217 protein-coding genes, 2 tRNA genes and 1 pseudogene (2 of these 220 only partly in view) are annotated in these 228,419 nt (G+C 62.3%); 109 read left to right on the top strand and 111 right to left on the bottom strand.

The genetic code is table 11. The annotated features are described in order from the left end of the window. The 11 genes from wecB to WYH_RS11485 form a co-directional block, all read right to left on the bottom strand. Positions 1-662, bottom strand: the 5' portion of a protein-coding gene (gene wecB, locus WYH_RS11535; RefSeq protein WP_046903949.1) for a non-hydrolyzing UDP-N-acetylglucosamine 2-epimerase. The gene continues 460 nt to the left of window position 1, outside the view; 662 of the gene's 1,122 nt are visible here — the first part of the coding sequence; its start codon is at positions 660-662; its stop codon lies beyond the left edge, outside the window. 58 nt (positions 663-720) lie between these two features. After that, positions 721-1,317: a hypothetical protein gene (locus tag WYH_RS11530; RefSeq protein ID WP_046905113.1), complete on the bottom strand. Its 597-nt coding sequence runs from the start codon at positions 1,315-1,317 to the stop codon at positions 721-723. A 128-nt stretch (positions 1,318-1,445) separates the two neighbouring features. Next, complete coding sequence (locus tag WYH_RS11525; protein ID WP_046903948.1) at positions 1,446-1,961, bottom strand: demethoxyubiquinone hydroxylase family protein; 516 nt, start codon at positions 1,959-1,961, stop codon at positions 1,446-1,448. Continuing rightward, the gene (locus WYH_RS11520) at positions 1,958-2,434 is read right to left on the bottom strand and encodes a disulfide bond formation protein B (RefSeq protein ID WP_046905112.1); all 477 of its coding nucleotides are present in this window, start codon (positions 2,432-2,434) and stop codon (positions 1,958-1,960) included. Before WYH_RS11520 ends, WYH_RS11525 begins: the two co-directional genes overlap by 4 nt. Positions 2,435-2,444: 10 nt before the next feature. Next, the gene (locus tag WYH_RS11515) at positions 2,445-3,797 is read right to left on the bottom strand and encodes a S41 family peptidase (RefSeq protein ID WP_046903947.1); all 1,353 of its coding nucleotides are present in this window, start codon (positions 3,795-3,797) and stop codon (positions 2,445-2,447) included. Between the two features lie 101 nt (positions 3,798-3,898). Beyond that, positions 3,899-5,101: a murein hydrolase activator EnvC family protein gene (locus tag WYH_RS11510; RefSeq protein ID WP_244877913.1), complete on the bottom strand. Its 1,203-nt coding sequence runs from the start codon at positions 5,099-5,101 to the stop codon at positions 3,899-3,901. Between the two features lie 5 nt (positions 5,102-5,106). Further along, a complete protein-coding gene (locus tag WYH_RS11505) occupies positions 5,107-5,529 on the bottom strand; it encodes a 23S rRNA (pseudouridine(1915)-N(3))-methyltransferase RlmH (protein ID WP_046903946.1) in 423 nt (140 codons plus the stop codon). A 39-nt stretch (positions 5,530-5,568) separates the two neighbouring features. Further along, positions 5,569-6,006, bottom strand: coding sequence for a ribosome silencing factor (gene rsfS, locus WYH_RS11500; RefSeq protein ID WP_046903945.1), 438 nt, complete (start codon positions 6,004-6,006; stop codon positions 5,569-5,571). A 63-nt stretch (positions 6,007-6,069) separates the two neighbouring features. Further along, positions 6,070-6,750: a nicotinate-nucleotide adenylyltransferase gene (locus WYH_RS11495; protein WP_046905110.1), complete on the bottom strand. Its 681-nt coding sequence runs from the start codon at positions 6,748-6,750 to the stop codon at positions 6,070-6,072. 32 nt (positions 6,751-6,782) lie between these two features. After that, positions 6,783-7,835, bottom strand: coding sequence for an aldo/keto reductase (locus WYH_RS11490; RefSeq protein WP_046903944.1), 1,053 nt, complete (start codon positions 7,833-7,835; stop codon positions 6,783-6,785). 65 nt (positions 7,836-7,900) lie between these two features. Next, positions 7,901-9,175 (bottom strand): glutamate-5-semialdehyde dehydrogenase, encoded by a 1,275-nt coding sequence (locus WYH_RS11485; protein ID WP_046903943.1) that lies wholly within the window; start codon positions 9,173-9,175, stop codon positions 7,901-7,903. Positions 9,176-9,425: 250 nt separating this feature from the next. Here WYH_RS11485 and WYH_RS11480 point away from each other — a divergent pair, with 250 nt between their 5' ends. Next, positions 9,426-10,583 carry a M23 family metallopeptidase gene (locus tag WYH_RS11480; RefSeq protein WP_046903942.1) on the top strand — a complete coding sequence of 386 codons (1,158 nt, stop codon included), beginning with the start codon at positions 9,426-9,428 and terminating at the stop codon, positions 10,581-10,583. Then, positions 10,576-10,980: a bactofilin family protein gene (locus tag WYH_RS11475; protein WP_046903941.1), complete on the top strand. Its 405-nt coding sequence runs from the start codon at positions 10,576-10,578 to the stop codon at positions 10,978-10,980. The genes WYH_RS11480 and WYH_RS11475 overlap by 8 nt, the downstream gene beginning before the upstream one ends. A gap of 76 nt (positions 10,981-11,056) precedes the next feature. Here the strand turns inward: WYH_RS11475 and WYH_RS11470 are convergent, their stop codons facing one another. From WYH_RS11470 to WYH_RS11450, 5 genes are all read right to left on the bottom strand, one after another. Beyond that, positions 11,057-11,767 (bottom strand): DUF1013 domain-containing protein, encoded by a 711-nt coding sequence (locus WYH_RS11470; RefSeq protein WP_046903940.1) that lies wholly within the window; start codon positions 11,765-11,767, stop codon positions 11,057-11,059. A 118-nt stretch (positions 11,768-11,885) separates the two neighbouring features. After that, the gene (locus tag WYH_RS11465) at positions 11,886-12,935 is read right to left on the bottom strand and encodes a glycosyltransferase family 4 protein (protein WP_046903939.1); all 1,050 of its coding nucleotides are present in this window, start codon (positions 12,933-12,935) and stop codon (positions 11,886-11,888) included. Positions 12,936-12,957: 22 nt separating this feature from the next. Further along, positions 12,958-13,875 (bottom strand): UDP-2,3-diacylglucosamine diphosphatase, encoded by a 918-nt coding sequence (locus tag WYH_RS11460; protein WP_082347960.1) that lies wholly within the window; start codon positions 13,873-13,875, stop codon positions 12,958-12,960. A gap of 106 nt (positions 13,876-13,981) precedes the next feature. Further along, positions 13,982-14,599, bottom strand: coding sequence for a glutathione S-transferase family protein (locus WYH_RS11455; RefSeq protein ID WP_046903938.1), 618 nt, complete (start codon positions 14,597-14,599; stop codon positions 13,982-13,984). Then, a complete protein-coding gene (locus WYH_RS11450; protein WP_413226725.1) occupies positions 14,592-15,578 on the bottom strand; it encodes an NAD(P)H-quinone oxidoreductase in 987 nt (328 codons plus the stop codon). Before WYH_RS11450 ends, WYH_RS11455 begins: the two co-directional genes overlap by 8 nt. Before the next feature lie 138 nt (positions 15,579-15,716). Between WYH_RS11450 and WYH_RS11445 the strand changes: the two genes are divergently transcribed. The 6 genes from WYH_RS11445 to WYH_RS11420 all read left to right on the top strand — a co-directional run bounded on the left by WYH_RS11445 (position 15,717) and on the right by WYH_RS11420 (position 24,185). After that, the gene (locus WYH_RS11445) at positions 15,717-15,923 is read left to right on the top strand and encodes a DUF1192 domain-containing protein (RefSeq protein WP_046905107.1); all 207 of its coding nucleotides are present in this window, start codon (positions 15,717-15,719) and stop codon (positions 15,921-15,923) included. Positions 15,924-16,088: 165 nt separating this feature from the next. Beyond that, on the top strand, positions 16,089-18,455 hold the full coding sequence (gene clpA / locus WYH_RS11440) for an ATP-dependent Clp protease ATP-binding subunit ClpA (RefSeq protein ID WP_046903937.1): 2,367 nt from the start codon (positions 16,089-16,091) through the stop codon (positions 18,453-18,455). Positions 18,456-18,487: 32 nt separating this feature from the next. Then, positions 18,488-20,209 carry a M1 family metallopeptidase gene (locus WYH_RS11435; protein ID WP_046903936.1) on the top strand — a complete coding sequence of 574 codons (1,722 nt, stop codon included), beginning with the start codon at positions 18,488-18,490 and terminating at the stop codon, positions 20,207-20,209. Between the two features lie 40 nt (positions 20,210-20,249). Further along, positions 20,250-21,254, top strand: a complete 1,005-nt coding sequence (locus tag WYH_RS11430; protein ID WP_046903935.1) for a ligase-associated DNA damage response exonuclease — start codon at positions 20,250-20,252, stop codon at positions 21,252-21,254. A 5-nt stretch (positions 21,255-21,259) separates the two neighbouring features. After that, on the top strand, positions 21,260-22,855 hold the full coding sequence (locus WYH_RS11425) for a cisplatin damage response ATP-dependent DNA ligase (RefSeq protein WP_046905106.1): 1,596 nt from the start codon (positions 21,260-21,262) through the stop codon (positions 22,853-22,855). Between the two features lie 67 nt (positions 22,856-22,922). After that, on the top strand, positions 22,923-24,185 hold the full coding sequence (locus WYH_RS11420) for a SulP family inorganic anion transporter (RefSeq protein ID WP_046903934.1): 1,263 nt from the start codon (positions 22,923-22,925) through the stop codon (positions 24,183-24,185). On the opposite strand, the gene WYH_RS11415 is transcribed toward WYH_RS11420, so the two are convergent. From WYH_RS11415 to WYH_RS11395, 5 genes are read right to left on the bottom strand one after another with little or no spacing between them, the layout of a single operon-like run. Continuing rightward, positions 24,186-24,464 (bottom strand): DUF167 domain-containing protein, encoded by a 279-nt coding sequence (locus WYH_RS11415; protein ID WP_046903933.1) that lies wholly within the window; start codon positions 24,462-24,464, stop codon positions 24,186-24,188. Beyond that, positions 24,445-25,014: a gamma carbonic anhydrase family protein gene (locus tag WYH_RS11410; protein WP_046903932.1), complete on the bottom strand. Its 570-nt coding sequence runs from the start codon at positions 25,012-25,014 to the stop codon at positions 24,445-24,447. The genes WYH_RS11415 and WYH_RS11410 overlap by 20 nt, the downstream gene beginning before the upstream one ends. After that, positions 25,011-25,613, bottom strand: coding sequence for a GNAT family N-acetyltransferase (locus tag WYH_RS11405; RefSeq protein ID WP_046903931.1), 603 nt, complete (start codon positions 25,611-25,613; stop codon positions 25,011-25,013). The genes WYH_RS11410 and WYH_RS11405 overlap by 4 nt, the downstream gene beginning before the upstream one ends. After that, a complete protein-coding gene (gene hemB, locus WYH_RS11400; RefSeq protein WP_156320130.1) occupies positions 25,606-26,604 on the bottom strand; it encodes a porphobilinogen synthase in 999 nt (332 codons plus the stop codon). Before hemB ends, WYH_RS11405 begins: the two co-directional genes overlap by 8 nt. Before the next feature lie 47 nt (positions 26,605-26,651). Beyond that, a complete protein-coding gene (locus WYH_RS11395; RefSeq protein WP_221232084.1) occupies positions 26,652-28,259 on the bottom strand; it encodes a M23 family metallopeptidase in 1,608 nt (535 codons plus the stop codon). A 207-nt stretch (positions 28,260-28,466) separates the two neighbouring features. On the opposite strand from WYH_RS11395, the gene WYH_RS11390 reads away from it, so the two are divergent. The 6 genes from WYH_RS11390 to WYH_RS11370 all read left to right on the top strand — a co-directional run bounded on the left by WYH_RS11390 (position 28,467) and on the right by WYH_RS11370 (position 33,809). Continuing rightward, complete coding sequence (locus tag WYH_RS11390; protein ID WP_413226726.1) at positions 28,467-30,977, top strand: helicase-related protein; 2,511 nt, start codon at positions 28,467-28,469, stop codon at positions 30,975-30,977. A 14-nt stretch (positions 30,978-30,991) separates the two neighbouring features. After that, positions 30,992-31,327 carry an RNA-binding S4 domain-containing protein gene (locus WYH_RS16575; protein WP_082347959.1) on the top strand — a complete coding sequence of 112 codons (336 nt, stop codon included), beginning with the start codon at positions 30,992-30,994 and terminating at the stop codon, positions 31,325-31,327. After that, on the top strand, positions 31,324-31,662 hold the full coding sequence (fdxA, locus tag WYH_RS11385) for a ferredoxin FdxA (protein ID WP_046903929.1): 339 nt from the start codon (positions 31,324-31,326) through the stop codon (positions 31,660-31,662). The genes WYH_RS16575 and fdxA overlap by 4 nt, the downstream gene beginning before the upstream one ends. A gap of 255 nt (positions 31,663-31,917) precedes the next feature. Beyond that, entirely contained in the window at positions 31,918-32,451 is a 534-nt protein-coding gene (locus WYH_RS11380) for a CarD family transcriptional regulator (RefSeq protein ID WP_046903928.1), read from the top strand. Between the two features lie 200 nt (positions 32,452-32,651). Next, positions 32,652-33,407 carry a head GIN domain-containing protein gene (locus WYH_RS11375; RefSeq protein WP_235979270.1) on the top strand — a complete coding sequence of 252 codons (756 nt, stop codon included), beginning with the start codon at positions 32,652-32,654 and terminating at the stop codon, positions 33,405-33,407. 33 nt (positions 33,408-33,440) lie between these two features. Next, positions 33,441-33,809 (top strand): hypothetical protein, encoded by a 369-nt coding sequence (locus WYH_RS11370; protein WP_425304756.1) that lies wholly within the window; start codon positions 33,441-33,443, stop codon positions 33,807-33,809. On the opposite strand, the gene WYH_RS11365 is transcribed toward WYH_RS11370, so the two are convergent. After that, the gene (locus tag WYH_RS11365; protein ID WP_046903927.1) at positions 33,806-34,750 is read right to left on the bottom strand and encodes an L-threonylcarbamoyladenylate synthase; all 945 of its coding nucleotides are present in this window, start codon (positions 34,748-34,750) and stop codon (positions 33,806-33,808) included. The genes WYH_RS11370 and WYH_RS11365 overlap by 4 nt on opposite strands. A 26-nt stretch (positions 34,751-34,776) precedes the next feature. Between WYH_RS11365 and WYH_RS11360 the strand changes: the two genes are divergently transcribed. Next, positions 34,777-35,601: a DUF815 domain-containing protein gene (locus tag WYH_RS11360; protein WP_046903926.1), complete on the top strand. Its 825-nt coding sequence runs from the start codon at positions 34,777-34,779 to the stop codon at positions 35,599-35,601. A gap of 22 nt (positions 35,602-35,623) precedes the next feature. Here the strand turns inward: WYH_RS11360 and WYH_RS11355 are convergent, their stop codons facing one another. Next, positions 35,624-37,087: a PQQ-dependent sugar dehydrogenase gene (locus tag WYH_RS11355; protein ID WP_053833554.1), complete on the bottom strand. Its 1,464-nt coding sequence runs from the start codon at positions 37,085-37,087 to the stop codon at positions 35,624-35,626. Between the two features lie 62 nt (positions 37,088-37,149). On the opposite strand from WYH_RS11355, the gene WYH_RS11350 reads away from it, so the two are divergent. Together WYH_RS11350 and WYH_RS16870 are read left to right on the top strand one after the other, a co-directional pair. After that, on the top strand, positions 37,150-37,632 hold the full coding sequence (locus WYH_RS11350) for a GAF domain-containing protein (protein ID WP_046903924.1): 483 nt from the start codon (positions 37,150-37,152) through the stop codon (positions 37,630-37,632). A 73-nt stretch (positions 37,633-37,705) separates the two neighbouring features. Next, entirely contained in the window at positions 37,706-38,566 is an 861-nt protein-coding gene (locus tag WYH_RS16870; RefSeq protein WP_053833553.1) for a glycine zipper 2TM domain-containing protein, read from the top strand. Positions 38,567-38,667: 101 nt separating this feature from the next. On the opposite strand, the gene WYH_RS11340 is transcribed toward WYH_RS16870, so the two are convergent. The 6 genes from WYH_RS11340 to WYH_RS11315 all read right to left on the bottom strand — a co-directional run bounded on the left by WYH_RS11340 (position 38,668) and on the right by WYH_RS11315 (position 44,509). Next, positions 38,668-39,636, bottom strand: a complete 969-nt coding sequence (locus tag WYH_RS11340; protein ID WP_046903923.1) for a ParB/RepB/Spo0J family partition protein — start codon at positions 39,634-39,636, stop codon at positions 38,668-38,670. Next, positions 39,633-40,412: a ParA family protein gene (locus WYH_RS11335; protein ID WP_046903922.1), complete on the bottom strand. Its 780-nt coding sequence runs from the start codon at positions 40,410-40,412 to the stop codon at positions 39,633-39,635. Before WYH_RS11335 ends, WYH_RS11340 begins: the two co-directional genes overlap by 4 nt. Next, positions 40,409-41,038 carry a 16S rRNA (guanine(527)-N(7))-methyltransferase RsmG gene (gene rsmG, locus WYH_RS11330; protein WP_046903921.1) on the bottom strand — a complete coding sequence of 210 codons (630 nt, stop codon included), beginning with the start codon at positions 41,036-41,038 and terminating at the stop codon, positions 40,409-40,411. The genes WYH_RS11335 and rsmG overlap by 4 nt, the downstream gene beginning before the upstream one ends. Continuing rightward, entirely contained in the window at positions 41,035-42,891 is a 1,857-nt protein-coding gene (gene mnmG / locus WYH_RS11325; protein ID WP_046903920.1) for a tRNA uridine-5-carboxymethylaminomethyl(34) synthesis enzyme MnmG, read from the bottom strand. The genes rsmG and mnmG overlap by 4 nt, the downstream gene beginning before the upstream one ends. A gap of 64 nt (positions 42,892-42,955) precedes the next feature. Then, positions 42,956-44,233 carry a tRNA uridine-5-carboxymethylaminomethyl(34) synthesis GTPase MnmE gene (gene mnmE, locus WYH_RS11320; protein ID WP_046903919.1) on the bottom strand — a complete coding sequence of 426 codons (1,278 nt, stop codon included), beginning with the start codon at positions 44,231-44,233 and terminating at the stop codon, positions 42,956-42,958. A gap of 9 nt (positions 44,234-44,242) precedes the next feature. Then, positions 44,243-44,509, bottom strand: coding sequence for a DUF6489 family protein (locus tag WYH_RS11315; RefSeq protein ID WP_046903918.1), 267 nt, complete (start codon positions 44,507-44,509; stop codon positions 44,243-44,245). A gap of 100 nt (positions 44,510-44,609) precedes the next feature. Here WYH_RS11315 and WYH_RS11310 point away from each other — a divergent pair, with 100 nt between their 5' ends. After that, the gene (locus WYH_RS11310) at positions 44,610-45,308 is read left to right on the top strand and encodes a dienelactone hydrolase family protein (RefSeq protein WP_046903917.1); all 699 of its coding nucleotides are present in this window, start codon (positions 44,610-44,612) and stop codon (positions 45,306-45,308) included. Positions 45,309-45,422: 114 nt separating this feature from the next. Here the strand turns inward: WYH_RS11310 and rho are convergent, their stop codons facing one another. The 3 genes from rho to hemE form a co-directional block, all read right to left on the bottom strand. Next, positions 45,423-46,679, bottom strand: a complete 1,257-nt coding sequence (gene rho / locus WYH_RS11305) for a transcription termination factor Rho (RefSeq protein ID WP_046903916.1) — start codon at positions 46,677-46,679, stop codon at positions 45,423-45,425. A gap of 208 nt (positions 46,680-46,887) precedes the next feature. Then, a complete protein-coding gene (locus tag WYH_RS11300) occupies positions 46,888-47,313 on the bottom strand; it encodes a CopD family protein (RefSeq protein WP_235979271.1) in 426 nt (141 codons plus the stop codon). A 52-nt stretch (positions 47,314-47,365) separates the two neighbouring features. Beyond that, a complete protein-coding gene (gene hemE / locus WYH_RS11295) occupies positions 47,366-48,385 on the bottom strand; it encodes a uroporphyrinogen decarboxylase (protein ID WP_046903914.1) in 1,020 nt (339 codons plus the stop codon). 298 nt (positions 48,386-48,683) lie between these two features. On the opposite strand from hemE, the gene WYH_RS11290 reads away from it, so the two are divergent. From WYH_RS11290 to WYH_RS11245, 10 genes are all read left to right on the top strand, one after another. Continuing rightward, positions 48,684-49,535, top strand: coding sequence for a pyruvate, water dikinase regulatory protein (locus tag WYH_RS11290; RefSeq protein ID WP_046903913.1), 852 nt, complete (start codon positions 48,684-48,686; stop codon positions 49,533-49,535). Further along, positions 49,532-50,134 carry a Maf family protein gene (locus WYH_RS11285; protein WP_046903912.1) on the top strand — a complete coding sequence of 201 codons (603 nt, stop codon included), beginning with the start codon at positions 49,532-49,534 and terminating at the stop codon, positions 50,132-50,134. Before WYH_RS11290 ends, WYH_RS11285 begins: the two co-directional genes overlap by 4 nt. Next, positions 50,131-50,988, top strand: coding sequence for a shikimate dehydrogenase (aroE, locus tag WYH_RS11280; RefSeq protein WP_046903911.1), 858 nt, complete (start codon positions 50,131-50,133; stop codon positions 50,986-50,988). Before WYH_RS11285 ends, aroE begins: the two co-directional genes overlap by 4 nt. Further along, entirely contained in the window at positions 50,985-51,575 is a 591-nt protein-coding gene (coaE, locus tag WYH_RS11275) for a dephospho-CoA kinase (RefSeq protein WP_046903910.1), read from the top strand. Before aroE ends, coaE begins: the two co-directional genes overlap by 4 nt. Before the next feature lie 44 nt (positions 51,576-51,619). Beyond that, positions 51,620-52,318 carry a DNA polymerase III subunit epsilon gene (dnaQ, locus tag WYH_RS11270; RefSeq protein WP_046903909.1) on the top strand — a complete coding sequence of 233 codons (699 nt, stop codon included), beginning with the start codon at positions 51,620-51,622 and terminating at the stop codon, positions 52,316-52,318. Positions 52,319-52,380: 62 nt separating this feature from the next. Continuing rightward, complete coding sequence (hpf, locus tag WYH_RS11265; RefSeq protein ID WP_046903908.1) at positions 52,381-52,950, top strand: ribosome hibernation-promoting factor, HPF/YfiA family; 570 nt, start codon at positions 52,381-52,383, stop codon at positions 52,948-52,950. 121 nt (positions 52,951-53,071) lie between these two features. Further along, positions 53,072-53,533, top strand: a complete 462-nt coding sequence (locus tag WYH_RS11260) for a PTS sugar transporter subunit IIA (protein WP_046903907.1) — start codon at positions 53,072-53,074, stop codon at positions 53,531-53,533. Then, complete coding sequence (locus tag WYH_RS11255) at positions 53,508-54,008, top strand: PaaI family thioesterase (protein ID WP_046903906.1); 501 nt, start codon at positions 53,508-53,510, stop codon at positions 54,006-54,008. Before WYH_RS11260 ends, WYH_RS11255 begins: the two co-directional genes overlap by 26 nt. A 7-nt stretch (positions 54,009-54,015) precedes the next feature. After that, positions 54,016-54,345 carry a DUF1491 family protein gene (locus WYH_RS11250; RefSeq protein ID WP_046903905.1) on the top strand — a complete coding sequence of 110 codons (330 nt, stop codon included), beginning with the start codon at positions 54,016-54,018 and terminating at the stop codon, positions 54,343-54,345. A 203-nt stretch (positions 54,346-54,548) separates the two neighbouring features. Next, positions 54,549-55,229: a cell wall hydrolase gene (locus tag WYH_RS11245; RefSeq protein WP_046903904.1), complete on the top strand. Its 681-nt coding sequence runs from the start codon at positions 54,549-54,551 to the stop codon at positions 55,227-55,229. 40 nt (positions 55,230-55,269) lie between these two features. Here WYH_RS11245 and xth read toward each other — a convergent pair whose 3' ends face one another. The 3 genes from xth to WYH_RS11230 are packed head-to-tail and all read right to left on the bottom strand — an operon-like array spanning position 55,270 to position 56,840. Beyond that, the gene (xth, locus tag WYH_RS11240; protein ID WP_179945409.1) at positions 55,270-56,040 is read right to left on the bottom strand and encodes an exodeoxyribonuclease III; all 771 of its coding nucleotides are present in this window, start codon (positions 56,038-56,040) and stop codon (positions 55,270-55,272) included. A gap of 10 nt (positions 56,041-56,050) precedes the next feature. Further along, a complete protein-coding gene (erpA, locus tag WYH_RS11235; RefSeq protein ID WP_046903902.1) occupies positions 56,051-56,380 on the bottom strand; it encodes an iron-sulfur cluster insertion protein ErpA in 330 nt (109 codons plus the stop codon). 31 nt (positions 56,381-56,411) lie between these two features. Then, positions 56,412-56,840: a CBS domain-containing protein gene (locus WYH_RS11230; RefSeq protein ID WP_046903901.1), complete on the bottom strand. Its 429-nt coding sequence runs from the start codon at positions 56,838-56,840 to the stop codon at positions 56,412-56,414. A 122-nt stretch (positions 56,841-56,962) separates the two neighbouring features. On the opposite strand from WYH_RS11230, the gene WYH_RS11225 reads away from it, so the two are divergent. Beyond that, positions 56,963-57,262 carry a hypothetical protein gene (locus tag WYH_RS11225; RefSeq protein WP_046905100.1) on the top strand — a complete coding sequence of 100 codons (300 nt, stop codon included), beginning with the start codon at positions 56,963-56,965 and terminating at the stop codon, positions 57,260-57,262. On the opposite strand, the gene WYH_RS11220 is transcribed toward WYH_RS11225, so the two are convergent. Genes WYH_RS11220 through WYH_RS11205 form a run of 4 tightly spaced genes read right to left on the bottom strand, consistent with a single transcriptional unit; the run spans position 57,208 to position 60,257 of the window. Beyond that, positions 57,208-57,618, bottom strand: coding sequence for a (2Fe-2S) ferredoxin domain-containing protein (locus WYH_RS11220; RefSeq protein ID WP_046903900.1), 411 nt, complete (start codon positions 57,616-57,618; stop codon positions 57,208-57,210). The two genes, WYH_RS11225 and WYH_RS11220, sit on opposite strands and share 55 nt — an antisense overlap. Before the next feature lie 47 nt (positions 57,619-57,665). Continuing rightward, complete coding sequence (locus tag WYH_RS11215; RefSeq protein WP_046903899.1) at positions 57,666-58,166, bottom strand: DUF2497 domain-containing protein; 501 nt, start codon at positions 58,164-58,166, stop codon at positions 57,666-57,668. A 28-nt stretch (positions 58,167-58,194) separates the two neighbouring features. Continuing rightward, on the bottom strand, positions 58,195-59,640 hold the full coding sequence (locus WYH_RS11210) for a TolC family outer membrane protein (protein WP_046905099.1): 1,446 nt from the start codon (positions 59,638-59,640) through the stop codon (positions 58,195-58,197). An 8-nt stretch (positions 59,641-59,648) separates the two neighbouring features. Continuing rightward, positions 59,649-60,257 carry a protein-L-isoaspartate O-methyltransferase family protein gene (locus WYH_RS11205; RefSeq protein WP_328700714.1) on the bottom strand — a complete coding sequence of 203 codons (609 nt, stop codon included), beginning with the start codon at positions 60,255-60,257 and terminating at the stop codon, positions 59,649-59,651. 128 nt (positions 60,258-60,385) lie between these two features. On the opposite strand from WYH_RS11205, the gene WYH_RS11200 reads away from it, so the two are divergent. The 3 genes from WYH_RS11200 to WYH_RS11190 all read left to right on the top strand — a co-directional run bounded on the left by WYH_RS11200 (position 60,386) and on the right by WYH_RS11190 (position 63,979). Then, positions 60,386-61,915 carry a fumarate hydratase gene (locus WYH_RS11200; RefSeq protein ID WP_413226727.1) on the top strand — a complete coding sequence of 510 codons (1,530 nt, stop codon included), beginning with the start codon at positions 60,386-60,388 and terminating at the stop codon, positions 61,913-61,915. Positions 61,916-62,021: 106 nt separating this feature from the next. Next, positions 62,022-63,245 carry a sensor histidine kinase gene (locus WYH_RS11195; RefSeq protein ID WP_046903898.1) on the top strand — a complete coding sequence of 408 codons (1,224 nt, stop codon included), beginning with the start codon at positions 62,022-62,024 and terminating at the stop codon, positions 63,243-63,245. After that, entirely contained in the window at positions 63,242-63,979 is a 738-nt protein-coding gene (locus WYH_RS11190) for a LytR/AlgR family response regulator transcription factor (protein WP_046903897.1), read from the top strand. Before WYH_RS11195 ends, WYH_RS11190 begins: the two co-directional genes overlap by 4 nt. 169 nt (positions 63,980-64,148) lie before the next feature. Here the strand turns inward: WYH_RS11190 and WYH_RS11185 are convergent, their stop codons facing one another. Further along, positions 64,149-64,451: a UrcA family protein gene (locus WYH_RS11185; protein ID WP_046903896.1), complete on the bottom strand. Its 303-nt coding sequence runs from the start codon at positions 64,449-64,451 to the stop codon at positions 64,149-64,151. 231 nt (positions 64,452-64,682) lie between these two features. Between WYH_RS11185 and WYH_RS11180 the strand changes: the two genes are divergently transcribed. From WYH_RS11180 to WYH_RS11165, 4 genes are all read left to right on the top strand, one after another. After that, positions 64,683-64,949 (top strand): hypothetical protein, encoded by a 267-nt coding sequence (locus WYH_RS11180; RefSeq protein WP_046903895.1) that lies wholly within the window; start codon positions 64,683-64,685, stop codon positions 64,947-64,949. 36 nt (positions 64,950-64,985) lie between these two features. Then, positions 64,986-65,843 carry a diacylglycerol/lipid kinase family protein gene (locus tag WYH_RS11175; RefSeq protein ID WP_046903894.1) on the top strand — a complete coding sequence of 286 codons (858 nt, stop codon included), beginning with the start codon at positions 64,986-64,988 and terminating at the stop codon, positions 65,841-65,843. Next, positions 65,833-66,690 carry a metallophosphoesterase family protein gene (locus WYH_RS11170; protein ID WP_046903893.1) on the top strand — a complete coding sequence of 286 codons (858 nt, stop codon included), beginning with the start codon at positions 65,833-65,835 and terminating at the stop codon, positions 66,688-66,690. The genes WYH_RS11175 and WYH_RS11170 overlap by 11 nt, the downstream gene beginning before the upstream one ends. A 125-nt stretch (positions 66,691-66,815) precedes the next feature. Beyond that, positions 66,816-67,967 (top strand): transporter substrate-binding domain-containing protein, encoded by a 1,152-nt coding sequence (locus WYH_RS11165; protein ID WP_235979273.1) that lies wholly within the window; start codon positions 66,816-66,818, stop codon positions 67,965-67,967. Between the two features lie 399 nt (positions 67,968-68,366). On the opposite strand, the gene rpsI is transcribed toward WYH_RS11165, so the two are convergent. From rpsI to WYH_RS11145, 4 genes are all read right to left on the bottom strand, one after another. Further along, positions 68,367-68,882 carry a 30S ribosomal protein S9 gene (rpsI, locus tag WYH_RS11160; protein ID WP_053833552.1) on the bottom strand — a complete coding sequence of 172 codons (516 nt, stop codon included), beginning with the start codon at positions 68,880-68,882 and terminating at the stop codon, positions 68,367-68,369. Continuing rightward, positions 68,882-69,361 (bottom strand): 50S ribosomal protein L13, encoded by a 480-nt coding sequence (rplM, locus tag WYH_RS11155; protein WP_046903892.1) that lies wholly within the window; start codon positions 69,359-69,361, stop codon positions 68,882-68,884. The genes rpsI and rplM overlap by 1 nt, the downstream gene beginning before the upstream one ends. A gap of 162 nt (positions 69,362-69,523) precedes the next feature. Next, positions 69,524-69,856 (bottom strand): divalent-cation tolerance protein CutA, encoded by a 333-nt coding sequence (cutA, locus tag WYH_RS11150; RefSeq protein ID WP_046903891.1) that lies wholly within the window; start codon positions 69,854-69,856, stop codon positions 69,524-69,526. After that, positions 69,853-70,920 (bottom strand): COX15/CtaA family protein, encoded by a 1,068-nt coding sequence (locus tag WYH_RS11145; RefSeq protein ID WP_235979275.1) that lies wholly within the window; start codon positions 70,918-70,920, stop codon positions 69,853-69,855. The genes cutA and WYH_RS11145 overlap by 4 nt, the downstream gene beginning before the upstream one ends. Before the next feature lie 112 nt (positions 70,921-71,032). Here WYH_RS11145 and WYH_RS11140 point away from each other — a divergent pair, with 112 nt between their 5' ends. The 3 genes from WYH_RS11140 to WYH_RS11130 all read left to right on the top strand — a co-directional run bounded on the left by WYH_RS11140 (position 71,033) and on the right by WYH_RS11130 (position 73,059). Next, entirely contained in the window at positions 71,033-71,437 is a 405-nt protein-coding gene (locus tag WYH_RS11140; protein ID WP_046905093.1) for a MerC domain-containing protein, read from the top strand. A 22-nt stretch (positions 71,438-71,459) separates the two neighbouring features. Beyond that, positions 71,460-72,449, top strand: coding sequence for a sulfur carrier protein ThiS (gene thiS, locus WYH_RS11135; RefSeq protein ID WP_046905092.1), 990 nt, complete (start codon positions 71,460-71,462; stop codon positions 72,447-72,449). 82 nt (positions 72,450-72,531) lie between these two features. Then, entirely contained in the window at positions 72,532-73,059 is a 528-nt protein-coding gene (locus WYH_RS11130; RefSeq protein WP_046903890.1) for a hypothetical protein, read from the top strand. Between the two features lie 2 nt (positions 73,060-73,061). Here the strand turns inward: WYH_RS11130 and WYH_RS11125 are convergent, their stop codons facing one another. The 3 genes from WYH_RS11125 to WYH_RS11115 all read right to left on the bottom strand — a co-directional run bounded on the left by WYH_RS11125 (position 73,062) and on the right by WYH_RS11115 (position 77,724). Next, positions 73,062-74,885: an AMP-dependent synthetase/ligase gene (locus WYH_RS11125; RefSeq protein ID WP_046903889.1), complete on the bottom strand. Its 1,824-nt coding sequence runs from the start codon at positions 74,883-74,885 to the stop codon at positions 73,062-73,064. A gap of 79 nt (positions 74,886-74,964) precedes the next feature. Then, on the bottom strand, positions 74,965-76,686 hold the full coding sequence (ggt, locus tag WYH_RS11120) for a gamma-glutamyltransferase (RefSeq protein WP_046903888.1): 1,722 nt from the start codon (positions 76,684-76,686) through the stop codon (positions 74,965-74,967). A gap of 9 nt (positions 76,687-76,695) precedes the next feature. Then, complete coding sequence (locus WYH_RS11115) at positions 76,696-77,724, bottom strand: quinone-dependent dihydroorotate dehydrogenase (protein ID WP_046903887.1); 1,029 nt, start codon at positions 77,722-77,724, stop codon at positions 76,696-76,698. Positions 77,725-78,055: 331 nt separating this feature from the next. Between WYH_RS11115 and WYH_RS11110 the strand changes: the two genes are divergently transcribed. The 9 genes from WYH_RS11110 (at position 78,056) to WYH_RS11070 (ending at position 84,684) form a co-directional block, all read left to right on the top strand. After that, a complete protein-coding gene (locus WYH_RS11110) occupies positions 78,056-78,493 on the top strand; it encodes an SUF system Fe-S cluster assembly regulator (protein WP_046903886.1) in 438 nt (145 codons plus the stop codon). Beyond that, positions 78,490-80,001 carry a Fe-S cluster assembly protein SufB gene (sufB, locus tag WYH_RS11105; protein WP_046903885.1) on the top strand — a complete coding sequence of 504 codons (1,512 nt, stop codon included), beginning with the start codon at positions 78,490-78,492 and terminating at the stop codon, positions 79,999-80,001. Before WYH_RS11110 ends, sufB begins: the two co-directional genes overlap by 4 nt. A gap of 29 nt (positions 80,002-80,030) precedes the next feature. Then, positions 80,031-80,540 carry an endonuclease domain-containing protein gene (locus WYH_RS11100; RefSeq protein ID WP_046905091.1) on the top strand — a complete coding sequence of 170 codons (510 nt, stop codon included), beginning with the start codon at positions 80,031-80,033 and terminating at the stop codon, positions 80,538-80,540. A gap of 93 nt (positions 80,541-80,633) precedes the next feature. Then, positions 80,634-81,377, top strand: coding sequence for a Fe-S cluster assembly ATPase SufC (gene sufC, locus WYH_RS11095; protein WP_046903884.1), 744 nt, complete (start codon positions 80,634-80,636; stop codon positions 81,375-81,377). Continuing rightward, the gene (locus tag WYH_RS11090; RefSeq protein WP_046903883.1) at positions 81,374-82,126 is read left to right on the top strand and encodes a SufD family Fe-S cluster assembly protein; all 753 of its coding nucleotides are present in this window, start codon (positions 81,374-81,376) and stop codon (positions 82,124-82,126) included. Before sufC ends, WYH_RS11090 begins: the two co-directional genes overlap by 4 nt. After that, positions 82,123-83,337 carry an aminotransferase class V-fold PLP-dependent enzyme gene (locus tag WYH_RS11085; protein WP_046903882.1) on the top strand — a complete coding sequence of 405 codons (1,215 nt, stop codon included), beginning with the start codon at positions 82,123-82,125 and terminating at the stop codon, positions 83,335-83,337. Before WYH_RS11090 ends, WYH_RS11085 begins: the two co-directional genes overlap by 4 nt. Next, a complete protein-coding gene (locus tag WYH_RS11080; RefSeq protein ID WP_082347957.1) occupies positions 83,334-83,834 on the top strand; it encodes an SUF system Fe-S cluster assembly protein in 501 nt (166 codons plus the stop codon). Before WYH_RS11085 ends, WYH_RS11080 begins: the two co-directional genes overlap by 4 nt. Then, positions 83,831-84,331: a GNAT family N-acetyltransferase gene (locus WYH_RS11075; RefSeq protein WP_244877912.1), complete on the top strand. Its 501-nt coding sequence runs from the start codon at positions 83,831-83,833 to the stop codon at positions 84,329-84,331. The genes WYH_RS11080 and WYH_RS11075 overlap by 4 nt, the downstream gene beginning before the upstream one ends. Then, a complete protein-coding gene (locus tag WYH_RS11070) occupies positions 84,328-84,684 on the top strand; it encodes a HesB/IscA family protein (protein ID WP_046903880.1) in 357 nt (118 codons plus the stop codon). The genes WYH_RS11075 and WYH_RS11070 overlap by 4 nt, the downstream gene beginning before the upstream one ends. A 28-nt stretch (positions 84,685-84,712) precedes the next feature. Here WYH_RS11070 and WYH_RS11065 read toward each other — a convergent pair whose 3' ends face one another. The 3 genes from WYH_RS11065 to WYH_RS11055 form a co-directional block, all read right to left on the bottom strand. After that, positions 84,713-85,666, bottom strand: coding sequence for a hypothetical protein (locus tag WYH_RS11065; protein WP_046903879.1), 954 nt, complete (start codon positions 85,664-85,666; stop codon positions 84,713-84,715). Positions 85,667-85,717: 51 nt separating this feature from the next. Then, entirely contained in the window at positions 85,718-85,984 is a 267-nt protein-coding gene (locus WYH_RS17345) for a hypothetical protein (RefSeq protein ID WP_328700715.1), read from the bottom strand. A gap of 172 nt (positions 85,985-86,156) precedes the next feature. Beyond that, positions 86,157-86,852: an EI24 domain-containing protein gene (locus WYH_RS11055; RefSeq protein ID WP_046903877.1), complete on the bottom strand. Its 696-nt coding sequence runs from the start codon at positions 86,850-86,852 to the stop codon at positions 86,157-86,159. 119 nt (positions 86,853-86,971) lie between these two features. On the opposite strand from WYH_RS11055, the gene WYH_RS11050 reads away from it, so the two are divergent. Next, complete coding sequence (locus WYH_RS11050; RefSeq protein ID WP_046905089.1) at positions 86,972-87,967, top strand: adenosine kinase; 996 nt, start codon at positions 86,972-86,974, stop codon at positions 87,965-87,967. Between the two features lie 47 nt (positions 87,968-88,014). On the opposite strand, the gene purD is transcribed toward WYH_RS11050, so the two are convergent. After that, positions 88,015-89,310, bottom strand: coding sequence for a phosphoribosylamine--glycine ligase (gene purD / locus WYH_RS11045; protein ID WP_046903876.1), 1,296 nt, complete (start codon positions 89,308-89,310; stop codon positions 88,015-88,017). On the opposite strand from purD, the gene xseA reads away from it, so the two are divergent. The 4 genes from xseA to WYH_RS11025 are packed head-to-tail and all read left to right on the top strand — an operon-like array spanning position 89,309 to position 92,922. Next, complete coding sequence (gene xseA, locus WYH_RS11040; protein WP_046903875.1) at positions 89,309-90,799, top strand: exodeoxyribonuclease VII large subunit; 1,491 nt, start codon at positions 89,309-89,311, stop codon at positions 90,797-90,799. The two genes, purD and xseA, sit on opposite strands and share 2 nt — an antisense overlap. Positions 90,800-90,826: 27 nt before the next feature. Continuing rightward, positions 90,827-91,030, top strand: a complete 204-nt coding sequence (locus WYH_RS11035; protein WP_046903874.1) for a DUF2093 domain-containing protein — start codon at positions 90,827-90,829, stop codon at positions 91,028-91,030. Continuing rightward, positions 91,027-91,896, top strand: coding sequence for a M23 family metallopeptidase (locus WYH_RS11030; RefSeq protein ID WP_082347956.1), 870 nt, complete (start codon positions 91,027-91,029; stop codon positions 91,894-91,896). Before WYH_RS11035 ends, WYH_RS11030 begins: the two co-directional genes overlap by 4 nt. 45 nt (positions 91,897-91,941) lie before the next feature. Beyond that, complete coding sequence (locus WYH_RS11025; RefSeq protein ID WP_053833551.1) at positions 91,942-92,922, top strand: esterase-like activity of phytase family protein; 981 nt, start codon at positions 91,942-91,944, stop codon at positions 92,920-92,922. Positions 92,923-92,979: 57 nt separating this feature from the next. Here WYH_RS11025 and rpmB read toward each other — a convergent pair whose 3' ends face one another. Then, positions 92,980-93,267 carry a 50S ribosomal protein L28 gene (gene rpmB / locus WYH_RS11020; RefSeq protein WP_046905086.1) on the bottom strand — a complete coding sequence of 96 codons (288 nt, stop codon included), beginning with the start codon at positions 93,265-93,267 and terminating at the stop codon, positions 92,980-92,982. A gap of 128 nt (positions 93,268-93,395) precedes the next feature. Between rpmB and WYH_RS11015 the strand changes: the two genes are divergently transcribed. Next, on the top strand, positions 93,396-93,851 hold the full coding sequence (locus WYH_RS11015) for a nucleoside deaminase (RefSeq protein ID WP_046903873.1): 456 nt from the start codon (positions 93,396-93,398) through the stop codon (positions 93,849-93,851). Positions 93,852-93,864: 13 nt separating this feature from the next. On the opposite strand, the gene WYH_RS11010 is transcribed toward WYH_RS11015, so the two are convergent. The 11 genes from WYH_RS11010 to WYH_RS10955 form a co-directional block, all read right to left on the bottom strand. After that, positions 93,865-94,572, bottom strand: coding sequence for a ribonuclease T2 family protein (locus WYH_RS11010; protein WP_046903872.1), 708 nt, complete (start codon positions 94,570-94,572; stop codon positions 93,865-93,867). A gap of 2 nt (positions 94,573-94,574) precedes the next feature. Continuing rightward, positions 94,575-95,000 (bottom strand): hypothetical protein, encoded by a 426-nt coding sequence (locus WYH_RS11005; RefSeq protein ID WP_053833550.1) that lies wholly within the window; start codon positions 94,998-95,000, stop codon positions 94,575-94,577. 76 nt (positions 95,001-95,076) lie between these two features. Beyond that, on the bottom strand, positions 95,077-95,940 hold the full coding sequence (nadC, locus tag WYH_RS11000; protein ID WP_046905085.1) for a carboxylating nicotinate-nucleotide diphosphorylase: 864 nt from the start codon (positions 95,938-95,940) through the stop codon (positions 95,077-95,079). Between the two features lie 58 nt (positions 95,941-95,998). Further along, positions 95,999-96,793: a LytR/AlgR family response regulator transcription factor gene (locus tag WYH_RS10995; RefSeq protein ID WP_046903870.1), complete on the bottom strand. Its 795-nt coding sequence runs from the start codon at positions 96,791-96,793 to the stop codon at positions 95,999-96,001. Next, positions 96,790-97,986, bottom strand: a complete 1,197-nt coding sequence (locus WYH_RS10990; RefSeq protein WP_082347955.1) for a sensor histidine kinase — start codon at positions 97,984-97,986, stop codon at positions 96,790-96,792. Before WYH_RS10990 ends, WYH_RS10995 begins: the two co-directional genes overlap by 4 nt. Before the next feature lie 83 nt (positions 97,987-98,069). Continuing rightward, a complete protein-coding gene (locus tag WYH_RS10985; protein WP_046903869.1) occupies positions 98,070-98,762 on the bottom strand; it encodes a DsbA family protein in 693 nt (230 codons plus the stop codon). A 9-nt stretch (positions 98,763-98,771) separates the two neighbouring features. After that, on the bottom strand, positions 98,772-100,139 hold the full coding sequence (locus WYH_RS10980; protein WP_046903868.1) for a M48 family metalloprotease: 1,368 nt from the start codon (positions 100,137-100,139) through the stop codon (positions 98,772-98,774). Positions 100,140-100,335: 196 nt separating this feature from the next. Further along, complete coding sequence (locus WYH_RS10970; RefSeq protein ID WP_046903867.1) at positions 100,336-101,781, bottom strand: PAS domain-containing protein; 1,446 nt, start codon at positions 101,779-101,781, stop codon at positions 100,336-100,338. 146 nt (positions 101,782-101,927) lie between these two features. Continuing rightward, positions 101,928-102,389 (bottom strand): DUF2141 domain-containing protein, encoded by a 462-nt coding sequence (locus tag WYH_RS10965; protein WP_244877911.1) that lies wholly within the window; start codon positions 102,387-102,389, stop codon positions 101,928-101,930. Next, positions 102,353-103,069 (bottom strand): sterol desaturase family protein, encoded by a 717-nt coding sequence (locus tag WYH_RS10960; protein WP_046903866.1) that lies wholly within the window; start codon positions 103,067-103,069, stop codon positions 102,353-102,355. Before WYH_RS10960 ends, WYH_RS10965 begins: the two co-directional genes overlap by 37 nt. A gap of 42 nt (positions 103,070-103,111) precedes the next feature. Next, complete coding sequence (locus tag WYH_RS10955) at positions 103,112-103,618, bottom strand: MmcB family DNA repair protein (RefSeq protein WP_046903865.1); 507 nt, start codon at positions 103,616-103,618, stop codon at positions 103,112-103,114. A gap of 127 nt (positions 103,619-103,745) precedes the next feature. Between WYH_RS10955 and WYH_RS16570 the strand changes: the two genes are divergently transcribed. Next, complete coding sequence (locus WYH_RS16570; RefSeq protein WP_082347953.1) at positions 103,746-103,874, top strand: entericidin A/B family lipoprotein; 129 nt, start codon at positions 103,746-103,748, stop codon at positions 103,872-103,874. Between the two features lie 15 nt (positions 103,875-103,889). On the opposite strand, the gene WYH_RS10950 is transcribed toward WYH_RS16570, so the two are convergent. Both WYH_RS10950 and WYH_RS10945 read right to left on the bottom strand, forming a co-directional pair. Then, positions 103,890-104,282, bottom strand: coding sequence for a hypothetical protein (locus tag WYH_RS10950; protein ID WP_053833548.1), 393 nt, complete (start codon positions 104,280-104,282; stop codon positions 103,890-103,892). 55 nt (positions 104,283-104,337) lie between these two features. Next, positions 104,338-105,138, bottom strand: a complete 801-nt coding sequence (locus WYH_RS10945; RefSeq protein ID WP_053833547.1) for a hypothetical protein — start codon at positions 105,136-105,138, stop codon at positions 104,338-104,340. Positions 105,139-105,296: 158 nt separating this feature from the next. Between WYH_RS10945 and WYH_RS10940 the strand changes: the two genes are divergently transcribed. From WYH_RS10940 to rnk, 8 genes are all read left to right on the top strand, one after another. Continuing rightward, entirely contained in the window at positions 105,297-105,686 is a 390-nt protein-coding gene (locus WYH_RS10940; protein WP_046903864.1) for a DUF6152 family protein, read from the top strand. A gap of 79 nt (positions 105,687-105,765) precedes the next feature. Next, positions 105,766-105,842 (top strand) — tRNA-Arg (locus WYH_RS10935). Between the two features lie 176 nt (positions 105,843-106,018). After that, positions 106,019-106,768 carry an ImuA family protein gene (locus WYH_RS17155; RefSeq protein ID WP_244877910.1) on the top strand — a complete coding sequence of 250 codons (750 nt, stop codon included), beginning with the start codon at positions 106,019-106,021 and terminating at the stop codon, positions 106,766-106,768. Then, complete coding sequence (locus WYH_RS10925) at positions 106,668-108,296, top strand: Y-family DNA polymerase (protein WP_244877909.1); 1,629 nt, start codon at positions 106,668-106,670, stop codon at positions 108,294-108,296. Before WYH_RS17155 ends, WYH_RS10925 begins: the two co-directional genes overlap by 101 nt. Continuing rightward, positions 108,293-111,643 carry an error-prone DNA polymerase gene (locus WYH_RS10920; RefSeq protein ID WP_053833546.1) on the top strand — a complete coding sequence of 1,117 codons (3,351 nt, stop codon included), beginning with the start codon at positions 108,293-108,295 and terminating at the stop codon, positions 111,641-111,643. Before WYH_RS10925 ends, WYH_RS10920 begins: the two co-directional genes overlap by 4 nt. 136 nt (positions 111,644-111,779) lie before the next feature. Beyond that, complete coding sequence (locus WYH_RS10915; RefSeq protein ID WP_169780764.1) at positions 111,780-112,544, top strand: outer membrane protein; 765 nt, start codon at positions 111,780-111,782, stop codon at positions 112,542-112,544. Between the two features lie 98 nt (positions 112,545-112,642). Further along, positions 112,643-113,233 (top strand): PAS domain-containing protein, encoded by a 591-nt coding sequence (locus WYH_RS10910; protein ID WP_046903860.1) that lies wholly within the window; start codon positions 112,643-112,645, stop codon positions 113,231-113,233. 285 nt (positions 113,234-113,518) lie between these two features. Beyond that, the gene (rnk, locus tag WYH_RS10905; protein ID WP_046903859.1) at positions 113,519-113,941 is read left to right on the top strand and encodes a nucleoside diphosphate kinase regulator; all 423 of its coding nucleotides are present in this window, start codon (positions 113,519-113,521) and stop codon (positions 113,939-113,941) included. 147 nt (positions 113,942-114,088) lie between these two features. Here rnk and WYH_RS10900 read toward each other — a convergent pair whose 3' ends face one another. Next, entirely contained in the window at positions 114,089-115,873 is a 1,785-nt protein-coding gene (locus tag WYH_RS10900) for an IlvD/Edd family dehydratase (RefSeq protein ID WP_235979286.1), read from the bottom strand. Between the two features lie 106 nt (positions 115,874-115,979). Here WYH_RS10900 and WYH_RS10895 point away from each other — a divergent pair, with 106 nt between their 5' ends. Beyond that, entirely contained in the window at positions 115,980-117,290 is a 1,311-nt protein-coding gene (locus tag WYH_RS10895) for a sugar MFS transporter (protein ID WP_046903857.1), read from the top strand. A gap of 61 nt (positions 117,291-117,351) precedes the next feature. Here the strand turns inward: WYH_RS10895 and WYH_RS10890 are convergent, their stop codons facing one another. Then, positions 117,352-119,007, bottom strand: a complete 1,656-nt coding sequence (locus WYH_RS10890) for a glycoside hydrolase family 43 protein (RefSeq protein ID WP_053833545.1) — start codon at positions 119,005-119,007, stop codon at positions 117,352-117,354. A gap of 93 nt (positions 119,008-119,100) precedes the next feature. Between WYH_RS10890 and WYH_RS10885 the strand changes: the two genes are divergently transcribed. The 4 genes from WYH_RS10885 (at position 119,101) to WYH_RS10870 (ending at position 123,939) form a co-directional block, all read left to right on the top strand. Then, the gene (locus WYH_RS10885; protein ID WP_046903855.1) at positions 119,101-120,222 is read left to right on the top strand and encodes a fumarylacetoacetate hydrolase family protein; all 1,122 of its coding nucleotides are present in this window, start codon (positions 119,101-119,103) and stop codon (positions 120,220-120,222) included. Positions 120,223-120,359: 137 nt separating this feature from the next. Further along, the gene (xylB, locus tag WYH_RS10880; protein WP_046903854.1) at positions 120,360-121,145 is read left to right on the top strand and encodes a D-xylose 1-dehydrogenase; all 786 of its coding nucleotides are present in this window, start codon (positions 120,360-120,362) and stop codon (positions 121,143-121,145) included. Then, positions 121,136-122,020, top strand: coding sequence for an SMP-30/gluconolactonase/LRE family protein (locus WYH_RS10875; RefSeq protein WP_046903853.1), 885 nt, complete (start codon positions 121,136-121,138; stop codon positions 122,018-122,020). Before xylB (WYH_RS10880) ends, WYH_RS10875 begins: the two co-directional genes overlap by 10 nt. Continuing rightward, complete coding sequence (locus WYH_RS10870; protein WP_053833544.1) at positions 122,017-123,939, top strand: sialate O-acetylesterase; 1,923 nt, start codon at positions 122,017-122,019, stop codon at positions 123,937-123,939. The genes WYH_RS10875 and WYH_RS10870 overlap by 4 nt, the downstream gene beginning before the upstream one ends. An 89-nt stretch (positions 123,940-124,028) precedes the next feature. On the opposite strand, the gene WYH_RS10865 is transcribed toward WYH_RS10870, so the two are convergent. Beyond that, the gene (locus WYH_RS10865; protein WP_082347951.1) at positions 124,029-125,114 is read right to left on the bottom strand and encodes a LacI family DNA-binding transcriptional regulator; all 1,086 of its coding nucleotides are present in this window, start codon (positions 125,112-125,114) and stop codon (positions 124,029-124,031) included. An 82-nt stretch (positions 125,115-125,196) separates the two neighbouring features. Continuing rightward, the gene (locus tag WYH_RS10860; RefSeq protein WP_046903852.1) at positions 125,197-127,293 is read right to left on the bottom strand and encodes an alpha-glucuronidase family glycosyl hydrolase; all 2,097 of its coding nucleotides are present in this window, start codon (positions 127,291-127,293) and stop codon (positions 125,197-125,199) included. Between the two features lie 87 nt (positions 127,294-127,380). Here WYH_RS10860 and WYH_RS10855 point away from each other — a divergent pair. Then, positions 127,381-129,783, top strand: a pseudogene (locus WYH_RS10855) (glycoside hydrolase family 3 N-terminal domain-containing protein). 120 nt (positions 129,784-129,903) lie between these two features. On the opposite strand, the gene WYH_RS10850 reads toward WYH_RS10855, so the two are convergent. The 7 genes from WYH_RS10850 to WYH_RS10820 all read right to left on the bottom strand — a co-directional run bounded on the left by WYH_RS10850 (position 129,904) and on the right by WYH_RS10820 (position 139,160). After that, a complete protein-coding gene (locus WYH_RS10850) occupies positions 129,904-131,304 on the bottom strand; it encodes a sugar porter family MFS transporter (RefSeq protein ID WP_046903851.1) in 1,401 nt (466 codons plus the stop codon). 149 nt (positions 131,305-131,453) lie between these two features. After that, positions 131,454-133,967 (bottom strand): glycoside hydrolase family 9 protein, encoded by a 2,514-nt coding sequence (locus WYH_RS10845; RefSeq protein ID WP_235979297.1) that lies wholly within the window; start codon positions 133,965-133,967, stop codon positions 131,454-131,456. 131 nt (positions 133,968-134,098) lie between these two features. Continuing rightward, positions 134,099-135,571, bottom strand: a complete 1,473-nt coding sequence (locus tag WYH_RS10840; protein ID WP_053833543.1) for a family 43 glycosylhydrolase — start codon at positions 135,569-135,571, stop codon at positions 134,099-134,101. Positions 135,572-135,579: 8 nt separating this feature from the next. Next, the gene (locus tag WYH_RS10835) at positions 135,580-136,278 is read right to left on the bottom strand and encodes a hypothetical protein (protein WP_053833542.1); all 699 of its coding nucleotides are present in this window, start codon (positions 136,276-136,278) and stop codon (positions 135,580-135,582) included. A 55-nt stretch (positions 136,279-136,333) separates the two neighbouring features. Continuing rightward, positions 136,334-137,248 carry an alpha/beta hydrolase gene (locus WYH_RS10830; RefSeq protein WP_046903849.1) on the bottom strand — a complete coding sequence of 305 codons (915 nt, stop codon included), beginning with the start codon at positions 137,246-137,248 and terminating at the stop codon, positions 136,334-136,336. A 224-nt stretch (positions 137,249-137,472) separates the two neighbouring features. Beyond that, positions 137,473-138,480 (bottom strand): cupin-like domain-containing protein, encoded by a 1,008-nt coding sequence (locus tag WYH_RS10825; protein ID WP_046903848.1) that lies wholly within the window; start codon positions 138,478-138,480, stop codon positions 137,473-137,475. Next, positions 138,477-139,160, bottom strand: coding sequence for a SapC family protein (locus tag WYH_RS10820; RefSeq protein WP_046903847.1), 684 nt, complete (start codon positions 139,158-139,160; stop codon positions 138,477-138,479). Before WYH_RS10820 ends, WYH_RS10825 begins: the two co-directional genes overlap by 4 nt. Before the next feature lie 322 nt (positions 139,161-139,482). Between WYH_RS10820 and WYH_RS10815 the strand changes: the two genes are divergently transcribed. From WYH_RS10815 to WYH_RS10805, 3 genes are all read left to right on the top strand, one after another. Next, positions 139,483-142,326, top strand: a complete 2,844-nt coding sequence (locus WYH_RS10815; protein ID WP_235979319.1) for a TonB-dependent receptor — start codon at positions 139,483-139,485, stop codon at positions 142,324-142,326. A 65-nt stretch (positions 142,327-142,391) separates the two neighbouring features. Next, the gene (locus WYH_RS10810) at positions 142,392-143,930 is read left to right on the top strand and encodes a tryptophan halogenase family protein (RefSeq protein WP_046903846.1); all 1,539 of its coding nucleotides are present in this window, start codon (positions 142,392-142,394) and stop codon (positions 143,928-143,930) included. 88 nt (positions 143,931-144,018) lie between these two features. Continuing rightward, complete coding sequence (locus tag WYH_RS10805) at positions 144,019-144,822, top strand: FadR/GntR family transcriptional regulator (protein ID WP_046903845.1); 804 nt, start codon at positions 144,019-144,021, stop codon at positions 144,820-144,822. A gap of 36 nt (positions 144,823-144,858) precedes the next feature. On the opposite strand, the gene WYH_RS10800 is transcribed toward WYH_RS10805, so the two are convergent. Genes WYH_RS10800 through WYH_RS10795 form a run of 3 tightly spaced genes read right to left on the bottom strand, consistent with a single transcriptional unit; the run spans position 144,859 to position 148,783 of the window. Beyond that, complete coding sequence (locus tag WYH_RS10800) at positions 144,859-146,616, bottom strand: glycosyl hydrolase family 95 catalytic domain-containing protein (RefSeq protein WP_235979322.1); 1,758 nt, start codon at positions 146,614-146,616, stop codon at positions 144,859-144,861. After that, the gene (locus tag WYH_RS17150) at positions 146,547-147,170 is read right to left on the bottom strand and encodes a glycoside hydrolase family 95 protein (RefSeq protein WP_235979325.1); all 624 of its coding nucleotides are present in this window, start codon (positions 147,168-147,170) and stop codon (positions 146,547-146,549) included. The genes WYH_RS10800 and WYH_RS17150 overlap by 70 nt, the downstream gene beginning before the upstream one ends. A 41-nt stretch (positions 147,171-147,211) precedes the next feature. Continuing rightward, positions 147,212-148,783, bottom strand: coding sequence for an alpha-N-arabinofuranosidase (locus WYH_RS10795; protein ID WP_046903844.1), 1,572 nt, complete (start codon positions 148,781-148,783; stop codon positions 147,212-147,214). Between the two features lie 301 nt (positions 148,784-149,084). Here WYH_RS10795 and WYH_RS10790 point away from each other — a divergent pair, with 301 nt between their 5' ends. From WYH_RS10790 to WYH_RS10775, 4 genes are all read left to right on the top strand, one after another. After that, positions 149,085-150,194: a glycoside hydrolase family 43 protein gene (locus tag WYH_RS10790; protein WP_413226728.1), complete on the top strand. Its 1,110-nt coding sequence runs from the start codon at positions 149,085-149,087 to the stop codon at positions 150,192-150,194. Next, positions 150,194-151,645, top strand: coding sequence for a xylulokinase (xylB, locus tag WYH_RS10785; RefSeq protein ID WP_046903842.1), 1,452 nt, complete (start codon positions 150,194-150,196; stop codon positions 151,643-151,645). The genes WYH_RS10790 and xylB (WYH_RS10785) overlap by 1 nt, the downstream gene beginning before the upstream one ends. Continuing rightward, positions 151,645-152,967: a xylose isomerase gene (gene xylA, locus WYH_RS10780; RefSeq protein WP_046903841.1), complete on the top strand. Its 1,323-nt coding sequence runs from the start codon at positions 151,645-151,647 to the stop codon at positions 152,965-152,967. Before xylB (WYH_RS10785) ends, xylA begins: the two co-directional genes overlap by 1 nt. A gap of 104 nt (positions 152,968-153,071) precedes the next feature. Next, positions 153,072-154,226: an aldose epimerase family protein gene (locus WYH_RS10775; RefSeq protein ID WP_156320128.1), complete on the top strand. Its 1,155-nt coding sequence runs from the start codon at positions 153,072-153,074 to the stop codon at positions 154,224-154,226. A gap of 22 nt (positions 154,227-154,248) precedes the next feature. On the opposite strand, the gene WYH_RS10770 is transcribed toward WYH_RS10775, so the two are convergent. The 6 genes from WYH_RS10770 to WYH_RS10745 form a co-directional block, all read right to left on the bottom strand. Beyond that, positions 154,249-155,181, bottom strand: a complete 933-nt coding sequence (locus WYH_RS10770) for a Gfo/Idh/MocA family protein (protein ID WP_046903839.1) — start codon at positions 155,179-155,181, stop codon at positions 154,249-154,251. Beyond that, a complete protein-coding gene (araD1, locus tag WYH_RS10765; protein ID WP_053833541.1) occupies positions 155,178-156,170 on the bottom strand; it encodes an AraD1 family protein in 993 nt (330 codons plus the stop codon). The genes WYH_RS10770 and araD1 overlap by 4 nt, the downstream gene beginning before the upstream one ends. Positions 156,171-156,215: 45 nt before the next feature. Continuing rightward, positions 156,216-156,896, bottom strand: a complete 681-nt coding sequence (locus WYH_RS10760; RefSeq protein ID WP_046903837.1) for a beta-xylosidase family glycoside hydrolase — start codon at positions 156,894-156,896, stop codon at positions 156,216-156,218. After that, a complete protein-coding gene (locus tag WYH_RS10755; RefSeq protein ID WP_053833540.1) occupies positions 156,893-157,903 on the bottom strand; it encodes a family 43 glycosylhydrolase in 1,011 nt (336 codons plus the stop codon). The genes WYH_RS10760 and WYH_RS10755 overlap by 4 nt, the downstream gene beginning before the upstream one ends. 109 nt (positions 157,904-158,012) lie before the next feature. Next, on the bottom strand, positions 158,013-159,581 hold the full coding sequence (locus tag WYH_RS10750) for an aldehyde dehydrogenase (NADP(+)) (RefSeq protein ID WP_046903836.1): 1,569 nt from the start codon (positions 159,579-159,581) through the stop codon (positions 158,013-158,015). 213 nt (positions 159,582-159,794) lie between these two features. Further along, positions 159,795-160,421: a helix-turn-helix domain-containing protein gene (locus tag WYH_RS10745; protein WP_053833539.1), complete on the bottom strand. Its 627-nt coding sequence runs from the start codon at positions 160,419-160,421 to the stop codon at positions 159,795-159,797. 327 nt (positions 160,422-160,748) lie between these two features. Between WYH_RS10745 and WYH_RS10740 the strand changes: the two genes are divergently transcribed. From WYH_RS10740 to thyA, 3 genes are all read left to right on the top strand, one after another. Next, the gene (locus WYH_RS10740) at positions 160,749-163,577 is read left to right on the top strand and encodes a TonB-dependent receptor domain-containing protein (RefSeq protein WP_169780762.1); all 2,829 of its coding nucleotides are present in this window, start codon (positions 160,749-160,751) and stop codon (positions 163,575-163,577) included. 93 nt (positions 163,578-163,670) lie between these two features. After that, entirely contained in the window at positions 163,671-166,238 is a 2,568-nt protein-coding gene (locus WYH_RS10735) for a phosphocholine-specific phospholipase C (protein WP_046903835.1), read from the top strand. Between the two features lie 73 nt (positions 166,239-166,311). Then, a complete protein-coding gene (thyA, locus tag WYH_RS10730; RefSeq protein WP_046903834.1) occupies positions 166,312-167,208 on the top strand; it encodes a thymidylate synthase in 897 nt (298 codons plus the stop codon). Positions 167,209-167,266: 58 nt separating this feature from the next. Here thyA and WYH_RS10725 read toward each other — a convergent pair whose 3' ends face one another. Further along, complete coding sequence (locus WYH_RS10725; protein WP_046903833.1) at positions 167,267-168,460, bottom strand: M20 metallopeptidase family protein; 1,194 nt, start codon at positions 168,458-168,460, stop codon at positions 167,267-167,269. Positions 168,461-168,704: 244 nt separating this feature from the next. On the opposite strand from WYH_RS10725, the gene WYH_RS10720 reads away from it, so the two are divergent. Further along, a complete protein-coding gene (locus WYH_RS10720; protein WP_046903832.1) occupies positions 168,705-169,727 on the top strand; it encodes a diacylglycerol/lipid kinase family protein in 1,023 nt (340 codons plus the stop codon). Next, complete coding sequence (locus WYH_RS10715; RefSeq protein ID WP_046903831.1) at positions 169,724-170,626, top strand: hypothetical protein; 903 nt, start codon at positions 169,724-169,726, stop codon at positions 170,624-170,626. Before WYH_RS10720 ends, WYH_RS10715 begins: the two co-directional genes overlap by 4 nt. Positions 170,627-170,647: 21 nt before the next feature. Here the strand turns inward: WYH_RS10715 and WYH_RS10710 are convergent, their stop codons facing one another. After that, positions 170,648-171,172: a DUF2141 domain-containing protein gene (locus tag WYH_RS10710; RefSeq protein ID WP_046903830.1), complete on the bottom strand. Its 525-nt coding sequence runs from the start codon at positions 171,170-171,172 to the stop codon at positions 170,648-170,650. Between the two features lie 241 nt (positions 171,173-171,413). On the opposite strand from WYH_RS10710, the gene rpe reads away from it, so the two are divergent. From rpe to dxs, 6 genes are all read left to right on the top strand, one after another. Beyond that, positions 171,414-172,076, top strand: coding sequence for a ribulose-phosphate 3-epimerase (rpe, locus tag WYH_RS10705; protein WP_046903829.1), 663 nt, complete (start codon positions 171,414-171,416; stop codon positions 172,074-172,076). Then, positions 172,073-173,956, top strand: coding sequence for a heparinase II/III family protein (locus WYH_RS10700; protein ID WP_235979330.1), 1,884 nt, complete (start codon positions 172,073-172,075; stop codon positions 173,954-173,956). Before rpe ends, WYH_RS10700 begins: the two co-directional genes overlap by 4 nt. A 6-nt stretch (positions 173,957-173,962) precedes the next feature. Then, on the top strand, positions 173,963-175,585 hold the full coding sequence (purH, locus tag WYH_RS10695; protein WP_046903828.1) for a bifunctional phosphoribosylaminoimidazolecarboxamide formyltransferase/IMP cyclohydrolase: 1,623 nt from the start codon (positions 173,963-173,965) through the stop codon (positions 175,583-175,585). Positions 175,586-175,855: 270 nt separating this feature from the next. Beyond that, the gene (gene msrA, locus WYH_RS10690) at positions 175,856-176,530 is read left to right on the top strand and encodes a peptide-methionine (S)-S-oxide reductase MsrA (protein WP_046903827.1); all 675 of its coding nucleotides are present in this window, start codon (positions 175,856-175,858) and stop codon (positions 176,528-176,530) included. 63 nt (positions 176,531-176,593) lie between these two features. Next, positions 176,594-177,055, top strand: a complete 462-nt coding sequence (locus WYH_RS10685; protein ID WP_046903826.1) for a Fur family transcriptional regulator — start codon at positions 176,594-176,596, stop codon at positions 177,053-177,055. Positions 177,056-177,121: 66 nt separating this feature from the next. Further along, the gene (dxs, locus tag WYH_RS10680; protein WP_046903825.1) at positions 177,122-179,044 is read left to right on the top strand and encodes a 1-deoxy-D-xylulose-5-phosphate synthase; all 1,923 of its coding nucleotides are present in this window, start codon (positions 177,122-177,124) and stop codon (positions 179,042-179,044) included. Positions 179,045-179,068: 24 nt separating this feature from the next. On the opposite strand, the gene WYH_RS10675 is transcribed toward dxs, so the two are convergent. Genes WYH_RS10675 through WYH_RS10660 form a run of 4 tightly spaced genes read right to left on the bottom strand, consistent with a single transcriptional unit; the run spans position 179,069 to position 183,935 of the window. Beyond that, on the bottom strand, positions 179,069-179,554 hold the full coding sequence (locus tag WYH_RS10675; protein ID WP_046905070.1) for an FKBP-type peptidyl-prolyl cis-trans isomerase: 486 nt from the start codon (positions 179,552-179,554) through the stop codon (positions 179,069-179,071). Between the two features lie 19 nt (positions 179,555-179,573). After that, complete coding sequence (locus WYH_RS10670; protein ID WP_046903824.1) at positions 179,574-180,908, bottom strand: amidohydrolase family protein; 1,335 nt, start codon at positions 180,906-180,908, stop codon at positions 179,574-179,576. Then, a complete protein-coding gene (locus tag WYH_RS10665) occupies positions 180,905-182,275 on the bottom strand; it encodes an amidohydrolase (RefSeq protein WP_156320127.1) in 1,371 nt (456 codons plus the stop codon). Before WYH_RS10665 ends, WYH_RS10670 begins: the two co-directional genes overlap by 4 nt. 19 nt (positions 182,276-182,294) lie before the next feature. Next, positions 182,295-183,935, bottom strand: a complete 1,641-nt coding sequence (locus tag WYH_RS10660; RefSeq protein ID WP_046903822.1) for a peptide MFS transporter — start codon at positions 183,933-183,935, stop codon at positions 182,295-182,297. A gap of 165 nt (positions 183,936-184,100) precedes the next feature. On the opposite strand from WYH_RS10660, the gene WYH_RS10655 reads away from it, so the two are divergent. Then, a complete protein-coding gene (locus WYH_RS10655) occupies positions 184,101-184,439 on the top strand; it encodes a GntR family transcriptional regulator (protein WP_046903821.1) in 339 nt (112 codons plus the stop codon). Positions 184,440-184,604: 165 nt separating this feature from the next. After that, entirely contained in the window at positions 184,605-184,886 is a 282-nt protein-coding gene (locus WYH_RS10650) for an integration host factor subunit beta (protein WP_046905069.1), read from the top strand. Between the two features lie 101 nt (positions 184,887-184,987). On the opposite strand, the gene WYH_RS10645 is transcribed toward WYH_RS10650, so the two are convergent. Further along, positions 184,988-187,567 (bottom strand): TonB-dependent receptor, encoded by a 2,580-nt coding sequence (locus WYH_RS10645; RefSeq protein ID WP_046903820.1) that lies wholly within the window; start codon positions 187,565-187,567, stop codon positions 184,988-184,990. A gap of 452 nt (positions 187,568-188,019) precedes the next feature. Here WYH_RS10645 and WYH_RS10640 point away from each other — a divergent pair, with 452 nt between their 5' ends. The 12 genes from WYH_RS10640 to WYH_RS10585 all read left to right on the top strand — a co-directional run bounded on the left by WYH_RS10640 (position 188,020) and on the right by WYH_RS10585 (position 197,246). Next, entirely contained in the window at positions 188,020-188,835 is an 816-nt protein-coding gene (locus WYH_RS10640; protein WP_053833536.1) for a CmcJ/NvfI family oxidoreductase, read from the top strand. A 92-nt stretch (positions 188,836-188,927) separates the two neighbouring features. Beyond that, a complete protein-coding gene (locus tag WYH_RS10635) occupies positions 188,928-190,160 on the top strand; it encodes a serine hydrolase domain-containing protein (RefSeq protein WP_046903819.1) in 1,233 nt (410 codons plus the stop codon). A 104-nt stretch (positions 190,161-190,264) separates the two neighbouring features. Further along, positions 190,265-190,651 (top strand): carboxymuconolactone decarboxylase family protein, encoded by a 387-nt coding sequence (locus WYH_RS10630; RefSeq protein WP_046903818.1) that lies wholly within the window; start codon positions 190,265-190,267, stop codon positions 190,649-190,651. Next, positions 190,648-191,061 carry a nuclear transport factor 2 family protein gene (locus WYH_RS10625; protein ID WP_046903817.1) on the top strand — a complete coding sequence of 138 codons (414 nt, stop codon included), beginning with the start codon at positions 190,648-190,650 and terminating at the stop codon, positions 191,059-191,061. The genes WYH_RS10630 and WYH_RS10625 overlap by 4 nt, the downstream gene beginning before the upstream one ends. Next, positions 191,058-191,825, top strand: a complete 768-nt coding sequence (locus WYH_RS10620; RefSeq protein ID WP_046903816.1) for an SDR family NAD(P)-dependent oxidoreductase — start codon at positions 191,058-191,060, stop codon at positions 191,823-191,825. Before WYH_RS10625 ends, WYH_RS10620 begins: the two co-directional genes overlap by 4 nt. Further along, a complete protein-coding gene (locus tag WYH_RS10615; RefSeq protein ID WP_046903815.1) occupies positions 191,822-192,973 on the top strand; it encodes a serine hydrolase domain-containing protein in 1,152 nt (383 codons plus the stop codon). Before WYH_RS10620 ends, WYH_RS10615 begins: the two co-directional genes overlap by 4 nt. A gap of 50 nt (positions 192,974-193,023) precedes the next feature. Continuing rightward, positions 193,024-194,601, top strand: coding sequence for a phytoene desaturase family protein (locus WYH_RS10610; RefSeq protein ID WP_046903814.1), 1,578 nt, complete (start codon positions 193,024-193,026; stop codon positions 194,599-194,601). Beyond that, the gene (locus tag WYH_RS10605; RefSeq protein WP_179945408.1) at positions 194,598-194,810 is read left to right on the top strand and encodes a hypothetical protein; all 213 of its coding nucleotides are present in this window, start codon (positions 194,598-194,600) and stop codon (positions 194,808-194,810) included. Before WYH_RS10610 ends, WYH_RS10605 begins: the two co-directional genes overlap by 4 nt. After that, entirely contained in the window at positions 194,807-195,592 is a 786-nt protein-coding gene (locus WYH_RS10600) for an SDR family NAD(P)-dependent oxidoreductase (protein ID WP_046903813.1), read from the top strand. Before WYH_RS10605 ends, WYH_RS10600 begins: the two co-directional genes overlap by 4 nt. An 80-nt stretch (positions 195,593-195,672) precedes the next feature. Beyond that, complete coding sequence (locus WYH_RS10595; protein ID WP_046903812.1) at positions 195,673-195,930, top strand: hypothetical protein; 258 nt, start codon at positions 195,673-195,675, stop codon at positions 195,928-195,930. A 10-nt stretch (positions 195,931-195,940) separates the two neighbouring features. Continuing rightward, the gene (locus tag WYH_RS10590; protein WP_046903811.1) at positions 195,941-196,204 is read left to right on the top strand and encodes a DksA/TraR family C4-type zinc finger protein; all 264 of its coding nucleotides are present in this window, start codon (positions 195,941-195,943) and stop codon (positions 196,202-196,204) included. A 232-nt stretch (positions 196,205-196,436) separates the two neighbouring features. Further along, positions 196,437-197,246 (top strand): TorF family putative porin, encoded by an 810-nt coding sequence (locus WYH_RS10585; protein ID WP_046903810.1) that lies wholly within the window; start codon positions 196,437-196,439, stop codon positions 197,244-197,246. Between the two features lie 24 nt (positions 197,247-197,270). Here the strand turns inward: WYH_RS10585 and WYH_RS10580 are convergent, their stop codons facing one another. From WYH_RS10580 to WYH_RS10555, 6 genes are all read right to left on the bottom strand, one after another. After that, positions 197,271-198,209: an AraC family transcriptional regulator gene (locus WYH_RS10580; RefSeq protein WP_169780760.1), complete on the bottom strand. Its 939-nt coding sequence runs from the start codon at positions 198,207-198,209 to the stop codon at positions 197,271-197,273. 97 nt (positions 198,210-198,306) lie between these two features. Then, positions 198,307-199,191 (bottom strand): NAD(P)-dependent oxidoreductase, encoded by an 885-nt coding sequence (locus WYH_RS10575; RefSeq protein ID WP_046903808.1) that lies wholly within the window; start codon positions 199,189-199,191, stop codon positions 198,307-198,309. Continuing rightward, positions 199,188-199,997, bottom strand: a complete 810-nt coding sequence (locus WYH_RS10570; RefSeq protein WP_046903807.1) for an N-acyl homoserine lactonase family protein — start codon at positions 199,995-199,997, stop codon at positions 199,188-199,190. Before WYH_RS10570 ends, WYH_RS10575 begins: the two co-directional genes overlap by 4 nt. Positions 199,998-200,007: 10 nt before the next feature. Further along, on the bottom strand, positions 200,008-201,189 hold the full coding sequence (locus WYH_RS10565) for a cytochrome P450 (protein WP_046903806.1): 1,182 nt from the start codon (positions 201,187-201,189) through the stop codon (positions 200,008-200,010). After that, on the bottom strand, positions 201,186-202,076 hold the full coding sequence (locus WYH_RS10560; RefSeq protein WP_053833535.1) for an MBL fold metallo-hydrolase: 891 nt from the start codon (positions 202,074-202,076) through the stop codon (positions 201,186-201,188). The genes WYH_RS10565 and WYH_RS10560 overlap by 4 nt, the downstream gene beginning before the upstream one ends. An 11-nt stretch (positions 202,077-202,087) precedes the next feature. Beyond that, complete coding sequence (locus WYH_RS10555) at positions 202,088-203,749, bottom strand: GMC family oxidoreductase (RefSeq protein WP_046903805.1); 1,662 nt, start codon at positions 203,747-203,749, stop codon at positions 202,088-202,090. A 156-nt stretch (positions 203,750-203,905) separates the two neighbouring features. Here WYH_RS10555 and WYH_RS10550 point away from each other — a divergent pair. The 5 genes from WYH_RS10550 to WYH_RS10530 all read left to right on the top strand — a co-directional run bounded on the left by WYH_RS10550 (position 203,906) and on the right by WYH_RS10530 (position 208,980). After that, a tRNA-Leu gene (locus WYH_RS10550) sits at positions 203,906-203,990 on the top strand. A 434-nt stretch (positions 203,991-204,424) separates the two neighbouring features. Continuing rightward, positions 204,425-205,051, top strand: coding sequence for a PilZ domain-containing protein (locus tag WYH_RS10545; protein ID WP_046903804.1), 627 nt, complete (start codon positions 204,425-204,427; stop codon positions 205,049-205,051). Between the two features lie 92 nt (positions 205,052-205,143). Continuing rightward, complete coding sequence (locus WYH_RS10540; RefSeq protein ID WP_046903803.1) at positions 205,144-206,727, top strand: NAD(P)/FAD-dependent oxidoreductase; 1,584 nt, start codon at positions 205,144-205,146, stop codon at positions 206,725-206,727. Then, positions 206,708-207,157, top strand: a complete 450-nt coding sequence (locus WYH_RS10535; RefSeq protein ID WP_235979333.1) for a GtrA family protein — start codon at positions 206,708-206,710, stop codon at positions 207,155-207,157. The genes WYH_RS10540 and WYH_RS10535 overlap by 20 nt, the downstream gene beginning before the upstream one ends. A gap of 2 nt (positions 207,158-207,159) precedes the next feature. Next, positions 207,160-208,980 (top strand): hypothetical protein, encoded by a 1,821-nt coding sequence (locus tag WYH_RS10530; protein ID WP_179945407.1) that lies wholly within the window; start codon positions 207,160-207,162, stop codon positions 208,978-208,980. Here WYH_RS10530 and msrB read toward each other — a convergent pair. From msrB to WYH_RS10515, 3 genes are read right to left on the bottom strand one after another with little or no spacing between them, the layout of a single operon-like run. Beyond that, positions 208,938-209,429, bottom strand: coding sequence for a peptide-methionine (R)-S-oxide reductase MsrB (gene msrB, locus WYH_RS10525; RefSeq protein ID WP_046903801.1), 492 nt, complete (start codon positions 209,427-209,429; stop codon positions 208,938-208,940). The two genes, WYH_RS10530 and msrB, sit on opposite strands and share 43 nt — an antisense overlap. A gap of 10 nt (positions 209,430-209,439) precedes the next feature. Beyond that, complete coding sequence (locus WYH_RS10520) at positions 209,440-210,720, bottom strand: ABC transporter permease (protein WP_046903800.1); 1,281 nt, start codon at positions 210,718-210,720, stop codon at positions 209,440-209,442. Then, on the bottom strand, positions 210,717-211,730 hold the full coding sequence (locus WYH_RS10515; protein ID WP_082347948.1) for an ABC transporter ATP-binding protein: 1,014 nt from the start codon (positions 211,728-211,730) through the stop codon (positions 210,717-210,719). Before WYH_RS10515 ends, WYH_RS10520 begins: the two co-directional genes overlap by 4 nt. Positions 211,731-211,774: 44 nt before the next feature. Here WYH_RS10515 and queG point away from each other — a divergent pair, with 44 nt between their 5' ends. Beyond that, positions 211,775-212,848: a tRNA epoxyqueuosine(34) reductase QueG gene (queG, locus tag WYH_RS10510; protein WP_244877906.1), complete on the top strand. Its 1,074-nt coding sequence runs from the start codon at positions 211,775-211,777 to the stop codon at positions 212,846-212,848. Here the strand turns inward: queG and WYH_RS10505 are convergent. The 9 genes from WYH_RS10505 to WYH_RS10465 form a co-directional block, all read right to left on the bottom strand. Further along, complete coding sequence (locus WYH_RS10505) at positions 212,832-214,064, bottom strand: NAD(P)/FAD-dependent oxidoreductase (RefSeq protein WP_046903799.1); 1,233 nt, start codon at positions 214,062-214,064, stop codon at positions 212,832-212,834. The genes queG and WYH_RS10505 overlap by 17 nt on opposite strands. Before the next feature lie 54 nt (positions 214,065-214,118). Next, positions 214,119-218,828: an NAD-glutamate dehydrogenase gene (locus tag WYH_RS10500; RefSeq protein WP_046903798.1), complete on the bottom strand. Its 4,710-nt coding sequence runs from the start codon at positions 218,826-218,828 to the stop codon at positions 214,119-214,121. Between the two features lie 147 nt (positions 218,829-218,975). Then, on the bottom strand, positions 218,976-219,956 hold the full coding sequence (locus tag WYH_RS10495) for an LLM class flavin-dependent oxidoreductase (protein WP_046903797.1): 981 nt from the start codon (positions 219,954-219,956) through the stop codon (positions 218,976-218,978). Then, positions 219,953-220,729, bottom strand: coding sequence for a tetratricopeptide repeat protein (locus WYH_RS10490; protein WP_046903796.1), 777 nt, complete (start codon positions 220,727-220,729; stop codon positions 219,953-219,955). Before WYH_RS10490 ends, WYH_RS10495 begins: the two co-directional genes overlap by 4 nt. A gap of 11 nt (positions 220,730-220,740) precedes the next feature. Beyond that, complete coding sequence (locus tag WYH_RS10485) at positions 220,741-221,472, bottom strand: alpha/beta hydrolase (RefSeq protein WP_046903795.1); 732 nt, start codon at positions 221,470-221,472, stop codon at positions 220,741-220,743. A gap of 45 nt (positions 221,473-221,517) precedes the next feature. After that, positions 221,518-222,564: a DNA polymerase III subunit delta gene (gene holA, locus WYH_RS10480; protein WP_046903794.1), complete on the bottom strand. Its 1,047-nt coding sequence runs from the start codon at positions 222,562-222,564 to the stop codon at positions 221,518-221,520. Further along, complete coding sequence (lptE, locus tag WYH_RS10475; RefSeq protein ID WP_046903793.1) at positions 222,561-223,052, bottom strand: LPS assembly lipoprotein LptE; 492 nt, start codon at positions 223,050-223,052, stop codon at positions 222,561-222,563. Before lptE ends, holA begins: the two co-directional genes overlap by 4 nt. After that, the gene (gene leuS / locus WYH_RS10470; protein WP_046903792.1) at positions 223,049-225,577 is read right to left on the bottom strand and encodes a leucine--tRNA ligase; all 2,529 of its coding nucleotides are present in this window, start codon (positions 225,575-225,577) and stop codon (positions 223,049-223,051) included. The genes lptE and leuS overlap by 4 nt, the downstream gene beginning before the upstream one ends. Before the next feature lie 32 nt (positions 225,578-225,609). Then, positions 225,610-226,086, bottom strand: a complete 477-nt coding sequence (locus WYH_RS10465; protein ID WP_046903791.1) for a DUF3576 domain-containing protein — start codon at positions 226,084-226,086, stop codon at positions 225,610-225,612. Positions 226,087-226,413: 327 nt separating this feature from the next. Between WYH_RS10465 and WYH_RS10460 the strand changes: the two genes are divergently transcribed. Continuing rightward, positions 226,414-227,169 carry a hypothetical protein gene (locus WYH_RS10460; RefSeq protein ID WP_244877905.1) on the top strand — a complete coding sequence of 252 codons (756 nt, stop codon included), beginning with the start codon at positions 226,414-226,416 and terminating at the stop codon, positions 227,167-227,169. A gap of 116 nt (positions 227,170-227,285) precedes the next feature. Continuing rightward, a complete protein-coding gene (phbB, locus tag WYH_RS10455) occupies positions 227,286-228,008 on the top strand; it encodes an acetoacetyl-CoA reductase (protein ID WP_046903789.1) in 723 nt (240 codons plus the stop codon). Positions 228,009-228,054: 46 nt separating this feature from the next. Here the strand turns inward: phbB and WYH_RS10450 are convergent, their stop codons facing one another. Then, positions 228,055-228,419, bottom strand: partial view of a helix-turn-helix domain-containing protein gene (locus WYH_RS10450; RefSeq protein WP_046903788.1) — the end only. The gene runs 394 nt beyond the window's last position; 365 of the gene's 759 nt are visible here — the last part of the coding sequence; its start codon lies beyond the right edge, outside the window; its stop codon occupies positions 228,055-228,057.

Here is a 228,419-nt window from a genome sequence, read left to right as displayed (position 1 = left end):
AAATTTTCCCGCCTGTGGCTGGTAACGCCGATGATTCGCTTTCCGGCAAAGCGGCTTTCAAGCTCGGCCAGATTGGCAGCGAGCACAGGCTCCGATTCGATCCTGCGGGTGATCCAGTGTAGCGCGTCGATGACCGTGTTGCCCGTCACATGGATGGCGGCCGGATCGACATTTTCGCGTTTCAGCGCCGCAGCGGCCGTTTCCGTCGGTGCGCAATGCAGCGCCGCGATTGATCCGATGACCTTGCGGTTCACCTCTTCCGGCCAGGGGTGGTAGATATTGCCGCTGCGCAGCCCCGCTTCGACATGGGCGACGCGGATCTTGCGGTAATAAGCGGCCATGGCCCCGGCCATCGCCGTTGCCGTATCGCCCTGCACCACGACCCAATCGGGCCGTTCCGCATCCATCACCGCGCCCAGCCCCGTCAGCAAGCGGGCAGTCAGCGCATCCAGTGTCTGGTCAGGCTGCATCAGGTCCAGATCGTGGTCTGGAACCACGCCGGAAATCTCCAGCACCTGGTCCAGCATCCCACGATGCTGGCCGGACACGCAAACCCGGCTGGCGAATCGGGAATCACCCGCCAGCGCATGAACCAGCGGGAAGAGCTTGATCGCTTCGGGCCGGGTCCCGAATATCGTCAGGATGCGTGCAGGTGCTGTCATGCACCCGGCCCTAGGGCAGTTTGGTTAAGCGCCCGCTTACAAAAATTGCAGAAACCGCTCAGTTCTGCGGCGGGGGCAGGTTTTCCGTATCGACCACTTGCGGGCTGGAAGGATCAGCCGGTGTTTCCGGGCCTTCTCCGCCTTCGGCACGGCGGCGTTCCTCATATTGCCGTTCCAGTTCCTCGACACGGGCCTGGGTGGCTGCCGCTTCCTCGTCGATGGTGGAAAGCCTTTCCTGCCGCGCTTCGGCGATCAGTTCGCTGAAACGGACGTTCGAGCTTTGCGCGCGTTCGGCATAGGCAGTCTCGATCATGGCAGCGGTGCAGCCAAGTTCGCTGCCCGCACCGATCGTGGAACAGGACAACGGGCCGAACTTGCCGACCGCTTCATAAGACTGGACACGCTGGGCCCAGGACTGGTTGGCCGGATCGTCGCTCTGCCGCAAACGCTCCGGAATGCGATAGCGTTCGCTTTCATCCATGCGGGCGCAAACTGTGATCTGGTCCGGCGTGGACTGGGGGCATTCGTCATCGCCATAGATGATGACCGTATTGACCCTTTCCCCCGCTTCCTGCGCCGCGGCGGGCGTGGCAGACAGTGCCAGCATCGCCGGAAGGGCGAAAATGGCAGCATTGGCGGCAAGCAGGCGTTTCATGTCCTTGTCCTTCCGGTACGGGCCCGGCGCGCTACGCGGCGGCACATCGCCCATCAAGCGTTATTCCCGTGAACTCATTATGAAGCGCGGGGAATGGCTTCCTTGTTCCGACGCAAATCGGCGACTGTCTAGATTTTCTCCGCCAGCCTGATTGCCACGCGGCAACCCAGGCGAATGGCGCCGGACAGCAGGGGATAGGCCGGTGCCTGTTCCGCACCCGCAGCCAGCGCGGCATCGCGGTGTTCCCGCTCCTCGTCACGGAAGCGGCTTATCATGTCCGCCAGTTCGGGATCGTCTCCGTCCTGTTCCAGCTGTTCCAGCTGGCTTGTGTAATGACGGTCAATCTCTTCCTCCACCGCGGCGGTGCAGGCCATGGCGGCTTCCGGGCCGAGAAGCGCGGTTCCGGCGCCCAGCGCATAGCCGGCAACGGACCAGAAGGGTTGCAGCGCGGTGGGGCGCACCCGCCGCCGGGCCATCAGCGCATCGAATGCGGCCCGGTGCTGTTCTTCCTGATCGGCCATGCCGCGAATTTCGGCGGCGTGCGGGCCGCGTTCGCCCAAAACGGCAAGCTGCCCGGCATAGATGCGCGTTGCGCCGAACTCTCCCGCCTGGTCCACGCGGATCATTTCGGAATGGTCTTTCATCCCTTCCTGTCTAGACCCAAAAGGCGGAAGATCGCCAGTCCGGAAGTTACGGAGATGAGCGCATTCCATCCTGCCAGGGAAATGCCCAGCAGGCTCCATTGCACTTCGTCGCAGCGGACCAGGGGCGCATCCATGATCGCCGCCAGCGGATCGCCGCCATCCAGGCTGGCCACGCGCGAACAGCTGGTGATCCCTTCCCACCAGCCATATTCGACCCCGGCATGGAACACGCCGACAAAACCGGAAACCATGATGGCGGTTGCCGCCAGCGCCAGCCAGAACCCGCGCGGCGGGGCGAAGAAGGAGAGCAAGGCCAGGCCGATCGCGGCGAAATGCGGGTAACGCTGCCACCAGCACATTTCACAGGGATAGAGTCCGAAAACATATTCGGAAATGTAAGCCCCGGCCAGCAAGGCGGCCGGAATGCCCAGCGCAAGCCAGCGCGCCAGCTTCAGCGAATCGAGGTTTGTCATCTGCCGCGCATCAGTTCCGGGCAGCCATGGCGGCGGCGCCGCGCGCATGGCGCAGGGTCTTCAGCGCATAGTCCAGCTGGAAATCCTCGATTCCCTGCTTCTCCAGTTCCTCCGCCGTGGCGCTGAAGCGCGGGTCGGGCTTGGTATCGCCTTCCAGCTCCTCGTCCTCCAGGCCGATTTCGTTGACCAGGTGGCCACGCAGATCGCTTTCCCGCAGGGCATATTGTTCGCGCTTCACCGCGTCGGGATCGGACAATTGCGGCACCCTGATATCCGGATCGATCCCGCCTTCCTGCACTGAACGGCCGCTGGGCGTGTAATAGCGTGCAGTCGTCAGTTTCAGCGCGGCATCGCGGGCCAGCGGCAGCAGCGTCTGCACGCTGCCCTTGCCGAAACTGCGTTCACCCATGATCAGGGCGCGATGCTGGTCCTGCAGTGCACCTGCCACGATTTCGCTGGCAGAGGCGGAGCCTGCATCGATCAGCACGATCATCGGCACGCCTTCCGCCGCATCGCCGCGATAATAGGTTTCGGCATCGTAATAGACCGTATCGCGGCGAGTGCGCCCGCGCTGGGACACGATCTGACCGTCGGACAGGAACAGGTCGCTCAACGCCACGGCTTCATCCAGCGAACCGCCCGGATTCTTCCGCAGATCAAGCACCAGGCCATTGAGCTTGCCTGCGGCCTGCATGCGCAGATCCTCGATCGCCTCGTTCACGTCGCGGCCGACATCGCGGCTGAATTCATTGACGGAGATGACGCCGAGATTCCCGGCCTTCAATTCCCAAGTGACCGGCTCAAGCTCGATCAGGCCGCGCTTGACGGTAACTTCCAGCGGTTCGTCCCGGCCGGGGCGGAAAATGGTCAGGTCGATGGAAGTGCCCGCCGGGCCACGCATCTGTTCGACAGCGGCATCCAGTTCGAGGCCATAGATCAATTTGCCGTTGAGATGGGTGATGTAATCGCCCGCCTTGATCCCGGCCTTTTCCGCCGGGCTGCCCTTGAAGGGGGAAACGACCTTTACTGCACCATCATCCATCTGCACCGAAATGCCGAGGCCCTGATAATTGCCGTCAATCATCGTTTCGAGCCGTTCGAGCGCCGTGCCATCCAGATAGGAGGAATGCGGATCGAGCGCGGCCAACATGCCATCGATCGCGCCGCGTATCAGGACATCATCCTCCACCGGTTCGACATAGCTCGACTTGATTCGCTGATAAGTCGCAAACAGCTTCGCGAATTCCGGTGAAGCCCGGCTGTCGACTTCGGCAAAACCGGCAGTGGTGGCCGGCAGAAGCGCAACTGCGGTGACAAGCGCCGCCGCGCGCAAGGGCCCAACGAAATTCCGGGCGAGTTTCATGCGACAATTCCTAACAAGCCTGAATCCATTCTATCGCGCACAACAGGTTAATGCCAGCTGAGGCGATGCCGCTGGCGCGGATGATCGCCCAACCGCCGACATCAGCCGATATAGAGCAACGGATTGACCGGTTCACCCGCGCGGCGCAGCTCCAGCGTGATGCCGGGCCGGTCAGCACCGGCCGAACCCAGCGGCGATCCGGCGACCAGTTTCTGCCCGATATTGACCGAAACCTGCCCCAATCCGGTGATGAGGCTGGTCCACCCCCCAGCATGTTCGATAATCACGATGCCCCCATATCCACGATAGGGCCCGGCAAACGCCACCCGTCCTGCCGCGGGGGCCACAACTTGCGCACCTGCGCGCGGGGTGAGTGTCAGACCGGTGCTGAGGCCTGCCCCGTCCGGCGCGCCGAAGCCGGTGATCGTGCGGCCGCTGACGGGGAGCTGATAAGGAACGGGCGGCGAGCCGTCTTCCCGCGGCGCAGCGGCCAGTGCGGCATTGGCGGTGCCTGCTTCTCCTGGCGTTTGCGGCCGCAGGATGGGGCCAGGAAGGGCAGCAAGCCGGCTGCGCAACACGGCATCGCGATCGAGCCGTTCGACCAGCGCATCCAGATCGCGCGCCTGTTCGCCAAGGGCCAGCGCCCGTTCCGATTCGCGCTGCGCTGTCCCGCCCGCTTCGCGGGAGGCGATGCGCTGGCGCGTTTCCAGCGCGGCGAGTTCCTGCCGCCGCTGGTCCAGCGCTTCTTCTTCGGCACGCAGGGCGAGCGCGGCCTGTTCAGCCTCTTCACGCAGACGGCGACTGCGCGCGATCTGTTCGCGCAGGGCGACGGTTCGCGCCTGCACACGGGGAACCGCGCTATCGAGCACGGCGCGAAGATAAACGACATCCTTCACCGACCCCGGCTTCAGAACGGATAGCGGGACCGGCCGGCGCGAGAATTGCTGCAAGGCCGCGGTCAGTTTCACGACAGGGCGCTGCTCCCGGCCGAGAATTTCGCGCAAGCGTGCGCGTTCCCGGTCAACCAGATCGATCCGCGCTTCGGCCGCGCCGATGCCTGCCTCCGCCTCCTGTATGCGGGCGGCAAGCAGGGCAGCTTGTTGTGCTGCCTTTTCCGCAGCATTGCTGGCGGCTTCCGCCTGCCGGGCAAAGCGCGCGCTGCGCTGTTCGGCCGCCTGCCTTTCCGCCAGCGCCTGTTCCATCGCCGCCCGCGTTTCATCGACACTGTCGAAGATCGGCGCACGCTGGGCCGATGCGCTGGCGCCCAACAGGATCAGGATTGGCAGGAAGGCGGATTTCCTCACGCCTGCTACCCTGCCCGATGATAGGGATGGCCGGCAAGAATGCTGGTGGCGCGGAATAGCTGTTCCATCAGCATCGCCCGGGCCAGCAGATGCGGCCAGGTGGCCTTTCCGAATGCCAGCAGCAGATCGGCCTCGTCCCGTTCGGCCTGTGAATGGCCATCTGCCGCGCCGAGGAAGAAGCGAGTTTCGCGGATGCCGTTATCGCGCCATTTTTCGAGAATGGCGGCAAATTCCTCCGACCCCAATTGCCTGCCTTTTTCGTCCAGCAGGACAGTGCGGTACGGCGTCTGCGGATCGGGCACGCGCCCGCCGCTTTCCGGCAATTCAGTGAGCCTGAGCGGCCAGGTGATGCGCTTTTCATAGCGCGCCACGAGGTCCGCTTCGGGAGAGCGCCCGATCTTTCCGCGAGCGATTACGTGCAGCTGCATGGGCAGGCCATAGCCGCCCAGCGCTGCACTTATAAGGGCCTATGCCCGTCCGGACGCGCTCGAAGGCGCTTCTTCCCCGACGCCCCACATGCGTTCCAGATTGTAGAAACTACGTACTTCGGGACGGAAAAGATGGACGACAACGTCGCCGGAATCGATCAGCACCCAGTCAGCCGCGGGCAATCCCTCCACACGGGGGGAGCCGAAGCCTTCCTTCTTCAGCCTTTCGGCCAGCTTGTGGGCCATCGCCGCGACCTGGCGCGTGGAACGCCCGGTGGCGATCACCATGTGATCGGCAATGCTCGATTTTCCTTCGAGCGGGATCGAAACGACATCCTGCGCCTGATCCTCGTCCAGCTGGTCGAGGACTAGCGCATGGGCCGTTCCGGCTTCTGCGAGTTTGTTAAGCGGAGATTCTGCCATGGTAACGATGGTTGAGACGCCGGAAGACTCCGGCAGGGCTTGCGCCTGTGTCATCGCAGCTTGTCATGCTCCTGATTGGGGGAATGGCCGGCCATTCTGACGAGGGAAGAAGGCGCTTCATGCGCCAGAACCCCTTGCCAGGCCATGAATGGCAGGATCGCGAACAATGGAATGCGTAACCCCGTCTCTGGGCGGAGGCCCTGTAAAGTGGCTGGCCCAGTCGGGATCCGCCCGGCGAATTGCTGTTGCCGAACGCGGATCGGGATCGAAACGCAGTTCAATCAGCGCAGGTGCGCTCCATTCACCCCGGTTTTGCAATCCGGCAGCGGACAACCGGTAACGCCGCAGCCAGGCCATCGCGGGGCTCGCGAGGGCAGCGTCATCATAGCCGGGGCGGGCTATAACCGCAATCGGCATTTCCCGGGCTATCTGCCTCCAGTCCTTCCACAAATGGAATTGCGCCAGATTATCCGCCCCCATCAGCCATACGAAACGGCGGCGGGGATAGCGCGCCTTGATCGCGCGCAGCGTATCCACCGTGTAGCGCGTGCCCAATTGCCGTTCGATCGCCGTTACCTTGATCGGCGCACGCCGCGCCATGGCCTGCGCGGACCGGAACCGGGCCGCAAGTGACGCCATGCCGGCTTTGGGCTTCAGGGGATTCCCGGGCGAAACCAGCCACCAGACCTCGTCCAGCGACAGTGCCGATGCGGCGAACAGCGATATGCGCCGATGCGCCTGATGGGCGGGGTTGAAACTGCCGCCCAGCAGGCCGGTAACGGGATAATTGCGGCTCACCCCTGTCGCTTCGCCTGCCACCCGGTCACTTATCACCCGGGCACGCGGCGCGGTGACACGCGGCCAGAGACATAGCGCCCCTGCGTTTCGAACATCCATCCCGGATATTCGCGCGGCAGCGCGCTCAGCCGGTCAAGTTCCTCCAGCTCCGCAGCCTGCAGCTCCACTTCGACGGAAGCGAGATTGTCGGCCAGCTGATCCGGCCGTTTCGCCCCCACGATTACACTGGAAACCACGGGCTGATACAGCAGCCAGGCGAGCGCGATCTGCGCCACCGACACGCCTCGTTTTTCCGCCATGCCGCGCATCGCCTCCACCAGCGGGCCGGCGCGCTGCAAATCGACAGGCGGGAAATCGAAGCCGGAACGGCGGCCTTCACCCTCCGCCCCATCACCGGTGAAGCGATATTTCCCGCTCAACAATCCGCCCGCCAGCGGGGACCAGACCATGAGCCCCAGCCCTTCACTGAGCAGCATGGGCACCAGTTCACGTTCCAGATCGCGCCCGGCCACCGTGTAATATGCCTGCAGCGAAGCGAATTTGGCGAAGCCGCGCCGTTCGGAAATGCCCAGCGCCTTGGTGATTTGCCATGCCGCCCAGTTGGAAACGCCGACATAGCGCGCCCGGCCCGAACGGACGATATCGTTCAACGCTTCCAGCGCTTCTTCCATCGGCGTGATCGGATCCCAGCCATGAATCTGGTAGAGATCGACATGGTCGAGGCCAAGCCGTTCAAGGCTGGCGTCAATCTGGTCCAGCAAATGCTTGCGCCCGGTGCCGGCATCGTTGGGTCCATCGCCCATCGATCCCATGCCCTTGGTGGCGATCACCACTTCAGACCGTCTGACGCCCAGCGCCTTCAATGCGCCGCCGACAAATTCCTCCGACTGGCCGGTCGTATAGACATTGGCCGTGTCGATGAAATTGATCCCGCCATCCAGCGCCTGTTTCACCAGCGCGGTGGCACCATCCTGATCGAGGCCGTGGATCTGCCCGAATCGCCCGGGATTGGTGCCGAAGGTCATTGCGCCCAGGCACAGTTCCGAAACGATCAGGCCGGTATGGCCGAACTGGTTATAGCGCATATCCTGTCCCCACTCGGCGATGTCGGAGGCGGCGACCCGTGCCGCGCGCCTCCGACGTCACGACGTCAGGGGCGGGTCTGGCCCGTCCCGCGCACTTGCCATTTATAAGTCGTGAGACCTTCCAGCGCGACCGGGCCGCGCGCATGAAGGCGGCCCGTTGCGATACCGATTTCCGCACCGAGGCCGAACTCTCCACCGTCAGCGAACTGGCTGGAAGCGTTGACCATCACGATCGCGCTGTCGACTTCGGCAAGGAACCGTTCCGCCGCCTTTTCATCAGTCGCGACGATCGCATCCGTGTGGCCGGAAGAATGGAGCGCGATATGTTCCAGCGCGGCGTCGAGCCCGTCAACCACGGCAACGGACGCGATCGCGTCGAGATATTCGGTATCCCAGTCATTGTCGCTCGCGCGCTTGATCCGCGGATCTAGGGCCTGCGCCCGCGCATCGCCGCGCAATTCACAGCCCTTGTCGAGCAGTGCCGAAACGACTTCTGCGCTGGCCGGAAATTCGGAATCGAGCAACAGCGTTTCCATCGACCCGCAAATGCCGGTGCGGCGCATCTTGGCATTGACGGCGATTTCCCGCGCCATTTCCGGATCGGCGGAAGAATGGATGTAGGTGTGGCAGATGCCGTCCAGATGGGCGAGCACAGGCACGCGGGCATCATTCTGCACCCGCTCCACCAGGCCCTTCCCGCCGCGCGGCACGATCATGTCGATCAGGCCCTGCGCGCGCAGCATGGCGCCCACGGCTGCCCGATCCTGCGTCGGCATCAGTTGCACGGCGGCTTCGGGCACGCCGACAGAGGTCAGCCCCTGCACCATCGCCGCATGAATCGCGCGATTGGAATGAACCGCTTCGCTGCCACCGCGCAGCAGCACGGCATTGCCGCTGCGCAGGCACAGGGATGCGGCATCCGCCGTCACATTCGGGCGGCTTTCATAGATGATGCCGATCAGGCCGATGGGAATCCGCACGCGCGACAGTTCGAGCCCGCTCGGCGCGGTGCTGCTGCTGATGACGTCACCCACCGGATCGGGCAGGGACGCCACAGCCTCAATCGCCTGGGCGATGGCGTCAAGCCGGCCTTCGTCGAGCTTGAGCCGGTCAAGCATGGCGCCGCTGAGGCCATTGGCTTCGCCGGCGGTCACGTCCTTCTCGTTTTCGGCCAGGACCTTCGCCGAAGCGGATCTCAGCGCCGCAGCGGCGGCGCGCAGCGCCTCCGCCTTGGTTTCGGACGGCATCTGCGCCAGCTGGCGCTGAGCCGAACGGCCGGCGCGGGCCAGGTCGGAAATGAGGGCGTCATAGTCGGTATGGGGTTGCATCTGTGTAGACATGCAAACGCCCTTACCATCGCCCGGCCCGCTTGTCAGAAGGAATCCGGGAAGGCGATTCGTTAACGCTATAAATGCCGGATTTTCGACTATTTCCGTATGTCGATTACGCCCTGATCCCGCTCACGAACGATTCATCGCGATTCCCCCTCGACTCGCCCCAAACCAGGGAACCCGGATTCGACCCCCGGCAAATCCGTGACCTACGGAGGAGGAGGGTCGGTATCAAATTACGCGGGACTACGGGGTCGTTTTGGATACACAAACTGCTGGCGGATTTCGGGACCGCCTACAGGGCTGGTTCCCGGAGCGCGAATTTTTCATGCGTTCGCAGGGCCACGTCCGCTTCATAAAGATAACATCGCGCCTGCAGATGACCGTGGCCGGGCTGGTTGCCCTGCTGCTGCTCGGCTGGGCGATATCAATGGGCGTGATGGCGATCAGCCAGTGGCGCGCCAGCGCGGAACGCGCCAGCTTGCTGGACCGGGAAGTGAAAGTGGCAACGGCGGAAAGCCGGGTGAATGCCTATCGCGACAATCTGGAAGAAGCGACGGAAGATCTCGCCCGCAGGCAGGATTTCATCGAAAGCGTGCTGCCCATGCTGCCGGACGATGTCCGCCCGGATGAAACAGTGTCCGACAGCACGGATGAAACCGCCCGCACGATCGAGAAGGTCAGTGCCGCCATCCCCGAAGCGGCAGGCCTCGCGAAACTGGAAGCGCGGCAGATCGCCTTTGTCGAAAAACTGACCCGCTATGCCGATCGCCGGGCCGAAAAGGCGGAAGAGGCCATGCGCAAGCTGGGGCTCAACCCGGCAAGTATCACTGCTACCCGGCGCGGACTGGGTGGCCCGCTGGTCAAGCTCTCCACCGCACATGACGGCTCGCTCGATCCGCGGTTTGCCCGGCTCGGCGCCAGTCTTGAGCGGATGAATGCGCTTGAACAGAGCCTCAGCAGCATTCCGCAGGTCATGCCGGCAGATCATAACGCCATTTCATCGGGCTTCGGCTATCGCCGCGATCCCTTCACCGGCGCTGCTGCCATGCATTCCGGCCTCGATTTCGGCGGGGGTTATGGCGCGCCGATCCATGCCGCCGCCCAGGGCAAGGTCAGCTTTGTCGGCCGGCGTTCCGGCTATGGCAAGGTGGTGGAAATCAGCCACGGCAACGGGCTGATGACGCGTTACGCCCATATGTCGCGGTGGAAGGCCAAGGTGGGCCAGAAAGTCGCGCCGGGAGATATTATCGGCGCAATCGGCAGCACCGGCCGTTCCACCGGACCGCACCTGCATTTCGAAGTGCGCATCAATGGACGCGCGGTGAATCCGCGTCCCTTCCTGGAGACTGCCCCTCATGTTCTCGAAGAAGCCCGGGCCATCAACGAAGAAACCGACGGCAGCGCCAGTGAGTAATGGATCGACCTTCTCGGTGATCGGCGCCGACGTCGTCATCAAGGGCGATGTCGAAGCCCGGGCCGATCTGCATATCGACGGGACGGTTCGGGGCGATATTTCCTGCGCCTCACTCGTCCAGGGCGATACCAGCCTGGTCGAAGGCGCAATTACGGCAGAAAGCGCCCGCCTGGCGGGCACGGTTCAGGGCACGATTACCGCCCGCGAATTGATCGTGCTGAAAAGCGCGCGGATCGAAGGCGATGTCCATTACGAAACGCTGACCATCGAACAGGGTGCCAGCGTGGCCGGCCGGTTCGCCCCGGATGCCAGTGAAACGGTACAGGCCCCGGGCCCGAAGGCGGAAAAGAACAGCAAGGACGAAGGCGACGAACCGCATCTGTCGCTCGCGGGATAGGCCCTGCACAAATCAGGCACGAAAAAGGGCCGGACCCCACACGGGGCCGGCCCTTTTTCTTTCCGCAAGGTGCGGTTCAGCCGTTCGATTCGCCCGCTTCGGCGGCGCGCTTCGCTTCCAGCCATGCTTCGGCTTCGGCTTCCTGCGCGGCTTCGACTGCAGCCTTGGCCGCCGCTTCGCGTTCAGCACGCAGTTCCTCGATCAGCTTTTCCTTTTCATCGCGCTGATCGGGCACGGCCTGTTCTTCACCCTCTTCGCTCGGCCCGGCACGCTTGGCAGCCTTGGCCACCGCCGCGTCCAGCTCGCGCTGCGAACACAGGCCGAGAGTCACCGGATCCTTGGCCTGAATGTTCTGGATGTTCCAATGCGACCGGTCGCGAATGGCGTTGATCGTGTTGCGCGTCGTGCCGATCAGCTTGCCGATCTGCGCATCGGAGATTTCCGGGTGGTTGCGAATGATCCAGGCAATGCCATCGGGCTTGTCCTGCCGCTTGGACACAGGCGTATAGCGCGGCCCCTTGGTGCGGCTGACATCGACCGGAGCCCGGTGCATCTTCAGGCGATAATTCGGATCGGCCTGCCCTTTTTCGATCTCGTCATGCGTCAACTCGCCCGAATGGACGGGATCGCGCCCCGTATATTTGGAACTGGCGAGATCATCCGCCATTGCCTGCACTTCGAGGATATGCAGGCCGCAGAATTCGGCAATCTGGTCGAAGCTGAGCGCAGTATTGTCAACCAGCCAGGAAGCGGTCGCATGCGGCATCAGGGGAGTGGGCTGGGCCACGATATCTCTCCGGCAAAAAATAGAAGGGCCGCCCCTTTCGGAGCGGCCATGCAGGGCCCAATGTAAGGCTTTCGTGGATAAACGGCAAGCTTAGTCCGTCAGGGCAATTATTAAGCTTTCAGGCGATGCCGGCCACCGGCCCATGAGAATGAGCCACACCACCCGTTTCTCCGGGTTCCAGCGCGGCAAGGAACTGGTCCACACTGGCCTGCCAGCTGAAGCTGCGACCATGGGCCAGGCAGTCTTCGCGCTTCAGGGTCAGGGCGCGGGCAATCGCATCTTCCAGCCGTGCCGCCATGGCGCCCGATCTGGCGTTCAACACGTCGAGCGGGCCCGGGACGGGATAGGCGGCGACAGGCGTGCCGCAGGCCAGCGCTTCGATCATGACCAGGCCGAACGTGTCGGTCATGCTGGGAAACACGAATATATCGGCCCCGGCATAGCAGGCTGCCAAGGCCCGCCCGCTTTGCCGACCGAGGAAATGCGCATCGGGAAATTCCGCCTTCAGCCGCGCAAGATCCGGACCGTCCCCGACAACGACCCTGGAACCGCGATGAGTGTTGGAGAGGAAGGCTTCTATGTTCTTTTCCGGGGCTACCCGGCCGACATAAAGCTGGATCGGACGCGGAAGATTGAAGAACATGTCCGGCGGGGCAATGTCCGGACTGAAACAGGCGAGGTCCACCCCGCGCGACCAATGGCGCAAATGGGACAGGCGCTGGCGCCGCAATTCCCGCCTCACTGTCTCGGTCGCGACCATGATCCCCGCAGAGGGGCCGTGAAACCAGCGGATATAAGGCCAGAACAGGCTGGCCGGCATTCCCGTCCTCCGGGCAAGATATTGCGGGAATTGCGTGTGATAGGCCGTGGTGAAGCCAAGCCCCGATGAAAGGCAATGGCGCCGCGCGGCCAGACCCAGCGGCCCTTCCGTGGCGATATGGACGGCACGCGGCGCAAACGCATCTATCCGCGCCCCGACCGAATGGCGCCCCGCCAGCGCAAGGCGAATTTCCGGATAGGTCGGGCACGGGACGGAGCGGTAGAGTTCCGGTGAAATCACCAGCAATTCATGCCCGCGACGCCGCAATTCGGCCGTAACTTCGCCAAGCGTGCGCACCACGCCATTGACTTGCGGCGCCCATGCATCGGTGACGATAGCTATCTTCATGGCATTACCTGCGCACCACAGCTCAGGCTGCGGCCGCTATCCCGGCTTCGGCGGAGATTCCGGTCGGCTGCGGTTGATTGTCACGCCTGGCAATCTCATCGGCCCAGTGGAGTATTTCCATCGTGCCGTCCGCATGTTCGACAAGGGCGTTGCAACCTTCCACCCAATCGCCATCGTTCCAATATTCGATCCCGTCGAAATCGCGGAATTCCGCCGTGTGGATATGGCCGCAGACAACGCCATCCACCCCGCGCTGGGCCGCCGCGCGGGCAACCACTTCCTCGTAACGGGAAATGAATTCCACCGCGTTCTTGACCTTGTGCTTGGCCATCCTGGACAGTGACCAATAGGGCAGGCCCAACCTGCGGCGGACCACATTGACCGAATGGTTGAGCCGCATCGTCATCGTGTAAAGCGCGTCCCCCACGAAGGCGAGCCAGCGATGGGCCAGCATGACGGCGTCGAATTCGTCCCCATGGATGACCATCAGGCGGCGCCCGTCTGCAGTTTCGTGAAAGGCGGCCCGGCGGATTTCGACACCGCCGAAATGCAGGCCGGTGAACTGGCGGAACATCTCGTCATGATTGCCGGGAATATAGACGATGCGCGTCCCCCGCTTCGCCCGTTTCAATATGCGCCAGACGATGTCGTTATGGCTATCGGGCCAATAGAACTTCTTCTTCAGGCGCCAGCCATCGATGATATCGCCGACCAGATACATCGTATCGCTGTCCACGCTGTCGAGGAAATCGATCAGCATCTCCGCATTGCAGCCCCGTGTGCCGAGATGGATGTCGCTGATCCAGATCGTGCGGAACTTGCGCCGTTCCCCCTGTCCGGGATCGGGTTCCTTCACGCAGGGTTCGTGATCCTCGAATCGCGGAAAGGCGGCAATTACGCCGTCATTTTCAATACCGCCTTCAATAAATGCGCCAAACATGTGCACAGCCCCAAGATAACCGCCTTGGTTTCGTGCCTATGAATGCCGTTTATGACAGGCGATTCACAATTCCGGGACAGTTCAGCGACTTTGTTGCTTTTCCGGGTCAATCCATCGGCACATAGCCGGGCAATCCGGCCACGCGTTCAAGCCAGGCACAGACATTCGGCCGGTCCTGCAGGCGGAAACCGCCCGCTTCGCACACATGGGTGTAGGCATAGAGCGATATGTCAGCGACAGAAGGTGCATCGCCGACAAACCAATCCTTGTTTTTCAGATGGTTATCCATGATCGCAAGCGCATCTTCCCCGGCGATCCGCTTGGCCGGGACCTGCGCGATCTGCTCTGCTGAAAGATGCGCTTCGCCCACGAAAGCGAACCAGAAACGCAAGGTCGCGATGTTCGGTTCATGATTATATTGTTCGAAGAACATCCACCGCAGCATATCCGCCCGCATGAAGCGATCCTGCGGTATTAATTCGGTATCTTCGGCCAGATACCAGCAAGCCGCATTGCTTTCGGGCAGGAACCTGTCCCCGATCTGCAATACCGGGATGCGCCCGTTGGAATTGACGTTCAGCAGGAATTCGCGCGTGCGGGTTTCCCCGCGCATTATGTCATATTGCACGCGCTTGATCGGCAGGCCCAGCAGGGCAGCGGTGAGGCGAATCTTGTAGCAATTGCCGCTGCGCGGATCTTCGTGGAGGGTCAGCACGTCATCCATGCGGCACCTGCAACACGATCTTGCCGATATGCTCCCCCCCTTCCATCCGGCGATGGGCCGCGGCGGCTTCGCCCAGGGGGAAGATGCGATCCAGTTCCGGCGTTAACCGGCCTTCTTCCACGAAGGGCCAGAGATTCTGTTCGATCTCGGCAGCCAACAAGGCCTTGAAACTGTCCGGCCGGGACCGCAGCGTGGATCCGGTGATCGTCTGGCGGCGCACCATCAGTTTCGCCATGTTGATGGTGGCTTTCGCGCCGCCCAGCACCGCAATCGTGACCAGCCGCCCATCTTCCGCCAGGCAATCGAGATTGCGCTGGGTGTAATCGCCGGCGACCATGTCCAGCACCAGATTCACACCCGCCCCGCCGGTGATCCGCTTCACTTCCTCGACGAAATCGGCCGTTTTGTAATTGATTGCATGATCGGCGCCGATCGCGCGCGCGGCAGCGCATTTTTCGTCCGTCCCGCAAGTGACGATCACGGTGAGGTCGAACAGCTTGGCAAGCTTGATCGCCATCGTTCCGATGCCACTGGTTCCGCCATGCACCAGCAGGGTTTCACCCTGCCGTGCCCAGCCCCGGCCAAAGACATTGTGCCAGACGGTAAACAGGGTTTCGGGAAATGCCGCGGCAAGTTCGGGAGCCAGTCCGTCCGGCACCTGCAGGCAGTGATTCGCATTTGCCAGGCAATATTGGGCATAACCCCCGCCGCCGAGCAATGCGCAGACCTGCGTGCCGAGCAGGGAACTGGCCACCCCGTCGCCAATCGCCACGATCTTCCCCGCCACTTCCAGACCGGGAATGTCCGATGCGCCTTCGGGCGGGGGATACAGCCCCTTGCGCTGCAATATATCTGGCCGGTTGACCCCGGCATAGGCCGTGCGGATCAGGACCTGGTCCCTGCCGGGCCGGGGTACGGGCCTTTCCTCTTCGCGCAGAACGTCGGCTTCACCGGGTTCGGCGATTCCGATCGCGATCATCGTTTCGGGAATTTTCCCCGGCATATGCCCCCCAGCTGCCTGTTCCATGCGAGCCATTGTTGCATTCCAGCACGTTGCACAAGCCTAATGCCTGCCCCCATTGACAGCAAGCGGCGGGCAAGAGATGCTGCGTTCTTGATGGAGGACGATGATCTCCCCCGGATGCGCGGCGATGCCGCAAGCCGGCTGGCCGGCGAAGCACTCGATACCTATTCCCAGGACGAGTTGATGGCGCGTATTCGCCTTCTGGAAGCGGAAATAGAGCGCGTCAGGGCGCATCACGCCAAAGCGGCGAGCCATCGCGACATGGCGGATGCGCTGTTCAAGCCCCGGGATACCGATTGATGGGGCCGGTTTCGGCCCCGCTTCCTCTCGCAATCGCGCTGCAGCGCCCCATATCGTTCATGACAAAGCGCCCCGGGGCGGGGGCGCCGTGCCATTTCCAACATATTCATAATCGCCCCTGCAGACTGATCACCTTCGGATCGTAACCCAACGGACAGCTGAGCCATGCCAAGTTTCGCCCAATCCCTTGAAAAGACACTCCACACAGCGTTACAGCATGCGACCGACCGGACGCATGAATATGCCACGCTGGAACATTTGCTGCTGGCATTGGTGGAAGATCCGGACGCGGCCGAAGTGATGACCGCATGCGGTGTGGACCTTGGCGAACTGGCCAATGTTGTCCGCCAGTATCTCGATCAGGAATATCAGTCGCTCAAGACGGAAGACGAAGCCGATCCCCAGCCCACTGCCGGGTTCCAGCGGGTGATCCAGCGCGCCATTCTGCATGTGCAGTCCAGCGGCAAGGACACGGTGACGGGCGCCAATGTCCTCGTCGCCCTGTTTTCCGAGCGGGACAGCTATGCCGTCTATTTCCTGCAGCAGCAGGATATGAGCCGGCTGGATGCGGTCAGCTATATCAGCCATGGAATCGGCAAGGGTGGCCGCCAGGTGGAAAGCCGCCCGCCGCAGGGTTCCGAAGAACCGGAAACCAGGGCCGAGGAAAAGCCGGAAAAGAACAAGAAGGATTCCGCACTCGACCAGTTCTGCGTCAATCTGAACCAGAAGGCGCTGGACGGGAAGGTGGACCCGCTGATCGGCCGCGCGCCGGAAGTGGACCGGACGATCCAGATCCTCTGCCGCCGCAGCAAGAACAACCCGCTTTATGTGGGCGATCCGGGCGTGGGCAAGACCGCCATCGCGGAAGGCCTGGCGCGCAAGATCGTGGAAGGGGACGTGCCCGAAGTTCTGGAAGACGCGGTCATCTACTCGCTCGACATGGGCGCGCTGCTGGCCGGCACACGCTATCGCGGCGATTTCGAGGAACGGCTGAAGCAAGTCGTCTCCGAACTCGAAAAAATGCCCGAAGCCGTCCTGTTCATCGATGAAATTCACACGGTCATCGGCGCAGGTGCGACCAGTGGGGGTGCCATGGACGCATCGAACCTGCTGAAACCCGCCCTGTCCAGCGGCGCAATCCGCTGCATCGGTTCGACGACCTACAAGGAATTCCGCAATCATTTCGAGAAGGACCGCGCATTGCTGCGGCGCTTCCAGAAGATTGACGTGAATGAACCGAGCGTCGAGGATACGGTAAAGATCCTCAAGGGGCTGCGCAGCGCCTTTGAAGAACATCACAAGGTCAAATACACGCCGGACGCCATCAAGACCGCGGTCGAGATGAGCGCCCGCTATATCAATGACCGCAAATTGCCTGACAAGGCGATCGACGTGATCGACGAAGTCGGCGCGATGCAGATGCTCGTCCCGCCGAGCCGTCGGCGCAAGTCGATCACGGCCAGGGATATCGAGAAGGTCATCGCGACAATGGCCCGGATTCCGCCGAAATCGGTCAGCAAGGACGACAAGGCCGCCCTTGCCAGCCTGGAGAAGGATCTGAAGCGGGTCGTCTATGGGCAGGACAAGGCCATCGAGGTGCTTTCCACCGCGATGAAGCTGTCACGCGCGGGCCTGCGCGATCCGGACAAGCCGATCGGCAGCTTCCTGTTTTCCGGCCCCACCGGCGTCGGCAAGACCGAAGTGGCGCGCCAGCTTGCGTCCATCATGGGCATCGAACTGAAACGCTTCGACATGTCCGAATATATGGAACGGCACAGCGTATCGCGCCTGATCGGTGCGCCTCCGGGCTATGTCGGCTATGATCAGGGCGGCCTGCTGACCGATGCGATCGACCAGCATCCGCATTGCGTGCTGCTGCTCGACGAAATCGAGAAGGCGCATCCGGACCTGTTCAACATATTGTTGCAGGTGATGGATAATGGCCGGCTGACCGATCATCACGGCAAGACAGTGGATTTCCGCAATGTCGTGCTGGTGATGACCACCAATGCCGGTGCGGCGGATGCCGCCAAGCAGGGCATCGGTTTCGGCGCGGGCACCAAGGTGGAAGCCAGTGAAGAGGCGGTGAAGAAGATGTTCACCCCCGAATTCCGCAACCGCCTGGATGCGATCGTACCCTTTGCCTATCTGGCGCCGGAAACGGTCAGCCGCGTGGTCGACAAGTTCATCCTGCAGCTGGAACTGCAGCTGGCCGAACAGAATGTGCATATCCAGTTCGATGGCGATGCGCGTGAATGGCTGGCCAAGCGCGGTTATGACAAGCTGTATGGCGCACGGCCGATGGCACGCCTGATCCAGGACAAGGTGAAGCAGCCGCTGGCGGAGGAATTGCTGTTCGGCAAGCTGGCCCAGGGCGGCGAAGTCCATGTCAGCGTGAAGGAGGACAGGCTTTCCTTCGAACTCACCCCGGCCCCGCCCAAGGCCAAGCCGAAGCGCCGCCGCAAGAGCAGCGCCAGGAAGAAGCCGGAAGCGCCGGCGGAAGAAAGCAAGGGTTCGGACGCTCAGGATTGACTGTCCGGCCTTCGCGGCCAAGAAGGCGGGGCATGAAGCCCCGCCTTTTTTATTGCCTCGCCCTGCCGCTCGCGCTTTCCGCGCCGGCCGCTGCCTTTACCGATCCCGCATCGGGCGACATCGCGCCCTATACGGCCGAATCCGGCGCCCCGATGGATGAAATCAAGCAGGCGATGGAAACGCCGCATCTCGGCCTTTCCCTTCGTGTCGATCCGGACAGCAAATCCATTTCGGGCCTGGCGCTTTACACGGTGCAGGCCATCACCCCGCTCGACAGCGTGGAATTCGACCTTGATCCGCGCTTTGCCATTTCACGGATCAGCGTGAATGGCACGGTCCGTCCGGACAGCAGCTGGAAAAATGACGGCGGCAAGCTGATTATTGCCCTGCCCGCCCCGATTGCCGCCGATGAAACCGTGCAGGTCGAAATCGCCTATTCGGGTGAACCCCGGGTCGCACCGAACGCGCCCTGGGATGGCGGTTTCGTCTGGGCCAGGACACCGCAGGGGAAGGACTGGATCGCCACCGCCGTACAGGGCACCGGCTGCGATCTGTTCTGGCCCTGCCTGGATCATCCGAGCAAGCGCGTGGGTGTGCTGGACCTTGTGGTGACAGTGCCTTCCGGCCTGACGGCCGCTTCCAACGGCAAGCTGGTGAGTGTGGAGGAAAAGGGCGGCTGGTCCAGCTATCACTGGCGGGCCAAGGCGCCCAATGATTACGGCGTATCGCTGCAAATCGGCCCGTATGAGCTGGCTGAAGCCGAATATACCAGCCGGTATGGCAACAGTTTCCCGATCCAGTTCTGGCATCTGCCTGGACAGGAAGAGAATGCTGAAAGCCTGATCGCGGAAATGCACACCTATCTCGATTTCTTCGAGAGCACGATCGGCCCCTATCCCTTTTCCGATGAAAAGGTCGGCGTGGCGGAAACGCCGCACAAGGGGATGGAGCACCAGACGATCAATGCCTATGGCAATGAATTCGTCGCCTCGCCCGAAGGCTATGACGAGCTGATGCAGCACGAATTCGCGCATGAATGGTTTGCCAACCAGCTGACGGGCGCGCGCGTATCCGATCTGTGGCTGCATGAAGGGTTCGGCACTTACATGCAGCCGCTTTTCCTTGAATGGAAAGACGGCCACCTGGCCTATGACGCGGCGATGTGGGGGCTGCGCAAGCGCATCCATTCCCGCGTGCCTGTTGCGCCGCATGAAGAAGTGTCGAGCACGCTTTATGACGATGCAGATGCGAAATGGGGGCAGGACATATATTACAAGGGCGCCTGGATCGCCCACACCTTGCGCGGCCTGATCGGCGACGACGCATTCTTCGCCTCTCTGCGCAGGATGGTTTATGGCCGACCGGACCCTGCGCCGGGCAATTTTGCTCCACGCCGGGGGACAACCGCGGAGTTCCGGCAGATCGCAGAGGAAGAAAGCGGCCGCGATCTGGGCTGGTTCTTCGATGCCTATCTGCGGCAGGCGGAACTGCCCCGCCTGATTGCCGAACAGGATGGGCGTATGCTCCGCCTGAAGTGGGAAAGCGGGTCGGACCAGACCTTCGCCATGCCGGTTGACGTGCAGGTCAGCGACCGGCTGGTGCATGTGCCGATGGTGGATGGAACGGGCAGTGTGGACCTGATCCTGCCCGATGCGCATTACGTGCTGGATCCCTTCGGCATGATCTTGCGGGACAATCCGGCAATCGCCGCCTGGCAGAAACAGCAACAGGACAAGGCGAAAGCCGGGGATTGAGGCGGAACGAAGCCGCTATCGGCGCCGTTTACCTCCAGCGATGAGCGCCGACTTCTCCTGGATCCGTCCCGAACCCCATGGAATCCACGTCGTTCCGGCGGATTGCTGGATCGATCCGTCCGTTGCCGTTCCGCAAGCGCTGGTGACTCACGGCCATGCCGACCATGCGCGCGGCGGACATGGCCGGACCATCGCCACGCCGGAAACGCTGGCGATCATGGAATTGCGATACCAGACACGCGAAGGGGCGGAGCCGGTCAGCTATGGCGAGACGCTTCGGCTCGGCGGCGGTGTGGATGCGACCTTCCTGCCTGCCGGGCATGTGCTGGGTTCGGCGCAGATCCTGCTGGAACATGCGGGGGAGAGGGTGATCGTCACCGGGGATTACAAACGCCGTCCGGACCCCACCTGCCCTGCCTTCAAAGTGACCCCTTGCGATATCTTCGTGACCGAGGCGACCTTCGGCCTGCCGGTATTCATCCATCCGCCGATCGAACAGGAAATCGGCAAATTGCTGAAAGCGCTGGCGGATAATCCGGATCGCTGCGTGCTGGTGGGGGCCTATGCGCTGGGCAAGGCGCAGCGCGTGATCGCGGAACTGCGGGCCGCCGGGCATCACGGTGTCATCTATCTGCATGGCGCTCTGGAAAGAATGTGTCGGCTTTATCAGGAATTTGGCGTTGATCTCGGCCCGCTTGCGCTTGTTTCCGACCATGCGAAGGAGGATATGCGCGGCGCCATAGTGCTGAGCCCGCCCTCCGCCCTCAATGATCGCTGGAGCAGGCGCCTGCCCGATCCGATCACCGCCATGGCGAGCGGGTGGATGCGGGTGCGCCAGCGCGCAAGGCAGCGGAATGTGGAATTGCCGCTGATCATTTCCGACCATGCCGACTGGTCCGAACTCACCCGCACCATTGCCGAAGTGGATCCGGCGGAAAGCTGGATCACCCATGGCCGGGAAGAAGCGCTGCTTCGCTGGTGCCAGCTGAACCAGCGGCGGGCCCGCGCGCTGGCCCTGATCGGCTATGAGGACGAGGACGACTGAGGGTGATGGAAGAATTTGCTGCCCTGGTCGACGCATTGGTCTTCATGCGCAGCCGCAATGGCAAACTGGCCCTGATTGCCGATTATTTGCGTCAGACGCCCGATCCGGATCGCGGATGGGCGCTGGCCGGCCTGACCGGAGAGCTTGATTTCCCGGCGGTAAAGGCGGGGACTGTCCGCAAGCTGATGGCGGAAAGGGTCGATCCCGCGCTCTGGTCATTGAGCCGCGATTTCGTGGGCGACACGGCCGAAACGGCCAGCCTGCTCTGGCCCGATCCCTCGGGGGAAGTCGCGCCGCCCCCGACTGTGAGCGAAGCAGTGGAACTGCTGCAGGGCATGACGCGCGCATCGGTGATGGAGGAATTGCCGCGTCTGTTCGACCGGCTTTCCCCCGAAGCACGCTATGCACTGATCAAGCTGGCCACGGGCGGTATGCGGATGGGCGTTTCCGCCCGCCTGGCCAAGCTGGCCTTTGCCCAGGCATTTGATGTCACAGTGGAGGATGTGGAGGAATATTGGCACGCGCTTTCCCCGCCCTTTGCCGAACTGTTCGCCTGGGCTGCGCAAGGCGCCGATCCGCCCGACACTGCGAACATGCCGCTGTTCCGCCCCTTCATGCTCGCCCATCCGCTGGAGGAAGAGGAACTGGACCTGCAGCATTACGTGGCAGAGTGGAAATGGGACGGCATCCGCGTGCAACTGGCCCATGCGGGCGGGGAAACGCGGCTCTATTCCCGTTCCGGAGATGATATTACCGGCTCCTTCCCCGAAATGGCCGACGCGCTGCGCATCCCCGCCGTTCTGGATGGGGAATTGCTGGTCCGCGGCAGCCATCAGGGTGGAGAGGAAGGCGGCGCGGCCAGTTTCAACGCGCTGCAGCAGCGGCTCGGCCGCAAGACCGTGCCCAAAAAGATGCTGGCCGAACTGCCGGCCTTTGTCCGCCTGTATGATGTGCTGCTGCTGGATGGCGAAGATCTGCGCGAATCCCCGTGGCATCAGCGCCGCGAACAGCTGGAAACGCTGATGCAGCGGCTTCCCGAAGATCGGTTCGACATCAGCCAGATGGTCCCGGCGGATGATTTCGCCCAATTGGCGCGACTTCGCGAAGGCGCGCGCGACGATTCCATCGAAGGGCTGATGCTGAAACGCCGCGATGCGCCCTATGTGGCCGGACGCAAGACCGGGCTATGGTACAAGTGGAAACGCGATCCGCTGCTCGTCGATTGCGTGCTGATGTATGCCCAGCGCGGCAATGGCAAACGCTCCAGCTTCTATTCCGATTACACGTTCGGCTGTTGGGATGGCGATCCCGACGAAGGGGCCGATCTGCTGCCGGTGGGCAAAGCCTATTCCGGCTTCACGGATGAGGAACTGAAACTGCTGGACCGGCATGTGCGGCAGAACACGGTCAACCGCTTCGGCCCCGTGCGCGAAACGGACAAGAGCCTGGTATTCGAAGTGGCCTTCGATTCCGTCCATCTCAGCAAGAGACATAAATCGGGCCTGGCAATGCGTTTTCCGCGCATTCACCGCATCCGCTGGGACAAGCCCGCCCATGAAGCGGATAGAATACATGCCCTGCGCGACTTGATCCGCGATTGACCTGATCAACGCCGCCACAAGACCAGTTTTATTGCAAAACTTGCAACAATGGCCTAGTTGGGCAGTGATGAAGCCCAAATTGCTGACGACTCTGCGGGATTATTCGCCCGAGCAGTTCGCGCAGGATGCCTTTGCGGGCGCGACCGTGGCCATGGTCGCCATTCCCCTGAGTATCGCCATCGCCATCGCTTCGGGCGCCACGCCAGCCGTGGGGCTCGTCACGGCGATTGTCGGCGGTTTGCTGATTTCAGCGCTTGGCGGCAGCCGGGTACAGGTGGGCGGACCGACCGGCGCCTTCATCGTCGTCGTCTATTCAGTCATCGCCGAACATGGGTATGACGGGCTGGTTCTGGCCACTCTGATGGCGGGCGCGATCCTGGTCATTGCCGGGCTTCTTCGTGCGGGCAGCCTGGTCGCATATGTTCCGCAGCCCGTGGTCAACGGCTTCACCATTGGCATCGGCGTGATCATCGGCACTAGCCAGCTGAAGGATTTCCTGGGCCTGGAGGCGGAGAACGTCCCGGCGGACTTCCTGGAGAAGATCGCCGCGCTCTGGGCCGTGCGGGATACGCTGAACTGGGCGGCTCTGGGCGTCGGGCTGGTTGCGCTGATACTTATCGTCCTGCTGCGGCGCATGTCACCCCGCGTGCCGGGGCCGATCATCGCCGTGGCAGTCGTTTCCACGGCGGTCTTCCTCTTCGGGCTGGACGCCGACAGCGTCGCTTCGCGCTATGGCGAACTGCCACGCGGCCTGCCCGCTCCCGCCATCCCCGAAATTACCCTTGCCCGGCTTACCGAGCTGTTCCCCTCTGCCGTGGTCATCGCTTTCCTGGCGGCGATCGAATCGCTTCTGTCAGCGATGGTGGCCGACCGCATGATCGAGGGAAAGCATCGGCCCAATGCGGAAGTATTGGCCCAGGGTTGGGCCAATATCGGTTCAGCCCTGTTCGGCGGTCTTCCTGCCACCGGCGCGATCGCCCGCACCGCAACCAATGTCCGCGCCGGCGGACGCACGCCGGTGGCCGGCATTGTCCATGCGCTGATCATATTGCTCGTGCTGCTGCTGGCCGGACCGCTTGCCGGATATATGGCCCTGCCGGCCCTTGCCGCGCTGCTCATCCTCACGGCCTGGAACATGACCGAACCGCATAAGTGGAAGAGCTATTGGCAGGCACCGGCGAGTGACCGTCTTCTGCTGATCATGACTCTCATATTGACGGTGGTGGCGGATCTGACCGTCGCGATCGGCGTCGGCGTTGCATTCGGCCTGGCGCTGCGCATGCGCGAACGTATGGGCAAGCCGCCCGAATGGGACGAGCCCGAACGCTGATCAGTCGAGCTGGACGAGCTTGTCGCGCCCAGTTGCGCCGCGCAACAAGTGCAATCGCGATGTCGCCGTGCCCAGCGCCTTGGCCAGCATGGCGAGAACGGCATCATTCGCTTCGCCGTCTTTCGGCTTGGCGCGGACTTTCACCAGCAATTTGCCGTCGCTTATCTCCAGCCCTTCCTGCCGGGCGCCGGGCGTAACGCGCAGCGCCAGCCGCCCTTCTGTATCGGCAAGGGCGCGAATGGCAGGGGCCGGCGGAAAATCAGGCTTCGGCCGCGCCATTGAGTGTCGCAAGGTGGCGCTTTGCCAATTGGCAATAACGCTCTGTCTGAAAACGGATCTTCTCGACCTGCGCCTCGCTCTGTTCCTTGAGGAATTTTGCCGGCCGGCCGATCCATATCTGGCGCGGCGGGATCTGCTTGCCCGGGCTGAGAAGGGCACCGGCGCCCAGCATGGCACCTTGCCCGATGCGGCAATCATCCATCGCCACCGCCCCCATGCCGACAAAGGCACGATCTTCCAGCGTGCAGCCATGCACCACTGCCATATGGCCGATCACGCAATCCTCACCGATGATTGTCGGGCAGCCTTCCGTGTCCGGGCGCGGCCCCTCCACATGGAAGACGCTGCCATCCTGAACATTGGAGCGTGCACCCACTTCGATGCGGTGGATGTCGCCCCGCAGCACGCAATTATACCAGACGCTGGCTTCCGGCCCGATCGTGACATCGCCGATGATCCGCGCGCCCGGCGCGATGAAGGCCGTTTCGTGGATTTGCGGAACCTTGCCTTCAAAAGGCAATATGGTGGCCCAGGGAAAACGCTCGTTCATGCTGCTGCTCCGCTTTGCGGCGTTGAATTAGCATCCCATTCTGCACGCGTGATCGAATAGGCGATGATCGTGCCCAGTTCAGGGTCGAAATCCGGGCTGTTGAAATCCAGATCGCGCCGCCGGGCCATGCCCAGCCGCTCCATCAACCGCCAGCTGCCGACATTCCGCTCCGCCGTCAGGGCAATGATATGCGGCGCCGAATAATCCAGGAACCCCACCTGCAGCGCCCGCTCTGCCGCTTCGCGTGCATAGCCCCGGCCCCAGGCATCTTCACGCAGGCGCCAGCCGATCTCCATGTCGCCAATCGGTCCGCCCGGCTGGTTGGCCCGCTTGAGACCGCAGAACCCCAGCATCTCGCCCGATAGATGGCCGCCATCATTCCTGCGTTCGACCACCCAGAAAGTGTGGCCGTGATCGCGCCGGTAGGATTCGATCCGTTCCCGCGCCTTGGCGATACCTTCATCGTCCATCACACCGCCAAGCCAGCGCATGACGGCAGGCGCATTGGTCAGGCGCAGGAATTCATCCCAATCCGTTTCGCGCCAGTCCCGCAGAACCAGCCTTTCCGTTTCCTGATGGAAGGCTTCCCCGTCAGCCACCGAGCAACCTTGCCGCGAGTGGCGCATGATAGGTCAGCACCCCTGCGGCGCCGGCACGCTTGAACGCCAGCAGCGTTTCAAGGACCAGCGCTTCGCGGTCGCCCGCGCCAGCGGCGGCCGCGGCTTCGATCATCGCGTATTCGCCGCTCACCTGATAAGCGAAGACCGGCACATCGAACCTGTCGCGCACACGCGCCAGAACGTCCAGATAGGGAAGGCCCGGCTTCACCATCACGCTGTCGGCGCCTTCCGCTATATCCAGCGCAACCTCGCGCAGCGCCTCCTGCGTGTTGGCCGGATCCATCTGGTAACTTTTCTTGTCGCCCTTCAACAGGCCGCCGGAACCCACCGCATCGCGGAACGGACCATAAAAGGCGGAGGCATATTTGGCGGCATAGCTCATGATCTGGACATTGTGGTGCCCGCCCATTTCCAGAGCCATGCGGATCGCCTTGACCCGGCCATCCATCATGTCTGACGGGGCAACGATATCGGCCCCTGCTTCTGCCTGGTTCACCGCCTGGTCCACCAGGACTGCCACCGTATCGTCATTCACGACATAGCCTGCCTGATCCAGCAACCCATCCTGCCCATGCGCGGTATAGGGATCGAGCGCGACATCGGTCAGAACGCCGATATCGTCGCCGCATGCGTCACGGATTGTCCGGATTGCACGGCACATCAGATTGTCGGGATTGAAAGCCTCCGCCCCGTCATCGCTACGGCGATCCGCAGGCGTGTTCGGGAACAGGGCCAGGCACGGGATACCGAGTTCGACCGCTTCCTTCGCCCGCGCGGCAATACCATCCAGCGACCAGCGAGACACGCCGGGAAGCGATGCCACCGGGTCTTCCACGCCCCGCCCTTCGGTCACGAATAGCGGCCAGATCAGGTCCGCCGGGGTGAGGATCGTTTCGCGATGCATGGCCCGGCTCCAGGCCGTGGCGCGGCTGCGACGCATGCGGATTGCGGGATAGGAAGCGCTCATAATGTCAGCGCCTCTACGCCCAAAAGGCGGTGCTGGGCAATCGGCCCCGCTCAGCCGACCTTCTGGCGGTTATCCAGCCGGTCGATTTCGCGCTGAGGCCGCTCCGCCAACTGGGCATCCGGTTCGATCCGCGCGAGAGCTGCGCCAGGTTCAACCGTCTGCAGATCGGCCAGTTTCGCGCGGAAATTGGCGAGTTCATGGCCGGCAAGCTGGGCACGCGTGACAAAGCTGACACTGGAAGGATCCACCGTCTTGCCATTGCGATACATTTCATAATGGAGATGCGGCCCGGTGGAGAGGCCAGTGGATCCGACATAGCCGATAACCTGGCCGCGCTTCACCTGCGTGCCATTCTTCACCGCGATCCGGCTCATATGCGAATATCCGGTGGCAAGCCCGCTGCCATGGCCGATCCTGACGTAATTGCCATGCCCGCCATTGCGGCCGGAAAATTCCACCCTGCCATCATTCGCAGCATAGATCGGCGTGCCATAGGTCGCCTTGAAATCCAGCCCGCGATGCATCCTCTTGTAGCCGAGGATCGGATGCTTGCGCATGCCATAGCGTGACGTGATACGCCCCGGCACCGGGGCAATCAGCCCGCTACGCTGTTCCGCAACGCCGGACGCTTCATAATATTCGCCGTCCTTGCCCCAGCGCATCAGCTGGGCGCGCGGCTTTCCATCCCGCAGCAGACCAGCATAGAGCAATTCGCCCGCTTCCACTTCGCCAGTGGCGGCGCGCCGGTAATCCACGATGAGATCGAATTCATCGCCCGATGCGATCGAGCGGTTCAGGTCCACGCCCTGCCCAATCGCACGCAGATATTGCTGCACTGCCCTGGCCGGGGCGCCTGCCGCGCGGGCCGATCGGTACAGGCTGGAACCAACCTTGCCCCGTATGCGCAACGGCGTGGTATCCACCTTGATCGGCCGGGGATCCAGCGCAAGGCGGCCATCCTGCCGATCCACGGCGATTTCGAGATCGAACCGTGCGCGGAAAGACAGCGCATCGAGCGGGCGCGGCGCATCGGCGGTGGGGCGGCGGCCCAGCGTGATATCGACTTGCGTGCCCGGCTTGATTTCATCCAGCGGCATGGCCCCGGCGACCATCCCGGCCACCCGTTCAGCTTCCGCCGGCCCAACGCCCGCGCGCTGCAACATGCGTTCGAAACTGTCGCCGGTGGAAAGCGTGGCCACCAGATCCAGCCGCGGCCGTTCCGGCGCACTTTTCAAAGGAACCACCGCCTGGGTGGCGCCCATGCGGCGTCCGCTATCGGCACCCAGAGCCAGCGGCATGATCATCTGGCTGCGGAATTCGTCCCGCGCATCATCGTCCAGATACATGGCGGGGGCGGCAGTCAACGGACTGAAATCGGGCCAGGCGGCCAGCGCCAGCCCGCCAAGACCGATCAGCGTGGCCGCGCCGCGCAGCCAGCGGGCCGAACCGATCTGCTGCGCCAGATCCGGTGCAATATCGTTCCGCGCCAGTTTCAGCGACAATTGCTGGCGCCATTCGCCATAGCGTTCAGCGAAGCTGTTGACGCGGGCAATGCGGCTGGGTGCCGGGTCCGGCAGGATCTGCGCGCGCGAAAGCTGCGCGGAGCGTTCATGCGCCCCCGCCTGTTCCACCGCATCGCTCGTCCGATCCTTGAACAAAATCCCCTCCGAATTGGCGAAAATCCGCCCCTGGGGTGCAAGAAAGCCCGTGAATCCCAACCCTTGCGCTTCTTTAAGCAGGTAAGTGGCGTCATAAAGTTAAATTCGCATAAAGCGCGGCAAGTCGAGTCCGCCCTGCGCTGAAACGTGGCGATTCGCGGGAACCGGGTTGCGGCGGCGGCGCTGGACAGCCACATTGCAGCCATTGTGATATCGTCCCGTACCGACAGCCGGCTGCGCGCCGTCCTGGGCCCGACAAATACCGGCAAGACCCATCTCGCGATTGAGCGGATGTGCGGTCATTCCAGCGGGGCAATCGGCTTTCCGCTGCGGCTGCTGGCGCGTGAAGTCTATGACAAGGTTCGCGCAATCAAGGGTGACGCCGCGACAGCATTGATCACGGGGGAAGAGCGGATCGAACCGCCCGGAGCCCGCTATCTTCTCTGCACGGCGGAGGCGATGCCGCGTGATGGCGGTGACAAGGCCTTTGTCGCCCTGGACGAGGCGCAGCTTTCCGCCGATCGCGAACGCGGGCATATCTTTACCGATCGGCTGCTGAATGCGCGGGGCCGGGAAGAAACCTTGCTGCTGGGCGCCGCCACGCTGGAACCCGTGGTGAAAGCGCTGCTGCCCGGGATCGAGATTTCCGAAAGGCCGCGCTTTTCCACGCTGACCCATGCGGGTGCGCGCAAATTGTCCCGCCTGCCGCCGCGCTCCGCCGTGGTCGCCTTCTCCATTGAGCAGGTTTATGCGGTGGCAGAAATGCTGCGGCGTTTCCGCGGCGGGGCGGCCGTGGTGATGGGGGCGTTGAGCCCCGAAACCCGCAATCGGCAGGTCGAACTCTTCCAGAATGGCGAAGTGGATTACATCGTCGCCACGGATGCCATCGGCATGGGCCTCAATCTTGACGTCAGCCATGTCGCTTTCGCCGCGCTTTCCAAGTTTGACGGCATCCGGCAAAGACGGCTGACCCCGGCCGAAATGGCGCAGATCGCCGGGCGCGCAGGCCGGCATCAGCAGGATGGCACATTCGGCACTCTGGCCGGAAGCCGTTCTGGCGGCCCGGTCGAATTCACCGAAGACGAAGTCTTTGCCATCGAGAATCACCGTTTCGCCCCGATCACGCGGCTGTTCTGGCGGGAGGCTGAGCCGCGTTTCGACAGTCTGGGCCTGCTGCTGGCGGATCTGGAAGCGCGACCGGATATGGACCAGCTGGCGCCCGCGCCCGAAGCGATCGACCTGGCTGTTCTCAAACGCCTTGCCGGGGATCCGGGCTTCGCCGGTGGCGTCACGACGCCGGGCATGGTGCGGCGTTTCTGGGAAGCCTGCCAATTGCCTGATTTCCGGCAGCAAGGCGTTGAAATGCACAGCCGTTTCATCGCCCGGTTGTGGCGTGACCTGCGGGAGGGATATCTCGGCGCGGACTATGTGGCGGCCCGCATTGGCGAGCTGGACCGGACGCAAGGAGATATCGATACGCTGCAAGGGCGGATCGCCGCGATCCGAAGCTGGGCCTATATCTGCCAGCGGCCCGACTGGGTGCTGGCGCGCGACGAAATGGCCGCCCGCGCCCGCGCCGCGGAAGCGCGCCTGTCGGATGCATTGCACCAGCGTTTGACGGAGCGTTTCGTCAATCGCCGGACTGCTGTATTGATGAAAACCATGGGAAAGGATGCAGGATTGCTGCGTGTTGCGCTTGAAGACGGCGATCAGGTGACTGTCGAAGGTCATCCGATCGGCCATCTGGAAGGATTCCGTTTCGTGGTCGATGCCACGGCAGATCAGGAAGATCGCAAGCTGATGCTGGCCGCGGCGGAGCGGCACCTGCCGCAATTGCTGGCCGAAAAGGCGCAAAAGCTGGTGCACAGCGAATTGGGCGATCTGCGGATTGCCCAGGGCGCAGTATGGCGGGGGGAACAATGCGTCGCCCGGCTGGAACCGGGCAAGACCCGCGCCAGCCCGCGGCTCGAACTGACCAAGGAACTGGGGAAGCTGGATCCCGCCCATCGTTCCCGGCTGGAAGAAGCGCTTGCCCATTGGCTGGAAGGGGCGCTGGCCCCGCTCGCTCCGCTCAATGCGCTGGAACAGGCGGCACTCGATCCGGAAGCCGGATCGGAAGTGCGCGCGCTTTTGCTCACTCTCGCCGACCGTGGCGGAACGGTGCATCGCGAAGCTGCCGGCCTGGCGCAGATTCCGAAGGAAAAGAGGCCCTTGCTGCGGCGCCTTGGCGTCATGATCGGTGCGCTGGACGTATTCGTCCCCGCCTTGCTGAAGCCCGCGCCGCGCAAGCTGATGCATCTGATCGGGATCGACAAGCGGCCGCTGCGTGAAACGATGGAAGCCGTGATCCCTGCCGGCAAACAGGTGCCCGCCGGTTACCGCAGGGCAGGCAAACAGGCGATCCGTGTCGATCTGGCTGAAAAGCTGTTCCGCGCCGCGCATGACAGCCGGGCAAAATCCGGCGGCAGGCAATTTACCGTCGACAGCGCCCTTGCCACCTCCATGGGCCTGCTGCCCGACAATGCCGGACGGCTGATGCGCGATGCCGGGTTCCGGCCCGGTAACAGCCGCGCCCTGCCCGAAGGGGCGTTCGGCCCGCCCGCGCCATTGCTGTGGAGCTGGCGCGCACCGCGCAAGGATCGCCGCCCGCCGCAACCCGGCAGGACACAGGCCCGCGAAGGCAGTGCCTTTGCCGAACTGGCGAAGCTGGTCCGGTGATCCCCGCGGCGTGCATGCGGATTGACCGCCTGCTGTGCTTACTGCGTTTTGCAAAGACCCGTGGCGCTGCCCAGCGGTGGATCGCGCATGGGCATATGCGCCTTAACGGGCAGCGGATCACCAGCCAGGACCGCGCCGTTTCGGTGGGTGACGTGCTGACATTGCCATTAGGCCGCCACGTGCGGGTAATAGAAATCATTGCTTTGCCGCATCGTCGCGGCCCGGCAAGTGAAGCGCAGGCCTGTTATCGTGCGCTTGACGCTGGTGGATCAATCGCCATAGCAGGCGCCGTGAATCGCCGTGCCGGACAGTTGGAAGGCCGGGGGCAAGAAGGGAAAGCGCACCAATGACCTATGTCGTCACCGACGCCTGCATCAAATGCAAATACACCGACTGCGTCGAGGTCTGTCCGGTCGACTGTTTCTATGAAGGCGAGAACATGCTCGTCATCAACCCGTCCGAATGTATCGATTGCGGCGTCTGCGAACCGGAATGCCCGGCCGAAGCGATCCTGCCCGATACCGAAGGCGGGCTTGAAAAATGGCTGGAACTGAACACCAAGTTTTCCGCCGAATGGCCGAATATCACGGAAAAGAAGGATCCGCCGGCCGACGCTGACGATCACAAGGGCGAAGACGGCAAGTTCGACAAGTACTTTTCCGAGGAACCCGGCGAAGGGGACTAAGTCCCTTCCCCACCCGCATTTGAGCAAGATTCGCGCGCCCCGGGCCGGTCTTTGGGACCGGGCTGGTAATTTTGTTACGGATCTGTTATATAGTGCGCCGACTGTCCCCCTTTCGGGTGCGACAGGCGGATAAGGAAGGCAGGTCTCCGCCACAGCGTCCAGTCAGACAGGCAAATATCAGGTCGCCGATGGGTCGTGCGGCCTTGAATTTGTTGACGCTCGTCTTTCGACCTGCCGACGAAGAAAGGACTGTGAATGTCTGCGAATGCGCCAGCCTTCGATGTCGGCGATTACGTCGTTTATCCCAAGCACGGTGTAGGCCGGGTGATCGAACTTCAGAGCGAGGAAATCGCTGGAATGAAGCTCGATCTTTATGTCCTGCGTTTTGAAAAAGAACGCATGACTCTGCGCGTTCCCGTGAACAAGGTCGAAACCATCGGCATGCGCAAGCTTTCCAGCGACAAGACGCTGAAGGAAGCCATGGAAACCCTGAAGGGCAAGCCGAAGATCAAGCGGACCATGTGGTCGCGCCGGGCGCAGGAATATGAAGCGAAGATCAATTCGGGCGATCTCGTATCGATCGCCGAAGTGACCCGCGACCTGTTCCGCCCGGAAGACCAGCCCGAACAGAGCTATTCCGAACGCCAGATCTTCGAAGCGGCCTCCAGCCGTCTCGCCCGCGAACTGGCAGCGATGGAAAAGACTGACGAGCCGACCGCGCTGACCAAGATCCTCGAGGTTCTGAAAGAGCACGCTCCGCAATATTACGAGAACACCGAAGACGCCTGACACGGCATCTGACGGTTTAGACCCCGAAAGGGGTCCGGAAAGGGCCGCACCGGCGCAACGGTGCGGCCCTTTTGCATTTGCAGCGGACCAAATGCGAAAACGCCTGTCGGCGGAGGCACCACACGGTTCGACCAAGGCGGATTGAGCAGAATGCCTCCACCCTGTATTACAGGATTAATACAGAAACACGGAGACTGCTCATGCGCCTCAACAAGTTCTTCAAGACGATGGGCCCGATTGCTGCAATCGCGGCTGCCGCTGCACTCGGTGGCTGCAACAATGTCGATCTGGGCGTCAACGGGATGAAAGGCGTCCCGCTGGACGAACTGGACCTTTCCGGCGGCGCGCCCGAGGAAGTCGCGCTGATGGGGCCGGATCACGTTTCAATCGTGAATGGTGAGAGCTTTAACGTCACTGTCGAAGGCGATAGCGAAGTGGCTTCGCACCTGCGCTTCGCCCTGAAAGACGGCACGCTGGGTATCATGCGGGACGAACTCAATTTCGGCAGCGATTCAATTGCGACGGTGAAGGTCACCATGCCGGCACCGCGCTCGCTCACCGTGGCCGGATCGGGCAGGATGACGAGCGAGCGCCTTTCGGGTGACGCGGAAGTCACGATCGCCGGTTCCGGTTGGCTGGAAACGCCGAATGTCTCGGCAGAAAGCCTGGAAGTGACTATTGCGGGCAGCGGCAATTACAAGGCGGCCGGGACGGTGAAATCGCTCGAACTGTCGGTTGCAGGCAGCGGCACGGCCGACATGGCAGGGTTGAAGGTCGATAATGCGGAACTGAACATCGCCGGATCGGGTGACGCGATCTTCGCTTCAGACGGCAATGTGGAAGCTTCGATAATGGGTTCGGGCGATGTGACGGTGCGCGGTTCGGCGCGGTGCGAGGTCAACGCGGTCGGCTCTGGCCGCCTAACCTGCGAACCCGCAGCCAATCCGGCCGAATGACGCGGTTCATTGTCTGATAACAGCAGACGGCGCATGGTGGTCCGGAAGGAACCCACCATGCATCGTTCTGCCTATCTCATCCTCGCGCCTTGCGCCCTGCTTTCACTTGGCGGGTGCCTGGCGAAGACTGCACTGGATGTCGCCACCGCGCCGGTAAAGATCGCCAGCAAGGGAGTGGATCTCGCCACGACCAGCCAATCCGAAGCGGATGAGAAGCGCGGGCGCGAAATCCGCAAGCGGGAAGAACGGCTAGGCAAGCTGGAGCGGGAATATACCAAGCAGCTGGAGCGATGCCAGGAAGGGTATCGCAACGCCTGCAACGACGCGACCAAGACCTATGCCGAAATGCAGCAGGTTGCGGCCACCCTGCCTACCTATCCAGCCGAGAACGAAGACGACTAGGCCGCGGCGCGCCGCAAGCGATCATTGATGGCCGCACCCATGCCGGTATGCGGTATCGGCGCCACGGCAATATTTGGTTGAGCAGCTGCGGCGGCGATATGCAGGCAGGCATAAAGCCGGGCGGCAGCCTGCGCGAGATCTCCGTTGGGCGATAGATTTACGTCGCCGGCAATATCGCCGAAGCCGATCATGAATTCGCCACCTTGCGGTTCGCCCGCATCGAGCCGCACCGGTTTGCCCGGGGCATAATGGCGGGCAAGCTGGCCCGGCGCTTCGATTTTGGCATCCTGAAGAGGCGTGGCCGGACCAAGCAGAGAGGCGATATCCTCTTCCGGAATCGGGCCATGCCGCAGCAACTGCCAGTTTCCGCCCTCTCGCAGTGCGATGATGGTGGATTCCAGGCCGCGGCTGCACGCCCCGCCATCCAGTATGGCATCGACCCGTTCGCCCAAGGATGCGGCGACATGATCCGGTGTGGTCGGGCTGACACCGCCGCTGCGATTTGCCGACGGCGCGGCCAGGGGCAATCCCAGCTCCGCGATCAGGCCGCGCATTGCCGCATGGCGCGGCATTCGCAGGGCAATCGTGGGCAGGCCAGCAGTAACGGCAGGAGCAATCGGAGCGTCTTCACGCAGCGGCAGCACCATCGTCAGGGGCCCGGGCCAGAATTTTCCGGCTATGGCTTCCGCCCGATCATCGAAACGGGCCAGCCGGCGCGCCATTTCCATATCGGTCACATGCACGATCAGCGGATTGAAATCAGGCCGCCCCTTGGCTCGATAGATCGCGGCCACAGCATCTTCACTGTCGGCACGCGCGGCCAGGCCATAAACTGTTTCCGTGGGCACGGCGACCAGTCTGCCTGCGCGCAGCAATTCCGCCGCGCGGGCAATACCGGCCGCATCATCCGCCAGCCATTCTCTTGTCTGCTTGCCGCTCATCTCGCCGCGCTATAGGTCAGCCGGCGATGAAAGACCAAGGTGATCCCATTGTCCGCATCGCCGCTGCTCTGGAGCGGCTTTCCCCACCGCCGCAACAAACGGACTGGCTGGCCCACGCCGCCTATGTCTGGACGGGTGACGGTGCACGCGGCGTGGAAAGGCTGGAAGCGCCCGCTCTTGCGCTTTTGAAGGGGATCGATCGGCAGAAGGCTTCGGTAACCGCGAATATTCGCCGCCTTGCGCAAGGATCGCCCGCGCATGACATGCTGCTGTGGGGTGCGCGCGGAATGGGGAAATCGGCCCTGCTGCGCGCAGCCGTTGCATCGGCACAGGCAGAAATTCCGGGCACGCTGGCACTGGTGCAGGTGGGCGCCGATGCCCTGCCCACCCTTGTCCGGCTGTTTGCCGAACTGGCCGCGGCCGACCGACGTTTCCTTGTCTTCATTGACGATCTGGGATTCGGAGCCGGCGATACGGCAGGGCCGCGCCAATTGCGCAGTTGGCTGGATGGCGGGGTGGAAGCGAGACCCGGCAATGTCAGGCTTGCCGTTACGTCCAACCGCCGCGCCATCCTGACTCGCGAATCGAGCGAACAGTCCGATCCGCTCAATCCGCGTGACGAACTGGACGATCAGCTGGCCCTGGCCGACAGGTTTGGCATGGCGTTGGGTTTTCACGTCTGTTCGCAAGACGAATATCTCGCGATCATTCGCGGATATGCCGATCAATATGGCCTCGACTGGGATGAGAGCGAGGCGCTGGAATGGTCACGCAGACGCGGCGCGAGATCGGGCCGCGTAGCCTGGCACTTCATTACCGAACTGGCAGGAAGGACCGGCAAACCGCTCTGACGGTTTGCCGGATTCCAATCCCTCAGAACGATCCGGGCAGTAAATCCGCGGGCGGGTTATCAAAGGCGCGCGCGGGATCCCCGTCCAATTGCCGCCGGGGCGGCAGGCTGTTGCCCGTGTTGCGGATCTGGGCACTGGCCGCGGCGGCATCGGGCGCGCTGATGCGCCAGATGATATTGGCCGTGTCATCGCTCAACAACAGGGCGCCGGTCTTATCCCAGGCGACCCATGTCGGGCGGCCATGCGTCTCCCCATCGCCCGCAAGGAAGCTTTGCAGAACCGGCACCGGCTTGCCCGTGGGATTGCCGCGTTCATCGAAAGGCACATAGACAAGATCGTAACCGGCAGCCGGTTTGCGATTCCACGAACCGTGCCGGGCGATGAAGGCGCCATGGCTGAATTTTTCCGGCATGCGCGCACCCTCTTCGGTGAAAACGAGCCCAAGCGCGGCAACATGCGGGCCCAGCGCATATTCGGGCGTACGCGCATAATCCGTAAGATAGAGCGGCATCGGGGCTTCCACCCGTTCATCCACTTCTTCGTTCCAGTATAGCCACGGCCAGCCGTAATTCACGCCGATCGGAACATTGGTGAGATAATCGGGCACCAGATCGGAACCGAGCATGTCGCGTTCATTCACCGTGGTCCACAATTCGCCGGTCCACGGATTCCAGTCCAGCCCGTTCGGATTACGCAGGCCGGCCGCGTAGATACGCGAACTGCCGGTTTCGAGATGCAATTCGTGAATGGCGGCGCGGCCCTGTTCCGCCTCCATCCCGCCTTCGCCGATATTCGAAGCAGAACCGACAGCCACATACAGATTCTTGCCGTCCGGAGAGAGGACCAGATTGCGCATCCAGTGATTGCCTGCGGCCGGCAGGTCCATCAGCTTTTCCGGCTTGCCGGTGATGACCTTGTCGCCTTCTGCATAATCGAAACGCAGCACGGCATCGTGATTGGCGACATAGAGCTTGCCCTCCCGCCAGGCGATGCCGGAAGGCGAGCTGAGATCATCGCGCAGCACATGCCGTCCTTCCGCGACACCATCACCATCCGCATCGCGCAGCAGAACCAGCTTGTCCGGCGAAGGAACGGACGCCCCCGCGCGACTGAACAGGATGCCGGCGATAAAATTGGTGATGCCTCCGCCAGCCACGACGCGTTCCGGGGCATTGCTTTCGGCAACGATGATATCGCCATTGGGCATGGCATAGATGATCCGCGGATGTTCGAGACCAGCGGCAAAGCGGTTGACCTGCAGCCCTTCGGCGGCCTGCGGTGCGCCATCTTCGCCCCAGCCGACCGGCTTTGCGACCGCCACGGTCGGGATGGTTTGCGGGTCCGGTTCAGCCAGAAGGGGATCGGTCCCGGTCACGTCCTCCACGCTATATTCGGCGGGATCCCCGCGCAAAACCCACCAGCCTGCGCCGACGAGGAGGACGATGACGACCAGCAGGCCGATTCCGATCTTCTTGAGAATGCTCATGCGCCAAGGAATAGGCGCTTGCCCGCTAGGCGGCAACGGGTTCACACACTACCTATCACGCCATGTACGACTTTACTGCCAATCCCGACCAACCGAAGTCCGAATTCTACGCCGATCTGCTCTCTGCGGCACAAGCGCTGACGGAGGGCGAGCAGGACGGCGTGGCCAATATGGCGAATGTCGCCGCACTAATGTGGCAATTGCTCCCCGATCTGAACTGGGCTGGCTTCTATCGCATGGTGGATGGAGAGCTGGTGCTCGGGCCGTTCTGCGGCAAACCGGCCTGTATCCGTATTCCGTTGGGCCGGGGCGTATGTGGTACGGCGGCCGCCAGTGCAGAGAGCCAGCTTGTCGAAGATGTACACGCTTTCCCCGGCCATATCGCCTGCGATGCGGATAGCCGCAGCGAATTGGTTGTGCCCGTGCTTCGGGACGGAAAAGTGATCGCCGTGATCGACCTCGACAGCCCCCTCCCCGCCCGTTTCGATGAGGATGACAAGGCCGGGATCGAGGAATTGGCCACCCTCCTTTCCGATCGAATCTGACCGACCCGAAACGGGACGCGGAATTCACCGACACTGCGGTTTTCGGCATGATACGATAGTAAAAGGATGATTAATGGCCGCGATGTCGGCCGCTTCCGAGCCGGGACTCCTGCCGATGACCAACCGCAGCTTCGCAATCATTTCCATCACGGCTCTGGCTTGGTCTTGCCCAGCCCTTGCACAGGAAGCCCCGGCAGAGGCGATGCCTCGCATCGAAGCGGGGAGTTTCGACGGCGAATGGATCGGCGATTGGGAAGCACCGGAAACCTATCGCGGGGTCTGGCGCGGCACCTATATCGGCGCCAATGGCGAACCGGTCGAAACCGAATTTCGCGGTGTCTTTCTCAGCGATGATGGGCTGGTCAGTGATGACGGCGCCGTTTTCCACCGGGATCCGCAGGGTGCCAGACGGCATTTGAAACGGCAGATGCCGGGTGGTTCGGGGCCTGGCAGGCACGATTTCCGTCAACCCGGCAGCAATGCGCAGCCTGTTGGCTACACGCCGCAACAACGCGCTGACTGGCTGAACCAGTGCCGCGCGCGTTATTGGCAGGCCGAAGCCTCTAATGGAGGAAATGGGGCACTTGTCGGCGGACTGCTGGGCGCAGCGATTGGCGGCTTTGCCGGAAATCGAATTGCCGATGGCGATCGCCTGCTTGGAACGGTGATTGGCGCGGGAGTTGGTGGAGTGGCCGGCGCCGTTATTGGTGATTCCGTGGATGGAAGCTCACGCCGTGCACCCGAAGCCTATGTCGATGCCTGCGAGGATTATCTGCTGCGTTATGAACGCAGCTATGCCGAACAGGGTTACAGCCAGGCTCCGGGCTATGGGCCGGTTCGATGGGTCCGCGTTCCCATCCGATATGAAGATCGCCCGGAGATCGAAGGAATTGCGGTAGAGCCGGATGCTTCTGCTGCCACCCCATCGCAATGATATACAAATTCACCCATTAATTCAATGGTTTGGATGGAAATAGGCAGGCAACCGCTACAATTAACGGTTGCGCCGCGCGACTTTTCATCCCGATTTTTGACCTAGATATCTCCGCCAGTAAGACGCTGGCAAACGAGGTCCAGCTGATCCAGCGTATGATAGCGGATCGTCACCGTACCCGATCGGGGATCGGCATCTGTGGTGATGCGCACGGGCAGGCCGAGAAATTCTTCCAGATGGTTCTGGACTGCGGCAATATCCGCATCGGCGCCGGTATCACGCGGCTCTCTTGCGCGGCGGCTGGATGATCCGCCCTCGCCCTGCGCCTTTTTTCGCGCCAGCTTTTCCACTTCACGCACGGACAGCTTCTTGTCCACCGCATGCTGCGCCAGTTCTTCAGCCTGCTCATGCCCGATCAGGGCACGCGCATGGCCCATATCCAGCCGGCCCGACTCCACATGATCAAGAACCGTTTTAGGCAGTGCCAGCAGCCTCTGGAGATTTGCCACATGGCTCCGAGACTTTTCGACGAGGCGGGCAATTTCCGCCTGCGTCATATCTTCGCTTTCCGCGAGCCGCTGATAAGCGCGCGCTTCTTCGATTGGGTTGAGGTCTTCGCGCTGAATATTTTCGATCAGCGCCAGCGCCATCACATCCCGCTCTTCCAGATCGCGGATGAGCGCCGGGATTTCGTGCAATTGCGCCTTCTGCGCCGCCCGCCAGCGTCTTTCACCAGCGACGAGCTGATAGCGCCCGCCTTTCATCGGCCTGACGATCACGGGCTGGATCACGCCGCGGCTGGCAATGGATGCAGCAAGCTCTTCCAGCGCCTCCGGCTCGAAATAACGGCGCGGCTGTTCCGGATGCGGTTCGATTGCAGCAACGGCAAGGCTCGCTAATCCGCTGGCCCGCAGACCGCCTGCCGCTTCGGCCTCTTCTCCTTGTCCCGATTCGACCAGAGGCTCTTCGCGCTTGGCGTCGCCCAGCAGCGCCCCTAGCCCGCGGCCCAGCTTGCGCCGGTTGGCGGGTTTTGCATCGCTCCGCTCGGTTGTTTCTCCCTGGGCGCTCATGCGGCTTTCCTTTCTTCCGGCGGGAGGCGGCCAATCAGTTCTCGGGCCAGCGCTATATATGATCGGCTACCCGCGCAGGCATGATCGTAAATCAGCGCAGGCAAACCATGGCTGGGCGCTTCGGACAGGCGAACATTGCGCGGAATCACTGATTCAAACACCAGATTGCCCAGACACTCCCGCACATCATCCGCCACTTGATCAGTCAGGCGATTGCGGCGATCGAACATGGTCAGAACTATACCGACAATGCCAAGATCGGGATTGAAACGCTGCTGAACCTGCTCGACAGTTTGCAAAAGCTGGCTGAGCCCTTCCAGGGCAAAGAATTCGCATTGCAGCGGCACCAAAAGCGTATCGGCCGCCGTCAGCGCATTCAGCGTAAGAAGGCCAAGCGATGGCGGGCAATCCACGAAGCAGACATCATAATCAGTGGCACCTTCCAGCGCCTTGGCAAGCCGTTCGGTGCGGTTGCGATATTGCACCAGTTCGACTTCCGCACCGCTGAGATCGACTGTCGCCGGCACGATATGCAGATTGGGAACGCTGGTCGGGACGATACATTCGTCCAGCACAGCATCTTCCAGCAGCAGGTCGTAGCTTGAATATTCGCGGTTTGCGGCCGCGACACCGAGGCCGGTCGACGCATTGCCCTGCGGATCGAGATCGATCAGTAGAGTGCGCCAGCCTGTGGCAGCCATGGCGGTGGCTATATTGATGGCGGTGGTGGTTTTGCCCACGCCGCCTTTCTGATTTGCGATGGCGATCCGAATCATGACAGTCGCGGGGTCCCCTGTCCTATCAAGATACCCGCCGTCTCATCCGTTCTGGAAGGTTCCACGTGGAACATTTCCTGGATCGCGACAGGTTGCTCTGCCAATTCTTGCGCTGCCTTACGCCCCTTGGGCAACAGCCAAATGGTGTCTCGTGTGGAAAACCGGGCAGATAACTTGAGCAGTTTACCAAGCGGAGCAAAGGCACGCGCCGAAATTATGCCTGCGGAAAAATTTTTCACATCTTCCAGGCGGGAACCTGCAACGCGGCAATTAGCGAGGTCCAGTTCCTTGATTGCCCGCTCCAGCCACTCGACGCGCCGCTTGCGCGATTCGACCAGTAGGACTTCCCAGCTCGGCCGCACCGCCGCGATCGCGAGTCCTGGAAACCCCGCTCCTGTACCGAGATCCATCCATTGCCCCGGCGTTTCACGTGAAACATACCCGACCAGTTGAACACTGTCCGCCAGATGGCGCTGCCACACCATATCAAGGCTAGCATTGGAAACGAGGTTCTGGCGTTCATTTTCCTCGGCCACCAGATCCGCAAGCTTCTGCAACCGGTCCAGTGCCTGGTTATCTGCCAGACCCGCACAATATGCACGGGCGGCCTCTTCGCTATTTATCATGCTGCTTCTATTGCTCGCCTTCGGGCATGCACCAGCAACGCGGCCAATGCTGCGGGGGTAATTCCACGGATCCGCGATGCAGCCGCCAGAGTTTCCGGCTGAGCAGCACTGAGCCGCTCCACCATCTCATTGGACAATCCGGGGACACTGCCGAAGGGGAAATCTCGCCCCAGCCTAACCGTGTCGCTCGCTCGAAGATCGCGCAATTCCCCCTCCTGCCGCTGCAGATAGGGGGCGTATAGCGCATCTTCGCAAACTTCGCTGCCAACTTCGCCGCCCGGATCTACGCCGGCGGGAAGAAATTTATCCAGCCGTTCGACATGCATTCCGGGGAAGCGCAACCAGTCGCCCAGCGATTTCTTCCCGGCGTCCCGCTTCACCGGCAATCCGGCCTCGGCCAATTCCACGCTTGAAACTTGTCGCGCCAGTGCTTCGTTCCACGTGGAACGCTCTGTCTCTCGCCTGACGAACCAATCCCGCCGTTCATTCCCTACACAACCGAGAGCAAGCGCAATCGGTGTAAGACGAGTGGTCGCATTGTTCGCACGCAGCCGCAGCCGGTATTCCGCCCGGGCGGTAAGCATTCGATATGGTTCACTCACCCCGTGCAGCGTCAGGTCATCCACCATCACGGCGATGTAGGAATTGCCGCGATCAAGCTGCGGCCCTTCCCGGCCGGTTGTGACAGCGGCTGCATTCAAGCCCGCCACAAGACCTTGTGCCGCAGCTTCCTCATATCCGGTGGTGCCGTTGATCTGACCTGCACAGTAAAGACCGGGCAGCGTCTTGAGCTGAAGATCGGAGCCGAGGGCGCGGGGATCGATATGATCATATTCCACCGCATAGCCCGGAACAGCCATCTCGACTTGCTCCAGCCCGTCCATCGTCCGCAACATGGCCAGTTGCACATCGCTCGGAAGCGAAGTGCTGATGCCGTTGGGATAGACGAGCGGCGTCTTCAGCCCTTCCGGTTCCAGGAAAACCTGATGCCCATCCCGGTCGACAAAACGATGAATCTTGTCTTCGATAGATGGGCAGTATCGCGGGCCCGTCGCGCCGATTGCCCCGGTAAAAAGCGGGGAGCGATGCAAATTATCACGGATGATGTCGTGGCTACGCGGATTGGTCCGGGTGATGGCGCAGAATAATTGCGGGTTTTGCCTGGACGCAGTCAGCGGAGACATGGTCCATGGCTCCACATCGGATGCCTGTTCTTCCAGACGTCCCCAATCGATCGTGCGCCCATCAAGCCGTGGCGGAGTTCCCGTCTTCAGCCGCGCCATAGGCAAAGCGGCGCCGCGCAATTGCTCAGCCAGCCTCTGGGCCGATGACTCACCAATCCGCCCCCCTTCAAAACGCTCTTCCCCGCGAAAGAGCGTGCCGCCGAGGAAAGTGCCGGTACAGAGAATGACTGCCGCGCTCTCCAGAATGGTCCCGTCAGCAAGCTCTACTCCGCTGACTCGCTCCCCTTCGAAACGAAGTGCCGCTGCCTCACCTTCGATCACTTCCAGCGTTTCCAGCCGTCCAAGCAGTTCTTGAACGGCGGCTTTGAAAAGTGTGCGATCCGCCTGAACACGCGGCCCCCAGACCGCACTCCCCTTGGAACGATTGAGCATCCGATAATGGATCGCCGCGGCATCTGCTGCGCGGCCGATAATCCCGTCAAACGCATCCACTTCGCGCACGAGATGGCCTTTGCCCAAACCGCCAATCGCCGGATTGCAGCTCATCGCGCCCACGGTCGGCCGATCGAAAGTGATCAGCCCGGTGCGCACACCCATACGCGCAGCAGCTGCTGCTGCTTCGCAGCCGGCATGCCCGCCGCCAATCACCAGGACATCGAATTTTTCCATTGAGGCTGCATCTAATCCCGCCGACCGAATGCGTCAAAGCATCCGATGTTTCACGTGGAACAGTTCACTTCCCGATACAGAACCGCCCGAACAGGGCATCGAGAACATCCTCGGTCGAAGTCCGGCCAATCAGCCGATCAAAGCTGGTCCTGGCCTGACGGAAATTCTCGGCAAGAATCAGCGGATCTGATTGCTCGCTTGCCTGTGACAGTGAGTCCAACGCATCAGCCAACAAGTCGCGCTGCCGGCGGTTCAGCGCCGTCTCGCCCGGCGCTGGCATCTTCCCACGCGCCTCTTCAACAATTGCGCGCTTCAGCGCTGTCAGCCCCTCCCCGGTCAGGGCAGACAGTGTGAAATCCGGCGCCTTCTTGCCAATACGATCCTGACGATCACATTGCGCATCCAGCTCCCACGCACCAGCAGGGCCTTCACCTTCCGGCCCCAGCCACAGGACCAGATCCGCACGGGCGATTTCCGCTTCGGCCCGCTCGATGCCGATCACCTCGACACTATCGCTGCTGCCGGTCCGCAATCCGGCCATGTCGACAAAGGTGAAGGGGATTCCTTCCATCGACACCGGCCGGGTAAGGACATCGCGTGTCGTGCCGGCAAGCGGGGCCGTAATCGCGGCCTCACTTTCTACCAGGGCGTTGAAAAGGGTCGACTTCCCCGCATTGGGCGGTCCCGCCAGCGCAACGCGAAACCCTTCACGCATCAGTTCAGCACTGGGCGCAGCCAGCGCTTCCTGCAAATCATGCGTTAATTCACTGATTTCCTGCGTAAATGTGGCAGGAAGGACGGTGACATCATCCTCATCGTCAAAATCCAGGCCGCTTTCGATCTGCGCGGACAGAATCAGCAATTGTGCGCGCCAGCTCTCGACCTTGCGTGAAAGGAGACCACCCGCCATTCCCATTGCGGCGCGCCGCTGAAGCTCCGTCTCGGCCGAAAGCAAATCGCCAAGCCCTTCCGCTTCGGCCAGATCGATCCGGCCATTGGCAAAGGCCCGCCGGGTGAACTCCCCCGCCTGTGCCCGGCGCAGGCCCGATATCCGGCCGAGCGCATTCTCAACCGCAGCAATGACAGCCCGGCCACCATGCAGGTGGAATTCGGCAAGATCCTCCCCCGTGGCCGTATTCGGGCCCGGAAACCACAGCACGAGCGCCTGATCGAGAACGGAGCCATCCGTATCCCGCAAGCTTGCCATTCTTGCGCGCCGTTCCGGCGGAACAGTTCCGGCTAGCGATTCAAGCGCCCTTCCCGCTTCGGGGCCGCTGACGCGAATGACACCGATTCCGGCCGGGGGCGCCCCGCTGGACAGGGCGAAAATCGTATCCATAATTGGCTGAACTTACTTGCCCTGCTTCGTGTCGTCTGCGCTCTTCTGCGTAGAGGCATTTCGCGCGCCTTCCATGAAGTTCTGGAAGACCTTCAGCCCCATCTGGCCCATGGGCGCCAACTGCCTGGCATATTCTTCCAGCTGATCGACATTGGAAACGCCCTGCATCGCCTTGGAAATCGCATCCACATAGACGGCATTCGCCTTCTCGACATCGGGCAGGCCCATGAAGCGGCGAGCTTCTTCCGGCGAGCAATCGATTTCGATATTGACCTTCATCGCACGCACCTTTCGCATTTCGGCGCGAACTGCTCGGAACGCGCAACCAACGGGCGCGTAAGGTCAGCAGGCGACACTTACGCGGGTAATGAGGATATATATGAGCGAGACAATCAGCATTTCCACCCTGGAAGGCGATAGCAGCTTTTCCGCCTATTGCGCGAAACCCGCCGGGGAGCCACGCGCAGCCATCATCGTGATCCAGGAAATCTTTGGCGTGAACGCCGGAATCCGCCGCAAATGCGACAGGCTGGCAGAGGATGGCTATCTCGCCATTGCCCCGGATCTGTTCTGGCGCATCGAACCGGGGGTAGAACTCGATCCCGATATCGAAGCTGAATTCAAGCGCGCCCTCGATCTGATGGGCAAGTTCAATCAGGATCAGGGCGTCCGCGATATCGAAGCCACTATCAAACATATCCGCGAACATATGGGCTGCGCAAAGATTGGCGCGGTCGGTTATTGCCTTGGCGGGCGCCTCGCCTTCATGACTGCTGCCCGCACGGATTCAGATGCAACCGTGGGCTATTACGCAGTCGGCGTGGATAACCTGCTCCGCGAAGCCAGGGCGATATCAAACCCGCTGATGCTGCATATCCCCACCAAGGACGGCTTCGTTCCGCCCGAAGTGCAGGAGAAAATGCATGAAGGGCTGGACGGCCATGACAAGGTTACGCTGCATGATTACGAAGGCCTCGATCACGGCTTCGCCACCGAATTCGGCAAGAGACGGAACGAGGAAGCAGCCAATCTGGCAGACAGCCGGACGGCGGAATTCTTTGCCAGGAATCTCGGCTGATTGCCGATAGGAAACAGCGCGCCGACCCCTGTTTGGAGGCGGCGCGCTGTGTGAACAATTCCACCATGCATTACAGTTTCAGTCCGGCAGCATGGGCCGCCGGACGGAACTGACTTACTGGTTCATCGTCGCGAAGAAATCTTCGTTGGTCTTGGAATCCTTCATCTTGTCGAGCAGGAATTCCATCGCGTCGATCGTGCCCATCTGCATCAGGATACGGCGCAGGACCCACATCTTGGAAAGCTGATCCTTGCCGACCAGCAATTCTTCCTTGCGGGTGCCGCTCTTGCCGACATCCAGCGCCGGGAAGATGCGCTTGTCCGCAACTTTGCGGTCGAGCACGATTTCGCTGTTACCCGTGCCCTTGAATTCTTCGAAAATCACCTCGTCCATACGGCTGCCCGTATCGATCAGAGCGGTCGCAATGATCGACAGCGAACCGCCTTCCTCGATATTGCGGGCGGCACCGAAGAAGCGTTTCGGACGCTGCAGAGCATTGGCGTCAACACCGCCGGTCAGCACCTTGCCGGAACTCGGCACGACCGTGTTGTAGGCGCGGCCAAGACGGGTGATGGAATCCAGCAGGATCACCACATCCTTCTTGTGCTCGACCAGGCGTTTGGCCTTTTCGATAACCATTTCAGCTACTTGCACGTGTCGCTGCGCCGGCTCGTCAAAGGTCGAGGAAATCACCTCGCCATTAACGCTGCGCTGCATGTCGGTCACTTCTTCCGGTCGTTCGTCAACCAGCAGCACCAGCAGGAAGACTTCCGGATGATTATCCGTGATCGCCTTGGCGACATTCTGCAGCAGCACCGTCTTACCGGTGCGCGGCGGCGCGACGATCAGCGCGCGCTGGCCTTTGCCCTGCGGCGCGATCAGATCGATGACCCGCGCGGACTTGTCCTTCACCGTCGGATCGCTCGTATCGAGATTGAGGCGCTGTTCGGGATAGAGCGGCGTCAGATTGTCAAAATTGGTCCGGTGGCGAACTGCATCCGGATCGTCAAAATTGACCTTCAACAGCTTCGTCAGGGCAAAATAGCGCTCTCCATCACGCGGGGCGCGGATTTCACCTTCTACCGTGTCGCCAGTGCGCAGACCCAATTTACGGACCTGGTTCGGCGAAACATAGATATCGTCCGGACCGGCGAGGTAATTCGCTTCGGGGCTGCGCAGGAAACCGAAGCCATCCTGCAACACCTCGATCGTGCCGATTCCGAGAATTTCCTCTCCTTCATCCGCCACTTCCTTGAGGATGGCGAACATCAGATCCTGCCGGCGCATGGTGCTCGCGCCTTCGACACCAAATTCCTCGGCCATGGAAACGAGTTCGGCCGGCGTCCTTCTCTTGAGTTCTTTCAAATGCATTTCGTAAATATTCCAGTGATTTGGAGGAGCCGGCAGGTCAATTCTGGGCTTGGGGAAAGCAGACCTGGCCGCTCGGGACGGCGGCCTCAGCCGGGTAGCACCGAGAAATATGATTTCCGGGCGAAGCCGTCAATTCGCAATTGGCGGCGCATCGGCACCGTTCACCGCAAATATCGCCCCATGCGGCAATGGCCCCGCCTGGCCGGGATCAGAAGGGTTTTACGATCACCAGCACGACGATCAGCGCAACCGCGATTCCGGGCACTTCGTTCAGCATGCGCAGCGCCTTGCCCGTAAGCGGCCTTTCGCCCCGTGCGAGCTTCTTCGCATAGGCTGAAAGATAGCCGTGATAGGCCGATAGAATGAGTACCAGCAGCAGTTTGGCGTGCAGCCAGCCCTGGCTCCAGGCATCAAGCGTAAAGGCCAAGGCCAGCCCGAAAGCCCAGACCGCGATGATGGATGGCAGCAGGATGATCTTGAGCAGTTTCCGTTCACGATCAATCCATTGGGCATTCTCCGGAGAGTCTGGCCCGGATTCCTGATGATAGACGAACAGCCGCGGGAGCATGAACAGCCCGGCCATCCAGAAGATCACGAAAATGATATGGCCGGCCTTGAGCCACAGATAAGTCATCGAAAACACATCCTGCATGCCGGAAACCTAGACATTCCGGGCATCACATTCATCAACTTTCGCGAATTACGGAAAGAAGGCGTTCGACATGGGCGATCGGCGTTTCCTTGTCGATCCCATGGCCAAGATTGAACACATGCGGCCGCCCGGCAAACGCATCCAGTATGTGCCGCGCCCGCTGCTCCAGCGCCTCGCCGCCGGCCAGCAGCAACAGCGGATCGAAATTGCCCTGCACCGGCATGCCATCGGGCAGTTCCCTGGCTGCCCAGACAGGATCGACGGTTTCATCCACCCCGACCGCATCAACGCCGGTTTCCCTTGCATAAGCGGGCAGTTTCTCCCCCGATCCCTTGGGAAAACCGATCACCGGCACATCGGGGAAACGTTCACCAATCGCAGCAACAATCCGCGCATTGGGCGCAATGACCCAGCGTTCGAACTGGTCCGGTGCCAGGCTGCCGGCCCAGCTGTCGAACAATTGCACGGCTTCCGCACCTGCTTCGATCTGGCCAGCGAGATATTCCACCGTGACTTCGATCACCTTGTCCAGGATCGCCTGCACCGCTTGTGGATCGCGATAGGCCATGGCGCGAGCGAGATGCTGGTCACGGCTGCCCTGCCCCGCGATCATGTATGTCGCCACGGTCCACGGGCTGCCGGCAAAGCCCAGCATGGTCGTATCCGGACCGAGCTGTTCCCGCACGAGCTGGACAGTCCGGTAGATGGGATCGAACCGTTCAGGCACCGCCTCCAGCGAATCCAGCGCCGCATCCACCAGGGGCGGCGAGAGATGGGGCCCTTCGCCCGCCAGGAATTGCAGATCCTGGCCCAGCGCATGGGGAACGATCAGAATGTCGGAAAACAGGATCGCGCCATCGAAACCGAACCGGCGGATCGGTTGCAACGTGATTTCGGCCGCAGCCTCGCTGTCATAGACAAGTTCCAGAAACCCTCCCTTTTCCGCCCGCAAGGCGCGATATTCGGGCAGATACCGCCCGGCCTGACGCATGAGCCAGACCGGCTTCCGGCCGCCTTGTTTGCCACGCAGAGTATCGAGGAGAAGACCAGGCATAGCGAGAGTCCAATCAATAAAAATATATATTTATAAGGATTCAGGACTCTGTTGGCCCTGTGGAAATCGGGGAGAAACGCGCCTTGCCCGATTTCTCCCGGAGAGAACAGGGGGCGTTTGCGGATCGACTCCTGCTTGCAGCGTGGTCAAGCAAAGCTTGTTCGCCTTATCCCCAGCCTGTCGAAATCTCGCCTGCCTGTTCAATTTCCTGCTGGGGAATCACCGGATAGCGGGGGTGAAATCCTCTCCCGAACTTGTCCGCCGATCCGTCCCGTGGTTTATGCCGGGACTTGTCCACATGGCTTTGCTGCATCTTCATCTCCTCTCGGACTCGACCGGCGAAACGCTCGAGATGATCGCCAAGGCGGCGCTCGCGCAGTTCGATGATGCCGAGGTTATTCGCCATTTCTGGCCGATGGTCCGGTCGCGTCAACATCTCGACCGGATCATGGAAGAGCTTGCCTCCAATCCCGGCCTGGTCCTGTTTACCCTGGTGAATGACGAGACGCGCCGCCTGCTGGAGGAACGTTGCCGCACGCTTGGCCTGCCGCATGTGGCGGCACTGGATGCGGTGACTGCCGCGCTCGAGGATCGGCTTGGCCAGCAGGCCAAGGGTCGGCCGGGACGTCAGCACGCTCTGGACGATGCCTATTTCGCGCGCGTCGATGCGATTCAGTTCACTATCGCCCATGATGACGGGATCGGGTGGGAGGATTGGGAAGAGGCCGATATCCTCCTGGCCGGCGTGTCCCGCAGTTCCAAGACGCCGACCAGCATCTATCTGGCCAATCGCGGATACAAGGTGGCGAATATTCCGCTGGTAATGGAAAGCCCGCCTCCGCCTTCCCTGTTCGAATTGCGCCATCCACTCGTGGTCGGCCTCACCACCGCTCCGGCGCGGCTGGTGCAGATCCGGCGCAATCGCCTGCTTTCGCTGAATCAGGAAACGCAGACCGCCTATGTGGATGAAGAAAAGGTGGAAACCGAAGTGGCCTTTGCCCGTCGCATGTTCGCCGATAATGGCTGGCCGGTGATCGACGTCACCCGCCGTTCGATCGAAGAAAGCGCCGCGGCGATCATTCGCCTGTACAATCAACGCAAGGAACGCGGCCGGGATCGTCCGCCGCAGGTCGGAATCAAGCCGATATGATTTTGCAGGCCGAACAGGCCCCCCTCATCCTCGCATCGCGCAGCGCATCCCGGCAGAATATGCTGGAAACTGCCGGAGTGCATTTTGTCTCCCGCCCGGCGGAAATCGACGAACGATCGCTGGAAGCGGAATTGCAGGGCGAGACACCCGCCACGATTGCCCTCGCCCTTGCCGAGGCCAAGGCGCGTGCCGTGGATGCGCCCGGAGAGCTTGTACTGGGCAGCGATTCCCTTGTGGTCGTCGATGGCAGGCGGTTCGACAAGCCGGTGGACCGGGACATGGCGGCGGACCATCTCCGGTTCTTTTCCGGGCGCATCATGCAGCTTCATTCTGCCGCGGCGCTGGCGCGCGACGGTGCAATCATCTGGCGTCACTCCGCCATGGCACAGCTTCATATTCGTGATTTGTCGGAGGATTTTATCGCAGCCTATCTCGATGCGGAGTGGCCGGAAGTCGGTTATTGCGTCGGCGTGTTCCGGATAGAGGGTCTAGGCGTGCAATTATTCGATCGGGTGGAAGGCGATTATTTCACCATTCTGGGAATGCCGCTTCTGCCGGTCCTGGGTGCTCTGCGCGAATTTGGAAAGCTCCAGGCATGAGCATCTATGCCGAAGTGATCGGCGATCCGATCGCACAGTCCAAATCGCCTGCGATTCATAATTTCTGGATCGACCGGCTGGGTCTGGACGCTAAATATCGGGCCTGCCACGTGAAGCCCGATGGACTTGCCGCCTATCTGGCGGAACGGCGTGCCGATCCGGATTGGCGCGGTTGCAATGTCACCATGCCCCATAAACAGGCAGTGATCCCCCTGCTCGATCGCATGGATCCGCTGGCCGAAACAATCGGCGCGGTAAACACGATTATCCGCGAAGACGACGGCACGCTGACCGGGTTCAACACCGATGCGGGCGGGTTCCTCGAACCGTTGCGCCCGGTGCTCGCACGGAAGCATCTTTTCCGCATGGCCCGGGTGTTGGGAACCGGCGGCGCGGCCCGGGCCATCATTGCCGCGCTGGCGCGGGAACATTTCGTCATCGTGCTGGCAGGGCGCAATCCGGCCAAGGCCAGGGCGCTGCTGGATGAACTGGATCCGATGGGCGAACATCACGCCATCGATCTGGACCATTTCGCCGACATCACCGAATTCACTTTCGATGATCGCGAAGGTTGCTGCGATCTGATCGTGAATGCCAGCCCGCTCGGCATGGAAGGCCAGCCCCCTCTGCCCTTCGATTTCAGCCACGCCCCGCCTGGCAGTATCATCTATGACATCGTCACCCATCCGCTGGACACGCCGCTCCTGACCGCAGCTCGGGAGAAAGGCTTTGAAACGCTGGACGGGCTGAACATGCTGATCGGCCAGGCTGCCGAAGCGTTTGAAAGGTTTTTTGGCGCAGTACCGCCGCGTGAAGATGACGATGCGGAATTGCGGGCGATCCTGACATCATGAGCCATCCGCATGTCCTCGGCCTCACCGGCTCGATCGGCATGGGTAAATCCACCGTGGCCGCCATGTTCGCCGATCTTGGTGTGCCGGTTTTCGATGCCGACGCCGAGGTGCGGCGCATGCAGGGGCCGAATGGCGCCTTGTTGCCGGCCATCGAACAGGGCTTTCCCGGCACGACCGGCCCAGGGGGGCTCGACCGGGAAGCTCTCGGCAATGCTGTTTTCGAAGATGGGGAAGCGCTGTCGCGGCTGGAAGCCATAGTGCATCCGGCCGTTCGCCAGCGGAGGGAGGAATTCCTGATCGAACATGCGGGGGCCAGTCTGGTCGTATTCGATATTCCCCTGTTGTTTGAAAAAGGCGGTGCGGAGGAAACCGATTCAATTCTGGTCGTCTCCGCCCCTGCGGCGGTTCAGCGTGAAAGAGTCCTCTCCCGCCCCGGCATGACGGCAGATCGTTTCGCCCGGATTCTCGCCCTGCAGATGCCGGATGCCGAAAAACGTGCCCGCGCCGATCACGTGATCGACACCGGATGCAGCCTTGCCGAAACGCGCGCCGCCGTGGCCGCCCTGGTGGACAGGCTGACGGGCTGAATCAGGCCCTTGCCAGCCCGGCAACCCCCGCCGATAATCAGCCCATGCGTGAAATTGTCTTCGATACGGAAACCACTGGCCTCGATCCCAGGACCGGTGATCGGATGGTGGAAATCGGCTGCATCGAACTGGTCAATCGCATCTCCACCGGGCGCAATTTCCATGCCTATTTCAATCCCCAGCGCAGCATGCCCTTCGAAGCGGAACGCGTGCACGGACTGGGGGATGCATTCCTGGCGGACAAGCCGCTTTTTGGCGACAAGGTTCAGGAATTGCTCGATTTTATAGAGGATTCGCCACTGGTTGCGCATAATGCGCAATTCGATTTCGGCTTCCTCAATTTCGAACTGGTCGCCTGCGGCCATCCCGAAGTCAGCACGGATCGCATGGTCGATACGCTGGTTCTCGCCCGGCGGCGCCATCCCGGTGCCAAGCACACGCTCGATGCCCTGTGTTCACGCTATGGCGTCGATCGCAGCCACCGTGTCCTGCACGGCGCTCTGCTCGATGCTGAATTGCTTGCCCAGGTCTATGTCGAACTATGCGGTGGGCGGCAGATCGGCCTTGAACTCGGTGCATCGGCCACGGCTGTCGCGGCCGATCTGGTTGCCCAGGAAAACACCGCTCCGGTCACGGTCCGGCGTGAATTCCGCCCGCCCCGCCCCCATTGCGCTAGCGCGGAAGAGCTGGCGCGGCATGCGGAGTTTCTGGAAACAATCGAATCACCGCTGTGGCACCGTTGAAACCCCAGGTTTCAATGCACAAATCACGGTTATAACAATAAATCAGAAGGAGAACCCCGCCCATGGAAATTCGCGTCTCCGGCCATCAGATGGAAACCGGCTCGGCCCTGCAGGAACACGCAAGCGATCGCTTGAACGGGATATGCGAGAAATATTTCAGCAAGGCGCTCTCCTCCTCCGTCACTTTCGGCAAGGCGCCTTCGGCCGCATTCGCATGTGATATTGTGCTGCATGTGAATCATGGCCTGATCCTGAAAAGCCATGGGGAAGCACATGATGCGCATCTGGCTTTCGACCAGGCCGCAGATAAGATCGAAAAACAGCTCCGCCGTTACAAGCGCCGGCTGAAGGATCGCCACGAACAGGCGCAACATGCGGTCAAACTGGAAGAGGCCGCCTATACTGTCTTCGCTATGGAACAGCCGGAGAGTGAGGAAGAGGAACTTCCCGACGCTCCGCCGATCATCGCCGAAACACGTATCGATGTTCCGGAAGTCAGCGTTTCAGATGCAGTGATGCTTCTCGATCTGAGACATACGAACGCTTTATTCTTCAAAAATGCTGGAACTGGCCGTCATAATATGGTGTACCGCCGCGAAGATGGCTCGATCGGATGGGTCGAACCTTCTTGAAAGCGGGCTGAAACGCCTGATTCACGCCATTTATTCCATTGCTGGAACAAGAGGCGGCGGGGCTGTAAGGGCGCCGCATCGGGCAACGCCGTTTGTGATTTAGAGTTTGAAGCCGGACCTCATGTACCCTCTTTTTCAAATGAAGCCGGAAGCGGTTGCGATCGTGGAGGCTGGCGACAAGCGCGCCATTCTGGCGGAGCTGAGCCGGACCTTTGCTCTCGCGTGGCATCTCGATCCGGAAAAAGTGCTCGAAAAGCTGGAAGAGCGCGAAAAGCTTGGCAGCACCGGCTTCGGTCGGGGGGTTGCCATTCCCCATGCGCGTATTGAGGGTCTTCCGCGGCCGGTCGCAGTGTTGCTGAAATTGCGCCAACCGGCGGATTTTGCCGCGGCTGACGGCTTGCCGGTGGATTTGGTGTTTGGCCTGCTCTCCCCTGAAAATTGCGGCGCCACCCATTTGCACGCATTGGCGGCGATTTCACGCCTGGTTCGGGACGAGCGGGTTCATGAAGCCTTGAGCGAGGCACCCGATGAAGAGGCTCTGTTTGGCTTGCTGACCAATGTTACGGATCGTGACGCCGCCTGAAACCGATCCAGCAGCTGGCAATAGCGGAGCCGGACTGCATTATCGCGCGCTGGAATCGCTCTATGCCTCCGCCCCGATCAACGATTTGTTCGAATCGCGGTTGGAAATCCTGGGCGAAGGCCATGCCCGCATTCACTTTGTCGTGGATGAACGGATTCACCATGCTGCCGGGGCCGCCCATGGTACGATTTATTTCAAGATGCTGGATGATGCCGCTTTCTATGCGGCCAATACACTGGTTACGGATCGCTTCCTGCTGACTACGGCCTTCAACCTGCATTTCACCAAGCCTGTTCGATCGGGGCGCGTGGTGGCGGAAGGCCGCTGGGTTAGCGGCAAACGACGGGTCTTCATCGCGGAATCGCATCTCCTGGACGAAGAAGGAGATGAAATCGGCCGGGGCACGGGCACTTTCCTGCGGTCCCATATCGCGCTGTCCGGCCTCGCCGGATATAATTCCGCGCAAGCCGAATAGGCGCATTATGCGGTTGCCCGCTCATCTGGAAGTCGGCGGTTTGATTCGAACCGTGCAGGCGGCAGGCGGCTTCGCAACTGTTATTAAAAAAGGTGAACGCGACGCTGGGACATTGCTGATTATCTGTTGCGAAAACGGCACAAATGCGCGCGCTTACGAACGTATGCCGCAGCCGGATGGAACCCGGAAATGGTCCCTTTCCCGGTCACAAGATACTGAAAATCCGGATGAATTCTGGGATTATTGCAGCAGGCGCCATGCCCAGGACCCGGATCTGTGGGTGGTGGAGCTCGACATCGCCAATGGTGAACGCTTCATCGACAATCTGGAGGTCTAAGTGTTGACAGGGGAGGGCGGGGAACTATCTGGCCCGCAACTTCCAACAGCGCAGGCGGTTCGCGCACGGCATTCACGCCGGGTGGACTAGCGCGCAGACGGGGAGTTGCCGGCAGGCAAGTGTCGGATCTCGGTATTACAGTTTTGTACTTCCCGCGATCACCTACCTGCGACGGGCGCTCACCGCCTTGAGTTACGGTATTAATGAGCCGCAAAACCTTTGGCGCCGGGGCCTTGGCCTCGGCCTTTGTGCTTGTTCTAGCCCTGATTGGTGCTGAAAGTTCCGGCGCCGCGGCCCAGCAGGATGCAGGGGCCGGTATCGAATCCGATCACACGGCCGCGCAGGATGCTGCCAACACGGCCGAAACGGCGGATTCCAGTGTGCGCTTCGTAGCCGAAGCAGTGGTCCAGCCCCTTCCCGAGCCGACGGATATTGTCGACCAGGAAACCGTGGCGAGTGGCGAAGCCTCTTCCCTGCATGAACTGGTGGCGGATATGCCGACCAGCGCGGCCCTTTCCGACGACCTGCGCTGCCTTGCGCAGGCGATCTATTTCGAATCCCGCGGTGAACCTCTGGCCGGCCAGCTGGCCGTGGGCCGCGTGGTCGTGAACCGCGCTGAATCCAGCCTCTTCCCGGACAGCTATTGCGGTGTCGTAAAGCAGCGCAAACAGTTCTCTTTCGTGAAGAACGGCCACATCCCTGCCGTCCGCACATCTTCCACTGCATGGCAGCGGGCCATGGCCGTTGCCCGCATCGCGCATGAGGAATTGTGGGAAAGCGCGGCAGGAGATTCGCTCTATTTCCATGCCAAGCGTGTTCATCCGCGCTGGGCACGGCGCAAGATCGCCGAAACGACCATCGACAGCCACATCTTCTATCGCTGATGTGCCGGTTGGGGGGCCTGTCTCGTGGCCCCCTGCCGCTTCAGGCCAGCTCGACCCAGACCGGGGCGTGATCGCTGGCCTTTTCCCGCCCGCGATATTCCTTGTCCACACCGGCAGATAACAGCCGGTCGGCGCATTCGGGCGACAGCAGCATGTGATCGATCCGGAAACCGTGATCGCGCTGCCAGGCACCGGCTTGGTAATCCCAGAAGGTCCAGATGCCCCCTTGCGGGTTCAGAGTGTCCAGTGCGTCCGTCCACCCGTCATGGAGCAGGCGGGCATAGGCATCCCGGCTTTCCGGCTGCATCAGCGCGTCATTTTCCATCGCCTTCACCGACCAAACATCCTTGTTTTCGGGAATGACGTTGAAATCGCCGACCACGATTGTCGGCCGCTCGCTCGCATATAGTTCGGCCATGCGGGTGCGCAGGCGCGCCATCCAGGCCAGTTTGTAGTCGAATTTGGGCCCGGGCTGCGGATTGCCGTTGGGCAGATAGATATTCACCACCCGCAGATCGCCGATGTCGGCTTCGATATAGCGGGCATGATCATCTTCCGGATCGCCGGGAAGGCCGCGCTGGACCTCTATCGGTTCCTGCCCGTCCACCAATATGGCCACGCCATTGAAGCTCTTCTGGCCGTGCCAGATGGCCTTGTAGCCAATCTTTTCGAACTCATCGGCCGGGAAGTTGGCGTCCTGGCTCTTGATCTCTTGCAGGCAGGCGACAGCCGGCCGCGTTTCTTCGAGCCATTCCAGAAGGCGCGGCAGGCGCGCCTTGATCCCGTTGATGTTGAAAGAGGCTATCCGCACAGGGCGGACATTAGATGCCAAAGCTGGAACCGCAACCGCAACCGGCGGCCGCATTGGGGTTTTCCACCCGGAAAGCCGCCCCGCCCAGCGATTCGACGAAATCGACCACGCTGCCGGCCACCAGATCCAGGCTCACCGGATCGACAACCAGCTTCACACCGCTGGTTTCGCTTACCGCGTCATCGCTTTCGATCTCTTCCGCCAGGTCGAACTTGTACTGGAAGCCGGAACAGCCTCCGCCTTCCACTGACAGGCGCAGAACGGCCGGCTTGCCCTGCTTGCGGGCGATTGAGCCGACTCGGTCGGCGGCGGCTTCGGTCAGTGTCAGCATATCGGCCATGAGCACGATGTAGGGTGCCCCGGCTGCCCGCTCAAGCGGTGGTGATGTATTCCCGCATGGCCTTTGCCTCGCCTTCGATCTGCCCCATGCGGTATTTCACCAGGTCGCCGATGGAAACAAAGGCGATCATCTCGTCATTTTCGATCACTGGCAAATGCCGAATGCGGCGGCGAGTCATCAGGGCCAGCGCTTCCAGCGCGTCCGTATCCGGACCCACGGTTATTGCCGGCCCGGTCATTACTTTCCGCACGTCATGCAACAGGCCAACCGCCGCATCCCGCGCCACGCAATACAGGAGGTCGCGTTCAGAGAAGATCCCCACGACCTTGCCATTTTCGAGCACCGGAACTGCGCCGATCCGATTTTCAGCCAGTAAACGTGCAGCCTCCTGCACGGTCGATTCTGGCGCGCAATGGATCACTTCTCCGTTCTGTTCGGCGATAACTCTCGCAATTGTCATGCATCTCTCCCTTCGCGTTTTCGCGTTCTGCAACCGCATCTTGCCACGAAACTGGTTCTGCGGCCAAATCACTGGCAAAGGGGCGTTGCATCATGGGGGGCAGAAAGAGCATGGAGGCCCCGATGGCGAAGCGTTCACCTTTGGAAGACCCGGAAACAGCGGCCCATGCCTGGGCGCGCTTTCGGCGCATGATGCGCTTCATGATGATGGTGACGGTGATGATCGTCATCCTGGCGATGCTGCTGGTCTATCGCCAGAACGGCACCGAATCGGTTCACCTGTTCATCGCCACGGCGCTGGGGCTGGGCTTCACCATGCTGTTGCTATCGGCACTGATGGGGCTGGTCTTCCTGTCCAGCGGCACAGGTCATGACGAGGCGGTGATCGATCCGCTGGAAGATTCGGACGAGCGCAAGCGATAATCTTCTACCGGCCGGCCGCCGATCAAATGTTCCTGAATGATGCGTTCCAGCACTTCTTCGGTGCAGGAATGATACCAGACGCGGTCTGGCCAGATGACGGCGATGGGCCCCGCTTCGCAGATTTGCAGGCAATCAGCCTTGCTGCGCTGAATGCCGCCTTTTCCGGCCAGCCCCAGCTCTTTCAGGCGGCGTTTCAGATATTTCCACGATCGTTCGCCCACTTCCCGGCGGCAGCATTCCTGCTTTTCGGAAAGGCCGCACAGGAAGATGTGCCGGTCAATCGCTTCACCGCCGATCTTGCCCAGCGCGCGTTGCGCCTTGCCAAGATCCGGCTGTTCGGGGCTATCCTTGTTCATGCTGCTTCAGGTGGTGGATCGCATTGCGCAAGGCAAGCGTACGGGGATCAGCTCTTCTTGCGGACGATCCGGGTGATTTCGTCCTTCACCATGCGTTCCACAATGGGCGGCAGATTCTGATCGAGCCATTGGGCGAGCATCGGACGCAACATCTCACGCGCCATGGCTTCGAGAGAGGTTTCGCCGGAACGTACGATCTGCGGCGGTGCGCCCGGTTCGGCGATGGTCGCCAGCGCGGCCAGCGATTCGCGGATGGAACTGGTGGCGCCGGCATTCATCAGCGCTTCGGCCGCGGCATCCGCATCCTCGCTGTCTGAAGAAGCATGTTCGGCGAAATCTTCTTCGCCCAGCATCTCGGCCGCTTCTTCCAGATCCAGCACTTCTTCCGATTCGTCCTGGCTTCCGGCAGAGTGTTCTTCCTGCTGGGCGATGCCGGAGGTTTCGCGGTGGCGGCGTTCGGCAGCGGCGGATTCGCGGTTGTCGCGCGCGATCACTTTCTTGATCGAGTCGAGAATTTCCTCGACCGAAGGTTCACCTTCCTGGCGCATTTTTCCCGAATCCCCCGAATGGCCTTAACTATTCCGAAATTTCTCCGTCCGGCGCGGGAATGTCAACGGTTCGCGTGGACTCAGCCACGGGATCGGGATTGCGTGACCAGTCCCACAAATTGCCGCGGACCCGGTCGTAATATTCGGTCGGATCGTAAAGCGGGCCGACAATCTCGTCTTCCAGACCCAGATCGCGTGCTTCGGCGCGGCCCATGGCGGCAAGCAGGGTGAAGCCTGCGACATAGGCATTGCGCCGTGCGGTCACCAGATCGACCTGCGCGCTCAGTAATTCCTGCTGCGCGTTCAGAATGTCCAGAATCGTGCGGTTGCCAACCGTATTTTCCGCCCTCACCCCTTCCAGGCTGAGGTCGGCGGCATCCACGGCGGCCTGGCTGGAACGAATGATTTCGTTCGCGGCCTGCCAACTGGAATAGGCGGCGCGGACCGTGGCGATGATTTCGCGTTCCGTGCCGATTGCACGTTCAAGCGCGGCGGAGGCGTTGGCCTGAGCCTGTCGCTGGCGCGCGGAAACGGCGCCACCCTGGAACAGAGGCATCTGGACGCGAACACCCGCTTGCGATGATGTCTGTGCCTGATCCGCGGGCGAGCCTGAAATGCTGCCGAGAGTGCCCAGGTAATTGTTGTAATTACCATTGGCGAAGAGGGACACGGTGGGAAGGCGCCCGGCGCCAGCCACTTCGATATCGTAACCCGCAGCCTTTGCTTCGCGCCGTGCGGCGATCATGTCGGGATTGTTTTCAAGCGCGACAATAACTGCATCGTCCGGCGTTTCCGGAAGGCCGGGCAAGGGGGGTGGCGCCTGGAGATCGGTGGGCATTTCCCCGACAAGGCGGATATATCTTTCGCGCGCTTCCGTCAGATTGGCCTTGGCGGAACGCAGGCTGCTTTCCGCCTGGGCAAGACGCGCCTGCGACTGCGCCACGTCGGTGCGGGTCAGATCGCCGATTTCAAAACGGTCGCTTGTCGCCTGCAGATTGACCTGAAGGACATCCACATTGTTGCTGGAAAGGCCGACGATCGCCTCTTGCAGGATCACGTCCATATATGCGGCGACGACTTGCGAGAAGACGGAGCTTTCCGTGGCGCGCAGATTTGCCCTGCCGGCCAGAACGCGCGTTTCCGCGGCATTGATGCCATTGCGCACCCTGCCGCCGGAATAGAGCGGCACGCTCAGTTCCAGACCGGCCTGCGCGGCGCGTTCCGGATTGATGAAGCTGGATGTCGCCTGCACCACATATTCGGTGTACTGGCCCGACGCGTTCAACGAAGGCAGGCCGTCCGCGCGCTGGATCGGCACGTTTTCGTCCGTTGCGCGCAATTGCGCACGCGCCGCTTCCAGCGTCGGGTTCGTTTCATAGGCTTGCGCAAGCGCTTCCTTCAGCGTGTCGGCCGATGCCTGTCTGGGCAAAGCCAGACAGGCACACGTGATCAGCAGCCATCCCCCCCTGGCGATCGCCACGCTTAGAAGCTCCAGCTCTTCGGAATTGCGAATTCGGGCAGGATCGGCATTCCCACTTCCGCGAGTGGAAGAAGAGCAATCTGTCCGGCAACCTTGCGGCCACGGGCAAGGCGGGTCAGCCCGTTCTGCACCTGCCCGGTTACGATACGGCCATCTTCCACCAGCCGGCGAGTCAGCGAATCGGGCAGTTGTTCCACCGCGCCATCCACGATCAGCAGATCGATATCGGCCGCCTTGCGCGATTGCGCGGTGGCATCTCCGGCCGAAACGACTTCAAGCTCGCCCACCAGCGGCTTCAGCAATTCGGCCATGTATCCGCTGCCGCCATCGACCAGCAGGGCCTTGTCGCCCGGCCTGGGCGCGGCTTCCTGCAGCATCATGCCCTGCACCACGGGTGCGCCCAGAAAACGCCCGTTATCCAGACGGATGGCACGGTCCATATAGGCTGTTCCGCGGGCGTGTTCGGGGACATATTCTTCCCGCGGAACCACGCTCATGCGGCGCAACACGAACTCCGCGTTTACGCCGCTCGTGCGTAACTGGCTGTCGATCATGGCCTTGCGGGCAGCTTCATACCCGACATTCTGCGGTCGGCTTTGCACGATTGTCACTTCGCAAATCTCTTGTCGCTGGGTCAGGGTGAGCCTTAGGCAAAACGGCGCTTGAGGCCAAGCGCTTTGACCGTAGGGCCTGTTGCGGCCTATGCGGCCGAGATTCTGCAAAAGGGAGTGCTCCATCGATGAGCGACATGGTCACCATCCGCGAGGAAGACCTTATCGAAAGTGTGGCCGATGCGCTGCAATACATCTCCTACTACCACCCGATGGATTACATCCGGGCGCTGGGCGAAGCCTATGAGGCCGAACAGAGCCCGGCCGCGCGCGATGCGATCGCCCAGATCCTGACCAACAGCCGGATGTGCGCCGAAGGGCACAGGCCGATCTGCCAGGACACCGGCATCGTCAATGTCTTCGTCAAATGGGGCATGGATTGCCGCCTGTCCGACACGTCCCGCCCGCTGCAGGACGTGATCGATGAAGGCGTACGCCGCGCCTATATGAATGCGGAAAACAAGCTGCGCGCATCGGTGCTGGCCGATCCCGCATTCACCCGCCGCAACACGCGCGACAACACGCCCAGCGTGCTGCATGTGGAAATGGTGCCCGGATCGACCGTATCGATCGACGTTGCGGCCAAGGGCGGCGGCAGCGAGGCGAAGTCCAAGTTCAAGATGATGAACCCGTCCGACAATATCGTCGAATGGGTGCTGGAAATGATCCCGCAAATGGGTGCCGGCTGGTGCCCGCCCGGAATGCTGGGCATCGGCATTGGCGGCACGGCCGAACATTGCGTGCTGCTGGCCAAGAAGGCGCTGATGGACCCGATCGACATGGGCCAGCTGAAGGCGCGCGGTCCGCAGACCGATATCGAGAAATTACGGATCGATATTTTCGACGCGGTCAACGCGCTGGGCATCGGCGCGCAGGGGCTGGGCGGTCTTTCCACGATCCTGGATGTGAAGATCCTGGATGCGCCCTGCCATGCGGCCAACAAGCCGGTGGCGATGATCCCCAATTGCGCCGCCACCCGCCACGCGCATTTCACGCTGGACGGATCCGGCCCGGCATATCTGGAAGCGCCCAATCTGGCCGAATGGCCGCAGGTGGACTGGAAACCCGATGCCTCCGCCAGGCGGGTGGAGCTGGACAAGTTGACGCCGGAAGAAGTGCAGAGCTGGAAACAGGGCGATCGGCTGCTGCTCAATGGCAAGATGCTGACCGGCCGCGATGCCGCGCACAAACGCATCAAGGACATGCTGGAAGCGGGCGAGGAACTGCCGGTCGAATTCAAGGGGCGGGTGATCTATTACGTCGGCCCGGTCGATCCGGTGGGCGAGGAAATCGTCGGCCCCGCCGGTCCGACCACCGCCACGCGGATGGACAAGTTCACCCGCATGATGCTGGAACAGGGCTTGCTGGCCATGGTCGGCAAGGCCGAACGCGGGCCAATGGCAGTCGATGCGATCCGCGATCACAAGAGCGCTTACCTGATGGCGGTGGGCGGTGCGGCCTATCTGGTTTCCCGCGCCATCAAGGGCAGCAAGGTGGTCGGCTTCGAAGATCTGGGCATGGAAGCGATCTACGAATTCGAAGTGCAGGATTTTCCCGTCACCGTGGCCGTGGATGGCGAGGGCAATAATGTCCATGCGCTCGCCCCCCTGCACTGGCAGAAGAAGATCGCGGAGGAGCATCTGCTCGAAGGCGCGTGAAAACCATGACCGGAACGGCACGGCCAAAGAACTGTTCGACCAAGAGTTGACCTTGTTCGACCGCAGCACTGGCGCCGACCGTTCCGGCAGAGGTAAAGGCGGTCGGATGGAGAAAGAACGCCCCGAGGATTTTGCCGCGCGCGTCCCGTTCGGCACGGTGCTCGCTTCCATAGTCGGCCTGTGGGCCTGCTATTTCGTGCTCACGACCTTGCGGGCGGATGTCTGGCAGCTGGATTTCCAGCATGAGATGCTGTGGCGGCGCGGCCTGGCTTCGCTGGCCGGCGTGGCCGGCACTATCGGCCTGTGGCTGGTGCTGCGCCTGTTCGATGCAAAGCCGCTATGGGCCAAGATTTTGGCTGCCCTGCTGCTGTCTGCGCCGGTGGCGCTGTTCATTGCGCAGGCGAACCAGATCGTCTTTGCCAGCCTGTCCGATCGATATTTCACCGAAGTCGTCAAACAGCAGGGCTACACCGTGCGCCGGGACGAAAGCGGTGAATTGCTGATCGAAATTCCGGGCATGGATATGAGCGGCCTGCCTGATGGCAGCAAGGCGACCCTGCCCGCTTCCGCCTTCCAGGGCACGCCGTGGCAGCAGGTGACAGAAATCGCCTTTGGCCGATATTTCATGCTGCTGGCCTGGTGTTCGCTCTATCTGGCATTGCTTACCGGGGAAAAGGCCCGCGCGGCCGAACGCCGGGAAGGTGCCTATCGCCGGGCGGCCAAGGCGGCGGAATTGCGCAGCCTGCGATATCAGGTGAATCCGCATTTCCTGTTCAACACGCTGAATTCGCTATCCGCATTGGTGCTGACGGGCAAGACCCAGGCGGCGGAACGGATGATCCAGACGATTTCCACCTTCTATCGCCGTAGCCTGGCTGACGATCCCACCTCTGACGTGCCGCTGCGCGAAGAATTCGCGCTGCAGAAGCTCTATCTCGATATCGAGGCGGTAAGGTTTCCGCGCCGGCTGCAGGCGGAATACCAGCTGCCCGACAGTCTGGAGAACGCCAAGATTCCCGGCATGATATTGCAGCCGCTGGTGGAAAATTCGGTGAAACACGCGGTCAATCCCAGCTCTGGCAAGGTTACGATTACCCTCGCTGCGCGGGAAGAATATGGTCGTCTGGTCGTGACCGTTTCCGATGACGGCAAGGGCTCTGAATCATCGGATGAGCCGCGGCCCGGCTATGGTATTGGCCTCGCCAATGTCCGTGAAAGGCTGGAGGCGCGTTTTGGTGAAGAAGCCAGCGTGGTTTCCGGAAGGACGCCGGAAGGTTATTCTACGACGCTGCGAATGCCGATCTTGCGCCACAAGGAGGAACGCCGGTGAGCGATCGGGATGACGAAGTTCTGCGGACGTTGCTCGTCGATGACGAGCCGCTCGCGGTGGAACGGATGCAGGTGCTGTGTGCCGAGCTGGACCAGTTGCAGGTGGTGGGCACCGCCAGCGACGGTGAAGCCGCCTTGAGGCTGGCCGACAAGCTGAAGCCGGACCTGCTGCTGCTGGACATGACCATGCCGGGAATGGACGGCCTTGGCGTTGCCCGCGAACTGGGAAAGAAAGCCAATCCGCCAGCCGTGATCTTCGTCACCGCGCATGAGGATTTCGCGGTCGAGGCATTCGATCTGGAAGCAGTCGATTATGTGCTGAAGCCGGTTGCGACCGAGCGGCTGGTGCGGGCGATTGACCGCGCGATCAACCGGCGGGACCGGACCTCTGCCAGCCAGGGTGAATGGCTGACCGAATTCTGGGTGCCGCATCGTTCGGAATTGCTGCGTATAGATGCCGCGCAGGTCGGCCGGATCGATGCGGAACGGGATTATGTCCGGCTGCATGTCGGCGAACACAGCTATCTGCTGCTGCAAACCATTGCCGGGCTGGAAGGCAGGCTGGACCCGGCGCAATTCATTCGCATCCATCGGTCCACCATTCTCCGGCGCGACCGGATCCGCGGATTGCGGCACGAAGGGCTGGGCGTGTGGTCGGCCGAACTCGACAATGGCGAAACGCTTCGGATCGGGCGCACATATCTGCGCAAGGTGAAAGCCATGGCGGGCCGGTGATCGGCAAACTGGCGCCCTAACCCCGGAATCCGGAAAGAAGTTGCGCCGCGCGACAGGCCTTGCTCGCGGCGGGCGTATAAAAAGGCGTATAAAAGCGGGCGCACAAAAAAGAGGCGTCCGGAAATCCGGACGCCCCTAGTTTCGAGCGGGGCCCTGTCGGGCCTTGCGTTCAGCCACCGCGCTGGTGATCGGCAATGACCTCTGCAACGCGGACTGCGACATCCTTGCGCGCCTGGCGATAGCAGGCATTCTGGTGTTCGGCGGTCTGCAGCTGGCCCTTCGCATCGAACATGCACACGCGCCATGCGGCCTTGTTCAGGCGCTGCTGCAGGATGTCCTGACCTTCCTGGGTCGTCAGGTTCAGATCGCTGTAGCTGACGCGTTCGGTCGGCTGGCCAGCCATGGCCGGGGTGATGGCGGTTGCGGCAGTCAGGGCTGCGGCAGCGGCCAGGATTGCTGTCGGGGTTTTCATGGTTCTCTTCTCCTCCTTGCTCTTATGTCTGTTGCGTCACGGCCTGCTTGGGACTGCGGGGCGAGACCGTGACGCAAGAGAAGAGATACCCGCCGATGGGCCGGCTTTCGCGTCGGTTTCGATTGGGATGCACGCTCATCCGACGAAGGATCGGCCATCCGGACGAACGACATTTCCGGACCGGCGAAGCGCGATTGGCAATCGACGAATGTTGCGGCAAATTGCGGACGAATGGCGATTCTGCTGATGTTCCTGCTCGGAATCGGCAATTTCGCGTTGCAACGGGCGGTGCTGGAAAGCCGCCATCGCCTGCTCCGCGAATTGCCGCCCCTGATCCGCAAGCTGGGCGGGCGTGCCAGCCTCGTGGCCGAATTCTGCCTGCTGCTTGGCGCCATGCTGCTCGTCGGCAATGGCTATCCCGAATGGGGGTGGGCCTATCTGGGTTATACCGCGCTTAACGCCTTTTCCGCATGGATATTGCTGTCCAACCGGATTTGACGGGAACCCGCCGAGAGGAACGGTGCTTTGCAGATAATGAAACAAAAGCGGGCGATCTGGCTGGTGTGCAATCCGGCCAGCGGAAGCAATGATGATCGGCACTTGCAGTCTGTGGTGCGCAGTTTCGCGGATGCGGGCTTTGATCTTTCACGGATCATCCGTTTTCCCGAGGAATCCGTGCCCGATGCGGCCGCGCTGGATCAGGCAGGGATCGATCTTGTTGCTGTTTTCGCCGGAGACGGGACGATCAATGCGCTGGTCACAGGTCTCTACGGGTGGAGTGGGGCCGTTCTGGTCCTGGCCGGTGGAACGATGAATTTGCTGTTCCATCGGCTGCATGGTGATGCGTCCAGTGAAGAGGTGGTTGCGGCCGTCGCGGCGGGCAGGGCACGGCCCGTGCGGCCGGGCGTGGTCCGTTCCGCCCATGGCGATGCGCTGGCGGGCCTGCTCGCCGGCCCCGGCACATCGTGGAACCAGGTGCGGGAGGCGATGCGCAAGGGTGATGTCTCCGCCATGGCTGATGGCGCTGCGGAAGCGATCGAGGAATCGACCCAGGGGCCGATGGTTGCCTGCATCGATCCGGAACTGGGCCGGCCGGAAGGTTATCCTCTGCTGATGCTGAACCCTCTGGACCAGAAGATAGAGGTGCGGGCCTATCATTCGGAAACCGCATCGGAATATCTCAGCCAGGGCCTGGCCCTTTTGCGGCGCAATTTCCGTGAAGGACCGCATGATTTCCTGGGGCGGGTCGATCATCTGAAGATAGGGGGCACCGCCAGACAGCGATTTGGCCTCTCGGTTGATGGCGAAGCGCGCCAGGGTGGACCGGAAGAGTTGTTTGAACTGGCCGTTTGCGAGGTCGATCTGCTAGCGACGCTGCCCGATGACGCGTAGTGCCCGCCTTTTCCATATCAGCGATCTCCATTTCGGACTGGAGGACCGGCGCGCGCTGGACTGGGTCCGGCAGGAGATAGCGGAGAAGAAGCCGGATGCGGTTGCCATTACCGGCGATCTGACCATGCGCGCGCGCAATCGCGAATTTACCGCCGCTTGTGAATGGATCCGTTCGCTGGATGTGCCGGTCACGGTGGAAGTGGGCAATCATGACATGCCCTATTTCAACCTGATCGAACGATTCTTCAGCCCTTACAAGCGGTTCCGCGCGATCAAGAATCTGGTGGAAGCGGAAATCGATCTGCCGGACATCGCAATCGTGCCCTTGAAGACGGCCGTATCGGCGCAGCCGCGTTTCAACTGGTCGAAGGGGTGGGTCACGGACAGCGCCCTGCAGCGCTGCCTCCAGGCGATTGACGCCTTGCCGGAAGGTACGCAGGCGCTGGTTGCCGTGCATCACCCGCTGCGCGAGGTGGGCACGCAAGGCACTGCTTTGACCAGGAATGGCCAGAAAGCCCTGACCGAACTGGCGAAACGCCCCGTGATTGCGGTGCTCAGCGGACACGTCCACGATGCGTTCGACCTCGTGCAGGGCACGCGGCACGGACCCATGCGGATGATCGGGGCCGGCACCTTGTCGCAACGCCTGCGATCCACGCCGCCCAGTTTCAACGAATTGCACTGGGACGGGGCGAAGCTGGATGTGCGGGTGCGCAATCTGGAACATGTTTCGACAGCGGACATGATGATTGACGATGTGCCGGAAGACGCCCTTCCCCCGCGCGAACCGGGCGAGCCGGTTGCCCCGGTGCATCGCATTCCAGAAGTCGATCCGCCCGTTCATTAATTGCAATCCGGCGGTGCGGGAGGGAGCAATCGTCCCTGCCGACCGGGTTGTTTGATGGTTTGAGCGCTGAACTGGCCGCATTTTTTCCTGAAAGCACGGCCCCGGCCCTGGGGTGGGCACAGCGCATGGCCGTGCTAGGCTGGATGGGACATCCCGAACCGTGGACGATCCAGAGGGGGACCACCATGCCGATCTTCACCGCGCGCGCCTTGCTTGCGCGTCTCTTCATCATGGCCGCCGCATTTGCCGCCTTGTGTCTGCCGCAGGTGGCGGCGGCTCAGGATGACGGCCCGATGCGTATCGCCACGCGGGAAGCACCGCCCTTCGCCATCAAGGATGCCAATGGTGAATGGCACGGCCTGGCAATCGATCTGTGGCGGAACATCGCGGAACAGCGGGGCTATGAATACCGGCTGGTTGAAACCGATCTTGCCGACATGATCGATGGCGTGGCCGCGGGCGAGTATGACGCCAGCGTAGGAGCGCTGACCATCACGGCCGAGCGGGAGGAGCGCGTGGATTTTACCCACCCGTTCTACGCCACCGGCTTTGGTATCGTGACGCGCAAGTCACCCACCGCCTGGTTCTCCCTGGTAGAGAACTTCTTCACGATGGATTTCCTGAAGGCGGTTCTGGCCCTTTCCGCCCTGCTGCTGTTTGTCGGCATGTTGTTCTGGTTGGCAGAGCGGAAGCGCAATACGGAAGAATTCGCGGACGATATAAAGGGCATCGGGTCCGGTTTCTGGTTCTCCGCCGTGACCATGACCACGGTGGGTTATGGCGATAAGGCGCCGCGCACCGCTGCGGGCAAGATGATCGCACTTGTCTGGATGTTTGCTGCAATCATCATCATTTCCACCTTCACCGGCATGATCGCATCCTCTCTGACCACAGGGCGTCTGGCGGGCAGTGTAAGCGGGCCGGACGATCTGCCCAAGGTGACGGTCGGTTCGATCGAGGAATCGGCCAGCGACGTGTGGCTCGCCAGCGAGGGAATCGCCTTCACCCATTTCGAGACGGTCGAGGCCGGGATGGATGCTTTGCGCGATGGGGAAATTGAGGCTTTCGTCTATGACGAGCCTTTGCTGCGTTACCTGGTGCGGAATTCCTATCCCCACAAGTTGCGGATGCTGCCGGGCACATTCGGGCGGCAGGATTACGGCATCGCCTTGCCGCAGGACAGCCCGCTGCGCGAAGCGGCCGACATCTCTCTTCTGGAATATATCGAAGGCCCGATCTGGCGTGCGGAGATCCGCGAAACACTGGGCCGGGATTGAGGTTAAAACCCCAAACAAAGGGCTATTGTAGCTTTTGCAAACGCGGCTAGGTTGAAGTGTCCCGGCACGGGGAGAGTCCGCCCCATGCGATACTAAGCTCCGGTCCGGACTCTGACTTAGCGGGGCTTCTCTTCTGCTTCCAGCTTGCTCTTGGTGACCTTCTCTAGCCGCTCATCCCAATGAGCCTCGCCCTCGTCGCATTCTAGCTCACGGGCGAGTTTCTCGAACTTGTCACTTTGGGTTTTGTTGCCGGTTACTCTTCCCATCCTTACGATTGAAGAGGTTCTAGCCATCGATGATTGATGGCCTGCAAATCTGAAGCGGCTGTCCGTCTGCGCGATGGCAAAACAAAAAGGGCGGCCCGGCGGGGCCGCCCTTTCGTATCGAGTGGCGTAAGCCTTAGCGCTTCGAGAACTGGAAGCTACGGCGTGCCTTGGCGCGGCCGTACTTCTTGCGTTCCACCACGCGGCTGTCGCGGGTGAGGAAGCCAGCGGCCTTCACCGTGCTACGCAGTGCCGGTTCAAACTTCGCGAGTGCCTGGCTGATGCCATGCTTCACCGCGCCGGCCTGACCGGACAGACCGCCGCCCTTCACGGTGGCGATCACGTCATACTGTTCTTCGCGGCCGGCAACCTGGAACGGCTGGTTGATGACCAGGCGCAGCGTCGGACGTGCAAAATAGACTTCCTGATCACGGCCATTGACGGTGACCTTGCCGCTGCCCGGCTTGATCCACACGCGGGCCACGGCGTCCTTGCGGCGGCCGGTGGCGTAGGCACGGCCCTGTGCGTCCAGTTCCTGCTCGCGCAGCGGGGCGGACGGGGCGGCGGGTGCAGTGGCGTCCGCAGCGGGGGCGTCGCCGGCAATGTCCTTCAGATCCGACAGATCAGACACAGTGTTGGTTTCGTCAGCCATTATGCGGCAACCTTGTTCTTGCGATTCATCGAGGCAACATCGAGCACTTCGGGCTTCTGCCCGTCATGCGGATGTTCGGTGCCGGCATAGAGATGCAGCGCCTTCATCTGCTGACGGCCGAGAGGGCCGCGCGGGATCATGCGTTCGACAGCCTTTTCCAGCACACGCTCGGGGAAGCGGCCGTCCAGCACCTTGTCAGCGGTGACGCCCTTGATGCCGCCGGCATAGCCGGTGTGCTTGTAATAGGTCTTTTCCTGGCGCTTTTTGCCGGTGAAGCGGACCTTGTCGGCATTGATGACGATCACGTGATCGCCGCAATCGACATGCGGGGTGAAGCTCGGCTTGTTCTTGCCGCGCAGGATATTGGCAACGATCGTGGCGAGGCGGCCGACAACCAGGCCTTCGGCATCGATCAGGTGCCATTTCTTTTCGACCTCGGCCGGCTTGATGGACCGGGTCTGCTTGCTGAGCGCCTTCATGGCTCTGTCCTTGTTTCGCGAATTATTCCGTCACACCTTTCGGGAATCAGGGCCCGAGGCGCGAAGAGCGCGCCATTTGTGCGGGAACGGCGCTGAAGTCAAGCAAATCCGGGGGTTAGCGAAGAGGTAAAATAATACCGTGTCGCTTTGCGATGCGGGCTTTTATCCGTGGTTTTCGGCCAGATCGCCCAGCCATGCGGCTGTCCCGGGGGCGCTGGCATCCGCCTTCCAGCCGATAATCGCCGGTTCGTCATACGGAGGCAGCGCAGACAGCCGGGCCACCGCCTTGTCCAGCAGTGCCGCGTCCGTCTTGAACAGCACGCCGCATTCGCGCGCTTCGCCGCTTTCGCCATTCCAGATATAGAGAGAGCGCATTTCCGGCATGATGTTGGCGCAGGCAACCAGGCCTTCCGCCAGCAGGGCCCGCGCCGTTTCGGCCGCGCTTTCTTCTTCGCCGAAGGGGCACCAGATCAGCGCCGGCCCTTCTGCCTTCATGCCTTCTGCCTGCCGAGCACATGGGCACCCCATGCCGTGGCCGCCACCAGCAGTGCCCCCACAAGCTGGTGCAGGACAGCCAGCCACAAGGCGACACCCGTCAGCACGGTGGCGATACCGAGCAGGATCTGTATGCCGAAGGTGACGTGGATGGCGATGGAGGCCGGGCGCACGCCCCGCTTCTTCACCGCGCGCGCCAATATGATCAGGGCCCCCACTGCGATCCAGGCCCACCAGCGGTGGAGGAAATGCAGCAGGAAGGGATCATGGGTGAATGCCCATATTGCGCCCTGATTCCAGTTGGCTTCCGGTATGATGCGGCCTTGCATCAGCGGCCATGTATCCGATGCCAGCCCGGCATTGAGGCCGGCCACCCAGGCGCCCAGAAGGAGCTGGATGAAAAGGATAATCGTGGTGGTCAGCGCCAGCCCCGTCACGCGGGCGGGCCGCGCCCGGCGGTTCCTTTCCAGCGCAAGCAGGTCCAGCGCGGTCCAGACCAGCCCGGCAAGGGTGAACAGGGCCGTCAGCAAGTGGATGGACAGCCAGAAATGGCTGACATCGGTCATTTCTTCCGACAGGCCGGAGCGGACCATGTACCAGCCGAATACACCCTGCAGCCCGCCCAGTGCCAGCAGCGCCACAAGACGCGATTTGTAGCCACGGGGTATCGAGCGGCGGACCCAGTAGAAAGCCAGCGGCAGGGCGAAAGCCAGCCCGATCACCCGGCCCAGAAGGCGGTGCAACCATTCCCAGAAATAGATGAACTTGTATTCGGCCAGCGTCATGCCGGCCGGCCCGTTAATGCGGCGATATTCGCCGATCTGCTGGTAGCTTTCGAATTCGGCCTGCCATTGATCGTCGGTCAACGGTGGAATGGCGCCGGTAACCGGCTTCCATTCGGTGATCGACAGTCCGCTTTCGGTCAGCCGGGTGATGCCGCCGACGGCGACCATCAGAACGACAAGCGCCCCGACGGTCAAAAGCCAAAGGGCGAGAGATCGGGGGCGATCCTTGGCAGGGCGGGGAGGAGCCCCTTCTGCCAGCATTTCTGCCTGTGCGGTCATAGCCGGAGCGCTCTGCTACGCCCGCGCACAAATCGCAAGCCCGAGCGAGAAGAGCCAAAAAAATTCCGTTACTTGGCTTGCGTTATGATACATGGTTACATAGATGGCGCGCATGAGTACGGCACATTCCCGGTCACGCGGCCGATTGGACCGCATTGGCATGCTGCTTTCGGGGCTGTGCGCCGTGCACTGCGTTGCCGGTATCGTGATCGTGGCCGGGCTGGGCCTTGGTGGCGGCTTCCTGCTGCATCCCTCCATTCATCGATTCGGCCTGGCTTTTGCGACGCTGATCGCTGCCTGTGCCATCGGTCTGGGCGCGCTGCGCCATCGCAAGCCATTGCCTTTCGTGGTCGCCATGACGGGAATCAGCTTCATGGGCGGTGGCCTGGCCGTGGATCACGGCGTGGAAGAGGCGGTGCTGACCATTATCGGCGTCACGCTGGTTGCCGTCGGTCATGTGCTCAATATGCGCCATGTCGCGAAATGCCCGACCGGGTGTGGCTTGCACCGGCGATAACAAGCGCTATCTCGCGCGGGTCATGACTGCGCCCCTTACCCTGACCGTCAACGGCGAAACCCGCCGCACCCCCGCACCCACCATTGCCGAACTGGTAAAGGAACTCGGCCTGAAGCCTGAAAAGGTGGCGGTGGAACGCAATGGTGAAATCGTTCCCCGCTCGACCCTTGCCGAAGCGGCGCTGACCGATGGCGACGTGCTGGAGATCGTGCATTTCGTGGGCGGCGGCGCGCCGGAACCGGAGGACGATAGCTGGGAAGTGGCCGGGCACCGTTTCACATCGCGGCTGATCGTCGGCACCGGCAAGTACAAGGATTTCGCCCAGAATGCCGCGGCGCTGGAAGCCAGCGGGGCGGAAATCGTGACGGTGGCCGTGCGCCGGGTTAACGTGTCGGACCCCAATGCCCCGATGCTGACCGATTATATTGACCCGAAGAAGATCACCTATCTTCCCAATACGGCAGGATGCTTCACGGCTGAGGATGCGATTCGTACCTTGCGGCTCGCGCGGGAGGCGGGCGGCTGGGATCTGGTGAAGCTGGAAGTGCTGGGCGAAGCGCGCACCCTTTATCCCGACATGCGCGAAACCCTGCGCGCAACGGAAGTGTTGGTAAAGGAAGGCTTCAAGCCGATGGTCTATTGCACCGACGATCCGATCGCGGCGAAGCAGCTGGAAGAAGCCGGCGCCGTGGCGATCATGCCGCTGGGTGCGCCGATCGGTTCCGGGCTGGGTATCCAGAACCGGGTTACCATCAGGCTGATTGTCGAAGGGGCTAAGGTTCCCGTGCTGGTCGATGCAGGAGTCGGCACGGCCAGTGATGCGGCTGTGGCGATGGAACTGGGCTGCGATGGCGTGCTGATGAACACCGCCATAGCCGAAGCGAAGGATCCGATCCGCATGGCGCGGGCGATGAAGCTGGCCGTGCAAGGCGGGCGTGACGCTTATCTGGCCGGCCGGATGGCAACGCGGCGCTATGCCGATCCGTCCAGCCCCTTGGCGGGCCTGATCTGAAGCAGATTCCACCTCCGGCCTTTAGCTGGTGTTAACCAAGTTGGGTGAAAACCTCTCCCGGACGAATCTTCGGGAGTTCCGCATGAACGCCACAGGCACAGCATCGCTGACGATTTCCGAATTGCGCGAATTTGCCAGCTTCACCGCCGATGAACAGCGTTTCATCGAACGCAGTCTCGATGTCGGCCTGCATCGGTGCGACGCGTTCGAGCGTTGGGGCGGCAACAGGCTGGAAGATGGCGCCATCCGCGTCCAGTATTTCAACTATCGCGAATTGCGCCCGTTGCGCGAAGTGATTCCCAGCGAAATCTATTTCGACGGGGTCGACGATTTCATGGGGCCGCTGATTCGCATAGCCGCGCATGATCTGGCGCAGGAAAAGATCGACAGTTTCTCCGCCTTTCGCTTCCTTTACGAACGTCTTCTGGGTGCGCAGGCGCGGCCATGGCTGCCGGGAATTTTCTGCGCTGCCGCGGCGCTGCCCCATATCCGGCCCGACCGGCGCAAATTATTGCTGCAATCGCTTAGCGAGGCGGCGGCAACCGCGCCGGGCTGGTCCGATCGCGAACCGGCCTTCTATCCGGAAAAGGTCGAAGCCGAACCGGCCTGAAATCAGGAGCGGTAGAGCTTGTCCATCCGTTCCCCATAACGGGCGCGGATCACGTGGCGGCGAATCTTCAGGCTGGGTGTAAGCTCGCTATTCTCGATGCTGAACGGCTCGTCCGCGAAGGCGAACTGCCGGACCTTTTCGATCACGGACAAGTCCTTGTTCACCCGGTCCACCGCTTGCCGCACGGCTGCGCGGAATGACGGCAATGTCTGCAGATGCGCCAGATCGCCGTTTTCACCATTGGCGGCGGCCCATTCCTGCGCCCAGTCTGCATCCGGCACGATCAGGCCGACAATATAGGGTTTCTGTTCGCCTGCGATCATCGCCTGACTGATTTCCGGCTGCAATGTCAGCATGCCTTCCACCTTTTGCGGCGCGACATTATCGCCCTTGTCGTTGACGATCATGTCCTTCTTGCGGTCGGTGATCCTGATCCGCCCACGATCGTCGAAATGGCCGATATCGCCAGTATGCAACCAGCCATCCCGCAGGGTGCGTGCGGTTTCGTCCGGATTGCGCCAGTAACCATCCATGACCAGTTCGCCGCGCACGAGAATTTCGCCATCATCGGCGATTTTCACTTCCACGCCTTTCAACGGCACGCCCACCGTATCCAGCTTGATCCCGGCGGAAGGATAATTGCAGCTGATGACCGGCGCTGCTTCCGTCTGCCCATAACCTTGCAGCATGGTGAGGCCGAGCGCCTGGAAAAAGCGCCCGACTTCGGGGTTGAGCGGGGCGCCGCCTGAAACCAGCGCATTCATCCGCCCGCCGAAGCGTGCCTGGATCTTGGGCCGCAAGGTCCGGCCAAGGAATTTGTCGAGCAGCCAGTCACCCGGGCGCCAGCGCCCCTTTTCGCGCCGTTCGGCCAGGCCCATTGCCTGTTCCAGCAGCAAAGGCGCGATGCCGCCCTGCTTTTCAATCTGTTTCATGATCCGGGTGCGCAGCACTTCGAACAGGCGCGGCACCACCACCATCAGCGTGGGTTGCGATTGTTCGATATTGCTGGAAAGCTTGTCCAGCCCTTCTGCATACCAGATTTCCGCCCCCAGCCCGATCGGCAGCATCTGCCCGGCCGTATGTTCATAGGCGTGGCTGAGCGGAAGGAAGGAGAGAAAGCGATGCGGCGGCCCCCAGCCGAAATCGCCGACCAGCGCGTGTGCCGCACCTTCGATATTGGCCAGGATCGCCCCGTGGGGCAGGATAACGCCGCGCGGCGCGCCGCCGGTCCCGCTTGTGTAAATGATGCAGGCAGTATGTTTGCGGCCGATACCGGCCATGCGATCTTCCACTGCCTTGCGTGCCGTCGCGGCGTCACCTGCCCGCAGCAGATCGTCCCACGCATGGCATGTCAGGCTGCCTTGCTGCCCGATCCGCAGGGGTTCGATGCCGATTACGTGTTCGGCAACCCCGGCATTCATCGTGGCGCGGATCAGGGGGGCGGCAAGCTTCTGGTTTGAAACCACGACCATGCGGGCGCCGGAATCGTCCAGAATATGCGCGTGGTCGCGTTCCGTATTGGTGGTGTAGGCCGGCGTCGTGACGCCACCGGCGGCCATGATCGCCAGATCGGCAATCAGCCATTCGGGCCGGTTTTCGGATACGAGCATCACCCGATCCCCGTCCTTCAGCCCCAATATGCGCAATTGCTCCGCCATCAGGCAGATCTGCCGCGCGGTTTCCGCCCAGCTCAGTGTCTGCCATTCCCCGTCGCGTCTGGCGGTAAGAAAGGGCCGGTCGGCCAGACTTTCCGCCCGGTCGAGGAAAAGCCGCACAAGATTGCGTGCTTCGCTGAAATCCGAAAGCTGCAAGGGCAGCCCCTCCATGCCAATGGCCGGTCGCGCTGGCCCGTTTTCCCGGCCAGCCGACTTAGAGGCTGCCAGTCTCCCCGGCAATGGCACAGATCTATTCGGAAACGGAACTACCTTCGCTGCGTGGATCGGCCGCGCCAACCCAGCGGCCATCAACCCATTGTGCTGCATTGGCCTTGAACGGCATCTGCCGTTCAATGACCTTGTGGCCCAGCGCCTCCAGTTGCGGCTTCATGGCGACAAGCGCCGATCCCGGCTCGATCGCCACCGTGTCCCCCGGTGAATAGAGGCCGGGAAGGGCAATGGCATCCTGCGCGGAAAGCCCCCAGTCCAGCATCCCGATCAGCGCCTTGGCCACTTGCACCGGAATCGTGCCGCCACCGGCTGCGCCCACGGCGATCACCAGCCTGCCCTGTGCATCATAGACGACGGTGGGCGCCATGGAACTGCGCGGCCGCTTGCCGCCCTCCACCCGATTGGCGACTTCGTGGCCATCTTTCTCGGGCACCAGGCTGAAATCGGTCAGTTCGTTATTGAGGTAGAACCCGCCAAAGGTCAGGCCGGAACCAAAGGGCCCTTCCACGGTGGAAGTGTAGCTGACGATGTTTCCTTCGCGGTCGACCGCAACGAAATGGCTGGTCCCGTTCTCGGCAGGTTCTTCCCCGTCGGCCCAGTTCAGCGCGACCCCGGCCGGTTTCCCGGCTTCGACATGCTGCAGACTGTGACTGGCGGAAATAAGGCTGCCCCGTGCGGCAAGATAATCCGGATCGGTCAGCCCCTTCACCGGCACCTGCACATAATCGCTATCGCCCAGATAGATCTCGCGGTCGGCATAGGCGAGCCGCTGGGATTCGGCGAAAAGATGCCATGAAACGGGCGAATCCGGCCCCAGGGCAGTCAGATCGAAATGTTCCAGCTGCTTCAATATGGCATAGACCGTCGTCGCGCCGGAGGATGGCGGGCCCATGCCGCAGATGCGATAGCTGCGATATTCGCCGCAGACCGGATCGCGCCATTTGGCTTCGTAAGAGGTGAGGTCCGCCGCAGCCATGACGTCATCCCCCGGGGTGTAGGCGGCAATGGCGCTCGCCAGTTCCTCCCCATGGGGCCCGTCATAAAATGTGTCCGGCCCCCGTTCGGCAATGCGCTGCAGCGTTTCTGCCAGTTGCGGATTGCGTATCGTCGTGCCCACGGGCAGCGGTTCGCCCGCATCGTCATAGAACAGGGCCTTGCCGAATTCCGTCTTGTCCGCCCGGCCTTTGCCCAGGCCCAGATATTGGTGGAACCGTTCGGTAATGCTGAAGCCGTCACGCGCCAGCGCGATGGCCGGTTGAAACAGTTCCGACCAAGGCAATTTGCCGTATTTTTCATGGGCCTGCGCGGCGAGGCGCAGGTTTCCGGGCACGCCGATGCTCAGCCCGCTCAACACCGCGTCGGGAAATGGGACCGGGTTGCCGCCGGCATCGAGGAACCAGTCCGGCCCGGCCTGTGCCGGGGCCGTTTCGCGGCCATCGATTGTCGTAACAGTCCCGTCTGGCTCGCCGCGCACATAGAAGCCGCCGCCGCCAATGCCTGAACTCTGCGGTTCGACCACGGTCAGCGCCAGCATGGTGGCGATGGCGGCGTCCGTGGCGCTGCCGCCATTGCGCAGCATGGTTGCGCCCGCCTGTGCGGCACGCGGATCGGCCGCGGAAACCAGGCCGAGAGTGTCGGCCCGCTGCTTGCTGGCGGTGCCGGTGCTTTCTGGGGGAAGCGTTGTGGTGCAGCCGGCCAGCAATAACGGGGCGGCGATGAAGGCTAGTGTGCGATGCAGCATTGGGCGGTGCTATTCGCTTCCAACCGCCTCTGCAATGGATTGGTATCCTTCCTGCCGCATCAGCCGTTCCAGCCCGGAGGTGATGGCGCGGGCGATGGATGGCCCTTCATAGACCATGGCGCTGTATAGCTGCACCAGGCTGGCGCCAGCGCGGATTCGCTGCCAGGCATCCTCCGCATTGGCGATGCCGCCCACGCCAATCAGCGGGATGCCGCCCCCGGTTGCCTTGCGGAAATCGCGCAGCCTCTGCAGTGCCAGGTCTTTCAGCGGCGCGCCCGACAATCCGCCTGTTTCCCCGGCATGGCTGGAACGGAGAGGCGGGCGGGAAATGGTGGTGTTGGACACGATCAACGCGCCCAGCTCCTTGTCCATGCCGATCCGTGCGATGGCATCGATATCGCCCGGTTCCAGATCCGGCGCGACTTTCAGGAAGACCGGGGGCCCATCGTCCCCCCGCGCTTCCAGAACGGCGTTCAGCAAATCGGTCAGCGCGCTTTCATCCTGCAGGGCGCGCAGGCCGGGCGTATTGGGGCTGGAAATATTGACCGCAAGATAGGTGGCGAGCGGGGCCATGATCTGCGTCATCCGGGCATAATCGGCGATGCGATCGGCGGAATCCTTGTTCGCGCCGATATTGATGCCAACCACGCCGGGTCGCCCTTGCCGCGCCTTCAGCCGCCGGGCTGCCGCTTGCGCGCCGCCATTGTTGAAGCCCATGCGGTTGATCACCGCGCGATCTTCCGTCAGCCGGAACAGGCGCGGCTTCGGATTGCCGGCTTGCGGCAGGGGCGTGATGGATCCCACTTCAGCAAAGCCGAACCCCAGCCCCAGAAGCGCGTCGGGAACTTCGCCGTCCTTGTCGAAACCGGCCGCCATGCCAACGGGATTGGGGAAGTGGATTCCCGCCACCTCGCTCGCCAGCAGGCCTTGGGCAGGCGATGGTTTCTTCGGAAGCCACCGGATCGCGCGAATCGCCCATGTGTGGGCCTGTTCAGCGTCGAGCGAAAAAATCAGGGGGCGCAGGAGGTGGTAAACCATCGGAAAAGCCTATGGCAGAGCTGATTCCTCGTGTCGATTACGTGTTTCCTGGGCAATCGATTGAAAAAAATAGCAGTATTTTTCAGCACGAATCATGCGGAGCTGTCGGTTTCTTACAAGCGCGACTCTGCGGTTCTGTTCTATCTGCATCCCTGCGACCCGAAGGGCTCGAGGCAGCAATGCAACGAGTTCTCGACTTTACGGGGGCGGCATCGCATTGCGAGCCGCCCCCTTTTTTTGGTCCGTCATCCCACAATCGGTTTGAAATCGGCCACTTTAGTCACTAGCTGCAAATCCGAGTGAATTGCTCCGATTAAGGGGTGAGCAGGAAATGCGATTGTCCAGCATGGCCGATTATGCCGTCGTGACGATGAGCGTCGCCGCGCGCCATTGCGGCGGTGCGCGTGTTTCAGCCACCGAACTGGCCGAAGAAGCGGGCCTGCCGCTGCCAACCGTGCAGAAACTGGTCAGCCTGCTGGGCCGCGCCGGTCTGCTGCGGTCCGTGCGCGGCGCCGGCGGCGGCCTGCAGCTGGCCCGTCCGGCTGCGGCAATCACCTTGGCAGATATCGTGGAAGCGGTTGAAGGGCCGATTGCTCTGACCGCTTGTGTCCAGGCCGGCAAACATGATTGCGCCCTGGAAGACAATTGCACCGTCCGCCCGCATTGGGGCGCGGTGAACGAGGCCCTGCGCGGAGCGCTGGCCAATGTACCGTTGACGCAGCTTGCCGCTACGCCAACGGCGGAACCTGTCCGGAAAGTACCCGCATGAGTAACGATTTGAAGACCGACGAAAACCAGCTGGCAGATCAGCCGGAAACGGACCGCGAAGCCCGTGAAGCTGCCGCGCGCGCCGCTGAATATGAATTCGGCTGGTCGAGCGCGATCGAGCAGGAATTCGCCCCCAAGGGCCTGGACGAGAATACGGTCCGCTTCATTTCGGCCAAGAAGAAAGAGCCGGAATGGATGCTGGAATGGCGGCTCAAGGCGTTCCGCATGTGGCAGGAAATGGAGGAGCCGGACTGGGCCAAGCTCGGCTATCCGGCAATCGATTATCAGGATGCCTATTATTACGCGGCGCCCAAGAAGAAGCCGACGCTGAAAAGCCTCGATGAACTCGATCCCGAGATCAAGGATGTCTATGACAAGCTCGGCATCCCGATCGAGGAGCAGAAAGTCCTCGCCGGGGTGGAGGGGTCGCGCAAGGTCGCCGTGGATGCGGTGTTCGATTCGGTCAGCGTCGCCACCACTTTCCGGGAAGAGCTGAAAAAGGCGGGCGTCATCTTCCTGTCCATCAGCGAAGCGATCCGCGAATATCCCGACCTCGTGAAGAAGTGGCTGGGCAAGGTCGTGCCCCAGCGCGACAATTTCTTCGCCACGCTGAACAGCGCGGTCTTTTCCGATGGCACCTTCGTTTACATTCCCGAGGGCGTCCGCTGCCCGATGGAGCTGAGCACCTATTTCCGTATCAATGCGGAAAATACCGGCCAGTTCGAACGGACCCTGATCGTCGCGGAAAAGGGCAGCTATGTCTCCTATCTGGAAGGCTGCACCGCGCCCATGCGGGATGAAAACCAGCTCCACGCCGCCGTGGTCGAACTGGTCGCGCTGGAAGATGCGGAGATCAAGTATTCGACCGTGCAGAACTGGTATCCCGGCGATGCCGAAGGCAAGGGCGGGATCTATAATTTCGTGACCAAGCGCGGCCTGTGCCAGGGCGCACGCAGCAAGATCAGCTGGACGCAGGTGGAAACCGGCAGCGCCGTGACCTGGAAATACCCTTCCTGCGTGCTGAACGGCGAAGATTCGGTGGGCGAGTTCTATTCGGTCGCCGTCACCAATAATTACCAGCAGGCCGATACCGGGACCAAGATGGTCCATAATGGCAAGGGCAGCCGCAGTACGATCATCTCCAAGGGGATCAGCGCGGGGAAGAGCAACAACACCTATCGCGGACTGGTCCGTGTCGGCCCGAATGCCGACAATGTGCGCAATTTCACCCAGTGCGACAGCCTGTTGCTGGGCGACAAATGTGGCGCGCATACCGTGCCCTATATCGAGGTGAAGAACCCCAGCGCCCAGATCGAGCATGAGGCGACCACCAGCAAGATCAGCGATGACCAGCTGTTCTACGCCATGCAGCGCGGACTGGATGAAGAGCAGGCCGTGGCGCTGATCGTCAACGGCTTCGCCAAGGAAGTGCTGCAACAGCTGCCGATGGAATTCGCGGTCGAAGCGCAGAAGCTGCTGGGTATTTCTTTGGAAGGATCGGTCGGATGACAAAGGTAGATGCAGAAGGGGATGGTCGAATGACCGACCGCAAGACCCTCCAGCTCCGCGATCCTTCGGAAAGCGATGCGCCGCCCGCCATCAAGAAGAGGGGCCGCGGCTGGGAAATCTCGGAGAAGCGGCTCGATGCGCTGCATGAACGCGCGCGGGAAATGCGGCGGGATTCCTCGCCCGCGCATCAGGCGCTGGCGGAGCGGTTCGCCAAGGCGGATCTCGGCCGTCACACGTTCAAGCGCTATGCCGTGGTCGGCTCTGCCATCGTTGATTTCAATTGCCATTCGCTGGGCATGGCTATCGCGATTGACGAGGATATGGGCGATGCCCCCGAACCGGAAGCGATCGCCCGCCGCCGCGACAAGAGCCTGGAGGCTGTCGGCATCCGGGTGATGCGGATCAAGGCCAGCGATATTCTGGAGAACATGGACGCCGTTCTCCAGCGGATTACCGCCGGTATGCGCCAGCGCATTGCCGACAAGCAGGACGCCCGCCGCGAACACCAGCGCCAGAGCACGCCGAGGCCGCGCCGCTGATGGCCCGGCAGGAAATCACCTTCCAGCGCAACCGCAGCTGGACCCCGGGACAAGTCCCGGGTGACGTATCTGTTTTGAATGAGACCTTCTGAAATGCTGAAAATCGAAAATCTCCATGCCGAAGTGGACGGCAACAAGATCCTCAACGGTCTCTCGCTCGAAGTGGGTGCGGGGGAAGTTCATGCGATCATGGGCCCCAATGGCGCGGGCAAATCGACCCTCGCCTATGTGCTGGGCGGGCGCCCCGGTTACGAGATTACCGAAGGATCGGTGACATTCGCCGGGCAGGACCTTCTCGGTCTGGAACCGCATGAACGCGCCGCTGCCGGAATGTTCCTCGGCTTCCAGTATCCGGTCGAGATTCCGGGCGTTTCCAATGTGCAATTCCTGCGCGAAGCGCTCAATTCGCAGCGTCGGGCGCGCGGGGAAGAGCCGCTTTCGGGCGGCGATTTCCTGAAACTGGCCAAGGAAAAGGCCGGGCTGCTGCGCATGGACATGGAAATGCTGAAGCGGAACGTGAATGTCGGCTTTTCCGGTGGCGAGAAGAAGCGCGCGGAAATGGTCCAGATGGGCATTCTCGATCCCAAATTCGCCGTGCTGGATGAAACCGATAGCGGGCTGGATATCGACGCGCTGCGGATCGTGGGCGAAGGCATCAATGCGATCATGCGCCAGCCGGACAAGGGCGTGCTGCTGATCACCCATTACCAGCGCCTGCTCGACTATGTGAAACCGGACAAGGTGCATGTCCTGGCGAAGGGCCGCATCGTCAAGAGCGGCGGGGCCGATCTCGCGCTCGAACTGGAACGCGAAGGCTACGAAACGGTGGCTGCATGAGCGGAATGACACTCCCCACCCGCAAGGACGAGGAATGGCGCTACGCCGATTTTGCCGTGGTGCAGAATTTCACGCCCGAACGCTTCGACCAATGGCGCGAGATTGACGTGCCGGCGGGAGAGGCCTTCCGCGAATGCTTCCTGCTCGACGGCACGGAACCCGATATGCGCCGGATGCGCGTGACCCTGGGCGAAGGCGCCACTTGCGAGATGTTCGCGGTCAATTCCTGCGCCGATTATGCGCGCATGGAAGTGGTGGTGCGCATGGCCCGGGGTGCGCATTTTGAATTTGGCGGGGTGACGATCGGCGGCGGCGACGTGACGCGCGAATTCGTGACCCGCATCGAACATGCCGAGCCGGAGGCGACTTCCAACCAGGTCGTCCGCTCCGTCCATTGGGGGCGGGCGATCGGCAATTTCCTCGGCCGGATCGATGTCGTGCGCGATGCGCAGAAGACCGACGCCGCACAGGATTTCAAAGGCCTGTTGCTGGAAAAGGGCGCCACGGCCAATGCCAAGCCAGAGCTGGAAATCTATGCCGACGATGTGAAATGCGCCCATGGTGCCGCCATCGGCCAGCTTGATGAACAGGCGCGCTTCTACATGGCCGCGCGCGGCCTGACGCCGGAGACGGCGCGCAAGCTGCTGATCCGCGCTTTCGTGGCTGATGCTTTCACCGCGCTGGAGGATGAAGCCGCGCAGGAACAGATGCTGGAGGCTGCCCTGGCCCCGTTGGGGGAGGCGCTGTGAACGACGCCGCCACCATATCCCGCAAGGCGGAGTTCCCCGGCCTGCTGACCGGCGAGGGCAAGCCCTGGCATTATCTCGATACCGCCGCCACCGCGCAGAAGCCGCAAGTGGTGATTGACGCGGTAACGCGGGCCATCGGCGCGGATTATGCCACGGTGCATCGCGGGGTCTATTCGCGCTCTGCTGAAATGACGCTGGGCTATGAAGCGGCGCGGCGACGCGTGGCCGAATTTGTCGGCGGTGCGGAGGACGAGATCGTCTTCACCCGCGGCGCGACCGAAGCGATCAACCTGGTGGCGCAAAGCTGGGGCTTGACCCAGCTTGAGAGTTCGGACCGGATCCTGATTTCCGAACTTGAACACCACTCCAACATCGTGCCCTGGCAATTGTTGCGGGATCGGATCGGCTTCGCCATCGATGTCTGCCCGCTGACCGACGACGGCCTGATCGATCTGGACGCGGCGGAGCGGATGCTGACGAAGGACCACAAATTGGTGGCCTTCGCCCATGTCTCCAATGTGCTGGGTTCGGTGCTGGATGTGCGCCGGGCGGCGGATATGGCCCATGCGGTCGGCGCGAAGCTGTTGCTCGACGGGTGCCAGGCCGTGCCGCGCCTGCCGGTGGATGTTGCCGTGCTGGGTTGCGATTTCTACGCCTTTTCCGGGCACAAGCTGTATGGCCCAACCGGCATCGGTGCCTTGTGGGCGCGCCGCGAAATCCTTGACGCCATGCCGCCGTGGCAGGGTGGCGGCGCAATGATTGACCGCGTGACGTTTGAAAAGACCAGCTATGCCCCGCCGCCCCAGCGGTTCGAGGCGGGGACGCCGGCCATTGTCGAAACGCTCGGCCTCGCGGTTGCCTGCGATTACGTGTCCTCCATCGGGCTCGACGCCATTCACGCGCATGAGGCGCGGCTGGTCGCGCAATTGCGCGAGGAATTGCGGGGCATGAACGATGTGACATTGTTCGGCCCGGAAGAGAGCGCGGGAATCGTCAGTTTTGCGATGGACGGGGTTCACCCGCACGATCTGGGCACCATATTGGACGAGGAAGGCGTGGCGATCCGCGCCGGCCATCACTGCGCGCAGCCGCTCATGGATCGGCTGGGTGTGCCGGCAACGGCCCGCGCAAGTTTCGGCATTTACAGCGATGAAGACGATGTCGCCGCCCTGCTGCGCGGCATTGAGCGTACCAAGAGGATTTTCGGATGAGCGAGACCGGCGAAAAGAAGGATTATGTCGCTGCCCCGCCGCCCAATGAAGCGGTTTTGGGCGTGGCGAAGCCGCCGCGTGCGCGTGTCGAGGATATCGAGGAAGCGCCCGCGGAAAAGCTGGAGCGCAAGAAGGACTATCTCGAAGGTTTCCTGGCGAAGAAGCCTGCCGATGCCTCTGCCGGGGAACCTGGCGGGCAGTTGTATGAAGCGGTGATCGAGGCGCTGAAGGAAATCTTCGACCCGGAAATCCCGGTGAATATCTACGATCTCGGCCTGATCTACGGCGTCGAGGTGACTTCGGACGCCGATGCGATGATCACCATGACGCTGACCACGCCGCATTGCCCGGTGGCGGAAAGCATGCCCGGTGAAGTGGAATTGCGCGCCAGTTCCGTGCCCGGCATTCGCAGCGCCGAAGTCAATCTGGTGTGGGATCCGCCCTGGGATCCGGCGAAGATGAGCGACGAGGCCCGGCTCGAACTGGGAATGCTGTGACGATAGCCCTCCCGCCTCTCACGGTCGAAATGGCCGATTATGAAGATCCGCTTCACGCCGCGGACATATTGCTGCTGCTTGATGCCTATGCGCGCGATCCGATGGGCGGCGGCGAAGCGTTGAGCGAAGATGTGCGCGAACGCCTGCTGCCTGCCCTGGCGCAGCAGCCGGGCGCCTTCTCCCTTATCGCACGCCTGGGCGACAAGGCGGTTGGGCTGGCCAATTGTTTCACGGGCTTTTCCACCTTCGCCGCACGGCCACTGGTCAATATTCACGACATGGTCGTGCTGGAAGGGCATCGCGGGCTCGGCATCGGCCGCACATTGTTTGCCGCCGTGGAAGACGAAGCGCGCCGTCGCGGCGCGTGCAAGGTCACGCTGGAAGTTCTGAGCGGCAATGAACCCGCGAAGAAGCTGTATGAATCGCTTGGCTATGGCCAATATGAGCTCGATCCCGCCGCCGGACACGCCCTGTTCTGGCAGAAGAGGCTGACATGACCGAAACGAAGACCCGTGCCCGTCCTGCCGCCGTCACCCTGACGCCGGCCGCCCAGCAGCGCGTCGCCGATCTGATGGCCAAGGCACCGGAAGGGGCAATCGGGGTGAAATTGTCCACGCCGCGGCGGGGCTGTTCCGGCCTTGCATATTCGGTCGATTATGTGACCGAGGAACAGGGTTTCGACGAAAAGATCGAAACGCCGGGCGGCACTTTCTATATCGACGGCGCCAGCGTGCTCTATCTCGTGGGCAGCGTGATGGATTGGCGGGAAGACGATTTCACCGCCGGTTTCGTGTTCGACAACCCCAACGCCAAGGGTGCCTGCGGTTGCGGCGAAAGCTTCATGGTCTGAACATCGGGGTGGCTGCGCGCGGCCGCTTTCAATAGCGGTCGAACTCTTCGCCTACTTCCTCGGCCAGGAATTCCAGCAGCGCCCGGTCATAGGAATCGATCCGGCCATTCGCCGCGATCATTGCGCCAAGCCAGTCCTTCTCCTCTTCCGTCACGTCCTGCGCGGCGGCCACGCTTTCCGCACGGCCGGGTTTGGCAGGCTTGCGGCCGAAAACGGCGTCAAAGGCGTTGGGCGCGGATTGCGCCATGCTGCCCATGAACCGGCCCACACGCACCCGATTGTCCATGACGAAGCGTTCCAGTTCCAGCATCCGTTCATGGCTGAGATGGGCATTTTCATTGGCAAAACCCATCAGGTAATTGCCCACGCCCTGCACGAATAGCCGTTTCCATTCGGTCGCATTTTCCGCGTCCACGCATTCATCCTTGAGGCGGAACAGCAATTCGGCCTCGCGGCGGCTGACAGCGGCCGGCCGGTCGCTGGCGGAACCGAAGATCACCCGCCGCAATATGCGGCATTCGGCCTCGCTCACGTGATTATCCGCCAGTTCGCCGCCACAGCGCGTCGGGCCGGTGCCCGTCAGAACTTCGCGTTCGATCTGTTCGATTACGAAGGTCTTCAGGCTTTCGGGCACGTTCTGCGCCCGCTCTATGATGCAGGTCATCAATTCCAGCTCGGTCATGGAACAGACCTTGCCGTCATGGCGGATCTGTTCGATCAGCCATTGTGCCTCTGTTTCGCTGGCATGGCCGCGCGGCTGCGTTCCGTGCAGCACATATTCGCTGATCGCTTCGACGAAGAAATCGGCCCATTCCAGGCTGGGTTGCTTCAATGCGCGCTGAAGGCTGAAAATCGCCTCCGCCTCCACCTGCGTGATATTGCCGCTGGCCCAGCCGGCTTCGCGCAGGCTGCGGATTTCATCTGGCGAAATCGTGGCATCGGCAGCCGCGTGGCGTGCGACATCGGTGAATTGGACAGTCATGATCTGATCCCCCGTTCGCGGTATTATCGCGTGCAGGAGGTTAAGCAGACGTTATCTCCGCTCCCTTTGCAGTGCGCGCGCGCAGGCGGCCCGGTCCACATCGCGGCCGTCACTGGCGCGCCTGGCTTCCACATGGGTGGCGACCGGCTCCCCCGCAGGACGAAGGGGGTAGAGGAATATATCCAGCACGCAGGCTTGCCCGGCGAATTGCAGCTTGCGCATGTCACCTTCGGCAACATCGAGCCGCGGTTGCCCGAATTGCTGGACCAGGCCCGCCCGATCCTGCCGGATGACGCCGTCCAGCCCGGCGCTATCCATGATTTTCGGCGCCCGGAATCCGGGTTGGGGACGTGGGGCGGGCCGGGTCGGCGGAATCGGCAGGGACACGGCGGGTTCCCCCCGGCGCGGCACCTCGGGCGCATTGGGGGAAGGCACGGCCGCACAGCCTGCCAGAAGGGGCAACAGAAGCAGCGTCGCTATCGGGCGCATGTCAGGATCGTTTCTTGCGGTGGATGAGATGGGTGGCACCCGCTGCGCCAAGCAGGGGGGCAAGGAAATTCGCAACAGGAATAGACAGCAGGAAGGTGATTGCCCCGCCCAGCAGGAACCGTTCCAACCCGCTGGCGGGGGCCAGATCGGCCGCATCCCGCCGGTGGCGGAGCCACACCATGTCCTGCAATTCCCGGCCCAGCAGGGCTGCATTGACCAGGAAGAACAGCACCGCCGGCCCGATTCCCGTGAATAGAAGAGCGAGGGCGAAGGGCAGGGCCAGCAGGTTCACCAGCAGCGCCCGCCCGGCCGATTTCAGGCTTTCGGAAAGCTGTTCGCGCAGGGGCAGGTCGCGCGCCGCCTCTGCCCGATCGGGGTAAGCCCGCGCCTCCACCGCCTGGACCACCTCGTCGGCATAGAACTGGATCACGGCCATCGCCACGATTCGCCAGCTCAGCCAAAGCCACAGCAGCGAAAGCAGAAGCGCGGCGAGCCCGCGCAGGCTGCCCGCGCCGGTGAACAGCCCGTCCGACAGGCCAAGCCAGGCAAGTGCGCGGTCCATCCCATACCATCCCGCCCCGCCGATCAGGATGAACAGAACCACGGTAACGGCCAGGCTTTTCAGCAGGATGCGCAGCACGCGCCCATCGGCCAGCTGGGCCAGGGCGAGCATCAGCGAGGAAAAGACTGCGGGCATCTTTCCTTGCGATTGCGCGCATGACAGGCCAAGTCAACGCCCGCACACATCGCCACGCAATCCATAAGGCGGCCGCCCTTATGGCAGGCCGCCATTTCAATAATGATTCCGGAGATTTCATGTCCGAACCCAGATATGACGTTATCGCCATCGGCAATGCCATCGTCGACGTGATGTCGCATTGCACCGACGAACTGATCGAGGAACTCGGCCTGACCCGCGGCGGGATGATGCTGGTCGATGAAGCGCAGGCCCAGGAACTTTATGACGCGATGGGCCCGGCGCAGGAAATTTCGGGCGGTTCGGCCGCCAATACGCTGGCGGGCCTTTCGGCACTTGGCGCGCAATGCGCCTTTATCGGCCAGGTTGCCGACGATCAGCTCGGCTCTGTCTTCGCGCATGATATTCACGCGGTGGGCATTGATTTCGACACGCCGAAGCGCAGCGGGGAACCCTCCACCGCGCGGTGCCTGATCTTCGTTACGCCCGATGGGCAGCGCACGATGAACACTTTTCTCGGCGCATCCCAGTATCTGCCGGCCGAAGCGCTGAACGAAGAAGCCATCGGCGGCGCTTCGATCCTCTATCTCGAAGGCTATCTCTGGGATCCGGAAGAACCGCGCGCGGCCATGCGCAAGGCGATCGAAACCGCGCGTGCCGCAGGCCGCAAGGTGGCTTTCACCCTGTCCGATGCCTTCGTGATCGATCGCCATGGCGACGATTTCCGCCAGCTGATCGCGGATGGGATGATCGATATCCTCTTCGCCAACAAGGTCGAACTCGCCGCGATTACCGGCAAGGAAGATTTTGACGAAGGGCTGGCCGCCCTGGCGCCGCAAGTGCCGGTGCTGGTCGTCACCCGCAGCGAAGAAGGCGCCGTCGCCATCGCCAATGGCGAACGTGCCGAAGTCGCCGCCGAACCGATCGAAAAAGTGGTCGACACGACCGGCGCGGGCGATCTCTTCGCCGCCGGTTTCCTGTTCGGCCATGTCCGCGGCCGCGATCTGAACACCTGCCTGCGCATGGGCGCCATCGCGGCGGCGGAGATCATCAGCCATATGGGCGCACGGTCCGAAGTGGACCTGGCGCAGCTGGTCAAGGCCAAGCTGGGCTGAATTCCGGTCCGTCCGCCCTCTCCATTGGGGGCGGACGGACGGACTGCCTATTTCCCGCTTTCGCGCTCTACTTCGCGCCAGCCGATGTCACGGCGGCAGAAGCCGGTGGGAAAATCGATCGCATCCACGGCCGCATAGGCTTTCGCCTGCGCTTCGGCCGTGGTCGATCCCAGCGCCGTGACATTGAGCACGCGCCCGCCATTGGCGACGAGCCTGCCATCCGTTTCAAGCTTCGTGCCCGCGTGGAACACCTTGGCCCCGTCCTGTTCGGCATTGGCCAGCCCGCGAATCGTGCCGCCCTTTTCCGGTGTGCCGGGATAACCGCGCGCCGCCATGACCACGGTCAGCGCGGTCTTGTCGGCAAAGCGCGGCGGTTCCATGGAAGCCAGCCTGCTTTCCGCGCAGGCAAGCATATATTCGCCCAGATCGCCCTGCAGCCGCATCATCAGCACCTGGCATTCAGGGTCGCCGAAACGGCAATTATATTCGACCAGTTTAGGGCCCTGATCGGTCAGCATCAGCCCGCAATAAAGCACGCCTGAATAAGGCATGCCTTCATCCGCCAGCGTCCTTACCGTGGGGGCGATGATCCGGTCGATCGCTTCCCCGCGCAGCAACGGCGTCAGCACCGGGGCCGGGCTGTATGCGCCCATGCCGCCCGTATTCGGGCCGGTATCGCCTTCGCCCACGCGCTTGTGATCCTGCGCGCTGCCAAATGGCATGATGGTAGCGCCGTCGGTAATGGCGAAGAAGCTCGCTTCCTCGCCCTCCATGAATTCCTCGATCACCACTTCCGCGCCGGCATTGCCAAAGGCCCCGCCGAACATATCGGCCAGCGCTTCTTCCGCCTCTTCCCGGTTGGCGGCAATGACCACGCCCTTGCCCGCCGCCAGGCCATCCGCCTTGAGCACATAGGGGGCGGAAAAATCTTCCAGCGCTTCCATCGCCTGTTGCAGCGTTGTCGTGCGGATATAGCCGGCAGTGGGAATGCCTGCGCGGTCGCACAGATCCTTGGTGAATCCCTTGCTGCCTTCCAGCTGGGCGGCTGCCCGGCTCGGCCCGAAAACCGCGATGCCTGCTCCGCGCAGCGAATCCGCCAGCCCATCAACCAGTGGCGCTTCTGGCCCGATTACGACCAGCCCCACCCGCTTGTCGGCGCAGAAGGCGATGATGGCTGCGTGATCGGCGGCATCCAGCGAAACCAGCGTCGCATGGTCGGCAATACCCGGATTTCCGGGGGATGCGTAAAGAGTATCACCCTTTTCGGTGATGAGGCGGGATTGCGCGAGCTTCCAGGCGAGAGCATGTTCGCGCCCGCCCGACCCCAGTAGAAGGATATTCATGGCCGGCCCTTTCCCTGACGATTATTCGAGCGGCGATCTGCAAAATGATGGCGGGCTGGTAGCCAAGGGGCAGGCCGGCGACAACGCTGCACCGCTCTCCATCACCGAGATTTCGCAATTGCTGAAACGAACGGTGGAGGACCGGTTCGGCTATGTGAAGCTGCGCGGAGAGCTTTCGGGCGTGAAACGCGCGGCTTCCGGCCATCTTTATTGCGGGCTGAAGGACGAAAAATCCGTCATCGATGGCGTGATGTGGCGTGGCACGGCGCAAAGGCTGAACTTCCTGCCCGAAGACGGGATCGAAGTGGTCGTGGCCGGCAAGATCACCACCTATCCCGGCCGGTCCAAATACCAGATCGTGATAGAGCGGATGGAGATTGCCGGCGAAGGCGCGCTGCTCGCCCTGCTGGAAAAGACCCGCCGCAGGCTGGAAGCAGAAGGGCTCTTCGCGCCGGAACGGAAACGGGCGCTGCCTTTCCTGCCTTCCGTGATCGGCGTGGTGACATCGCCGACCGGATCGGTGATTCGCGACATACTTCACCGCCTGGCGGATCGTTTTCCCAGCCATGTTCTGGTCTGGCCGGTGCTGGTGCAGGGGCAGGGTTCGGCCGATCAGGTGGCAGCTGCCCTGCGCGGATTTTCCGCCATGGATGCAAATGGGCCGATTCCGAGGCCGGACTTGCTGATCGTTGCGCGCGGTGGCGGCTCGATCGAGGATCTGTGGGGCTTCAACGAGGAAGTGGTCGTCCGCGCCATTGCCGAATCCTCGATCCCCGTGATCAGTGCGGTCGGCCACGAAACCGATACGACCCTGGCGGATTTCGCCGCTGATAAGCGTGCGCCGACGCCCACCGCCGCGGCGGAAATGGCGGTGCCGGTCCTGCGCGATCTTTCCGCAACCATTGCCGAATTCGGCCTGCGCCAGCGCAAATGCGCGATGCGGCCGGTCGAATTGGGGCGGGAAAGGCTGGAAGCGCGCGTGGCCCGCTTGCCCAGGCCGGAAATGCTGGCCCAGCAGGCGGCCCAGCGACTGGACGAGCTTGGGGAAAGGCTTCGCCGCGGGCTGGCCGATCGGGCTGCCCAGGCGCGCGAACAATTGCAGGCGGACAAGGCCCGGCTGACCGCATCCATGCTGCGCTACCGCCTCGACCAGGCGCGTCAGCGGTTGCAAACTACCCGGCTGGTGCCCGCGCTGGTGCAGCGCCCGCTGGCTGAACGAAAAGAGCGGCTGGAAGCGACCTGGCGGCTGGCGCAGCAGCTTCATCCCGAACGTCCGTTGCAGCGCGGCTATGCCATGGTGCTGGATGAACAGGGCCGGCCGGTGACCGATAGTGCGGCGGCGAAGAAGGAAGCTGCGCTGACGCTCAAATTCCGGGACGGCAAGCTGGATGTCGTGCCGGCTGCGGGCCGCGCGCCCCGTCGTCCGGCGCAGCCGCGCCCCGCTTCGTCGCCCGGCGGGCAGGGCGGCGAACAGCCCAAATTGCTTTGATTGACCGCGATTGGTAAGGCTCTGCCCATGTTGATGAATTCCGGCGAGAAAGCCGCCACCCTGATTTATGGCCCGAACGGGTTCCGCGTCGTGAAGCCAGGCCATTTCGTGACCTGCGCTGCCACGGGGGAGCCGATCGCTCTTGAAGAGCTGCGTTACTGGAGCGTGGAGCGGCAGGAGCCCTATGCCACGCCGGAGGCAGCCACCCGGCGACTTCTCGACCTGGCGTGAAGCGGCTTCATGTCCATGCGGTTGCCACCCTGCTGGCGGCCTTCGCCACGCCTCTGGCCCTGCCAGCGCTGGCGGCGCAGGATGCGTCTGTGCCTGCCGGTGCTGCCGACTTCACGTTCTCGGGCGAATTGACCCAGGGCGGCTGGATTCTCGGCCGCGCTCCGGAAGGGACTGTCTCCGCGACATTGGGCGATCAGGCGCTGAAGCTGGACGACAAGGGCAATTTCTTTGCCGCATTCGATCGCGATGCAGGCCCATCCGCCAGTTTGACGGCAAAGCTGGCCAATGGCCGGGTTGTCGAACAGCAATTGGCGATTTCTCCGCGCGACTGGCAGATCGAACATGTGAATGTGGCCAAACGGCCGGGCAGCGGGCCCAGCGAGGCCTTCATGCGCCGCCGCCAGCCCGAGCTTGAGCAGATCTGGAACGCAAGGGCGCAGGATAATGGCGCCGATGGATGGCGGCAGCAATTCATCTGGCCGGTCGAAGGGCGGATTTCAGGGCGTTTCGGATCCCAGCGCGTCTATCGCGGGGAACCGGGCAGCTATCATTCGGGAATCGACATTTCGACCGGGACCAGCGGCACGCCATTCGTGGCGCCGGCCGATGGCGTAGTGGTGCTGGCGGCGGAACAGCCATTTTCGCTGGAAGGTCACCTGATCATGATCGATCACGGGGGCGGGTTGAACAGCGCCTTCCTCCATTGTTCGGAAATCGACGTGAAATTGGGGCAGCGGGTCAGGCAAGGCCAATTGCTGGGCCGTATCGGCTCTTCCGGTCGGGCAACAGGGCCGCATCTGCACTGGAGCATCAAATGGCGCGATGCGCGGCTCGATCCACTGCTCCTGACCGGGCTAATGCCCTGATCGGGGCTTGACCGCGCCAGCCTGCCGGGCGAGCGGCGTGACTTCATGCGGCGGCTTTTCCTTATAATCCTGGTCGTGGCCGGGCTCGCATTGGGCGGGCCGTGGTGGCGATCGCCGATTTCGGAAACGGATCTTTCCGAAAAGCTGGTACTGACCCGGCTGGATATTCCAGAGGGCAAGATCGGGCCGGCGCGCTTTATCGGCGCCTGGGAATTGGAAAGCCCGGACACGCGTTTTGGCGGCTATTCGGCACTGATTCGGCTGGATGACGGGTGTTTTCTGGCGGGCAGCGACAGGGGCAGTATCCTGCGCTTTTCTCCGCCCGGCACAGCGGGGTGCCGCGTCCGGTTCGGCCGCTTCGCCCAGTCCAATGAATTCGACAAGCGCTTGTCCGATCTGGAATCGCTGACGCGCGATCCGGAAAGCGGGCGCATCTGGGCCGGCTATGAATTCACCAATGCGATTGTGCGTTATGAACCCGATCTGGAAAGGTTCGAGGATGTCTATCCGGCGGAAATGCGGGACTGGGCGGATAATGGCGGCCCCGAATCGATCCTGCGCCTTTCGGACGGCCGTTTCATCGTGATTTCAGAAGTGGATGCGGGCTGGACTGAAAATTCCACGCCGGGTCTGCTCTATCCCTCCGACCCGGTCGACGGTGCGCAGCCCATGGCTTTCCGCTTTCACCGCCCGGATGAATTCCGCCCGGTGGACATGGCCCAATTGCCTGATGCGCGGGTGCTGGTGCTGATGCGCAAGGTCATCTGGGGCCTGCCCCCGGGCTTTGCCAGCAGGCTGCTGGTAGCCGATCCTGCGGATATCCGCGAAGGGGGCGAATGGCGCGGCGAACAATTGCTGGAAATATCCGGCGCTGTTCCGCCCGAAAATTACGAAGGCCTGTCGGTGGAGCCGCTGCCGGACGGTTCAGTGCGGATCTGGCTGATATCCGACGATAATACGTCACAATTCCAGCGCAGCCTGCTGCTGCAACTGGAATGGAATCCACGCGAAAAGGCGCGCGGCTGACGCCGCACGCCCTTGCATCGCCTTATGGCGAAGTGGCGCCCGGAGGCGCCGCCAAGATCAGGCCGCGACCTGCGCCTTCTTCAGCTCGCGCTTCACCTTCAGGGCGCGCGGGCTCAGCTTGGTGTCGGAAGTCTTCAGCAGCCAGTTGTCCAGGCCGCCATTGTGTTCGACAGAGCGCAGGCCCTGGGTCGACACGCGGAACTTGAAGCTGCGGTCCAGCTTCTCGCTCAGCAGCGTCACGTTCTGCAGGTTAGGCAGGAAGACGCGCTTCGTCTTGTTATTCGCGTGGCTTACATTGTGGCCGATTTGGCGGCCCTTGCCGGTCAGTTCGCAGATACGCGACATGGTGTTCTCTCGGATTGTCGAAATTGTGCCGATGTTCGGAAAGCGGCGCGCATAGCGGGGGGGGCGCCACTCGTCAAGCAATCCGGGCGCCATTGCCGTAATCCCCGGGCTGGTTTAGCGCCCGGACCATGGCAAGCTGGCCCCTTCCCGCACCCATGGCGCGCGCGCTTGAACTGGCACGCGACGGTGCGCGCCAGGGGGAAGTGCCAATCGGGGCCGTGGTGCTCAAGGATGGTGAAATACTGGCCGAAGCCCATAATGCCCCGCGCGAATTGACCGATCCGACCGCCCATGCGGAAATACTCGCCCTGCGCCGCGCAGCGGAAAAGCTGGGGAGCGAGCGGCTGGAAGGCTGCGAATTATGGGTGACGCTGGAACCTTGTGCCATGTGCGCCGGGGCCATCGCCCATGCCCGTATCGCGCGGCTATATTACGCCGCGCCCGATCCCAAGGGCGGCGCGGTGGAACATGGCGCCCGCGTGTTCGAACAGAAACAATGCCTCCATCGGCCGGAAGTCTATTCCGGAATGGGCGAATCGCAGGCAGGCGAATTGTTGCGGCAATTCTTCGCCGCCCGCCGCTGATCCCGCGAATCGGCTAAAGCCCGCGCCAGATCTTCGCCCTGGTCGAATCGCGCGGCCCCCAACGCCTGGAATCGCAGCTTTCGGGCAGGAAGTCCGCCCCATAGCAGAGCCGCAATTCCTCCAGCCAGCCGCGCGAATTCAGCTTCACGCCAACATGTTCGGGCTCCCAATGCGGATTCGCATCGGCGAATGTCTTGCGAATGTCCCCGGCGGTCAGCCCGTCGCGGCGGGACAGGCGATCGAAATCGGGCCAGCGCAGGCTGTTCCAGAGAATCCGCGTGATCTTGAAATAGCTCTGCGGGCGGAAGGACATGCAGCTGCCATGCTTGACCCATTCCTGCGCCAGCAGCCGGGCGGATGGCGTCATGCATAGATTGCGCGCCAGCTCCCGCGCGGGCAGTTCCAGGCGAACCGGGCACCATTGCGGCCAGCCATTCGTTCCATCGGGCCATAATCCATGCACGACAAAGCCGAACCGGCCGCCGCGGCCCGAACATTGCCGCGCATCGCGGGGGCTATCCAGCCTGGTGCGGCAATATTCGGGCGACCAGCTCAGGGCGAGCGTGTAGCCGGTGACGGGCATTTCACGCGTGGGTTCATCCTGTTCCACGCGGGGCACGCTGACCGGCTTGTCCGGAACGCGGCATTGATAGGATTGCGCATGGGCAATGCCGGGCACGCACAATATCGCCCCGGCGCATGCGGCAATCGCACGGCGCATTGTCAGTCGAACGTGTCGGGATTGGCCGGTTCGCCGCCCTGGAACCACGCCCGCGCATCATCCTTGAAGAGGAAGATGACGGCTGCCACTTCCAGCGCATAGACGATCAGGCCGATGATATTGACGATGTTGATCGCCGCCAGCATCCCCGGCACCGAAATCAGGCTGAGGGCGAGCAGGACGACCAGCACCCATTTCGCCAGCCCCACACCCTTCCGCGCGATCAGGAACCACAGCAGCAGATAGACTGCCATGCTGAACAGGAAAGATCCGATCACGATACCGCCGCCAATGCCCAGTTCTGCCAGGGCGGCTTCGTTTTCGATCTGCCTCGTCATGCTCTCATAGCTCATGAAGAAGCTGATGACGCTGAGCGCCAGAGAGCCCAGGAACAGGCGTTCGAACATGATAATCGATTGTGGCCGCATGCGGTCCTTCCCCCTCCTGCCAATCAGGCTTCATTCTGCGTGATGAACAGGGGAAGCGCAATCCTGAGGGCGCTGTCTAAAGCGGGGTGAAATCCAGCCCGATATCGGCAGCGGGGGCGCTCTGGGTCAGGCGGCCGACCGAAACATAATCCACGCCGGTCGCGGCAATATCGCCAATGGTTTCCAGCGTGACGCCGCCAGATGCCTCGGTCGCGGCACGGCCACCGATCAGGGCCACCGCCTCGCGCAGGGTCGGGGGGCTCATATTGTCGAGCAGGATGTGGTTCGCGCCTGCCGTCAGTGCCGGTTCTATCTGGTCGATCCGGTCCACTTCGCAGATGATCTGCGTCACCCCGGCATCGCGCGCACGCCGCACCGCCTCTGCCACACTGCCGGCCACAAGGATGTGATTATCCTTGATCATGGCCGCATCCCACAGGCCCATGCGGTGGTTGCGCGCGCCGCCCATGCGGGTGGCATATTTTTCCAGGTGGCGCAGGCCGGGAATGGTCTTGCGCGTATCCAGCAACACGCAGTCCGTTTCCCCCATCGCATCCACATAGAGACGCGTCATGGTCGCAATGCCGGTCAGGTGCTGCACCGTGTTCAACGCGCTGCGTTCCGCTGTCAGCAGGGCGCGGGCATTGCCGGTCAGGCGCATCAGGTCGCTTCCCGGTTCGACATGTTCGCCTTCGCCGACCAGAAGATCGATTTCCATGTCGGGGTCGAGTGAGCGGAAGAAAGCCTCTGCAATCGGCAGGCCGGCGACTACCGCGGCCACCCGGCTATCCATCACCCCGGAAAAGCGCGCATCGGCAGGGATAACGCTTTCTGCCGTGACGTCATGCCCGCCGCCCGGCAGCCCTTCGCCAAGGTCTTCAGCCAGCGTGGCGCGCACGAAATGGTCCAGATCGAAGCCGGGCAGGGTGAATTTGGTCATCCCCGGCCTCTGGCCCATCTTTCCGCCGTCCTCAAGCGTGATGCCGGCCGCTTCGCCCTTAGTGGACGAAGCGCGCCACCACATCGCGATAGGATCGGCTGACTTTCACTTCCGCCCCGGAAGACAGGACCAGGAAGCATTCGCCATTGGTATGCGGCCTGACCTGGCGCACCTGATCCAGGTTGACGATGGTGGAACGGTGCACGCGCTGGAACACGCGCGGGTCCAGCCGCCGTTCCAGATCCTTCATGGTTTCGCGCAGGATCAGCGAATTGTCGCCGGTATAGATGCACATATAGTCGCCAGCGGCTTCGATATGTTCGATCGTGTCCACATCCACACGGAAAATCTGGCCGCGATCCTTCACATTGATCATGCGTTCGTAGCGGAGCATGCCTTCCTCGTCGGAGGGAAGGTTTTCCATCGCTTCGGGCGCGACTTCGGCCAGCACATCCTTGAGCTTTTCCGCCTCTTCGACAGATCGCTTTTCAGACAGGCGCGTGCGCACGCGTTCCAGCGTGTCGGCCAGCTTGTCCTCGTCCACTGGCTTCATCAGGTAATTGACTGCATTCGCTTCGAAAGCGCGGATTGCATGTTCCTGGTAAGCGGTAACGAACACGAAGAGCGGGGGTTCGATCTCCATAACGCCTTTCACCACCGAAAAACCGTCGAAACCGGGCATCTGGATGTCCAGAAAGACCAGATCGGGCTTTTCCGTCTTGATGGCCCGGATCGCTTCGCGGCCATTGGCGCAAGTTCCGATCACTTCCACGTCCGGAAAGGCCTGCAGCCTCAGCTCCAGGCCCTGGATGGCGAGCTTTTCGTCGTCGACGATGATGGTTCGAATGGTCATGCGTTTGTTCCGATTGCCCGCAATGCGGGATTGGGGGAGGAGGCGGGTGTTGTCGGCGTCGGCGTCCGGGCGACCTCCGGCTCGTCAGACTCCGCTTTTTCAAAGGGTATCTCGATAATCACGGTAAAGCCGCCATCGGCCGGCGTCTGGATTTCGAAGCGGTGTTCTTCGCCATAAGCCTGCTGCAGACGATCACGTATATTGGCCAGTCCAACGCCCGTGGAAACCGAACGATCCCCGAGAAGTTGCGCATCCGGGGTCCGCTGTTCAAGCATCTGCGCCTGCACGCCCGGGCCGGTATCCGAAACGGTCATGCGCAGCCGGCTGCCGATTTTCTGCGCGGACAGGCTGATCCGGGCGCCTTCCTCCTGCGGGGAAACGCCATATTTGATCGCGTTTTCGACCAGTGGTTGCAGCAATAGCGAGGGGATGCAGGCATCTGCCGCCGCCGGATCGATCTTGAACACGGTGCGCAGCCGCTCTTCAAACCGCATCCGTTCGATATCGAGATAGAGCTTCAGCGTTTCCACTTCCTGCGCCACCGTCACCTGGCCGCCCGGCTGGGCAACCAGCGTGTGCCGCAGGAAACTGGACAGGCGGGTCAGCATTGCATTGGCCGGTTCCGTCTGTTTCAGCAGCACCAGCGTGCTGATGGAATTCAGCGTGTTGAACAGGAAATGCGGATTGAGCTGATATCGCAGCATGGCCAGCTGCGCGATCGTGGTCTGTGCCTCCAGCCTTTCCAGCCTGTCGGCCTGTTCTTCCACCTGGAGGAAGAAATTGATCGCGTAATAAAGGGCCGACCAGGCGCCCAGCAGGGTCAGATCCAGATAGAAATAGATCAGGAACCGCTGGGCCAGCGTCGCTTCGCGGTCGGCATAGACGACACCGGCCAGCCAGCCGTCGATCAGTGCATAGACCGTCACGGCGATCGCCAGGACGATGGCGGTCAGGCCCCAGGTCACCAGCGGCTGGCGATTGAACAGGGCGCGATAGACGACGGACAGGATCAGGCTGATCGAAAAACCCGTGAGGGTTGCGATCAGCACCATGATCAGGAAATTGCCGGCCTGCGCATTGGCGATGCCCTGCATCGCGCGCAGCAAGGCGGCGCCGCCCCAGCCGATGAATTGCAGGTTCCAGAAGGCCCGGTTCTTGTCCTTGAAGAACGGGGTCGGCCGGAATGGCAGCATTCCGCCCGGCGGAGTGGGCGGCGGGCCGTCCTGGCGAGGGGGCGGCCTGCGGTGCGCCAATCGCGAAAGAGACAGGAAGCTGCTCAGGACTCGCGCGCCTCCGCTATGGCTTCGCCGATCCGGTCGCGGCCGACCGCGCCATTCATGGCCCTGTCGCCGATCACCCAGCCGGGAGTGCCGGTAATGCCCAGCTGGCTGGCCAGCGCGGCATTTGTCTGCAGGTGCATGTCGAAAGCGCCGGTGGCGATGGCTGCGCGCGCGCGATCGAGATCGAGATTGGCGTCTTTCGCTGCCGCTTCGATGGTTTCATCCGTGGGCGGACCCAGGCGGAACATCGCATCGTGGAAGGCCGCATATTTTCCCTGCTCCGCCGCGGCCAGGGCCATGCGGGCGGCATCCACGCTTTCAGGGCGCAAAATCGGATATTCGCGGATCACCACCTTGAGATCGGGATTGGCGGCTATCAGCTGTTCCACATCGGACAGGCTCTGCCGGCAATAGGTGCACGCATAATCGGAGAATTCGACCAGCGTGACATCGCCGTCCGGATTGCCGAGAATGGCGCCGGGGAAGGGGGTTTCCAGCTCACCGCGCAAGGGGCCGATCCGGGCCTGCTGTTCGCGCTGCTGCAATACCTGCATGGCTTCGGGCAGCACTTCCGGGTGGGCCATCAGATATTCACGCGTCGGATCGGCGCGCAGGCCGCTGAAGTCCCAGAGGGCAGCCCCGGCAAAACCGGCGACCAGGGCGATGATGGATGTGAGAAGCAAGCGCATGAACCGGGCCTAGTGCCGCTCTTCTTCGCGTTCAAGCTGTGCCCGTGCCTGCAAGGCGACGTCCTGTGCCCGGATCCAGTCGGATGACCCTTCGGGCAGGCCGCGCTGTGCCGCTTCCGCGCTGCGCAGCGCCTCTCGCGGTTTGCCGGTCATGACTTGCTGTTCCGCACTGGCGAGCCGGGCGCGCGGCAAGTCGCCATTGGCGGCATAGACCACGCCCAGCTGATACCATGCGAATGGCATTTCCCGGTCGCGCGCCACGGCCGCTTTCAAGACGCGTTCGGCTTCCGCGTAATGTTCGGGATTTTCCGTCGCGATCAGCGCATGGCCGAATGTGGATGCGATCAGCGGGGAATTGCCCGTCAATTGCGTTGCCCGCCGCAGCGATGGCAGGGCTTCCTCGGGCTTGCCCGATTCCAGCAGCACCTGCCCTTCCAGCTCGAGGAAATAGGGGTTGTCCGGATCCTGTGCGATCAGTGCTTCCGTTTCGGCCAGTGCTTCATCCATGCGCGCTTCCTTGTGATAGGCATAGGCGCGGGCATAGCGGGCCGGGGTGCTGGTCATATATTCGGGATAGGAGTTCAGCGTCTGCGCCGGCGTGGCCAGATAGCCATAGAGCTTGGCCTTGATCGCTTCGAACCGGCGCTGCTGGTCCGCATCGGGCTCCTTGTTCCAGGCCGGATCCTGCCTGTATTGTCCTTCCAGGCGCGAAATACGGTCCCCGGTCAGCGGGTGGGTGCGGGCAAAGCCTGCCTCGTCGCTCTGGCTGTAGCCATAGCGGAATTCCTGGTTCTGCAGTTTCTTGAAGAACTCGATGGAACCTTTTCCGGTGATCCCGGCAGTGGAAAGAAAATCGGCACCGGCGGCATCGGCGCTGGCTTCCTGTGTCCGGGTGAACTGCAGGAAGGATCCCATCGCCGCCTGCTGGCCCAGTGCCATGGCGCCCATGCCCGCTTCACCCGCGCCCGCCAGCGTGGCGGCAAGCCCCACCAGCATGGACAGGACGGTGATCTTGGTCGCCTTCCCGGCACCTTCGGAATAGCGGATGATGTGGCCGCCCACGATATGGCCAAGTTCGTGCGCCAGCACGCCCTGCACCTCGTTCGCCGTATCGGCGGCATTTATCAGGCCCGAATGGACATAGATCCGCTGGCCACCCGCCACGAAGGCATTGATGGATGGATCGTTCAGCAGCACGACTTCGACCGCGCCCTTCTGCAGGCCCGCGGCTTCGGCCAGGGGATCGACCATTTCCTGCAGCAGCGCCTCCGTCTCCGCATCGCGCAACACGGATTGGGCGGCGGCAGGCTGTGCCGCGAGTATCAGCATCGCCAGAAAGGCGAACAGGCTGGAAAACGGGCGGTACAGTTTGGCCATGGGCCTTCTGGCTAACCTATTTCCGGCTGAACGGGAACTGAAGTCAGCCAGCCGGCGTGATCTTCAAGATCAGGCGCTTCACAGCCGGCAGATTGCGCCAGCATGGTGGTCATTGGCCCTGGCGGCCGAAAACCGGGGAGGGGCGCCCAACGCCCTGGCCCCGATCATGGCGCAGGGGTGCCCTCTACCGTAAAAATCAGTCGAGCAGGCGTCGGGCCGCTTTTTCGACCAGTGCGACATCTTCGGGCACTTCGCCCAGCATCACGACTTCGCCCGTGCCGGTCCGGCGAATCACGACCAGGCCGAATTCGCTGCCCTCGTTCGGGATGGAGGAAAATTGCGCCGGTTCGATGCTGCGCAGCTTCTTCGTCAGTGCCTTGTTGGGCTTCTTCGCCGGGCTGGCAGGCTTGCCTGCTTCCTCGCGCCGCAGGCGGCGTTCGGTGCTGACCACGCCTTTCAACCCGCCTTCCGCATCACCGATGAAATCGGCCAGCGCACCGCGCGGCAGGTCGATGCGATGGGCATGGCTCAGCGCGGTGGCATATTCCGTAATGCGCGTCTTGTCGTAATCGGCGCCGAAAACCAGCTTCACGACCGGCGTCATGGGCGCGCGCTTCTGCGTTGCGATACCGGCGTCTTCCAGCAATTCGACGAATTCATCCGGCGCCTGTGCGGCGGCGAGCGAGAAATCATAGGCCCGGCCGATCGCTTCGTAGAGCGCGTGGCGGGTCCGTTCGTCATTGGTGTGGGCGATGGCTGCCATGTCGCGCGCCAGTACCAGCCAGTCGGCCAGTGTTTCCGGCTCTATCGTGGCGGCGGAAGGCAGGGAATATTCTTCGTTCAGTTCCAGCGGCTGCCGGTCTGCGGGGCGGGCTGCTTCGCTGGCTGCCGATCCCAGATCCAGACCGAAGGAGGGGCGCGGCAGCCGGTCTTCCTCTGCCGGTGCGGGCTTGGCGGAGGGGAGATCGGGCACAGGTTCCGATCCCGGACCATCGGCCCAATCGGTCAGGGCATTATCCTTCGGCCGACCCGGAGCGCTTTCAGGCCTGGCATCCAGCGCCTGGTCGATTTCCAGCAGGAGTTCGTCCGAATCCTGCTGATCGGCCAGTTCCTTCCAGTTGATCACACCATAGATGAAGTCGATCGTATCGTCGTCGCTGGAATAGGGCAGCAGAATACCGCGATACAGGATCGTGTGGCCTCGCTGGTTGACGAATTCCGCCTCGAATCCGATCGGTGCCTGATTGGCGATGATCTGCATGTAATGATCGGTAATCCGGCTAAGCAGCGACCGGCCGGGCACATCGGAAAGGCTGCGCAGTTCCATCGGGTTGACGCCGCATTCCGCGGCCAGCTTGTCCCCGAGATAGGAAATGCCCGGATCTTCGACGCCCGCGGAAAAGTCCAGCAGCACGCTGTAGGGGCCGAAATCGGGCAGTTCGGAAGGCTCCAGCGCGTCGATCGCGGGGAAGTTGCGATCCTCCAGCAGGCTTGCCCAATGATTATAGGCGCGCACCTGCATCCGGCGTTCATCCTGGCCGATGGCGGCGGGCGGCGGCTCGCTTACGAAATCATCCTCGGCCGAATCATAATCGGCTTCGGTGTCCGTAAGATCGTCGAATCTGCCGCGCAGCGTGTCCATGAGGAGCGCCCCTGTAGTCATATACATAGGGGCATCTTTGCGCCTTGTGGTAAATTAACCGTAAAGTCTTTGCTGGCTTGCCATTTCCGTCCCGCTCCCGCAGCCAGTGCTGACGTCACGCCGGCAGCCGCGGATCTGCCCGGCCATCAGAGCATGTAACGCATGCGGATGGCCTGCCGAACGGGCACATTGCCAACGGTGAAGGCCGCATCGCGAAAGTCGGGCGGGCCCAGCTTGACCTTGGCATCCCTGGAAAAGCCGAACCCTTCCTTCGGGATCATCCCCAGCACGCGGTCCACTTTTCCATTGTCGTTTTCATCATGGAGTACGGAAATCGCGTAATCGCCGGGTTGAACGTCCCGGAAGGTCAGCGTCAGCGCCTGATTCGCCGGCGCTTCCAGCGTGTAGGCTTCATCATCATCATCGCATTGGGGGAAATGATTGGCCTGTGACGTCATGCAGGCAAGCACCACGCCTTTTGCCGATCGCAGGCCCGTGAGATCGATCTGCACTTCCACCGACCGAATCGGCGGGCTGGCAGAGATCAGCAGCGGAGCCACCGCCAGCAGGATCAGCGAGGTTTTGCCAGGCCGCGATCGGTTCCACACAGGCGATCCCAGAAACGAAAATACAGGCCGTAATTGCATCGATACTCATCATGATGGCGCTGGTGGTGACTGGCCGTTATCAGCCAGTTTCCCAACCGCGAATGAACCAGCGCGCGGGGAAACATTTCCCACCCCATGTGATTGGTCACGCCCATCACCGTCATGATGGTCAGCACCAGGCCCAGCATGGCGACATGGATCGGGACGAAAAAGACCAGTGCGGGGATGACGATCGCCCCGGTCAAGGCTTCGATGGGATGGAAACTCATTGCAGCCCAGGCGGTGGGCGGACGGCTGGCATGGTGGACGGCATGTGCCACGCGGAACCAGCGCGGCCGGTGCAGCAGGCGGTGCGTCCAGTAAAACCATGTGTCATGCAGGAAGAGATAGAGAAACAGCGAAAGCGGCATGTACCACAACGGATAGGCGCCCCAATCGGCATAGATCCGGGTCCAGCCATGTTCCTGCCAGCCCCATGCGACAATACCGGCAGGCACACCATAGATCGCGGCCGAAGCCAGCGACCAGCCGATTTCACGCCGGATCTGCGGGCCCAGCCCGGCATAAAGCCCCGGCCTTGTGCGTGACGTCGCGAAGGCAAAGGCGCCGCTGGCCGCAAGATATCGCAGGGCGACGATTGCCGTCATGGCGATTGCCGAAACGATGATAGCGGCCTGCATCGCGGCGCCTTATGCACTTCGCGGCTGCCCCTGCCCAGCCCTTCAGGCGTTGCGGGCCCATTCCATGCAGACAGGATCGATTGCGGAGAGCCGCCGCCTCAAGGCTGCACGGGCCAGCCGTTCCACCTCCACCTTGCGCCGTGCCGCTGCCAGCGGCTGGCTGGGGGCTGGCCGCACGATTTCCGCGTCATATTCATCGGCGACGATCACGCCGCAGCAATCCGGCCGGAAATCCTGCCCGTCCAGACAGGCGCGGTCCAGTTCCGGCGGCAGGCCCCAATAGAAACGATCGCAGAAGTCGAGATAATCGGGCCATTTCCCATCGCCCAGCAAATCCGACCGTGCCGTCTTGATTTCGACAATCACGATCCGGCCCTTTGGATCGATGCCCATCAGATCTGCACGGCGCCCATTGCGAAGCGGCATTTCCGACAGCATCCAGACATCGTTGCGGGCAAAAAGCCGGCAAATGCCACGCGCCACGGCGGCAGAACGCCGGTCCTCTTGGCCGAGGCCCCGTTCCTGGGCGATCACATCCGATTCGGTCATGCGGCAAGGTTGGAACGAAAAAGGAACATCGTCAAGTTGCCGCAGCTTCAGAAAGCCTGCTTTAAAGGCTTGCCTGTGCGCGATTGCGCAATAATGCAATCGAACCCAAATTCAGGAGCCCGATACGATGTCGCGTAAATCCATTGCCCTTGCAGCGCTTGTGCTGGCGGCAGTCACCCTTTCGGCCTGCAACACGGTCAAGGGCCTCGGCCGGGATATCGAATCCGTTGGCGAAGCGGGCGATCGCGCGATCTGATTCGCTACATACCCGTCAACGCGGGCGCTGCCGCCGGTTCGGAGGCAGCAGGGACAGTAGCGTTTCACGCGCAACGCTGAATTCGCGCCACAATGCATTGGCTGCGGGCCGGGGATCGTTGCCCTTCTGCTGAATTGCCAGCAAGGCGGTGATACCCGGTTCCATCGCAGCCGTCAGATCGGCAATGCAGCGTTCGGCGCGTTGGCGGCGCCACCCTTCCGCCCGGCGGTTGAGCGCGGCCATGTCCTGCATTTCCTGCAGCGGGATTTCCGTCTCGATCCCTGCCAGATCGGCGACGATATTGGCCGCTTCCGCCAGGGCGGCCCATTTCATGCCGATCACGTCGGGCGCAGGGTCCGGCCTGTCAGCGGATTTGCCGGCACGGAATGATGGCGAGAGGGCGTTCATGCCGCCTCTCTAGAGCGGCCGTCTTGCGAATCCGTTAGTGGACCCGGACCATGCCTTAATCCTCCGGCAGCGGACCGAACGGATCATCCTCTTCATCCAGCTTCAGGTCAATATTCGCGCCGCCATCTTCCGAGACCAGGCGGTTGTTTTCCGCGCAGACATATTCGCGGATGTCCCAATCGGGCTGACGCTTGAATGCAAGCTGTTGCACCAGCGGTTTGGTCAGCACTTGGGGATCGCTGATGGTGGTTTCGATTCGCAGGACATCAGGCTCTTCCAGCCAGATCTTTTCCTGAATGCGCATCTCTTCCGAATGGGGAATCCCGGCCGCGATATCGACCAGTGGGCTGAACCCGATCGAGTCCACGATCAGCGTATCGCCCTCCCAATGTCCGACGGAATTACCATTGAACAGGAAATCGGGATCTTCGGGCAACTCCCTGCCGTCGGTGTAGATGCGGCGCGCCTGGCTGTATGTTTCGGTGAAGATGGTCACCCGGCCCGGAGAGAACAGGAATTCAATGGGATAGGGTTGGCGCATGATGCCGGGCATACCCGGCGGGATGCAGTGCACCTGGTTGGACTGATCGACGCCATTTTCTTCCTGATATTTGCGGAAGGCGTCCAGTTTCGCCTGCGCCGGCGGAGTCAGTTCAGGTTCCGTCGGGCGGCGGCCATTCGCGCCGAACAGCAATGACCAGTCCGGGTTCCACACGCCGCCAAAATCCGGAAGGCGCTCAAGCTCCGCATATCCATCGGCCCGGGGGATTTCCTTTTCCTGCGCCGCACCTGCGGTTGCCATTGCCAGCGCCCCAGCCCCCGCCAGTGCGCGGGCCCAGATCGTCCATGACTGCATTCTACCCCTCCGGCTTCATTCTTGTCGTTAGCCCCTGTTGTTGCGGGCTTCGAATGAAGGAATCAATCAGCGGGTTGATTAAGTCAAGCTTTTGCTGGCACAATGACTCTGGACGGTCCTCTGGTTGAACGGCCGGGGACATTGGGAGAGCGAAAGACATGATAGTCAGGAAGACCAGACTTGCCCTTGCCGCCGCTGCGCTGGCCGGCCTTGCCGCCGTCGCCACGCCTGGCTCCGCCCATCATTCCACGGCGATGTTTGAATGGGGGACATCCACCGCAATGAAGAATGTGACGGTGGAACGGTGGGAATGGACCAATCCGCACACCTTCATTTATGTCCGCGATGCCGATGGCAAGCGCTGGGCGTTCGAGGGGATGAGTCCCAACCACCTGTCTCGCGCGGGCTGGTCGAAACGCTCGCTCAAGCCAGGGGACAAGATCGACCTCACCTATTACAAACTGCGCGATGGCCGGCGCGGCGGTTTCAATGTCACCGTGACCAAGACGGATGGCACGCAGCTGACGCAATTGCCCGGCCAGGAATGATCCGAGTTTGAGTTCTGCAAGGCGCGCCATGCATTAATGCTTGGCGCGCCCGTCCGGCATTGCTAACCGGCCCTACCACGCACCCGTAGCTCAGCTGGATAGAGCGCTGCCCTCCGAAGGCAGAGGTCACAGGTTCGAATCCTGTCGGGTGCGCCAGTTTCTGGCAAAAAAGAATTCTGGCTGATTCAAGCCAGTTGCAGGTTCGCAGCGATCTCGAGGAGGTTGCTGGGCGCAGATGCATGAGCGCGTAACTTGACTTTTCCTTGCCCGATGGTCGATTGGAACAAATGACGAACATTTGTCCAGTCGAGTCGGTGAGTGCGTTATGCGCTGTGAAAAGGAAAATCGCTCGGATCGAGAATCAAAAGACCGGGAGGTCTTCAGCGCCTCTTGGATATGCCGGGCTGGATGCCGCAATCGGCGGCGGTCTGGCTCGTGGGCGATTGCACGAGGTGTTCGCAAGGGAGCTGGCCGACAACAGCAGTGCGGCAGGCTTCGCGGCAATGCTGGCTTGCCTGGCAAGTCAGGAGGGGGCGCCCCTGTTCTGGCTGCGCGAGGAGAGGGCCGCGAGGCGACAGGGATTACTGCATGCGCCAGGATTGACCGAGATCGGAATCGATCCGCGGCGAATGGTGCTGATCATGTTGCCCGATCCGGTGGCGTTGCTGCGTGCAGCAGTCGATGTGGTGCGTTGTGCATCCATCGGTGCGGTAGTGATCGAGTTGTGGCGCCGTCCGCGCGCGCTCGACCTGACTGCAAGCCGGCGTCTGGCGCTGGCGGCCGAAGCATCGGGCGTCACTCCCTTGCTGCTGCGGATCGAGGCAGAACCCGGCCCCAGCGCTGCGCAGACACGCTGGAGCGTAAGCGCAGCGCCTTCTGTGGCCCTGGAGGCCGAAGCGCCCGGCCGACCCGCCTTCAACGTCAAATTGTTGCGTCAGCGCGGCCGCCCAGATGGCGGATGCTGGCATCTGGAGTGGGATCGTGACCGAGCCTGCTTTGGCGACGCGACGCTATCTGGCGCTGTGGTTTCCACAACTCCCGGCCGATCGCTGGTGCAGGACGCATGGCGGCAAGCCGGCTGATACACCGACTGTCTTTGTCGAGAAGCATGGCGGTGCGGTACGTATCGCAGCCCTCGATGCGCAAGCGCAGCGCCTTGGTCTCGCTCCCGGTCTGACGCTGGCCGATGCGCGTGCACGCATCCCTGAATTGGTTGCGATCGAATATGATCCCCATGCCGATCGGCTCTGGCTGGAACGTATCGCCGATGGTTGCGATCGCTGGACGCCGATGGTCGAGCTTGATCCGCCGGACGGAATAACGCTCGACATCACCGGCTGCGCGCATCTGGCCGGCGGTGAGGCCGCGCTGGCGCTGGAGATCGAGCGATGTTGCGCAGCCGCCGGGCTGGGCCTGCGCCATGCCTTTGCCGGAACGCCCGAAGCCGCGCAGGCGCTGGCCCGTTTTCAGACCGTGCCGGCAGCTGATGAGCGTCAGGCGGTGCGCCGTCTTTCCATTGCCGCACTGCGGCTGGAGGAGGAGACGGAGAGAGCGCTGCGATATGCGGGGTTGAAAACCCTGGGCGATCTCGCTGCTCGTCCTTCGGCCCCGCTCGCCGCGCGGTTCGGAACGGAAATGATGGCAAGGCTGGACCGGCTGCTGGGCCATACGGACAGCCGCATCTCCCCCCGTCGGGCGCCTCCCGTATTGATTTTCGAACGACGCTTTGCCGAACCCATCGCGCGTATTGAGGATGTGCTGGCGGTGCTTGATGGCCTCGTGGGGGAGGCGGCCGGTATGCTGGAGGAACGCCACGAGGGCGGGCGGCAATTCGTCGCGCGCCTCTATCGTAGCGATGGCGCGGTGCGTGAAATAATGATCGAGACCGGGCAGCCTACCCGCGACCCTGCCATCACCGGCCGGTTGTTCCGTGAACGTATCGACACGCTTGCCGACCCGATTGATCCCGGTTTTGGCTTCGATCTTGTACGGTTGGCGGTGCCGACCACCGAACCTCTTGGATCGTTGCAGCTTGGGCTGGAAGGGGGAGGGATAAGTGAGGAGGCGATGGCTGCGCTGATCGATCGGCTGAGTAGCCGGCTGGGACGCGATCGCATACGCCGTTTTGCCCGGCGGGACACGCATGTTCCCGAGCAACAGGCATTTACCCTGCCGGCGGTCGAGAGAAGCGATCCTGTCCCTTGGCCAGTGCCACCCAGGGGCGAGCCACCTCTGCGCCCGCTACATCTGTTCGATCCGCCTCAGCCGGTAGAGGTGCTGGCAGAAGTACCTGATGGCCCGCCCCGGAGCTTTCGCTGGCGCAGCACGCTGCATGAAGTGAAGCGCTTTGAAGGCCCGGAGCGTATTGCTGGAGAATGGTGGCGCGTACCGATTGAACGCCTGCCCGAGCCTGAAGCTGGCGTCGTGCGAAAACGCGCCGGCAAAGATGAGGGCGAAAAGCATTTGCCGCCTCCCCGCCGCCCCTTGCTTACGCGGGATTATTTCCGGGTGGAGGACGCGCGCGGTCGCCGTTTCTGGCTGTTCCGCCATGGTCTTTACGAGCGCGAAACGGGCAATCCGGCCTGGTACATTCATGGGCTGTTCGCATGAATGCACCGCCTGCCGCGCCATATTTCGCCGAATTGATCGCGGCCACGAACTATTCTTTCCTGCACGGAGCCTCGCATCCTGCGGACATGGTGAGGAAAGCCATCGCGCTTGGTCACAAAGGAATCGGTATTGCCGATCGCAATACGGTGGCGGGCGTGGTGCGCGCCTATGCCGCCTTGAGGGATTTTCGCGCTACGCTGGATCCCGAAGCTCTTGCCAGGTTTGACTTTCGTCTCGTCGTCGGTGCGCGGCTGGTCTTCGCAGATGGCACGCCGGACATCGTCGCCTATCCGATGAACCGGGCGGGCTGGGGGCGTCTTACCCGATTGCTCACCTTGGGGAATCGTCGCTCAGAAAAGGGTGATTGCACGATCTACCTTGCCGATCTTGTCGAACATGCCGATGGATTGTTGCTCATCGCCGTGGCTGACGAAACGCATGAATTCCTGTTGCGTCGTCTCGCCCGGCATGCGCCATTATGGATCGCCGCCAACATGGCGCGGTGCGGCGACGATCAGCGCCGCCTTGCGCGTCTTCAGGCGCTGTCGGAACGCACCGGCATTCCGCTGCTCGCCACTTGCGACGCATTGTATGCGACCCCTGAACAGCGGCCGCTCCATGATGTCATCACCTGCATCCGGGAGGGCGTCAGCCTCGCTCAGGCTGGCGCACGTCTTCTCGCCAATGCCGAACGGCACCTGGAATCCCCGGCCGACATGGCGCGGTTGTTCCATGCCAGGGCGCAAGCGCTGACGGAATCCGCCGATATTCTCTCCCGCATCGATTTCACGCTCGACCAATTGCGATACGAATATCCGCATGAGCCGGTCCCGAAGGGCTGGAAGCCCATGCCCTGGCTCAAGCACATTACCATGCAGGCGGCGGAGAGGGCCTATCCGAACGGTATCCCGCGCCGGATTCGCAACATGCTCCGCACTGAATTCCGGCTGATCCGCAAGCGGCGCTATGCCTGCTATTTCCTCACCGTGTACGAACTGGTGCAGTTTGCCCGATCGCTCGATCCGCCAATCCTGTGTCAGGGACGGGGATCGGCCGCAAATTCGGCAGTCTGTTATTTCCTGGGAATTACCTCGGTCGATCCGGCCAGATTCAACCTCCTCTTCTCCCGCTTCGTTTCGGCTGAGCGGGACGAGCCGCCCGACATAGATGTCGATTTCGAGCATGAACGCCGCGAAGAGGTGATCCAGCATATCTATGAGCGTTATGGCCGCAGCCGCGCCGGCATTGCCGCTACCGTGATCCATTATCGTCCGAGAAGCGCGGTTCGCGAGGTGGGGAAGGTGCTCGGCCTTTCCGAAGATGTAACAAGTCGGCTGACCAGCACCGTCTGGGGGAGCCATGCCGGTTCCATGGAAGCACAGCGCATCGCCAATGCCGGGTTCGATCCGGATGCACCCGAACTTGCACGGTTGAGATGGATCGTTGGCCAATTGCTCGACACCCCCCGCCATCTCTCCCAGCATGTCGGTGGTTTCGTGCTGACCCAGGGGCGGCTCGACGAGCTTGTGCCGATCCACAATGCCGCGATGGAAAACCGCACTTTCATCGAATGGGACAAGGACGACATCGACACGCTTGGCCTGATGAAGGTCGATGTGCTGGCGCTCGGCATGCTGAGTTGCATACGCAAGGCATTCGAGATGATGCATGTCCACGGGTTTGGCGATTTCAATCTCGCCACAGTGCCCCAGGAAGTGCCGGCGGTGTATGACATGCTCTGCAATGGCGACAGCGTCGGCGTATTCCAGGTGGAAAGCCGCGCCCAGATCAACATGCTTCCGCGCCTCAAGCCCCGGAAATTCTATGACCTTGCCGTGCAGGTGGCGATCGTGAGGCCCGGCCCGATCGAAGGCGACATGGTGCATCCCTATCTGAAACGGCGGGCAGGGAAGGAAGCTGTAGAATTTCCCTCTCCAGCGCCGCCGCATGACCCGGACGAACTGCGTGGGGTTCTGGGCGATACATATGGCGTGCCGCTCTTTCAGGAGCAGGCGATGAAACTCGCGATCATTGCGGCCGGTTTCACGCCTGACGAGGCGAACCAGCTCCGCCGCGCGATGGCGACCTTCCGTAACGTGGGCACCATCAACAATTTCGAAGACAAGATGGTCGAGGGGATGGCCGCGCGCGGCTATCAGCGGGATTTCGCACAGCGTTGCTATAACCAGATCAAGGGTTTCGGCAGTTACGGCTTTCCTGAAAGCCACGCTATTTCCTTCGCGCTGCTGGTCTATGTTTCCGCGTGGCTCAAATGTACGCATCCGGCGGTGTTCGCCGCCGTGCTGCTCAATTCGCAGCCCATGGGCTTTTATGCCCCGGCGCAGATCGTGCGCGATGCGCGCGAACACGGTGTCAAAGTGAACGCGGTAGACATCAATCACAGCGATTGGGACAACAGCCTGGAAGCGGGTGCGACCGATGGCGAGGTGCATCAACGCTGGGACTGGAATGTGAATTCCCATCGGCAGGACAGGGGATATGCACTGCGCCTTGGCTTCCGCCAGATTGACGGGTTTCAGGAACGCTGGGGCCACGCCATCGCGGCAGAACGCCGCGCCAACGGAGCGTATTCCAGCATTGAGGAACTGGGCCGCCGCGTGCGCATATTGCAGGCGGGTGATGGCGCCGGGGACCGTATGCTGCCGCTTCCGGCGCGCGCGCTCAGGCTGTTGGCGGATGCCGATGCCTGTCGGTCGCTTGGCCTCACGCGCAGGCCGGCGGCATGGGAAGTGCGGCGGATGCCCGGCGCTTCCGAACTTCCTCTCTTCGCTGCTGCCAAGGCGCGCGAACTCGCGGATGAACGCGATTCAGCACTTCCCGACATGCCGCTATCGGAAGAGGTCGTGTCCGATTATCAGATGACCCGGCTTTCACTGAAAGAACACCCGCTGCATTTCCTGCGCGAAACACTGCGTGCAGAGGGCATTTTATCCAGTGCGGAACTGCTCGCCGTGCCTGATGGCCGGCGGGCGAAGGTTGCGGGCGTGGTGCTGGTTCGCCAACGACCAGGCAAGGGCAATGCCATTTTTGCAACGCTGGAGGATGAGACCGGAGTTGTGAACATATTGCTCTGGGCGCGGCTGTTTGAACGTTATCGCCTCCCGCTCATGGCCTCGCGCCTGATGGAAGTGCATGGGCAGGTGCAAAAGAGCGAGGAAGGCGTTCTCCACCTCGTGGCGGGCCGTATCGTTGATCGCACGGCCCTGCTTGATCGCCTGAACGAGCCGGAGGCGGTGTCTGCCGACATGCCACCCCACCCCGATCCGTCCCGCGCGCATCATCCGCGCAATGTACGCATCATCCCGAAATCACGGGACTTCCACTGATCGCATTGAACGCCATAGCGGCACCATTGCCCTCGGACCGGTCCCATTCTGCCCCAAAGGTCAGGTTGGTATTCGCTGTCCATTGCCGGAAGGAGGCGGTGTTTTTGATACCGCCATTATCCTTCTGGAGACAGAAATGCGCAAAACAGCTCTAATCGCGTCGTTTGTTGCCCTTGCAGCGCCTGCAAGTGCATTTGCCGCGGAACCCTATGTGGCAATCAGCGGCGGCGTTGCCCTGCCTGGCGATTCCATGAACGAGGGCGCCTTCGATGTGACTGTGCCCGCAACCCCGGATTGGGGCGCCATTCCGGCTGACACTTCGCTGGAATGGAAGACCGAATTCGATACCGGATATGCGATCTCCGGCCAGATCGGCATGAGGTATTCGAATGGCCTGCGGACGGAACTCGACCTGTCCTATACGTCTGCTGACGTCGATACCCATTCCGGCCTGGCGGCCGGAGGTGCGGTGATCGACGGTGTCGACGTTGCCGTTCTGACCCGCGGCGCGCCCGGTGCGGCCAATCCGACTGTGGGTGCGGTCATTGCCGATGGGCAGGGCCGGGTGAAAACGCTCGGCGCGTTCGTGAATGGCTTCTATGATTTCAATGTCGGGGGCGGAATTTCGCCCTTCGTGGGTGCCGGCATTGGCTATCAGCAGGTGGACGTGGTCTTCCGCCCGTCCGGCGTTCTGGTTGCCGATGACAAGGATAGCGGCTTCGCCTGGCAGCTGATGGCAGGCGCCAATGTCAGCGTTTCCGAATCGGCGGAGATCTTCCTGCAATATACCTATCGTGAGAGCTTCGACCGGGCCGATATAGAGCTGACTCTGCTTCCGGCTACGCTGGGCGTGGAATCCGGTGGCTCCGCACTGGCTGCGGGGGTGCGCTTCTCGCTCTAGGACGAACCGGACCATGAAACCCGACGGGTGGCTGCGGCCACCCGTCAATTTATTGCGGCCCCGTGGACTTCGGCCGGCGATTAACTATCATCGCCGGAATGGATCCTGATGCGCTAATCGCCTCAAGTTCGGTGCCGGCAGTCGTCAGTAATCCGCGCTTGCCCGACAACCCGATCATTGCGTGCAACGATGCCTTTGCCGCCCTTACCGGCTATCATCGTGCGGAAATCCTGGGCCGGAATTGTCGCTTTCTGACCGGCCCGGATACCGAACCCTGGCTGACTGAAACGCTGCGCACCGGCATCCGCCTGTGCCAGCCGGTGATGGTCGAAATTACCAACTACAGGAAAAACGGCGATCCCTTTCGTAATGCCGTGATGGTTGCTCCGGTCATGTCCGAAAATGGGGAAGCGGAATATTTCCTGGGCTCGCAGATCGAAATCGCCGCGAACCAGCCGCGGGGCAATGATGCCCGCAGGTCCGCCGCACATCGGCTGATGAACAATCTGTCGCCCCGCCAGCGCGAAGTCCTGATCAATATGGCGCGCGGGAAGCTGAACAAGCAGATTGCCTTCGATCTGGGCCTGGCGGAGCGGACCATCAAGATGCACCGTTCCGCATTGCTGCGCACACTTGGCGTGCAGACCACGGCCGATGCCATCCGCATCGCGGTGGAAGCAGGGTATTGACCGCCACCAGATTTATCGCCTGATCCGGCCGCGCAAAGTCCCCCTTCAGCAATAGCGATCAGGCCTTTCTGTCAGCGGCGGGAGGGCGGCCAGCTTCGAGAATTGACGAGGTGGCAATTCGCCCCCACATACTTCGCATGGTCCCTTCGCGATCCCTTGCGCGACATTTCGCTCACGCTGGTCAGCTGCCCGCACGGGCGGTTGCCTCGTCTCAACGGCCGTAATCGGCCCGGGGCGAGGCTCCCGGACGTTTTCAGCCAGGTTGCACAAGCGAGAGTTCCCGAAATGACTGTATCCAAGAACGGCGCACAGCCGCCCCTGCACGTAATAGATACCGAAGCCGACGCACTTTATGAGCTGGCGTTGAATGTCCGGGCGCGGAGCCCGGATGTTGCCGCCAGGCTATGTGAAGAGCTGGACCGGGCGAATCTTCACGCCGCGGCCGATATTCCTGCCGATGTCGTGACCATGAATTCCGAGGTGGAGTTCATTGATGAACGCTCTGGCAACCGCCGCACGGTGGAACTGGTCTGGCCGCGCGATGCGGATCTGGAGCGGAACCGGATTTCCGTGCTGACGCTTGTCGGCGCCGGTCTTATCGGCATGAAAGAGGGCGCTTCGATCGATTGGCCGGACCGGGCCGGAGATATCAGGCCCTTGCGCATAGCCAGGGTTCAGCAGCCGACAGGCAATCCACACACGGAATAGCCCGCGCGAAACGGGGCCATGCCGCGATCTTCGGATCGCCGGCATCGCCTGCGCGGCACATGCTGAAACGGCAAGATTTCCCGCACATTACTCCGACAAGTGCAAAGCTATCCCGGCGGTGTCCCGCGCATTCCTGATAGGGATGTTTCAGTGATTGTTGCGGGGCAGACCCATAGTTTTCGCGATGCGCTGATATTTCTCGCTGCCTTCCAGGATCGCTCCGCTGTCCATCTGGCCCACCAGGGCGCGCTGTATTTCCTGCCAGGGCGTTTGCGAAGGCGGGAAGGGATATCCGCCCTCTGCATCCAGCGCGGCGCGCCGGCGCGCCAGTTCGCCCTCCTCCACCAGAAGATCGACCCGGCCTTTCCCAAGGTCGATGCGCAATCTGTCGCCGGTCTGTACCAGGGCCAAAGGTCCGCCCACCGCGGCTTCGGGCGCGGCATTGAGGATGGAGGGGCTGGCGGAGGTGCCGGACTGCCGCCCGTCACCGACGCAGGGAAGGGCGTGGACCCCCTGTGAAAGCAGGTAGGCAGGCGGCCGCATGTTTACGACTTCCGCCGCTCCCGGATAGCCGACCGGCCCTGCACCGCGCATGATCAGCATATGCCGGTCGGTAATGCCGAGTGCGGGATCGTCTATCCGGCGATGGTAGTCTTCCGGGCCGTCAAACACGATGACGGGGCCTTCGAAAGCGTCGGGATCTTCGGGGTCGGACAGGTAACGTGCGCAGAATTCCTCGCCAATCACGCTTGTCTTCATGATGGCCGCGTCGAACAGATTGCCGGACAGGACGATGAAACCCGCCTTCGGCATCAACGGGTCATCGAAAGGACGGATGACCTGCGGATCCAGCGATGCGCATTCGCGGCAATTATCGCCGATGCTGCGCCCGTTCACCGTCATCGCGGTTTCGCGGATCAGGCCCTGGCGGATGAGTTCGCCGGTCACTGCGGGCACTCCGCCCGCGCGATGGAAATCTTCCCCCAGGAACTCGCCCGCCGGTTGCAGATTGACCAGCAGCGGAATGTCGTGGCCATGCTTCTGCCAGTCGGACAAATGCAGCTCCACACCCAGATGCCGGGCGAGCGCCGCCAGGTGGATCGGCGCGTTGGTTGAACCGCCAATCGCCGAATTGACCGCAATTGCGTTGAGAAAGCTGTCGCGGGTCATGATGTCCGAAGGTTTCAGATCCTCTGCCACCATTTCGACAATGCGCTTGCCTGTCCGATAGGCGGCTTCCTGCCGGTCGCGGTGGGGCGCGGGAATGGTGGCCGTTCCGGGAAGCATCATGCCGAGCGCTTCGGCCAGCGAGTTCATCGTGGTGGCCGTGCCCATGGTATTGCAATAGCCGGTGGAGGGGGCACTGCTCGCTACTAGGCGGATGAATTCCTCGTCATCGATCGTGCCTTCCGCCAGCATTTCGCGCGCTTTCCACACGATCGTGCCGGAGCCCGTCCGCTGCCCCTTGTGCCAGCCGTTCAGCATCGGCCCGACCGACAGGGCAATGGCGGGAATGTCGACAGTTGCGGCTGCCATCAGGCTTGCCGGCGTTGTCTTGTCGCACCCGGTCGTCAGCACCACCGCATCGATCGGGTAACCGTATAGCAGCTCCACCAGGCCGATATAGGCCAGGTTCCGGTCCAGGCCTGCCGTGGGCCGCTTGCCGGTTTCCTGGATAGGATGGACGGGGAATTCCAGCGCAATGCCGCCAGCTTCGCGTATGCCTTCGCGCACTCTTTCCGCCAAAACGATGTGGTGGCGATTGCACGGGCTCAGGTCGCTGCCACTCTGCGCGATGCCGATGATCGGCTTGCCACTGCGCAATTCCTCAAGGCTCAGCCCGAAATTGAGGTAACGCTCCAGATAGAGCGCGGTCATGTCGATATTGTCGGGATTGTCGAACCAGGCCCGGCTGCGCAGTGTTTTGTTCAAGATCATTCCCCGAATGCGGTCAGTACAAGGTAACGTGCTGCTTGACGGTCCCCCTGCCGTCCAATAGTCCGACAAATAGAGGCTGCGCAAGTGGGGGAGGTGAGCAATGGCGATAACGCCGGCTACACAGGGCGATACGCGCCCTTCGGATACCAGTTTCGATTACAGGCCGGCGCTTGCGCTGCTCGCCTCGCTGTTTTTCATGTGGGGCTTCATCACTGTCATCAACAACACGTTGCTGCCGCATCTCAGGAGCGTGTTCGAACTCAACTATACCCAGACTACGCTGATCGAGAGCGTGTGGTTCATCGCCTATGGCGTGATGGGTATGCCGAGCGCTTTCCTGATAGAGCGCACAGGCTACAAGAAGGCGATAATCATCGGTCTGTGCGCCATGGCGGCGGGGGCGCTGGGCATGGTTCCCGCGGCGCAGATCCCGTCCTACGGCGTCACCCTGTTCGCATTGTTCGTCATCGCCAGCGGGATCACCCTGCTGCAAGTCGCGGCCAATCCCTATGTTGCGGTGATCGGTCCGGCGGAAAGTAGCGAAAGCCGTTTGACGCTGGTGCAGGCATTCAACAGTTTCGGCACGTTCCTCGCGCCCTATTTCGGCGGCTATCTGATCCTCAGCCGCACGATTGGCGGAACGTCGCTGGATGGCACGCGCCTTACCGAGGCGGAAAGGCTGGCGGACGCCCAGGCGACGCAGCTTCCATATCTGCTGGTGGCCGTGGTGCTGCTGGTCATTGCAGTCGTCCTGTGGCGATCCAACCTTCCCGCTCTGGGTTCCGCCACCAGCCGCGTGGCGAAGGAGGAGCGCAAGAAGCTGTCGCTATGGAAGCACCGCAACCTGGTGCTCGGCGTGCCGGCGATCTTCATCTACCTCATTGCCGAAATCGGGGTCGCCAATCTGTTCATCAATTTTGCCATCCTGCCCGAAATCGCGGGCATCACCCCCGCACAGGCGGCAAATTACCTGGTGCTGCTGTGGGGCGGCATGATGGTGGGGCGCTTTGCGGGCAGTTTCATCATGCGCAGATTTCCCGCCGACAAGACGCTGGCGGCTTTCGCCCTGTTCGCCCTGGTGGTGATGGTTGGCGCAGCAACGCTGGAAGGGCCGGTTGCCATGTGGTGTCTGATTCTGGTGGGCCTTGGCCATTCCATCATGTTTCCGGCCATTTTCGCCATGGGCATCAAGGGGCTGGGTCCACTGACGGAGGAAGGATCGGGCCTGCTGATTACTGCCATTGCAGGCGGGGCACTGGTTGTCGTGCAAGGCTGGCTGGCGGATCTTTATGGCTTGCAGAACAGTTTCTGGCTGACCGTCGCCTGCGAAGTCTACATCATCTATTATGCGCTCTGGGGCTCACGCCCGACCGCCGCCTATGGCGGGAATTCGACGGCCGAGCCGGCTTAGGCAGGCCTGCACGCCGCATCCCAAAACTGCCGGGATCTGGCCATCCCGGCAGTTCGCAAGATCAGCGTGCGTCATAGGCATAGGGCCCGACTACCACGCCGGTGAACAGGTTCGTGCGGACTGACGCCATGTGCGATACGTCCACTTCATCCGCCAGAACGCGCCACTCCCCCGTTCCGGGTTTGCGATAGCTGAAACGCGCCTCGCCCGCTTCAAACTCGGCGCGCAGTTCGACTTCGCCGCCCGGCCATTGGTGGATGGCGATGGCCTCCCCATTGGCAGGGGCGGACGTGCCTTCGCGCCGCATCACCGCCAAAATCGGCCCCTTTTCCGTTCCGAGCAATCCGAAAGATACAAACGCATCCTCGCTCGCGACGGCGGAAAGCCCGGCAAAATCGCCCGGCTGGGCAGGAACGAAATCCACAGCCGTCTGGAAACTGGCGTGCCGATGGCGCAATCGCCGGCCGATGAAAGCGGGCATGGCCACTTGTGAAAGGGCCGCCTTGCCCGGCATCAGTTTCAGCGCGCCATCGGCCATTTTCATGCCGGGAACTTTCGGTATGCCGCGGATCCGCAACCATTGGGGGCCGAGTTCAGCTTGATCGAATTCCTCCCGCCACGATGAGAAGTCCGTGCCGGGCGCAAGGGGCAGGTCGGGCCGTCTGGCCACAAGCGGCACTGCCTGTCCCCGTTCCAGGAACAGCGGCCAGCCATCGTTCCATTCGACCGGCAGGAGAAAGGTCTCGCGCCCCAGCAGCGTGTCCTGCCCGCTGAACGGGCGCGTGCCCAGGAACACACCCCACCAGCTTCCATCGTCAAGTTGCACGAAATCGGCATGGCCTGTCGCCTCGACACGGTCGGGGCGCGACGGGTCGAGATCGCGCTGGGTCAGGATCGGATTTATCGGGCCCGGTTCATAAGGGCCGGTGATCGAGCGGCTGCGATAGATGGTCTGCGAATGCTGGTCCGCGGTTCCCCCTTCGGCCGCCAGCAGATAATAAAATTCGCCCAGCCTGTAGATATGCGGCCCCTCCGCCCAGACAGGATTATCCGCTGGCGCCACGCCGCCATCCACCAGCAGCACCGGCTCGCCATCCAGTTGCCGGGTGGCGAGATCGAATTGCCTGATCCAGATCGCGCGATGTCCGTCATAACGCGGCTGTCCCTGCGGGGCGTCATTATAGGTGATCCACCCTTGCCCGTCTGCGTCCACGAACAATGACGGATCGATTCCGTCGAAATCGAGCGGGACCGGGTCCGACCACGGGCCGGCCGGATCATTGGCCGTAACCAGGAAATTGCCCCCGCAGCGGACGCATGTGTTGAGGATATAGAAGGTCCCGTCATGCCAGGTGATGGCGGGCGCATATAACCCGTCGCCGGTCAGGGTCCGGTCGGCCATATCAACCATTCCGGGCCTGTCGATAGCGTTACCGATCAGTGTCCAGTTCACCAGATCGCGGCTGTGGAACACAGGCAGGCCGGGGAACCACGAGAAGGTCGACGTCACAAGGTAGAAGTCCTTCCCGACTTTCACGATGGAAGGATCGGGGTGGAAGCCGGGGAGGATGGGATTCGCATATTGATCTTCCGCCGTGGGCGCGGATTTTCCGTCATAGCTTAGATAAGCGAAGGATGCTGCGGGCGCCGCCGCCACGTTGACGGATATCAGCGCGATCGCGCTGGCTATCATGGCGGCCGTCACTCTTTCTCGCATGTCAAAATTCCCTCCCTTGCGGCGCAACGCTTGCCGGACGCGCTTCTCTAACCTATGGTAGCGCTATCAGGGATGAGGACAAGACCTACGGCAATGGCCGAAAATCTGCATGAATTACTGCCCGCCGACTTCGGAACAGGCACTTTCATAGGGCGCGCACTTTCGCCGGATGGCCCATGCGTCATCGCGGTGCGCAGCGGCCAGCTGTTCGACCTGACCGAAGAATGCCCGACCGTTTCAGGCGCGATCGAGCGTCGCTGTTTCACGGGTGGCCGGGCCATGGGCCTCGTGGAAGAAGGGCTGCCGCAGGGCTGGTCCTTGCTTTCCCCCATCGATCTGCAGGCCGTGAAAGCCAGCGGCGTGACTTTCGCCATTTCCGCCATCGAACGCGTTATCGAGGAACGCGCGCGAGGTTATGCGGGCAGGGCCGCGGAAATCCGCGCGATGCTGGAAGAAAAGGTCGGCGCGATCCGCGAAGTCGTTCCGGGCAGCGGGGAGGCGATGCGGCTCAAGCAGCTGCTGATCGACCAGGGCATGTGGTCGCAATATCTGGAAGTCGCCATCGGCCCCGACGCGGAAATCTTTTCCAAATCCCCTGTCCTTTCCACCGTGGGGGCGGGGGCGCAGATCGGGGTGCGTTCGGATTCAAGCTGGAACAATCCCGAACCCGAAATCGTGCTGGTGTGCGATGCCGCAGGCGAAGTCGTGGGCGCCACGCTGGGCAATGACGTGAACCTGCGGGATTTCGAAGGGCGCAGCGCGCTTCTTCTGTCAAAGGCGAAGGATAACAATGCCTCCTGCTCGATCGGCCCCATGATACGCCTGTTCGATGGCGGTTTCGGGATCGACGATGTCCGCCAGGCCCATGTGGACCTGCATATACAGGGGCCGGAAGGATATGTCCTGGAAGGCACCAACGACATGACGCAGATCAGCCGCGATCCGCTGGACCTGGTGGCGCAGTGCCTGTCCGAACATCATTATCCGGACGGTTTCGTCCTCTTTTGCGGAACATTGTTCGCGCCCGTGCAGGATCGCGATGCGCCGGGGGCGGGCTTCACCCACAAGGTGGGCGATGTGGTCACGATCTCTTCAAGCAGGCTCGGCCGTCTTCCCAACACGGTAACGACATCGAAGGATGCACCTGCCTGGGCCATGGGCATCGGTGCTTTCATCCGCAATCTCACCGCGCGCGGGCTTGCAGGCAGGATCTGACCGGCAGTGCCCGATATTCCATCTGCGGATCTGCACACACGGTGCCGCGGCAATGCCGCCGGAACTGTGCCTGCCTGCGGCCCGCAGCCAAATTTCGAATTCTGAAAATCACGCATTCAACAGGAGACTGGTAACAGATGAGCGGAGGGGAGCTGCGACCCGTGGGGTCCGGCGCGATTTATCCCTCGCTCCGGGGCCGCAAGGTCATTGTGAGCGGTGGAGGATCCGGCATCGGCGAAGGTATCGTCGAAGGTTTCGTGCGGCAGGGCGCCGCCGTTGCCTTCGTCGACCTGCAGCAGGACCCGAGCGAGGCCCTGGTGGAACGCCTGACCGGCTCCGCCTTCGCGCCGGTATTTGCCCAGTGCGACATAACGGACATCACCGATTACGGAGCCAGGATCGGCCAGCTGATCGAAAAGCTGGGCGGGTGCGACGTGCTGGTAAACAATGCCGCGAATGACGATCGGCACAAGGTTGGGGAGATCACGCCCGAATATTGGGATGAACGCATGGCGGTGAATCTCAAGCACCAGTTCTTTGCCGCCAAGGCGGTGGTTCCGGCGATGCGGTCAGCCGGCGGCGGCAGCATCATCAATCTGGGGTCCATCAGCTGGCATCTGGGCCTGGAAGACCTGACGATCTACCAGACGGCCAAGGCCGCGATCGAAGGGCTGACACGCAGCCTGGCGCGTGAACTTGGCCGGGATAATATCAGGGTCAACACGATCGTTCCGGGCAATGTGCAGACCCCCCGCCAGATGAAATGGTACACACCGGAAGGCGAAGCGGAAATCGTCGCCGCGCAATGTCTGGATGGGCGGCTGCAACCGGCTGACATCGCGGCCATGGCGATGTTCCTTGCATCGGACGATGCGCGCTATTGCACGGCCCATAATTACTGGGTGGATGCCGGATGGAGATAACGCCCCAGGTTCGCACGCTGATGCGGGCTGATTGCCTGCTTGGCGAAGGCGTTATCTGGGATCCAGCCCGGGCCGCAATCTGGTTCGTAGATATAAAGCGGCACCAGCTCTGGAATTACGACCCTGAAACCGGCGGAAATCTCTGCGTTGAAGCACCGGGGCAGATCGGCTGGGCGCTGCCCGCTGAAGACGGTCTGCTGCTGTGCGGGTTGCAAGATGGGCTTTACACTTTCGATCCGGGCAGCCGCCAGTTCGCGAAGCTGGCAGATATTCCCGGAGAGCCGGCACATAACCGGCTCAACGATGCCTGTACCGATCCCGGGGGGCGGGTCTGGTTCGGTTCCATGGATGATGACGAGAAGCAGGCATCGGGCCGTTTCTACGTCTTTGATCGCGGCGAGATACGCCCGGCAGGGCCATCGGGCATCACCATCACCAATGGCCCGGCGGTCAGCCCGCAAGGGGACCGCATCTATTTCACCGATACCGGGGCGCAAAAGATCATGGTCGCCGATCTGCGCGCCGGCATTGCGGGCGATGCGCGGCCATTCGTGAATACCGGCGCGCTGTTTCCCGATGCCTATCCCGACGGACCGATCGTGGATGAGGAAGATCATCTCTGGACGGGGCTATATCTCGGTGGCCGCGTTGCCCGTTTCGATCCCGATGGCTGGCTGGCCGGCACCTGGGCGATGCCCGCGCGGGACATAACCAAGATGGCTCTGGGAGGCAGGACCATGAAGACCGCTTATGTCACCACCGCCACCAAGAATATGGCGGAACGGGATTTCGCCGACTGGCCGGAAGCGGGAAGCCTGCTTTCTTTCGATGCGCCCGTGGCAGGCGTGGCGCAAGCTCAGGTGAAACTGGGATGATCCGGCGCAATTCCATCATCGCCGCCGTCGTCGCCTGCACGCTGCTTGCGGCCCTTCCCGCCCACGCGGCGCCGCATCTGGCCCCGGTCTGGACAGACGGCGCAGTGATCCAGCGCGATCAGCCTGTGAGGGTGCAGGGCAAAACGGCACCCGGGGCCAGGGTCACAGGCATTCTCGGCACCGCGCGGGCCGAGGCAGAGGCTGATGGCAATGGCCGGTTCGTGCTGACTTTCGCGGCCCGCCCGGCCAGCGCCGATCCGGTGGAACTGCAAGTGACCGATGCTGGCGGCACTGCCATCGTTTCCGACATTCTGACCGGCGATGTCTATCTGTGTTCGGGCCAGTCGAACATGGCCTTTACCGTTTCGGCAGGCCTGAACGGCCAGAACAATATCCAGGCGAGCGCGGACCCGCTGCTGCGTATGCTGACCGTCCCGTTATCGACGGCGGTGGTGCCGGCGCAGGACTTCGGCGGGGATGCGCAATGGCAGGAGGCTTCGCCAGCGACCACCGGCGGATTTTCCGCTGCCTGCTATTATATGCTGCGGGACCTGCGCGGCGCACTCGATATTCCCCTCGGCGCGATCCATTCCAGCTGGGGAGGTTCGCAGATTCGCGCCTGGCTCTCGCCCGAGGCGGGGGCCGCGCTTTATGGCGAACAGGACATGGCGTTGCTGACCGGCTTCGACCGTGATCCGCTCGCAGCGGTGGGGAGCTTCGCCCCGGTCTGGGAAGAATGGTATCGTGCCGCTTCGGGCGGTTCCACTCCATGGTCCGATCCCGACAGTCTCGATTGGCGGCCGGTTCCGCGCATCGCCCCATGGACGGATTGGACGGAAGGCGACTTGCCGCAAATCGGCAATGTCTGGTTTCGCCGGACGATCGATCTTACGAAAAGGCAGGCGGCCGATGGCGGCACTCTCAATATCGGCATTATCGACGATCTCGACGCGACATGGGTAAACGGCCACCCTGTCGGCTTCAGCCATGGCTGGGACACGGAACGGGAATATCAAATCCCGGCCCGCTTCCTGAAAGAGGGGGAGAACGAGATCATATTCGCCGCCAGCAACAGCTGGGCAGGTGGCGGTATGCAAAGTGCGGCCGACCGGCTTTCCTTCACTCTGGCAGATGGGCAACGCATCTCCCTTGCGGAAGGGTGGCGATACGCTGCCAGTCCCGTCACCGAAATGCCGCCACGGGCGCCCTGGGATGCCAATGCCGGTATCGGCGTGATGCATAATCGCATGATCGCCCCCATTGGCGCGCTCTCGCTGAAGGGCGCGGCATGGTATCAGGGGGAAAGCGATGTGGGCATCCCCGGCTATGGCCAGCGGCTGCGTGAATTGTTCGCCGGTTGGCGCCGGCAGTTTTCGCCGGATATGCGGATGCTGGTCGTGCAATTGGCGGGATACGGCACGCCTTCTGGCAAAGTTGGCGAAAGCGGTTGGGCAGAAATTCGCGAAATCGAAAGGCTGGCCGTCCTGGCCGATCGCAATGCGGCACTGGTGACGGCTATCGATCTTGGTGAATGGAGCGATATTCATCCGGCGAACAAGGTGTTGCTGGGCCAGCGGCTTGCCCTCGCGGCCCGGGGCGAAAAGATGCCGATGCCGGTTTCGGCGCGGCTGGTGAATCCGGTGGCCGGTTCGCCCGGCACGGTGGCAGTCCGGTTCGATGGTGTTGCAACCGGGCTGGAGAGCTGGAGCGGTCCTGCCCTGGCATTCGAATTATGCGGGGAAGGCAAGGACTCGTGCCGATTTGCCGTCGGCCGGGCGGCAGGGGATACGATCTTCCTGCCACTGGACGGAAAACCCGTTACGCGCATTCGCCATGGCTGGTCCGATGCGCCTGTCATCAACACGCATGATGCGCGCAATATCGCCATTCCGGGGTTCGAGATGCCCGTAGGGGATTGAGTTGGCCCCGGTGCGGATGCGCACCGTCATGTTGAAGCAAGCGGCAATTGGGGCCGATCATCACCTGATCACCTGCCAGGCGGCGAGGCTCAGGGGGCGTTTCTCTTCCCGTCCTGCCACAGGCTGGGCGCGGCATCGCTATCGCGCCTGATCAGCTTGTAGGGCATATACCGCACTTCCGGATTGCCGCGGTCGCCGCCGCGCTTGTTGCGCATGATCGCGGCCGCAGTCTGCACCGCCCATGCCGTCATTTCGCGGATCGGCTGGCGAATGGTCGTGAGTTCGGGCCAGATGGAACGCGCCAGGTCGGTATCGTCAAAACCGCACACGGTAATGTCGTTCGGCACATCCAGATGCCGCCGGTGCGCGACGGCCACTGTCGCGGCCGCCATATCGTCATTTGACGCGAATATGGCTGTGGGGCGCGGATCGATCGACAGCAGCTTTTCCGCCGCGTCCATGCCGGACCGATAAGTGAAGCGTCCCTGCACGATCAGCCCCTGGTCCATTTCAAGGCCCGCATCCGTCATTGCCTGGCGGAAACCGTTGAGGCGGAGGGATGAGGCCGCCTGTTCGGGATTGCCGATAATGAAGCCGATGCGGCGGTGGCCCAGGCGGATGATGTGGCTGGTCATGTCGTAGGCGGCCTGGAAATCGTCGATCATTACCGATGCGCCGGTTCCACTGGCGGCACCAGGCCCCACGGCCACGGCAATTGCGCCCCCTTCAACGATCAGGTCCAGGATAGACTGGTCATCGCAAAGCGGCGGGGGGAGGATGAAGCCGCGAATGCCCGCCGCCACCAGCCGGGCGATAATTTCCTTCGCGCTTTCGCTGCCGTCTTCGGCCAGCGATTGCACAACCAGCTGGATGTCCCGGCGATTGGCTTCTTCCAGCGAACCCATCAGGAATTCGGCCAGATAGGATGCCGAAGGGTTGTCGAACAACAGCGCGATCCGCAACTGTTCTCCGCCTGCCAGGCTGCGGGCTGCGCGGTTGGGCCGGTAATTGAGCTTTTCAATAGCCTTCAGCACTGCATCGCGGGTGGAAACGCGCACGCTGCCTTCGTTGTTGATGACACGGCTGACTGTCATCGGCGAACATTCGGCTTCGCGCGCCACGTCGCTGATGGTCGGTTGTCCCGACTGCCGGCGCCTGCTTCTGCCCGCGCTCACATTCTGTCTCTATTGCACATGATGCCGAAAACTCTTGGCGCGCCTTGGTGGGGCGGGCAAGCGATTTGACTGCCGGACAAGATCAATTCCCCGGAGCTTCGGGGAAGGATAATGCCCTGTAATGGCCCAGCGAACGGGCCGGCGGGCGGGTTCCATCCGGCAGGGGCAGACTGTTGAGCGATTGCCAATAGGCTATGCTGGCATCGCGCCACCATTGCGCCTCGCGCCGCTGGATCTTGAGGAAATCCGCCACGTCGGCATGGCGGCGGGCGTCGATCTCCCCTTCATGCCCTGCCCAGACCTGCTGCATTTGCGCGACCCCGGCGACGCCCGCGTCATAGCGTTGCACAAGGGTTTGCCACAGGCTGGTTCCATCGGGGAAGGTCCAGTCCCAGGGCAGGTGATGGAACCACAGCAGATATCGCGAATCCATCCTGTCCGGATCGGCCCACCGCGCCGCTGCTATCGGCGCATAGTCGGCCAGCGCATTCGATCCGCCGGGCGTCCGGTCAAACCCTATGCCCTGCCTGTCTGCCCGGTGGTAATAGCAAGGGTTCCATTCCGGGCGGGGCAGGTCGCACACCCACGGCGCGGGCCCGTAATGGTGGCCTGTCGCCATCAGGTGCGCCAGGCCAAGCGGGGTCATGTAATCGGCCACAATTTCCCTGCTGCCCAGCATCATGGCCGAAATATCGGCCACGAAACCTTCTTCGCGTGACCATGTTTGTGCCGCCCATTCCCGGGCCAGTTGCTCGGCGGATAGTGAAGGATCCCAGGCCAGGCGGCCGAAAGCATACCAGTTGGCCTGATCGAAATGGCTGCCCGACCAATTGCGATCGCTGCCAATATTGGCGACGCCTGCCATACCCGCTGGCGCGATTGCCTCTGCCACGGTCTTCCCATGCCCTGTGGGGGCATCCAGCACTTCCTTCCACATGGGGGCCAGGAAGGCGAGATGGGTCGAAAAGCCGAGATATTCCTTGGTGATCTGCGTTTCCAGCATGACGCGCGTATCTGGCATGGCGCCGAACAGCGGGTGAAATGGTTCGCGCGGCTGGAAGTCGATCGGGCCGTTCTTGACCTGAAGGATCACGTTATCGGCAAATTGCCCGTCGAGAGGCGCGAATTCGGCGAAGGCCTGCCGTGCCCTGTCAGCCTCGTCATGTTCGGAATAGACGAAGGCGCGCCAGATGACTGTTCCCCGGGGTCCCAGCGCGTGGGCGAGCATGTTGGCGCCATCTGCATGTGTGCGGCCATAATCGCCGGGGCCGGGCTGGCCTTCGCTGTTGGCCTTGACCAGAAAGCCGCCGAAATCCGGGATCGCCGCATAGATTTCGTCCGCCTTGTCCTTCCACCAGGCGGCAACCCGGGGATCGAACGGGTCAGCCGTTTCCAACCCGCCAATGTCACGCGGGGCGGAAAAACGGGCAGAAAGATAGACGCGAATGCCATAGGGGCGCCAGGCATCGGCCAGCCGCTTCAGGCGGGCGATATAGCGCGGCTCCAGCATCATGGCGCTGGCATTGACGTTGTTGACCACCACGCCGTTGATGCCAATGCTGGCATTGGCGCGCGCATAATCGATCATCCACTGGTCGAGATGGTCCGGCAATTTCCACCAGTCGAATATGGAACTGCCGGCATAGCCGCGCTCCACGCTGCCATCGGGATTGTCCCAATGGTTCAACATGCGCAGCGGGTAACGGGGCGCTTCGGATCTGCCGATATCGGACAGGCGCATGCCTTCCGACAGCGCCCGGAGCAGCGAAAAACTGCCATAAAGGCAACCGATCGGCTCCGATGCCAAGATGTCCAATCCGCGCGATGATTGCCGGATTGAAAAGGCGCCGCCAGCGGCAATTTCGGACCGGGCGCAGTGGAGGCGAATAATGGCATGGTCCGCCCGCGTTTCCGCGTCGTGACCCTTCATCAGGGAAACCTGCCGACCGGATAGGGATGAAAGCCCCTTTTGCAATTCATCGGCCGCCGCGCGGATGGTCGGGTTATCGGGAATTGCGCCACCGACCGGGATTTGCACCGCCAATGGCCGGCGCGTCAGGTCGGCCAGCGCCGGCCCTTCCAGGGGTGCATAGCGCAGCCATAGCCGATAACCGTCTTCGGCCCGGGCCGTTGCCGCCGGCAGTGCCACTGCCAGCAAGACCAGCAAAGCCTGCAACATGCGATTGACAAGCTCTCTCCCTCTCATCATGGTAGCGCTATCATAGACGAGCGCCCAGTCAAGCGCGCCGCGTGACGGGAGAGTGGGATGAGAAGTCTTTTCCGGGCCGCATTATATGCTGCCAGTGCGGGGATCCTCGCCGGTTCCGCCATTTCCCTGCCCGCTGCGGCTCAGGACGCTATCGAAAGGCCGATGGCCGGCGCGCCCTATTGGGACAGCAGCCTGCCGACGGAACAGCGGGTAGAGGACCTGCTTGCGCGCATGACCATGGCCGAAAAGCTCGCCCAGATGATCTCCGTCTGGGCCGGCAAGACGGAGATCTAGGATCAGGACAATTCCTTCGATCCGGCCAGGGCCAGCGCGCTCTACCCCGATGGTATCGGCTTTTTCTCGCGCCCGTCCGATCAGACGGGGCCGGGTAGTTCGCAGGACAATCCACGGCGTTCGATCGAGGATACTATCCGTTATACCAACGCCCTGCAGAAATGGGCGCGAGAGGAAACGCGGCTGGGCATTCCGGTCCTTGCGCATGAGGAATCGCTCCACGGCCTTGCCGCCCGCGATGCCACCAGCTTTCCGCAATCAATCGCCCTTGCCTCCACCTGGGATACGGACCTCGTACGCGATGTGAACGATTACATCGCAGGCGAGGTTCGCGCGCGCGGCGTCCATCAGGTCCTCTCCCCTGTTGTCGACGTCGCGCGCGACCCACGCTGGGGCAGGATCGAGGAGACTTTTGGCGAGGACCCCTATCTCGTCGGCGAAATGGGCGTGGCCGCGGTCGAAGGTCTTCGGGGCGTGGGCAAGGATCCGAAGCTGGGCGAAGGCCAGGTGCTGGCCACGCTGAAGCATATGACCGGCCATGGGCAGCCTGAAAGCGGCACGAATGTCGGACCGGCGCAGATTTCGGAGCGGACCCTGCGCGAGGTGTTCTTTCCGCCATTCAGGGAAGTGGTGGACCGCACGGCAATTGACGCGGTCATGGCCAGTTACAACGAGATCGACGGAATCCCGAGCCATTCAAATGTCTGGTTGCTGCAGGATGTCCTGCGCGGCGAATGGGGATATCAGGGCGCTATCGTATCCGATTACTACGCGATCGAGGAGATGGTCAGCCGCCACAAGGTGGCAGCCGACATCCCCGAAGCGGCGGCCCAGGCGCTGGGTGCCGGAGTCGACATCGATTTGCCCGATGGCATTTCCTACCGCACCCTGCCTGACTTGCTGCGCCAGGGGCGGGTCAGCGTTGAACAGATCGACCGGGCCGTGCGGCGTATCCTGACCATGAAATTCAATGCCGGCCTGTTCGAAGCGCCTTTCGTCACCGATGCCGCCCCAGCAATTGCGTCTGATGGTTCACGGGGCGCGGCGCTGGCACGCAAGGCGACAGAAAAGGCGCTGGTCCTGCTGAAGAATGACGGCACGCTGCCGCTTTCCCTGCCTGAAGAAGCTGCCCACAAGCCGACAATCGCGATCATCGGGCCAAATGCCGATATTGCGCGGCTGGGCGGATATTCCGGCATCCCGCGCAACAGGGTGACACCGCTGGACGGGGTCGCGGCACTGGTGGGTGATCGCGCGAATATCGTCTATTCCAGGGGAGTTGCCATTACCGGGAGTGACGATTGGTGGGGGGACGAAGTCACCCTGGCCGATCCGGACAAGAACCGCCGCATGATCGCCGAAGCGGTGGATGCGGCGCGCAATGCCGACACGATCATATTGTTCGTGGGGGACACGGAACAGACCAGCCGCGAGGCCTGGTCCGAAGATCATCTGGGGGACCGGTCCAGCCTGGATCTGGTGGGACAGCAGAACGAGCTGTTTGCGGCGATGAAGGCGCTGGGCAAGCCGATCGTCACCGTTCTCGTCAATGGCCGCCCGCCAAGCTATCTCGCCGTGGATGAAGGATCGAATGCGATCCTGGAGACATGGTATGCGGGAGAGCAGCAGGGCAATGCGATTGCCGATGCGCTGTTCGGGCGGATCAATCCGGGCGGCAAGATGCCGGTCACCACTGCGCGCAATGTCGGCCACGTTCCGGTATTCTATAATCACAAGCCGAGCGCGCGGCGCGGCTACCTCTTCGATGAGACAAGCCCGCTCTATCCGTTTGGCCACGGCTTGTCCTACACCACCTTCACCTTCGGCACGCCGAGCCTGTCCTCGGCATCCATCAGGCCCGGACAGGGCGTGACTGTAAGCGTGCCGGTTACCAATAATGGCGAAATGGCGGGCGACGAGGTGGTGCAGGTCTATCTGCGCGACCTGGTCAGTTCGGTGACGCGTCCGGTGAAGGAGCTGGCCGGTTTCAAGCGCGTGACCTTGCAGCCCGGCGAAACGCAGCAGGTGGACATCGCAATCCGCCCCGATGCCTTCGCCGTCTGGAACCGCGAGATGAAGCGCCTGGTGGAACCGGGCGAATTCGCGGTAATGGTTGGCCCGAATTCTGTCGATCTGGCTGAAACCCGGCTGATGGTAACGCCGTAAACAGGCCGGGCGCAGGCCCTGCACCCGGCCCAACGCGCGATCACACAGGCAATATGAAAACGGCCGGGGCGGTTCTTGCCGCCCCGGCCGCCTGGTGCATGATCTGCGCTGCGGGAGTGGTCAGCCGACCATGTCCTCCAGCTCCTTGCCATTGGTTTCGGTAAGGAGTTTCCTGACAAGGAAGAAGCTGATGAATGCGGCGGCCGTATAGAGAGCGTAGACGGTTGCCAGTCCAAGGCCGCTCGCCATGGATGGGAAGCTCTGAACCACGAGATAATTTGCGACCCATTGCGCCAGACCCGCCAGGGCGAGTGCGCTTCCGCGCATCTGGTTGGGGAACATTTCGCCCAGCATCACCCACATCACGGGGCCCCAGCTGGCGTTGAAGAAGATGACGTAGAGATTGGCCGCAACCAGTGCGACCCAGCCTGCCGTTTCGCCCAGTGCCAGATTCCCCGCAGCGTCGGTGCCTGCGCCGCTGAAGGCCCAGGTCATGGCTGCCAGCGTCATGCCCATCCCCAGCGAACCGATCATCAGGAGCGGTTTGCGGCCGATCTTGTCGATCACCATCAGTGCGACCAGAACCGCCGCGATGGAGACCACGCCGGAAAGGATATTGCGTTCCAGCGCCACCTCTTCCGATACGCCCGCCAGGCGCCACAGCGTTTCGCCGTAATAGAAGATGATGTTGATGCCGACGAATTGCTGGAACGTCGCCAGCATTATGCCGCCCCAGACGATCGGGCGGAATATTGTGCCCGGAGCGGTTACATCCTTCAGCCGCGGGCGATAATCGTCGGAGAATGTGCGGCGGATGTCGATCACCTTGCGGTTCGCTTCATCAGCGCCGAACAGCCGGGAGAGTACGGCCAGCGCCTGCTCCTCCTTCTTCTTGGAGACAAGGTATCGCGGGCTTTCCGGAATGAAGAGCAGCGCCACCAGGAACACGACTGCCGGCACGGCCTGCGCCAGATACATCCAGCGCCATGCCTGCGTGCCGCCGATTTCACCGAGTGAATTGCCTGCCGCTTGGGCGAGGAAGTAATTGACCACGAAGGCTGCCGTCAGGCCGCTGATGATCATCACCTGCTGAACCGTAGTCAGCCGGCCGCGAATTTTGGCCGGAGCCACTTCCGAAATGTAGAGCGGGGACAGGACCGATGCCGCGCCCACCGCGAGGCCGCCGGCAAAGCGGAAGATGACGAAGATCGCATGCGATTCGGTTACGCCCTGGATCAGCGCACCCACGACAAAGAGCGCCGCGGCCATGATCATGACTGTGCGGCGCCCGATCGCATCCGCCAGCCGCCCGGCAAAGAAGGCGCCCACCGCGCAACCGATCAGCAATACGCCGACCGTGAAACCAAGCTGTGCGTCGTTGAGGCCGAATTCAGCCGTCAGCCCGCCTTGCGTACCGTTCACCGCGCCGCTGTCATAACCGAACAGCAACCCGCCGATCGTCGCAACGGCGACAATCGCGGTGATGAGCGCCATGTTCACGCCCTGTCGCGTCGTTTCCATATCCAATCCCTCCCAGGCGGCTCTGCGGCCGCATTTATGGTAGCGCTAACTATGCAGTAAGGTCAGTATTTCGGCAAGAGGTGTAGTTCCGCGGCGGTACTATTGCCGGCGTCCCTCCTCAGGCCGCGGAATTCGGGGGCGATCCGGCGTCAGTCTCCCATCTCGATTGCAGCGTGAACAAGCGCGACATAGCTGGGCGTCATGTTCACCACATATTCGTTTTCACCCCAGAAATAGGGCCAGTTTTCCTGGTTTTCCGGGTAATCCGGCTTGATGATCAGCACGCCTGGCACGACCCCGCCGGGAATGAAGGAATGGTCCGCCCGGTTACTGCCATAGGCAACTTCCTTCGATTTCGCGCCGACGGCCGACACGAAGGACAGATTGGATGCGGGATGGGTGCCGTGCAGGTAATCCAGCGCCCGATAGACCGCCTGCCCATCAGAAAGCTGCGGAAATGCCTTGTGAATCGCATAGTCGGTCAACCCGGTTTCGATAATCGCGCCATTGCCCGCCCAGCCCCCGGTGGTGATCGGAACGCCATAGGGGTTGGGCCCTGTGAACGGCTCCGTGGCGGAAACGGCCTCGCGCGCGACCTGTTCGATCTCTGCACGCCAGCTTTCGGGCATATGCGGCAATATACGCAGCGCCATACGCAGATATTGCGCCGCTCGCGGTGCGATCTGCGGCCAGATTTGCGCGATATGACGGGCATATTCCTGCTTGCCCGTCGCTGACAGCAGTTCTGCCGTCGCCATGAATTCCTCACCCGGCAGCCATCCGCCGGTGGTGTTGCCGTGGGTGAAGGTGAATGGCGGGCGGGACTGTTCTTCGGCCCATACCTGTTCGGCCATATGCAGGGCCTTGCGGGCGAGCGCGTCGTCATAACCGCCAAGCGCGCGGGAAGCGGCGGCTAATGCTGCAGCCGTTCCGTAATCGAGGGCGCTGGCGCGCGAGGTGAAGACCCAGCGATCATCAGGCGTTCCGCTATGCGTTGCGGTGCGTTCTCCGAAAGACAATTTCGGATCGAAGATAAGTCCGTCGGTCTTGGACGCGGCATCGCCCAGATGGGTATATTGCGCCACGTCCGGCTCCACCACGCCGTGCACGGCATGGCCAACCGCATCATACATGGACAGAAGGTAATGCACCCCGTGGGCAATCTGTTGCTGCATATCGGGCTTGCCGTCGGGGACGTGTATTTCCACGCGGCGCAGATCGTGATCGACCAGGGTCTGATCGCGGGTTGGGCGGAAATCTTCCCAGATATGCGCCAGTTCCCGAACCACCGCATATTGCGTTTGCGTTCGAATGTCGAAGTCGCCCGCATCCAGCCAGCCGCCCACATTCAAGCCGGGAACATGTTCGCCGGGCGCGAAAGGCGTGTCGGTTGTCGGTCCCTGCCGATACAGGTCGATATGTTCGTGGTTCACTGGCGCCTGCCGCGCATCGTCGCGATGCGGATCGCCATGCCAGACACGATATGCCTCGTTGACCAGCATATGGTCCATCTGCACCGGCATGAAGACGTCCATTCCCGGATGCCAGACGTCTTCATATACGTCGCGTGCGATGCGGAAGGGTGAAGTTCGCTGGCCGCGATAATCCAGCGCGTAAAGGCCGGTTTCCCGCACTTCCGAAAAGTCGAAGACGGCGTAGCGATACCGAAGGTAATTGCCCCACGGGTCCGGCGCGCCGGACTGGACGATTGTTTCGCCGCCATCCGGATCGATGCGCAGCAGCCGCATTTCTCCGCCACCAGCGTCATTTGCGTCCAGTTCGATCACGGCGCGCTTGGCCTGTTGCGGCGCATAGCCCAGCTGGGAATGCCCGATGACGGGATCTCGCAACCAGCCCGGAACGGAATTGGGGGTGAGCGTCCATTCGATCACCTTTCCGGTCCGGCCAGAAGGGATCATGCTGCGCACCACGAACCAGCCATTCTGTGCCTGGTTGCGCCCATCATACAGGGCCAGCTCCCCCGATCCGGCTTCGATCCGGACATGGCGGGCGGCATCGCCCGGCGCCAGAACCAGCCTGCGGCCCGTGGCGAGCGGCAAGGGTTCCGCGCCGGGGCCAAAATCGCGGCCGCTTGCCGCGTTGCGCGGGCCACCTGCCACCATGTTTCCTGCCGGATGGCGCGGAAAGGCACCGGGTGTCCCGTCCGCGAAATAGCTTTGCCGGAAATAGGCCGAAGGAAGGAATTCCAGGTTCAGCCCGGCTTTCCCGGCCAGTTCCGGCGGCAGGGGCGCATCCAGCACGACGGCCAGATCAACCCCCTCGCCAGCATTCTGTGCCACGATCCGATAGGTGAAATCATGATCGGGATATTCGAGCGTAACCTCGATCCGCCCGTTTTCCGCATCGACCTTTCGTTCCACCAGCCTTCCGATCGGATCCCACTGTCCGGGCGTGGCGGAAAGGCGCACATCGCCATTGGTGGCGATCCGTTCGCCTTGCTGGATCAGCTCGATGCCGCTGATTTTCGAATCCGCGAACAGGCCATCATACCAGTTGGAAAATACCAGCACATTCGCCCCGTCCGCCTGGAAATATTCGGCTTCGGAAAGAGTCAGGGGTTCGCTTTCCTGGGCCAGGGCCGATGCAGCCCAGACAGAAGCGATGCAGGCCGCACCGGCCAGGAACATCTGTTTGTAACCCATCTCTCTCCTCTCCTGTCTGGCGCAGGCATTTTCTGATAGCGCTATCATCACTATTCGCAGTGTGGAAGCAAGCCGATGCCAACCATTACCTTCGGGCAGTCTTGCGGATTTATGCGGAAGAAGCGCCCCGGTCAGGGAAGCCTGAACCGCCAGCGGCCTTCATCCGAGCCCGGATCGAAGGGGGCCAGTGTCGGCGTGCTCGCCCCGATCGCCATCATGGCCAGGTCTTCCCCGGCGAATGTCTTCGGCGTGATGCGGTAAGTGCCGTCGGTTAACTGGTCGATCCGCCACAATTGGCTGTCTTCTCCGCTAAAGGCCGGGACAGCTTCGATCTCGCGATCCGGCGTCGCGGCAAGTGCACGCTCAGTCCCCTGAATGGTGATCTTGTAGAAGGGCGCGCCGAACCAACCGCCTGCCTCGGGCACGGGGGTTATGGTCCATAGCTGGTTCGGGCGCACCATGAAGGCGGATAGATCGACCCTGATGGCGCCGTCGGGCCATGTCCCGCGCACATCGTCCAGCGTCTGTCTGGCAAGGGGGGCAACGGGATCGTCAGGCCCGGCCATGAAGCTGCGCCGGGCATCGAAGGGTATCCGAACGAAATCAGTCTTGAGCTGCAAGGCGTTGCCGCTTCGCTCCGACTTGATCTCATAAGTCCCCGGCCGAACATTGCTGCCGGCAACGGGCCATCCATCGCGCCATAAGAGCGGTTCGATGGCCAGTACGCTGCGCCCGCTGCGATCCATGTCCGCTTCGTAATGCAATGAAAATTTCTGAAGGCCATCGCCCAGATCAAGCAGGCCGAAATGACCTGCGCCGATCATCCGGTCATGCGCACTGGCGACGAGCTTCCCGCCGCCGCGTAGCAGTGGAATGCCCATATTATCGACATATGGCCCAAGCGCATTGCGGGATCGCCCTGCACGGATATTGTAGGTGGAATTCGGCCCATCGCAGCAAGTGCCATGCGTGCCGAGCAGATAATACCAGCCATCCCGGTACATGAGCGCCGTGGCTTCCATGTCGATGGCGATGTCCACCGGCTCGTTCCCTGCCTTGCGCATGCCCGTGGCCGGGTCCAGCTCTATGATCCGGATAGACCCGAAATAGGTGCCGTAACTGAGCCAGAGCCGTCCATCATGATAAAGAAATGCCGGGTCGATCGCGTCATGGTTTTCCACCCCGTCGCTTGAAGCGACGGTGCCGACTTCGTGAAATTCGAAATCCGGCGATGCCGGGTCGAGCGACCTGGTCCACATGATCTTCACTTCGCTGGCATGGCCGCCCGACATCCCGCCGCCGCCGACCGCCCAGGCAACGTAATATCTGTCCCCGATCCTGACGACATCGGGCGCCACGCCTCCGCCGGGGCGAATTGCGCCATCTTCCCAGGTCCAGCCGTCTTCCGATATCAATCCGCCGCCCCGCGTGCCGAAGGTGAACCATTTGCCATCGGATTCGACGATGGTGGACGGATCGTGGATGAAAACGTCCCCGGCCAGCTGGGCCGATGCCGGTCCTGGCCAGGCAAGGGTGCAGGCAATGCCGGCGGCGCAAAGGGCGAATGCCCGCCGCAGCGGCGCCGGGATGAATGTTGCGAACATATCCAGTCTCATTTCACGTCGATTTCGAGATCGCGAACAGGCTCTCCGCTTTCGTCCAGAAAGCGTATGCAGAAATCGCTCAGCCCCGGCCCGTTGATGATCGCGCCATAGATCACGTTGCGCCCCTTCTTCAGGGTCAGGCGGTCCGAAAGGACATCGTCCATCACCATCCGGCGATCATCGAACAATGTCGCCACTTCCTGGCCATCGATCCACCAGATCGATGCGGAGTTGGACCCGACGGCCATCCGCACATTTTTTATTTCCCGCGGACTTTCCACCACGGTCACCGCCCAGAACAAGACCCCGTATTTCGGCTTCCCCAGGGCCTGGGCGAAGTTGAACAGTTTCACGTCCCAGAGCTTTGAATCCAGCGCGTGCCAGCGCAGGGATGCGTTCTTGCCGGCGGCCTCCCCGTCTTCGGGCACGGTGCCGAATTCGCCGGGGAAACCCGCCGGCGCCAAAGCATCGCGCACATAGCTGCCCGTGAATACCGTATTGGTGGGATTGGGTTTTTCGATCGGCTCCAGCAGCAGCCAGCGGCCAATGAATCCATCCTTGTCCGGCGTTGTCGGCGCTTCTCCCGCAGGGGTGAAATAGTCGCTGAGCGGCGGCACTGCCTGTGTCTGGGCGAAGGCGCCGGTCCCGGCTGCCAGCAAGAGCGCGGCGGTGACGCGCTGCGCGGCCCGCAAGGGTCGTTTTCTCACATCGATCCTTTGAAAACGGGCGGCGGGCGGGCCTGGCCACCCGCCGCGAAGGCGATCAGTCTGCCTTGATGAAGCCGTGCATTTTCAGCCAGGCGGCGAATGCGTCGAACCAGCCGGTGCTGGTGGTGGTTTTGGGATACATCCCGAAACCGTGGCCGCCCTGTTCGTAATAATGGAATTCCACCGGGCGGCCGGCCGATTGCCAGCTCTGGATCAGGCCGAAATCGGAGCCCGGAAACAGCGGGTCGTCCGCAGCCAGAGCAACGAATAATGGCGGCGCATCGGCAGGCACATTCATCGCGGTCAGCGGACCGTAAATATCGCCCAGAAAGGCCGGTTTTGCATTTTCGCCATGAAGGGCCGTGGTCATGGTGAGCATTGCCCCGGCGGAAAAACCGACCATCCCGATCCGGTCAGGATCGACATTCCATTCCGCGGCCCTTTCCCGGATCAGCGCAAAGGCCGCTTCCGCATCTGCAATTTGCGGGGCGATGGCTTGTGCAGCTGCGTCGGGGGCGGGGCGGGCAGGCCGTTCCGCCCCAGGGGGCGGCACTTGCGAAGAACGCTCGAACTCGTCCAGGGCGGCTGGAGTCTGGTTCAGGCGGTATTTGAGAACGAAAGCGGCAACGCCCCGGTCGGCCAGGGCCCGGGCCACATCCCACCCCTCGTTTTCCATCGAGAGGGTGCGAAACCCGCCGCCCGGAGCGACCACGACGGCCGCGCCCGATGCGTTTTCAGGGTCGGGCAGGAAAGGCGTCAATGTGGCGTTGGTGACATTGCGGGCAAAGCGGCTGCCATATTGCTGATGCCAGGATTCCCCGGCCGTCGCGCCCGGCAGCGGCCCGGTATCAAGCGGGATGGCACCTGGTTGCGCCGGGGCTGCGATGGGGGTCATCCGGTCGTCTTGCGCGGCGACCGGCACCGAAGCAGCACCCAGCACCGCGGCCAGAATAATGGGCCCGAATTTCATTATCTCTCATCCCCTCTTCGCTTGTTCTTTTTGAGTTCAGACCGCGCGATCAAAAGAGCCAGCGATCCAGGATGACGACCAATTAATCCTACAAATAAAAAAGTGGCAAGAGGGAAGTTGTTAGAAAAGAGGCGGAAAGGCGGGAGGTAAATGCTGCTTTTTTTTGAGGCGGGTGGATTTGTGCGCCTTATTTGTCGGGGTAGAATTTTCTGCGAAGTCCCGTGTCAGCCGCCTCTCAGCATCCGCATCACCATCATGCGGATGCGCTGGTAATTTCCTTCTTCGAGCGGACCCAGAATTCCGTGCTTTTCAGGGGGGAGGAAGGAGAGGGGATGGCTATCGGGCCGAAAAACATAGTGATCGAACCAGGCGCGCCAGGCCGCGCGCTCCGCGGCAGGCCTTTCCGCTATCGTGATGAGCGCCAGCATCATGGCGGCAAAGGGCTGGTCCGGCCCGGCGGAAAAACCGTCCCACCAGAAATTCACCAGCACGTTGAGCGGATCGAGCGCTTCAACCTTGTGCCACCATAATTTGGGTATGTAGATCGCATCGCCCGCTTCGAGTTCGGCGATATGCGCCATGTCCCGAATCGCCTCGAACCGTGCGAATCGGGGATCGCCGGGTTCACTGTCCACTGCCAGCCCGACGGGTTGGCCGGCCATGGTGAAATCTATCGGGCCGACATAGAGATCGCCAATCGCTTCAGGTGGAAAAAGCGTGAACCGTCGGCGCCCCAATGCGACACAGGCAACATTGTCCTGCGTATCATAATGGCAGGCCACGCTGGACGCATGGCCAATCCAGAAGCGCGGGCGCAGCGATGAGGGCAGAAACGGCAGGCGGGTCAGTTCTTCCACGCCCGGCAAATATCGTTCCGAGGGTAGTGAGCCCATGTAGAGTGTATCCGCGCCAGCCTGCCCAGCGCTTGCCAGGATCCGGTCCAGCCCTTCGGCAAAGGTGACGCTTTCCCGCTCGAAATTGAAGCCGGCGAAATCTTCATCGTAGTAATATCGCCGGGAGATTTCAGGGCGGCCGATGAATATCTCGGCCTCCCGCCCGGCGTCGAATTGGCGCAGCTGGTCGCGGATGGACGGTCCGCCCCGTTGCAAAAGCGGCCAATCGCGCGCCGCGCCTTTCAATAGCACCGGCTTGCAAGGCTCCATGATTTCCTTGCGGAAAGCGGCTTCATTCGCGAACTGATGCGGGTGAGCCTGCGCGATTTCCCGCGTCATGAGGTTGCGGCAAGAAGCCGGTCATTGCGGATCTTCGCCAATCTCCGGATATGATTGATCGAAGCGGCCTGGATATAGGCAATTTGCAGATCGCCATTCCGGAACAGTTCGAGCGCCACTGCATCGGGCAGGGAATGCAAGGCATCGAGGCTGGTCGAATAAAGACCATCCAGCCGGAGCCGCGAACCATCATCGAAATCGAGTGAAATATCGATCGGCTCCAGCAGCCGGTGTTCCACGAATCGGGCGAGAATCGCGTCTGTTTCAGGCAGCCCCTTTTCCAGCATGTGCATTGCCCGCTGCACGGCCTGCAGGACCGGGGTTGCTTCGCCCCTTTCGTCGAAAATGGGCTTGCCGTCCGGAATGAAGGCCGGACTTTCCGGATCTATCGCGATCTGGCCGTCCGACAGGAAGAAGCCCTGTCTCACCAGATCGGCCGGGCGATAACCGGGCAGCTCGCCATTCGCGGCATAAAGATTGGTGCCGGCTTCCAGCCCCATGACTACGCCTGCATAAAATGACCCGGTCTGAGGGTTCTTGGTGAAAAAGATCGGGTATTCATTGGCGGCGACCGGCATTTCTTCGGCAACGACCTGAACGAAATGCCGGTTTGCGGCATTGGCCAAGTCCAGCCTGAGATCCGAATGGCTGCGGGAATCGAGATATGTCAGATCTGCCATTTTTGTTCTCTCCTGCCGCTCATTTCTGCCGGATCGCTCTTGCTGGCGGACTGAAAATGCGCCTAGCATCAAAAATAACTCTGACAAAAGTTTGCATTTTTGTAGGAGTAGAATATGGATAGCGCTACATAAACGTGGGAGCCGAGCTGTTCATCCGCCTCTGGCAAGGCGGCAAGGCTTAAAAATTCGAAACGCCGTAGAGCGACGATGAGGGGATAACCTGAAAATGAAACCGACGGATTCAGTTTTTCGTTTCTGCAAAATTGGTAGCGGTAACATTCTCCTTCGGGGCTGCGCGACAGGCGCAATTGCCCTGGCGTGCATGACGCCCGCTTTTGCTCAGGAGGCAGAGGAAGAAGAAGAGGTACGGTCTTCTGTTTCCGGTACCAATGTCCAGGAAAACCAGATCATCGTAACGGGCCTGCGCGGTTCGTTGCAGCGCAATCTCGACGAAAAGCGCAATGCGGCCGGGGTGATCGACGTCATTTCGTCCGAAGACATCGGCAAGTTCCCGGATTCGAACGTGGCCGCTTCTTTGCAGAGGTTGCCGGGCGTTTCGATCCAGCGAAACGGCGCGCGGGGTGAGGCCACGGGCATCACCGTTCGCGGTTTCGGGGGTGACTTCAATACGACGCTTTACGACGGCCGCCGCATCTCCACCGCAACGGGCGGGCGGCAGATCGATTTCAGCACTGTCGGCGTGGATTTCATCGGCCAGCTGAGCGTCCTCAAGACTCCGGACGTTTCGCTTTCATCCGATTCGATCGGCGCCACGGTCAACATCCAGTTCCCGAAACCTTTTGACAATCCCGGCTTCCGGGCGGCGGTAACCGCGTCCGGTTCCATCCAGGATCGTTCCGGGGATATCGTGCCGACGGGCGGCATCCTGATCAGCAATACCTGGAACGATACTTTCGGTGTGCTGGCCGATTTCATCTACACGCGCCGCGATACCGACAGTAACCGCGTCTATGTCAGCGGCTGGCCGGGCGGCAATTTCGCCCCGTGCCAGCTGACCGGCAGCGCAGCGACAAGTTGCGCCCCGACCGGCGCGACAACCGATCCGGCGGTGCCCGCTTCCGACCAGCGCACGATCCCCGGCTGGTTCCCGCAGCAATATGGTGCAGAACAGCAGCGCGTTAATGACGAACGTATCGACGCCCGCCTGGCGCTGCAGTGGCAGCCCAGCTACGGCACCATGATCACGCTGGACAATAATTATTCGCGCCAGAACGTGACCTCCGAAAATTACGCATTCGGCGTGTGGTTCAACCAGACGGATCTGCGCAATGTCGAACTGGATGAGAACGGAACCGCGGTGAACTTCACCCAGGCCGGATCACCCACCGACTTCACTTCCGCACTGAACAAGCAGATCCTCGAAACCAACCAGACCGGCCTCAACATCCAGTTCGAAGCAAGCGACAATCTGAGCTTCGAGGTGGATGGTGCCTATGCGAAGAGCAAGCTCAACCCCGGTGACGTGGTCGGCAGCCTGAATGCCGATGTCGGCTATGGCGGTGCCCTAGGTACGAACCTGCAATTCATCGTCAACGGCGACAGCAGCGGCGCTTTCCCGTCAATGGCCAATTTCGGCCCTGCCGGAGTGGCTGCGGACTGGGCGAATACTGCCCTGATCGGTTCGCATGTCACCGTGAACCAGACCCAGCGTAATACGGACGAGCTATGGCAGGTTCGCGCATCGGGCCAGTGGGAACAGGACGATCTGAAGGTCCAGTTCGGTGGTCAGTATTACGAAGACCGGTTCGACTTCGCGAACTATTCCACCTTCGTGAACAATTTCTGGCAGGCATATGCCGGTTACGGCGACCCGTCCGGTCGCACCACGGGCATAGCGCCGCTTCCAGCCTCCCTTTACGAAGGAAGCATAAGCCTCGACAATTTCATTCCCGGCTTCGACGGTGCCTTGCCGCCTTCGCTTTTCGTGTTCAGCCCGGTTGCCTATCAGGATTATCTGTCCAGCCTGGGCGATCCGCAGGCGCAGAACATTCCCGGATATAATTACGGATGCTGCGGTTCCAACTTCACCGGGACATTCGACCAGGCGCTGGATGGCGGCAGCATCCGGGATATTACCGAAAAGACCTGGTCGCTGTTCCTGCGCACCAGTTTCAATTCGGAAATTGCGGGCATGCCGTTCTTCTTCAATGCCGGACTTCGCAACGAGCATTCCAGCATTACCGCCAACGGCAACGGCACGGTCCCGCTGGAAATCCTGACCAGCACGGCCGATCCCACATTGCTGACCGTGGTTCTGTCGGCTCCGCAGCCTCTGACGGCGACGTCCAGCTATAATTACCTGTTGCCGAGCCTGGATACACGGCTGGAAATCACGCCTGAATTCCAGGTCCGCTTCAGCGCGTCGCGCACTATCACCCGGCCCACGCTCAACCTGCTGTATCCGCAGCTCAATGTGCCAACGGGGCAACGCATCGGCGCGCTGAGCGCTGCGGGCGGCAATCCGAGCCTGAAACCCTATATCGCCGACAATTTCGATCTGGCGGCGGAATGGTATTATCAGCCCAACTCCTATCTTTCGGTCAATGCCTTCCTCAAGAACGTGTCCAACTTCATCGTTGGCGGTGTTACCAACCAGACCATTAACGGCGTGATCGATCCGACCACGGGCCAGCCGGCGGTCTTCGCGGTGACGCAGCAAGTGAATGGTCCCGATGCAACGGTGCGGGGCGTCGAACTGGCCCTGCAGCATGTCTTCGGCGATACCGGCTTCGGCTTCCAGGCCAATGCCACATTCGTGGAAACCAACCGTCCCTATGACGAACAGGACATCTCGCAGACGGGGTTCGCCGTCACTGGCCTGGCGAATTCGGCCAATTTCGTTGGCTTCTATGACAAGAACGGCTTCCAGATCCGGGCCGCGCTTAACTGGCGTGACGAATATCTGCTGCAGTTCGGGCAGAACCAGAACACGGGTGCGTTCGGTGCGGAGCCGACCTTCGTGGACGAGAGTTTCCAGATCGACATCAGCAGCAGTTACGACATCAACGAGAACTTCAGCGTTTTCGGTGAGGTGCTGAACGTCAACGGCAACCAGCAGAGCACGCATGGGCGTTATTCCAACCAGCTGCTCGACGTGTTCGATTACGGTCGGCGTTACACGCTGGGCGTCAGGTATCGCTATTAAGTCTCCCTCCTGGTGCGGGGCGCATATCAATTGCGCCCCGCCAATTTTCCGGACCATATGACCGGATGGACAAAGTCGAGAACATCGTAATTGTCGGGGGCGGAACCGCCGGTTGGCTGACTGCCGGCGTGATCGCGTCCAGACATCAGGGCCGCAGGCCGCATGGCTTTTCCGTGACCCTGGTCGAATCCCCCAATGTCCCGACCATCGGCGTGGGGGAGGGCACCTGGCCGACACTGCGAACCACGCTGCGCAAGATGGGCGTGTCGGAAACCGAATTTTTCCGCGAATGCGATGCCGCCTTCAAGCAGGGCGCGCGGTTCAACCGATGGACTACGGGCGAAGCGGATGAGGGATATTATCATCCGCTCATGCTTCCCCAGGGCTTCGCACGCCTGAATCTGGTGCCGCACTGGCTTGAAGATGGCGAAGACAGTTTCTGTGACGCGGTTACCCCGCAAGGCAGGCTGTGCGATCGGGGCCTGGCGCCGAAGACCATCGCCACGCCCGAATTTGAGAGTGTGGCGAATTACGCATATCATCTCGATGCCGGAAAATTCTCCGACTTTCTCCGGCGCCATTGCTGTGAAAAGCTGGGCGTGCGGCACGTCCTTGCCGATGTGACGGAGATCGAGACAGGCCCGAACGGAGATGTGACAAGGCTGAAAACCGAACAGGGGCCTTCCATTTCCGGCGATCTTTTCGTCGATTGCACGGGTTTCAGGGCGCTGTTGATCGGCGGCGCGATGCAGGTGCCCTTCCGCGAATGCAGCGATGTCCTCTTCTGCGACACGGCGCTTGCGGTGCAGGTTCCGTATCAGGATCCGGCCGATCCGGTGGCAAGCCACACCATTTCCACCGCCCAATCGGCGGGCTGGATCTGGGATATCGGCCTGCCTACGCGCCGGGGTGTGGGCCATGTCTTTTCCAGCGCGCATATCGATGCGGATGAAGCCGAGCGCGAATTGCGCGCCTATATCGGTCCGGCCGCAGATGATCTTACAGTGCGCCGCATCCCGATCCGGTCGGGCCACCGCGAAACCTTCTGGAAAGGAAACGTGGTCGCAGTCGGTCTGTCCGCCGGTTTCCTCGAACCGCTGGAAGCATCGGCAATCGTGCTGATAGAATTGTCAGCCAAGATGATAGCCGAACAGCTTCCCCCCAACCGGGCGGTGATGGATGTCATCGCCCGTCGATATAATGACACGACGGCATATCGCTGGGGCCGGATTATCGATTTCCTGAAATTGCATTATTCCCTCACGAAGCGGACGGATACCGACTTCTGGCGGGACAATACGCGGCCGGAAACGATCCCGGACAGGCTCCGCGGCCTGATGGAGCTCTGGAAATATCAGGCGCCGTGGCTGCATGACGAATTCGACCGTGCGGAAGAGGTCTTTCCGGCCGCCAGCTATCAATATGTGCTCTATGGCATGGGCTATCGCACGGCGTTGCCGCGTGGCGCCCATGATGCCGAACGGGAACTGGCGCAGCGCGCACTGCGCGAAAACCGGGCCCATACGGCGCGATTGATGGATGGGCTTCCACCGCACCGCGATCTTCTCGACAAGATCACCGAACACGCAATGATGCCGGTGTAGGAATCCTGGACCTCAGATTGATTCTGGGGGCGCGCTTGCGCGAAGCCCGCCGGTTGACTTGTCCCCGGCATTGGCGTTCACCCGCCCCATGAGCGATGATGAACGGCAAGACGATAGCAGCCCCACCAAGCCGGCACGGCGATCTGCCCGTGTGCGCGGCCCCGGCAGGCGGCTTCGGGGTGCTGTTGCCAACAAGCTGGGCACGGCCATCCTGACCGGCGAATATGCGCCGGGAGACATCCTGCCGGGAGAGGTGGTGGCAGCCGAAGAGCTGGAGGTGTCGCGCGGTGCCTATCGCGAGGCAATGCAGGTGCTCGCCGCAAAGGGGCTGGTCGAAAGCCGCCCGAAGACCGGGACGAAGGTCCTCCCGCGTGAAAGATGGAATCTGCTTGATCCGGAAGTGCTGTCCTGGGCCTTTGCTGGCACTCCGGATGCGCGCCTTGTAAAAAGCCTCTTCGAATTGCGGTTGGTGATCGAACCGGCGGCGGCGGCCTTCGCCGCGCAGCGCCGAAGCCAGGCGGATCTGAAACAGATGCGCGATGCGTTGACGTCGATGCGCCGCAATTCGCTCACCACTGCGGAAGGCCGCGCGGCCGACCGGGATTTTCACGATGCTCTGCTGCGTGCCACGAAAAATGATGCCCTGATCGCGATCAGCGCATCGATTGGCGCCGCAGTGTCCCTGACGACACATTTCAAACAGCGCAGGCGCCAATTGCCGCGCGATCCGATCCCCGATCATGCAAGGGTTCTCGATGCGATTGCCGAAGGCGATCCCGATGAAGCCGCCGATGCGATGCGGGTTCTCGTGGAACTTGCGCTGGAAGATACGAATGTGGCGCTGGCGCGTGGCGAACCCGCCACCGATGCGGAAGCGATCGACGCCGATTGAACGTAATTCTAATCCGCTGCGTCCGGGGCGGCGCAGCTAACGGGCTGCCGGCAAATCCGCTTCGCTGAACCGGAATGATTGCCCTTTGGCCAGGGAGACTTCCAGCAGGCGAGCGGGGCGGCCCACCTGCCACCTTCCCTCCGCATCGGCATTCAGAACGGCCTGTGCGATCAGGCCGTCCCGCCAATGAAGATCGACCCGGCAGCCGCCACGGGCCCGTAGCCCGGTGACGGAGCCATTTCGCCAAGAGGAAGGCAGAGCAGGCAGGAAGAGGATCTGATCCTCCCGGCTCTGCATCAGCATTTCTGCAATGGCGCGTGTTCCGCCGAAATTGCCATCGATCTGGAATGGAGGATGCGCATCGAACATGTTGGGATAGGTCCGGCCGGGGCCAAGCAGGAAGCCCAGAACATCATGGGCGCGATCGCCTTCACGTAATCGCGCGCGCAGATTGATCCGCCATGCCGTGGCCCATCCGGTGGATTCATCGCCGCGCAGCTCCAGCGAACGGCGTGCCGCCATGGCGAGCGCCGGAGTGGTGTCGGGATTGATCTGCGAGGATGGAAACAGGCCATAAAGGTGGGAAACATGGCGATGGTCGGGTTCGAGGGCATTGCCATCCCAGTCCTGGCGCCATTCCTGCAATTGCCCCTGACTGCCGATCCTGTCAGGCGCAAGGCGACTTCGCACATCCCGCAATTCTGCCGCAAAACCGGCGTCGATCTGCAGGATTTCCGCTGCTTTCGCCGTCTGTTCCAGCAAGTCCCGCAATATTTGCTGGTCCATGGATGGCCCGGCACAGATGGCGGCGCCTTCGGGGTGGCGGTTTTCCGGCGAGATTGACGGGTTGGTGACGAGATATCCGGTTTCCGGATCGGTCTGCAGCGTGTCGATAAAGAACAGCGCCGCGCCGCGCATGACCGAATATATGCCCGCAAGATAATCCCGGTCGCGGCTGTAATCATAATGGTCCCACAAATGCGTGCACAGCCATGCTCCGCCCGTGGGCCACATCCCCCATTGCGCCCCATCTATCGGGGCAGTGGCGCGCCATAGATCGGTATTGTGATGGCAGACCCAGCCGCGCGCGCCATACATGCTGCGCGCCGTGCTTTCTCCGGTGATGGCCAGTTCGCGAACCATGCGGATCAGCGGTTCGGTGCATTCCGGCAAGGCAGTGGTTTCGGCGGGCCAGTAATTCATCTGGGTATTGATGTTGACCGTGTATTTGGATTGCCACGGCGGTTCGTTTTCGGCGTTCCAGATGCCCTGCAGATTTGCAGGCTGGGAACCGGGCCGTGACGAGGTGATCAGCAGGTAGCGGCCATAATCGAAATACAGCTTTGCCAGCGCCGGGTCGGCGCGCAGGTCGTCAGCCGCGATTCGCTCGTCAGTGGGCAATCCGGCCGCCGGAGTCTGCCCGAGATCGAGCGATACCCTGCGGAACAGTTCGCGGTGGGCGGCGATCGCATCTTCGCGTAGCTTGTCATAACCTTTCCGCGCCGCGCGGCGCACTGCCGCCTCGGCAAGTGCCACGGGATCGCCATCGGTATTGCCAAACCCGCGATAACTCGTCGCCATGGCCAGCAGAATGGTGATGTTCCGTGCGTCCGCGACACGCAGCCGGGTGCCTGCTGGTGCAACCGCGCCGTCGCTTTCGACCAGAACCCGCCCGGCGAGGCGCAGGGCGCCTTCTATACCGGCGCGGGCGGTGTTTCGCCCGGTCAGATTGAGGAACGGCCCATCTGCCGTGACATGGGCTTCGGCCTGCTGGCTGGCCAGTTCCACATCCACGCCGAACGGGGCCGCGCCGACAGTCTTATCGCCAGGATGTCGTCGGCTGTGGAGGCAAGGATTTCCCGCCGATATTCGATGCCGTTCCTGGTGTAGCGAACCGTGGCAATCGCCGAATCCAGATCCAGTTCACGCTCATAGGCCTGCGCTTCGCCGTCCGGGCCCGGAAAGATCAGCCGCAATTCGCCAAATGACTGATAGGCCATTTGCGTGCGCGGCCTGCCGATCAGCTTCGCATCGGCCAGCGCTTCGGCTTCGGCATATTGCCCTTGTTCGACCAGGCGGCGGACCTCGGGCAGCGCCTCCCTGGCTTCCGGAGAAACGGGATCATATGGCCCGCCCGTCCACAGCGTGTCCTCGTTCAGTTGCAGCCGTTCATGCCCGATGCCGCCAAATATCATGGCGCCCATGCGCCCATTGCCGATTGGCAGCGCTTCGATCCATTCGCGCGCCGGCTGCCGGTACCATAGACGCGAGGCATGGCGGGCAGGCCCTCCCGCAATCCTCGGCGTAGATAATCCCGCGGTCGCCGCCAGCACCGCGGTATTTGCCATGAGCGAACGCCGAGTGATCCGGAAAGGTCACATGCCCCTGCTCAGCGGAGTTGCAGGACCACGATCGACTTGGGCGGCAGGGTGACGGAAATAGCCCCTCCCGAAATCTTCGCCCCACCGAAAGGTTCTGGTGCGACCGTGCCGGGATTGTCGAAGGTGTTATGCGCATCCATCTGGCTTGCGGTCAGGATCCGCCCGGTAACCCGGGCGGCATCGACGCCTTCCAGGCGAAGGCCAACCGGATGCGCCGCGTTCGGATCGACATTGACCAGCGCGACATGGAATGCGCCATCCGCGCCGCGCACGGCAGAAACGCTGACCGCCGGGATGGATATGTCATCCATGCGATAGACGGGCGAATCGAGTTCGACCGGCAGACTGTCTGCCCCCTGCCATGGCTGGTAGAGATCGAACACGTGGTAGGTGGGCGTCTTCACCATGCGCGGGCCGTCGGTCAGCAGCATGGCCTGCAGCACGTTCACCATCTGCGCGATGGCTGCCATCTTCACCCGCTCGGCATGTTTGGTGAAAATATTGATGTTGAGCGCGGCCACCATGGCGTCCCGCAGGCTGTTCTGTTGCTGCAGGAAGCCGGGATTGGTTCCGGGCGCGGCATCATACCAGGTGCCCCATTCATCCACTGCCAGCATCACGCGCTTTTCCGGATCATATCGATCCATGATCGCGGAATGGCGCGTGATATATTCATCCATTTGCTGCGTATGGTCGAGCGTGGATGCCCATTCGCTTTCCGGAAAGCCGAGTGCCGGCCCCTTGTCCTCCCATTTCTCGTCCCGCGGCCGGGTGTAGAAATGAAGGGCAAGCCCATCGATATGCGGGCCGGAGATCTTCATCATGGCCTCGGTCCAGTCATAATTGGCGTCCGAGGGGCCGCTGGCGATCTTCAGCATTTCGCCCGTGCCGGGCTTGGCAAAGGTGATGAAACGATTGGTGACATCCGCCGCATATTCGGCCCGCATATTGCCGCCGCAGCCCCATAATTCATTACCGATGCCGAGGTAATCGACGGTCCACGGTTCGCGGCGCCCGTTTTCTTCGCGTTCCTTGGCCAGCACAGTCGTATCGGCGGGCGCCGTCATATATTCGACCCATTGGGACGTTTCGGCGGGCGTGCCGCTGCCGATATTGGCTGACACATAAGTGCGCGCGCCCAGCCGTTCGGCAAATCCCATGAATTCATGGGTGCCGAAGCTGTTGTCTTCGTTGACCCCGCCCCAATTGGTGTTGATCTTCACCGGCCGGTTTTCGGGGGCGCCGATCCCGTCACGCCAGTGATATTCATCGGCGAAGCAGCCGCCCGGCCAGCGCACCATCGGGACCTTTATATCCCGCAGCGCCTGCAGCACGTCACTGCGATAGCCGCTGTCATTCGGGATCGGCGAGTCTTCCCCGACCCAGACGCCGCCATAAATCCCGGTGCCCAGATGTTCCATGAACTGGCCGAACACATCGGGATGGACCTGCGGGCCCGGTTCGTCCGCCCTGATAGTGACTGTGGCGGCCGGTCCTTCCGCCTTATCCTGAGCGGAAACAGGCGCGGCAATTGCGGCCACAGCCAGCGCAAGGCCGCGGATCGGAGTTGATCCGAACATCCGCGCAGGCGGCACGAACGACAAGTTGAAACCGGTCAAGACAATCCCCTCGTATGTTGGCCGCCCGATTTTTCGTGACGGTGCCGGCCGAATTGGGCCCTTGCATTTGTAGGAGTAGTAGAGGCATTGTCCCGATCGTCAAGGCGCTTGGGCTGCCGGGCATTGCTGCACGATGCGGGCGTGGGGAGGTAGAGGGAATGTTCTTCACGCATCCTCAAGAGAGGTCGACGAATGCGATTGGTAGCGCTATCAAACGGGCAGGGCTCACGAGAAGCCCGATAAGAGGAGAAACAGGATGCGAATGGGTTTGGTTTCGGCCGCAGCACTCGGCCTGGCGCTTGCCGGCTGTCAGGATCAGGGGGAAGTGGATCCCGCATCCGAAGCGGTCAGCGGCGCCTTGTCGCCCGATGGCCGCCAATATCTCGCTCAGCCGCTGGTAAGCGAAATCTACACTGCCGATCCTTCGGCGCATGTGTTTGACGGCAAGATCTATATCTATGCCAGCCACGATATCGACGCCGGGATCGCGGATGACGATCTGGGCAATCAATACGCGATGCGCGATTACCGCGTCCTCCGCATGGGCAAGATCGGCGGCCCCGTCACCATCGGGCCGGTCGCGCTGGATGTGGAGGATGTGCCCTGGGCGTCGCAGCAGATGTGGGCGCCCGATGCCGCCTACAAGGACGGCACCTATTATCTCTACTTCCCCGCGCGCGACAAGACAGAGGACAAGAACGGCCTGGGCGCTTTCCGCATTGGCGTGGCCACATCGAAGAACCCGATGGGCCCCTTCGTCCCGGAACCGGATTATATTCCCGGCAGCTTCTCCATGGATCCCGCCGTATTCACGGATGATGACGGCACCAGCTACATGTATTTCGGCGGAATCTGGGGCGGCCAGTTGCAGCGCTGGAAAGACGGTGTCTACGATCCGAACGGGTCGGATACGGACCTGATGCAGGATGATCAGCCGGCCATTCCGGCCAAGGTCGTGCGCATGAATGCCGACATGAAGACCTTTGCCGAACCGGTGCGCGATGCCGTGATCGTGGACGAGGATGGCAATCCCATACTGGGCGGCGATCACGATCGCCGCTTCTTCGAAGCTGCCTGGGTCTTCAAGCGCGGCGGGAAATACTACTTCACCTATTCCACCGGCGATACGCATTATGTGAACTATGCCATCGGGGACACGCCCTATGGCCCCTTCACCTACAAGGGGCACATCCTCGAACCTGTGCAGGGATGGACGTCGCATCATTCGATTGTCGAATGGGACGGCAAGTGGTGGCTTTTCTACCACGACACGCAGTTGAGCAACCAGAACCACCTGCGCAACGTCAAGGTGACGGAACTGAAGTTCAACGAAGACGGCACGATCCCGACCATCGATCCCTTCCTGCCCTGATGTTCCTCGGCATCGATATAGGGACATCGGGGGTCAAGGCCGTGGCCCTGGACGAAAGCGGTGCGGTGGCCGGACAGGGCACCGCGGCGCTCAGCGTCCAGAGGCCGCAGCCCTCTTGGTCCGAACAGGATCCGGAGGCGTGGTGGCGCGCCACAACCGCTGCCGTGCAGGCCTTGGACCCGGCATTGCGCCGCGCGGTGCGCGGGATCGGCATCGCCGGCCAGATGCACGGTGCGACATTGCTGGGTGCCGATGATCGCCCCCTGCGCCCGGCCATATTATGGAATGATGGCCGTTCGGATGCCGAGTGCGAGGAACTGGAAGCGCGGGTGCCGGAACTGCGGCGTATCACCGGCAATATCGCAATGCCGGGCTTCACCGCGCCGAAACTCCTGTGGGTGCGCAAGAATGAACCGGATGTCTTCGGCAGGATCGAAACAGTCCTTCTGCCCAAGGATTATGTGCGGCTGTGCATGACGGGCGACAAGGCGACGGACCTGTCGGATGCGGCGGGCACTCTGTGGGTCGATGTGGCTTCGAGAAGCTGGAGCGAGGAGGTACTGGCTGCGACCGGACTGGGCCTGCGGGCCATGCCCCGATTGCATGAAGGCAGCGAGCAGACCGGATCGCTGCGTGCAGAAATCGCAGAGCTTTGGGGAATGCCGCGCGTGCCCGTGGTGGCCGGCGGCGGAGACAATGCCGCAGGGGCCGTGGGCGTGGGAGTCGTCAGGGACGGCGACGCGTTGCTTTCCCTCGGCACTTCGGGCGTGATCTTCGTGGCAACGGACGAATTCCGGCCCAACCCCGACCGTGCAGTTCATTCCTTCTGTCACTGCCTGCCGGGCATGTGGCACCAGATGAGCGTCCATCTTTCGGCGGCATCCTGCGTGGACTGGGTCGCCCGCCTCACCGGCGCTTCGGGTGCGGCCGAACTGTTCGCCAGGGCGGAGGAGGTCGGGCCGGGCAGCGGGAACGAACTGTTCCTCCCTTATCTCTCGGGCGAGCGGACGCCGCACAATGATGCCAGGGTTCGCGGGGCATTCCTCGGGCTCGATCACGATACCGATCCCGGCAGGCTGGCGCAGGTGGTGCTGGAAGGAGTCGCCTTTGCCCTTGCCGATGGTCTCGACGCGCTGCGCGATGCCGGCACCCGGGTCGCCGAACTGAGCGTTATCGGAGGCGGCGCGCGGTCCCGATATTGGGGAAGCATCCTGTCGGCCGCATTCGAAGTCCCGCTTGTCTATCTCAAGGGCGGCGAGGTGGGGCCAGCCCTTGGCGCGGCGCGCCTCGCGCAATTGGGGGTGGACGGCGGAAACCCCGCCCATGTCTGCGCCCGCCCCCCGGTATCGCACCGCATCCAGCCCGATCCGTCGCTGATCGAGCGGCTGGCCCATCGCAAATCGGCTTTTCGCGAAGCCTATCCACGTATCACTCCCAAGAGAGGTCACTGATGTCCGCCGAAACCGATTATTTCGCTGAATTTCCTGTCATTTCGTTCGAGGGCGAGGATGGCGAAAACGAGCTTGCCTATCGTTATTACGACAAGGATCGCGTCGTGATGGGCAAGACGATGGAAGAGCATCTGCGCTTTTCCGTGTGCATGTGGCACACCTTCTGCTGGCCCGGTTCCGACGTGTTCGGGGCAGGCACATTCGACCGGCCCTGGCAGACGGAAGAAAACGGCGCGGAGGCTGCCGCGATGAAGCGCCGCACGGCTCTTGAATTCGTGCGCAAGCTCGACCTGCCGTTCTATTGCTTCCACGATGTCGACGTGATGGAGCCCGCCGCCACCGTGTCCGAATACCAGACCAGGTTCGGCACGGCGGTGGATCATCTCGAAGATCTCCAGCAGATCACCGGGCGCAAGCTGTTGTGGGGCACGGCGAACCTGTTTTCCGATCCGCGTTATGCTGCCGGTGCCGCCACCAGCCCCGATCCCGAAGTTTATGCCTGGGCGGCATTGCAGGTCCGGTCTGCGCTGGATGCGACGCATCGTCTTGGCGGCAGCAATTACGTGCTGTGGGGTGGCCGCGAGGGTTACGAAACGCTGCTGAACACCGACCTCGGGCGGGAGCTCGATAATTTCGGACGGTTCCTGAATCTGGTGGTCGATCACAAGCACAGGATCGGGTTTCAGGGCGCGATCCTGATCGAGCCGAAGCCGCACGAACCGACCAAGCACCAGTATGATTTCGATACCGCAACGGTTTACGGCTTCCTCAAGCGCTATGGCCTTGAAGACGAAGTGCGTGTGAATATCGAAGCGAACCATGCCACCTTGTCGGGGCACACGTTCGAACATGAAATCGCGACGGCCAATGCGCTGGGCATTTTCGGCTCTATCGATGCCAATCGCGGCGATCACCAGAATGGCTGGGATACGGACCAGTTTCCCAATTCGGTGGAGGAAATGACCCTAGCGATGATCGAGATCATCCGGGCGGGCGGGTTCACCACTGGCGGGTTCAACTTCGACGCCAAGGTGCGCCGCCAGTCCGTGGATGCGGAAGATTTGTTCCACGGCCATGTGGGCGGCGTGGATGTTCTGGCCAAAGCACTGCTGAATGCGGAACGCATCATCGAAGATGGCCGGATCGATGATTTTCGCGCCCAGCGATATGCCGGATGGGATGGGGAGCTGGGGCGCAAAATCCATACCGATGGAACCAGCCTGGCCGACATTGCCGACCTGGCGATTGCCCGCAATCTGAACCCCAGGCACCGTTCCGGCAGGCAGGAAAGGCTGGAAAATCTCGTCAATCGTTTCGTCTAGGCGCGATTGCCGGGCCGGATGGAAGATAAATCGGGCCGCACATGATGCGGCCCGCAAGAACAAGGCGGCCGCCGCGCAAAGGCAGGCCTGAATGGGAGAAAATGATGAAAGCGATCATTTTGGGGCTGGCTGCCGCCACAAGCCTTTTCGCGAACCCCGCGCTTGCCGCGGATGCGCAGCGCGAAACTGCCGGCGCACTTGCAGATGGACGGACGGTGGAAGCCGTCACCCTTTCAAATGCGAACGGCGTTTCGGCGCGCATCCTGACATATGGTGCCACGCTGCAATCGCTGACCGCGCCCGACCGGGATGGCGAACCGTCGGATATTACCCTGGGATATGATGAGGCGGCGAAATACCAGACCCATCCCAACTATTTCGGCGTCACCGTGGGGCGCTATGCCAACCGGATCGCCGGTGGTCAGTTCACGCTCGACGGGAAACGCTACCAGCTGGCGCAGAATGACGGTGCCAACTCCCTTCATGGCGGCGCGGAAGGTTTCGACAAGCGGCTGTGGCGCATTATTTCGGTGGAGGAGGGCCCGGTGGCCAAACTGGTCCTTGGCTTGTCCAGCGCCGATGGCGATCAGGGTTATCCCGGCTCTCTGGACGTGACCGTCACCTATACGCTGGACGATCACGGCGATCTGGGCATCCTTTTCGAAGCGTCCAGCGATGCGCCAACCGTCGTCAACATGACCAATCATGCGCTGTTCAACCTGGCCGGGCAGGGATCGGGTGAAGATGCCATGCAGCACTGGCTGATGATCCCGGCGAGCCGTTACACGCCGGTGGACGATGCATTGATACCCACCGGCGATCTGGAGCCTGTGTCCGGAACAGTGTTCGACTTTCGCGAGCCGCGATTGATTGCGCAGGGGCTGCGCGAGGGGGCGAACGAACAAATCGTCAAGGGCCGCGGATATGATCACAACTGGGTTCTGGACAAGGGGATGACGGCGATGCCGGAGCTGGTGGCGCGGCTGGCCCATTCCGGATCAGGGCGCGTGCTGGACGTGCTTTCCACGGAACCGGGCGTGCAATTCTACAGCGGCAATTTCCTCGACGGGACTGTGACCGGGAAGGGCGGCACGGTCTATCGAATGGGAGACGGCATTGCGCTGGAACCTCAGAAATTCCCCGATACGCCGAACCAGCCGGCATTCGGCAGCGCGCGCGTGGAGCCGGGGAAGCCCTATCGCCATGCAATGATCTATCGCGTCTATACCATGCCCGAAGGCATGGCAGAGCGTCCGTAGCCTGCGCGAAAGGGCGGCCTGCCTATTCGTAAAAGGGTTCGACGCGTTCAAACCGGCAGCGGAGGAAGGCGTCGGCCACCAGCCTCAGGGGTGCGATGTCCACATCGCACCTACCCTGCCTGATCGCATCGGCAAAATGCCGGTATATCGCCGGATATTCGCAATCCTCGCCATGATGTGTGCCTTCGGGCGTGTGCATCACAGCCCCGCCTTGCTGAAGGATAAGTGTCCCGCCATCCGTTTCCACGGCAATGTCCCAGGTCTGGGGGCCGGTCTGCAGAAAATCGAGATTGAGGGCGACGGGCATGCCGCCGCTGTCTTCCAGTTCGATCTGTCCTGAAACCGGCGCATCGCAATTGGCGGGAAACTGAAGCGCTCCGCGGCGGAGCAAGAGCGGCCGCGGGAGTATCTCCGTTGCGATGGACAGGGCATTGATGCCCGGATCGAACACGCCAAAGCCGCCAGCGTCCCAGATCCATGTCTGGCCCGGATGCCACACCCTGACATCTTCCCGCCAGTCGATCTTAACCGAGCGGATCTGCTTGTCCGCCAGCCATGCTTTTGCCGGGGCCACGCCTGCGGCAAAGCGCGAATGCCAGGCGGTGAAGAGGGAGATCGCATGGTCCTGCGCCGATTGTTCCAGCGCGGCGATCTCCGCCAGAGTGGCGCATGGGGGCTTTTCCAGAAGCACATGCTTGCCCGCCATGATTGCTGTCTGCGCTATGCGCTGGCGGATCTGTGGCGGTGTGCAGATGGCAATCGCATCGACTTCGCAATCGCTGCCCAGCAAATCCTCGATAGTGGGAAAATGCGGCACATCGGGAAGACATGCTTCGCCCGGGTCCACTGTCGCCACCAGCTGAAATGAAGCGTTGTCGCGGATCGCGGGAACATGCTGGTCATGCGCGATCTTGCCGAAACCGATGATCGCGATCAGGATCGGCCGGGCGCTCAAAGAACCGCGACCTTGCACGGCTTTTCCTCATCTTCGCTCCAGCGGAGCCTGTTGCGCAGCGGGAGAGTGAAGGGCGCGGCCTCTATCTCGAATATATCGCCGTCCTGCGTCTCGATGCCATCCGCGAAGCTGGCGGTGGACGTGCCGAAGAAGTGCACGTGAATGTCCCCCGGACGGCGGAACAGGGGATATTTGAAATGATGATGTTCGAGATTGGCAATCGAATGGGACATATTGTCCTCTCCCGTCAGGAAGGGTTTTTCCCACAGGACTTCCTCCGCCCGGCATATGCGGCAGGTGCCGCGGATATTCGTGGGCAGATCGCCCAGCAATAATTCCGGCCCAAGCGAGGCCTGCCGCAACTTGGAATGGGCCAGCCAGAGGTAATTGTGCTTCTCCGTCACGTGATCGGAATATTCATTGGCAAGGCAGAAACCCAGCCGATAGGGCGTCCCGTCCTCTCCGATCAGGTAAATTCCGGCGATTTCAGGCTCTTCCCCCCCGTCCTGAGCGTAGGCGGGGCGTTCCAGCGGCGCTTCGGGGGCGACCAGATGGGCCCCGTCACCCTTGTAGAACCATTCGGGCTGCTGGCCGATGCAACCGCTCTCTGGCTTGCCGCCCTCCATTCCTTCCAGGAATATGCGCATGGAATCGGTCAGCCGCTCTCCCGCCGCTGCGGCCTTGTGCATCCTGTCGCGGCCCTCGGCGCTTCCGAGATGGGTCAGCCCCGTCCCGGTGAGCCAGAGATGCGCCGGATCGGGATGGGATATTGGCGGAAGCAGGTTTCCCTTTCGCAATTCGTCCCGGGCATCGACAACATCCCCCAATTCGCCCGCCCCGACGATATCCTGGATTGAACAATTCGCCCGAATCGCCTGCTGGGCGAGCGTTCGGATATCGGTGAATCCGGGCACGACCCGATAGTCGCCCGCGTCACTGGCCAGGACCTGGCTCGATCCGTCGGGCAGACGGCGGCAAAGCAATTTCATGGCAGGAATATCCCTTTCGGACCGGGTTTCGTTATGGACAGCGGATCAGTGCCGATCGGCGGCAGAAAGCCTGTCCGCCCCATCGGTGGCGAATGGACCGACCGATATGGCCGGCGGTTGCGCGTCCGGGGCGGCTGGCGGGAACGGCCCGGTCACGTCTTCGGCCACGATCTGCCAGAGCCCGTTCTCTTGCGCGAACAGCAATCGATAGCGGCCGTCATCGGCGTCGATGCGCAGCTTCACGCGCTGCTTGAACGTGCCGGGGAGCGCGGTGGTGAAGACCAGCTTTCCCGCTGGCGGGCTCGATTTTCCAGCCCGCACACGCACGGCCACAAGGTCCGCCGGTTCGATGCGCTCCACCTGGATGCTGATCCATTGGTCCGCATCCTGGCGTGCGACCAGGCCCGCCACGTCGCCTGCCGCCAGTTCCGCGTAATCGAGCAGGGCGGTAGCGGAAAAATCCTGCCCATCGACGGGGAATTCGAGAAATGTCGGGCGGGCGGACCATAGCGGTTCCCGGCTGGCCGAAATCGCCAGCTTTCCATCGGTCAATTGCCACCAGTCGGCGGAAGCTGTGGCGGGATCTGCCGCCCGGTTTTCCTGCGCGGGGCTGTCCGCTGCCAGGTCCGAACGCAGATCGAACCGGTCGAAAATCGCGACCGGATGGTCCTGCGCGGTCGCGGATGACGTCAGCGCCAGGAATGCAAGAAGGGCCGACCGCATCATGGCAGCGGCAATATGCCCGTATCGGTCTGTTCAACCGGATTGATCAGGCCGTTTTCGTCGAAGGTCAGCCGTTCCACGGCCACGGCGCGGCGGCCAAGGCCACCTTTCCTGTCACCGACATCCAATGTTCCGACATGGTAGAACAAATACCAATCGCCCCTGAACTGCGCGATGCCGGGATGGATCGTGAAACTGTTTTTCGCCGCGCCGGTCAGTTCCCCCCGCCAGGTCCACGGGCCTGTTATGGATGGGGCCGTGGCGTAGGAAATGCGTTCATCGGGGCTGATCGTCTTGTCCATGCTCGCATAGGCGAGATAATACATGTCCCCGCGCCTGAAGATCCATGGCCCCTCCTCGAAATCGGGAAGATCGATCTGCCGGATCGGCCCGTCGAAGCTGATCATATCGGGCGCGAGCCTGGCGATATAACAATTCGCATTGCCCCAGATCAGCCAGCTGGTTCCATCTTCCTCGGTCCAGACGGTGGGGTCGATATCGTCCCAGTTATGCGGCCCGGGCGTATCTTCGTTCTTCACCAGCGCGCTGCCCCGCGCGTCCCTGAACGGGCCAAGCGGATTATCCGCCACGGCCACGCCTATCGCCTTGCCCTGGGAACCCTGATCCGGATCATGTTCCACAGCGGTGTAGAACCAGTAACGGCCATCCTTTTCATGAACCTGGCTGGCCCAGGCATCGCGGGACGCCCAGCCAAAGTCAGCAGGCTGCATGATCGCGCCATGCGCGGTCCAGGTCTTCATGTCCCGGGTCGAGAAAGCGAGCCATTCGGTGATGTTGAACATCTGCCCTTCGGCAGCTTCATCATGGCCGACATAAAGATACAGCGTGTCGCCCACCACCAGTGGCGCCGGATCGGCGGTGTGAAGATCGCGGAACAGCGGATTGCCCTGATATTCGTATGTTGAATCGTCCGCCGGCCCTGCCGCCGATGCGCACCCGGCCAGCGCCGCGGCCGCCAGCCCGGACAAGGCGGCAAGATATCCCTTCATCACGTTCCCCCAAACCCATCAAACGAGGTCTTGTTAATGCCGTTCTTTTACTCCGACAAATAGATCTGTCAAAGTGCGATCGGGTACTGGCGGGCGCTGGCGGGGCGGTTCAGCCGAACTGCCGCTTGCCGTCGATCCTGACTGGGATATTCGCCCCGTGACCGCGCAGCATCTCCGGCAAAAGCTCGTCCGGCATATCCTGATAGGACACCGGACGAAGGAACCGATCTATCGCCATCGTCCCGACAGAGGTGCTGCGTCCGTCAGAAGTGGCGGGGAACGGGCCGCCATGGACCATCGCATGTGTGACATCGACCCCGGTTGGCCAGCCATTGGCGATGATGCGGCCTGCCAGCTTTTCCAGAACGGGCATCAGCCGTCCCGCCGCCTCGTAATCCTGCGGGATCATATGCAGTGACGTGGTCAGCTGGCCTTCCATGTTGCCCAGGATTTCGCGCATCTGCTCCATGCTGTCGCACCGGACGACCAGCGATGCCGGGCCGAATACTTCATCGGCAAGGTCGGGCTGGGCGGCGAAGCTGGTGCCATCGCACGTATAGACCTGCGCCTGTCCGCAAAGGCTTGTGCCGTCACCTCCCATGCCCACCAGGCTGACGCCGTCAAACCCGCCAAGGCGCTGGCTTCCCGCGCGATAGGCGTCGCTTATCCCGCCCGTCAGCATGGTATTGGCGGGCACTTCCGCGATGGCCTGCGCAACATTGTAGATGAAGCGGTCGAACGGTTCGCCCCCAAGGGTCAGGACGATGCCGGGATTGGTGCAGAACTGGCCCACGCCCATGGTCAGCGATCCGACATAGGCCCGTCCCAGATCTTCGGCGGATTGCGCCATGATGTGGGGGAGGATGATGACCGGATTCACACTGCTCATTTCCGCATAGACGGGGATTGGAACAGGGCGGCTGGCGGCATGGCGCATCAGGGCGAGCCCGCCGGAACGCGATCCGGTGAAGCCCACTGCCGATATTCGCGGATCGGTGACAAGCGCTTCGCCAAGGGCGTTGGAAGGCCCGTGAAGCATCGAGAAGACGCCTGCCGGCAGCCCTTCTTCGGCAACGGCCTGGGCGATGGCCCCGGCGACAAGTTCCGATGTGCCGGGGTGGGCGGGATGCGCCTTGACGACGACGCAGCACCCCGCGGCGAGGGCGCTTGCCGTGTCACCTCCGGCGACAGAAAATGCCAGCGGGAAATTGCTTGCGCCGAATACGGCCACGGGGCCGAGCGGTATCTTGCGCAGGCGCAGATCAGGCTTTGGCGGCGTGCGGCCGGCATCGGCATGGTCTATGCGCAGATCGAGCCAGCCGCCTTCCTCCACTTCATCGGCAAACAGCCGCAATTGTCCGACCGTGCGGCCCCGTTCGCCGGTCAGCCGGGCTTCGGGCAGTCCGGTTTCCTGCATGGCCCGGCGGGTAAGCGTTTCACCCAGTGCATCGATCCGGTCCGCAACCTTGCGCAGGAAGCGGGCCCTTGCCGCTGCCGGAAGGGCGGCGAATTCCCATTGCGCTTCCGCTGCGGCGGAGCAGGCATCGGCCACGTCATCCTTGCTCGCGGCAGCAAATTCCTCGCCGAATTCCTCGCCCGACGAAGCATCCCTTGCCCTGAATTTCTCGTTGCTTGGGCGGCGGACGCCAGCAACAAAATTTTCCCCGGTGATCGTCATAGGAAAGCTCCCAAGCAATGTGGTCTGCGCCGCGCATGGCACCATGCGTGCCATCGCCGCTTTTCATTGACGGTAGCGCTACCATAATGTGCCGGCCATGCAACCGTGGGATGGAGCAGGGGAAGATCTCCATCCGCTACTTGTGAGACAGGACACCCGCCTCCAGGGCTGATTGCAGGAGACGCCTGCGCCCGCCGTCACCGATGCAGGGCATCAATTGTGATGGTGGGCTTCTCCGGTAAATACGGCCAATATCCTGCATCGGCCCGACGATGCCTTGATCCACGCATGCCCCATTCCCGCGTCGAAATAGATCGAATCGCCTTCATTCAGTGTGGTGGGGGCATATATTTCGCTGTGGAATTCCACGCTTCCTTCCAGGACATAGGTGAATTCTTCGCCTTCATGCCTGACATATTCGCCAAACTCTTCGAGCGAATTCGCCTTAACTTCAATCACCATGGGATGAAGGTTGCGCTGGTTCAGTTCCGTTCCATGCAGTTCGTAATAATAGGATCCATCTGACAGGGTTGCTTCTTCCCCTTGCCGCGTGATCGCGCGCCAGCCGGATGCCTTGGGAAGTGATGGCCCCGTTTCGGGATGTTCGGGTGTTTCGGGCGCCTGAACCAGCTGCGCTATGTCCACGCCCAGCCCGGCGGAAAGCTTCATCAGCTTGGTGTAGTTAAGCTCCACCTTCCCGGTTTCGAGTTTCGATAGTGTCGAAACCGCGAGCCCGGTCCTCTCATGCACGTCGGCAAGGGTCCAGCCGCGCTCGGCGCGGATCGCTCTCAACGCCTCGCCGGGGCCGGGCCGTGGATCGGATATATTATTCTTGTTCACACCCTTCCCCGATAGTCCGGCCGCCTTTTGTATTCCCGAACCCGGCCCGAAATTCCGCCCGGAATCGGCCTGGAAACGATCCGCGAACCAGTGCCGCGGGGGCGGGAGTCCGGCCCTGATGTGCAGGGCCTTGGTCTAATCGATTTCGGCGGAGCCTGCCAAGGCGATACCCTCGATTTTCCGAAACGGAAAATATTTTCCATTTCATCAAACTGTCTCACTCCCCCGGTAGTGGCCCGGTCAACCTGATGAGGCGGCGGAAAACCGGACATGCCCAAACGGGCGGACGGATCTGCAGCATGTTCCAGTTACTACGGAGGAATCCCGATGACTGCTTCCAGCAGTAAGTTGCGCTTGTCGACAAGTTCAGTAGCCATTGCCGCGTTCGTGGCTGCCTTCTTGCCCGGTTCCCTCGCCGCGCAGGATGCTGTGCCTTCTTCCGAAGAGAATGCTGCAAGCATTGTCGTCACCGGGTCGCGCATTGTCCGCGACGGCTACGAAGCCCCGACGCCCACGACAGTGCTGGGCGCAGAGGAAATACTGACAAATGCGCCGAACAATATCGCCGATCTGGTCAATCGGCTCCCGGCCCTGGCCGGCAGCGCGACACCGCGGACGAATCTGGGCCAGATCAGCAATGGCGGCACCGGGATCAACGCGTTGAACCTGCGCAATCTCGGGCCGCAGCGCACGCTGATCCTGCTGGATGGCAAGCGCGTCCCGGTGGCGACGATCAATACCGGCCTTGTCGATGTGAACTTCATGCCGAACCTGTTGATGGAACGGGTGGACATCGTGACGGGCGGTGCCTCGGCAGCATGGGGCTCCGACGCGGTGGCCGGCGTGGTCAACTTCGTGCTGGACAAGGATTTTACCGGCATCAAGGGGGATGTGCAGGGCGGGATCACCACCCATGGCGATGACGAAAACTATCGTATCGGGCTGGCTGCCGGAACATCCTTCGGGGATGGGCGCGGCCATTTCCTGATCAGCGGAGAACACGCCTTCAGCGCCGGCCTGGATGGCCTGCCGCGGTCCTGGTACACGGGCGCCAAGCGTTTCAGAAATCCGGATTATACGGCCGATAACGGCCAGCCTGAATGGCTGGTGCTGGAAAATACGGGCTTTTCTACCATCGCGCCCGGCGCCATCGTTACCAAAGGGCCTTTGCGGGGCCTGTATTTCGGCGAGAACGGCGTACCGGCCCAGCTGAACATGGGGGATACGGTCTTCGATCCGTTCATGACCGGCGGTGATTGGGAATATACCGATTTCGGCAAGGGCATCCAGGACATGGACCCCCGCATTTCCCGCCAGAGTCTGTTCGCCCGGCTCAGCTATCAGCTGTCCGATCGGGTGGAGGCATACAGCCAGTTTTCCTATGGCCGGGCCAGCACTTCCATGCGTTCCACGCCGCAGTTCAATTTTGGCGGGATCACCATTCAGCGCGACAATGCTTTCCTGCCCGAAGAAATCGGCCTGCGGATGGACGAACTCGGGCTGACGAGCCTGGACGTGGGGAGCTGGAATGCCGATCTCGGCGGGATCCAGACGGATACCAGGCGCAGCCAATACCGCTATCTGCTCGGCTTCACGGGTGGGCTTGATCTGTTCGGCACGGATTGGGGCTGGGACATTTCCGCCAACCGCAATGTGAGCAAGATCTTCAACGGATCGAATGCCGCGATCACTGCCCGATATCGCGGTGGTATCGATTCCGTTCGGGACGAGAATGGCGTCATCGTCTGCCGGTCGACCCTCACCAACCCCAATGACGGCTGCGTTCCGTTCAATATACTGGGCACCGGCACGGTTTCCGACGCCGCCAAGAACCATGTTCTGGGTGACAACCGGCTTCGCGGAACGCTGACCCAGGACATTTTCACCGCGAGCCTGGATGGCGAACCCTTTGCGACATGGGCCGGGCCTGTATCGGTTGCGGCGGGTGTGGAACACCGCCGGGAAAAGCTGCGCAGCCATGTTGACGAGCTGTCGCTGGTCAACAGCTACTGGGCGGGGAATTACAAGCCGATCAACGGCAAATACAATGTGACCGAGGCATTTCTCGAAACGGTCGTTCCGCTGGCGCTGGGTGAATCCTGGGCGGAGGAACTGAGCATCAATGCCGCGATCCGCGGGACCGATTACAGCACTTCGGGCTTCGTCACGACCTGGAAGATCGGCGCCAATTACGAACCGGTTGACGGCCTTCGCCTGCGTGCAACCCGCTCGCGCGATATTCGCGCCGGCAATTTCTCCGAACTCTACGCATCGGGCCAGACCAACACTTACCTGATTTCCGACCCGTTCCGTGACAACGAACCCGTAAGCTATTTCGAGATCCGGTCCGGCAATCCGGGCCTCAAGCCCGAGAAAGGCGATACGCTGAATATCGGCGTGGTGTTGCAACCGAACTTCGCACCGGGCTTCTCCGCCTCGGTCGATTTCTTCGATATCAAGGTCAAGGATGCAGTGGCCACGGTTGGCGCGGGCACGATCCTGAACGAATGCTATCGGGGCGACACGACGCTGTGCGGCCTTATCAAGCGCAATGCCGCCGGCCTCATTACCGAAATCTATGTCAGCCCGGTCAATCTGGCGCGCCGGTCCGTTCGCGGCATGGATTTTGAGGCTGCCTACAGCCTGGAACTGTCCGATCTTTCTTCCTCGCTCGGCGGGAACTTCACCTTGCGCGGCCTCGCCACCCGCTACACCCGGGCGCAATCGGACAATGGCGTCGCGGCGCCGAGTTCGAGCCTCGGGGCGAATAATGGCGGGACTCCGAAATGGCAGTACATGGTACAGGGCACTTATCGGGATGACCGCTTGACGGCATCGCTGACGGGCCGCGGCTTAAGTTCGGGCGTCTATATGACCAACGGCATCGAATGCGCCGCGAATTGCCCGGCCTCGACGCCGGAAAACCCCACGACCAACAGGAACCGGATCGACGGCGCCCTGTATCTGGATGCGTTTATCGGGTTCGACATGTCGGAGACGACGGAACTCTATCTCGCGATAGACAATCTGGCGGACAAGGCGCCGCCGGTCGTCGGCAGCGGCCCCGGTATCGGCAGCGCCCCTTATGGATCGTCTGCCACCTATTACGATCTGATCGGCCGGATGTTCAGGGCCGGCGTCCGCTTCAACTTCTGACCTGCCGAAAGGAGAGCTGCCGCGCCATGCCCGGCAGCTCTCCCCTTTTGCGATCGGGCGGCCGCAATCTGCGGGACTGCCAGGAGAGGGCCAATGCAAACCCGCCGTAGTCTATTGAAGAACAGTGTCCTGCTGGCCGGAGCGGCGGGCGCATCCGGTTTCGCGCCATCTTCCATACAAAGAGCGATGGCGATCACGCCCGATCCGGGAACGAGCTATCTGGATGCCGAACATATCGTTATCCTGATGCAGGAGAACCGATCCTTCGATCACCTGTTCGGCACTTTGCGGGGTGTGCGCGGTTTCAATGACCGGCGCACCATCCGCCAGGGGGACGGCGCATCGGTTTTCATCCAGCGCGACCGGGATGGCCAGGCCTGCCTGCCCTGGCGCGTAAGCCTGACGGATACGCATGTAACCTGGATGGGGGACACGCCGCATGCGCGGTCCGACCATCTCGATGCATGGAATGGCGGCACGTATAATAACTGGGTTTCCGCCAAGACCAGCCACCGCTTTCCCGATGTTCCCCTTACGCTGGCGTATCACACGCGCGAGGATTTGCCCTTTTACTATGCGCTGGCCGACGCATTTACGGTTTGTGACCAGAACTTTGCCGGCAGTCTGACGGAAACGGCCCCAAATCGGTTGTTCATGTGGTCGGGGACGGTCAGGGAACCCCACGAAACAGGATCGCTCGCCTATCTGAAGAATGGCCAGACCCATCCCGGCGCGCTGGCATGGACCAGCTTTCCAGAACGCCTGGAAAAGGCGGGGGTGAGCTGGAAATGCTATCAGAACGACAGCTATTGCGAGAGCCCGCTGAGTGCCGCCGATGCCAATTGGCTGGGCAATGACGGCGATAACACGATGGAACGCTTCGCTGCGGTGAAGCCCCGTTTCAGCCCTGCCTACAAGGAATATACGCTGGGCCTGCTGGATACATGGCAAACCAGTGTGCGCAGGCGGAAGGCCGAACTGGAACGCCGCCTGATGGCTCTGCCGCCGGATTCTCCAGAAGCGGCCAGCCTTCGGGAATGGACCGCGGCCTATGCCGCGCAGGATGCAAGGCTGGAGCAGAAGCGCGCCCACGGCACCGCAGAATTTGAACAGCTGAACGCGCATGACCGCGCGATGCATTCGAAGGTCTTCACCACGAATAGCGACGATCCCCATTATCGGGAGCTGGAAACCATCCATTTCGATGCGGATGGCGGGCAACAGGAATTGCAGGTCCCCAGGGGAGACGTGCTGCATCAGTTCCGCCAGGATGCGGAGCGCGGCACATTACCGACAGTCTCCTGGCTGGTGGCGGCGGCAAACTTTTCCGCCCATCCCGGCCGCCCGCTTTACGGCGCATGGTACGTGTCGGAAGTGATGGACATCCTCACTGCCAATCCGGAATTGTGGAAGAAGACCATCTTCATCGTCACCTTCGACGAAAATGACGGCTTCTTCGATCACGTTCCGCCCTTTGTGGCGTGCGATCCACGCCGGCCGGAAACCGGCAAGGTGTCCGACGGGCTCGATCCGGCCCCGGAATATGCCTATGCCGAGGATGAACGCATTCAGGGCACGGCGGAACGGGACGTGCGGGACGGACCGATCGGGCTTGGCTATCGTGTTCCGCTGATCGTCGCATCGCCATGGAGCCGGGGCGGCTGGGTCAATTCGCAGCTGTTCGATCATAGTTCGATCATCCGGTTCGTCGAACATTTCGTCGAACAGAAGCACGGCAGGAATGTCAGGCAGGAAGAAATCTCCACCTGGCGGCGTGCCATCAGCGGTGATCTCACATCCTGCTTTCAGCCCGCCAGGACGGATCTTCCGCAGTTCCCCTTCCTGGACCGCGATAATCATGTGCGCGCAATTGAACGGGCACGTTTCAAACCGCTTCCCCGCGGCTTTCAGACGATCGATCGCAGCGCCTATGCCTCGCCCGAAGCCGAGGCCGGACTGTTGAGGGAGCATTTGTGGCAGGAAGAAGGGATAAGGCCTGCCTGCCCGCTACCCTATGAACTGGCGGTTGAGGGGCGGCTTTGCGCCGATCGCGGGGTGTTCGAGCTGGCCATGACAGCAGGCAACAGCCAGTTCGCGGAGAAAGCAGCCGGCGCCCCGTTCAACCTGTATCTTCATGGCGTGCGTGACGGAAGCCAGAGCCATCAGCTGCCCGGTGTCCCGGCAAATGTGGCCCATGCGTCATACGCCGTGAAGGCAGGCGATACATTGCGTGACGAAATCGACCTCGGGAGATTTGCCGAAGATATCTATGACCTGGAAGTTTACGGCCCCAACGGATTTTTCCGTCAGTTCAGAGGGGCATCGCGGGGGCAGGTGCCGGAAGTAGCCTGTTCGCCGGGCCTGTCCGAATTGGACAAAAAGGCCGGATTGTTGAAATTCCTCGTCACGAACCCGGCGGGCCGGCCGGTGACGGTCAGGATACGATCATCCTCCTATTTCGAATTTGATGAAGTGATGGATCTGCCGGCTGGCGGGAGCTCCAGCCTTTCGGTCGATCTGGGCGCAAGCCACGGCTGGTACGATCTCCTCGTCACGGTCGACGTTTTGCCGGACTTCCTGCAGCGATATGCCGGAAGAGTGGAAACAGGCCTGCCCAGCATTTCCGACCCGTTGATCGGCCTTCCATCTGCCGCGCCCTGACCGGCGAGAAGCTCCGCAGCCTCTGGAGGCGGCGATCAACATCCTCTATCGCCCCTGTCACGGGAGGCGAAACATGCTGCATCCAGAATATCAATATCTCGACCTGCTTTCGCGGGTCCTCGATCATGGTGACGAGCGCCTGGACCGCACGGGTGTGGGCACCCGGTCCGTCTTCGGCGCCATGCTGCGCTTCGATCTTTCCGATGGCACCGTCCCGATCCTGACGACCAAGCGCGTCTTCTGGAAAACCGCGGTCAAGGAAATGCTGTGGTTCCTGACGGGCGGCACGAATATCCGGCCGCTGCTGCGTGAAAATGTGCGCATCTGGACCGACTGGCCGCTGGACGCTTATCGCCGGACGACTGGCGAGGATATTTCGCAGGAAGATTTCGAACAGCGGATCGTGGAAGACGAGTCCTTCGCCGCCCGCTGGGGCGAGCTTGGGCCGGTCTATGGCAAGCAATGGCGGCGCTGGCTGGGCACCGATGGCCGCGAGCATGACCAGATTGCCGATCTGGTGCGTATGTTGCGCGAAACCCCGGCCAGCCGCCGGATGCTGTTCCATGGCTGGAATGTCGGCGAACTTGGCGAGATGGCCCTGCCGCCCTGCCACATGGTCTATCAGTATCACGTGACGTCCGACGGGCGTTTGAATTGCCTGTTGTTCCAGCGGTCAGTCGATCTCCTGCTGGGGGCGGCCTTCAACTTTGTGGGGGCTTCGGCCCTGCAATTGATGCTGGCCCAGCAGGCCGGCCTGCGCCCGGGCGAACTGGTCTGGGCCGGGGGTGACGTGCATCTCTATCTCAACCATCTGGACCAGGCGCGGGAACAGCTTGCGCGGGAACCGCGCCCGTTTCCCAGGATGACACTGGCGCGTCACGCGGCGAGCATCGACGATTACCGGATCGAGGATTTCGAGGTGGAAGGCTATGATCCGCACGCTGCAATCAAGGCTGACGTAGCGGTGTAGTTATGGGCCGGGCGAACGTTTCGTCCGGCTATCCACGGCCCAGGAATGCTGCGGCGCGTTATTCCCAGCCGCGTTCAAGGAAGTGCGCGGCGCAGGCGGCGAGGTAGGCTGCACCGCGGGGAAGGGCTGTTTCGTCCACGATCATGCGGCTTGAATGGATGCCGCAGCATCCGGCCCAGTCGGCGCCTTCGGCCGCCACGCCCAGAAATGCCATCGCGCCCGGCACCTTTTCGATCACGTAGGAGAAATCCTCCGCCCCCATGATCGGGTTGGCCAGTCGTTCAAACGCGCCATCGGGCAGTTCGGTAGCCACTGCTTCGGCCAGGTCCACGGCGCGTGCATCGTTGATCGTGGGCGGAAAGCCTTCGGTGATGGTCACTTCGGCGCGGCAATCATGCGCGGCTGCAATGCCCTGGGCGAGGTGGCGCAGGGCTTCATGCACTTCCTCCCGCCTTTCGCGCGACAAGGTGCGGATCGTGCCGCGCATGGACGCCTGATCGGGGATGACATTGTGGGTCGAACCCGCTTCGATCCGCGCGATAGTCACCACGGTTGCTTCGGCGGCATCGAATCGCCGGGCCACAAGAGTCTGTATGGCAGACACGATTTCGCAGGCCACTGGCACCGGATCACGTGTCTGATGCGGCATGGAGGCATGGCCCCCGCGGCCATGGACAATGATGTCGAGCTCGTCCGCGGCGGCCATCAGCGCGCCTGCACGGCTGGCGAGCAGGCCATGGCGCTGATTGGGCATGATATGCAGGGCGAAGGCGGCATCGGGCAGCGGATCCAGCAGCCCGTCATCAATCATGAAGCGTGCGCCGTGATGGCCTTCTTCGCCGGGTTGAAACATGAACTGGACTTCCCCGGCCAGTTCGCCGCGCCGGTTGGCGAGTATCCGCGCGGCACCCGCCAGCATCGCCGTATGCGTATCATGGCCGCAGGCATGCATCCGCCCGGCAATGGTCGAAGCGAAATCCAACCCGGTCGCTTCATCCATCGGCAAGGCGTCCATGTCCCCGCGCAGCAGGATGGACCGGCCCGGCTTCGCCCCTTGCAATACGGCCACGGCCCCGGTGGTGGACGGTCCTTCGCGCCATGCCAGCGGCAGGTCGGCCAGTTCCGCCTTTACCTTTTGCAGGGTCAGCGGCGTCTGCAGCCCAAGTTCCGGTTCGGCGTGGATCGCCCGGCGTAGCGCGGTGATTCGAGGGGCAAGACCTCGCGCGTCTTCAAACAAGAGTTCTGCCAGCATATGCCGCGCTTGTATCGCAGCGCATATCGGCGTGCCAGCATTTCAGATGGGCGAGAGGCCTCTTGAAAATTGATCACGCAACGCACAAATCGCCCGTGGCCGCGTCTATGTAGACCCAATGGGCTACGCCAAGCCGCAACTGTGGTATAAAGGTGGCTGAAACTGTTGCAGATGGACGACACAGCTCAGACATCTGTATAAAATGCGTAGCAATCAGTAAGGGCGGTTGTCTAAGGCCTCGGAAATGCACGGAACCGTCCATCTTTTTGACAGCCTGCCCCAGGTGGAGCGCCCCCAGGGCGCGTCTGTCCAGAAGGCGCCGGTGCGTGCCGTGCCGCTGGTAGGTGTTATCCGCAATGCGCGCAGCCACCGCAATCGCGATCCGCTTCCCGAATGGAAGGGACGCGCGACCTTGCTGGTGGAAATGCCGGCGCGGCGCAGCGAACTCAGCGATATACTCGTCCGCTTTGCTGAAAAGCGGGTCGATTACATTGTCGTCGATGGCGGCGATGGGACCGTGCGCGATGTCCTGACCTGTGGTGCGGGCATTTTTGGCGAAAGCTGGCCCCCGCTGATCGTTCTGCCCAATGGCAAGACCAATGCTCTGGCGACCGATCTTGGCTTGCCGACTGACTGGTCCCTGTCCGATGCGCTGGCCGCGGCGGAAGGCGGCAACAGCCTGCAACGCCGCCCACTGGTGATATCGCAGCGGGACAATGCCGATGCGCGCGTGCAGGGTTTCGTATTCGGAGCCGGCGCTTTTACCGCGGCAATCAGCCTCGGTCAGGATGCCCATCGCCATGGTGCGTTCAATTCCATGGCCGTGGTGGTTACTGCGTTGTGGAGCCTGCTGCAGGCCCTGTTCGGCAGTGCCGGCAATGTCTGGCGCCGCGGTACGAAAATGCGGCTGCGCGGCGAAGACGGCTGCGAACTGGAACACAGCGGATATGGCCGCGAGGATGAGCGTTATCTTGTCTTCGCATCTACCCTGTGCCGTTTTCCGGCCGGGCTGCGGCCTTTCCGCGAACCGGAAGATACCATGCGAATGGCCGTGCTGGACACTTCCCGTCTCGGCCTGCTGCTGCGTGTGCCCCTGATCCTGACTGGCCGGGTCGGTGAAAGGACGCGCCGCATGGGCTATCACACCCATGGCCTGGAACGGGCGGAAATCGACATTTCCGACTGCTTCATTCTCGATGGCGAGGCGTTCCCGGCCGGGCGTTACCAGCTGTCGCTCGGTCCCAAGCTACGCTTCGTCGTACCGTGAGCGCGGGCGTGGCCGCGCGGATCGGCGCGCCGCCCGACCAGCCGATCCATCCTTACGTTTCCGCTTTCGCAGAGATTCTGGCGCGCGACAGCAATGCGCTCGCCGTGCTGTTCTACGGATCGAACCTGCGGACCGGGTCACTGGAAGGGGTGCTGGATTTCTATGTCCTGCTGCCGGGCGGGGTGGAAAGCGGTATCTGGCCGCGCGTGTCCTATCGCGAATTGACCCATGATGGCGTGGATCTGCGCGCGAAGATCGCCACGATGACAATCGGCACATTCGCAGCCGCTGCGCGGGGCGAGACGATCGATACGACGATCTGGGCCCGCTTCGTCCAGCCCAGCGCTCTGGTCTGGCAGCGCGATCCGCAAAGCGGTGCCGAAGTGCGCCGGGCGCTGTCGGCGGCGGCGCGCACGGCGGCCCGTCTGGCTGTGGCGCTGGGGCCGGAACAGGGCAGCGAAGAAGATTACTGGCGGGCCCTGTTCCAGGCGACCTATCGCGCGGAATTGCGGGTGGAAAAGCCGGGCCGGGAAGATTCGATCCTGTCCGCCAACCGGGCGCATTTCCGTGGGCTGCTGCCCTCGGCCCTAAGGGATGCGGGGATTGGTTTCTCCCAGGAAGGCGATATCATCGCCCCGCGCATGAATGCGGCTGAAAAGGGCCGCATCCGCCGCTGGTGGCGCAAGCGCCGCCGCCTTGGCAAACCGCTCAACATCGTGCGGCTGATTCGGGCGACAACCACTTTTGAAGGGGCGGCCCGCTATGCCGCCTGGAAGATAGAGCGCCACACAGGCATCGCGATCGAAGTCACTCCCTGGCGCGAAAACCATCCGGTTCTGGCTGCGCCCGGTGTTGCATGGACCCTGTGGCGCGCCCGGCGCAAGGCGGGGCGCGCCTGAACCGCAGCGGTTTTTCCGCTATCAGAGATAGCGCATCTGGATGCGGATCGACTTCACGGAATTGCCCACTTCGAAAGCGGTCTTCTTGTAGCTGGGCTTGCCCAGGTTGAAGACGTTCAGGCTGGGATTGTTCGACATTGCGCCGCCATCCTGCGTGATATCCGTGCTGCCGTTCTTGTTGACGTCATGCCGCACGGCCACGCCATAGGTTCCCGGCCCGGGGGCGGGCAGGCAGAATGTCATCGTGCCCGCGCGGGCCGGCGCTTCGATCCGGTAGAGCCAGCGCCCCTTTTCCAGCCAGTCCGCCTTGGTTCCGCGGTAAAGCTGCACACGGATCGTGCCCTGGGCAGATTTGATGTCATCTACCGTGACCATGACCGCAGAAGGCTTGCCGGCCTGGCATCTGGTCATGTCGTTGCTGATCTTCTGGCGATATTCCGTCTGTGCCTGCGCCGGGCCAGCCGCCGCAAGGCCGGTGAGGGCCGCCGCCGCAAGCATCACGGCGCGTCCGCTGATGCGCAGGGCGTTCGGGATAGTGTTGGGCATTACTGGACAACTCATCTTGATGCGTATCGGCCACCGCGCTCAACCGGCTGTTTCATCCTTGCCGTTTCGCGCAATGTTCCATTTGAGTTTTCGAATATTCCAATGGCCGTGAACTCGCGCTGAATCCTCCGGTCAGCCAATACTCAACAACTTCTTGGGGGTTTGGCGCCGTCTGTGTGGAAAATAGCGGGTGTTCCGCTTGTTACCCGATTCGCGCGGGCGTAGGGCAGATGGTCTGGAAATGCGTGATTTACTGATCTCTCCTTCGATCCTCTCGGCCGACTTTTCCAGGCTGGGGGAAGAGGTGCGCGCGATTGACGCGGCCGGCGCTGACTGGATCCATGTCGATGTGATGGATGGGCATTTCGTGCCCAATCTCACAATCGGTCCGGCGGTGGTCAAGGCATTGCGTCCGCATTCGGCCAAGCCTTTTGATGTGCACTTGATGGTGTCGCCGGTCGATCAGTGGATCGAAGCATTCGCGAAAGCGGGCGCCGACATCATAACTGTCCATCCCGAAGCCGGGCCGCATGTCCACCGGACCGTGCAGGCGATCAAGGCTCTGGACAAGAAGGCGGGCATTTCGCTCAACCCTGCCACGCCGGCAAAAATGCTCGATTACCTGATCGACGAGATTGATCTGGTTCTGGTGATGAGCGTCAATCCTGGCTTCGGCGGCCAGTCCTTCATTCATTCGCAATTGCGCAAGATCGAGGCGGTGCGCCGCATGATCGACAAGTCCGGCCGGGATATCCGGCTGGAAGTTGATGGCGGGGTCAATGCCGAAACTGCCCGGCTCTGTGTGGATGCCGGTGCGGATGTGCTTGTTGCCGGGTCGGCCAGTTTTAATGGCGGGCCCGATCGCTATGCCGCCAATATTGCCACCTTGAAGGGAGGGTCATGACGGACAATGCCACCCGGGTGCGTGATGTCGCCGGAGTGGCAGCCGGCGGCGGGGCCGATGCCATGGCAATTCCGCTCGACAAGGGCGCGGTGGAACCTCTCGTGAAGTCGCGGGGGGTGTCCTTGTCCGATCATGGCGATGACAGGCCTGTCGGTGAATTGATTGAACCCGGCCGGGCGCTGGCATTGACGGATTTCGATCCGCCCGAAACAACCGTGGGCGAACGGTTGATGCGGTTGGCCTATCGCTTCGGCGTGCCCGGATCGGCCCTTGTTTCCCCATTCCGCAAACCGGCGAAAATCCGCCTGCTGGCAACGGTTGATTCCCCTCTGGAAGGTGACCGGGTGGCGGGAATGGCGCTGCGGGCCGGGCATTTCCTGGTCCACGGGGTCAAGGTGCCGATCGCGCAGGTCGATTTCTCCCCGGTTGCCAAGCTGACGCCCCCGGTGGAATTGGCTGTTCACGGCTTTTCCTGGTTGCGCGATCTGAATGCCTGCGGCCAGCGTCCGCAATGCACGCAGACTGCCGAACGTGTGCTGGCGGCCTGGCTTGAACATAATGCGCGGCCGGGCAAGGGCGCTGCATGGCGTGTTGGCATTGCGGGGCAGCGTCTCCTGGCCTGGCTGGTCCATGCGCCGCTGATCCTTTCCGGCTCCGACAAGAATCTGAAGGGCGCCACTCTCGCTTCGATAGAGGAAACGGCGCGCTGGCTGGATCGCAATGTCACCCGCGCGGATGACAGGCTGGGCGAAATGGCCGGCTGGTGCGCGATCACCGCAGCCGGCCTTCTGCTGCCGGAAGGCAAGCCGCGCCGCCTGTTTGGCGAGGCCGGGCTGGCCCGGGTGCTGGGCGAACTGGTTGGCAATGATGGCGGCGTGCTGTCGCGTAGCCCGCTCGGCCAGATAGAGGCGATCGGATTGCTGGTGGATCTTGCCGCCTGTTATCGCGCGGTTCGCCGCGATCCGCCGCAGGCGGTCGAAGGCATGTTGCAAATGCTGGTGCCGCCGCTGCTGGCGCTGACCCATTCCGATGGCGGGCTTGGCAATTGGCAGGGCGCGGGCGCGGTTTCGGCGGAGCGGCTTTCTGCCCTGATCGGGGCGAGCGGTGTGCGCACCCGCCCGCTGCGCGATTCCCGCCAATGGGGTTATCAGCGTGTGTCGGCCGGGCGCAGCGTGCTGCATTTCGATGCCGCGCCGCCGCCGCTGGCCCGCCATGCCCGGCATGGCTGCGCTTCGACCCTGGCATTTGAATTTTCCCACGGGGCGCATCGTCTGATCGTCAATTGCGGCGGATCGGCCTTTGCCGGCGGGCTGGTGCCCGTGCGCATTGAACAGGGCCTGCGCGCCACAGCGGCCCATTCCACGCTGGTGCTGGGCGATTCCAATTCCACCGCCGTGATGATCAATGGCAAGCTGGGTTCGGGCGTGGGCGAGGTCGAAGTGGATCGCCGCACGATCGAATTTGACGGGGGCGGATCGGCCACGAGGCTGGAGGCGAGCCATGATGGCTATGCCGGGCGCTTCGGCCTGATCCATCGCCGGATATTGCTGATGCGCGATGACGGCACCGAACTGCGCGGGGAAGATCTGTTGATCCCCTCCGGCCGGAAGGGCAAGCGGGGCAAGGTTCCCTTCGCCATCCGCTTCCATCTCGGTTCCGGCATCGAAATCTCGCTCACCGCCAACAAGCGCGGCGCCACTCTGGCCCTGCCGGATGGCGGTTTCTGGCAGTTCGTGGCAAGCGAAGGCACGCTCGAGGTGGACGAGAGCATCTGGACGGATGGAGATGGCCGGCCCCATCCCGTGCAGCAATTGGTGCTGCAGGGGCTGATATCCCGGGGTGGCGGCAATTTCTCCTGGCTTTTGAAGAAGATGAGGTAATATTTCATGGGAGAGGTGACGATCCGGCGGGCGCTGCTTTCAGTGTCCGACAAGAGCGGTGTTGTCGAACTGGCCTCCCGACTCGCCAAGGGCGGGGTCGAGCTGGTTTCCACGGGTGGCACGGCCCGCGCATTGCGCGATGCCGGGCTGGATGTTCGCGATGTTTCCGATCTCACCGGCTTTCCGGAAATGATGGACGGAAGGGTCAAGACCCTGCACCCGATGGTCCATGGCGGCCTGCTGGCCATCCGCGATGATGCAGATCATGCCGCCGCGATGGAAGCGCATGATATCGGGCCGATCGATCTGCTCGTCTGCAATCTCTACCCGTTTGAAGAGACGGTGGCCCGCGGCGCCGGGCGTGAAGAGATTATCGAGAATATCGACATTGGCGGGCCATCCATGATCCGGTCGGCATCGAAGAACCATGCCTATGTGACGATCGTGACCGAACCTTCCGATTATGCCGCCCTGCTGGACGAAATGGCGGAGAATGACGGGGCGACCACGCGCGCCTTCCGCATCCGCATGGCTGCCAAGGCATTTGCCCGCACCGCATCCTATGATGCGGCGATCGCCAACTGGTTCGCCTGGGGCGATGCCTATACCAACGAACTCGGGCCCGATGCCCTGGGCGCAACGCCTTTCCCGGCCGTGATGCCGTTGGCGTTCCAGCGCCAGGCTGAACTGCGCTATGGCGAAAACCCGCATCAGCAGGCGGCCATCTATGTCGGCCAGAGCGCGGGTGCCGTGGGTATCCCGCAGGCGCAACAGGTGCAGGGCAAGGAACTCAGCTACAATAATTACAACGATGCCGATGCGGCGCTGGAATTGCTGTCCGAATTTCGCGGACAGGATCCGGCCGTGGTCATTGTCAAACACGCCAATCCCTGCGGCGTCGCGCAGGCACCCAGCCTGCTGGATGCTTGGAAGAACGCACTCGCTTGCGACAGCGTTTCCGCCTTTGGCGGGATTGTCGCGCTCAACCGCCCGCTGGATGGCCCCACGGCAGAGGCGATCTGCGAAATCTTCACCGAAGTGGTGATCGCCCCCGGCGCGGACGATGCGGCCCGATCTGCCTTTGCCGCCAAGAAGAATCTTCGTCTGCTGTTGCTGGAGGATCTGCCCGATCCGCGCCGGCAGGGCTTCCAGCTGAAGACCATTGCCGGTGGCCTGCTGCTGCAGGGCAGGGATAATGGCGCGGTCGTGGCGGCGGATTGCAAGGTGGTGACAAAGCGCGCACCGACCGAGCAGGAACTGGCCGATTGCCTGTTTGCATGGAATGTCGCCCGCCATGTCAAATCCAACGCCATCGTCTTTGCCAAGGACGGCGCGACCGCCGGGATCGGTGCCGGGCAGATGAATCGCCGGGACAGTGCCCGGATCGCCGCGATGCGTGCCCGTGAAGCGGCCGAGGCGGCAGGCTGGGCCCAGCCGCGCACGATAGGCAGCGCGATGGCATCGGATGCTTTTCTGCCCTTTGCGGACGGATTGCAGGCCGCGGTCGATGCCGGTGCCACGGCGGTGATCCAGCCGGGCGGCGCGATGCGGGACGAAGAAGTGATCGCGGCTGCCGATGATGCGGGCCTGGCGATGGTCTTCACCGGAATGCGCCACTTCCGCCACTAGGACCGACTGGTCCTGCGTCAGCCACGGTTCGTCGCGCCCCTCCTTGGGGGTGGCGGCCTGCTGTAACCATGTCCTGCGTTGAACGAAACAAGACAAGGCATTCACGGCTTTGCAAGTTTGGTGGGAGTAGGACCGATGGCTGAAGAGCGGCAAAGGATTGAAGGAAACACCCATGGAGCTGTTCAAACCGGACCTGTTTCGCGCATTTTTCGCGGGCTTCGGGGTGACCGCGGCGGCTCTCGCCCTGGTCATCGTGCCGCAATTGGCTTGATGAAGGCGCCTGCATTTCTCGCTGCGGCCGCGCTTGCGGTTTCGGCCCTGAATGCCCCGGCTGTTGCCGCGGAAAGCGTGTTCGACGCGCCGGCCGCCGAACGGGAAGCCAAGGAAGGGGCAGGCCTCAAGACCGCGATCTTCGCCGGCGGTTGTTTCTGGGGCGTGGAGGCCGTTTTCAGCCACATGAAAGGCGTGAAAAGCGCCATTTCGGGCTACCACGGCGGAGATGCGGATACTGCCAGATACGATATCGTCTCGCGCGGCCAGACCGACCATGCGGAAGCGGTGAAGATCGTCTATGATCCATCCGTCGTGCGGTATGACCAATTGCTGCGCGTGTTCTTTTCCGTCGTGGCCGATCCCACGCTGAAGGACCGCCAGGGGCCGGATCGCGGCCCGCAATATCGCGCCGCTCTGGTGCCGCTCAGCAAGGAACAGCGCGCCGTTGCCCAGTCCTATCTGCAGCAGATGAAGAAAAGCGGCGTCTGGTCAAAGCCGATCGTGACCGGAATCGAAAGTGCCAGGACGTTCTATCCGGCCGAGAAATACCATCAGGATTTTGCCGAGAAGAACCCGAATCATCCCTATATACGCCGGTGGGACGCGCCCAAGGTGGAGGCGCTGCGCGAAATGTTTCCGTCTTTCTACAGCGGTAGTTTCCAGAAAGGATAGGACTGCCCGAACGGGCATCGCCTTTGCGTTGTCCTCAAACCGGGGCGGACCTATATCGTCTGTATGACGGGGCATACTCATAAAGAACATTCGGGGGCGCGGCTCATCGAAGAGGCGGAGGGCGTTCTCAAATCGTCCGGCGAACAATGGACGGCGATGCGCGCCGACGTGTTCGAAGCGCTTGCTTCGCAGGACCGGCCGGCATCCGCCTATGACATTGCCGAAATCGTCGGTGGGAAGCGCGGCAAGAGGGTGGCCGCAAACAGCGTCTATCGCATTCTTGACCTGTTCGTGCGAACCAATCTGGCCAACCGGATCGAAAGTGCGAATGCCTATCTCGCCAACAGCCATCCGGGCTGCCAGCACGATTGCATCTTCCTGATTTGCGACGATTGCGGCACTGCCACCCATCTGGATGACGACAAGCTGACCGGCGCCCTGCGCGACGCCGGGCACCGCGCCGGCTTTGCCGATGTGCGCCCGGTGGTGGAACTGCGTGGCCTGTGCAATGAATGCGCAGGCTGACAGACAAATGAAACATTGCGGCTGCGATTGATCGACAGCCACAACTCACATGTGTAAGCCTTTGGAATGATGTCCCGGCCCGAAACTCCGCTCCTCGACAAGGTCGATACTCCAACCGATCTGCGAAAGCTGGACGTGCATGATCTGCGCCAGCTTGCGGATGAATTGCGGGCGGAGATGATCGATGCCGTCGGGTCGACCGGCGGCCATCTCGGTTCAGGGCTGGGCGTGGTCGAACTGACCGTGGCCCTGCATTACGTGTTCAACACACCGGATGACCGGCTGATCTGGGATGTGGGCCACCAGGCCTATCCACACAAGATCCTGACCGGGCGGCGCGACCGGATCCGCACATTGCGCCAGGGCGGCGGCCTGTCCGGCTTCACCAAGCGCAGCGAAAGCGAATATGACCCGTTCGGCGCGGCGCATTCCTCCACCTCGATTTCTGCCGGGCTCGGCTTTGCCGTGGCCAATAAATTGTCCGGATCGAAGGACAAGGCGATCGCGGTGATCGGCGACGGCGCGATGAGCGCCGGCATGGCCTATGAAGCGATGAACAATGCCGAACAGGCGGGCAATCGCCTGGTCGTGATCCTGAACGACAATGACATGTCGATCGCCCCGCCGGTGGGCGGGCTGTCGGCCTATCTCGCGCGGCTCATTTCATCTTCCGAATATCTGGGCCTGCGCAGTCTTGCCTCCAAGGTGGCGCGCAAGCTGTCCCGCCGGGTGCACACATCGCTGGGCAAGGCGGAAGAATTTACGCGCGGCATGGTCACTGGCGGCACGTTGTTCGAAGAACTCGGCTTCTACTATGTCGGCCCGATTGACGGGCACAATCTGGACCATCTGGTTCCCGTGCTGGAAAATGTCCGCGATGCGGATGAAGGCCCGGTTCTGGTCCATGTCGTGACGCAGAAGGGCAAGGGCTATGCCCCGGCTGAAAACAGCGCCGACAAATATCACGGTGTCCAGAAATTCGACGTCATCACCGGGGAACAGAAGAAGAGTTCCGGCGGGCCGCCCAATTACCAGAACGTGTTTGGCGAAACGCTGACCAGCCTGGCCGATACGGACAAGCGGATCTGCGCCATCACCGCGGCCATGCCCAGCGGCACCGGGGTGGACAAATTTGCCAAGGCGCATCCGGATCGCGCTTTCGATGTCGGCATTGCCGAACAACATGCCGTGACTTTCGCCGCCGGGCTGGCCGCGCAGGGGATGCGGCCGTTCTGTGCGATCTATTCCACCTTCTTGCAGCGCGCGTTCGACCAGGTCGTTCATGACGTGGCGATCCAGAACCTGCCGGTCCGCTTCGCGATCGACCGGGCCGGGCTGGTGGGCGCCGATGGCGCAACCCATGCCGGCAGTTTCGACATCACCTATCTGGCGACCTTGCCCAATTTCGTGGTCATGGCCCCGGCGGACGAGGCGGAACTGGCGCTCATGACCTACACCGCCGCGCAGCATGACAGCGGACCCATCGCTTTCCGCTATCCGCGCGGGGCGGGCAGGGGCGTTGCCATTCCCGATCAATTGCACGCGCTGGAAATCGGCAAGGGCCGCATCGTCCGGCAGGGCAGCAAGGTTGCCCTGCTCAGCCTCGGCACGCGCCTTTCCGAAGCGGAAAAGGCGGCAGACCTGCTGGAGGCCAAGGGGCTTTCCACCACCATTGCGGACCTGCGTTTTGCCAAGCCGCTGGACAGTGAACTGATCCGCAAGCTGATGACCACGCATGATGTCGTGGTCACGCTGGAAGAAGGCAGCATTGGCGGCCTTGGCGCGCATGTGCTGACGCTGGCCAGCGATGAAGGGCTGACCGATGGGGGCCTGAAGATCCGCACCATGCGCCTGCCTGACATCTTCCAGGATCAGGACGCGCCGGAAAAACAATATGACGAAGCGGGCCTCAACGCACCGCAGATCGTCTCCACCGTGCTGGCGGCCCTGCGCCATAACAGTGCATCAGTGGAAGAAGCGCGGGCCTGACGGATCGCGCCGGGCGGCGGGCTGTCAGTCGGCCGCCACTCCTTCGATCCCCAGTAGCTCAACCGTGAACAGCAAGGTCGCGCCGCCCGGGATCGGGCCGCGGCCGCGCGGGCCATAGGCAAGGGTCGCGGGGGCGGCGATTTCGATCGTATCGCCAATGCCCATATAGGGGATGGCCATCTGCCATGCCGGCACCAGACCGCGCAGGGGGAAAGTGGCCGGTTCGCCGCGGTCATAGGAAGAATCGAACCTGGTGCCGTCCGCCAGAGTGCCCGCATAATGCACGGTCACCGTGTCATCCAGCGTGGGCGCGGGGCCGGTGCCGTCCCCTTTTACCCGGCGCCAGAGCAGGCCGCCGGGCATGGCATTCCAGCCAGCCGCAGCACGTTCGGCCAGGGCCAGCGTCTGCTGGTTGAACCATGCGGCACCATGTTCGGGTTGTGCATCCTGCGCTGTCGCAGTGCCGGTAATGCCCGCCGCAGCTATCAGGGCGAGGAGGGTGTGCTTCATTGTCGGATAGATCATCTGCTTACCAGTCATATGCCTTGGGCAGCGCGCCGGGCGCCGGGATGCGATAGCGGTCGCGCAATCTCGTCTGGCGGGTTTCCAGCGATTGTTCCACCCCGTCCACGAACACCCGCGTCGGGGCGGAGGTCACTTCCAGCGGATCGCCGTCCCAGAACACCAGATCGGCACGCGCGCCGGGTTTCAGGATGCCTGCTTCCCCGCCCATCCCGCTGATTTCCGCCGGGATGGAGCTGATGGCGGCAAACGCCTCGGCCCAGCTCAGCCCTGTTGCGCCGGGAATGGCGTTCAATGCCACCAGATTGCCGGCATATTGCGGTGCCCAGCGCGGATAATCGGTGGTGTTGAAGAAGCCGCCAAAACCCACTTTCACACCGGCAGCGTGCATCCGCCCGATATTGGACTGTGTGGACCCCAGCATTTCGAAACTGCTGGGCAGATCGGTCAGCCCCTGGGCCAGCACCGGCACACCGGCAGCGGCAATCTCATCCGCGACCAGCCAGCCTTCGGCAGCGCCCACCAGCACCAGTTCCAGTTCGGGGAATTCCTGCCTTAGCGTCAGCGTGGAACGGATGTCTGCCGCCCGCTCCACCGAAACATATAGCGGCTGCCTGCCCTGCACCACGGGGATCAGTGCCGCGGCATCGAAACGGGTCAGCAGGGCATCGCCGGGCCGTTCTTCCCGGCTGCCTGCCATGCGCGGATCCGCAGCATCGGAAAGGTTCTGCCGTGCGGCCAGATCGCTCGCTTCGCGAAGGGCGTTGCGGAAGGCGGCATGGGCGGCAAGGCGGCTGCGTCCGGCAATCCTTGCCCCGCTTTCCCCAAGGACGACGAACTGGAAGGCGCGCGCCTTCTGCACGCTGTCGGCATCGTCACCCAGGTCGATCACGGCACCCTGCCCGGCGAAGATGGATCCGCCGGGATAGGCGGTGACGGTTGCGCGCGTCACACCGGCGGCACGGCCGATGGCGATATGTTCGGAAGAGGGATTGATGGCCGGCGCCACATCCAGCGCGGCGCTAAAAACCGTCCCGCGCGGACTTGCATCATTGCTGTCATCGACACCGTCGACATCCCACAGGCCAAGATCGGTCATGGCCACGAACAGGCCGGGCGTTACCCAGCGACCCTGCGCATCGACGGCAGTTCCGGACATTTCGGGCGCGGCCCCCGCCCCGGCGGCGGCGATCCTGCCGTCCTTCACCACGACATGGCCATTTTCGATCGGTTCGCTGCCATCACCCAATACGAGCCGGGCATTGCTGACCGTGAAATCCTGCGCGGCGACGGGGAGGGCGCAAAGGGCGATCGCCGCGCCGGCAAGCAGGCGCGCGATCATTTCACATCTCCTTCGCCGGGCTGGCCAAGTTCAAAATCGCTGACCGGCCGATGTTTCGGGTCCAGCGCATCGAACATCAGCGCGCCGTCGATCCAGACCTTTTCCGGCCGTGAATAGACCGACAGCGGATCACCGTTCCACAGTACCAGATCGGCCATCTTGCCATCTTCCAGGCTACCCGTGCGATCGGCAATGCCCATGGCCTTCGCTGCGTTGAGCGTGAACCAGCCGATCACCTGTTCATCGGGAATGTCGATACCGATGCGCCTGCCGTCAGCCTGTGCCCGTGCGGCGGCCTGGTTCAGCCGCTGTATGCCATTGGCATCGTCGGAATGGATCACCACGCAGGCGCCGGCATTGGCGATAAGGGCGGCATTTTCCGGGATCGCGTCATAGGCTTCCATCTTGAAGCCGTACCAGTCGGCCCAGACGGCGGAGCAGACATCCTCTTCCCGCAGGAGATCGGTGATCTTGTAGCTTTCAACCGCATGGTGAAAGGCCGTGACCTTGTAACCCATCTCCTTCGCCATATCGAGGACAAGGGCCATCTCGTCCGCGCGATAGCAGTGGTTCTGAATCAGGATATCGCCATCCAGCACGCCGGCCAGCGTTTCCTTGGCCAGATCGCGTTTCTTGCGATCGCCATCGGCATAGGTTTTCGCATCCAGCCAGGTCTGCCGGTTGACGGCGAAATTGCCCATCCGTGTGGAGGGGGCGCGGCCCCTGTTGCCATAGACGCGCTTGGGATTTTCGCCGCAGGCCATCTTCAGGCTGTAGGGCGCATCGGGGAATTTCATTCCCTGCACAGTGCGCGCAGGCACATTCTTCAGCGTGACAGAGCGGCCACCCATGAGGTTTGCCGATCCGGGCAGGATCTGCAGTGCGGTGACGCCGCCATTGGCGAGCGCGCGGGTAAAGCCCGGATCCTGCGGCCACACCGAATGTTCGGCCCAGACTTCGGGCGTGGTCGGGCTGGTCGCTTCATTCCCGTCGGAATGGGCGCTGACGGCGGGTGTGGGATAGTCACCGAGATGGGAATGGATGTCGATTACGCCCGGTGTAACGAACTTTCCCTTGCCGTCCACGCGGGCATAGCCTGCAGGAATGGCCAGATCGGGCCCGCCAACGGCTTCGATCGTGCCATTGGAAAAGAGCACGATGCCATTATCGATGCGGCGGCCCGCCCCGTCGAACACCGTGGCCCCGACCAGCGCCGTCGGCGCACCCGGATAGGCGCGATAGGTCGATGGATAGGGCGTTTCCGGCGCTGCTGCGGTGGAAGCGGGTTTTTCATTGGCCCCGGCTGCCGAACATGCGGCGAGCAGGCCCGCCATTCCCAGCGCCAAGGCGACGCGTGACCCCATCATGATGCCTCTATCACCCGTATCAGTTGAGCGGGCGGGTTGCCGGGTGGATGCCCGGACCCTGCGGTTCCCCCGCTTCGTCCGCGCCCAGCAGATCATCGCCCACATTGTCATCGTTCAGCGTATCCAGATGCATCCAGCGTTTCACCAGCGGGGCCAGCAGCATGACGACCACGCCGATCCCGACGGCCAGCCAGCCGATCGAAGTGTAGATGGCAAGCGTGCCTTCCTTGGTCATTTCGCCGCCTTCGCCGCCGCCGGTGGCTTCACCGATCTTGCCGGCAACGAAATTGCCCCACGCCGTCATGAAGAACCACGCACCCATGATCAGCGAAGCCATGTGCTTGGGCGCCAGCCTGTTCATGGCCGAAAGCCCGACCGGGGACAGGCACAATTCGCCCGAAGTGTGCAGGAAATAGATCAGGAAGACGAGGAAGACGGGCACCAGCGCGCCGCCCAGTGCATTCGCCCCCCAGGTGAATACCAGGAAGCCCAGCCCGACCTGAACGATGCCGAGACCGAACTTGGCCGGGGTCGAGGGTTCGATGTTGCGCTTGCTCAGGAAGATCCACAGCGAAGCGAAGATCGGTCCGAGAAGGACGATGAAGATCGCATTGATCGACTGGAACAGCGAAGCAGGAACGCCGCCGCGATCGACATAGCGGTCCGTGAACAGGTTGAGACTGCCGCCAGCCTGTTCGAACAGGCCCCAGAACAGGGGTTGCAGCGCGACGAGGAAAATGATCGCGAAGATCCTTTCGCGCGGGTGTTTTTCCATCTTGAACGCTTCGAACAGGACGTAGCCGAGCAGGATGATGCCCGCGATGCCCAGCAGCGTGCCCACCACGTTCTGATACTGGATCAGGAACCAGATCCCGGCCACCGCGGCAACGCCAACGCCATAGAGCGAATATTCGCGCACCTTGGCCAGTGGTGCGGGCGGTTCACCCTGACCCATCAGGGCCGGTTTGCCGAAGGCGAAGATGATCAGGCCCAGCACCATGCCGATACCGGCGAGGCCAAAGCCATAGCCCCAGCCGATCGTCTCGCCCAGATAGCCGACCAGGATCGTGCCCAGTGCGGCGCCGGTGTTAATGCCCATGTAGAAGATGGTATAGGCGCTGTCCCGCCTCTCGTCCGTAATGCCGTATAGCTGGCCGACGATCACCGAGATATTGGCTTTCAGGAAGCCTGACCCGACGATGATGAAGGAGAGGGCGAGCCAGAAGATGCTGATGGTCGGATCGCTGTCGAACCCGCTGCCGTCACCTTCAAAGGCCATGAAACCATGGCCGAGGGCAAGCAGCAGACCGCCGAACAGAACCGCCTTGCGCTGGCCCAGGTAACGGTCCGCCAGCCAGCCGCCCAGCACGGGCGTGATATAGACCAGGCTGGTATAGGCGCCGTAGATCAGGCTCGCCTTGCCGTCTTCAAACAGCCAGTGCTTGGTAAGATACAGGATCAGCAGGGCGCGCATCCCGTAATAGGAAAAACGCTCCCACATCTCGGTATAGAACAGCACGAAAAGGCCGCGTGGATGGCCGACCACTTCCTGGCTCCGGCGGGCGGCGATCATGCCGCCGATCACGAGAACTGCGAACAATGTCACGGCGGCGATGGCGGCGATCCAGTCGCCTTCGTCCCACAGTGCAATGTCCTTCATCTCCGACCCCTCTCGTTTGTTCTGCGGAATTAGGATTAAGCGCGCGAACCTAGCCGCGAAATCCGACTTGTGAAGCAATTTGTTGCACTTGTGACCATCTTCGCCTGAAGGAGCGGGACGCCATGCTTGACCTGCCGCGCTGTATTATGGCACTGCATCACCCTGATGTCCGACAATCGCCCCGTCTATCTGCGCCTGCGTGAATTGATTGCCGCGGCGATCATCGAAGGGCGCTATGCGGAAGGGGACATGCTGCCATCGGTTCGCGCCTTCGCGGCGGAACAGGGGGCCAATCCATTGACTGTGGCCAAGGCCTATCAGCAGTTCCAGGCCGACGGGCTGATCCGCGTGCAGCGCGGCGTCGGCATGTTCGTTCGCGAAGGCGCGGCGGAACAGCTGCGCAGGGCGGAACGTGCAGCCTTCCTGGAAGAGGAATGGCCGCAATTGCGCGCGCGGATGGCAAGGCTGGGGATCGAACCGGCCGAATTGCTGGATAAAGCCTGATCCGGGCTATCAATCCGGGCAAGTATTTTTCATTCACCCGATTGCGCATGGGCCGGTCCTCTGCCAGATTGCAGATGACGGGTCGCATCGTCGCCGTGTTGAAATTGCATGACGGATCAATTATCCGGATTGTGGGTGCTGCACGGGCCGAATAAAGGGACGACGATGATTAGGTCCGAATTGCTACAGGCGCTGGCCGCGGACAATCCCGAGCTGCGCCCTGAGGAAATTGAGCAGGTCGTCGATATTTTCTTCGACGAAATCGCTGCGCGCCTGGCCGAAGGCGGCCGTGTTGAGCTCCGGGGTTTCGGCACTTTCACCACTCGCGAGAGAGAGGCACGCACGGGGCGCAATCCGCGCACCGGCGATCCGGTGGATGTGCCATCCAAGCGTGTGCCCTATTTCAAGCCGGGCAAGGATATGCGCGATCGGCTGAACGCCGATTGATCTTGCCGATGCCTGCCGGCATCGCCGCAATCCATCGCCATTAAAAAAAGGCGCGGATCCGGGGGGGATCCGCGCCTTGGGCTACGCCCTGGGGGACGTTCCTAGAAAGTGCGCCTGACTGTCGCGGCCCAGGTCCGCGGCAGACCCGGTACGCCGGTGACAACGCCGAGCGATGTCGACACGTCGCTGACGCTCAGGAAGTAATATTTGTCGAACAGGTTCTGCACTTCCAGCGACAGTCGCCAGTCGGTGTCCGGCGATGTGAAGCTGACCCGTGCATTGCCAAGGAAATAGCCCTGCACCCGGCTCCATTCCGAATTGTTCGATTCGGTGAACAGGTCGGACTGGTATGCCCCGTCGAAACGGGCGGACACCACGGCATTGCTCTCCAGCTCGTAATCATACTGGATGCCGAAGCTATAGGTCCATTTCGGCGTATAGGGCGTCACCGCGTCGAGCGAGATGCCCGAGGAGCCGGTGTCCTTGTATTCGAAATCGATATAGCTCAGCCCGCCATCGAGGGAGAGACCATCGACCGGATAGGCCTGCATCTCCAGTTCGAAGCCCTTCACATCCGCCTTGCCGACATTGTTCGGCTGCAGACAGGGGATGGACGGGCAGGCCGACAGCGTCAGGATGATGTCGTTATATTTGTTGAAGAAACCGGCACCGTTCAGGCGCAGGCGGCGATCCAGCAGATCGGCCTTGAACCCGATTTCGTAGGTGGTGATCGTTTCCGGATCGAATGACTTCAACTGGTTGCAGGCATCGGGCGCGGTATAGCCCGGCGCATCGCATTCACCGGCGGAAGGGCCGAAGAACGGACGCGGGTTGACGCCGCCGCCCTTGAACCCCGTCGCGACCGAGGCATAGGCCAGGAACGCATCGGAGAAGCGATAGTCGGTCACCAGGCGCCAGTCCCAGCGATCGCCTTCAAACGTGTCCGAAATGCCGTAGAGGCCGCTCAGCAGGCAGTTCGGCGTATTGCCGATGCCTGTCGGCCCGGCCGTGGGCGCGCCAAGGAAGAATTCGCAGATCGGCGCTGGTGAAACCGCCGGCGTCCAATCCTCGAACGGGACCGTGCCATCCGGATTGCTCCGGTAATAGGTATAGGTCTTCTTGTCCTTGGTATAACGCAGGCCGCCCGTAATGCTCCAGTTCTCCGTGGGGTGCAGCGTGGTGTTGAGGAACACCGCCTTGGACGTGCTGGGCGTGGTATCCGGACCATGGATGAAGTCGATCCCGGCATAATTCAGATCGACCCGCGCGGTGTAGCGGCCATTCTGGTCGAAATAGAATCCGCCCAGAGTGTATTCGAGGAAACCGTCCCCGAATTCGCCATTGATGCGCAGTTCCTGGCTCCATGCGCGGTGGTTCAGCTTGTTATCCAGCTGGGCCACCGGAACCGGGGTGGCATCCTGATCCTGACCGAATTTCGATTCATATTTGCGGTAGGAACTGATCCAGACCAGCTGCAGGCTGTCATTCACGTCGAACGTGACATTGCCATGCACGCCCCAGCCGGTGAAATCCTGGTTCTGCAGGGCGGCATAGGGTTTGTAGGGCGCCTGGCTGGTCGGCAACATGCTGTCCAGGAAATTGGCATAGCTGATATAGCGCCGATCCCCGCCATAGGCGGAGCTACTCAGCGTATCGCAGCCATACTGACCGGCCGGCACGAAACGGCAATCCACGGGGACGGGGGTGCCGTCCTTGCCGGGCAGCCATGCCCCGCCATTGGCATTGGTGCCCGGGTTCTGGGATGTCGGATCGAACAGTTCCGGCGAATCCGCCACGGCGCCTGCCGCAATCAATACGGTCGGCGCGGGTTCGGAACGGTCGGAGGTGTAATCGCCCGAGATATTCACCTCGATCCGGTCGGTCGGGATCCAGCGCAGGGCCAGACGGCCCGCGACATAGGATTGGCCGCCCTGCGTGCCGACAACCGCATTGGCGCCGCGCGCATCGGATGCCGGCACGTTGGAATCCGGATGCGTCCGCCCGTAATTGACCAGGTCGACATAGCCGTCGCGGCTCTTGGCGACGCCGGAAACGCGGGCGAAAAGATTATCCGCCACTCCGAAATCGGCCATGCCGCGCACGTCCAGCCGGTTATAGGAACCGTAGGTTACCTGCAGTGAACCGGAACCATCGCCTTCGGGCTTGGCGCTGAACAGCTTGATCGCGCCGCCGATTGAATTCTTGCCGGCCAGCGTGCCCTGCGGGCCGCGCAGCACCTCTACCCGGTCCAGATCCATCAGGTCCAGCAGCGAGCTGGAAAGGGTCGGGATATAGACATCGTCCACATAGACCCCGACGCCGGGATCCAGCGCATAGTTGAAGTCTGTCTGGCCGACACCGCGGATGAAGGCGATCAGGCCGGCGCCGCCATTCTGGGGCTGCGGCTTCAGCGTCACGTTCGGCGCCTGCGCTGCCACCTGGGCAATATCGGTCTGGCCGCGTGCTTCCAGCATTTCGGAATTGACCGCGGTGATCGCGATCGGGGTATCCTGCAGATTGGCTTCGCGGAATTCCGCCGTCACCGTGATGACATTGATCCGCTGGCCTTCATCGGATTGTTCCTCGTTCTGTGTCTCGTCTGCGTCCTGCGCGAAGGCGGGCGAAGACAGGCCGGCAATCATGGCCAGTGAAGACACGACTCCTATTGTCCGTAGTCTCATCAAACATCCTCCCTGGGTAGAGGGTATTTGTTGAGACCCTCTACCTGACATCCCCCTGACCGTTCATGCGTCGGATGGCAGCCGAACGGTCTTGTTGGTCAAGGAAGTGTCCCCGATATTTGAACAGGCTCCGGGTGATCCTCTTCCTTTCCCATCCTCATTTGTAACGGGGCTGCGACAACCGGCAAGAGCGCAGGGCGCAATCAATGTGCGCGCAGCGAAGTGGTGTCGCAATCCGGCAACATCGTTGCACTGGCCAGGTTTTCCCGAAATTGCGCGGAATGACCGATCAGTTCGCTGGGTGACAAGACGGCATCAAGTAACGGCCATAGCCTGCGGAAATATAACAAGAACGCCGCAGGGGGAGGTATGGCTGCATATGTCGCGCCGCTGATACAATGGGGCAAAACTCCCCACTGCAATCCTGAACAGCGCATGGGGAGAGCGGCGGCATGACCGGGGATCAGGACTATCTGCGCCGCGATGTGCGGACCGCGATGAAATATGTCGTGCGGGGCGAGAAGGCGACCTTCCACCCCGGTGACCGGGCGAAGAGCTATTGGCCCGGTGAAGAGCATGGCGTGACAGTGCATGACATGCGCCCGATCGCAGGCAGCCTGTCCTTCGATCGCAACGGGTTCCTGCTGCTGGACGAGCCCACCGATGTCCGGGATTTCGGGGATCCGGGCCAGCTGGCGCGCTATTGCAGCCAAATGGAGGGGATGGTCCAGCGCCTGACGGGGGCGGCAAAGGTTGTCAGCTTCGGCCCCATGATCCGCACGAATGCCGGTGGTGCGCATGGCCACAACCAGCCGGCGCATGGCGCGCATGTCGATTACGGGGCGCGCACGGTGGCCGATTTCGCCCGCGACCTGTTGCCTGCCGAGGAGGCCGGGCGGCGATTGGCCGGGCGGCACATGCTGATCAATGTCTGGCGGCCCATCGTCATGGTCGAAAGTGCGCCCTTTGCTGTTTGCGATGCCAGCACGGTGCAGCGGGAGGATCTGTTCGACAGCGAAGTGGTCGGCGGGCTGGGCGATTTCAATCGCCGCTCCCTATGGGGCTTCAACCTTGCCTATTCCCCCGGCCATCGCTGGTATTGGGCGCCCCATATGCAGCCATGGGAAGCGCTGGCCTTCAAGCTGTTCGACAGCGATGCCGATGCCGTGCAGTTCACCGCGCACAGCGCCTTCGAGGATCCCGATACGCCGCCCGACGCCGCGCCGAGGCAGAGCGTGGAACTGCGAACCATCGCCTTTCTGGACTGAGCGGACCTTCGCCCCCTGCCAAGCGCCATTCGCCCTTGCGCAAGCTGATGCGCGGCCGCGCCCCTAGAACAGTGGCATAAAAGGGAGAGGGCATGGCGCAGGCCGAACTGGATGAAACACTTGCCGCGCGTGGTGGCGAATTCCCATTGCGGGGGCGCTATGACGAGCGGTTCCGCCCCGTCGTCGATGCCTTTATCGAGAATTTTCGTGAGGAAGAGGAACTGGGCGCGGCCGCAAGCATCGTGCTGGACGGCAAATGCGTGGTCGATCTGTGGGGCGGCTGGGCGCGGGCCGACCGGACGGAGGAATGGCGCGAAAACAGCCTGGTCTGCATGATGAGCGTGGCCAAGGGCGTGACCGCGATCTGCTTCAACAAGCTGATCGAGCGGGGCCTGGTCGATCCGGATGAAAAGGTGGCGACTTACTGGCCGGAATTCGCGCAGAACGGCAAGCAGGACATTACCGTTCGCATGGTGCTGGATCACACGGCGGGCATCCCCGTTTTGACCGATGATGTGATGCAGCCCGGCGGGTTCTTCGATTATCCGGCCTATATCCGCGCACTGGAAGCGCAGCACCCGCTGTGGAAGCCGGGCACGCGTGCGGCATATCACGTCCACAACCAGGGTTTCCTGCTGGGGGAGATCATGCGCCGGGTCACGGGCATGACGGTGGGCCCTTATCTGCGGGCCAATGTCGCCGGGCCGTTGCGCGCCGAATACTGGATCGGCGGCATGACGCCGGACGAAGAGGCGCGTGTGGCGGAAGTGCTGCCCAATACCGGCGCCCGCCTTTTCGCCGCCAAGGACCAGGCCGTGCCGGACAAGCCGGATACGCCGGAAGGCTGGCAGGACGGGGCCGTGCTGCGCAGTTTCGCCTTTCTGCAGAACCCGGACGAACCCTGGCATGACACGATGAATTCGCATGGATGGCGGCAGGTGGAGATCGCCAGCGGATCGGGCCATGGCAATGCCCGCGGCGTGGCGCGAATCTACGGCGCTACGGTTGGCCGGGTCAGCGGTATCTCCCTGCTGTCCGCCGACCAGCTCGAAGCGATGATTGCCGAACAGCACAACCAGATGGAGCTGTTGCAGGACCGGCCTTACCATCAGGGGATGGGCGTCCTGCTCAACACGCCGGAGGCGGTCTATATGGGCCCCAATCCGCGCAGTTTCGGCCATCACGGGCTTGGCGGATCGCTGGGTTTTGGCGATCCCGATGCGAAGCTCGGCTTTTCCTATTGCTGCAACCAGATGCACGCGGTGGGCACCAACGGCCCGCGCGCACGCCGCCTGATCGATGCAGCTTACGAGGTGATGGGATGACGCATTTCTGCTTTCCCTTCCATCGTCATTCCCGCGCAGGCGGGAATCCAATCGCCTTCTCTGCCGGGAGCAAGGTGACGAAGCCAGTTTAGCGGAGAGCCGATATGGACGATGACCTCTACGAAAAGGGCATGAAAATCCGCCGCGAAGTGCTCGGCGATGCCTATGTGGACCGGGCGCTGGCGAAATCCGGCCCGTTCAACGATCCGCTGCAGGAACTCGTCACCACATATTGCTGGGGCTGGAACTGGGGCCGCGATGGCCTGCCCCGCCGGGATCGCAGCCTGATCAATCTGGCCATGATCGCCGTGCTCAATCGCAGCCACGAATTGAAAGCGCATATTCGCGGTGCGCTGAACAATGGGCTGACGCGCGAGGAAATCGGCGAAGTCCTGCTGCAGGTCGGGATCTATGGCGGAATCCCCGCCGCCGTCGACAGTTTCCGCCTCGCCGACGAGGCCTTTGCCGAAATCGATGCGGAGGCAGAATGACTGTGACCGCCAGCAATGAGAACGAACAGCTCGTGCTCGATTTCTTCGATGTGCTGTCTTCCGGCGATCTGGAGAAGCTGCGCAGTTTCTATCACGATCATTCGGTGTGGGAACCGAAGGTGAAGGACATTGCCGGTGCCGGCAGGCATGTGGGCATGGACATAATCGACGAATTCCTGGCCCCGGTGCGCGGCATGTTCGAACCGGGCGATCCCAAGGTCCATGTGCAGAACATGTTTTCCGCCGGGCCTTTCGTCTGCGTGGAAAGCTATTCCACGGGCAAGACGATGGACGGGAAGGTCTATCACAACGATTATTGCTGGGTGTTCGAAGTATCGAACGGCCGGATCGACGCGATGCGCGAATATATGGACAGCCTCTATACGGCCAGGCTGTTCGGGATGGCATGATGGCGGACCGCGACCAGCGCTTTACCGGCCGGCCCATCCTTGTTTCAGGTGCCGGTCGCGGCCTGGGTGAAGGGATCGCCAGGCATCTGGCGGGCGAAGGCGCGATTGTCGGCGTGGCGGATATCAACCGGGAAAGCGCCGAACATGTCGCCGCCGCCATTCGGGAGGGGGGCGGCCGGGCATATGCCTATGGCGGCGATCTGGGGCGGCGGCAGGAATTCTTCGATGTGGCGGAAGCCTTCGCCGGGACGGCAGGGCCGTTGCGTGCGGTGATCAACAACGCATCCGTCCTTGTCTATGAACCGATCGAATGCGTGACCGAGGAAACGCTGGACCGCATGTTGTCCGCCGGGCTGAAATCGGTGTTCTGGGGGGTGCAGGCCTTCCTTGCCTATCGTGATCAGACGGCCACAGGCAACATCCTGAACTACTCCTCCCCCGTCGCCTATCGCGGGCGGCCGCATACGGGCGCCTATACCACGATCAAGGCGGGCATTGCCGGGCTGACCAGGGTGCTGGCGGGTGAACTCGGCCCCGAAGATATAAGGGTCAACGCCATCGCGCCGGGCAGCGTGCCGACGCCGGCCACCGAAGGCTTCGTTTCAGCGGAACAATATGAACAGCGCGCCAGGGCCATACCGCTGCGCCGCAACGGCACGCCGCGCGACGTGGCGCAGGCAGTGGCGTTCCTGCTCAGCGACGAGGCGGAATTCATCAACGGGGCGATGCTGGCCGTGGATGGCGGCATAATAGCGGCAGGATGAGCATGGTAGCTGTCTGGCATCAACGGATCCACCGGCTGAAACAGGTCATCGAAGAGGATATCGCCCGCGGCGATTACTATGGACTGGTGCTGAAAGTGGGCCGCGGCGGGGAAGTGGTGCTGGAAGAGGCGTTCGGCGCCGCCGATGCGGAAGGCGCGCGCCCGCTCGCCACTGACGATGTCTTTTCCATCTTCTCCGTCACCAAGGCCTTCACCAACATATTGATCCTGAAAGCGATCGAGGAAGGCCGCTTCGCCCTGACCACCAGGGTGAGCGAGCTTCTGCCGGAATTCACCGGCGCCCCGCGCGATCGGGCGACCATTTACCACCTGCTGACCCATACGGCCGGAATGCCCGGCGTCTGGACGCCGAAGCCGGGCATGTATCTGGACCGGCTGGACGATCTTTATCAGGCCGTGATCGAGCATGTGCATGGCGTGGTGGAACCGGGCAGCCGCTGCGATTATTCGCCGCTGGTCAATCACGTGCTGATGGGCATGATCCTGGTGCGCCATGATCCGCAGGGGCGCGATTATCGGACCTTGTTGCATGAAGATCTGTTCGCGCCGCTTGGCATGGACAGCACCAGCATGGGTTTGCGCCCCGATTTGCGGGATCGGCATGTGAAACCGGATATGCGCGGGACGGTGCCCATCAAGCATCTGTCGCGTGATCTGCCCGGCGACCACGCATTGTTTGAATCGCCGCATACGGAAAGCCCGCATGTCGGTTGTGCATCCTCCACCGGCGATTTGTGGCGCTTTGCCGAAATGCTCCGCCGGGGTGGGGAGCTGGGCGGGGTGCGGATCCTGTCCCCCACCATGATCCGCCTCGCGCGGCAGGTGCATACGGGGGACATGCCCAACGAGCTTTACCGGGCCGCGCATCTGCGCGCCGGCTGGGAAGTGGCGCCGGCCTGTATGGGGCTGGGCTTCAATGTGCGCGGTACCCGGATCGTGCCCCACCAGCTCGGCACGCTGACCAGCCCGGAGACCTTCGGCAATTACGGCGCGGGCAGCACTCTGCTGTGGGTCGATCCCGAACTGGATGTGAGTTTCGCCGCCTGCAGCGCGGGCGTGATGACGCAGACCGCCAATATCATGCGGTTCCAGAAACTGTCCGACCTCGTGGTTTCGGCCATGATTTGACCGAGCACTCAAAACCCGCTCGCCCTGAGCCGGAGCATGGAAAGAGCATTATGAGCGACGCCGACATCATCGCCATCGGTTCGGGCCATAACGGCCTCGTCGCCGCAGCCTATCTGGCCGTGGCGGGCCGGAAAGTGCTGGTGCTGGAGCGGAACGACTGGTTCGGCGGGGGTGTCGTCACGCGTGAACTGACGCGGCCCGGCTTCCGGCATGATCAGCATTCGATGAGCCATATCTTCATCCAGGGCAATCCGCTGCTGCTGGACGACGAACTGGGGCTGCGGCGCAAATATGGCCTGCGATATGTCTTCCCCGAAACCCCGATGATGAGCGTGTGGGAAGATGGCACCACGCTGCCGCTACACCGCGATCCGGTAAAATCGGCGGAGGCGATCCGCCGTTTCTCAGCCCGGGATGCGGAGGCATTCCTCGCCATGTCGCGCCAGGCGGCGGAATGGCTGCCGATGATCCGGGCCGGGCTCTATACCCCGCCCATGCCGGTCGGCGCGCAATCGGCGATGATGGACCAGAGCGGCGAGGGCCGCGAGATCATGCGGACCATGGCAATTTCCACCTTCGACCTGATGGAGGAATTGTTCGAGCATGACCGGGTGAAGGCGCATTTCGGCCGCGTGGCGGGTGAAAACCTCGTCTCCCCGGATGAAAAGGCGACCGGCATCGGCGCCTATGTCTTTCTCGGCTTTCTGGAGAAATACGGTTTCGGCGTGCCCGTGGGCGGATCAGGCAGCCTGACCGATGCGCTGATCCGCTGCATAGAGGACCACGGTGGCGCGGTGCGGGCGGGCGCAGAAGTGCGCGAAGTGATAAATGACGGCAGCCGGGCGAGCGGCGTGGTGCTGGACAATGGGGAACGACTTTCCGCCTCCGAAGCCATTATCGGGGCGATCCACCCCCATATCCTGCCCGATCTGGTGCCGTCCCTGCCCGGCAGTGTCGCCCGCAATGCGCGGCGTACCCATGTGACCGATGCGGCCTGTTTCACCGTCCATGCCGCGCTGGACGAACCGCTGAAATTCAAGGCGAAAAATGCCGATGGCACGGATCTGTCGGCGGTGATGTATGAACTGATGCCCGCCGAATACGAGGATATGCGCCGCGCCTTTGACGAACTGCGCTATGGCAATTTTTCACCCACGCCGCTGGTTGGCCTTGGCCAGTTGACCCAGCACGATCCGGGGCGTGCGCCGGAAGGAAAGGCGATCTTCCACGCCTGGGATTATGTTCCCTATGCCCGCAAGGACGGGCGCAGCTGGGATGAAACGAAGGGCAAGTTCGCCCGCAAGATCATCGGCCGGATGGGTGATTTCATCGATAATCTGCCCGAGGCGATCCTCGATTATCACTGCGACAGCCCCGTGGATATGGAGCGGACTTCGCCCAGCTTCCATCGCGGGGATCTGCACGGCATTTCCACCACCACTTATCAGTCCGGCGCGCACCGGCCGACGCCGGAACTCGGCCAGTATCGCGTGCCGGGGGTGGACCGGCTCTATCTGGTCGGCCCGTTCCAGCATCCCGGCGGCGGCGTGTTCGGCGCGGGGCGCGCCACGGCCATGGTGATGGCCGAAGATTTGGGCTTTGAATTCGATCAGGCGAGGGTGCAGTGAAGATCTATTCCGCCGACAAATCGGAGCTGATGGATATCGCCCGGGTGGAACGGGTGGGCGATGATCTGGTGCTGAAAGGCAAGGTTTTCGGCACCATGCCGATGAGCGCGACGCTGACGCCGCAACAGGCGCGGGCTTTCATGAAACTGCTCACGCCCCGGTTGATCCTGTTTCTTCTCACCATGCCATTTCGCAAGGGAGCCAGATGATGCGCCATTCGGGAAGTTCGATCATTGTCACCGGCGCGGCAGGCGCGATCGGCTTTGCCGCCTGCGAGATATTGGCGCGGGAAGGCGCGCAATTGCTGATGGTGGATATCGACCGCGAAAAGCTGGACCAATGCGCGGGACGCCTCGCCGATGCAGGCCATACGGCCATCGCCTGCCATGCCGATTGCGCGGATGAGGGCGATGTCGCGCGTTATGTGAAGGATGCGATTGCCGCCTTCGGCAAGGTGGACGGTTTCTTCAATAATGCAGGCGTCGAAGGCGCGCTGGCGCCGACGCATGAATATGACATCGCCGAATTCGACCGGGTCATTCGCGTCAATCTGCGCGGCATGTTCCTGGGCCTGCGTTTCGTGCTGCCGCATATGGTGGCCGCCGGGAAAGGGGCCGTGGTCAACACCGCCTCTATCGGATCGGAACGCGGCCTGGCGGGGGCCTGCGCCTATAATGCGGCCAAGCATGGCGCCGTGGGCCTGACGCGCACGGCCGCCAGCGAAGTGGCGCAGAAGGGGGTGCGCGTGAACTGCGTGATGCCCGGTGTCATCGAAACGCCCTTGCTGGTCGGGATGCTGGAACAGATGTTCGACAATGTCGAAGCGGGCATGGAAAAGCTGGGCCAGACCGCAACGCTCAACCGCGTAGGGCAGCCGCGCGAAGTGGGGGACGTGGTCAGCTTCCTGCTGTCCGAAGAAGCCAGCTATGTGAATGGCGCCAAGTGGGAGATTGACGGCGGCGCCCTGGCGACGATCCGCAACGATATCTGAACCGACCCGCGCTGCTTCCACCTGTGGCGGAACCGTTTCCGTGATCGGTCGGTTTAAACAGGCGCAAAAAGGAGAATTTCATGATCGGCAAGATTATCGGCGCCGCTGCCGGCGCGCAGGCTGGCAAGATGGCACGGGGCATTTCCGGGCCAGCGGGCGCCGTGACCGGCGTGGTGGCCACTGCTGTGCTTCGCCGTCTGGGCGTGGTCGGACTGATCGCGGCAGTCGGCGGCGGTTACGCCCTGAAACGTCTGAGCGAGAAGGAGGGCAAGACCTCCACCACGGCGGGTCAGACCTCCACCGCGAAGGGTAAGACCTCCATCAAAAAAGGGAGCTGAAGGAACAGGCATGGCCGGCGGATGGACGCGCGACGGCGCGGTACAGGACCAGATTGACGATACGGTGAAGGACGCCGTGCAGAATGCGCGCGCCCGTATGCCAGCCGGCAAGGGCGCCACCCATTGCGATGAATGCGGGGAGCCGATCCCTGAAAAGCGGCGCCAGGCCCTGCCCGGCGCACGCACTTGCGTGCAGTGCCAGTCAGGCCGGGATGCCGGCACAAGGCAGGCAGGCTTCAACCGCCGCGGCAGCAAGGACAGCCAGCTGCGCTGACCGAGCCTGTCCGCTCGCTACGGACATTTTCGTAGTGTTGCCGATTTGCACAGGTAACCAAACTATTTGATCCGCTCACATTTTGTAACAATCGGGAAGCAGGCCGGAAATGCTCCGGGCGCTACCCCGTTGTGTGTCGTCGATGACACGGTTTGGCCACGCAGCCACACCGGCGCGGCGGCCGCAGGAAGGAACGCGACAAGCGAAACAATTACACGAGGGCGTTCCAACTATGAAAATTCGTCTGCTGGCTGGCCTTGCCTGCCTCACCGTTTCCACGCCTGCCATGGCGCAGGAACTGGGTGATTCACTGACCGTGGCCGGTGAAGTCTCGATCGTCTCCGACTATCGGTTCCGCGGCGTATCCCAGACCGACAAGGAAGCGGCGATCCAGGGCGGCATCAGCGTGTCGCATGACAGCGGCTTCTACGTTGGCACCTGGGCTTCCAACCTAGCCGGATGGGGCACTTTCTCCGGTTCCAACATGGAACTGGATATCTATGGCGGATATGCGACGGAAATCTCCGACGGGCTGACCATGGATGTGGGCGTGACCTGGTTCATGTATCCGGGCGGTTCGGACACGACCGATTTCGCAGAAGCATTTGCCTCCCTGTCCGGACAGCTCGGTCCGGCCAATCTGGCAGTCGGCGTCAATTATGCGCCCAAGCAGGAAGCGCTGGCGAATGTTTCCAACACGCCGCAAAGCAACGGCCAGAAGCAGGATAACCTCTATCTCTGGACCGACGCGGAAACCGGCCTTCCGGGCACTCCGGTGACGCTGCGCGCGCATCTCGGCTATTCCGACGGAAATCCGGGCCTGGGCCCCAATGGAACCAGCATTGCCCCCACCGGCGATTATTTCGACTGGTCGCTGGGTGCCGATGTGGCTGCGGGCCCGCTGACGCTGGGCATTTCCTATGTCGACACCAGCATCAGTGCGGCGGATGCAGCCTATCTCCAGCCGGGCTTCTCCTCGACCAAGGACGGCTCCTCGATCGCCGGCTCGACCGTGGTTTTCTCGGTCAGCGCGGGCTTCTGATCGGATGGAAAAGGCGGGCGGGGATCAACCCCGTCCGCCACACCGATAATTGCGCGGGCTGGTTTCAAACCGCCGGCGGAAGGCGCGGCAGAAACTGGACAGGTCGTTGAAGCCCGCATCATAGGCCACTTCGGTCACGGTAACGTCCAGCCCTTCCCGTTCCAGCCGGCGGGCCGCCAGTTCCAGCCGCCGGTCCTGGATGAAGGCGCGCGGCGTGGTGCCCATTTCGGCGAAGAGCATCTGCACATAGCGCGCGCTCACACCCATGCGGCGGGCCAGCCTGTGCACGTCCAGATCGGGATCGGTCAGTTCGCTTTCCACGGCATCGAACAAGGCGCGCCTGCGTTCATCCCGGCGGTTGGTTTCCGCCCTGGGGCGCGTGGGGGCATAGGCCATGTCCAGCAGAGGCCAGATCGCTTCGCCCAGGGATTCGGCCCAGATGCTTTCCTCCCCCCGTTCCAGTTCGGCCCAGGACTGGCGAAGGAAGTTGGAAAACAATGCGCCCGGGCCCTGGCGCCCGCTAACCGCCAGGCCGACCTGGCTGCGTATATGCGGCATGCGTTCTTCCACAGTCGCCAGCGGCAGCCGCAGCACAATTGCCTGGGTCGTCTCTTCAAAACTGAGCCATAGCGGCTTGGAAGGATCGTAGAGGACGAAATCCCCTTCTTCCAGAACGGCGGTGCGGCCGCCCGTATGGTTGGTGGTTCGCCCCTTGTGCTGAACCTGGATGTTCACCACCCCGGCATCGCATTCCGCTTCGCGAAACACGCGGGCGGGACTGGATATGGGCGAAATGATTTCGCATTCCCGCAAGGTGCGCCGGAATATGCGGGCATTGAACGGCCCTTCTCCCAACGCCTTTACGCGCAAGGGGGTTATCATCCGGCTGGCGATTTCGTTCCAGTAGGGCAACCGGTCCCGAGCCGCGACATCCGCAGTGCTCATTTCCTCGAGAAGCGTCATGGGCTTCCTCTCCTTTGCGGGCCTCTTTTCGGGCCCTGCAAACAGGGAGGCTATGCCGGAAGGGGGGCGCTTGGCAAGCGCGGCCTGCATCGCCTTGCTATGCGGGCCCTTCAGGGTCCAGCCCCGCATCGGTTTCGACGATCCTGGCAATGGCGGTGAAATCCGCCTCTGCCCCGCATTCGGCGAGCGTGCGTTCAAGATAGGTCCGGATCACGGCGCCCAGCGGCAGGGGGACCTCCATCGCTTCCGCCTCTTCCAGCAGCAGCTTCGTATCCTTCAGGCTCAGCGCGGCGGCAAAGCCGAAATCGAATGTGCGGGGCAGGACAGATCGGGGCCATTTGTCGCGCGTGGCGGAATTGATGCCGGTGGACTGGTTCAGCACTTCGATCATCCGGGCCGGATCCAGCCCGGCCTTCATGCCGAAAGCCATCCCTTCCGCCGTGACGCCGATTGCCACGGCGCCGAGCAGGTTGTTGACCAGCTTCATCGTCTGGCCCGCACCGGGCGTTTCGCCCATATAGAAGGGCTTGCCCATGCGTTCCAGCAAGGGACGCAGCCGTTCATAGCCGGTCGCCAGTCCGCCCACCATCAGCGACAATGTGCCGTCACGCGCGCGCGCAATGCCGCCCGATACCGGCGCGTCCATGCTGGCGATGCCGAAGGGCGCCAGCATTTCGGCCAGTTCCTGCGCCAGCCGCGGGCCGGAGGTGGAAAGATCGCACATGATCGCGGGCGATCCGCCGGACATGATTTCGGCAAAGCCATCGCGGACCACGGCCGGGGTCGGCAGGCTGGTGAAGACGATATCGCAATGTTTTCCCAGCTCTGCCGCCGATCCCGCTGCCTCTGCCCCCTGACCGACCAGGGCGGCCACGGCGGACGGATCGATATCATGCACCAGCAGGTGATCGACATGGCCGATCAGCCGGGCGGACATGCCTGCCCCCATGCGGCCAAGGCCAAGGAAACCGGCAATGGTCATGATCCCTCCGGAATGGGTGTGTGGGGCGGCAGGTCCACCCGCGCAATGTCGTTTTCGGCCGGGAAGCAGGCCAGCACCAGCGGATCGTGGCCGGGTATCAGATGGGCTAGAGAGTTTCCGGCGAGTTCCAGCGCGCGTTGCTGGGATTGCCTGTATTCCCCTTCGTCCACGAAGATCGGAAAGGGCAGCCGACGCGTGAGATTGGCATAGAGATGCGCCGCATCGCTGGCCAGGACGACAAGGCCCCGCGCCGTCTCGCAGCAGACCATTTGCAGCCCGGCGGTGTGGCCGCTCGCCAGCCGCAGCTGGATGTCCGGCGCGAAATCCTCGTCCCCGTCATGGAACACGACATGGCCGGCATAGAGCTTGCGCACGATTTCAGCCACCGGCTCCCCGTCGAAGGGTGCGCGCACGCCATGGTCGCAGATCTGCCTGCCGGTGGCGAAGGTCAGCTCCGCATCCTGGATATGGAACCGCGCATTGGGGAAAGTCCCCAGCGATCCGGCATGGTCATAATGGAGATGGGTCAGGATGACATCCTGGACCAGCAGGTGATCGATCCCGGCATCGCGCAACCCCTCCAATACCGGACGGGTGATGATGCGTCCGCGCGCCAATGCGGCGGCTTCGCCAAAGCCGGTATCCACGATCACCGGCGGTTGCCCGTCACGATGGATTGCCCAGATATAATAATCCAGCGGCATGGGCAGATCGTGATCGTCCACCGGGGCGGAGAAATTCCCGGCCGCGCTCCGATCGTGCCGGGCGTAGCGGATGGCGTCGATCCGGGTCACTGATGCGGGCATGGGGCCAACCTCAAGCGAAATTGAGCCTTACCGGAAGGCGGATCGGGCCGTGGCCGACCGTGGTCATCCACGGTTCGTAATCGCCCGCCAGCTCGAAACTCTCCACTTCGCGCACGATCGCCCCCAAAAGAGCCTGCGCTTCCATCTGGGCCAGCACGCGGCCCACGCAGCCATGCACGCCATAGCCCCAGCCCAGCGAATGTTTCGTATCGCGTTCGATCCGGTATTCGCCCGGAGCATCCCAGAAACGCGGATCGCGGTTGGCGGCGCCGAACATCAGCCCGCAGCGCGTGCCGGATGGGATCACGTAATCTTCGATAGCGACATCGCGCATGGTGATACGCCCCGCCATGCGGCTGGGGCTGTCCCAGCGCAGCGATTCATCGAAGGCGCCGCGCAGCTTCGCGGGATCGGCGCGCAGCTTGGCATATTCATCCGGGAAACTGGCCCAGGCGCGGATTGCGTTGGCCATGGTCAGATAGGTCGTGTCCGTCCCGGCGCTGAGCACGGTCTGCAACAGCAGTTTCGCTTCATCCAGCGTCACTTGCCCGCGATCGGCCGCGCGGAAGAATTCGGCGCCGATCCCTTCAAGGTCGAGCGCTTCGCGTTCGCAGGTCCGTTCCAGCCAGGCGATCACGCCGGAAAAATCGTTCTGCATGGCTTCATCGTATAATTCGCCGGGCGGGCCCATCGTCGCCCAGACCATCTGGCTGAAACCGTGCATATGATGGCGGCCTTCCTGCGGCAGGCCCAGAATGTCGGGCAGGACGCGGAAGATATAGGCCTGGGTGATGTCGCCCACGCCGTCCACCACTTCGCCCTGCCGGGCACGCAGTTCATCCACGAATTCGCGTGCCGCCTGCTGGAAAATGGCCTTCACCCGTTCCAGCGCACGCGGGCTGAGCGCATCCGCCACCACCTTGCGCACTTGCGTATGGCGCGGCGGATCGTCGGTCAGCAGGATTTCCGGGCGCGGGCTGCCGGGATCGTGCCAGGGGCGGGACGTGTTGGAAAAGGCCTTCCAGTCGAGCAGGCCGGCGGCGACATGTTCATGCCGGCCCAGCATGACCGTGCCATCGCGCAGCCGCACGACAGGGGCGAATTCGCGCAGTTCGTCATCCACTTCGCGTGCATTGCGCACGGCTTCGGGCGTGAAGATATCGGCCGGAAATTCGGGGATCGGGCTTGTCACAGCCCCAGCCCCCTGAACCAGACCTCTCCCCGCGCATCCCGGACCATGTGGCCCGCCGTCGGCTCCGCAAAATGGGCGCCGATCACCAGCACGCCGCTATCGGCATAGGTATCGACAAACCGCATCCGGGTTTGCTTCCCGCTTTCCTTGTCCATGTCGAATGTCGCCTCGCGGTGGGGCATGGCGCATTGCATCGGGTGGTGCATCAGATCGCCGGTAATGACCGCGTCCTCGCCCCGGCTGGAAATCCGCACATGGACATGGCCGGGCGTGTGGCCGTGGCTCGGTTCGCACCGGATACCGTCGGCGATGACATGATCGGCTTCGATGAAATCGGCCATGCCGGCTTCCACGATCGGATCCACGCATTCGATCATGTGGCCCGGATGATGGACCCCATCGTTGCGGATATGCTTCCACGCGTCGAACTCGGTCCTGCCGAACAGGTACCGGGCATTGGGGAAGGTCGGGCGGTATTCGCCGGTCTGCGGATCCTTGTAGGTATTCCAGCCCACATGGTCGAAATGCAGATGGGTGCACATTACCGTGTCCACCTGTTCGCGGGAAATGCCCAGGCTTTCCAGATCTTCAAGGAACCCTTCCGGCAGGTCGCAGAACACGTCGAACTGGCGGTCCCGCCCGGCGCCGATGCAGCTGTCCAGCACGATGATGCGGCCGGGGGCCTGCACCACGAAGCCCTGGAAATTCATCCGCTGCCGCCCATCCGGCGTGGCGTAATGGGGATGCAGCCATTCAAGGGCGAGCACTTCCTCCTCGCTCGCTTCGGGCATGGTCATGCGAATATCGTCCTGGAAATCCCAGATTTCCACGATCCGCGTCACAATCACATCGCCGATAGTCCAGCTTTTCAGATGTTCGCGGGCCACATCGTTCTCCCTCAGGCGGCTTTCTGTTTTGCAGGCTTGTGTCGGGCGACTGATTCCGGCGGCAGGTCCGCCGCGGGCAGAGGCGGCTTGCCGAGGATGAAATCGGCCGCGCGCTCCGCGATCATCACGCAGGGTGCATTGGTATTGCCGCCGATCACGCCGGGCATCACGCTGGCATCCACCACGCGCAGCCCCTCCACCCCGTTCACCCGCAATTGCGGATCGACCACGGCCCCGGCATCCGATCCCATGCGGCAGGTGCCGACCGGGTGATGCACGGTATATCCGGTTTCGCGGATATAGCGGTCCAGCTCCGCATCGCTGCGCATTTCCGGCCCGGGCGCGACTTCGCTGGCGCGATAGGGGGCAAAGGCGGCACTGGCGAAAACCTGCCGCGCGATCTTCAGCGCGCGGATCAGCGGAAGGATATCCTCCGGCTCGTGCAGCAATTTGGGATCGATCAGCGGCGCGGTTTCCGGTTCCGGATTGGCCAGCCGCACAGTGCCGCGGCTTTTCGGATAGAGCGCGACCGGGCTGATCGCGAAACCGTGGCCCACGGGGAACGGGATACGCGTCGTCAGCCGCCTGGCCGGCTGGAAGACGAATTGCACATCGGGCCGTTCCAGATCCGGATCGGTGCGAAGAAAGGCCACGCTTTCAAAGACATTGCCGGCCAGCGGGCCCTTGCGGGTAAACAGATACCGGAACAGGTGGCCGATATCGCGCGGCAGCGCCCTGGGCGAAATGCCGTAACTGGTGGGATCGCGTGTTTCCATGTGGATCGGCGCCGCGACATGATCGTGATAATTCGCGCCCACGCCGCGCCGGTCGGCCACCACCTTTATGCCCATATCCTGCAAATGCGATCCGGGGCCGATGCCCGACAGCATGAGGATTTGCGGCGTCTGCACCGTGCCGGCCGACAGGATCACTTCGCGCCGGGCGCGGATCCTGCGCCCGTCTGTCAGTTCCACACCAATGGCCCGGCCATTCTCAACCAGAACACGCGCCACCTGCGCCCCGGTCTGCACATGCACATTGCCCCGCGCCATTGCCGGGCGCAGCATGTTGCGCGATGTGCTTTCGCGCCGGCCATCGCGGATCAGGCCTTGCCTGCGGCCATAGCCTTCCGGGTCCGGGCCGTTGAAATCGGGGCAGGCCGGGAATTGCAGCGATTCCAGCGCATCCATGAAGGCAAAGTTCAGGCGGTTGGGATTTTCAACCAGCTTGACATTGATCGGCCCATGCGTGCCGTGAAACACGCTCTCGGGATAATCCTCGTTACGTTCCGTGCGGGTGAAATAGGGCAGCACTTCGGCATAGGACCAGCCAGTGCAGCCCGCATCGGCCCAATCGTCATAATCGGTGGGATGGCCCCGGAAATAGACCATGCCGTTGATGCTGCCCGATCCGCCCAGCACCTTCCCGCGCGGCACGCCGATCCGCCGCCCGGCCATGCCTGTCTGCGGCACGGTGGCGAAGCCCCAGTTGGTGCGTTTGCGTGCTATCGCCGCGGCAACGAAGCTGGGAATGCGGATGAATGGATGGGTGTCCCGGCCCCCCGCCTCGATCACGCAAGTGGTCCGGTCTGCCGCTTCGCCCAGCCGTGCGGCCAGGGCAGCGCCGGCCGATCCCGCACCGACGACCACATAATCGAATTCCGCCGCGCTCATTTTTTCGCGCCTCTCCCCATTGCAGGAGAAGCTAGACCCTGTGCCCTGGACCCCGCTTGGCTGGCGCCGAAGGAGGATTGCCGGGGGACGAAGGGCAGGCGCCGTTTCGTGTCCACTGGTAAGAACGCGATCCGCCCGCTAGCAGTCTGGGCGAGTGCGGGCGTGGCGGAATGGTAGACGCCGGGGACTTAAAATCCCCTGAGCTTTGCTCGTGCGGGTTCGAGTCCCGCCGCCCGCACCATTTTCAAGAAAATCGGTGTGAAATTTCCTGCCGCCTGCGGGCCATATTCCTGCCGGGGACAAGTGAAGTCATTCGATTGGGCAGAACCACCTAAAGTTCCGAAAACGAAAATTTCGCAGCTCGGCCTTATCTGTGTGCTCGCAAGACCGATCCTGTCTCATTGGAGCAGGTACGAAACGGATGAAATCAGGGAGGCGTTATATGAATTCCATCATAGGTGATCTTGCTGGCTGAGTAGCCGGACTGGCCGGATTTTTGCGGAAATCGGTCCAGCCAATCCCCGACTTCCGCCGAAATGCGACAAACCGGCTGGCAAGAACGGGAATTAATGTCAAATTAGGCATTCCGAAACCAGTTTGACCTAGGTTCATATTTGAGAGAACTGTGCGTGGAAGCAATCCCGGTCGGGATTCCATGCGAGATTGTGGGGTTTGATGTCAGACGCACTCCGTCCTGATTCCGATCCGTTCAGGCCTGCAAGCCAGGTTGCCGATGGCTCGGAACAGCGAGGCGCTCCGCGCTTCACGCTGCTAATTCGTGCAGCGAAGCTTACTTGCGACAGAGGGGAATTCCTCTGCGTGGTGCGCGATGCTTCGGAAAGCGGTGTCAGTGTGCGGCTGTTCCATCCCCTGCCGCAAAATTGCGAACTTACGCTGGAAATGGCCAATGGCGATCGTCATCGGCTGGATCGCGTCTGGGAAGAGGATGACAGGGCCGGTTTCCGGTTTCGCGACGAGATCGATATCGAACGTATCGTCGAGAATCCCAGCAAATATCACAAACGCGCCGTGCGGGTGAATCTGGAACTGCCGGTGGATGTGCGTTGCGCGGGCCGGGTGGTCAAAGCCCGGATGCACAATATCTCGCAACAGGGTGCGCTGATCAGCAGCCCGGAACATTTCTCCATCGATCAACGCCTTCGGCTGGAAGCCAGGGGCCTGCCCGATATCGAGGCAAAGGTCCGCTGGCGCCGTGATTCCGAATATGGGCTGGTGTTCGAAGACACTTTCCAGTTCGGCGATCTCGCGCGTATTGCCGGATCGTTGCAACTGTCGCGTTAAGGCCGTTTCACGGTCCGTCCGGTTCGACATTTAACCACGTTATAACCAATTTCCTTCACTCCCGGGGCAGAGGCAACCGGGGTACCCATTTCATGATCAAGCATGGCGCCAGCGCGGACCGGAACATCACGGTCGACGTGGCGATCATCGGCGCGGGTCCGGCGGGCCTGACCGCAGGATATCTGCTGGCCAAGGCGGGAAAATCCGTGGCGATCATCGAAAAGGATGCCACCTATGTCGGCGGGATCAGCCGGACGGTGGAATTCGATGGATACCGGTTCGACATTGGCGGCCACCGCTTCTTTTCCAAGAGCCAGGCGGTGGTCGATCTGTGGAACGAGATCCTGCCCGATGATTTCATCCAGCGTCCGCGGATGAGCCGGATCTATTACGAAGGAAAATTCTATTCCTATCCGCTGCGCGCCTTCGAGGCTTTGCGCAATCTGGGCCTGCTGCGTTCCGCCGCCTGCATGGCCAGCTATCTGAAATATCGCCTTTTCCCGGTCAGGGAAGTGAAGAGCTTCGAAGATTGGACGGTCAACCAGTTCGGCCGGAAGCTCTATTCGATCTTCTTCAAGACCTATACCGAGAAGGTGTGGGGGATGCCCTGCGATGAAATGAGCGCGGACTGGGCGGCGCAGCGGATCAAGGGCCTTTCGCTATGGGGCGCGGTCGCTGACGGGATCAAGCGTTCCCTCGGCCTCAACAAGCCCCCGAATGACGGCAAGGCGGTGAAGACGCTGCTCGAAACCTTCCGCTATCCACGGCTCGGCCCGGGCATGATGTGGGAAGCCGCGCGCGACCGGATCGTGGAACGCGGCGGGCAAGTATTGATGGGGCATGGGCTGAAACAGCTCGCCAGCGATGGCAATGGCGGATGGCGCATGGTGGCGGACGGGCCGCAGGGCGAGATGGCAATCCATGCCGGCCATGCGATCAGTTCCGCCCCGATGCGGGAACTGGCAGCGCGGCTGCATCCGCTTCCTTCCAGCACGCTGGAAGCCAGCCAGTTGAAATATCGTGATTTCCTGACCGTCGCATTGATGATCCGGTCCGAGGACCTGTTCCCGGACAACTGGATCTACATCCATGACAGCAAGGTGAAAGTCGGCCGGGTGCAGAATTTCCGCAGCTGGTCACCGGAAATGGTGCCTCACGAGGATGTCGCCTGCGTCGGGCTCGAATATTTCTGTTTTGAAGGCGACGGGTTGTGGTCTTCCCCTGACGAGGATCTGATCGAACTGGCCAAGGGCGAAATGGAAATCCTCGGCCTGGTCGATCCTTCCCGCGTGATCGGCGGGGCGGTGGTCCGGCAGGAAAAGGCTTATCCCGTCTATGACGAGGATTATGCTGCCAATGTCGCCGCAATGCGGGCCGAACTGGAAGAAAAACACCCGACTCTGCACCTGGTCGGCCGCAACGGCATGCACCGTTACAACAATCAGGATCACGCGATGATGACCGCGATGCTGACGGTCGAGAATATCCTGGCGGGTGAGCGCATCTTCGACACGTGGTGTGTCAATGAGGATGCCGAATATCACGAATCCGGTGGGGAAGGTGATGCGAAGGCGATGCCCGCACGCCAGCCGCTCAGCGCGGATCAGGCGGCGGCGCTTGGCTCCGTGCGGGAAGTGCCCTCGCGGGTGGCGGATCATGGTCGCAAGGCGGCGTGACGCGGCACGGATGAACCAGTTGTTCGGCCATCTGCGCGATACACGGCTGGTGCGCTATCTGCTCGCCAGCATCGGTGCGCTGGCAGTCGATATCGGACTTTACCTGGCTTTGCTGGCGGTCGGAACCTGGCCCGCGGCTGCGGCGGCGGCATCCTATTGCGCGGGCATTCTGGCGCACTGGCTGATGTCGAGCCGCGCAGTCTTTACCGGCCAGCTCGCCGAACGCGGCCTGCCCCGTGCGCGGCAGAAGGCGCTGTTTGTCGGCTCCGCCCTGATCGGCCTTGCTATCACCACCGCGATCGTCTGGATCGGCGATGTGGCGGGGGCCGATCCGCGTGTGGCGAAGCTGGTGGCGATCGGCGCCAGCTTCACGGTCACCTGGCTGCTGCGTAGCCGCGTGGTGTTCCGCCCTTTCCGCCCGATGGAGTGACCATGCCGGAACGTGGCGAGGTTCAGCCAGTGCCATGGGCCCGGATCGCGCTTGCCTGGCTGGCGCTTTCCAGCCTGCTTGTTCTGGTCAATTGGGGGCACATCGCCGCCTGGCGATTCACCGATCCCGATGACACGCTGCGCATGGTGCAATTGCGCGATCTCTATGCCGGGCAGAACTGGTTCGACCTGCATCAATATCGTATTGATCCGGGCAATAGCCCGCTTCAGCACTGGTCCCGCCTGGTCGACCTGCCGCTGGTGGCGATCATCGCCTTGCTCGCGCCGCTGGTCGGACAGCATGGCGCGGAAATAGCCGCCGTGGTCGCGGTGCCGCTTTGCACGCTCGGCATAATCATGGCGGTTGTGGGACGAATGGGCTTCCGCCGTTTCGATGCCGAGACGGCCATACTTGCCTGTCTTGCGCTGGGGCTTTCCACGCCCCTGCTCGGTTTTGTGCAGCCGATGCGGATCGATCATCACGGCTGGCAGGTGGCGCTGGTCATGCTGGCTCTGGCGGCAGTGATGGGCGGCGATCCCCGGCGCGGCGGAATGCTGGCGGGGCTGGCGCTGGCTGCGGGACTGATGATCTCGCTGGAGGTGCTGCCGCTGGCGGCCGCTTTCGGTGCGGTCCTGTTGCTGCGCTGGATGCGCGATCCGGATCAGCGCTGGTGGCTGGCGGGCTTCCTGACCAGTCTGACGGTGTCGCTGCTGCTTCTCTTTGCAGTGACAAGAGGCATGGCCGATCTCGCGCTCCACTGTGATGTCATGTCTCCCGGCCATATCGGCTTTTTCGCCTGTGCGGCATTGGGCGCGGTTGTGGCGGCATGGCTTCGGATCACCCGGCTGGCGTCATTGGCGCTGATCGGTCTGGGTGGGCTGGCGGGGCTGGGCCTGTTCCTGTCGGTGGCGCCGCAATGCGCATCCGGTCCTTTCGCCAGTCTCGATCCGCTGGTGCGCGTCTATTGGTATGATCTGGTTCTGGAAGGCCGGCCTTTCTGGATGCAGCCGCCGGTTGAGGCGCTTTCCTGGATTGCGCAGGCAATGGTGGCGCTGGGGGTGAGTTACCATCTGTGGCGCAGTTCCGCCGGGGCGGAGCGGGAATGGTGGTTCGATTATACGCTGTTCCTCGCCGCCGCATTGCTTGGCGGCTTGTTTGTCTGGCGATCCATGGGTTTTGTCGGCGCGCTGGCCGCATTGCCGCTTGGCTGGCTGGCTCGGGAGATGCTCCTCCGCCTGCGCCGGACCGGGCGGCCGCTGGCGAAGATCGGCATTGCTGCTGGCGGCATGGCTCTGCTGATGCCTGCCGCGCCGATGCAGCTGGCCAGTGCGGTCATGCCCGCAGAAAGCGTGGGCGCATCGGGTGCCAGATTGCGCAGTTCCCAGTGCGAATTGCGCGAAAATGCGCCCAAGCTGGACCGGTTTGCGCCGCTGACTATTTTCGCGCCGATCGATCTTGGCCCGTCCTTGCTGGAACGGACCCATCACAGCGTCCTGGCCACCGGCCATCACCGCGCCAATCTGGCCATGCGCGACGTGATCCGCGCCTATATCGGCTCACCGGACGAAGCGAAGGCAATCATGATGGAACACGGGGCCCGGATGATTGCCATCTGCACCGATCTGGGCGAACCGAAAATCTATGCCCAGGCCGCGCCGGATGGGTTCATGGCGCAATTGCTGGCCGGCAATGCGCCGGACTGGCTGGAGCCTGTGGATCTTGGCGGTCCGGACAGTTTCCGGGTCTGGAAACTGCGCGAAAATTTGCCGCAACAGGCCGATCAGGCCGGGCGGAACTTCATCGCCACGCCGTTCATGCAATAGCGCAGGCCCGTGGGTTTCGGGCCGTCATTGAAAACATGGCCCAGATGGCCGCCGCAATCGGCGCAGTGCACTTCCTTGCGCGGATAGCCGAGCTTGTAATCGGTGGAGGTGCCCACCGCGCCCTTCAATGGCTGCCAGAAACTGGGCCAGCCCGTGCCGCTCTTGAACTTGGTGGCGCTGGAAAAGAGTTCATTGTCGCAGCCTGCGCAGAGGAACGTGCCCTTGCGCTTTTCTTCGTTCAGCGGCGATGTGAAGGGCCGCTCGGTCGCTTCCTTGCGCAGCACGTCGAACTGGGCCCTGGTCAGCTTCTTGCGCCAGGCTTCCTCGCTCATCGAAACCGGAAAGCTCTTGGCTTCGGCGGCGCTGCCGCAGGCGGCAAGCACGGGCATCGCGATGCCGGCACCGAGCCAGGCGAGCGCTTTTCGGCGGGACGTGGCGTGCTTGGTCATGGTTCGTATCCTACGCGGTTCTGTCCGAACTGTTCCTGAACAGGCCGGCCAGCATGGTGCGCAGCCCGCGATTCCGCCCGGTTCCCTGTGGGCCGGACTTCATCACCCGCTTGCGGAACAGGGCGGCGCCGAACCGGACGAAGATGAACACCCAGACCAATTGCCAGGCCACGGCCAGCAGATGCGGCCACAGCCCATCATATTGCGCGGCGCGGGCCAGCATGATGAAGGGGGAACTGAAGGGGAAAGCCATGGCCGCCCATTCCACCGGCCGCCCGGTTTGCGACATGGCGTAGGTTGCAAAGAAGAACAGCAGCACTTGCAGCATGGTCACCGGCATGGACAGGGTCTGCACTTCGCGCACCGTGGAAGCGAGCGATCCGATGGCCAGGAAAACGGAGCCGAGCAGCAAATATCCCATGGCGAAATAGACGATGCCCAGCAGGAAGAAGGCGATCCAGCCGACCCCCGGCGCGGGCAGGTTGGCGAGGTCGATCGGGCCGAGATTCTGCCCTTCGATCCCGGCATAGGCGACCAGCCCGCCAATCACGGTTCCCCATACCGCGATCCCGACCATGGAAACCGCCAGCATTGCGAACAACTTGCCCAGGAATACCGCGTCCATCGGGATGGCGGCGGCCAGTATCTCTATGACCTTGTTGCCCTTTTCTTCCACCAGATTGGACAGGACCATGCCTGCCAGCAACATGATGAGCAGGAACAGGATCAATTGTCCCACCTGCGCCGTGCGCAATCGCGCGCGGGTTTCGCTGGCGCCGCTGGTGCGCACTTCGGTCAGCGTTACGTCCGGAAATACTGTTGGCGCGCTGCGCATGGCGGTGGCGGCCACCAGGGATACCGGCCCGCGCCAGTAAACCAGCCTTTCGGGCGTCGCGGTCAGTTCCGGGTTGGCCGGCGTGCCCGTGACGATTGCGGCCAGGCTGCCGACTCGCCTGGTAAGTTCGGCCTGTGCATCATAGGTCTGGCCTTCTTCCAGCCGGGCCAGTTCCACCATGACCGGCATTGTCGGGCCAAGTTCTCTGGCCAGGTTTCCGCGGGCGGCCAGCATGGCGTCCAGATCGTCCGCCTGCATGGCTATGCCAATCTGCGGCGCGGCCGTTGTGTCTTCCACCTGCTGCCCGATGGAGCCCGCCAGCCCGCCGACAAATACCGGGAAAAGCGGACCCAGCAGGAAGAAGAAAAAGGCCCTGCTGAACAGGATGGCCAGGAAATCGCGCCGGGCGATGACGAAGGCGGCCTGCAGCATGGAAAGACGGCCTGCATTGCTCATCGCGCAGTCTCCGCATCCGGTTCTGCATCCAGCGCCTGCGCGGCGGCTTCGCCAGCAATGGCGACGAAGGCATCATGCAGTCCGGCCCGTTCGATGGATAGCGACAGGATTCCCGCTTCTCCTTCGATCAATGCGCGCAGCAAGGGTTCAACCCCGCTTTCGGGCAGGGGGAAATGCCAGAAGGCCCCTTCCTGCCGGGCCCCTTGCGGAAGCACTCTGGTCCATTCCCCGTCGCGCCGCCTTGTTTCCAGCCGCACCTGCGCCGGGATCCGGTCACGAGCAGCGTTCACCGATCCGGCATAGGGCACCTTGCCCCCGGCGATGATGGCCACATTTTCGCACAGCCGTTCCGCATGGGCGATGACATGGGTGGAAAAGATCACCGTGGTTCCGCGCTCTGCCAGGGAGCGGATCAGCTTTTCCAGCTTGCCCTGATTGATCGCGTCGAGGCCGGAGAAGGGCTCGTCCAGAACCACCAGTTTCGGTTCGTGAACCAGCGTGCCGAGCAATTGGACAGTCTGCGCCATGCCCTTGGAAAGCTGGCGAATCTGCCGCTCTATCGCATAGCCCAGCCCATGTTCTTCCATCAATTGCCTGCCGCGTTCGCGGCCCTGGGCCAGCGGCAGGCCGCGCAATGCGCCCATGAAGGCGATTGCGTCATAGGTTTTCATCGTTGGATAGAGGCCGCGTTCTTCCGGCAGATAGCCGATCAGCCGGGCGACATCGCGGGGATTGTCATGCCCCAGAATGCGCCTTGTGCCCTCATCCGGATCGATAATGCCCAACATCATGCGCAAGGTGGTGGTCTTGCCCGCGCCATTTGGGCCGAGAATGCCGTAGATCGCGCCTTCCGGCACGGACAGGTCAACCCCGTCCACTGCCAGAGTGCCATCGAAACGCTTCACCAGCCCGCGGGCTTCGATCGCGAGGGATGGCGCCCCTGGCGCAGCTGTTGCGCCGTGCGGCTTGGCATTGTCTGCCACGGATGGTTCGCCTAGCCCCTCTTCCATGCTTGCGGGATACCGGGAGCAGGTGAACAGGAGCAAGTGCAAAGGTGATCAGGGGCCCGGATCTTGTTGATCTCAAGGCGCGTCTTGTCGATCAGGCGCGTCTGCTGGGCTTTGCCACGATCGGCTTTGCCCCGGCTGCGGACAATCCGGAACAAGCGCGCCGCCTGCGTGAATGGCTGGATGCCGGAATGCATGGCGAAATGCAGTGGATGGAAGACCGGGCCGATGTGCGGCAGGGGCCGCAAAGCATGTGGCCCGATGCGCAAAGCGTTCTGGCTCTTGGCATGAGCTATGCCCCCGATTGCGATCCGCTGGCGCTGGAAGGCGACGCGGAAAGGGCGCGGATATCGGTTTATGCGCAGGGGCGCGATTATCATGACGTGGTCAAGAAGGCGCTGAAGGCGCTGGCCCGCTGGCTGGTGGCCGAAGCGGAGAAGATCGGGCTGGAGGTGCAGCTGAAGGTGTTCGTTGATACCGCGCCGGTGATGGAAAAGCCGCTGGGGCAGGCGGCGGGGATCGGCTGGCAGGGCAAGCACACCAATCTTGTCAGCCGCGAACATGGCAGCTGGCTGTTCCTGGGCGCGATCTACACGACATTGCCCTTCCCGCCGGACGAAGCGCATCCGGATCGCTGCGGCAATTGCACCGCCTGCCAGCAGGCCTGCCCCACCAATGCCTTTCCCGAACCTTATCGGCTGGATGCCCGACGCTGCATTTCCTACCTCACCATAGAGCACAAGGGCCCGATCCCGCATGAATTCCGGGAAGCGATGGGCAACAGGATCTATGGTTGCGACGATTGCCTGGCCGTGTGCCCGTGGAACAAGTTCGCCGGCACTGCGGCGCGGCACAAGGCGCTGGCCCCGCGTGAGGAACTGGCGGCGCCGCACCTTGCCGAATTGCTGGCGCTGGACGATCCGGCGTTCCGGCAGAAATTCTCCGGATCGCCGATCAAGCGTGTCGGGCGCGACCGTTTTGTGCGCAATTGCCTGATCGCCGCCGGGAATAGCGGCAATCCGGATCTGGCCGGGCCGGTTCGCGCCCTGCTGGACGATCCCGACCCGGTGGTGGCCGAAGCCGCCCGATGGGCAGTCGCCCGGCTTACAGCATCGCTTTGAGCGGCGTGTCCGTATCCAGCAGCAATTCGGGCGAGATCACCGCGCGGGCTTCCACCAGCTTGCGGCCCTGCACGTAATCCTTGACCGAATTGACGCAATCCAGCGCGATGACATGGCCTTCGCGCAGATAGATCACCGAGAAGCTGCGCGTTTCCGGATCGCCGCGCAGCACCGTCGTATCATGGCCCATGCTGAGGCCGACAGTCTGCAGCTTGAGATCGAACTGGTTGGACCAGAACCAGGGCAGCGCGTCATAGGGTTCGGCTTGGCCGCAGATCGCCTTTGCCGCAGTGGCGGCCATGTCATGCGCGTTCTGCACGCTTTCCAGCCGGATCACCGCGCCATCGGCATAGGGATTGGCGTGGGCAGCACAGTCGCCGATCGCATAGATGTCTGAAAGGCTGGTGCGGCAATATTCGTCCACATCCACGCCATTGGCGCCTGCGGCGCCGGCCGCGATCAGCGGGCCGACTGCTGGCACGATGCCGATGCCGACAACCACCATGTCGCAGGGGATCGTCTCGCCGCCGGTCAGGGTGACGCCGGCCACCTTTTCCTTCGCCGCATCGCTTTCCAGCCGTTCGACACCGTCACCCAGGCGGATATCCACGCCATGGGCCCGATGTTCCTTTTCATAGAAGCGCGACAGGTCTTCACCCGCGACGCGGCTCAGCACACGGTCCTGCTGTTCCACCAGCGTGACCGTGCAGCCCAGCTTGGTCAGCACCGCGGCTGCTTCCAGCCCGATATAGCCGCCGCCGATCACGACCACGCGCCTGGCGCCGGATTCCAGCTCTGCCTTCAGTTTTTGCGTATCGTACAGGTCGCGCACGGCGTGGACGCCGTCCAGATGCGCGCCGGGGCAGGAAAGGCGCCGCGGATCGCCGCCTGCCGCCCAGATCAGCGTGCCATAGGAAACCCGTTCGCTGCCGGAAACGGTCAGTTCTTTCGAGACCGGGTCAATCTTGGAGACATTGCAGCCCAGCAGCAATTCGACCTGTTTTTCCTGCCAGAATTTTTCCGGCCGGATCAGGATCCGCTCCAGCGTTTTTTCGCCGGAGAGATAATCCTTCGACAAAGGGGGCCGTTCATAAGGCAGGGCCTTGTCCCGGCCGATCATCACGATCGAACCTTCAAACCCCAGCTGGCGCAGGGATATGGCCGCCTGGGCACCGCCATGGCCGGTGCCAACGATAACTACATCCGCATTAATCATTGCGCTGCGTTTCCAGCGATTGCGCTTTCAGTCAAGCGATCCCCCCTGTCATGCCTATCGCTGCAACAGATTGCGCGCCTGGCTGGCAATTTGTGCCAGCATGGCCGGAGCGACCGGGTTGGCGGATTGCGCGCGGCCGATCATTGCGCGCAGCTGGCGGATGGCGGAAGCGTGGGTTTCCAGCCATTGGCCGATCCGCATCTGCGGGTCGGCCTTGTCCCTGGCGCCTACAGTCATGTTGCGCAGGAAGTCGAACCGCATCTGCTGGAAATCGCGGGCGAGGCCCGCCACCAGCAACCGCTCCCACGGATCGGAAGGGTTCATCACCGCCGCCTTCGCCTGCGCCCAGTCGAGGCCGAGCTGTTCGCCAAGGTCGATAAAGGCGTTGGCGAGGTCCACCGCCGCGACGCCGGACTGCAAGGACAGGCGCGACAGGCCGATCGCTCCGTCCAGGGCGAAGAGTATGGCCACCCTGTTCGCCAGATCGCCCGGCGCACCGGCATCTATCAGTGTGGCGGCGATTGCCTCTGAATGTTCGCGCGCTTCCACAGCCAGCAATTCGTCCACCCGGGTGATCAGCTGGGCCACGCTGGCGGACAATTCGCCAATCACCTTTGACGGGGCCAGCGTGGCGCCGCCTGCACGAAGCAGGTCTGCCATATGGCCGCGCAGTGCCAGCGCTGCCTGTTCAAACAGCATCAGCCGCGCGGCTTCGGGAATTTCCGCTTCATCGATAGCGGTCCAGATCGGACCCATGCCGAGCAGTTCGCAGGCGCCGACAAAGGCTGCGGCCACGTGATCCAGACCGGCGCCCTCTTCCTCAGCCAGTTCGAAAGGATGGAGCAGGCCCATGCGATTGACGATGCGATTGGCAATGCTGGTGGCCACGATTTCGTTGCGCAGCCGGTGCGCCAGCAATTGCTTGCGGAAATCTTCCGCCATGTGCGGCGGGAAATCGGCCAGCAGCAGCGGTTCCGCCGCCTTGTCGGCCGACAGATCGCTTTCTTCGATCGCATCCTGCAGCACCAGCTTGGCGTTGGACAGCAGCACGGCCAGTTCGGGCCGGGTCAGGCCAGTGCCATCCGCGGCCCGGCGGGCCAGCGCCTCGTCATCGGCCAGGCCTTCGGTCCGGCGGTCGAGATTGCCGATATCCTCCAGCGTTTCGATCAGGCGCGTCTGCGAAGGGACGGCATTGGCGCCTCCGGCCTGCGCGATGGACAGGGCCAGCGCCTGCAGGCGGTTATCTTCCAGCACCAGTTCCGCCACTTCGTCAGTCATTTCGACCAGCAGGGCGTTGCGCCGTTTCTGCGACAATTTGCCGCTGCGCTGCGCAATCGACAGGCCGATCTTGATGTTCACCTCATTGTCGGAACAATCGACACCGGCGGAATTGTCGATGAAATCGGTGTTGATCCGTCCGCCTTTCAGGGCAAATTCGATGCGGCCGGCCTGGGTTACGCCAAGATTGGCGCCTTCACCCACAACCTTGGCGCGCACTTCCCGGCCACTGACGCGCAGCCCGTCATTGGCCGGATCGCCCACCTGCGCATCCGTTTCGGTACCGGCGCGAATATAGGTGCCGATGCCGCCGAACCAGATCAGGTCCACCTCGCTCTTCAAGATTGCGCTGATCAGGCTTTCGGGATCGAGTTCTTCGGCCTCCACCCCCAGCGCTTCCCGCGCTTCGGGGGAGAGGGGGATGCGCTTCATGCTGCGTGGGAATACGCCCCCGCCTCTGGAAATCAGCTTTTCGGAATAATCCGCCCAGCTGGAACGCGGCAGGTCGAACATCCGCTTGCGCTCTGCCCAGCTGGTTTCCGGGTCCGGATCGGGATCGATGAAAATGTGCCGGTGATCGAAGGCGAAGACCAGCTTGATCGCCCTGGACAGCAACATGCCATTGCCGAACACGTCGCCCGACATGTCGCCGCAACCGGCCACGCGGACGCTTTCGGTCTGCACATCCACGCCCATTTCCAGGAAATGGCGCTGCACGGAAATCCACGCACCGCGCGCCGTGATGCCCATCGCCTTGTGGTCATAGCCGTGGCTGCCGCCGCTGGCGAAGGCATCGCCCAGCCAGAAACCGCGTTCTTCGGCAATTTCATTGGCCGTATCGGAAAAGCGGGCCGTGCCCTTGTCGGCCGCGACAACGAAATAGGGATCGTTGCCGTCATGGATCACCACGCCCTGCGGGTGGACCACCTTGTCGCCTTCGATATTGTCCGTAACCGACAGCAGGCTGCGGATATAGAGCTTGTAGCTTTCCTTGCCCTCTGCCGCCCAGGCATCGCGGTCACGCGTGGGATCGGGCAGGCGCTTGGGGTAGAAACCGCCCTTCGCCCCGGTTGGCACGATCACGGCGTTCTTCACCCGTTGGGCCTTCATCAGGCCGAGGATTTCGGTGCGGAAATCGTCCCGCCGGTCCGACCATCGAATGCCGCCGCGGGCGACCGGGCCAGCGCGCAGATGGATGCCTTCCACCCGGCGGGAATAGACCCAGATTTCGCGCCATGGCACGGGCTTGGGCAGGCCAGGCACCTGCGGGGAATCGATCTTGAAGGCCAGCGCTTCCTGCGCCGCTTCGGTGAAGGCATTTGTCCGCAGGATCGCCTGGATCGTTGCCCAGTAAAGGCGCAGCAAGCGATCATCATTGATCGCGGCGACTTCGCTCAATCCGTTGCGTATCGCCTCGTTCGCCGCGGCGGAGGCTTCTTCACGGTCGCCCTTGAAGGCAGGATCGTGGCGGACGCGGAACAGTTCGATCAGGGCGCGGGTAATGTTTGGCGCGCCGCGCAGCGCATCCACCACCGTATAGATGGTGAAGGCGATATTGGCTTGCCGCAGATAGCGGTAGAATGCGCGCAGCCAGTCGGTTTCCTGAGCATCCAGCCCGGTTCCTGTAACCAGCCGGTTGAACACGTCATTCTCGGCCTTGCCGTTGAGCACGGCACAGATCGCGTGTTCGATCTCTTCCGACCGGGCGAGCAATTGCGCGGCATGGTCCCCGCGCGGCAGGCCAAGCTGGAAATCGTGGATCGTCCCGGTATCGGTGCCCCCCAGCTGGGTGGGTAATTCCGCCAGGACGCGGAAGCCGAAATTCTCCAGCGCAGGCACCGCATCTGACAGCGGCATGGAACCGCCCTGCTGATAGATCTTCAACCGCAGATTATCGGCTGAATCGCTTTCCAGCCGATAAAGCCGCGTGTCGCGCCGCAGTGGCCGCAGCGGGTCGTCCGCATCCAGATGGCGCACGCGTTCGATATCGCGTGCCGCTTCTGCCGGGCCATACAGGTCGCGATAGGATGGCGGGAAGGCATCGGCATAATGCGATGCCAGCGCGGCGGCACGGCCGGGCTCTTCACGCTCGGCCAGCGCGTCCTCCACGGCATCGGTCCAGCCGCGCAGCATTTGCTGCAAACGGGCATCCATCGTTTCTTCATCGATCTCGCTATCGATCCCGCGATAGTCGAGCACGAAGCGCAGCATGGCCAGATTGCCGCCTTCGACCAGCAGACTCCAGTCCAGCGTGGTGGCGCCGGTTTCTTCCTTCAGCAGATCCATGATCCGGTGGCGCGTGCCGGTGGAGATCATGTCGCGCGGCAACCAGACGAATGCGAAAAGATGGCGCTGCAGGGGCGCGGTCACCACTGCCAGGCGCGGGCGTGGCCGGTCGGCCAGTGCCATCATGGTGGTGGCGACGCGCAATATGTCGTCTTCGGAAAAACCGATCACCAGATCATGCGGCAGCACGGTCAGCGCGTGGAGCAGCGTCTTGCCGCCATGACTCGATTTCTCGAAGCCCAATTGCTTGCTGATATTGGCCAGCTGGCCACGCAGAACCGGGATTTCGGCGGGCGGGGTGGACAGGGCCGCGCTGGTCCATGTCCCGGCGTGGATCGACAGCGCCTCTACCCGGCCTTTTTCCACGACGGGCACGATGAAAAGATCCAGCGGAACGCGGCGGTGCACGCGCGAAATGCGGTTGGCCTTGACGATCAGCGGGGCACGGCCGCGCCCGTCATCGAACCAGGCGAAGGCCCGGTCATAGGTATCGTCGGCCAGAAGATCGCGCAGGCCACGGCGGCACAGGCCCAGGGCCTGCGAATGCCGGCCATCGCGCTTGCGGGTCAGGTGGCCCAGCTGGGTCAGCCGCCCTTCGGCCAACCAGCGCAGCAGGGCGGCGCCTTCGGCATCGGCGGTCCGGTCTGCATCTTCCTGCATCAGGGCAACCATTTTCGGCCAGTCGGCCACGGCCGCGCGTACATCCCCCATCGTCGCGCCAAGATCGCGTTCGAGCGCCTGCCGCTCCTTCGCGTCGACACGTTCGGTTTCGAGATAGACCCAGCTTTCGCGCTTTTCCCCGGCGCTTTCCCCGATCGGCAGGGTTTCCACTTCGCCTTCGGCAGTGCGGCGGACAGGCAGGACGGGATGAACCAGCAGGTCGATGGACAGGCCCTGCGCGGCGATGCTGGCACCGATCGAATCGATCAGGAAGGGCATGTCCTTGTTGATCATGGCAATGCGGGTGACCCGGCGGCTGCCCGTGCCCGTGCGGATGGTGACGGTGCCTTCGCCTTCCTTCCGCTGCATGGCGGCCTGAAGCAGAAACGCGGTCACATCGTCGAGCTGGTCTTCCGACAGGGGCTTTTCCCCCGGCAGGCGGGATTCGGCGATGCGGGTGCGCAATTCCGCTGCCAGATCCTCTTTGCCCGCCGGCATTCCCTTTGTGGCGGTGCCGCCCTTGCGCTTTGCCGCTGCCATTTCTTTAGCTCTCCCTTTACGGTCGCATTCGGGCAATGGTCCCGCCGCGCCGTTCGTTCCTCGACGGCCAGATAGTATCACTTGTAATAAAAAGTGAATGCCTGTCATTCATGGCAGCGCGCGTAATTCCGGCCACCGCGATATAGATCAGCCCAGCGCCTCCATGACCAGTTTCAGCGAATGCTGCCGGGCGGCGGGATCATAGGTCGCGCCGGACAGGATCAGCTCGTCCGCCCGGGTGCGCTCCACGAAACGGGCAATGCCTTCACGCACCGTGGCGGGTGATCCCACCGTCCTGGCGACGGACAGCCGTTCCAGCATGGCCTGGGCGCTGACCGGAAGGTTTGCCTTATAGTCCTTTACCGGCGGCGGCAGCTTGCCCGGATCGCCGCTGCGCAGGCGAACGAAGCTCTGATCCTGCGATGATGCGACCAGTTCCGCCTCCGCATCACTTTCCGCCGCGATCACCGTCATCGCCGCCATGACATGCGGCTTTTCGAGGCTGGCCGAGGGGCGGAAATTGCTGCGATAGGTTTCCAGCGCCGCATCCAGATGATCGGGCGCGAAATGGCTGGCAAAGGCATAGGGCAGGCCCAGTTGCGCGGCCAGTTGCGCACCGAAAAGGCTGGAACCCAGCATCCACATTTCCACCTGTGCGCCAAGGCCGGGCGTGGCGGTGATGGGCAATTCCAGATCGCCGCGCATCAGGGCGCGCAGTTCCAGCACGTCCTGCGGGAATTGTTCGGCGGCGCGGTGCAGATCCTTGCGCAGTGCGCGGGCGACAATGCCCGCCGCGCCGGGTGCGCGGCCAAGGCCAAGATCCACCCGTCCGGGAAACAGGGCATCCAGCGTGCCGAATTGTTCTGCAATCACGAAGGGATTGTGGTTGGGCAGCATGATCCCGCCCGCACCGATGCGAATGGTGGAGGTGCAATGGCCGATATGCGCCAGCACGACCGACACGGCCCCGCCCGCCACTCCGGCGGTGGCGTGGTGTTCTGCCACCCAATAGCGTTTGTAGCCTGCCTCTTCCGCCGTGGCCGCCAGCTTGCCGGCTTCTGCCAATGCTTCGGAAATGCCGCTGCCTTCGCGCACCGGCACGAGATCGAGAACTGATAGGGGGATCATCTGCCGCGCACCTGCGCTTCTCCGATTTGCGATAAATAGCCGAGCGCCGTTGCCGCCTCGGGGGAGTTGGGCGCGGTATCGACGACCGATTGCCAGCTCTTCGCGGCCGCTTCATCATCACCGGCAAGCGCCGCGATAACGCCCGCTTCCAGCCCGACCGCCGGATCGGCCGGAAGAAGCGCACCTGCGGTTTCGATCAGTGCCTGCGCCGATGCCAGATCATCCTGCCGCCGCGCCAGCGTGGCCGAAAGCAACCAGGCCGTTCCGTTTTGCGGTGCCGATTCGCGTGCCCGTTCCAGCGCATTTGCCGCGTCATCTTCCCGTCCGAGCGCAACGAGGGCGCGGGCCCGGTCCGTTTCGACGCTGCCGATCAATTCGCCGTCCTGCGCCGTGTCTGCATCCGCCAGGGCAAGGTCGAAATCGGACAGGGCCGCCGGGTAATTTCCCGCTGCCAGCGCGGCATTGCCCGCCATTGTGGCAAAGCGCGCCTTTGCCGCCGGTTCACTGTCCAACGCTGCGGTGCGGGCGGCGAGGAAGGCGCTTTCCGCCGCGTCCCAGCGCAGCAGGCTGGTATAGGCCGTGCCCAGACATTGCTGCGGCAGGCTGCGATCCGGGCCCGCCGCTTCCGAAAGCCAGCCCGAAGCGGTGACGATTGCCGTTGCCGGATCCGTCCGCGCCTGGGCCAGGCAGGTCTTGAGCCGATCCTGCTGCAATGGCGGGAGAGCGGCGGCTGACTGGGCAAGCAACAGCGAAGCGATGGCGATGGCGGGCATAACGATTCCGGTCAGGTGATCGCGCCGACGGTTCGCAGCAGCAATTCTATGTCACCGTCGCGCGAAAGGCGGTGGTCCCCACCCTTGACCAGCGTGACCTGCACATCGGGTGAACGCAGCGCCCGTGCCAGCCGCAATGATATTTCGGGCGGCACGTCATTGTCTTCCTGTCCGTGGAGTAATCTTACGGGGCAATCGATCGGAATTTCGCCATGCAGCAGCCGCTGCGCCTGTCCGTCGGCCCAGAATTCGGCATGGGTTGGCGTCGGGTCCGGGCCATAGGGGTTGTCTTCAAAGACGGTTTCGCCCTGCGCCAGCTTGCGCTGTTGCGCTTCGTCATATCCCCAATCGGTGAAGTCCGGCGCGGCGGCGATTCCCACCAGCCCTGCCAGCCTTTCCCCCAGTGTGCGGCCCGCCAGCAGCATCAGCCAGCCGCCCATGGAAGATCCCACCAGCACGACCGGACCTTCTATCCGGGCGTGGATCAGAGAAATCACTTCATCGCACCAGCGCGACAGCGTACCATCGGCAAAATCGCCATCGCTTTCGCCGCATCCGGAATAGTCCAGCAGCAGGCAGGCCCGGCCTTCGCGCTTCGCCCAATCGAACAGGGCAGTCGCCTTGCCGCCCTGCATGTCGGACATATAGCCGGGCAGGAAAACAAGGGCCGGCCTGGCGCCCGGGGTGAAGTGGAAGGCGATCTTCCGTCCATCGGGCATTGAGTGGATTTGCGCGTCTTCCATGTGGACCTTTGTGGGAGCTGTCGCGCAGGAGGGCAAGACGCGCCTTTATCTGCGGGCGGCGGCGAAGCGGGTGATTTCGACCAACTCCTGCGCCAGCAGCAATTCGGCCGACTGGCTGTTGCCCAGAAGCGCGCGATGCGTTGCCGCCAGCCGATGGACCAGCCGGTCCAGCTTGCGCGCGTTCCATCGGCCCAATTGTTCGGTCAGGTCGCGCTTGTCGCGCCAGAACACGCGGTGCGCCTTCTGTTCCGCATCCAGCAGGGCATTGATATTGCCATTCTGCCCCAGCCTGGCAGTCAATTGCGCGAGCTGCGCGGCGCGCCGTTCCAGCGCCAGCAACACGCCCACCGGGTTGAGCGAAACCTCCGCAAAGCGTTGCAGTTCGCCCTGAAGCCGGTTGACCTGGCCCGACAGCACCGCATTCACCAGCGGCATGAAGCCATCTTCTTCCGTCTTCGCGCCGATAGCGGCCAATGCTTCGGCATCCGCCTTGCGCGGGGCCTGCGGCGATGCGTCGAGATAGAGGGCGAGCTTGGTTACTTCCGATTGTGCCAGCCGGACATCGAGGCCGGATGCGCGGGCGATCTGTTCGGCAATGTCGCCGCCCAGCGTCAGCCCGGCCGCCCCGGCCATGCGGCGGACTTCGTCCGTCACGCTGCGCAGATCCGGCGGGTAGAACATGGCCACCAGCCCGTCCGCCCGTTTTTCCAGCAATTTGGCGGTGCGCGATTTGTCCGTCGCATTGGTGGCCACGATCACCACCGGACAGGCGCCATCGGCCTGGCCGAAATCCACCGCTTCCAGATAGGTTTTTACCGCGTCATGCGCTTCGTCCCCCGTGGCGCGCACATAGATGTGCCGCGTCCCGCCAAACAGGGAGGTTGATCGGGCTTCGTCACCCAGCTTCACCGGGTCCGACCGCAATTCCGATCCGCTGAATTCGATCCGTTCCCCGGCATCGGGCAGCAGGCCGATCAGTTTCGCAGCGGCGGAGGAGGCGCCGGCTTCATCCGGCCCGCAGAAAAAGGCCACCCGTGCCTGTTTCGCCGCTTTCGGCGCAACATTGCCGAAATCGCGCTGGGTCGCCTTCACGATTGTTCGCGCAGTTCCAGCGTCAGACGCGTGATGATCCGGTCTGCCACATCCCGGGCGAGATTTTCCAGCGCGGTCTGTTCCGCCGCGATCGTGGCATATTCGGAAGAAACCACGTCGATCCCCGCATCGGATCCGGCCGTGGCATCCACCACGATATCCCCGCTGGCCAGATCGACCAGTTGATAGCGTGCCCGCAATGTGCGCCGTTCCCGCCCGATGGTTTCATCGGTCAGCAGGCCCAGCCCTTCCAGCTGATCGTCCAGCAGAATGTCGAGCCGGTATTGCGCCGTGCCATCGCCGCCCTGGCCCAGCCGGTCCCGCAGGGCGTTGCGGACCAGCCAGCCCGCGCGCCCTTCAATCGGGGAGACTTCCACGGCGGCCAGCCCCTGCGCCACCGCCCCGTTTCCGCCGCCGGCATACATCGGCTGCAATCCGCAGCCCGCCAGCGAAGATGCAATCAGGGCAAGGGGCAGCAAACGCTTCATACGACGATATTGACCAGCCTGTCGGGCACCACGATCACCTTGCGGATTTCCGCTCCGTCGATCGAACGCTGGACCTTCTCGCTGGCAAGCGCAAGCCTCTCCAGCTCCGGCTTGGGCAGGCCCTTGGCGACAGTCAGCGTATCGCGCAGCTTGCCCTTCACCTGCACGGCGATGGTCACTTCATCCTCGACCAGCAGCGCTTCGTCCACTGCGGGCCAAGCGGCATCGGCCACCAGCCCTTCGCCGCCAATGCTGGCCCAGGCTTCTTCGGCCAGATGCGGCATCATCGGCGCGACGAGTGACAGGATCGCGCGGATCGCGGCACTCCGGTCGGCCGAAGGCGCGGCTTTTTCGGCGGCGCTGGTCAGTTCATAGATTCGCGCCACTGCCTTGTTGAAGGACAGCGCCTCGATATCCTGGCCCACGGCGGCGATGGTCTGGTGCGTCTTGCGGGCCAGCGCCTTGTCATCGCCGCTCGTCTGCGCATCATATTGGGCGAAAAGCCGCCACAGGCGCTGCACGAACTTGCCGCAGCCTTCGATTCCCGCGGCGGACCAGGGCAGGTCGCGTTCCGGCGGGCTGTCGGACAGCATGAACCAGCGCACGGCATCGGCGCCGTAACGGGCCACGATCATGTCCGGATCGACGACATTCTTCTTCGACTTGGACATCTTGACCACCGGGCCGATGGTTACCGGCTGGCCGTCCGCCTTAAGCACGGCATTATCTGCGCCGCGATCCACCTCGTCCGGGCTGAAATAGGCCGGCTGGCCCGTTTCGGCGTTTTTCCGTTCATAGGTTTCGTGCGTGACCATGCCCTGCGTGAACAGGCTGGCGAAGGGTTCTGCCACGTCCAGCTTGCCCAGATGGGCCAGTGCGCGGGTCCAGAAACGGGCATAGAGCAGGTGCAGGATCGCATGCTCGATACCGCCAATATACTGGTCCACCGGCATCCAGGCGGCCACTTCGTCCTTGTCGAAGGGCTTGTCTGCCGGCTGGCTGGCGAAGCGCAGGAAATACCAGGAAGAATTGACGAATGTATCCAGCGTATCGGTTTCCCGCTGCGCATCCGCGCCGCATTTGGGGCAGGACACGTTCTTCCATGTCGGGTGCCGCAGCAGGGGATTGCCGGGAGTGGAGAAATCGACATCCTCGGGCAGCTTTACCGGCAGCTGTTCCTTCGGCACCGGCACCACGCCGCAATCGTCGCAATGGATGAAGGGGATCGGCGTGCCCCAGTAACGCTGGCGCGAAACGCCCCAGTCGCGCAGGCGCCACACGGTCTTGCCTTCGCCCCAGCCTTCCATGCCGGCGCGCGCAATCACGGTCTGCTTGGCGGTATCGACATCGAAGCCGTTCAGGAAATCGGAATTGACCAGAATCCCGTCCCCGGCTTCCGCCTCGCCTTCAAACGGCTTGTCGGCATCTTCCTTGTGCGGGGCCACCACGCGGGTGATCGGCAGGCTGTATTTGGTGGCGAATTCGAAATCGCGCTGATCATGCCCGGGCACCGCCATGATCGCGCCGGTGCCGTAATCCATCAGCACGAAATTGGCGATCCAGACCGGCAATTCCTTGCCCGAGATCGGATGGACGACTTTCAGCCCGGTATCGTAACCGCGCTTTTCCGCGGTTTCGATCTCTTCCGCCGTGGTGCCGCCTTCGCGGCATTGTTCGATGAAGGCGGCGGCCTGGTGATCGGTATCGCCCACGGCGCGGGCCAGCGGGTGGTCCGCCGCCACGGCCACGAAGCTGGCGCCGAAGATCGTATCGGGCCGCGTCGTATAGACTTCGATCTCTTCGTCGAAATTGCTGCCCTTGAACCGGAATTGCAGGCCCGTGCTCTTGCCGATCCAGTTTTCCTGCATCAGCCGGACCTTTTCCGGCCAGTCTTCCAGCGTGCCCAGGCCCTGCAGCAGCTCATCCGCGAAATGGGTGATCTTGAGGAACCACTGGTTCAGCTTGCGCTTTTCCACCAGCGCGCCCGAACGCCAGCCGCGCCCGTCGATCACCTGTTCATTGGCGAGCACGGTCATGTCGACCGGATCCCAATTGACGGCGCTTTCCTTGCGATAGACGAGCCCGGCTTCGTACAGGTCGATGAACAATGCCTGTTCATGGCCGTAATATTCGGCATCGCAGGTTGCGAATTCGCGGCTCCAGTCGAGCGCGAAGCCGAGCCGCTTCAGCTGCGCCTTCATGTTGGCGATATTGTCGTAAGTCCAGCCGGCAGGATGGACGCCCTTTTCCATCGCCGCGTTTTCGGCCGGCATGCCGAACGCGTCCCAGCCCATCGGATGCAGCACTTCGTGCCCGGTCATCCGCTTGTAGCGGGCCAGCACGTCGCCCATCGTGTAATTGCGCACATGGCCGATATGGATGCGCCCTGAAGGATAGGGGAACATCTCCAGCACATAGCTTTTGGGCTTGCTGCTGTTGCTGTCTGCCTCGAAAGTGCGCGCCTCGTCCCAGGCACGCTGCCAGCGCCCGTCGGCCTGCGACGGATCGAAACGTGTCTCGCTCATGGATTTACCCCTGAATGCCGTTGGCGGCGCGCTTAGCCGACAGCCGAATGGCGCAGTGCGCGTGCCTTGGTCAGGATAATGTCTTCCAGCCGCTGTACGGTGGCCGCCTGCACCGGCGCTTCCACCCAGGTGCCGCCCTGCAAGGTCTGGCGGCTGGCCGCCACGCGCAGCGCATCAGCCCGCAGATCCTGATCGAGAATGGAAACCGAAATCTTCATCCGCTCGTTCGGATTGCCCGGATTGGAATACCAGTCGGTGATCAGCACGCCGCCGGAACTGTCCGCCTGCGTCAGCGGCATGAAGGACAGGGTCTCCAGGCTGGCCCGCCAGAGATAGGAATTCACGCCGATCGCGGTCACTTGCGATGCCGCGATATCGGCTTCCGGCCGTTCGCCGCCGCCACCGCAGGCCGAAAGGCCCAGTCCCAGCGCCCCGGTCAGCAGCGCGCGGGACAGGGTCCGTGCGGCAGGTGTGCCGGATAGGGCGTTCGCAAAACTCGCTCGTGACATATCGGTCCTGTAATTCGTTGACGGGCTTTGACCCGGTGCGCCTCTATAACCGTACAGGGGCACGCGGCAAGGTTCACCGGACCGCGTATCTGTTGGGACTTCCCGCGGTGAATGGCCGCTTAACCTGATTATTGCTGTTGGATGACGGCAACAGTCGGAAAAAAGGCCGGTTTGTACAACAATGTTTTCTGGCCAAACGCCCCGTTTCTGGATTAGGCATGGTTTGTCGAATGAATCGAATGATTCTCCGCACCCGGTCAGGAACCGTTAAGAGGGAACATCGTCTGTTCGGCAGGGAGTGTAAACGGGGCGATTTGAGGCAGTTGGGTGAAAAGGAACCGTAAATCACGCGCCAGGCGCATGATGGCCGCAGCGATCTGCGGCGCGGCTGCTTTCGCTCTGCCCAGCGCTGGCCTTGCACTCGCCGGTATCGAAAATCCCGTGAGCGTTGCAGTGGGTGGCCAGTTTGGCGCACTGACTCCGGCAGGCGGCGATCCGCGCATCGCGCAGCTTGTGGCCAGTCGCGGCGGGGATAATGCTCGCCTGATGCGTTTCACTCCGGCCGGTGTTGCCGAAGGTGCCAGCCGTTCGGTGACAGTTGCCGTCCGCGTGGACGAGGATGAGGTTCGGTCCTTCTCCATCCGCTCCGCGATCGATCGCGCGCAGGAAAAGGTCGCGGGCGAAGCGGTTCGCATCGCGCCGATGCGCTACAATCTCGGTATCTCTCGCGGATATCAGGCCTTTGCCAAGGCTCAGGCTCCTTCCATTTCGCAGTCGCTGTCCGACGCGAATATTCCCGATCTTTCCGCATTCCAGCCGTCCCCCGGCGCGAAGGAAAAGCCCAGCCGATTCGCCGCGCGCATTGCCGTGGATGAAGACATCAAGGCTGGCAGCGCTTCCCGCACTATCGATTCGTCGGTCGATCAGACCGTGGATCTGGCGGGTAGCTATCGCGTGACTCGCAATCTCGATGTCACGGCGGGCGTGCGCTATTCCCAGGATCGCGATCGGCTGGCGCCGATTTCCGATGCTGCCAAGCAGGATAGCCAGGCGGTTTACGTGGGAACGCAATTCCGCTTCTGATCCTATCGGATTTTCGCGCAACAAACCCCGCCTTCGGCGGGGTTTTTCTTTGGGATTCTGTTACCCCTGCCTTAAGACTGTGGCGTGTCCAGCAAGTCCGAGCCAGAGGAGAGATCATGGCGCGCGTAGCGATTGTAACCGGCGGTACGAGAGGAATTGGTAGAGCCATTTGCGAGGCTCTGAAGGCTGACGGAATGACGGTGGTGGCCAATTATGCAGGCAATGAAGAGAAGGCACGCGCCTTCACGGAAGAAACCGGAATTGCTGCATATAAATGGGATGTCGGCGATCATCAGGCCACTATGGATGGTTGCGCCCGCGTGATGGACGAAGTCGGCCCGATCGACGTGCTGGTGAACAATGCCGGGATCACGCGCGATGGCACGCTGATGAAGATGAGCTTCGAGGACTGGAACGATGTGGTCCGCATCAATCTGGGCGGTTGCTTCAACATGGCCAAGGCCTGTTTCGAAGGCATGCGTGACCGCAAGTGGGGCCGTATCGTCAATATCGGTTCGATCAATGGCCAGGCCGGGCAATATGGCCAGGTCAATTATGCTGCGGCGAAAAGCGGCATTCATGGTTTTACCAAGGCGCTGGCGCAGGAAGGTGCGCGGTTCGGCGTAACCGTGAACGCAATCGCGCCGGGCTATATCGATACCGACATGGTGGCCGCTGTCCCTGAAAACGTGCTGGAAAAGATCGTTGCCCGGATTCCGGTCGGCCGTCTGGGCCATGCTGACGAGATTGCCCGCGGCGTATCCTTCCTCGCCTCCGAGGATGGCGGGTTCATCACCGGGTCGACCCTGTCGATCAATGGCGGGCAGCACATGTATTGATTGCCCTGCGGGGCCGCGCCCGATCGGCCGGCCCCGCCACGTGATCTCAGCTGATCCAGCACCCAACCACTTTCCAGACGCCGTCTTCGCGTGCCAATGCCAGCGTCTCCGTGGCAGCGGGCTTGTTCACGAATTCAGTTCTGAACTTCACCATCTGATAACCCTTTGGCGGAGCGGGAACGCTTTCCTCGCTTACCACCTCGCGTGATAGCGCCGCTCCGAGCGGCACGCGGTCCTTTTCGGAAACACGGGTCCATCGCTCTACCGTGTTGAGTTCGCGGAAGGACGTGCCGGTGGCTTCCCAGCTCGCCAACCACTCGGCATTGTCCACGAGCTCGAGCCAATGACGGGCGGCGCTGACAGCCTCGGTTTCAGCTGCAGCGTTCCCGGTCTCGCCCGTTGCCTCGGTTC

It is taken from the genome of Croceibacterium atlanticum, assembly GCF_001008165.2.
GTDB lineage: Bacteria > Pseudomonadota > Alphaproteobacteria > Sphingomonadales > Sphingomonadaceae > Croceibacterium_C > Croceibacterium_C atlanticum.
Note: the sequence above shows the minus strand (reverse complement) of the source record. Positions and strands in the feature narration are given on the sequence as shown.

Excerpts from the sequence above, each read along its gene's own strand:
- WYH_RS11530 (WP_046905113.1), bottom strand. The coding sequence starts at position 1,317 with ATGAAACGCCTGCTTGCCGCCAATGCTGCCATTTTCGCCCTTCCGGCG.
- WYH_RS11525 (WP_046903948.1), bottom strand. The coding sequence starts at position 1,961 with ATGAAAGACCATTCCGAAATGATCCGCGTGGACCAGGCGGGAGAGTTC.
- WYH_RS11520 (WP_046905112.1), bottom strand. The coding sequence starts at position 2,434 with ATGACAAACCTCGATTCGCTGAAGCTGGCGCGCTGGCTTGCGCTGGGC.
- WYH_RS11515 (WP_046903947.1), bottom strand. The coding sequence starts at position 3,797 with ATGAAACTCGCCCGGAATTTCGTTGGGCCCTTGCGCGCGGCGGCGCTT.
- WYH_RS11505 (WP_046903946.1), bottom strand. The coding sequence starts at position 5,529 with ATGCAGCTGCACGTAATCGCTCGCGGAAAGATCGGGCGCTCTCCCGAA.
- rsfS (WP_046903945.1), bottom strand. The coding sequence starts at position 6,006 with ATGACACAGGCGCAAGCCCTGCCGGAGTCTTCCGGCGTCTCAACCATC.
- WYH_RS11490 (WP_046903944.1), bottom strand. The coding sequence starts at position 7,835 with ATGCGCTATAACCAGTTCGGCCATACCGGCCTGATCGTTTCGGAACTG.
- WYH_RS11485 (WP_046903943.1), bottom strand. The coding sequence starts at position 9,175 with ATGTCTACACAGATGCAACCCCATACCGACTATGACGCCCTCATTTCC.
- WYH_RS11465 (WP_046903939.1), bottom strand. The coding sequence starts at position 12,935 with ATGAAGATAGCTATCGTCACCGATGCATGGGCGCCGCAAGTCAATGGC.
- WYH_RS11460 (WP_082347960.1), bottom strand. The coding sequence starts at position 13,875 with ATGTTTGGCGCATTTATTGAAGGCGGTATTGAAAATGACGGCGTAATT.
- WYH_RS11455 (WP_046903938.1), bottom strand. The coding sequence starts at position 14,599 with ATGGATGACGTGCTGACCCTCCACGAAGATCCGCGCAGCGGCAATTGC.
- WYH_RS11450 (WP_413226725.1), bottom strand. The coding sequence starts at position 15,578 with ATGATCGCGATCGGAATCGCCGAACCCGGTGAAGCCGACGTTCTGCGC.
- WYH_RS11445 (WP_046905107.1), top strand. The coding sequence starts at position 15,717 with ATGGAGGACGATGATCTCCCCCGGATGCGCGGCGATGCCGCAAGCCGG.
- clpA (WP_046903937.1), top strand. The coding sequence starts at position 16,089 with ATGCCAAGTTTCGCCCAATCCCTTGAAAAGACACTCCACACAGCGTTA.
- WYH_RS11435 (WP_046903936.1), top strand. The coding sequence starts at position 18,488 with ATGAAGCCCCGCCTTTTTTATTGCCTCGCCCTGCCGCTCGCGCTTTCC.
- WYH_RS11430 (WP_046903935.1), top strand. The coding sequence starts at position 20,250 with ATGAGCGCCGACTTCTCCTGGATCCGTCCCGAACCCCATGGAATCCAC.
- WYH_RS11425 (WP_046905106.1), top strand. The coding sequence starts at position 21,260 with ATGGAAGAATTTGCTGCCCTGGTCGACGCATTGGTCTTCATGCGCAGC.
- WYH_RS11420 (WP_046903934.1), top strand. The coding sequence starts at position 22,923 with ATGAAGCCCAAATTGCTGACGACTCTGCGGGATTATTCGCCCGAGCAG.
- WYH_RS11415 (WP_046903933.1), bottom strand. The coding sequence starts at position 24,464 with ATGGCGCGGCCGAAGCCTGATTTTCCGCCGGCCCCTGCCATTCGCGCC.
- WYH_RS11410 (WP_046903932.1), bottom strand. The coding sequence starts at position 25,014 with ATGAACGAGCGTTTTCCCTGGGCCACCATATTGCCTTTTGAAGGCAAG.
- WYH_RS16575 (WP_082347959.1), top strand. The coding sequence starts at position 30,992 with ATGCGGATTGACCGCCTGCTGTGCTTACTGCGTTTTGCAAAGACCCGT.
- fdxA (WP_046903929.1), top strand. The coding sequence starts at position 31,324 with ATGACCTATGTCGTCACCGACGCCTGCATCAAATGCAAATACACCGAC.
- WYH_RS11380 (WP_046903928.1), top strand. The coding sequence starts at position 31,918 with ATGTCTGCGAATGCGCCAGCCTTCGATGTCGGCGATTACGTCGTTTAT.
- WYH_RS11375 (WP_235979270.1), top strand. The coding sequence starts at position 32,652 with ATGCGCCTCAACAAGTTCTTCAAGACGATGGGCCCGATTGCTGCAATC.
- WYH_RS11370 (WP_425304756.1), top strand. The coding sequence starts at position 33,441 with ATGGTGGTCCGGAAGGAACCCACCATGCATCGTTCTGCCTATCTCATC.
- WYH_RS11365 (WP_046903927.1), bottom strand. The coding sequence starts at position 34,750 with ATGAGCGGCAAGCAGACAAGAGAATGGCTGGCGGATGATGCGGCCGGT.
- WYH_RS11360 (WP_046903926.1), top strand. The coding sequence starts at position 34,777 with ATGAAAGACCAAGGTGATCCCATTGTCCGCATCGCCGCTGCTCTGGAG.
- WYH_RS11355 (WP_053833554.1), bottom strand. The coding sequence starts at position 37,087 with ATGAGCATTCTCAAGAAGATCGGAATCGGCCTGCTGGTCGTCATCGTC.
- WYH_RS11350 (WP_046903924.1), top strand. The coding sequence starts at position 37,150 with ATGTACGACTTTACTGCCAATCCCGACCAACCGAAGTCCGAATTCTAC.
- WYH_RS16870 (WP_053833553.1), top strand. The coding sequence starts at position 37,706 with ATGGCCGCGATGTCGGCCGCTTCCGAGCCGGGACTCCTGCCGATGACC.
- WYH_RS11340 (WP_046903923.1), bottom strand. The coding sequence starts at position 39,636 with ATGAGCGCCCAGGGAGAAACAACCGAGCGGAGCGATGCAAAACCCGCC.
- WYH_RS11335 (WP_046903922.1), bottom strand. The coding sequence starts at position 40,412 with ATGATTCGGATCGCCATCGCAAATCAGAAAGGCGGCGTGGGCAAAACC.
- rsmG (WP_046903921.1), bottom strand. The coding sequence starts at position 41,038 with ATGATAAATAGCGAAGAGGCCGCCCGTGCATATTGTGCGGGTCTGGCA.
- mnmG (WP_046903920.1), bottom strand. The coding sequence starts at position 42,891 with ATGGAAAAATTCGATGTCCTGGTGATTGGCGGCGGGCATGCCGGCTGC.
- WYH_RS11315 (WP_046903918.1), bottom strand. The coding sequence starts at position 44,509 with ATGAAGGTCAATATCGAAATCGATTGCTCGCCGGAAGAAGCTCGCCGC.
- WYH_RS11310 (WP_046903917.1), top strand. The coding sequence starts at position 44,610 with ATGAGCGAGACAATCAGCATTTCCACCCTGGAAGGCGATAGCAGCTTT.
- rho (WP_046903916.1), bottom strand. The coding sequence starts at position 46,679 with ATGCATTTGAAAGAACTCAAGAGAAGGACGCCGGCCGAACTCGTTTCC.
- WYH_RS11300 (WP_235979271.1), bottom strand. The coding sequence starts at position 47,313 with ATGACTTATCTGTGGCTCAAGGCCGGCCATATCATTTTCGTGATCTTC.
- hemE (WP_046903914.1), bottom strand. The coding sequence starts at position 48,385 with ATGCCTGGTCTTCTCCTCGATACTCTGCGTGGCAAACAAGGCGGCCGG.
- WYH_RS11290 (WP_046903913.1), top strand. The coding sequence starts at position 48,684 with ATGGCTTTGCTGCATCTTCATCTCCTCTCGGACTCGACCGGCGAAACG.
- WYH_RS11285 (WP_046903912.1), top strand. The coding sequence starts at position 49,532 with ATGATTTTGCAGGCCGAACAGGCCCCCCTCATCCTCGCATCGCGCAGC.
- aroE (WP_046903911.1), top strand. The coding sequence starts at position 50,131 with ATGAGCATCTATGCCGAAGTGATCGGCGATCCGATCGCACAGTCCAAA.
- coaE (WP_046903910.1), top strand. The coding sequence starts at position 50,985 with ATGAGCCATCCGCATGTCCTCGGCCTCACCGGCTCGATCGGCATGGGT.
- dnaQ (WP_046903909.1), top strand. The coding sequence starts at position 51,620 with ATGCGTGAAATTGTCTTCGATACGGAAACCACTGGCCTCGATCCCAGG.
- hpf (WP_046903908.1), top strand. The coding sequence starts at position 52,381 with ATGGAAATTCGCGTCTCCGGCCATCAGATGGAAACCGGCTCGGCCCTG.
- WYH_RS11260 (WP_046903907.1), top strand. The coding sequence starts at position 53,072 with ATGTACCCTCTTTTTCAAATGAAGCCGGAAGCGGTTGCGATCGTGGAG.
- WYH_RS11255 (WP_046903906.1), top strand. The coding sequence starts at position 53,508 with ATGTTACGGATCGTGACGCCGCCTGAAACCGATCCAGCAGCTGGCAAT.
- WYH_RS11250 (WP_046903905.1), top strand. The coding sequence starts at position 54,016 with ATGCGGTTGCCCGCTCATCTGGAAGTCGGCGGTTTGATTCGAACCGTG.
- WYH_RS11245 (WP_046903904.1), top strand. The coding sequence starts at position 54,549 with ATGAGCCGCAAAACCTTTGGCGCCGGGGCCTTGGCCTCGGCCTTTGTG.
- erpA (WP_046903902.1), bottom strand. The coding sequence starts at position 56,380 with ATGGCCGATATGCTGACACTGACCGAAGCCGCCGCCGACCGAGTCGGC.
- WYH_RS11230 (WP_046903901.1), bottom strand. The coding sequence starts at position 56,840 with ATGACAATTGCGAGAGTTATCGCCGAACAGAACGGAGAAGTGATCCAT.
- WYH_RS11225 (WP_046905100.1), top strand. The coding sequence starts at position 56,963 with ATGGCGAAGCGTTCACCTTTGGAAGACCCGGAAACAGCGGCCCATGCC.
- WYH_RS11220 (WP_046903900.1), bottom strand. The coding sequence starts at position 57,618 with ATGAACAAGGATAGCCCCGAACAGCCGGATCTTGGCAAGGCGCAACGC.
- WYH_RS11215 (WP_046903899.1), bottom strand. The coding sequence starts at position 58,166 with ATGCGCCAGGAAGGTGAACCTTCGGTCGAGGAAATTCTCGACTCGATC.
- WYH_RS11200 (WP_413226727.1), top strand. The coding sequence starts at position 60,386 with ATGAGCGACATGGTCACCATCCGCGAGGAAGACCTTATCGAAAGTGTG.
- WYH_RS11195 (WP_046903898.1), top strand. The coding sequence starts at position 62,022 with ATGGAGAAAGAACGCCCCGAGGATTTTGCCGCGCGCGTCCCGTTCGGC.
- WYH_RS11185 (WP_046903896.1), bottom strand. The coding sequence starts at position 64,451 with ATGAAAACCCCGACAGCAATCCTGGCCGCTGCCGCAGCCCTGACTGCC.
- WYH_RS11180 (WP_046903895.1), top strand. The coding sequence starts at position 64,683 with ATGGCGATTCTGCTGATGTTCCTGCTCGGAATCGGCAATTTCGCGTTG.
- WYH_RS11175 (WP_046903894.1), top strand. The coding sequence starts at position 64,986 with ATGAAACAAAAGCGGGCGATCTGGCTGGTGTGCAATCCGGCCAGCGGA.
- WYH_RS11170 (WP_046903893.1), top strand. The coding sequence starts at position 65,833 with ATGACGCGTAGTGCCCGCCTTTTCCATATCAGCGATCTCCATTTCGGA.
- WYH_RS11165 (WP_235979273.1), top strand. The coding sequence starts at position 66,816 with ATGGCCGTGCTAGGCTGGATGGGACATCCCGAACCGTGGACGATCCAG.
- rpsI (WP_053833552.1), bottom strand. The coding sequence starts at position 68,882 with ATGGCTGACGAAACCAACACTGTGTCTGATCTGTCGGATCTGAAGGAC.
- rplM (WP_046903892.1), bottom strand. The coding sequence starts at position 69,361 with ATGAAGGCGCTCAGCAAGCAGACCCGGTCCATCAAGCCGGCCGAGGTC.
- cutA (WP_046903891.1), bottom strand. The coding sequence starts at position 69,856 with ATGAAGGCAGAAGGGCCGGCGCTGATCTGGTGCCCCTTCGGCGAAGAA.
- WYH_RS11145 (WP_235979275.1), bottom strand. The coding sequence starts at position 70,920 with ATGACCGCACAGGCAGAAATGCTGGCAGAAGGGGCTCCTCCCCGCCCT.
- WYH_RS11140 (WP_046905093.1), top strand. The coding sequence starts at position 71,033 with ATGAGTACGGCACATTCCCGGTCACGCGGCCGATTGGACCGCATTGGC.
- thiS (WP_046905092.1), top strand. The coding sequence starts at position 71,460 with ATGACTGCGCCCCTTACCCTGACCGTCAACGGCGAAACCCGCCGCACC.
- WYH_RS11130 (WP_046903890.1), top strand. The coding sequence starts at position 72,532 with ATGAACGCCACAGGCACAGCATCGCTGACGATTTCCGAATTGCGCGAA.
- WYH_RS11125 (WP_046903889.1), bottom strand. The coding sequence starts at position 74,885 with ATGGAGGGGCTGCCCTTGCAGCTTTCGGATTTCAGCGAAGCACGCAAT.
- ggt (WP_046903888.1), bottom strand. The coding sequence starts at position 76,686 with ATGCTGCATCGCACACTAGCCTTCATCGCCGCCCCGTTATTGCTGGCC.
- WYH_RS11115 (WP_046903887.1), bottom strand. The coding sequence starts at position 77,724 with ATGGTTTACCACCTCCTGCGCCCCCTGATTTTTTCGCTCGACGCTGAA.
- WYH_RS11110 (WP_046903886.1), top strand. The coding sequence starts at position 78,056 with ATGCGATTGTCCAGCATGGCCGATTATGCCGTCGTGACGATGAGCGTC.
- sufB (WP_046903885.1), top strand. The coding sequence starts at position 78,490 with ATGAGTAACGATTTGAAGACCGACGAAAACCAGCTGGCAGATCAGCCG.
- WYH_RS11100 (WP_046905091.1), top strand. The coding sequence starts at position 80,031 with ATGACCGACCGCAAGACCCTCCAGCTCCGCGATCCTTCGGAAAGCGAT.
- sufC (WP_046903884.1), top strand. The coding sequence starts at position 80,634 with ATGCTGAAAATCGAAAATCTCCATGCCGAAGTGGACGGCAACAAGATC.
- WYH_RS11090 (WP_046903883.1), top strand. The coding sequence starts at position 81,374 with ATGAGCGGAATGACACTCCCCACCCGCAAGGACGAGGAATGGCGCTAC.
- WYH_RS11080 (WP_082347957.1), top strand. The coding sequence starts at position 83,334 with ATGAGCGAGACCGGCGAAAAGAAGGATTATGTCGCTGCCCCGCCGCCC.
- WYH_RS11070 (WP_046903880.1), top strand. The coding sequence starts at position 84,328 with ATGACCGAAACGAAGACCCGTGCCCGTCCTGCCGCCGTCACCCTGACG.
- WYH_RS11065 (WP_046903879.1), bottom strand. The coding sequence starts at position 85,666 with ATGACTGTCCAATTCACCGATGTCGCACGCCACGCGGCTGCCGATGCC.
- WYH_RS17345 (WP_328700715.1), bottom strand. The coding sequence starts at position 85,984 with ATGGATAGCGCCGGGCTGGACGGCGTCATCCGGCAGGATCGGGCGGGC.
- WYH_RS11055 (WP_046903877.1), bottom strand. The coding sequence starts at position 86,852 with ATGCCCGCAGTCTTTTCCTCGCTGATGCTCGCCCTGGCCCAGCTGGCC.
- WYH_RS11050 (WP_046905089.1), top strand. The coding sequence starts at position 86,972 with ATGTCCGAACCCAGATATGACGTTATCGCCATCGGCAATGCCATCGTC.
- xseA (WP_046903875.1), top strand. The coding sequence starts at position 89,309 with ATGGCCGGCCCTTTCCCTGACGATTATTCGAGCGGCGATCTGCAAAAT.
- purD (WP_046903876.1), bottom strand. The coding sequence starts at position 89,310 with ATGAATATCCTTCTACTGGGGTCGGGCGGGCGCGAACATGCTCTCGCC.
- WYH_RS11035 (WP_046903874.1), top strand. The coding sequence starts at position 90,827 with ATGTTGATGAATTCCGGCGAGAAAGCCGCCACCCTGATTTATGGCCCG.
- WYH_RS11025 (WP_053833551.1), top strand. The coding sequence starts at position 91,942 with ATGCGGCGGCTTTTCCTTATAATCCTGGTCGTGGCCGGGCTCGCATTG.
- rpmB (WP_046905086.1), bottom strand. The coding sequence starts at position 93,267 with ATGTCGCGTATCTGCGAACTGACCGGCAAGGGCCGCCAAATCGGCCAC.
- WYH_RS11015 (WP_046903873.1), top strand. The coding sequence starts at position 93,396 with ATGGCAAGCTGGCCCCTTCCCGCACCCATGGCGCGCGCGCTTGAACTG.
- WYH_RS11010 (WP_046903872.1), bottom strand. The coding sequence starts at position 94,572 with ATGCGCCGTGCGATTGCCGCATGCGCCGGGGCGATATTGTGCGTGCCC.
- WYH_RS11005 (WP_053833550.1), bottom strand. The coding sequence starts at position 95,000 with ATGCGGCCACAATCGATTATCATGTTCGAACGCCTGTTCCTGGGCTCT.
- nadC (WP_046905085.1), bottom strand. The coding sequence starts at position 95,940 with ATGACCAAATTCACCCTGCCCGGCTTCGATCTGGACCATTTCGTGCGC.
- WYH_RS10995 (WP_046903870.1), bottom strand. The coding sequence starts at position 96,793 with ATGACCATTCGAACCATCATCGTCGACGACGAAAAGCTCGCCATCCAG.
- WYH_RS10990 (WP_082347955.1), bottom strand. The coding sequence starts at position 97,986 with ATGCTGCCATTCCGGCCGACCCCGTTCTTCAAGGACAAGAACCGGGCC.
- WYH_RS10985 (WP_046903869.1), bottom strand. The coding sequence starts at position 98,762 with ATGCGCTTGCTTCTCACATCCATCATCGCCCTGGTCGCCGGTTTTGCC.
- WYH_RS10980 (WP_046903868.1), bottom strand. The coding sequence starts at position 100,139 with ATGGCCAAACTGTACCGCCCGTTTTCCAGCCTGTTCGCCTTTCTGGCG.
- WYH_RS10970 (WP_046903867.1), bottom strand. The coding sequence starts at position 101,781 with ATGGACACGCTGCGCGGCAGATTCGACGATCTTACGGACACCGAAGCC.
- WYH_RS10960 (WP_046903866.1), bottom strand. The coding sequence starts at position 103,069 with ATGCAGGCCGCTATCATCGTTTCGGCAATCGCCATGACGGCAATCGTC.
- WYH_RS10955 (WP_046903865.1), bottom strand. The coding sequence starts at position 103,618 with ATGACCGAATCGGATGTGATCGCCCAGGAACGGGGCCTCGGCCAAGAG.
- WYH_RS16570 (WP_082347953.1), top strand. The coding sequence starts at position 103,746 with ATGTCGCGTAAATCCATTGCCCTTGCAGCGCTTGTGCTGGCGGCAGTC.
- WYH_RS10950 (WP_053833548.1), bottom strand. The coding sequence starts at position 104,282 with ATGAACGCCCTCTCGCCATCATTCCGTGCCGGCAAATCCGCTGACAGG.
- WYH_RS10945 (WP_053833547.1), bottom strand. The coding sequence starts at position 105,138 with ATGCAGTCATGGACGATCTGGGCCCGCGCACTGGCGGGGGCTGGGGCG.
- WYH_RS10940 (WP_046903864.1), top strand. The coding sequence starts at position 105,297 with ATGATAGTCAGGAAGACCAGACTTGCCCTTGCCGCCGCTGCGCTGGCC.
- WYH_RS10920 (WP_053833546.1), top strand. The coding sequence starts at position 108,293 with ATGAATGCACCGCCTGCCGCGCCATATTTCGCCGAATTGATCGCGGCC.
- WYH_RS10915 (WP_169780764.1), top strand. The coding sequence starts at position 111,780 with ATGCGCAAAACAGCTCTAATCGCGTCGTTTGTTGCCCTTGCAGCGCCT.
- WYH_RS10910 (WP_046903860.1), top strand. The coding sequence starts at position 112,643 with ATGGATCCTGATGCGCTAATCGCCTCAAGTTCGGTGCCGGCAGTCGTC.
- rnk (WP_046903859.1), top strand. The coding sequence starts at position 113,519 with ATGACTGTATCCAAGAACGGCGCACAGCCGCCCCTGCACGTAATAGAT.
- WYH_RS10895 (WP_046903857.1), top strand. The coding sequence starts at position 115,980 with ATGGCGATAACGCCGGCTACACAGGGCGATACGCGCCCTTCGGATACC.
- WYH_RS10890 (WP_053833545.1), bottom strand. The coding sequence starts at position 119,007 with ATGCGAGAAAGAGTGACGGCCGCCATGATAGCCAGCGCGATCGCGCTG.
- WYH_RS10885 (WP_046903855.1), top strand. The coding sequence starts at position 119,101 with ATGGCCGAAAATCTGCATGAATTACTGCCCGCCGACTTCGGAACAGGC.
- xylB (WP_046903854.1), top strand. The coding sequence starts at position 120,360 with ATGAGCGGAGGGGAGCTGCGACCCGTGGGGTCCGGCGCGATTTATCCC.
- WYH_RS10875 (WP_046903853.1), top strand. The coding sequence starts at position 121,136 with ATGGAGATAACGCCCCAGGTTCGCACGCTGATGCGGGCTGATTGCCTG.
- WYH_RS10870 (WP_053833544.1), top strand. The coding sequence starts at position 122,017 with ATGATCCGGCGCAATTCCATCATCGCCGCCGTCGTCGCCTGCACGCTG.
- WYH_RS10860 (WP_046903852.1), bottom strand. The coding sequence starts at position 127,293 with ATGTTGCAGGCTTTGCTGGTCTTGCTGGCAGTGGCACTGCCGGCGGCA.
- WYH_RS10850 (WP_046903851.1), bottom strand. The coding sequence starts at position 131,304 with ATGGAAACGACGCGACAGGGCGTGAACATGGCGCTCATCACCGCGATT.
- WYH_RS10845 (WP_235979297.1), bottom strand. The coding sequence starts at position 133,967 with ATGGGTTACAAACAGATGTTCCTGGCCGGTGCGGCCTGCATCGCTTCT.
- WYH_RS10840 (WP_053833543.1), bottom strand. The coding sequence starts at position 135,571 with ATGTTCGCAACATTCATCCCGGCGCCGCTGCGGCGGGCATTCGCCCTT.
- WYH_RS10830 (WP_046903849.1), bottom strand. The coding sequence starts at position 137,248 with ATGAAATTCGGGCCCATTATTCTGGCCGCGGTGCTGGGTGCTGCTTCG.
- WYH_RS10825 (WP_046903848.1), bottom strand. The coding sequence starts at position 138,480 with ATGACGCGGGAAATCGCGCAGGCTCACCCGCATCAGTTCGCGAATGAA.
- WYH_RS10820 (WP_046903847.1), bottom strand. The coding sequence starts at position 139,160 with ATGGCAGATCTGACATATCTCGATTCCCGCAGCCATTCGGATCTCAGG.
- WYH_RS10815 (WP_235979319.1), top strand. The coding sequence starts at position 139,483 with ATGACGCCCGCTTTTGCTCAGGAGGCAGAGGAAGAAGAAGAGGTACGG.
- WYH_RS10810 (WP_046903846.1), top strand. The coding sequence starts at position 142,392 with ATGGACAAAGTCGAGAACATCGTAATTGTCGGGGGCGGAACCGCCGGT.
- WYH_RS10805 (WP_046903845.1), top strand. The coding sequence starts at position 144,019 with ATGAGCGATGATGAACGGCAAGACGATAGCAGCCCCACCAAGCCGGCA.
- WYH_RS17150 (WP_235979325.1), bottom strand. The coding sequence starts at position 147,170 with ATGGCAAATACCGCGGTGCTGGCGGCGACCGCGGGATTATCTACGCCG.
- WYH_RS10795 (WP_046903844.1), bottom strand. The coding sequence starts at position 148,783 with ATGTTCGGATCAACTCCGATCCGCGGCCTTGCGCTGGCTGTGGCCGCA.
- WYH_RS10790 (WP_413226728.1), top strand. The coding sequence starts at position 149,085 with ATGGGTTTGGTTTCGGCCGCAGCACTCGGCCTGGCGCTTGCCGGCTGT.
- xylB (WP_046903842.1), top strand. The coding sequence starts at position 150,194 with ATGTTCCTCGGCATCGATATAGGGACATCGGGGGTCAAGGCCGTGGCC.
- xylA (WP_046903841.1), top strand. The coding sequence starts at position 151,645 with ATGTCCGCCGAAACCGATTATTTCGCTGAATTTCCTGTCATTTCGTTC.
- WYH_RS10775 (WP_156320128.1), top strand. The coding sequence starts at position 153,072 with ATGAAAGCGATCATTTTGGGGCTGGCTGCCGCCACAAGCCTTTTCGCG.
- araD1 (WP_053833541.1), bottom strand. The coding sequence starts at position 156,170 with ATGAAATTGCTTTGCCGCCGTCTGCCCGACGGATCGAGCCAGGTCCTG.
- WYH_RS10760 (WP_046903837.1), bottom strand. The coding sequence starts at position 156,896 with ATGATGCGGTCGGCCCTTCTTGCATTCCTGGCGCTGACGTCATCCGCG.
- WYH_RS10755 (WP_053833540.1), bottom strand. The coding sequence starts at position 157,903 with ATGAAGGGATATCTTGCCGCCTTGTCCGGGCTGGCGGCCGCGGCGCTG.
- WYH_RS10750 (WP_046903836.1), bottom strand. The coding sequence starts at position 159,581 with ATGACGATCACCGGGGAAAATTTTGTTGCTGGCGTCCGCCGCCCAAGC.
- WYH_RS10740 (WP_169780762.1), top strand. The coding sequence starts at position 160,749 with ATGACTGCTTCCAGCAGTAAGTTGCGCTTGTCGACAAGTTCAGTAGCC.
- WYH_RS10735 (WP_046903835.1), top strand. The coding sequence starts at position 163,671 with ATGCAAACCCGCCGTAGTCTATTGAAGAACAGTGTCCTGCTGGCCGGA.
- thyA (WP_046903834.1), top strand. The coding sequence starts at position 166,312 with ATGCTGCATCCAGAATATCAATATCTCGACCTGCTTTCGCGGGTCCTC.
- WYH_RS10725 (WP_046903833.1), bottom strand. The coding sequence starts at position 168,460 with ATGCTGGCAGAACTCTTGTTTGAAGACGCGCGAGGTCTTGCCCCTCGA.
- WYH_RS10720 (WP_046903832.1), top strand. The coding sequence starts at position 168,705 with ATGCACGGAACCGTCCATCTTTTTGACAGCCTGCCCCAGGTGGAGCGC.
- WYH_RS10710 (WP_046903830.1), bottom strand. The coding sequence starts at position 171,172 with ATGCCCAACACTATCCCGAACGCCCTGCGCATCAGCGGACGCGCCGTG.
- rpe (WP_046903829.1), top strand. The coding sequence starts at position 171,414 with ATGCGTGATTTACTGATCTCTCCTTCGATCCTCTCGGCCGACTTTTCC.
- WYH_RS10700 (WP_235979330.1), top strand. The coding sequence starts at position 172,073 with ATGACGGACAATGCCACCCGGGTGCGTGATGTCGCCGGAGTGGCAGCC.
- purH (WP_046903828.1), top strand. The coding sequence starts at position 173,963 with ATGGGAGAGGTGACGATCCGGCGGGCGCTGCTTTCAGTGTCCGACAAG.
- msrA (WP_046903827.1), top strand. The coding sequence starts at position 175,856 with ATGAAGGCGCCTGCATTTCTCGCTGCGGCCGCGCTTGCGGTTTCGGCC.
- WYH_RS10685 (WP_046903826.1), top strand. The coding sequence starts at position 176,594 with ATGACGGGGCATACTCATAAAGAACATTCGGGGGCGCGGCTCATCGAA.
- dxs (WP_046903825.1), top strand. The coding sequence starts at position 177,122 with ATGATGTCCCGGCCCGAAACTCCGCTCCTCGACAAGGTCGATACTCCA.
- WYH_RS10675 (WP_046905070.1), bottom strand. The coding sequence starts at position 179,554 with ATGAAGCACACCCTCCTCGCCCTGATAGCTGCGGCGGGCATTACCGGC.
- WYH_RS10670 (WP_046903824.1), bottom strand. The coding sequence starts at position 180,908 with ATGATCGCGCGCCTGCTTGCCGGCGCGGCGATCGCCCTTTGCGCCCTC.
- WYH_RS10665 (WP_156320127.1), bottom strand. The coding sequence starts at position 182,275 with ATGATGGGGTCACGCGTCGCCTTGGCGCTGGGAATGGCGGGCCTGCTC.
- WYH_RS10660 (WP_046903822.1), bottom strand. The coding sequence starts at position 183,935 with ATGAAGGACATTGCACTGTGGGACGAAGGCGACTGGATCGCCGCCATC.
- WYH_RS10655 (WP_046903821.1), top strand. The coding sequence starts at position 184,101 with ATGTCCGACAATCGCCCCGTCTATCTGCGCCTGCGTGAATTGATTGCC.
- WYH_RS10650 (WP_046905069.1), top strand. The coding sequence starts at position 184,605 with ATGATTAGGTCCGAATTGCTACAGGCGCTGGCCGCGGACAATCCCGAG.
- WYH_RS10645 (WP_046903820.1), bottom strand. The coding sequence starts at position 187,567 with ATGAGACTACGGACAATAGGAGTCGTGTCTTCACTGGCCATGATTGCC.
- WYH_RS10640 (WP_053833536.1), top strand. The coding sequence starts at position 188,020 with ATGACCGGGGATCAGGACTATCTGCGCCGCGATGTGCGGACCGCGATG.
- WYH_RS10635 (WP_046903819.1), top strand. The coding sequence starts at position 188,928 with ATGGCGCAGGCCGAACTGGATGAAACACTTGCCGCGCGTGGTGGCGAA.
- WYH_RS10630 (WP_046903818.1), top strand. The coding sequence starts at position 190,265 with ATGGACGATGACCTCTACGAAAAGGGCATGAAAATCCGCCGCGAAGTG.
- WYH_RS10625 (WP_046903817.1), top strand. The coding sequence starts at position 190,648 with ATGACTGTGACCGCCAGCAATGAGAACGAACAGCTCGTGCTCGATTTC.
- WYH_RS10620 (WP_046903816.1), top strand. The coding sequence starts at position 191,058 with ATGATGGCGGACCGCGACCAGCGCTTTACCGGCCGGCCCATCCTTGTT.
- WYH_RS10615 (WP_046903815.1), top strand. The coding sequence starts at position 191,822 with ATGAGCATGGTAGCTGTCTGGCATCAACGGATCCACCGGCTGAAACAG.
- WYH_RS10610 (WP_046903814.1), top strand. The coding sequence starts at position 193,024 with ATGAGCGACGCCGACATCATCGCCATCGGTTCGGGCCATAACGGCCTC.
- WYH_RS10600 (WP_046903813.1), top strand. The coding sequence starts at position 194,807 with ATGATGCGCCATTCGGGAAGTTCGATCATTGTCACCGGCGCGGCAGGC.
- WYH_RS10595 (WP_046903812.1), top strand. The coding sequence starts at position 195,673 with ATGATCGGCAAGATTATCGGCGCCGCTGCCGGCGCGCAGGCTGGCAAG.
- WYH_RS10590 (WP_046903811.1), top strand. The coding sequence starts at position 195,941 with ATGGCCGGCGGATGGACGCGCGACGGCGCGGTACAGGACCAGATTGAC.
- WYH_RS10585 (WP_046903810.1), top strand. The coding sequence starts at position 196,437 with ATGAAAATTCGTCTGCTGGCTGGCCTTGCCTGCCTCACCGTTTCCACG.
- WYH_RS10580 (WP_169780760.1), bottom strand. The coding sequence starts at position 198,209 with ATGACGCTTCTCGAGGAAATGAGCACTGCGGATGTCGCGGCTCGGGAC.
- WYH_RS10575 (WP_046903808.1), bottom strand. The coding sequence starts at position 199,191 with ATGACCATTGCCGGTTTCCTTGGCCTTGGCCGCATGGGGGCAGGCATG.
- WYH_RS10570 (WP_046903807.1), bottom strand. The coding sequence starts at position 199,997 with ATGCCCGCATCAGTGACCCGGATCGACGCCATCCGCTACGCCCGGCAC.
- WYH_RS10555 (WP_046903805.1), bottom strand. The coding sequence starts at position 203,749 with ATGAGCGCGGCGGAATTCGATTATGTGGTCGTCGGTGCGGGATCGGCC.
- WYH_RS10545 (WP_046903804.1), top strand. The coding sequence starts at position 204,425 with ATGTCAGACGCACTCCGTCCTGATTCCGATCCGTTCAGGCCTGCAAGC.
- WYH_RS10540 (WP_046903803.1), top strand. The coding sequence starts at position 205,144 with ATGATCAAGCATGGCGCCAGCGCGGACCGGAACATCACGGTCGACGTG.
- WYH_RS10535 (WP_235979333.1), top strand. The coding sequence starts at position 206,708 with ATGGTCGCAAGGCGGCGTGACGCGGCACGGATGAACCAGTTGTTCGGC.
- WYH_RS10530 (WP_179945407.1), top strand. The coding sequence starts at position 207,160 with ATGCCGGAACGTGGCGAGGTTCAGCCAGTGCCATGGGCCCGGATCGCG.
- msrB (WP_046903801.1), bottom strand. The coding sequence starts at position 209,429 with ATGACCAAGCACGCCACGTCCCGCCGAAAAGCGCTCGCCTGGCTCGGT.
- WYH_RS10520 (WP_046903800.1), bottom strand. The coding sequence starts at position 210,720 with ATGAGCAATGCAGGCCGTCTTTCCATGCTGCAGGCCGCCTTCGTCATC.
- WYH_RS10515 (WP_082347948.1), bottom strand. The coding sequence starts at position 211,730 with ATGGAAGAGGGGCTAGGCGAACCATCCGTGGCAGACAATGCCAAGCCG.
- WYH_RS10505 (WP_046903799.1), bottom strand. The coding sequence starts at position 214,064 with ATGATTAATGCGGATGTAGTTATCGTTGGCACCGGCCATGGCGGTGCC.
- WYH_RS10500 (WP_046903798.1), bottom strand. The coding sequence starts at position 218,828 with ATGGCAGCGGCAAAGCGCAAGGGCGGCACCGCCACAAAGGGAATGCCG.
- WYH_RS10495 (WP_046903797.1), bottom strand. The coding sequence starts at position 219,956 with ATGATCCCCCTATCAGTTCTCGATCTCGTGCCGGTGCGCGAAGGCAGC.
- WYH_RS10490 (WP_046903796.1), bottom strand. The coding sequence starts at position 220,729 with ATGCCCGCCATCGCCATCGCTTCGCTGTTGCTTGCCCAGTCAGCCGCC.
- WYH_RS10485 (WP_046903795.1), bottom strand. The coding sequence starts at position 221,472 with ATGGAAGACGCGCAAATCCACTCAATGCCCGATGGACGGAAGATCGCC.
- lptE (WP_046903793.1), bottom strand. The coding sequence starts at position 223,052 with ATGAAGCGTTTGCTGCCCCTTGCCCTGATTGCATCTTCGCTGGCGGGC.
- leuS (WP_046903792.1), bottom strand. The coding sequence starts at position 225,577 with ATGAGCGAGACACGTTTCGATCCGTCGCAGGCCGACGGGCGCTGGCAG.
- WYH_RS10465 (WP_046903791.1), bottom strand. The coding sequence starts at position 226,086 with ATGTCACGAGCGAGTTTTGCGAACGCCCTATCCGGCACACCTGCCGCA.
- phbB (WP_046903789.1), top strand. The coding sequence starts at position 227,286 with ATGGCGCGCGTAGCGATTGTAACCGGCGGTACGAGAGGAATTGGTAGA.